This is a genomic window from Rhizobium sp. RU33A (assembly GCF_900156055.1).
Lineage (GTDB): Bacteria > Pseudomonadota > Alphaproteobacteria > Rhizobiales > Rhizobiaceae > Allorhizobium.
This window is the reverse complement of record NZ_FTMQ01000006.1, coordinates 1-225708: the sequence shown is the minus strand read 5'-3', so window position 1 is coordinate 225708 and position 225708 is coordinate 1. Positions and strand designations below refer to the sequence as shown.

At 61.5% G+C, this 225708-nt stretch carries 218 protein-coding genes, 2 tRNA genes and 1 riboswitch (1 of these 221 only partly in view); of the genes, 124 read left to right on the top strand and 96 right to left on the bottom strand.

All coding sequences use genetic code 11. From position 1 onward, the window contains the following. From rpiA to gor, 3 genes are all read left to right on the top strand, one after another. On the top strand, window positions 1–432 hold the 3' portion of the coding sequence (gene rpiA, locus BW978_RS20060; protein WP_076397600.1) for a ribose-5-phosphate isomerase RpiA. It extends 270 nt beyond the left edge of the window; 432 of the gene's 702 nt are visible here — the last part of the coding sequence; the start codon falls outside the window, past its left edge; it ends in the stop codon at window positions 430–432. A 17-nt stretch (window positions 433–449) separates the two neighbouring features. Beyond that, window positions 450–989 (top strand): DUF2059 domain-containing protein, encoded by a 540-nt coding sequence (locus BW978_RS20055; protein ID WP_076397599.1) that lies wholly within the window; start codon window positions 450–452, stop codon window positions 987–989. Between the two features lie 116 nt (window positions 990–1105). Further along, window positions 1106–2494: a glutathione-disulfide reductase gene (gene gor, locus BW978_RS20050; protein ID WP_076397598.1), complete on the top strand. Its 1389-nt coding sequence runs from the start codon at window positions 1106–1108 to the stop codon at window positions 2492–2494. 444 nt (window positions 2495–2938) lie between these two features. On the opposite strand, the gene BW978_RS20045 is transcribed toward gor, so the two are convergent. Further along, window positions 2939–3796 (bottom strand): alpha/beta hydrolase family protein, encoded by an 858-nt coding sequence (locus BW978_RS20045; RefSeq protein ID WP_076397597.1) that lies wholly within the window; start codon window positions 3794–3796, stop codon window positions 2939–2941. A 240-nt stretch (window positions 3797–4036) separates the two neighbouring features. On the opposite strand from BW978_RS20045, the gene BW978_RS20040 reads away from it, so the two are divergent. Together BW978_RS20040 and BW978_RS20035 are read left to right on the top strand one after the other, a co-directional pair. Then, window positions 4037–5413, top strand: a complete 1377-nt coding sequence (locus tag BW978_RS20040) for a class II 3-deoxy-7-phosphoheptulonate synthase (protein WP_076397596.1) — start codon at window positions 4037–4039, stop codon at window positions 5411–5413. A gap of 82 nt (window positions 5414–5495) precedes the next feature. Then, the gene (locus BW978_RS20035) at window positions 5496–5891 is read left to right on the top strand and encodes a GFA family protein (protein ID WP_076397595.1); all 396 of its coding nucleotides are present in this window, start codon (window positions 5496–5498) and stop codon (window positions 5889–5891) included. Window positions 5892–5896: 5 nt separating this feature from the next. Here the strand turns inward: BW978_RS20035 and BW978_RS20030 are convergent, their stop codons facing one another. Both BW978_RS20030 and BW978_RS20025 read right to left on the bottom strand, forming a co-directional pair. Then, window positions 5897–6793 (bottom strand): hypothetical protein, encoded by an 897-nt coding sequence (locus BW978_RS20030; protein WP_076397594.1) that lies wholly within the window; start codon window positions 6791–6793, stop codon window positions 5897–5899. A gap of 203 nt (window positions 6794–6996) precedes the next feature. Beyond that, the gene (locus BW978_RS20025) at window positions 6997–8958 is read right to left on the bottom strand and encodes an LTA synthase family protein (RefSeq protein WP_076397593.1); all 1962 of its coding nucleotides are present in this window, start codon (window positions 8956–8958) and stop codon (window positions 6997–6999) included. 170 nt (window positions 8959–9128) lie between these two features. On the opposite strand from BW978_RS20025, the gene BW978_RS20020 reads away from it, so the two are divergent. The 4 genes from BW978_RS20020 to bluB all read left to right on the top strand — a co-directional run bounded on the left by BW978_RS20020 (window position 9129) and on the right by bluB (window position 13010). Further along, a complete protein-coding gene (locus tag BW978_RS20020; RefSeq protein WP_076397592.1) occupies window positions 9129–10808 on the top strand; it encodes an NAD+ synthase in 1680 nt (559 codons plus the stop codon). Between the two features lie 2 nt (window positions 10809–10810). After that, on the top strand, window positions 10811–11146 hold the full coding sequence (locus tag BW978_RS20015) for a hypothetical protein (RefSeq protein ID WP_076397591.1): 336 nt from the start codon (window positions 10811–10813) through the stop codon (window positions 11144–11146). A gap of 19 nt (window positions 11147–11165) precedes the next feature. Further along, the gene (locus BW978_RS20010; protein ID WP_076397590.1) at window positions 11166–12002 is read left to right on the top strand and encodes a TolB family protein; all 837 of its coding nucleotides are present in this window, start codon (window positions 11166–11168) and stop codon (window positions 12000–12002) included. Between the two features lie 39 nt (window positions 12003–12041). Next, window positions 12042–12232: riboswitch (cobalamin riboswitch) on the top strand. A gap of 40 nt (window positions 12233–12272) precedes the next feature. Next, window positions 12273–13010, top strand: coding sequence for a 5,6-dimethylbenzimidazole synthase (gene bluB, locus BW978_RS20005; RefSeq protein ID WP_076397589.1), 738 nt, complete (start codon window positions 12273–12275; stop codon window positions 13008–13010). Here bluB and BW978_RS20000 read toward each other — a convergent pair. The 4 genes from BW978_RS20000 to BW978_RS19985 form a co-directional block, all read right to left on the bottom strand. Then, window positions 12967–14022 (bottom strand): DUF2865 domain-containing protein, encoded by a 1056-nt coding sequence (locus tag BW978_RS20000; protein WP_175616920.1) that lies wholly within the window; start codon window positions 14020–14022, stop codon window positions 12967–12969. The genes bluB and BW978_RS20000 overlap by 44 nt on opposite strands. 129 nt (window positions 14023–14151) lie before the next feature. Beyond that, the gene (locus tag BW978_RS19995) at window positions 14152–14793 is read right to left on the bottom strand and encodes an acyl-homoserine-lactone synthase (RefSeq protein ID WP_076397588.1); all 642 of its coding nucleotides are present in this window, start codon (window positions 14791–14793) and stop codon (window positions 14152–14154) included. 121 nt (window positions 14794–14914) lie between these two features. Then, window positions 14915–15622, bottom strand: coding sequence for a helix-turn-helix transcriptional regulator (locus BW978_RS23410; RefSeq protein WP_139330617.1), 708 nt, complete (start codon window positions 15620–15622; stop codon window positions 14915–14917). A gap of 115 nt (window positions 15623–15737) precedes the next feature. After that, complete coding sequence (locus BW978_RS19985) at window positions 15738–18053, bottom strand: NADP-dependent malic enzyme (protein ID WP_076397587.1); 2316 nt, start codon at window positions 18051–18053, stop codon at window positions 15738–15740. Between the two features lie 199 nt (window positions 18054–18252). On the opposite strand from BW978_RS19985, the gene BW978_RS19980 reads away from it, so the two are divergent. The 5 genes from BW978_RS19980 (at window position 18253) to BW978_RS19960 (ending at window position 23292) form a co-directional block, all read left to right on the top strand. Next, on the top strand, window positions 18253–19110 hold the full coding sequence (locus BW978_RS19980) for a UDP-2,3-diacylglucosamine diphosphatase (RefSeq protein ID WP_076397586.1): 858 nt from the start codon (window positions 18253–18255) through the stop codon (window positions 19108–19110). Window positions 19111–19263: 153 nt separating this feature from the next. After that, window positions 19264–20433 (top strand): ABC transporter permease, encoded by a 1170-nt coding sequence (locus BW978_RS19975; protein WP_076397585.1) that lies wholly within the window; start codon window positions 19264–19266, stop codon window positions 20431–20433. 10 nt (window positions 20434–20443) lie between these two features. Then, window positions 20444–21253 (top strand): ABC transporter ATP-binding protein, encoded by an 810-nt coding sequence (locus tag BW978_RS19970; RefSeq protein ID WP_076397584.1) that lies wholly within the window; start codon window positions 20444–20446, stop codon window positions 21251–21253. A 3-nt stretch (window positions 21254–21256) separates the two neighbouring features. Next, a complete protein-coding gene (locus BW978_RS19965) occupies window positions 21257–22630 on the top strand; it encodes an MlaD family protein (protein ID WP_076397583.1) in 1374 nt (457 codons plus the stop codon). Window positions 22631–22689: 59 nt separating this feature from the next. Further along, window positions 22690–23292, top strand: coding sequence for an ABC-type transport auxiliary lipoprotein family protein (locus BW978_RS19960; protein WP_076397660.1), 603 nt, complete (start codon window positions 22690–22692; stop codon window positions 23290–23292). Between the two features lie 119 nt (window positions 23293–23411). Here the strand turns inward: BW978_RS19960 and BW978_RS19955 are convergent, their stop codons facing one another. Next, window positions 23412–29270, bottom strand: coding sequence for an apolipoprotein A-IV repeat region-like domain-containing protein (locus BW978_RS19955; protein ID WP_076397582.1), 5859 nt, complete (start codon window positions 29268–29270; stop codon window positions 23412–23414). Window positions 29271–29743: 473 nt separating this feature from the next. Here BW978_RS19955 and BW978_RS19950 point away from each other — a divergent pair, with 473 nt between their 5' ends. After that, on the top strand, window positions 29744–30118 hold the full coding sequence (locus BW978_RS19950; protein ID WP_076397581.1) for an Hpt domain-containing protein: 375 nt from the start codon (window positions 29744–29746) through the stop codon (window positions 30116–30118). A 118-nt stretch (window positions 30119–30236) separates the two neighbouring features. After that, window positions 30237–30557 (top strand): 2Fe-2S iron-sulfur cluster-binding protein, encoded by a 321-nt coding sequence (locus BW978_RS19945; protein WP_076397580.1) that lies wholly within the window; start codon window positions 30237–30239, stop codon window positions 30555–30557. 291 nt (window positions 30558–30848) lie between these two features. On the opposite strand, the gene BW978_RS19940 is transcribed toward BW978_RS19945, so the two are convergent. Beyond that, window positions 30849–31475, bottom strand: a complete 627-nt coding sequence (locus tag BW978_RS19940) for a DUF922 domain-containing Zn-dependent protease (RefSeq protein WP_076397579.1) — start codon at window positions 31473–31475, stop codon at window positions 30849–30851. 103 nt (window positions 31476–31578) lie between these two features. On the opposite strand from BW978_RS19940, the gene folP reads away from it, so the two are divergent. Genes folP through folK form a run of 3 tightly spaced genes read left to right on the top strand, consistent with a single transcriptional unit; the run spans window position 31579 to window position 33327 of the window. Continuing rightward, entirely contained in the window at window positions 31579–32454 is an 876-nt protein-coding gene (gene folP / locus BW978_RS19935; RefSeq protein WP_076397578.1) for a dihydropteroate synthase, read from the top strand. Further along, the gene (gene folB / locus BW978_RS19930) at window positions 32451–32822 is read left to right on the top strand and encodes a dihydroneopterin aldolase (RefSeq protein ID WP_076397577.1); all 372 of its coding nucleotides are present in this window, start codon (window positions 32451–32453) and stop codon (window positions 32820–32822) included. Before folP ends, folB begins: the two co-directional genes overlap by 4 nt. Beyond that, window positions 32803–33327: a 2-amino-4-hydroxy-6-hydroxymethyldihydropteridine diphosphokinase gene (gene folK, locus BW978_RS19925; RefSeq protein ID WP_076397576.1), complete on the top strand. Its 525-nt coding sequence runs from the start codon at window positions 32803–32805 to the stop codon at window positions 33325–33327. The genes folB and folK overlap by 20 nt, the downstream gene beginning before the upstream one ends. Window positions 33328–33354: 27 nt before the next feature. Here folK and BW978_RS19920 read toward each other — a convergent pair whose 3' ends face one another. The 4 genes from BW978_RS19920 to BW978_RS19905 form a co-directional block, all read right to left on the bottom strand. Next, window positions 33355–33897: a hypothetical protein gene (locus tag BW978_RS19920; RefSeq protein ID WP_006726097.1), complete on the bottom strand. Its 543-nt coding sequence runs from the start codon at window positions 33895–33897 to the stop codon at window positions 33355–33357. A 141-nt stretch (window positions 33898–34038) separates the two neighbouring features. Continuing rightward, a complete protein-coding gene (locus BW978_RS19915) occupies window positions 34039–35139 on the bottom strand; it encodes a YcjF family protein (RefSeq protein ID WP_076397575.1) in 1101 nt (366 codons plus the stop codon). Beyond that, window positions 35136–36608, bottom strand: coding sequence for a YcjX family GTP-binding protein (locus tag BW978_RS19910; RefSeq protein WP_076397574.1), 1473 nt, complete (start codon window positions 36606–36608; stop codon window positions 35136–35138). Before BW978_RS19910 ends, BW978_RS19915 begins: the two co-directional genes overlap by 4 nt. A gap of 130 nt (window positions 36609–36738) precedes the next feature. Beyond that, window positions 36739–37233: a SixA phosphatase family protein gene (locus tag BW978_RS19905; protein WP_076397573.1), complete on the bottom strand. Its 495-nt coding sequence runs from the start codon at window positions 37231–37233 to the stop codon at window positions 36739–36741. 34 nt (window positions 37234–37267) lie between these two features. Here BW978_RS19905 and BW978_RS23405 point away from each other — a divergent pair, with 34 nt between their 5' ends. Both BW978_RS23405 and dksA read left to right on the top strand, forming a co-directional pair. Beyond that, window positions 37268–37486: a hypothetical protein gene (locus BW978_RS23405; protein WP_139330614.1), complete on the top strand. Its 219-nt coding sequence runs from the start codon at window positions 37268–37270 to the stop codon at window positions 37484–37486. A 22-nt stretch (window positions 37487–37508) separates the two neighbouring features. Further along, window positions 37509–37928, top strand: a complete 420-nt coding sequence (gene dksA / locus BW978_RS19900; RefSeq protein WP_006726101.1) for an RNA polymerase-binding protein DksA — start codon at window positions 37509–37511, stop codon at window positions 37926–37928. A 98-nt stretch (window positions 37929–38026) separates the two neighbouring features. Here the strand turns inward: dksA and BW978_RS19895 are convergent, their stop codons facing one another. After that, window positions 38027–39487, bottom strand: a complete 1461-nt coding sequence (locus tag BW978_RS19895) for a flagellar biosynthetic protein FliO (RefSeq protein ID WP_076397572.1) — start codon at window positions 39485–39487, stop codon at window positions 38027–38029. 253 nt (window positions 39488–39740) lie between these two features. Between BW978_RS19895 and BW978_RS19890 the strand changes: the two genes are divergently transcribed. Then, window positions 39741–42362, top strand: a complete 2622-nt coding sequence (locus tag BW978_RS19890; protein WP_076397571.1) for a cell cycle histidine kinase CckA — start codon at window positions 39741–39743, stop codon at window positions 42360–42362. Window positions 42363–42453: 91 nt separating this feature from the next. Here BW978_RS19890 and BW978_RS19885 read toward each other — a convergent pair whose 3' ends face one another. Further along, on the bottom strand, window positions 42454–43380 hold the full coding sequence (locus BW978_RS19885; protein ID WP_076397570.1) for a pseudouridine-5'-phosphate glycosidase: 927 nt from the start codon (window positions 43378–43380) through the stop codon (window positions 42454–42456). A 29-nt stretch (window positions 43381–43409) separates the two neighbouring features. Beyond that, window positions 43410–44354 carry a carbohydrate kinase family protein gene (locus tag BW978_RS19880; protein ID WP_076397569.1) on the bottom strand — a complete coding sequence of 315 codons (945 nt, stop codon included), beginning with the start codon at window positions 44352–44354 and terminating at the stop codon, window positions 43410–43412. A 242-nt stretch (window positions 44355–44596) separates the two neighbouring features. Between BW978_RS19880 and recA the strand changes: the two genes are divergently transcribed. From recA to BW978_RS19865, 3 genes are all read left to right on the top strand, one after another. Continuing rightward, entirely contained in the window at window positions 44597–45685 is a 1089-nt protein-coding gene (recA, locus tag BW978_RS19875; RefSeq protein WP_076397568.1) for a recombinase RecA, read from the top strand. A 152-nt stretch (window positions 45686–45837) separates the two neighbouring features. Then, window positions 45838–48495 carry an alanine--tRNA ligase gene (gene alaS / locus BW978_RS19870; protein WP_076397567.1) on the top strand — a complete coding sequence of 886 codons (2658 nt, stop codon included), beginning with the start codon at window positions 45838–45840 and terminating at the stop codon, window positions 48493–48495. 136 nt (window positions 48496–48631) lie between these two features. After that, a complete protein-coding gene (locus BW978_RS19865) occupies window positions 48632–49882 on the top strand; it encodes a GGDEF domain-containing protein (RefSeq protein WP_244552016.1) in 1251 nt (416 codons plus the stop codon). 5 nt (window positions 49883–49887) lie between these two features. On the opposite strand, the gene BW978_RS19860 is transcribed toward BW978_RS19865, so the two are convergent. After that, a complete protein-coding gene (locus tag BW978_RS19860; protein ID WP_076397566.1) occupies window positions 49888–51522 on the bottom strand; it encodes a SulP family inorganic anion transporter in 1635 nt (544 codons plus the stop codon). Between the two features lie 205 nt (window positions 51523–51727). On the opposite strand from BW978_RS19860, the gene BW978_RS19855 reads away from it, so the two are divergent. Next, window positions 51728–52252 carry a hypothetical protein gene (locus tag BW978_RS19855; protein WP_076397565.1) on the top strand — a complete coding sequence of 175 codons (525 nt, stop codon included), beginning with the start codon at window positions 51728–51730 and terminating at the stop codon, window positions 52250–52252. 33 nt (window positions 52253–52285) lie between these two features. Here the strand turns inward: BW978_RS19855 and BW978_RS19850 are convergent, their stop codons facing one another. Beyond that, complete coding sequence (locus BW978_RS19850; protein WP_076397564.1) at window positions 52286–53500, bottom strand: NADP-dependent isocitrate dehydrogenase; 1215 nt, start codon at window positions 53498–53500, stop codon at window positions 52286–52288. A gap of 219 nt (window positions 53501–53719) precedes the next feature. Between BW978_RS19850 and BW978_RS19845 the strand changes: the two genes are divergently transcribed. The 5 genes from BW978_RS19845 (at window position 53720) to BW978_RS19825 (ending at window position 57900) form a co-directional block, all read left to right on the top strand. Further along, a complete protein-coding gene (locus BW978_RS19845) occupies window positions 53720–54238 on the top strand; it encodes a hypothetical protein (RefSeq protein WP_076397563.1) in 519 nt (172 codons plus the stop codon). After that, on the top strand, window positions 54235–54822 hold the full coding sequence (locus BW978_RS19840; protein WP_076397562.1) for a hypothetical protein: 588 nt from the start codon (window positions 54235–54237) through the stop codon (window positions 54820–54822). The genes BW978_RS19845 and BW978_RS19840 overlap by 4 nt, the downstream gene beginning before the upstream one ends. Window positions 54823–54889: 67 nt before the next feature. After that, window positions 54890–55723 carry an RNA methyltransferase gene (locus BW978_RS19835; RefSeq protein WP_076397561.1) on the top strand — a complete coding sequence of 278 codons (834 nt, stop codon included), beginning with the start codon at window positions 54890–54892 and terminating at the stop codon, window positions 55721–55723. After that, window positions 55701–56531, top strand: a complete 831-nt coding sequence (gene murI, locus BW978_RS19830; RefSeq protein ID WP_076397560.1) for a glutamate racemase — start codon at window positions 55701–55703, stop codon at window positions 56529–56531. The genes BW978_RS19835 and murI overlap by 23 nt, the downstream gene beginning before the upstream one ends. Window positions 56532–56616: 85 nt before the next feature. Beyond that, entirely contained in the window at window positions 56617–57900 is a 1284-nt protein-coding gene (locus BW978_RS19825) for a hemolysin family protein (protein ID WP_076397559.1), read from the top strand. A gap of 149 nt (window positions 57901–58049) precedes the next feature. Here the strand turns inward: BW978_RS19825 and BW978_RS23400 are convergent, their stop codons facing one another. After that, window positions 58050–58238 (bottom strand): hypothetical protein, encoded by a 189-nt coding sequence (locus tag BW978_RS23400; RefSeq protein WP_139330613.1) that lies wholly within the window; start codon window positions 58236–58238, stop codon window positions 58050–58052. A 58-nt stretch (window positions 58239–58296) separates the two neighbouring features. Here BW978_RS23400 and BW978_RS19820 point away from each other — a divergent pair, with 58 nt between their 5' ends. The 3 genes from BW978_RS19820 (at window position 58297) to BW978_RS19810 (ending at window position 61452) form a co-directional block, all read left to right on the top strand. After that, window positions 58297–58545, top strand: a complete 249-nt coding sequence (locus BW978_RS19820; protein ID WP_076397558.1) for a DUF1127 domain-containing protein — start codon at window positions 58297–58299, stop codon at window positions 58543–58545. A 149-nt stretch (window positions 58546–58694) separates the two neighbouring features. Continuing rightward, window positions 58695–59831: an MFS transporter gene (locus BW978_RS19815; protein WP_076397557.1), complete on the top strand. Its 1137-nt coding sequence runs from the start codon at window positions 58695–58697 to the stop codon at window positions 59829–59831. Window positions 59832–59931: 100 nt separating this feature from the next. After that, window positions 59932–61452 carry a helicase HerA domain-containing protein gene (locus tag BW978_RS19810; protein ID WP_076397556.1) on the top strand — a complete coding sequence of 507 codons (1521 nt, stop codon included), beginning with the start codon at window positions 59932–59934 and terminating at the stop codon, window positions 61450–61452. A 25-nt stretch (window positions 61453–61477) separates the two neighbouring features. Here BW978_RS19810 and pepT read toward each other — a convergent pair whose 3' ends face one another. Together pepT and BW978_RS19800 are read right to left on the bottom strand one after the other, a co-directional pair. Further along, a complete protein-coding gene (gene pepT / locus BW978_RS19805) occupies window positions 61478–62713 on the bottom strand; it encodes a peptidase T (RefSeq protein WP_076397555.1) in 1236 nt (411 codons plus the stop codon). Between the two features lie 41 nt (window positions 62714–62754). Further along, the gene (locus BW978_RS19800; protein ID WP_076397554.1) at window positions 62755–63576 is read right to left on the bottom strand and encodes a D-alanyl-D-alanine carboxypeptidase family protein; all 822 of its coding nucleotides are present in this window, start codon (window positions 63574–63576) and stop codon (window positions 62755–62757) included. Between the two features lie 354 nt (window positions 63577–63930). Between BW978_RS19800 and rpsD the strand changes: the two genes are divergently transcribed. The 5 genes from rpsD to BW978_RS19775 all read left to right on the top strand — a co-directional run bounded on the left by rpsD (window position 63931) and on the right by BW978_RS19775 (window position 68500). After that, a complete protein-coding gene (gene rpsD, locus BW978_RS19795) occupies window positions 63931–64548 on the top strand; it encodes a 30S ribosomal protein S4 (RefSeq protein ID WP_076397553.1) in 618 nt (205 codons plus the stop codon). Between the two features lie 113 nt (window positions 64549–64661). Beyond that, entirely contained in the window at window positions 64662–65588 is a 927-nt protein-coding gene (locus tag BW978_RS19790) for a glutaminase (protein WP_054149763.1), read from the top strand. 58 nt (window positions 65589–65646) lie between these two features. Continuing rightward, complete coding sequence (gene ttcA / locus BW978_RS19785) at window positions 65647–66540, top strand: tRNA 2-thiocytidine(32) synthetase TtcA (protein WP_076397552.1); 894 nt, start codon at window positions 65647–65649, stop codon at window positions 66538–66540. 176 nt (window positions 66541–66716) lie between these two features. Then, window positions 66717–67922: an alpha/beta fold hydrolase gene (locus tag BW978_RS19780; RefSeq protein ID WP_076397551.1), complete on the top strand. Its 1206-nt coding sequence runs from the start codon at window positions 66717–66719 to the stop codon at window positions 67920–67922. Continuing rightward, window positions 67919–68500: a protein-S-isoprenylcysteine O-methyltransferase gene (locus BW978_RS19775; RefSeq protein WP_076397550.1), complete on the top strand. Its 582-nt coding sequence runs from the start codon at window positions 67919–67921 to the stop codon at window positions 68498–68500. The genes BW978_RS19780 and BW978_RS19775 overlap by 4 nt, the downstream gene beginning before the upstream one ends. Before the next feature lie 5 nt (window positions 68501–68505). Here the strand turns inward: BW978_RS19775 and BW978_RS19770 are convergent, their stop codons facing one another. After that, window positions 68506–69123: a thioesterase domain-containing protein gene (locus BW978_RS19770; protein ID WP_076397549.1), complete on the bottom strand. Its 618-nt coding sequence runs from the start codon at window positions 69121–69123 to the stop codon at window positions 68506–68508. Window positions 69124–69302: 179 nt separating this feature from the next. On the opposite strand from BW978_RS19770, the gene BW978_RS19765 reads away from it, so the two are divergent. Then, entirely contained in the window at window positions 69303–70130 is an 828-nt protein-coding gene (locus tag BW978_RS19765; protein WP_076397548.1) for an inositol monophosphatase family protein, read from the top strand. A gap of 57 nt (window positions 70131–70187) precedes the next feature. On the opposite strand, the gene BW978_RS19760 is transcribed toward BW978_RS19765, so the two are convergent. The 3 genes from BW978_RS19760 to BW978_RS19750 all read right to left on the bottom strand — a co-directional run bounded on the left by BW978_RS19760 (window position 70188) and on the right by BW978_RS19750 (window position 72195). Then, window positions 70188–71393 carry a multidrug effflux MFS transporter gene (locus BW978_RS19760; RefSeq protein ID WP_139330611.1) on the bottom strand — a complete coding sequence of 402 codons (1206 nt, stop codon included), beginning with the start codon at window positions 71391–71393 and terminating at the stop codon, window positions 70188–70190. Between the two features lie 131 nt (window positions 71394–71524). Then, on the bottom strand, window positions 71525–71857 hold the full coding sequence (gene grxD, locus BW978_RS19755) for a Grx4 family monothiol glutaredoxin (RefSeq protein WP_076397546.1): 333 nt from the start codon (window positions 71855–71857) through the stop codon (window positions 71525–71527). 107 nt (window positions 71858–71964) lie between these two features. Next, entirely contained in the window at window positions 71965–72195 is a 231-nt protein-coding gene (locus tag BW978_RS19750; RefSeq protein ID WP_076397545.1) for a hypothetical protein, read from the bottom strand. A 122-nt stretch (window positions 72196–72317) separates the two neighbouring features. On the opposite strand from BW978_RS19750, the gene BW978_RS19745 reads away from it, so the two are divergent. Then, window positions 72318–73475: a hypothetical protein gene (locus BW978_RS19745; RefSeq protein ID WP_076397544.1), complete on the top strand. Its 1158-nt coding sequence runs from the start codon at window positions 72318–72320 to the stop codon at window positions 73473–73475. A gap of 55 nt (window positions 73476–73530) precedes the next feature. Here BW978_RS19745 and BW978_RS19740 read toward each other — a convergent pair whose 3' ends face one another. From BW978_RS19740 to BW978_RS19730, 3 genes are all read right to left on the bottom strand, one after another. Continuing rightward, on the bottom strand, window positions 73531–73764 hold the full coding sequence (locus BW978_RS19740; RefSeq protein ID WP_054149753.1) for a BolA/IbaG family iron-sulfur metabolism protein: 234 nt from the start codon (window positions 73762–73764) through the stop codon (window positions 73531–73533). Between the two features lie 114 nt (window positions 73765–73878). Next, window positions 73879–76101: a phosphoribosylformylglycinamidine synthase subunit PurL gene (gene purL / locus BW978_RS19735; RefSeq protein ID WP_076397543.1), complete on the bottom strand. Its 2223-nt coding sequence runs from the start codon at window positions 76099–76101 to the stop codon at window positions 73879–73881. Between the two features lie 147 nt (window positions 76102–76248). Next, entirely contained in the window at window positions 76249–77667 is a 1419-nt protein-coding gene (locus BW978_RS19730; RefSeq protein ID WP_076397658.1) for an aminotransferase-like domain-containing protein, read from the bottom strand. Between the two features lie 52 nt (window positions 77668–77719). Between BW978_RS19730 and BW978_RS19725 the strand changes: the two genes are divergently transcribed. Continuing rightward, the gene (locus BW978_RS19725) at window positions 77720–78010 is read left to right on the top strand and encodes a DUF1127 domain-containing protein (RefSeq protein WP_076397542.1); all 291 of its coding nucleotides are present in this window, start codon (window positions 77720–77722) and stop codon (window positions 78008–78010) included. Here BW978_RS19725 and BW978_RS19720 read toward each other — a convergent pair whose 3' ends face one another. The 5 genes from BW978_RS19720 to purC all read right to left on the bottom strand — a co-directional run bounded on the left by BW978_RS19720 (window position 78011) and on the right by purC (window position 80429). Beyond that, window positions 78011–78397: a hypothetical protein gene (locus tag BW978_RS19720; RefSeq protein WP_076397541.1), complete on the bottom strand. Its 387-nt coding sequence runs from the start codon at window positions 78395–78397 to the stop codon at window positions 78011–78013. A gap of 61 nt (window positions 78398–78458) precedes the next feature. Next, entirely contained in the window at window positions 78459–79130 is a 672-nt protein-coding gene (gene purQ / locus BW978_RS19715; protein WP_076397540.1) for a phosphoribosylformylglycinamidine synthase subunit PurQ, read from the bottom strand. After that, window positions 79127–79384 (bottom strand): hypothetical protein, encoded by a 258-nt coding sequence (locus tag BW978_RS19710; RefSeq protein WP_076397539.1) that lies wholly within the window; start codon window positions 79382–79384, stop codon window positions 79127–79129. Before BW978_RS19710 ends, purQ begins: the two co-directional genes overlap by 4 nt. 19 nt (window positions 79385–79403) lie before the next feature. Then, window positions 79404–79646 (bottom strand): phosphoribosylformylglycinamidine synthase subunit PurS, encoded by a 243-nt coding sequence (purS, locus tag BW978_RS19705; RefSeq protein WP_076397538.1) that lies wholly within the window; start codon window positions 79644–79646, stop codon window positions 79404–79406. Window positions 79647–79664: 18 nt separating this feature from the next. Further along, entirely contained in the window at window positions 79665–80429 is a 765-nt protein-coding gene (purC, locus tag BW978_RS19700; protein ID WP_076397537.1) for a phosphoribosylaminoimidazolesuccinocarboxamide synthase, read from the bottom strand. 243 nt (window positions 80430–80672) lie between these two features. On the opposite strand from purC, the gene BW978_RS19695 reads away from it, so the two are divergent. Next, window positions 80673–80987, top strand: coding sequence for a DUF1476 domain-containing protein (locus tag BW978_RS19695; protein WP_076397536.1), 315 nt, complete (start codon window positions 80673–80675; stop codon window positions 80985–80987). A gap of 39 nt (window positions 80988–81026) precedes the next feature. Here the strand turns inward: BW978_RS19695 and BW978_RS19690 are convergent, their stop codons facing one another. Then, on the bottom strand, window positions 81027–83540 hold the full coding sequence (locus tag BW978_RS19690) for a sensor domain-containing protein (RefSeq protein WP_076397535.1): 2514 nt from the start codon (window positions 83538–83540) through the stop codon (window positions 81027–81029). A 133-nt stretch (window positions 83541–83673) separates the two neighbouring features. After that, the gene (locus tag BW978_RS19685) at window positions 83674–84228 is read right to left on the bottom strand and encodes an RBBP9/YdeN family alpha/beta hydrolase (RefSeq protein WP_076397534.1); all 555 of its coding nucleotides are present in this window, start codon (window positions 84226–84228) and stop codon (window positions 83674–83676) included. 167 nt (window positions 84229–84395) lie between these two features. On the opposite strand from BW978_RS19685, the gene BW978_RS19680 reads away from it, so the two are divergent. Together BW978_RS19680 and BW978_RS19675 are read left to right on the top strand one after the other, a co-directional pair. After that, window positions 84396–86054, top strand: a complete 1659-nt coding sequence (locus BW978_RS19680; protein ID WP_076397533.1) for a tannase/feruloyl esterase family alpha/beta hydrolase — start codon at window positions 84396–84398, stop codon at window positions 86052–86054. A gap of 245 nt (window positions 86055–86299) precedes the next feature. Then, entirely contained in the window at window positions 86300–87091 is a 792-nt protein-coding gene (locus tag BW978_RS19675) for a DUF2189 domain-containing protein (protein WP_076397532.1), read from the top strand. A 10-nt stretch (window positions 87092–87101) separates the two neighbouring features. Here the strand turns inward: BW978_RS19675 and BW978_RS19670 are convergent, their stop codons facing one another. The 5 genes from BW978_RS19670 to rpe all read right to left on the bottom strand — a co-directional run bounded on the left by BW978_RS19670 (window position 87102) and on the right by rpe (window position 90716). After that, on the bottom strand, window positions 87102–87398 hold the full coding sequence (locus BW978_RS19670; RefSeq protein ID WP_076397531.1) for a hypothetical protein: 297 nt from the start codon (window positions 87396–87398) through the stop codon (window positions 87102–87104). A 79-nt stretch (window positions 87399–87477) separates the two neighbouring features. Beyond that, window positions 87478–88779 (bottom strand): adenylosuccinate lyase, encoded by a 1302-nt coding sequence (purB, locus tag BW978_RS19665; RefSeq protein WP_076397530.1) that lies wholly within the window; start codon window positions 88777–88779, stop codon window positions 87478–87480. 64 nt (window positions 88780–88843) lie between these two features. Beyond that, entirely contained in the window at window positions 88844–89323 is a 480-nt protein-coding gene (locus BW978_RS19660; RefSeq protein WP_076397529.1) for a hypothetical protein, read from the bottom strand. Beyond that, window positions 89323–90042: a DUF2259 domain-containing protein gene (locus tag BW978_RS19655; RefSeq protein ID WP_076397528.1), complete on the bottom strand. Its 720-nt coding sequence runs from the start codon at window positions 90040–90042 to the stop codon at window positions 89323–89325. Before BW978_RS19655 ends, BW978_RS19660 begins: the two co-directional genes overlap by 1 nt. Next, a complete protein-coding gene (gene rpe, locus BW978_RS19650; protein WP_069043787.1) occupies window positions 90039–90716 on the bottom strand; it encodes a ribulose-phosphate 3-epimerase in 678 nt (225 codons plus the stop codon). The genes BW978_RS19655 and rpe overlap by 4 nt, the downstream gene beginning before the upstream one ends. Before the next feature lie 210 nt (window positions 90717–90926). On the opposite strand from rpe, the gene BW978_RS19645 reads away from it, so the two are divergent. Then, window positions 90927–91691, top strand: coding sequence for an SDR family NAD(P)-dependent oxidoreductase (locus BW978_RS19645; RefSeq protein WP_076397527.1), 765 nt, complete (start codon window positions 90927–90929; stop codon window positions 91689–91691). 6 nt (window positions 91692–91697) lie between these two features. On the opposite strand, the gene BW978_RS19640 is transcribed toward BW978_RS19645, so the two are convergent. Beyond that, complete coding sequence (locus BW978_RS19640) at window positions 91698–92792, bottom strand: branched-chain amino acid ABC transporter substrate-binding protein (RefSeq protein WP_076397526.1); 1095 nt, start codon at window positions 92790–92792, stop codon at window positions 91698–91700. A gap of 165 nt (window positions 92793–92957) precedes the next feature. Between BW978_RS19640 and BW978_RS19635 the strand changes: the two genes are divergently transcribed. Genes BW978_RS19635 through BW978_RS19605 form a run of 7 tightly spaced genes read left to right on the top strand, consistent with a single transcriptional unit; the run spans window position 92958 to window position 98707 of the window. After that, complete coding sequence (locus BW978_RS19635; RefSeq protein ID WP_076397525.1) at window positions 92958–93443, top strand: flavin reductase; 486 nt, start codon at window positions 92958–92960, stop codon at window positions 93441–93443. Between the two features lie 26 nt (window positions 93444–93469). Beyond that, on the top strand, window positions 93470–94402 hold the full coding sequence (locus BW978_RS19630; protein ID WP_076397524.1) for an AAA family ATPase: 933 nt from the start codon (window positions 93470–93472) through the stop codon (window positions 94400–94402). A 1-nt stretch (window position 94403) separates the two neighbouring features. After that, a complete protein-coding gene (locus BW978_RS19625; protein ID WP_139330610.1) occupies window positions 94404–95678 on the top strand; it encodes a vWA domain-containing protein in 1275 nt (424 codons plus the stop codon). Next, window positions 95678–96007 carry an XdhC family protein gene (locus BW978_RS19620; protein ID WP_076397657.1) on the top strand — a complete coding sequence of 110 codons (330 nt, stop codon included), beginning with the start codon at window positions 95678–95680 and terminating at the stop codon, window positions 96005–96007. The genes BW978_RS19625 and BW978_RS19620 overlap by 1 nt, the downstream gene beginning before the upstream one ends. Next, window positions 96007–96723, top strand: a complete 717-nt coding sequence (locus BW978_RS19615) for an XdhC family protein (protein WP_076397523.1) — start codon at window positions 96007–96009, stop codon at window positions 96721–96723. Before BW978_RS19620 ends, BW978_RS19615 begins: the two co-directional genes overlap by 1 nt. Further along, window positions 96720–98363 carry an NTP transferase domain-containing protein gene (locus BW978_RS19610; RefSeq protein ID WP_076397522.1) on the top strand — a complete coding sequence of 548 codons (1644 nt, stop codon included), beginning with the start codon at window positions 96720–96722 and terminating at the stop codon, window positions 98361–98363. The genes BW978_RS19615 and BW978_RS19610 overlap by 4 nt, the downstream gene beginning before the upstream one ends. A gap of 2 nt (window positions 98364–98365) precedes the next feature. Then, the gene (locus BW978_RS19605; protein ID WP_076397521.1) at window positions 98366–98707 is read left to right on the top strand and encodes a TfoX/Sxy family protein; all 342 of its coding nucleotides are present in this window, start codon (window positions 98366–98368) and stop codon (window positions 98705–98707) included. On the opposite strand, the gene BW978_RS19600 is transcribed toward BW978_RS19605, so the two are convergent. The 5 genes from BW978_RS19600 to bcp form a co-directional block, all read right to left on the bottom strand. Then, window positions 98695–99102, bottom strand: a complete 408-nt coding sequence (locus tag BW978_RS19600; RefSeq protein WP_076397520.1) for an NUDIX domain-containing protein — start codon at window positions 99100–99102, stop codon at window positions 98695–98697. The two genes, BW978_RS19605 and BW978_RS19600, sit on opposite strands and share 13 nt — an antisense overlap. A gap of 5 nt (window positions 99103–99107) precedes the next feature. Then, window positions 99108–100625, bottom strand: a complete 1518-nt coding sequence (locus tag BW978_RS19595) for a DEAD/DEAH box helicase (protein WP_076397519.1) — start codon at window positions 100623–100625, stop codon at window positions 99108–99110. 227 nt (window positions 100626–100852) lie between these two features. After that, on the bottom strand, window positions 100853–102205 hold the full coding sequence (locus tag BW978_RS19590) for a peptidoglycan DD-metalloendopeptidase family protein (protein ID WP_175616919.1): 1353 nt from the start codon (window positions 102203–102205) through the stop codon (window positions 100853–100855). A gap of 90 nt (window positions 102206–102295) precedes the next feature. Then, entirely contained in the window at window positions 102296–103141 is an 846-nt protein-coding gene (locus BW978_RS19585) for a ferritin-like domain-containing protein (RefSeq protein WP_076397518.1), read from the bottom strand. Window position 103142: 1 nt separating this feature from the next. Beyond that, entirely contained in the window at window positions 103143–103610 is a 468-nt protein-coding gene (gene bcp / locus BW978_RS19580) for a thioredoxin-dependent thiol peroxidase (RefSeq protein WP_076397517.1), read from the bottom strand. A 122-nt stretch (window positions 103611–103732) separates the two neighbouring features. On the opposite strand from bcp, the gene BW978_RS19575 reads away from it, so the two are divergent. Further along, the gene (locus BW978_RS19575; RefSeq protein ID WP_076397516.1) at window positions 103733–107146 is read left to right on the top strand and encodes a YhdP family protein; all 3414 of its coding nucleotides are present in this window, start codon (window positions 103733–103735) and stop codon (window positions 107144–107146) included. Between the two features lie 12 nt (window positions 107147–107158). Here BW978_RS19575 and BW978_RS19570 read toward each other — a convergent pair whose 3' ends face one another. Beyond that, entirely contained in the window at window positions 107159–107851 is a 693-nt protein-coding gene (locus BW978_RS19570; RefSeq protein WP_076397515.1) for a cobalt-precorrin-6A reductase, read from the bottom strand. Beyond that, window positions 107841–108977 carry a cobalt-precorrin-5B (C(1))-methyltransferase gene (locus BW978_RS19565; RefSeq protein WP_076397514.1) on the bottom strand — a complete coding sequence of 379 codons (1137 nt, stop codon included), beginning with the start codon at window positions 108975–108977 and terminating at the stop codon, window positions 107841–107843. The genes BW978_RS19570 and BW978_RS19565 overlap by 11 nt, the downstream gene beginning before the upstream one ends. A 107-nt stretch (window positions 108978–109084) precedes the next feature. Here BW978_RS19565 and cobA point away from each other — a divergent pair, with 107 nt between their 5' ends. The 4 genes from cobA to cbiB are packed head-to-tail and all read left to right on the top strand — an operon-like array spanning window position 109085 to window position 113215. After that, a complete protein-coding gene (gene cobA, locus BW978_RS19560) occupies window positions 109085–109942 on the top strand; it encodes a uroporphyrinogen-III C-methyltransferase (RefSeq protein ID WP_175616918.1) in 858 nt (285 codons plus the stop codon). Then, window positions 109939–111240, top strand: a complete 1302-nt coding sequence (locus BW978_RS19555; protein ID WP_076397513.1) for a cobyrinic acid a,c-diamide synthase CobB — start codon at window positions 109939–109941, stop codon at window positions 111238–111240. The genes cobA and BW978_RS19555 overlap by 4 nt, the downstream gene beginning before the upstream one ends. After that, a complete protein-coding gene (gene cobD, locus BW978_RS19550; RefSeq protein ID WP_076397512.1) occupies window positions 111237–112241 on the top strand; it encodes a threonine-phosphate decarboxylase CobD in 1005 nt (334 codons plus the stop codon). Before BW978_RS19555 ends, cobD begins: the two co-directional genes overlap by 4 nt. After that, a complete protein-coding gene (gene cbiB / locus BW978_RS19545; RefSeq protein WP_076397511.1) occupies window positions 112238–113215 on the top strand; it encodes an adenosylcobinamide-phosphate synthase CbiB in 978 nt (325 codons plus the stop codon). The genes cobD and cbiB overlap by 4 nt, the downstream gene beginning before the upstream one ends. Window positions 113216–113282: 67 nt before the next feature. Here cbiB and BW978_RS19540 read toward each other — a convergent pair whose 3' ends face one another. Beyond that, window positions 113283–114008 (bottom strand): Crp/Fnr family transcriptional regulator, encoded by a 726-nt coding sequence (locus BW978_RS19540; RefSeq protein ID WP_076397510.1) that lies wholly within the window; start codon window positions 114006–114008, stop codon window positions 113283–113285. A gap of 189 nt (window positions 114009–114197) precedes the next feature. Here BW978_RS19540 and hemN point away from each other — a divergent pair, with 189 nt between their 5' ends. The 8 genes from hemN to BW978_RS19500 all read left to right on the top strand — a co-directional run bounded on the left by hemN (window position 114198) and on the right by BW978_RS19500 (window position 122141). Further along, entirely contained in the window at window positions 114198–115547 is a 1350-nt protein-coding gene (gene hemN, locus BW978_RS19535) for an oxygen-independent coproporphyrinogen III oxidase (protein ID WP_076397509.1), read from the top strand. 105 nt (window positions 115548–115652) lie between these two features. Next, entirely contained in the window at window positions 115653–115931 is a 279-nt protein-coding gene (locus BW978_RS19530) for an acyl carrier protein (RefSeq protein WP_003502893.1), read from the top strand. A 27-nt stretch (window positions 115932–115958) separates the two neighbouring features. Then, complete coding sequence (locus BW978_RS19525) at window positions 115959–116432, top strand: 3-hydroxyacyl-ACP dehydratase FabZ family protein (RefSeq protein ID WP_076397508.1); 474 nt, start codon at window positions 115959–115961, stop codon at window positions 116430–116432. Between the two features lie 101 nt (window positions 116433–116533). Continuing rightward, entirely contained in the window at window positions 116534–117739 is a 1206-nt protein-coding gene (locus BW978_RS19520; RefSeq protein ID WP_076397507.1) for a beta-ketoacyl-ACP synthase, read from the top strand. Between the two features lie 12 nt (window positions 117740–117751). Beyond that, window positions 117752–119041: a beta-ketoacyl-ACP synthase gene (locus BW978_RS19515; protein WP_076397506.1), complete on the top strand. Its 1290-nt coding sequence runs from the start codon at window positions 117752–117754 to the stop codon at window positions 119039–119041. A 170-nt stretch (window positions 119042–119211) separates the two neighbouring features. Further along, window positions 119212–120240 (top strand): zinc-binding dehydrogenase, encoded by a 1029-nt coding sequence (locus tag BW978_RS19510; protein ID WP_076397505.1) that lies wholly within the window; start codon window positions 119212–119214, stop codon window positions 120238–120240. 4 nt (window positions 120241–120244) lie between these two features. After that, window positions 120245–121174, top strand: a complete 930-nt coding sequence (locus BW978_RS19505; RefSeq protein WP_076397504.1) for a lipid A biosynthesis lauroyl acyltransferase — start codon at window positions 120245–120247, stop codon at window positions 121172–121174. 235 nt (window positions 121175–121409) lie between these two features. Further along, the gene (locus tag BW978_RS19500) at window positions 121410–122141 is read left to right on the top strand and encodes a PAS domain-containing protein (RefSeq protein WP_076397503.1); all 732 of its coding nucleotides are present in this window, start codon (window positions 121410–121412) and stop codon (window positions 122139–122141) included. 57 nt (window positions 122142–122198) lie between these two features. On the opposite strand, the gene BW978_RS19495 is transcribed toward BW978_RS19500, so the two are convergent. Next, window positions 122199–122696 (bottom strand): hemerythrin domain-containing protein, encoded by a 498-nt coding sequence (locus BW978_RS19495; RefSeq protein WP_076397502.1) that lies wholly within the window; start codon window positions 122694–122696, stop codon window positions 122199–122201. A 276-nt stretch (window positions 122697–122972) separates the two neighbouring features. Here BW978_RS19495 and ccoN point away from each other — a divergent pair, with 276 nt between their 5' ends. From ccoN to BW978_RS19440, 11 genes are all read left to right on the top strand, one after another. Then, complete coding sequence (gene ccoN / locus BW978_RS19490; protein WP_076397501.1) at window positions 122973–124616, top strand: cytochrome-c oxidase, cbb3-type subunit I; 1644 nt, start codon at window positions 122973–122975, stop codon at window positions 124614–124616. A gap of 14 nt (window positions 124617–124630) precedes the next feature. Then, on the top strand, window positions 124631–125362 hold the full coding sequence (ccoO, locus tag BW978_RS19485) for a cytochrome-c oxidase, cbb3-type subunit II (RefSeq protein WP_076397500.1): 732 nt from the start codon (window positions 124631–124633) through the stop codon (window positions 125360–125362). 10 nt (window positions 125363–125372) lie between these two features. Beyond that, complete coding sequence (locus tag BW978_RS19480; protein WP_054149709.1) at window positions 125373–125525, top strand: CcoQ/FixQ family Cbb3-type cytochrome c oxidase assembly chaperone; 153 nt, start codon at window positions 125373–125375, stop codon at window positions 125523–125525. A gap of 3 nt (window positions 125526–125528) precedes the next feature. Further along, window positions 125529–126395: a cytochrome-c oxidase, cbb3-type subunit III gene (gene ccoP / locus BW978_RS19475; RefSeq protein WP_076397499.1), complete on the top strand. Its 867-nt coding sequence runs from the start codon at window positions 125529–125531 to the stop codon at window positions 126393–126395. A gap of 169 nt (window positions 126396–126564) precedes the next feature. Further along, window positions 126565–128151, top strand: a complete 1587-nt coding sequence (ccoG, locus tag BW978_RS19470) for a cytochrome c oxidase accessory protein CcoG (RefSeq protein WP_076397498.1) — start codon at window positions 126565–126567, stop codon at window positions 128149–128151. After that, window positions 128148–128636, top strand: a complete 489-nt coding sequence (locus tag BW978_RS19465; RefSeq protein WP_076397497.1) for a FixH family protein — start codon at window positions 128148–128150, stop codon at window positions 128634–128636. Before ccoG ends, BW978_RS19465 begins: the two co-directional genes overlap by 4 nt. A gap of 2 nt (window positions 128637–128638) precedes the next feature. Continuing rightward, complete coding sequence (locus BW978_RS19460) at window positions 128639–130948, top strand: cation-translocating P-type ATPase (protein ID WP_139330608.1); 2310 nt, start codon at window positions 128639–128641, stop codon at window positions 130946–130948. After that, the gene (gene ccoS / locus BW978_RS19455) at window positions 130945–131100 is read left to right on the top strand and encodes a cbb3-type cytochrome oxidase assembly protein CcoS (RefSeq protein WP_076397496.1); all 156 of its coding nucleotides are present in this window, start codon (window positions 130945–130947) and stop codon (window positions 131098–131100) included. The genes BW978_RS19460 and ccoS overlap by 4 nt, the downstream gene beginning before the upstream one ends. 96 nt (window positions 131101–131196) lie before the next feature. Then, entirely contained in the window at window positions 131197–132618 is a 1422-nt protein-coding gene (gene gndA, locus BW978_RS19450) for an NADP-dependent phosphogluconate dehydrogenase (protein WP_076397652.1), read from the top strand. 75 nt (window positions 132619–132693) lie between these two features. Next, on the top strand, window positions 132694–133545 hold the full coding sequence (locus BW978_RS19445; RefSeq protein WP_076397495.1) for an MBL fold metallo-hydrolase: 852 nt from the start codon (window positions 132694–132696) through the stop codon (window positions 133543–133545). 119 nt (window positions 133546–133664) lie between these two features. Continuing rightward, complete coding sequence (locus BW978_RS19440; RefSeq protein ID WP_076397494.1) at window positions 133665–134843, top strand: GGDEF domain-containing protein; 1179 nt, start codon at window positions 133665–133667, stop codon at window positions 134841–134843. Window positions 134844–134884: 41 nt separating this feature from the next. Here the strand turns inward: BW978_RS19440 and BW978_RS19435 are convergent, their stop codons facing one another. After that, entirely contained in the window at window positions 134885–135922 is a 1038-nt protein-coding gene (locus BW978_RS19435) for a LacI family transcriptional regulator (protein ID WP_076397493.1), read from the bottom strand. 449 nt (window positions 135923–136371) lie between these two features. On the opposite strand from BW978_RS19435, the gene BW978_RS19430 reads away from it, so the two are divergent. The 9 genes from BW978_RS19430 to BW978_RS19390 all read left to right on the top strand — a co-directional run bounded on the left by BW978_RS19430 (window position 136372) and on the right by BW978_RS19390 (window position 148464). After that, window positions 136372–137607 carry an ABC transporter substrate-binding protein gene (locus tag BW978_RS19430; protein ID WP_076397492.1) on the top strand — a complete coding sequence of 412 codons (1236 nt, stop codon included), beginning with the start codon at window positions 136372–136374 and terminating at the stop codon, window positions 137605–137607. A 165-nt stretch (window positions 137608–137772) separates the two neighbouring features. After that, on the top strand, window positions 137773–138675 hold the full coding sequence (locus BW978_RS19425) for a carbohydrate ABC transporter permease (protein WP_076397491.1): 903 nt from the start codon (window positions 137773–137775) through the stop codon (window positions 138673–138675). After that, a complete protein-coding gene (locus BW978_RS19420; protein ID WP_076397490.1) occupies window positions 138668–139627 on the top strand; it encodes a carbohydrate ABC transporter permease in 960 nt (319 codons plus the stop codon). The genes BW978_RS19425 and BW978_RS19420 overlap by 8 nt, the downstream gene beginning before the upstream one ends. 4 nt (window positions 139628–139631) lie before the next feature. Then, entirely contained in the window at window positions 139632–140720 is a 1089-nt protein-coding gene (locus BW978_RS19415) for an ABC transporter ATP-binding protein (RefSeq protein ID WP_076397489.1), read from the top strand. 63 nt (window positions 140721–140783) lie between these two features. Beyond that, window positions 140784–143243, top strand: coding sequence for a beta-mannosidase (locus BW978_RS19410; RefSeq protein ID WP_076397488.1), 2460 nt, complete (start codon window positions 140784–140786; stop codon window positions 143241–143243). A gap of 62 nt (window positions 143244–143305) precedes the next feature. Then, window positions 143306–144067, top strand: coding sequence for a sugar phosphate isomerase/epimerase family protein (locus tag BW978_RS19405; protein ID WP_076397487.1), 762 nt, complete (start codon window positions 143306–143308; stop codon window positions 144065–144067). 28 nt (window positions 144068–144095) lie between these two features. After that, window positions 144096–145229 carry a Gfo/Idh/MocA family protein gene (locus tag BW978_RS19400; protein ID WP_076397486.1) on the top strand — a complete coding sequence of 378 codons (1134 nt, stop codon included), beginning with the start codon at window positions 144096–144098 and terminating at the stop codon, window positions 145227–145229. 203 nt (window positions 145230–145432) lie between these two features. Further along, the gene (gene mgrA, locus BW978_RS19395; protein WP_076397485.1) at window positions 145433–146485 is read left to right on the top strand and encodes an L-glyceraldehyde 3-phosphate reductase; all 1053 of its coding nucleotides are present in this window, start codon (window positions 145433–145435) and stop codon (window positions 146483–146485) included. Between the two features lie 371 nt (window positions 146486–146856). Beyond that, complete coding sequence (locus tag BW978_RS19390; RefSeq protein ID WP_076397484.1) at window positions 146857–148464, top strand: glycoside hydrolase family 43 protein; 1608 nt, start codon at window positions 146857–146859, stop codon at window positions 148462–148464. A 135-nt stretch (window positions 148465–148599) separates the two neighbouring features. On the opposite strand, the gene BW978_RS19385 is transcribed toward BW978_RS19390, so the two are convergent. From BW978_RS19385 to BW978_RS19350, 8 genes are all read right to left on the bottom strand, one after another. After that, window positions 148600–148863 (bottom strand): hypothetical protein, encoded by a 264-nt coding sequence (locus BW978_RS19385; protein WP_076397483.1) that lies wholly within the window; start codon window positions 148861–148863, stop codon window positions 148600–148602. A 41-nt stretch (window positions 148864–148904) separates the two neighbouring features. Further along, complete coding sequence (gene fghA / locus BW978_RS19380) at window positions 148905–149738, bottom strand: S-formylglutathione hydrolase (RefSeq protein ID WP_076397482.1); 834 nt, start codon at window positions 149736–149738, stop codon at window positions 148905–148907. Between the two features lie 34 nt (window positions 149739–149772). Beyond that, window positions 149773–150219, bottom strand: a complete 447-nt coding sequence (locus BW978_RS19375) for a YaiI/YqxD family protein (protein ID WP_076397481.1) — start codon at window positions 150217–150219, stop codon at window positions 149773–149775. A 3-nt stretch (window positions 150220–150222) separates the two neighbouring features. Next, window positions 150223–150675 carry a GNAT family N-acetyltransferase gene (locus BW978_RS19370; RefSeq protein WP_244552015.1) on the bottom strand — a complete coding sequence of 151 codons (453 nt, stop codon included), beginning with the start codon at window positions 150673–150675 and terminating at the stop codon, window positions 150223–150225. Continuing rightward, window positions 150675–151802, bottom strand: coding sequence for an S-(hydroxymethyl)glutathione dehydrogenase/class III alcohol dehydrogenase (locus BW978_RS19365; RefSeq protein ID WP_076397479.1), 1128 nt, complete (start codon window positions 151800–151802; stop codon window positions 150675–150677). Before BW978_RS19365 ends, BW978_RS19370 begins: the two co-directional genes overlap by 1 nt. A 100-nt stretch (window positions 151803–151902) precedes the next feature. Continuing rightward, window positions 151903–152520: a GNAT family N-acetyltransferase gene (locus BW978_RS19360; RefSeq protein WP_076397478.1), complete on the bottom strand. Its 618-nt coding sequence runs from the start codon at window positions 152518–152520 to the stop codon at window positions 151903–151905. A 56-nt stretch (window positions 152521–152576) separates the two neighbouring features. Then, a complete protein-coding gene (locus tag BW978_RS19355) occupies window positions 152577–153848 on the bottom strand; it encodes a zinc metalloprotease (RefSeq protein WP_076397477.1) in 1272 nt (423 codons plus the stop codon). A gap of 100 nt (window positions 153849–153948) precedes the next feature. Next, window positions 153949–154881: a DMT family transporter gene (locus BW978_RS19350; RefSeq protein WP_076397476.1), complete on the bottom strand. Its 933-nt coding sequence runs from the start codon at window positions 154879–154881 to the stop codon at window positions 153949–153951. Window positions 154882–155158: 277 nt separating this feature from the next. Between BW978_RS19350 and BW978_RS19345 the strand changes: the two genes are divergently transcribed. Then, a complete protein-coding gene (locus tag BW978_RS19345; RefSeq protein WP_076397475.1) occupies window positions 155159–155596 on the top strand; it encodes a helix-turn-helix domain-containing protein in 438 nt (145 codons plus the stop codon). A gap of 4 nt (window positions 155597–155600) precedes the next feature. Here the strand turns inward: BW978_RS19345 and lipB are convergent, their stop codons facing one another. Next, entirely contained in the window at window positions 155601–156317 is a 717-nt protein-coding gene (gene lipB / locus BW978_RS19340; protein WP_076397474.1) for a lipoyl(octanoyl) transferase LipB, read from the bottom strand. A 214-nt stretch (window positions 156318–156531) separates the two neighbouring features. On the opposite strand from lipB, the gene BW978_RS19335 reads away from it, so the two are divergent. Continuing rightward, window positions 156532–156616 (top strand) — tRNA-Leu (locus BW978_RS19335). 55 nt (window positions 156617–156671) lie between these two features. Here BW978_RS19335 and BW978_RS19330 read toward each other — a convergent pair. Together BW978_RS19330 and BW978_RS19325 are read right to left on the bottom strand one after the other, a co-directional pair. After that, on the bottom strand, window positions 156672–157172 hold the full coding sequence (locus tag BW978_RS19330) for a BON domain-containing protein (protein ID WP_076397473.1): 501 nt from the start codon (window positions 157170–157172) through the stop codon (window positions 156672–156674). Between the two features lie 66 nt (window positions 157173–157238). Further along, window positions 157239–157733 (bottom strand): peptide deformylase, encoded by a 495-nt coding sequence (locus BW978_RS19325; RefSeq protein ID WP_139330607.1) that lies wholly within the window; start codon window positions 157731–157733, stop codon window positions 157239–157241. 180 nt (window positions 157734–157913) lie between these two features. Between BW978_RS19325 and mgtE the strand changes: the two genes are divergently transcribed. Both mgtE and BW978_RS19315 read left to right on the top strand, forming a co-directional pair. Beyond that, on the top strand, window positions 157914–159326 hold the full coding sequence (mgtE, locus tag BW978_RS19320) for a magnesium transporter (RefSeq protein WP_076397472.1): 1413 nt from the start codon (window positions 157914–157916) through the stop codon (window positions 159324–159326). A gap of 108 nt (window positions 159327–159434) precedes the next feature. Then, window positions 159435–159827 (top strand): MerR family transcriptional regulator, encoded by a 393-nt coding sequence (locus tag BW978_RS19315; RefSeq protein WP_054149681.1) that lies wholly within the window; start codon window positions 159435–159437, stop codon window positions 159825–159827. A 24-nt stretch (window positions 159828–159851) separates the two neighbouring features. Here BW978_RS19315 and BW978_RS19310 read toward each other — a convergent pair whose 3' ends face one another. From BW978_RS19310 to BW978_RS19300, 3 genes are all read right to left on the bottom strand, one after another. Next, complete coding sequence (locus BW978_RS19310; protein ID WP_076397471.1) at window positions 159852–160328, bottom strand: methyltransferase family protein; 477 nt, start codon at window positions 160326–160328, stop codon at window positions 159852–159854. 14 nt (window positions 160329–160342) lie between these two features. Beyond that, on the bottom strand, window positions 160343–161317 hold the full coding sequence (locus BW978_RS19305; RefSeq protein WP_076397470.1) for a heparan-alpha-glucosaminide N-acetyltransferase: 975 nt from the start codon (window positions 161315–161317) through the stop codon (window positions 160343–160345). An 81-nt stretch (window positions 161318–161398) separates the two neighbouring features. Further along, window positions 161399–162118, bottom strand: coding sequence for a DUF599 domain-containing protein (locus BW978_RS19300; protein WP_076397469.1), 720 nt, complete (start codon window positions 162116–162118; stop codon window positions 161399–161401). A gap of 598 nt (window positions 162119–162716) precedes the next feature. Between BW978_RS19300 and BW978_RS19295 the strand changes: the two genes are divergently transcribed. The 4 genes from BW978_RS19295 (at window position 162717) to dusA (ending at window position 167210) form a co-directional block, all read left to right on the top strand. Continuing rightward, a complete protein-coding gene (locus BW978_RS19295; RefSeq protein ID WP_076397468.1) occupies window positions 162717–164117 on the top strand; it encodes an L-serine ammonia-lyase in 1401 nt (466 codons plus the stop codon). Window positions 164118–164381: 264 nt separating this feature from the next. Further along, complete coding sequence (locus BW978_RS19290) at window positions 164382–164819, top strand: DUF1489 family protein (RefSeq protein WP_076397467.1); 438 nt, start codon at window positions 164382–164384, stop codon at window positions 164817–164819. Window positions 164820–164987: 168 nt separating this feature from the next. Beyond that, the gene (locus BW978_RS19285) at window positions 164988–166034 is read left to right on the top strand and encodes a DUF1176 domain-containing protein (RefSeq protein ID WP_175616917.1); all 1047 of its coding nucleotides are present in this window, start codon (window positions 164988–164990) and stop codon (window positions 166032–166034) included. 111 nt (window positions 166035–166145) lie between these two features. Then, window positions 166146–167210: a tRNA dihydrouridine(20/20a) synthase DusA gene (gene dusA, locus BW978_RS19280; RefSeq protein ID WP_076397650.1), complete on the top strand. Its 1065-nt coding sequence runs from the start codon at window positions 166146–166148 to the stop codon at window positions 167208–167210. Window positions 167211–167287: 77 nt separating this feature from the next. Here dusA and BW978_RS19275 read toward each other — a convergent pair whose 3' ends face one another. After that, window positions 167288–167500 carry a cold-shock protein gene (locus BW978_RS19275; protein WP_006724570.1) on the bottom strand — a complete coding sequence of 71 codons (213 nt, stop codon included), beginning with the start codon at window positions 167498–167500 and terminating at the stop codon, window positions 167288–167290. Between the two features lie 453 nt (window positions 167501–167953). On the opposite strand from BW978_RS19275, the gene BW978_RS19270 reads away from it, so the two are divergent. Continuing rightward, window positions 167954–168586 carry a J domain-containing protein gene (locus tag BW978_RS19270; RefSeq protein WP_139330606.1) on the top strand — a complete coding sequence of 211 codons (633 nt, stop codon included), beginning with the start codon at window positions 167954–167956 and terminating at the stop codon, window positions 168584–168586. 306 nt (window positions 168587–168892) lie between these two features. Continuing rightward, a complete protein-coding gene (locus BW978_RS19265; protein ID WP_076397648.1) occupies window positions 168893–169186 on the top strand; it encodes a DUF6074 family protein in 294 nt (97 codons plus the stop codon). A gap of 98 nt (window positions 169187–169284) precedes the next feature. Here the strand turns inward: BW978_RS19265 and BW978_RS19260 are convergent, their stop codons facing one another. Further along, window positions 169285–169794: a hypothetical protein gene (locus BW978_RS19260; protein ID WP_076397465.1), complete on the bottom strand. Its 510-nt coding sequence runs from the start codon at window positions 169792–169794 to the stop codon at window positions 169285–169287. A gap of 1560 nt (window positions 169795–171354) precedes the next feature. Here BW978_RS19260 and BW978_RS19255 point away from each other — a divergent pair. Beyond that, window positions 171355–172875 (top strand): anti-phage dCTP deaminase, encoded by a 1521-nt coding sequence (locus BW978_RS19255; RefSeq protein WP_076397464.1) that lies wholly within the window; start codon window positions 171355–171357, stop codon window positions 172873–172875. Window positions 172876–172969: 94 nt separating this feature from the next. Here the strand turns inward: BW978_RS19255 and uvrB are convergent, their stop codons facing one another. Together uvrB and BW978_RS19245 are read right to left on the bottom strand one after the other, a co-directional pair. Continuing rightward, on the bottom strand, window positions 172970–176014 hold the full coding sequence (gene uvrB / locus BW978_RS19250) for an excinuclease ABC subunit UvrB (RefSeq protein ID WP_076397647.1): 3045 nt from the start codon (window positions 176012–176014) through the stop codon (window positions 172970–172972). Between the two features lie 199 nt (window positions 176015–176213). Then, window positions 176214–178223, bottom strand: coding sequence for a putative bifunctional diguanylate cyclase/phosphodiesterase (locus BW978_RS19245; RefSeq protein ID WP_076397463.1), 2010 nt, complete (start codon window positions 178221–178223; stop codon window positions 176214–176216). 319 nt (window positions 178224–178542) lie between these two features. On the opposite strand from BW978_RS19245, the gene BW978_RS19240 reads away from it, so the two are divergent. Further along, on the top strand, window positions 178543–178893 hold the full coding sequence (locus BW978_RS19240) for a DMT family protein (RefSeq protein WP_076397462.1): 351 nt from the start codon (window positions 178543–178545) through the stop codon (window positions 178891–178893). Between the two features lie 62 nt (window positions 178894–178955). On the opposite strand, the gene BW978_RS19235 is transcribed toward BW978_RS19240, so the two are convergent. Continuing rightward, complete coding sequence (locus BW978_RS19235; RefSeq protein ID WP_076397461.1) at window positions 178956–179393, bottom strand: hypothetical protein; 438 nt, start codon at window positions 179391–179393, stop codon at window positions 178956–178958. Between the two features lie 147 nt (window positions 179394–179540). Between BW978_RS19235 and BW978_RS19230 the strand changes: the two genes are divergently transcribed. Further along, entirely contained in the window at window positions 179541–180308 is a 768-nt protein-coding gene (locus BW978_RS19230; RefSeq protein ID WP_076397460.1) for a helix-turn-helix transcriptional regulator, read from the top strand. Between the two features lie 6 nt (window positions 180309–180314). On the opposite strand, the gene BW978_RS19225 is transcribed toward BW978_RS19230, so the two are convergent. Continuing rightward, on the bottom strand, window positions 180315–180704 hold the full coding sequence (locus tag BW978_RS19225; RefSeq protein ID WP_076397459.1) for an acyl-CoA thioesterase: 390 nt from the start codon (window positions 180702–180704) through the stop codon (window positions 180315–180317). Window positions 180705–180881: 177 nt separating this feature from the next. On the opposite strand from BW978_RS19225, the gene BW978_RS19220 reads away from it, so the two are divergent. The 3 genes from BW978_RS19220 (at window position 180882) to BW978_RS19210 (ending at window position 184878) form a co-directional block, all read left to right on the top strand. Continuing rightward, a complete protein-coding gene (locus BW978_RS19220) occupies window positions 180882–182696 on the top strand; it encodes a methyl-accepting chemotaxis protein (protein ID WP_076397458.1) in 1815 nt (604 codons plus the stop codon). A gap of 164 nt (window positions 182697–182860) precedes the next feature. After that, the gene (locus BW978_RS19215; protein WP_076397457.1) at window positions 182861–183661 is read left to right on the top strand and encodes a hypothetical protein; all 801 of its coding nucleotides are present in this window, start codon (window positions 182861–182863) and stop codon (window positions 183659–183661) included. 395 nt (window positions 183662–184056) lie between these two features. Further along, window positions 184057–184878 (top strand): sulfite exporter TauE/SafE family protein, encoded by an 822-nt coding sequence (locus tag BW978_RS19210; protein WP_076397456.1) that lies wholly within the window; start codon window positions 184057–184059, stop codon window positions 184876–184878. Window positions 184879–184926: 48 nt separating this feature from the next. Here the strand turns inward: BW978_RS19210 and BW978_RS19205 are convergent, their stop codons facing one another. The 3 genes from BW978_RS19205 to BW978_RS19195 all read right to left on the bottom strand — a co-directional run bounded on the left by BW978_RS19205 (window position 184927) and on the right by BW978_RS19195 (window position 188432). After that, the gene (locus BW978_RS19205) at window positions 184927–186276 is read right to left on the bottom strand and encodes a biosynthetic peptidoglycan transglycosylase (protein ID WP_076397455.1); all 1350 of its coding nucleotides are present in this window, start codon (window positions 186274–186276) and stop codon (window positions 184927–184929) included. Window positions 186277–186782: 506 nt separating this feature from the next. After that, a complete protein-coding gene (locus BW978_RS19200) occupies window positions 186783–187808 on the bottom strand; it encodes a GlxA family transcriptional regulator (RefSeq protein WP_076397454.1) in 1026 nt (341 codons plus the stop codon). 345 nt (window positions 187809–188153) lie between these two features. Continuing rightward, the gene (locus BW978_RS19195) at window positions 188154–188432 is read right to left on the bottom strand and encodes a hypothetical protein (protein WP_076397453.1); all 279 of its coding nucleotides are present in this window, start codon (window positions 188430–188432) and stop codon (window positions 188154–188156) included. Here BW978_RS19195 and BW978_RS23840 point away from each other — a divergent pair. From BW978_RS23840 to BW978_RS19180, 3 genes are all read left to right on the top strand, one after another. Beyond that, window positions 188425–188787 carry a hypothetical protein gene (locus BW978_RS23840; protein WP_076397452.1) on the top strand — a complete coding sequence of 121 codons (363 nt, stop codon included), beginning with the start codon at window positions 188425–188427 and terminating at the stop codon, window positions 188785–188787. The genes BW978_RS19195 and BW978_RS23840 overlap by 8 nt on opposite strands. A 39-nt stretch (window positions 188788–188826) precedes the next feature. Further along, window positions 188827–189723 carry a LysR family transcriptional regulator gene (locus BW978_RS19185; protein WP_076397451.1) on the top strand — a complete coding sequence of 299 codons (897 nt, stop codon included), beginning with the start codon at window positions 188827–188829 and terminating at the stop codon, window positions 189721–189723. 91 nt (window positions 189724–189814) lie between these two features. Further along, on the top strand, window positions 189815–190249 hold the full coding sequence (locus BW978_RS19180) for an acyl-CoA thioesterase (RefSeq protein ID WP_076397450.1): 435 nt from the start codon (window positions 189815–189817) through the stop codon (window positions 190247–190249). A gap of 4 nt (window positions 190250–190253) precedes the next feature. Here BW978_RS19180 and BW978_RS19175 read toward each other — a convergent pair whose 3' ends face one another. Both BW978_RS19175 and BW978_RS19170 read right to left on the bottom strand, forming a co-directional pair. After that, the gene (locus tag BW978_RS19175) at window positions 190254–190883 is read right to left on the bottom strand and encodes a histidine phosphatase family protein (RefSeq protein WP_076397449.1); all 630 of its coding nucleotides are present in this window, start codon (window positions 190881–190883) and stop codon (window positions 190254–190256) included. Between the two features lie 44 nt (window positions 190884–190927). Continuing rightward, window positions 190928–191653 carry a pyridoxamine 5'-phosphate oxidase family protein gene (locus BW978_RS19170; RefSeq protein WP_076397448.1) on the bottom strand — a complete coding sequence of 242 codons (726 nt, stop codon included), beginning with the start codon at window positions 191651–191653 and terminating at the stop codon, window positions 190928–190930. A gap of 64 nt (window positions 191654–191717) precedes the next feature. On the opposite strand from BW978_RS19170, the gene BW978_RS19165 reads away from it, so the two are divergent. Further along, window positions 191718–193169: a MocR-like pyridoxine biosynthesis transcription factor PdxR gene (locus tag BW978_RS19165; RefSeq protein WP_244552014.1), complete on the top strand. Its 1452-nt coding sequence runs from the start codon at window positions 191718–191720 to the stop codon at window positions 193167–193169. Here the strand turns inward: BW978_RS19165 and BW978_RS19160 are convergent. Then, the gene (locus BW978_RS19160) at window positions 193107–193733 is read right to left on the bottom strand and encodes a TetR/AcrR family transcriptional regulator (protein ID WP_076397446.1); all 627 of its coding nucleotides are present in this window, start codon (window positions 193731–193733) and stop codon (window positions 193107–193109) included. The genes BW978_RS19165 and BW978_RS19160 overlap by 63 nt on opposite strands. Window positions 193734–193831: 98 nt before the next feature. On the opposite strand from BW978_RS19160, the gene BW978_RS19155 reads away from it, so the two are divergent. Next, complete coding sequence (locus tag BW978_RS19155; RefSeq protein WP_076397445.1) at window positions 193832–194428, top strand: NAD(P)H-dependent oxidoreductase; 597 nt, start codon at window positions 193832–193834, stop codon at window positions 194426–194428. Window positions 194429–194545: 117 nt separating this feature from the next. Here BW978_RS19155 and BW978_RS19150 read toward each other — a convergent pair whose 3' ends face one another. The 10 genes from BW978_RS19150 to BW978_RS19105 form a co-directional block, all read right to left on the bottom strand. Beyond that, window positions 194546–195697 carry a hypothetical protein gene (locus tag BW978_RS19150; RefSeq protein WP_076397444.1) on the bottom strand — a complete coding sequence of 384 codons (1152 nt, stop codon included), beginning with the start codon at window positions 195695–195697 and terminating at the stop codon, window positions 194546–194548. A gap of 343 nt (window positions 195698–196040) precedes the next feature. After that, window positions 196041–198074, bottom strand: a complete 2034-nt coding sequence (locus BW978_RS19145; RefSeq protein WP_076397443.1) for an ASKHA domain-containing protein — start codon at window positions 198072–198074, stop codon at window positions 196041–196043. A gap of 54 nt (window positions 198075–198128) precedes the next feature. Further along, the gene (locus tag BW978_RS19140) at window positions 198129–198389 is read right to left on the bottom strand and encodes a BrnA antitoxin family protein (RefSeq protein WP_076397442.1); all 261 of its coding nucleotides are present in this window, start codon (window positions 198387–198389) and stop codon (window positions 198129–198131) included. Then, window positions 198376–198663 (bottom strand): BrnT family toxin, encoded by a 288-nt coding sequence (locus BW978_RS19135; RefSeq protein ID WP_076397441.1) that lies wholly within the window; start codon window positions 198661–198663, stop codon window positions 198376–198378. Before BW978_RS19135 ends, BW978_RS19140 begins: the two co-directional genes overlap by 14 nt. A gap of 55 nt (window positions 198664–198718) precedes the next feature. Beyond that, entirely contained in the window at window positions 198719–199693 is a 975-nt protein-coding gene (locus BW978_RS19130) for a methyltetrahydrofolate cobalamin methyltransferase (RefSeq protein ID WP_076397440.1), read from the bottom strand. A 69-nt stretch (window positions 199694–199762) separates the two neighbouring features. Next, window positions 199763–200860, bottom strand: coding sequence for a methylenetetrahydrofolate reductase (locus tag BW978_RS19125; protein ID WP_076397439.1), 1098 nt, complete (start codon window positions 200858–200860; stop codon window positions 199763–199765). A 2-nt stretch (window positions 200861–200862) separates the two neighbouring features. Then, window positions 200863–201462 (bottom strand): methylenetetrahydrofolate reductase C-terminal domain-containing protein, encoded by a 600-nt coding sequence (locus BW978_RS19120; protein ID WP_076397438.1) that lies wholly within the window; start codon window positions 201460–201462, stop codon window positions 200863–200865. Next, window positions 201455–201757: a virulence factor gene (locus BW978_RS19115; protein WP_076397437.1), complete on the bottom strand. Its 303-nt coding sequence runs from the start codon at window positions 201755–201757 to the stop codon at window positions 201455–201457. Before BW978_RS19115 ends, BW978_RS19120 begins: the two co-directional genes overlap by 8 nt. A 108-nt stretch (window positions 201758–201865) precedes the next feature. Further along, window positions 201866–202651 (bottom strand): formyl transferase, encoded by a 786-nt coding sequence (locus BW978_RS19110; RefSeq protein WP_076397436.1) that lies wholly within the window; start codon window positions 202649–202651, stop codon window positions 201866–201868. Next, window positions 202651–203298 carry an exopolysaccharide biosynthesis protein gene (locus BW978_RS19105; RefSeq protein ID WP_076397435.1) on the bottom strand — a complete coding sequence of 216 codons (648 nt, stop codon included), beginning with the start codon at window positions 203296–203298 and terminating at the stop codon, window positions 202651–202653. The genes BW978_RS19110 and BW978_RS19105 overlap by 1 nt, the downstream gene beginning before the upstream one ends. Window positions 203299–203457: 159 nt before the next feature. Here BW978_RS19105 and BW978_RS19100 point away from each other — a divergent pair, with 159 nt between their 5' ends. From BW978_RS19100 to BW978_RS19090, 3 genes are all read left to right on the top strand, one after another. Then, window positions 203458–203778, top strand: coding sequence for a type II toxin-antitoxin system RelE/ParE family toxin (locus BW978_RS19100; protein ID WP_210216993.1), 321 nt, complete (start codon window positions 203458–203460; stop codon window positions 203776–203778). Beyond that, the gene (locus BW978_RS19095) at window positions 203775–204074 is read left to right on the top strand and encodes a helix-turn-helix domain-containing protein (protein WP_076397433.1); all 300 of its coding nucleotides are present in this window, start codon (window positions 203775–203777) and stop codon (window positions 204072–204074) included. Before BW978_RS19100 ends, BW978_RS19095 begins: the two co-directional genes overlap by 4 nt. Window positions 204075–204145: 71 nt before the next feature. Then, entirely contained in the window at window positions 204146–204313 is a 168-nt protein-coding gene (locus BW978_RS19090) for an entericidin domain-containing protein (protein ID WP_076397432.1), read from the top strand. 27 nt (window positions 204314–204340) lie between these two features. Here the strand turns inward: BW978_RS19090 and BW978_RS19085 are convergent, their stop codons facing one another. Beyond that, a complete protein-coding gene (locus BW978_RS19085) occupies window positions 204341–204970 on the bottom strand; it encodes a DUF1638 domain-containing protein (RefSeq protein WP_076397431.1) in 630 nt (209 codons plus the stop codon). Window positions 204971–205008: 38 nt separating this feature from the next. Here BW978_RS19085 and BW978_RS19080 point away from each other — a divergent pair, with 38 nt between their 5' ends. Together BW978_RS19080 and BW978_RS23910 are read left to right on the top strand one after the other, a co-directional pair. Continuing rightward, entirely contained in the window at window positions 205009–205170 is a 162-nt protein-coding gene (locus tag BW978_RS19080; RefSeq protein ID WP_076397430.1) for an entericidin domain-containing protein, read from the top strand. Window positions 205171–205220: 50 nt separating this feature from the next. Next, a complete protein-coding gene (locus BW978_RS23910; RefSeq protein WP_280173602.1) occupies window positions 205221–205355 on the top strand; it encodes a hypothetical protein in 135 nt (44 codons plus the stop codon). 24 nt (window positions 205356–205379) lie between these two features. On the opposite strand, the gene BW978_RS19075 is transcribed toward BW978_RS23910, so the two are convergent. Then, window positions 205380–206081, bottom strand: coding sequence for a corrinoid protein (locus BW978_RS19075; protein ID WP_076397429.1), 702 nt, complete (start codon window positions 206079–206081; stop codon window positions 205380–205382). Window positions 206082–206352: 271 nt separating this feature from the next. Here BW978_RS19075 and BW978_RS19070 point away from each other — a divergent pair, with 271 nt between their 5' ends. Further along, window positions 206353–207918 carry a trimethylamine methyltransferase family protein gene (locus BW978_RS19070; protein WP_076397646.1) on the top strand — a complete coding sequence of 522 codons (1566 nt, stop codon included), beginning with the start codon at window positions 206353–206355 and terminating at the stop codon, window positions 207916–207918. Window positions 207919–208016: 98 nt separating this feature from the next. After that, complete coding sequence (locus BW978_RS19065; RefSeq protein WP_076397428.1) at window positions 208017–208721, top strand: 4Fe-4S dicluster domain-containing protein; 705 nt, start codon at window positions 208017–208019, stop codon at window positions 208719–208721. 100 nt (window positions 208722–208821) lie between these two features. Here BW978_RS19065 and BW978_RS19060 read toward each other — a convergent pair whose 3' ends face one another. After that, a complete protein-coding gene (locus tag BW978_RS19060) occupies window positions 208822–209361 on the bottom strand; it encodes a GNAT family N-acetyltransferase (RefSeq protein WP_076397427.1) in 540 nt (179 codons plus the stop codon). 210 nt (window positions 209362–209571) lie between these two features. On the opposite strand from BW978_RS19060, the gene BW978_RS19055 reads away from it, so the two are divergent. Then, window positions 209572–210276 (top strand): phosphodiester glycosidase family protein, encoded by a 705-nt coding sequence (locus BW978_RS19055; protein ID WP_076397426.1) that lies wholly within the window; start codon window positions 209572–209574, stop codon window positions 210274–210276. An 8-nt stretch (window positions 210277–210284) separates the two neighbouring features. On the opposite strand, the gene BW978_RS19050 is transcribed toward BW978_RS19055, so the two are convergent. From BW978_RS19050 to BW978_RS19030, 5 genes are all read right to left on the bottom strand, one after another. Continuing rightward, window positions 210285–210626, bottom strand: coding sequence for a hypothetical protein (locus tag BW978_RS19050; protein WP_139330605.1), 342 nt, complete (start codon window positions 210624–210626; stop codon window positions 210285–210287). A gap of 122 nt (window positions 210627–210748) precedes the next feature. Then, window positions 210749–211954: an ABC transporter permease gene (locus BW978_RS19045; RefSeq protein WP_076397424.1), complete on the bottom strand. Its 1206-nt coding sequence runs from the start codon at window positions 211952–211954 to the stop codon at window positions 210749–210751. After that, on the bottom strand, window positions 211944–212660 hold the full coding sequence (locus tag BW978_RS19040; RefSeq protein WP_076397423.1) for an ABC transporter ATP-binding protein: 717 nt from the start codon (window positions 212658–212660) through the stop codon (window positions 211944–211946). The genes BW978_RS19045 and BW978_RS19040 overlap by 11 nt, the downstream gene beginning before the upstream one ends. Before the next feature lie 8 nt (window positions 212661–212668). After that, window positions 212669–213967 (bottom strand): efflux RND transporter periplasmic adaptor subunit, encoded by a 1299-nt coding sequence (locus tag BW978_RS19035; RefSeq protein WP_076397422.1) that lies wholly within the window; start codon window positions 213965–213967, stop codon window positions 212669–212671. A gap of 270 nt (window positions 213968–214237) precedes the next feature. Next, window positions 214238–214313 (bottom strand) — tRNA-Lys (locus BW978_RS19030). Window positions 214314–214496: 183 nt separating this feature from the next. Between BW978_RS19030 and BW978_RS19025 the strand changes: the two genes are divergently transcribed. Next, a complete protein-coding gene (locus tag BW978_RS19025; protein WP_006727740.1) occupies window positions 214497–215243 on the top strand; it encodes a cytochrome c biogenesis CcdA family protein in 747 nt (248 codons plus the stop codon). 41 nt (window positions 215244–215284) lie between these two features. Further along, window positions 215285–216247: an AEC family transporter gene (locus tag BW978_RS19020; RefSeq protein ID WP_076397421.1), complete on the top strand. Its 963-nt coding sequence runs from the start codon at window positions 215285–215287 to the stop codon at window positions 216245–216247. Here BW978_RS19020 and BW978_RS19015 read toward each other — a convergent pair. Beyond that, on the bottom strand, window positions 216224–217429 hold the full coding sequence (locus BW978_RS19015; RefSeq protein WP_076397645.1) for a UbiH/UbiF family hydroxylase: 1206 nt from the start codon (window positions 217427–217429) through the stop codon (window positions 216224–216226). The genes BW978_RS19020 and BW978_RS19015 overlap by 24 nt on opposite strands. Window positions 217430–217617: 188 nt before the next feature. Here BW978_RS19015 and pcsA point away from each other — a divergent pair, with 188 nt between their 5' ends. From pcsA to glmU, 7 genes are all read left to right on the top strand, one after another. Continuing rightward, the gene (gene pcsA / locus BW978_RS19010) at window positions 217618–218367 is read left to right on the top strand and encodes a phosphatidylcholine synthase (RefSeq protein ID WP_076397420.1); all 750 of its coding nucleotides are present in this window, start codon (window positions 217618–217620) and stop codon (window positions 218365–218367) included. 116 nt (window positions 218368–218483) lie between these two features. Then, the gene (locus BW978_RS19005; RefSeq protein ID WP_076397419.1) at window positions 218484–220079 is read left to right on the top strand and encodes an ABC transporter ATP-binding protein; all 1596 of its coding nucleotides are present in this window, start codon (window positions 218484–218486) and stop codon (window positions 220077–220079) included. Continuing rightward, window positions 220069–221160 (top strand): ABC transporter permease, encoded by a 1092-nt coding sequence (locus BW978_RS19000; protein ID WP_076397418.1) that lies wholly within the window; start codon window positions 220069–220071, stop codon window positions 221158–221160. The genes BW978_RS19005 and BW978_RS19000 overlap by 11 nt, the downstream gene beginning before the upstream one ends. Continuing rightward, entirely contained in the window at window positions 221157–222077 is a 921-nt protein-coding gene (locus BW978_RS18995) for an ABC transporter permease (RefSeq protein WP_076397417.1), read from the top strand. Before BW978_RS19000 ends, BW978_RS18995 begins: the two co-directional genes overlap by 4 nt. A gap of 40 nt (window positions 222078–222117) precedes the next feature. Further along, window positions 222118–223191: a BMP family ABC transporter substrate-binding protein gene (locus BW978_RS18990; protein WP_076397416.1), complete on the top strand. Its 1074-nt coding sequence runs from the start codon at window positions 222118–222120 to the stop codon at window positions 223189–223191. A 148-nt stretch (window positions 223192–223339) separates the two neighbouring features. After that, complete coding sequence (locus BW978_RS18985) at window positions 223340–224092, top strand: FadR/GntR family transcriptional regulator (protein ID WP_076397415.1); 753 nt, start codon at window positions 223340–223342, stop codon at window positions 224090–224092. Window positions 224093–224162: 70 nt separating this feature from the next. Continuing rightward, complete coding sequence (glmU, locus tag BW978_RS18980; RefSeq protein WP_076397414.1) at window positions 224163–225524, top strand: bifunctional UDP-N-acetylglucosamine diphosphorylase/glucosamine-1-phosphate N-acetyltransferase GlmU; 1362 nt, start codon at window positions 224163–224165, stop codon at window positions 225522–225524. Window positions 225525–225708 lie beyond the last annotated feature (184 nt).

Sequence of the window (225708 nt, the reverse complement as noted above, 5' to 3'; positions counted from 1 at the left end):
CAGTTCCGTCTGATCAAGGGTGGCGGCGGTGCGCTGCTGCGCGAGAAGATCGTCGCTGCGGCCTCGACGCGGATGATCGTGATTGCCGACGAAACCAAGCTGGTCGATATGCTTGGGTCTTTTCCGCTGCCGATCGAGATCAACCCGTTCGGCCAGGCGTCGACCGTGTTGGCCATCGAACGTCTGGCATCCGAACTGGGCCTCTCCGGACCGATGAAGCTCAGGACCCGGTCGGATGAAAGCCTGTATATGACGGATGGCGGTCACCTTATTCTCGACGCATCTTTTGGCCGCATTCCTGATGCAGACGCTCTGGCAAGCCGGCTCAATCAAATCCCCGGCGTGGTGGAACACGGCCTTTTCATAAACCTGGCATCGCTTGCAATCATCGCCGGACCGGCAGGTGCGCGAGTGCTGGAGCCGAAGAACTAACAGGAGCATAGAATTTCATGATCAGCTTTACGCGTATGGGCCGCTTCGCCTCGATCGCCGTCATTGCCGGTAGCGTCATGCTGGGTGCGGTCTCCGCCAAGGCCCAGGACGTGCCGGCAGAGCATCTGCAGGCAGCGCGCGAGGCGATTTCCGCGCTCGGCGTGACCGATCGCTTCGACGCCATCCTGCCGAATATCGTCGACCGCCTTGCCGCCCAGCTCATCCAGGCCTATCCGAACCTGCAGGACGTCATCTCGGCCAAGGTCGAAGAGGAAGCCCTCAAGCTCGCCGCGCGCCGTGCCGATCTGGAACGCGAAGCCGCCGTCGTTTATGCGAATGCCTTCACAGCTGCGGAACTGAACGAGATCTCCGCCTTTTACGGCAGCGAAACGGGCAAGAAGCTTCTCAAGGACGGTCCGATTGCCACCCGCGAACTGCTGAAGGCTGCGGATATCTGGACCGCCGGTATTGCACGGGATCTGGAACAGCAGGCGAACGCTTCGCTGCTTGCCGTGGTTCAGCCAGAACAGCCGGCCGCCGAAGCAGCACAGCCTTAAGTCGATCAGCGTTGGTTTTTTAAGCCCGGGCAAAGTCCCGGGCTTTTCTTTTTGTGCTCTCGCCTCCTATATCAGGCGCAGTTGCAGCAAGAGCCCGAACGGGCAGGAGATCCCCTATGAGCCAATTCGACTATGACCTGTTCGTCATCGGTGGCGGCTCTGGCGGGGTCCGCAGTGCGCGGGTCGCGGCATCGCTCGGCAAAAAGGTTGCTATCGCCGAAGAGTACCGGTTTGGCGGCACCTGCGTCATCCGGGGCTGCGTGCCGAAGAAGCTGTTCGTCTATGCGTCGCAGTTCCACGAACATTTCGAAGATGCCGCCGGCTACGGCTGGACAGTTGGGGAAAGCCGGTTCGACTGGCCGTCGCTGATTGCGGCCAAGGACAAGGAGATTGCGCGCCTCGAAGGCCTTTATCGCAAGGGGCTGGAGAATGCTGGCGTCGAAATCCTGGAGACACGCGCCGAATTGACCGGACCGAACAGCGTTCGCCTGGTGAAGTCAGGCAAGGAGGTCACGGCCGAGCGCATTGTCGTGGCCGTTGGCGGTGCCGCCAATCCGCATGCCGCACTTCCCGGCCACGAGCTCTGCATTTCCTCCAACGAGGCCTTCCATCTCGAAGCGCTGCCGCGTTCGATCCTGATTGCCGGGGGCGGCTATATCGCGGTGGAGTTTGCCAACATCTTCCACGGGCTCGGCGTCGAGACGACGCTGATCTATCGCGGGGCGGAAATCCTCAGCCGCTTCGACCTGGACATGCGGCGCGGCTTGCATGAGGCGATGGTCGCCAAGGGGATCCGCATCGTCTGCCAGGACCATATCCAGAAGGTGTCGAAGTCAGCCGCTGGCAATCTCGAGGTCGAAACGATCAACAACGGCCGTCTTGTCGTGGAGCAGGTGATGCTGGCGCTCGGCCGCGATCCGAACACGACGGGCCTTGGGCTCGAAGCTGCGGGTGTGGAGACCAACGAGCGCGGCGCGATTGTGGTCGACAGCTATTCCCGCACAAATGTGCCGAGCGTCTTCGCGCTCGGCGACGTCACGGATCGTGTCCAGTTGACCCCCGTCGCCATTCACGAAGCGATGTGTTTCATCGAGACGGAGTACAAGAACAATCCGACGTCGCCTGACCACGAGCTGATTGCCACCGCCGTCTTCTCGCAGCCGGAAATCGGAACGGTTGGCCTCTCCGAAGAGGCCGCCGCCAAGAAGTTCGAGGAGATCGAGGTGTATCGTGCGCAATTCCGCCCGATGAAGGCGACGCTGTCAGGCCGTGCGGAGAAGATGATCATGAAGCTGATCGTCAATGCTGCCGATCGCATGGTGGTCGGCGCGCACATTCTCGGACACGACGCCGGGGAAATGGCCCAGCTACTCGGCATCACGCTAAAGGCCGGCTGCACCAAGGACGATTTCGACCGGACCATGGCGGTTCATCCGACGGCAGCGGAAGAACTTGTGACGATGTATACGCCGAGCTACCGCATCAGGAACGGCGAACGGGTCTGATCCTTCGCCGCTCTCACGCTGGGCAGTCATTGCGGGCCTCGAAAAGGCCCGCCTTCGCTACTCAAAATTTCGAGATGAGATCCAGGCCTAAAACGGGTGCCGACAGGGCGGCGAGGCTCAGGAGAGAGAGCAGGATGATCCGCAGTCTGCGGCTCTTTCGGGTTTGTATGCCAGTCCAATCATACGCCATCACACGATCCTCATGATCAACGCGGGAAGCCTAAACTTCCCGAACACCACGCTACGCCCCCGGGTGGCCGAGGTAGAGGTCGAGGCTTGCGTGAAGCTTGCCTCCGACCGGATCCATGAACGACTGCTTAACTCACAGTCCCTTCAGATATTACATGCTGGCATCAATGATTTGCTTTGCAAGGAAATGCTGATGCGGCGACAGGATTGCCCCTGTGAATCATGTGGGTAACGATGGTGCATCGCAGCAGTTGCTCAACCTTTCAACCAGTCGATTGCCGGCTGCCAAAGGGTATCCTTGAAGGCTGAACGGAAAAAGCCAAGATGTCCGACGCTGCCGCCGGCTTCTTCCGGCGATATCCAGCGGATCTCCGTCGGCGCGCGGTTGTAGTATTTGAGCAGCGCCTGCTGCGCTTTCGGCGTGCCCCAGGGATCGTCGGTCAGGCCGATCGCCAAGATCGGGGTCTCGACTTCCGCAAAGCGGCGGGCCGCTTCCATCGTCGGGTCGGCGAAGAAGTACTCGGGATGTCGGCCCCAGCGCGCCCATTCCCGGAAGATGGTGCCGGGCAGGGTCTGGCCAAGGCCGATCTGGCCTGGGACCTTGCCGAGCAGCGTTGCCAGGGGAACGCCGACGAGGTTCATCTGGCTGAAGACACGAAAGCGCGGTTTGGTGTTGCCCCAGTATCCCGTCATTGTCGCCACCATCAGATAGCGGGAGAAGCGCTCGGAACGTCCGCCCAGGGCGAGCACCTGTCCGCCGAAGGATTGGCCGATGCCGACAAGCCGGTGGTCAGGCGCTTCCTGTTCAAGCCGATGCAGGGCGGCGGGCATGTCGAAATGCGCCCAGTCGCGCATCAGCATCGGACGCTTCCAGTGGCGCGGAGCCTGCGAGGCCGCGACCCCGCGATAGTCATAGGTCAGTGCCGCTCTGAAACCGTGATGGCTGACGAGATGTTCGGCGAAGCGGGCGTAAAATCCGCGGGGTACGGCAGCAGCGGATGATATGAGAGCCAGCGGACCATTGCCGCTGCCGCGCATCAATGTGCCGTTCAGTGGAAAATGATCCGTCGTTTCGAACTGGATTTCGGATTTTTCCAGGGCGTGCTGCGTCATGCCGAACCTCCCGTTCCGGATGCCAAGTTGGATCTTACGTTTACGTTCATGTCAGATCAAGCGCCGCGCGAGGTTGGTTCGGGTGAGGCGACTTTCCCCATGTGGATGGTGTCCGTTCCCGGCGTCCCACCCTTCGAAAGTCCCTAAACTACGGCTTTGCAAGCGGAGATTAACCGTTTATAAGCCCCCATCCGATGCGGCCGGGAGGTTGTCGCAGTTAGTTTCAGACAGGTGAAGACCATGGCGCAGAATTGGACCCCGAGCAGCTGGAGACAGAAGCCCATCAAGCAGGTACCGGCTTATCCGGACCTTGATGCAGTGAAAGCTGCCGAGCAGCAGCTGTCGACCTATCCGCCGCTGGTCTTTGCGGGTGAAGCCCGTCGCCTGAAGAAGTCGCTCGCCCAGGTCGCCGAAGGCGAAGCATTCCTGCTGCAGGGCGGCGACTGCGCCGAGAGCTTCGCCGAGCATGGCGCCGACAATATCCGCGACTTCTTCCGCGCCTTCCTGCAGATGGCCGTTGTCCTGACCTTCGGTGCGCAGTTGCCGGTGGTCAAGGTCGGCCGTATTGCTGGCCAGTTTGCCAAGCCGCGCTCGTCAGACATGGAAAAGATTGGCGACATCGAGCTTCCGAGCTACCGTGGCGACATCATCAACGGCATCGAGTTCACCGAGGACGCTCGCATTCCGAGCCCGGAACGCCAGCTGATGGCCTATCGTCAGTCGGCCGCCACGCTCAACCTGCTGCGCGCTTTCGCCATGGGTGGCTATGCCAACCTCGAAAACGTGCATCAGTGGATGCTCGGCTTCATCAAGGACAGCCCGCAGGCCGAGCGTTACCGCAAGCTCGCCGATCGCATCTCTGAAACGATGGATTTCATGAAGGCCGTCGGCATCACCTCGGAAAACAATCCGAGCCTGCGCGAGACGGATTTCTTCACCAGCCACGAAGCGCTGCTTCTCGGCTACGAGGAAGCACTGACGCGCGTCGATTCCACCTCGGGCGACTGGTATGCCACATCCGGCCACATGATCTGGATCGGCGACCGCACCCGGCAGGCCGACCATGCGCATCTGGAATACTGCCGCGGCATCAAGAACCCGATCGGTTTGAAATGCGGCCCATCGCTGCAGGCGGACGATCTCTTGAACCTGATCGACATCCTGAACCCGCAGAACGAGGCCGGTCGCCTGACGCTGATCTGCCGTTTCGGTCACGACAAGGTTGCCGAGCACCTGCCGCGTCTTATCCGTGCTGTCGAGCGCGAAGGCCGCAAGGTCGTGTGGTCCTGCGATCCGATGCATGGCAACACGATCACGCTCAACAACTACAAGACCCGCCCGTTCGAGCGGATCCTGTCGGAAGTCGAAAGCTTCTTCCAGATCCACCGTGCGGAAGGCTCGCATCCGGGCGGCATCCATATCGAGATGACCGGCAAGGACGTGACCGAATGCACCGGCGGTGCGCGTGCGGTGACCGGCAACGATCTGGCAGATCGTTACCACACCCATTGCGACCCGCGCCTCAATGCCGACCAGGCGCTGGAACTGGCCTTCCTGCTCGCCGAGCGGATGAAGAGCGGCCGCGACGAAAAGCGGATGATGGTTGCAAACGGCTGAAGCATAGGTTCAGCTTTCCGAGTTTGACGACCGGGCGGGCTTCCATGAAGCTCGCCCGGTTCTCGTTTCGGAGGTGGATAACATGCAAGACAAGACGGGGCGTTGCCTGTGCGGCGCAGTGACCATTGCGGTTGGCGGAAAACTTGGTCCGGTCAGCTATTGTCACTGCTCGCAGTGCCGGAGACAGACCGGGCTCTATTACGCCACGACCGATGCTTTGATCACAGAGGTCGAGATCTCGGGGCGCGATAGCATCGGGACCTTTCGTGCAAGCGCGGACGCGGAGCGGGCCTTTTGTCGCCAGTGCGGCTCGGCGCTCTACTGGAAGGGTGATGGAGAGGGCAGGATTTCGCTGATGGCCGGCCTTTTTCCGAACCCGACGGAGTTCGAAGGCGGCTACCACATCTTCTGCGCCGACAAGGGCGACTTCTACGAGATCAATGACGGACTGCCGCAATATGCGGCCACCCGCAGTTGACGATGTCAGGCTGCAGCGGAGTCGGCGTCTGCTGTCTTGATCCCGAGTTCCGCCAGGGCCTTGTGGTAGGAGAGATCGACGGCGGCGAATTTAGCAGACTGCCAGCCGAAATAGTCGTCAACGAAGCGGCTGCTGAGCATCAGATCACCGCGGCGTCGCGGCTGCTCCCAGTGCAGCAGGTTCTCGGTCTCGGCCTTCTTGAACATGCGTTTCAGGTTGGTGGTCGAAACCTGATAGGTCTCGCTGAGATCCGTCAGGCTGACAGGGCCGCAGGAATGCATGGCCGCCGAGCGGTCCACGTCGTCCAGCCGAGAAATCAGATCGTGCAGGATGATGCCGCCGAGATCCGACCACAGGAAATGGCCGATCGTATCCGGCGGATCGCGCCAAATCGGATCGCCCACCATAAGGTCAGCGCCGATCGGCTGGGCGATCAGGAAAATCCGCTCTTCCGCATGCGATGTCATTTCCCGGTTTCCGCCATCGAGGCGGTCTAGGCAGGCGAGGTGCCCGTTGAACCAGCTTCTCAGGCCATTCAGGCTGAGTTCCGTCGGTTCGAGGACGCGCACACGTTTGTCTGGCACTTCGGGAACGTCCCGCAAGAACTTGTAGGCGACCAGCTCGGCAAGGTAGCCAGTTGCCGTGTTGCGGCTGGCTGCGCCAAGGCGCATGACCGTTTCGACGAAGCGGGTAGCCGTCAGACCAGACAGCGGATCATCAGGCGTGCGCCGCAGGGCCAGCGCAAAGACCGACTGCGTCATCAGCCACTTGCGATGCGATGCCTTGAGACGCGACATGCGCGGTGTGCGCATGTGGATCGCAATCAGGTGCTGGGCAATCTGTTTTTCGATGGCCGGGTAAAGCGGATGTGCAAATATTTCGGCGCGCGTCAAAAACGGCATGGCAATGGCTCGTCTCTAAACTATGAGTGCCAACAAAGGATCCGGCTGCACACGCAATCCGGACACAACAGTATTCGCAATACTGTCAAGAACTCTGATTTGTCGAACAAAAAAAGTCTATGGCCGAAATCGGGGGGCTCTGCAATAGCAGTGCCCCGTCAAACTCTCTTTATGGATAATTGTGATCTTAAGTAATGGCCGGTTTAGCTGCTTGGCTGAAGTCTACCCGACTGTTCCGGGAAGAAACGATCCATACCGTAGCCTTCGCCGAACATCACGTCATGCTGAAGCAGGCGATAGTCGCGGATCAGCGGATCAATCCGGCCCGACAGCGCCCAATCGGCCTGAGCTTTGTTGTTACGGCCAATCAGCTGATGGCGGTCGATGACGGCGTAACGTTCGGCCACACGACCCAGCATGCCGGTGTAATAGGGATGACGGTAACCGGCCATGTGGACGATATAGTAGGGCAGCTGCGATGGGCTGACGGAGCCGATGTCCTTCTGGACGCCACGCTTTGACGACCAAACGACCAGCGGCGTCTCATGCTCGCGCTTCATCGTCTCGACCGAGGCCTTGCGGGTCGCCACCACATTCGCCATGTAGCCGCTTTCTGTATAGACCTCGTTCAGCGGCGGAAGATGGTCGCCGAACAGCACGATGATCGTTTCGCGGCGCCGCTTCTTGGCCCAGTCCATCAGATCCTTGAGGCTCTGGTCGGCTTCCTTCACGCCCTGCGTATAGGTCTCCAGCGCGCTGACATTGTGATCTGACAAGGTGGGGGCATCGACGCCGATGGTGTTCTTCACATAACGGTTGCGCTCGTACGGACCGTGGCCCTGCAGGGTGACGGCAAAGAAGAAGAAGGGCTCGTCCGTGTTGTCGGCTTCCTTGATGATGTAGCGGGTCAGCGCGTCGTCGGACGCGAAGATGCCCCGCTTGTCCATGGCCGGCATGGTCTCTTCCGAATGGAACTGGCGGAAACCGAGCGACTGGTAAACGTTGTTGCGATTCCAGAACCAGCCCTGGAAGGGATGGAAGGCCTTCGTCACATAGCCCTTGGATTCGAAGAATGTCGCAAGCGAGGGTACCGGGCGGCGGATATACTGCTGATAGGGGATACTGCCATAGGGCAGGAAAGCGTTCGAGAAACCGGTCAGGGCCTCGAATTCGACATTGGCGGTCATGCCGCCGAATTCGGGCGAGAAGACGTGGCCGGACTGGCTCGCTCTGATGGTCGGCATCGGATCCGCCGAATAGCGGACGCTGCTCATGCGGGTCGGATCCCAGAGGGACTCGCTCATGACCACGATGACATCAGCCTGACGGCCAGAGAAGAAGGAGGCCGGCAGCAGATCGGTCTGCATGTCGGTGATCGCAACTTTGCTGTAGCCGTCGGGTGCTGCAACGTTGGCCATCGGTACATTGAAGGCGAAGGCCAGCAGGAAGCCGTTGTGGCGATAGTTCTCTTTCTGGTCCCACATCATGGGCACGATGTTCAGCCGATCCCGGACAGCTGAAAACGCCATCGGATCCATCAGTGAAGCAAAGCCGGCAAGCAGCGGAATGGCAAGAGCGGCCCGAACGCCGCGGCCTGTCAGATTGAGGCGCGGGAAGACCTTCCGGCTCGTCCAGATCAGCGCGACAAAGGCTGCAACGACCACAAGGCCGCCAATTGCGAGAGCAACGGCTTTCACCGGTTCTGCGGCAACCATGGCCGGCATAAGCTGCAGGATCTGGCGGCCGAAGAGAAGGTCGCTGGGAAAAAGCGGATCCGACAGGAAAAGCTGCTTCTGGCCGGAGAAAAAGGCGGGCAGGAGTGAAAGCGGGGCGACGAGAAGTGTCGACTGATAAGCCTTGCCAATGATGGCATCGGAAAAGGCGAGCATCAGGAATACGATACCGACAGCCACGAGACCCGGGCGGCTCGACGACGTGATGTAGTCAACCACATCGACCATGGTGCCACGCGCCAGGATCTCGCTCAGCAAGACAATGGCGACGGCGATCATTGCGGTGTTGATCAGCTGGATTGCGAGCTGGACGATTGCGGAGCTGCCGTATTCGCGTTCGCGCACCGCGCCAAAGGCGCTGACAACTGTTGCGACTCGCGATTTCGAGCTCGTTTGGACCACGTCTAACTCCAGATCATGGGAGGGTGTCATCAAAGGTTCGCATAGGTGTCACATAAGCGTCATGAATGCTACATGAACCACGCCATATGAGCTTAAGTTCCCGTTGTTTTCCGCGGTTTGGTTAGTGTCGGGCTCGCCTGCAGTCTGCCTTCGAAAGAAGCGGCGTTGCGATCCGTGCGACGAGCCGCTAAATCGGTGTCATGAGCGAAACAAAGAAGATCTCCGACGTCCTGCGCATAGCGGTGGCACAGTTCAATCCTGTCGTCGGCGATGTCGTCGGCAATCTGGCCAAGGCGCGTGCGGCGCGGGCGGATGCGGCCGGGCAGGGGGCTGACCTCGTCTTGCTGACGGAACTCTTCATATCCGGCTACCCGCCCGAAGATCTCGTCCTGAAGCCCTCCTTCCTGAAAGCCTGCCAGCAGGCTGTCGAAGCGCTCGCGGCTGATACCGCCGATGGCGGGCCGGGCGTCATTGTCGGCTTTCCGCGTCAGGGGGAGAGGGGGCGGCACAATTCCGTCGCGATCCTCGATGGCGGCAAGATCCTCGCCTTCCGCGACAAGATCGATCTGCCGAACTATGGCGAATTCGACGAGAAGAGGGTCTTTACCGAAGGCGAGATGCCGGGACCGGTCAATTTCCGCGGTGTGCGGATCGGCGTGCCGATCTGCGAAGAGATCTGGAACGATCTCGGCGTCTGCGAGACGCTGGCCGAGACGGGTGCCGAAATCCTGCTCGTGCCGAATGGCTCGCCCTATTATCGCGGCAAGGTCGATATCCGTCATCAGGTGGCGCTGCGCCAGGTGATCGAAACCGGCCTGCCGCTGATCTTCGCCAACCAGCTCGGTGGTCAGGACGAACTGGTCTTCGACGGTGCAAGCTTCGCCTTCAACGGTGATAAGTCGCTCGCCTTCCAGATGAGCCAGTTCGAGGAGACGCTGTCGGTCACCACCTGGAAGCGGACCGCGGCTGGCTGGCGTTGCGATCAGGGGCCGATGTCGCGCGTTCCGGAGAAGGAAGAGGCGGATTACCGTGCCTGTGTTCTCGGCTTCCGGGATTATGTGAACAAAAACGGCTTCAAGAGCGTCGTGCTCGGGCTCTCGGGTGGCATCGATTCTGCCATCTGTGCGGCAATCGCCGTGGATGCGCTCGGCGAGGAGCGGGTGCGTACGATTATGCTGCCTTACCGCTACACATCCGAAGAGAGTTTTGCTGATGCCGAAGCCTGCGCCAAGGCGCTCGGCTGCCACTACGACATCGTGCCTATCCAGGAACCGGTCGAAGGTTTCCTCTCGTCGCTTTCCGACATGTTCGAGGGGACCGAGAGCGGCATTACCGAAGAGAACCTGCAGAGCCGGACGCGCGGCACGATCCTGATGGCGATCTCCAACAAGTTCGGCTCGATGGTCGTGACGACCGGCAACAAGTCCGAGATGTCGGTGGGGTATGCCACGCTCTACGGCGACATGAACGGCGGTTTCAATCCAATCAAGGACCTCTACAAGATGCAGGTCTATGCGCTCTCAGCCTGGCGCAACGAAAACGTGCCGCCGGGTGCGCTTGGTCCGTCCGGCGAGGTGATCCCGGCCAATATCCTGTCGAAGGCGCCGTCTGCGGAACTTCGCCCGAACCAGACTGACCAGGATTCCCTGCCGCCCTATCCGGTGCTCGACGACATTCTCGAATGCCTCGTCGAAAAAGAGATGGGCGTCGACGAGATCGTCGCGCGCGGCCACGACATTGCGACCGTTCACCGGGTCGAGCATCTGCTCTATCTCGCCGAATACAAGCGTCGCCAGTCGGCGCCGGGCGTGAAGATCACCAAGAAGAACTTCGGACGTGATCGCCGCTATCCGATCACGAACCGTTTCCGGGATCGCTGAGCGTGTTGACAGAGGACCGCGATGCCCGGGCTGCTTTGCCTGATTTCACAGCGGAAGAGCGCAGCTATATCTTTGCTGTCGGAGCGCATGACAATCAGGATAGCGGGCTGTACCGGACGCTCTCAAGCGCCGCCTACTTCCTGCCCTCGATTGCGATTGGCTGCTACGGTCTGTGGGATGGGAGCTTCAAGATGCTCGGCATCGGGTTCCTCACGCTGATCGTCAGCCTGATCTGGGGTTTCTACACCGAATGGCGCAGTGCTCATGTCGAGCAGACGGGCCGGGCGATTTTCGCCAAACTGCGCCGGGCGATGGAAAATCGCTCAAGCGCAGACTGATTTTTCCGAGGAGACCACGATGCGCAGTTCGGTCGAGATCTACGATATGACGACCCGTGAATGCGAGGTCGTCTGGCAGACGGATGACCTCGTCGAGGCGCCCAACTGGTCGCGCGATGGCGAGTTTCTGGTCATCAACGGCGATGGTCTTCTTTATGCGTTGCCGCTCGATGAAGACGATCCCGAGCCGGAACTGATCGACACGAGTTTTGCCGTGCGGCTCAACAACGATCACGGGATCTCGCCCGATGGTGCCTCGATCGCCTTTTCCGACCATACGCTTTTCGGCAAGTCCTGCATCTACCTGTTGGGTGATGGTGACGACGAGCCGCGCCAGGTCACCGATAAGATGCCATCCTACTGGCACGGCTGGTCGCCGGACGGTAAGGAGCTTGCCTATTGCGGCGAGCGCAACGGCGCCTTCGATATCTATACCATCTCGACCAAGGGCGGGGTCGAGCGGCGGCTGACGAACGGCGAAGGGCACAATGATGGCCCTGATTACTCGTCTGATGGTCAGTGGATCTATTTCAACTCCAGCCGTACCGGGACCATGCAGATCTGGCGGATGCGCATCGATGGCAGCGACCTGCAGCAGCTGACCTCAGACGGTTATGGTGACTGGTTCCCGCATCCTTCGCCGGATGGGAAGAAGATACTCTTCCTCTCCTACGATGCCGATGTCGAAGGTCATCCGCGCGACAAGCAGGTCCGGCTGCGGCTGATGGACGCCGATGGTGGCAATGTCGAAACGCTGATCGAGTTCTTCGGCGGTCAGGGTTCGATCAATGTGCCGAACTGGGCGCCCGACGGATCGGCTTTCGCCTTTGTTCGCTACTTCCCGGTCGAGGCTTGAGCCTGTCGCATTCCACTCTGTTCTGCGGCTGGTTCTTGCGGTATTGATCTAGCGTCAGGTGCTTGCCGTTAGGTGAGAGAATCGGGAAGCCGGTGAAAATCCGGCACGTGCCCAACGCTGTGAGGCGGACATGATGCGCGAGGGGAAACCCGGCCACTGGAGCAATCCGGGAAGGCGCGTATCTTGTATGATGCCCAGTCAGAAGACCGGCCTGGCAAGATAGACCTTTCCCGCGTGGACGGTGGGTGGTTGCGCATTGTGGGGATTACGATGCACGACAGACCGAACGAGTTCCTCGTCCGGACGGCGCCCTTTGCCGATCAGGACAAACAGGCCGTCTACCGGGCCATTCACACGCGTCGCGACGTTCGCGACCAGTTCCTTTCCGATCCGATGCCGGACGACCTGGTACGACGGCTGCTTGAGGCGGCGCATGCCGCACCCTCCGTCGGCTTCATGCAGCCCTGGAGTTTCCTGCTGATCCGCTCTGCTCGAAAGCGCGAGGCCATCTGGCAGGCGTTTCTGCGGGCGAACGAGGAGGCCGAGGCGATGTTTCCGGCTGACCGGCGTGACGCCTATCGATCCCTGAAACTGGAAGGCATACGCAAGGCGCCGCTCAACATCTGCGTCACCTGCGATCCGGACCGTGCGGGACCCGTCGTGCTCGGACGCACCCATGATGTCAGGATGGACGCCTTCTCCACGGTCTGCGCCATCCAAAACCTCTGGCTTGCCGCCCGTGCGGAAGGGGTCGGGCTAGGCTGGGTCAGTATTTTTCACGAGGCCGAACTGAAGTCGCTTCTCGGCATCCCGGACCGTGTCCAGATCATCGGTTATCTTTGCCTCGGCTATGTCGAGGAACTCTATTCGACCCCTGAGCTCGAGTTAAAAGGGTGGCGCCAACGATTGCCGCTCGACGATTTGATCTTCGAGGAAAGCTGGGAGCAGTTCGCCGAACGGCCCATTACTCCTGCAGCGGCTGAGGACCTGGCGTCGCCGGGTTCCTGAGGTCGATCGTGCCCTTGTCGGAGGGGAGGAAGGCCGGGCCGACGCGGCGTACGTTGAGGCTGGCCTCATCCAGCACGCGTTCCGTGGCAGGCAGCGTCGCTGACGCAGCTTCTCGTTTTCTCGGTGCAATTTCGATGACGGACGACTGGTAGTCCGGCACGGCCGCACGCGGCGTCATGCGCTGGTGGTATTGCTGCAGGTTGCAGGCACAGGCGGGTTCCGCATCGCTCGCTCTGTTGCGATAGAGGAAAGCGTTGGGCAGATCGCGGTAGGGTTGGCCCGTGACAGCCGAGATCATGTCCACGGTCTCGCTGCGTTCCGGTGCGTGGAAAAACAGCTCTGTCTCGGTGCCCGGGCACATCTGCTGGCATTGCGCCGCATCGCGGGCGAAGTTCATTGCCGAGGTCTGTGACGAGATCGGGAAGAAACCGCCGTCGCAGGTGCGAACACACAGCGTGCGCACATTGCCGCTGGGCATCATGCTCATCGGCGGTTGCGGTGCGGAATAGGCGGCTTCGGCTGCCCGGTCCGGACGATAGGGTTCTGTCAGCGTGTCGAGGTAAGGGATACGCTCTGCTTCTTCCGGATAGGCCTCTTGATCCGGACCACAGCCATTCGCCTCAAGCGCCGTAACCAGAGCTGCGCGTGCATCTTCTGCGCGGCTTTCGCGCAGATCCGAAAGTCTTGCTGCCAGGATGTCGCGATTGGCCTCCATGCGGGAGATTGCCGATGCCAGATCGCTGCAGTCATTGCCGCCATCGGGGCGGATCTGGACGATGGACGAGGTCAGGCATCGCAGCCGCCGCTGATCCTGGCGCGCCTTGCGCAGTTCGAGGTTCTGCTGGGCTATGGCGCTGGCATAGCTGTTGATTTCAGGCGACTGTCCGCCCTGTTCAACCAAAACCAGCCTGTCACGCAGCCGCTCGCAGAGCGCCGAGGCCTCAGCACCGTTCGGCAGCGCGCTGCCGAAGGCGATCAGCAAGGCGATGGAACTGACTATCCTGCTCGGCACATCCGGATCCCAGTTGTCGTTTGCAGGGCGGAGGACGACCCTTGCGACCTCAGGATAGCCCAGTGTCGGCCAAATGAAAATGTCGGATGACGTGGCGGATGCGTGAGCGGCCATCCGCCACGTGTTGCATCAGGCGGCCTGCGCTGCCGTCAGGGTCATCGGCGCTTCAAGCACGCTGCGGTCGATTGCCGCCACCGCCTTCATCCGGTCGAGCAGATCCTGCGACACCTCCCAGGAGACCGCGACCGCCTGGACCACGCCGATCCGCTGCGGTTCACCGATCCGGATTCCTGGGCAGCCCATACGTTTGAACATGCGCTCCAGGAAGACGTCGGTGACGGTAACGATGTGGCTGAGACCGGATGCAAGGCCCAGCTCGCCCACGCCGCACATCAGTTCGGCCGCCGCGATCGTCACCTGGTTGCTCGCCCGGTCTTGGGAAATCTCCGGATCGATGCAGAAGCGGCTCGATTCCCAGACTGCTGCGCTGCGGATTTGCGGTCCATCACCGAGGAGGATGGGAAAGGTGTCGTCCAGCATGTTGGGGCCGAGCGTCGGCAGCAGGCGCAATGACCCACGCAGTTTTCCCTCGTCGCCATAGGAGAGGACATAGAGAGGATTGGCGCGATCATAGTCGTCGATTTCCCAGGCGTCGCGCACCTGGACGTCCCAGCCCAACAGGTCATGGAAGACCCGCTTTCTCAACCTGTGCATGGCGTCGATATCGGCGGGAAACTGATTGCGACGGGTGCCGTTGATGATCCTGATCATGCTTTGCTCCTTCTTGCAGAACGGAACAGGCAGCATGCGTTTCCAAGGAAAACTCTAAAACTGGCGGTGGCGCCAGCTTTCAGAAATACAATCTATGATATTGTGAGGGGATTTGTCCTTGTCATGGGACTTCTGCCTCGACGAGCCGCGGGATCAGACCGCGCCATACGGCTTCCGCGACGGCCTGGGCATTGTTGACAACGTCGAGTTTCTGGCGCGCATTGGCCATGAAATGCCGGATGGTGCGTTCGGAAATGCCGAGGATGACGGCCGTCTCCCAATAGCTCTTGCCGGCCGCAATCCAGGCCAGCGTCTCCCGCTCGCGGCGGGTCAGAGGGCGTGCGCGGGCTCTCTCCTGATGCGGGTCGCTTAACGCTCTGGCCAGGCGTGCAGTCAACAGGGTGCCAAGGCTCAGCATGTCGCGGTCATGGGTGCGGCGCCAGGCTGACAGATACTCCGCGGTGGCGGTCAACTCAACGAGCAGGCAACTCTGCCTTCCCGGCAGGGGGTAACCGACAATCCTTAGATTGCTGTTTGCGGTTCGCTGCCAGGAGAGAAGCTCGATGGGCTCGAGGGCGGACAAGAGGCCGGAGATCTGCTCAAAAGCCGCCTTGCGGTTGAGGGAGCGGGCGAGATGATGCGGGCTATGCCGCTGGCTTCCCCAAGTGTTGTGGGGGCGCACGCGTGCGCTTGGGACCATTCCACTGAGATAGGTGATGCGGCCTGTCCGGTAAGCGCTTTGAAGCCTTGACAGGAAGTCTCCGGGATCAAGCGTCTCCTGCCGGTCCAGCCACTCCAAGAGATCGAAATACGCGCCTGACAGGCCCATCAACTATACCCGAGATTTCCAGGGGCGCAGTGTCGGGGCTACAGCTTTCGCTTGTCTAGATAGCAAATTTCGCGAGAGCGAGCGGCAAAACTGTTCGCCGCTCGCAATTGCTTTGTTAGACCGCTGGCTGCGATGCTTCGACGACGGCTAGCGCCGCCATGTTGACGACGCCGCGCGAGGTGACCGAGGTCGACAGCACGTGGGCGGGCAGGGCTGCACCGAGCAGGATCGGGCCGACATGCAGCGCGTCCATCATCATACGGACGATGCCGAGCGAAATGTTGGCAGCGTCGAGGTTTGGGAAGACGAGCAGGTTTGCTTCACCGGTCAGCGTGCTATCCGGCATGGCGCGCTTGCGCAGAACTTCCGACAGCGCCGAACCGCCCTGCATTTCGCCGTCGACTTCGAGATCCGGGGCGCCAGCGCGGATGATTTCCAGCGCCCGGCGCATCTTCGAGGCGCTGGCGGACGGCCGCGAGCCGAAGTTGGAATGCGACAGCAGCGCTGCCTTGGGTGCAATGCCGAAGCGACGGATTTCCTGGGCCGCCAGCATCGTCATTTCGGCGATCTCTTCCGCACTCGGATCGTCGGTGACGAAGGTGTCGGTGAAAAAGATCGCGCCGCGCTGCGAGATCAGAAGGCTCAAGCCCGAATAGTCGCGCACGCCTGCGCGCTTCCCGATGATCTGGCGAACGTCGCGCACGTGGCGGTCGAAACGGCCTTCGACGCCGCAGATCAGCGCATCGGCGTCTCCGCGTTTCACGGCCAGCGCACCGATCACGGTGGTGTTTGTGCGCACGATCGTGCGAGCCGCTTCCGGGTTGATGCCGGCGCGGCCGACGAGGGCGAAGTAATCGTCGACATAGTCGCGGTAGCGCGGATCGTCTTCCGGGTTGACCAGCTGGAAATCGATGCCCGGTCGGATACGCAGGCCATAGCGCTTCAGGCGGGTCTCGATGATCTGCGGGCGGCCGATCAGGATCGGTTCGCCGATGCCGTCCTCGAGCAGGACCTGGGCGGCACGCAGTACGCGCTCGTCTTCACCTTCCGAGAAGATCACACGCTTTTTGGACGCAGTCTTTGCTGCCGCGAAGATCGGCTTCATCACGAAGCCGGAGCGGAAGACGAAGCGGTTCAACTGGTCGAGATAGGTGTCGAAGTCGGCGATAGGGCGGCGCGCGACGCCGCTGTCGGCTGCGGCCTTGGCGACAGCTGGGGCGATGCGCAAGATGAGGCGCGGATCGAACGGCGAGGGGATGAGATAATCCGGGCCGAAGGTCGGCGTTTCGCCCGTATAGGCCTTGGCCGCGACTTCCGAGACTTCTTCGCGGGCAAGGGCTGCAATCGCACGCACCGCCGCCATCTTCATTTCTTCGTTGATGGTGGTTGCGCCGCAGTCGAGCGCGCCGCGGAAGATATAAGGGAAGCAGAGGACGTTGTTAACCTGGTTCGGGAAGTCCGAGCGGCCAGTGCAGATCATCGCATCCGGACGGGCGGCGCGCGCCTCTTCCGGCATGATCTCGGGCTTCGGATTGGCAAGCGCCATGATAAGCGGCTTTGGCGCCATGCGGGCCAGCAGTTCCGGCTTCAGGACGCCGGCGGCCGACAGGCCGAGGAAGACGTCGGCATCGTCGATGCTTTCGGCCAGCGCACGCTTGTCGGTTTGCTGGGCGTAGACTTCCTTCCAGGGATCCATCAGCTCGTTGCGGCCCTTGTAGACGAGGCCTTCGATGTCGTGCACCCAGATGTTCTCGCGCTTGGCACCGAGAATGACGAGCAGATTGAGGCAGGCAAGGGCGGCAGCACCGGCACCGGAGGCGACGATCTTGACGTCTTCGATCTGCTTGCCGGCCAGTTCAAGGCCGTTCAGGATGGCGGCTGCAACGATGATCGCCGTGCCGTGCTGGTCGTCGTGGAAGACCGGGATGTTCATCTTCTCGCGAAGCTGATCCTCGACCTGGAAACATTCCGGTGCCTTGATGTCCTCAAGGTTGATGCCGCCGAAGGTCGGCTCCAGCGCGGAGATGGTCGAGACCATCTGGTCGACACCGGGGGCATCAATCTCGATGTCGAAAACGTCGATACCGGCAAACTTCTTGAAGAGAACGGCCTTTCCTTCCATGACGGGCTTGGAGGCCAGCGGTCCGATATTGCCGAGACCAAGGACGGCCGTGCCGTTGGAGATGACGGCAACCAGGTTGGAGCGTGCCGTGTAGTCATCGGCGGCTGCCGGATCGTCCTTGATGGCGAGACAGGGGGCGGCGACGCCGGGCGAATAGGCAAGCGCCAGATCGCGCTGATTGCCAAGCGGCTTGGTGGCTTGGATCTCCAGTTTCCCGGGACGAGGATAGCGGTGATAGAAAAGCGCCTGTTCGTCGAGATCAGCGGTCGGGTTTGCAACTTGCGGCTTGTTCTTGTCCTGGGAATTCATCAGCTCACCGGCAGTTTTTGTCTTCAGTTACTCCTTGTCGTCATACACGAATTGGCTGCGAGTGGTAGACTTTAGTTCCGCGATCCCCTGTCTGCGGAACGCGTGACGGAACCGGCGATCCGCCGCGAATCTCCCGATGTCATCTTCTTGAAACACGAGTCTGATTTAGCGGTCATCAGACAGCGAAGAGGACCGTGCCGTGGAAGACGTCAGCGAAACACGCCATTTCAGGACCCTGTTTATCTCGGACGTCCACCTCGGATCGAAAGCCGCCAAGACCGACTTTCTCCTCGATTTTCTGCGCACGCACGAGGCCGACACCATCGTCCTGGTCGGAGATATCGTCGATGGCTGGCGGCTGAAGCGCAGCTGGTACTGGCCGCAGTCCTGCAATGACGTGGTGCAGAAACTGCTGCGCAAGGCCCGCAAGGGTACGCGGATCGTTTACATTCCCGGCAATCACGATGAATTCATGCGCGACTTCCCGGGCATCCACTTCGGCGGCATCGAAGTCGCGCAGCGCATCGTGCACGAGATGGCCGACGGCAAGAAGTATCTGGTTCTGCACGGCGACGAGTTCGACGTGGTGGTTCGCAACGCCCGCCTGCTCGCCTATCTCGGGGACTGGGCCTATGACACGGCGATTGCCATCAACGTCATGCTGGCGGCCGTCCGCCGTCGTCTCGGTATGCCCTACTGGTCCTTCTCGGCTTGGGCCAAGCTGCAGGTCAAGCATGCGGTGAACTTCATCGGGGAATTCCAGCGGGTGGTGGCCGACGAGGCCCGCCGCGCGGAGGTGGATGGCGTCATCTGCGGCCACATCCATCATGCCGTCATGGAAGACATCGACGGCATCCACTATGTCAACACCGGCGACTGGGTGGAAAGCTGCACGGCGATTGCCGAGCACCCGGATGGCCGTCTGGAGCTGATTTCCTGGGGTTACAAAATCAGCGAAGCGCCAGCGACCAGCAAGCGTGCAAATAAACTCGTCCCCATCCTGCTGCCAAAGCCGATTGCCGAGTCGGCCCAGGACGACGGGATTCGCGCGGCCTGAGCTACCGCTCTGTTGCAAAGCGGTCATGATCGCCCGCAATCGGGTTGGAAAACGCAATTAACGGTTTGCAAAGGATTTATTCGCAGGCGGCGATGGTTATAGTGTGCAGCTATCTGTCACGTGATTTGCGAACCCGGATCCACCGGCGCGAATTTGGAAGTTGTCGCCACCTTGAGTTCGGTTGAGCAAGAAGACGCCCGTATTGAGATCGATGAGCAGCCGGACGGAAACGCCCGGCTGATCCGGCTTGCTGGTCGCTGGAAGAACAACAGCCTCAGTGCGATGATCAAATCCGCTGGCCCGCTGGTTGATTCTCCGGTCGTGCAGCAAGAGACGATCGATCTTAGCGCCGTAAGCGACATGGATACGGCCGGCGCATGGCTGGTTCGACGCTTCATAACCGAACGGCGCGAGCGCGGCGGTTCGATCGAGATCGTTGGCGGGTCCCCCGGGATGCGCGAGTTGATCGAAGCGCTTCCCGAGCACGTCACTGCTCCGGAGAAGCCGGTCGATCACCGCACTCGCTTCGAGCGGATCTTCGAACCTGTCGGGAAAGTCACGATCAGCCTCTGGGGGGATCTGATCGCGATGATGTTCGTGCTCGGATCTGCCGTCCGCGGCGCGCAGACCAAGTCTGGGCGTGGTTCCGGGGTTTCCCCGGCATCCGTTGTCAATCAGCTGGACCACATGGGTGTGCGGGCCGTTCCGATCATCACTTTGATGTCTTTCCTAATCGGCGCGATCATTGCCCAGCAGGGCGCGTTTCAGTTGCGCTATTTCGGCGCGGAAGTTTTCGTCGTCGATCTCGTCGGCATCCTGCAGCTGCGCGAAATCGGCGTGCTGCTCACCGCGATCATGATCGCGGGTCGTTCCGGCAGCGCCATCACGGCTGAAATCGGTTCGATGAAAATGCGTGAGGAAATCGATGCCCTGAAGGTCATCGGCCTCAACCCGATCGGGGTGCTGGTCTTTCCGCGACTTGTTGCGCTGACGATTGCACTGCCCCTGCTGACAATCGTCGCCAACTTCGCGGCGCTCTATGGCGCAGCGGTCGTGGTCTGGGCCTATTCCGGCATTACATTCGATGTCTTCATCACCCGCCTGCACGAGGCGGTCGATTATTCGACGCTTGCGACCGGCATGATCAAGGCGCCGTTCATGGCGCTGATCATCGGCATCATCGCGGCTGTCGAAGGCATGAAGGTGGGCGGCAGCGCCGAATCTCTCGGACGCCATGTGACAGCATCCGTGGTCAAATCGATCTTCGTTGTCATTCTCGTGGACGGGCTGTTTGCCATGTTCTACGCCGCGATCGATTTTTGAGGAGGGCCCGATGAACACCAAACCCTCCCAAGATCGCGAAGTCATCCTGTCGGTGAAAGATCTGACCGTCGGCTTTGGCGAGAAGATCGTTCTGGACAAGCTGAACCTCGATATCTACCGCGGCGAGATCCTTGGCTTCGTCGGGGCATCCGGCGCGGGCAAGTCCGTACTCATGCGCACAGTGTTGCGCCTCCTGCCGCGTCGTTCCGGCAAGATCGAGATCCTCGGCGCGGATTACGATGCGGTCGATGACCTGCAGCGCATGACACTCGACACACGCCTGGGGGTTCTCTTCCAGCACGGCGCCCTATTTTCCTCACTGACTGTGAAGGAAAATATCCAGTTGCCGATGCGTGAATATCTGGATCTGCCGCAATGGCTGATGGATGAGCTTGCCTATCTCAAGATCGAGCTGGTCGGCCTCCACCCCGATGCTGCGGACAAATATCCATCCGAACTCTCGGGCGGCATGATCAAGCGCGCGGCGCTTGCGCGTGCACTGGCGCTCGATCCGGATCTTGTCTTCCTCGACGAACCAACCTCCGGCCTCGATCCGATCGGGGCTGCCGAATTCGATGAATTGATCGCACAGTTGCGCGATACGCTGGGATTGACCGTCTATATGGTGACCCATGATCTCGACAGCTTGTTTTCCGTCTGCGACCGTATTGCGGTCCTCGGGCAGAAGAAGGTTCTGGTCGAGGGGACGCTGGACGACATGCTCGCCTTCGAGGACGAGTGGGTGCAATCTTATTTCAAGGGCAAGCGTGCCCGTTCCATTCCCCGGGCGGAGCTTTCCGCCGGACATCCGGTAGAGTGAGCTATGGAAACCAAAGCCAATTACGCGATCGTCGGTTTTTTCACGATGCTGGTCATCGGGGCCGCCTTCGGGTTTGTCTATTGGATGGCGGAATATGGACGGGGCGGGGAAATGGCGCCGCTTGCGATCCGCATCCCGGGCTCCGCCAACGGTCTAAGCATCGGTTCGCCCGTGCGCTTCAATGGCATCTCCGTCGGCTCGGTCCGCAATCTCTACATCGACAATGAAGACCCGAACTTCTCCGTTGCTTTCACAGAGGTCCGCGCTGATGCACCCGTGACGTCGGGCACGAAGGCCGTTCTGGAAATCCAGGGTTTGACAGGGGCTGCCTATGTCGAGCTTTCCGGCGGAGGTCCAGGTTCGGGTGACGAGATCCTGAAGAGGGCGCTCGATACCGGGGAGCCAGCCATTCTGATCGCCGACCAGTCGAGCGTGACCAATCTGCTTTCGACGGCAGACCGCATCTTGCAGCGCGCGGACGGCGCTGTTGCTGAGTTGCAGGGGTTCATCGAGGATGCACGGGGACCGCTGACGAACACGGTGCGCAACGCTGAGACCTTCTCCAAGTCACTGGCTGACAACGCGCAGGGCATCGATCAATTCCTGCAGAGTGTCAGTGCCCTTTCCGATTCCGTTTCGGGCCTGTCCGGCCGCCTGGACTCGACACTCTCCGCCGCTGAGGATCTGTTCAGGGCGCTTAACTCCGACAAGATCGATCAGATCCTGACCAATACCGAGGAGGCGACCGCCAGCTTCGCGGAGGCTTCTAGGAGTATCGGGCCTGCGATCGACAGTTTCCGCGAAACGGCCACCACCTTCCAGCGCTTTGGCAACAATGCCGATCAGACGCTTGAGAAGGTCTCCAGGCTGATCGATGCAGTCGACAGCCAGAAAATTGGCCGCGTGGTCGACGACGTCTCTGTCGCGACTGCCGATGCGCGTCAGGCCATTGCCGGCTTCCGGGACCTGTCGAACAGCATTACCGGCCGCAAGGACGATATCGACCGGGCGATCGATGACTTCACGCAGCTTGCGAACCGTCTGAATACCTCGTCCCAGCAGGTCGACGGGATCCTTAGGAAGGTTGATGCGTTCCTTGGCTCGGGTGATGCAAATTCGCTCAGCGTGGAAGCCCGCAAGACGCTCGAGGCCATCCGCATGACGGCCGAGAACCTCAACGCCCAGATTGGACCGATTGCGGCCAACCTGCAGCGCTTCTCGGCGACAGGTCTGCGCGATATCCAGACGCTGGTGAACGATACCCGCAACACCGTTCGCGGCCTGAACGACGCGATCACCAATTTCGACCAGGATCCGCAGCGCCTGCTCTTCGGCGGCGACACGGTGAAGGAATTCGACGGACGGACACGCCGATGACGAGCAGCACCGAAAAGGACGACAGCATGGACGGGATCGGCGTGAAGGGGTTGGCGGGCATGGCTCGGTTCCGGCGGTTGCTTCTGGCCTCGGTGCTCGTGCCGGGCCTCGGGCTCGGCCTTGCGGCCTGTGGCTCGAAAGCGAACAACGACACCTTCGATCTGACCGCTTCCGTGAGTGAGGTGGCGACATCTGCCAGCGCCCGCAACCGCCAGCTTCTGGTGGCCGATCCGTCGGCGCTCAAGGCCCTCGACAGCGAGCAGATCCTGGTGCGCGTATCCGGCGCCGAGATCCGCTATCTGTCACAGTCGCAGTGGAGCGATCGGCTCACGCGGGTCGTTCAGTCGAAACTCGTGGTCGCCTTCGAAAACTCCGGGCGCCTCGGTGGCGTTGGACGGCCGGGGCAGGGACTGGCGATTGACTTCCAGTTGATCACAGATGTCCGTGCTTTCGAAATTTCAGCCGAGGGAACAGATCGCGGCATCGTCGAGATATCGGCCAAGCTGCTCAACGATCGAAACGGCACCGTCAAGGCGCAGCGGGTGTTCCGCGCCGAAGTGCCGTCTTCCGGCTCGGACAACGCAGCTTACGTGGCGGCGCTGGACCGCGCCTTTGCCCGCGTGACCGGCGATATTGTCGCCTGGACGCTGCAATCGATCTGACCGACGACACTTCTCCATTCCAGCCTACCAAAAGAAAACCCCGGATCAGTAAGCTGATCCGGGGTTTTTCCTGTCTGTCAGGTCGGAGCCGGATGACCGGCTCCTGCATTGATTAGCTATCAGCTGAAACGGCCTGCCGCATGGGCGAGCATGGTGTAGACCTTGCCGGTGTCCGAGGTCAGGTACGACTGGGTGATCGACTTGTCGCGGTCGGTGCGGGCCACGTCCGAAAGCAGTTTTTCGAAATCGGCGATGTAGCGATCCACGGCGACCCGGAATTCCGGCTCGCGGTCGTACTTGCGCTTGATCTCGTCAAAGGTCTGCTGGCCCTTCAGCGTGTAGAGGCGACGGGTGAAGATGTCACGCTCGCCGCGCTGGTAGCGGCGCCAGAGGTCGACCGAGGCATCGTGGTCGATGGCGCGGGCGATATCGACCGAGAGCGAGTTCAGCGATTCGACCATGTGACGCGGATTGCGGGTGTCACCCTGGCGGGCCGGCTGGCCTTCGGTGACCGGGCGCTGCGGAGCAGGGGCCGGGGCCGGGCGGCTCGCCGCGGCTTCCTGTGGCTCCTCACGCGAGGCGCCTCGCAGCAGATCGCTGATCCAGCCGCCGCCTTCGGCGCGCGTCGTGGCCGTGCTCTGCTGGCCGTAGGCTTCAGTTGCGCCGAGGCTGCCGCGAAGCCCGAGGGCTTCGGTCTGGCGCGCCGGCGGCTGCGGCTGCGGCTGCGTTGCTGCGGGTGCGGCAGCCGGCTGGCGGCGTACCGGTTCAGGCTGGGCTTCGGCCAGGCGGCGTGCAACCGGCTCGGAGATCTCCAGCGTCTGGCTGGTCCGGCCGACGAGCTGGGAGATGTCCTGCAGGGCCTTGATCTGCTCGGCCACGGCGCGGCGCATCTGGGCGGCACTTTCCTTGGCTTCCTCGGGCAGGTCGAAGGCACCGCGCTTCAGCTCGTTGCGGGTCAGGTCGAGTTCCTTGCGGATATCGACTGCCGAGCGACGGATCTCGTCAGTGGCACCGGTGAAGCGTGCAACGGCTTCGGTGACAGCTTCCTGCATGGCCTGTCGCAGGGCTGCAGCAGCCCCTTCAGACTTGCGGCCGGCTTCGCCGAGCAGGTGGTCGATGTCGTTGAGCGAGACTGCCAGTCCACCGCGCAGGCGGTTTGCCAGTTCGCCGGACCGCTTCTCGGCCTCGGTCAGCGTCTTGTCGATGGAAACTTGCGCTTCCTGTTCGGCAGACAGCAGGGCATTGCGCATGTTGGCGGCGGTGATCTGCGCCTTCTTCTCGGTCTCGCCGAGCATCTGTCCGACGTCTGAGAACGAGGCCTGAACGCTGTCACGCATGGTGGCAGCCGTCGACTGGGCGCGCTTTTCGGTCTCGCCGAGGATCTGGCCGATATCGGAGAAGGAGGCCTGGACGCGCTGGCGCAGGTTGCCGGCCATCTGGCCGGAGCGCTGTTCGGCGCGATCGAAGGCGGTCTCGACCATCGTGCCGAGGGTCTGCATCGTCGTTTCGATCTCTTCCGAGCGCTTGACAAGGCCGATAGAGAGATCGCGGAGAGCCTGCTGGCGTTCTTCAAGCGTGCCCACGAGGTTAGACTGGGCGGCCGACAGAAGCTCGGAGGCCTTGCCCAGCACCTGGGTATGATCACCGAAGCGGCTGACGATCGACGATACCTGCTGCAGCGTCTCGCCGGAGACGGCGGTGAGGCGGCCGAGCTTGTCGTCGAGCAGGCGGTTCGAGGTCGACAGCATATCGGTCGCCTGGTTCGCCGTTTCGCTGAAGCGGTTTGCCGTTGCGCCGAGGCGGCTGTCGAGCGAGCCGATACTCTGGACCGCCTGATCGATCATCGTGGACAGGCCGGCATTGCTATCGCCAAGGCGCTCGATGAGCTGCGAGGCACTGGCAACCAGGTTCTGTTCGGCGGTGCCGAGGGTTGCAACAGCGCGGTCAGTACGCTGGCTGATCGCGTCGACGAGGGCTGCGTTTTCGGCGCGCAGGCGCTCTGCGCTCTGTTCGGCTGCGGCGGCAATCTGCTCGGCGGCTACACGGCCAGTCTCGGCATAGGAGGCGACCACGGGGGCTGCCTTCTCGTCGATGAGGCGCGACAGTTCGGCCGAGCGCGTCGAAAGCATGGAGTTCAGTTCGCGGGTCCGGTCGTCGAGCACCGAGCGGATCGAATTGCCGCGGGCTTCCAGCGCCTTCTCCACCGCGTTCATGGTGGTTGCCAGTTCCTGCGTATTGCCCGAAATCGCGTCGCGGATGGAGTTGCCGCGAGCCTCGAGTGCCTTCTCCGCATCGTTCATGGCGGCGGCGAGTTCCTGCGTGTTGCCGGAAATCGCGTCACGGATTGCGGCGGCGCGCTGTTCCAGCGTGGTGCTCACTTCGCCAAGCGTGCCAGAAAGGTTGGCCACCTGGGCGCTGACCAGGGCTTCTGCCTGGTTCACCTTGTTGCTGATGACATCGCCGGCCTGCGAGAAGGTTTCGGCGATTGTCGCAGCCTGTCCGGCAAGGCGGTTCTGGGTGTCGGTGATGCGCCGCGCCAGGTCCTCCGAGCGCTCCTCGACCGTGCGGTTGAGTTCGGCGCTGCGTTCACCGATCTGCTCGGCAAACTGCGAGGTGGTTGCCGCCAAGCGATCGACCGAGCGCTGAGCCTCGGCATCGAGGTCACGGGCAGCGTCGGTGACGGCGCTGCGCAGTGCGGTTGCAAGACCGGCTGCCTTGCCTTCGATGGTGCGATTGACGTTTTCGAGCCCGATATTGAGGGCACGGTCCATGGTCGCCAGGCGCTCTTCGATGACCGGCGTGCGGGTGTCGAAGGTTTCGGCGACACGGGTGGTGCCTTCATCGAGAACCTGGGCGACGCGCATGCTGGCTTCGGCGCCAACACGTTCGATCGTCGCGACCTTGTCGTCGAGGCGTGCAGCGAACTTCTCGCCGGCATCGTTGACGCGAGCGTCGACGCCATCGAGGCCGTTGCGCAGACGGTCTTCCAGCGTGCCGAGGCTCTGTTCGATGCGGGTGCTGGTTTCATCGAGGCGGCTGGTCATGCCTGATACGGACTGTTCGACCGTGCCCGAGAAGCCCTGCGCCGAGCGGGTGATGTCGTCGGCGGCGTCGCGGATCTGATCGGTCAAGGCGCCGGCGGTGCCACGCAGGCGCTCGTCCAGCGCACGGCTCGACTCGTCGATCGCCTTGCGCAGGCTTTCCTCGTGATCCTCAAGGCTCATTTCGAGCATGCCAGCGCTTGCGGCGACGGAGGCACCGATCGAGGTCGCATGCTCGCCGAGGCTCGAATCGAGCGCATCGCGCGCGTCGCCGATGGCCGCCGTGATCGCCTGTGTCCGGTCGTCGAGCGTCGCGCGGATCCGATCATGCGTGTTTACGAGACGGTCGTCGATCGCGTTGACGCCCTGGTCGATCGTCTGTGCGATCCGGTCGGTATTCTCGCCGAGCGTTGTTGCCAGTGCGCCGGTCGCGGCATCCAGGCTGGAGCGCAGATAGGCGCCGGTCTCGGCAATGCGGCCGTCGATGTCGTTGACGCCGGACTTCAGCGTTTCGGCGATCTGGCTCGCATTGTCGGCAACGGTATTCGAAATTGTGCTCGAGGCGGTCGTGAGCAGGGTATCCAGCTGCTGCTGGCTCGCACCCAGTCGGGTTTCGAGCTCGGAGATGCCGTTGGTGACGGTTTCCGCGATACGGCCCGAGGCTTGGCCAAGGCTACGCTCGATGTCGCCTGTGGCGTCTTCGAGCGTGGAGGTGAGGTAGGAGGTATGGCTGGCAAGCGAAAGTTCCAGCCGCTCCTGGTTTTCGCCATAGGCGTTGCGAATCGTCTCTGCCTTTTCGCTGAAGGCAGCGTCGATGCGACGGTCGGCATCGGCGACCGTATCGATGATCGCGGAGGCGCGCTGGGTCAGTGTCTCGTCGATCCGGCGCTGGCTGTCGTTCAGTGTCTCGGAGAGATCCTGGGTGCGGGCGGTCAGCGTCAGGTCGAGTTCGAGGCTCTTGGTGTTGAGAGCATCGATCAACTGCTCGCTCTGACCTTCGACGAGGCTCGCGATGCCGCGCGCCTTGGTGTCGAGGGTTTCGGCGAAGCGGTCCTGGTTGGTTTCAAGCGCGTTGACGATGTGCTCGGCGCGGGTCGAGAGGGTCTGCTCGAAGCGCGACTGGTTGTCGGTCAGCGCATTGTAGAGGGAGCCACTGCGCTCTTCCATGACCTGGTCGATCCGCTTCTGGGCGTTTTCCAGGCTTTCGGTCAGTGCCGCTGCGCGTGCCGACATCGCTTCCGCGATTTCCTGGGCGCGGTCGGACATGGAGCTATCAAGCATTTCCTGGCTGGTGCTCAGGGTCATCGCAAGCGCCAGCGACTGATCGGTCAGCGTTCCGCCGAGACGCTCGATGCTCGAGCTCAGGATGCCACTAATCGCATCCGTTCCGCCGTTCACCGTCTCGTTGATGCGGGCGAGGCTTTCCGTCAGCTTGGAATCGAGCGAGCCAGAGCGCTGGTCGAAGGCGCTGGCGAACTCGGCAACCCGCTGGTCGAAGGTCGCGTTGATCTGGCCAATGGTGGTCTGGAAGCGATCCTCGAACAGGCCCGAACGCAGGTCGAGATCGACGATGGCATCGTCGGCGCTGGCCTGGAGGCTCTGGCGGAAGCTGCGGCCACGGTCGTCGAGCGAGCTGTTGAGACGCGAAAGCACATCGTCGAGCGACGATGTGATCGAATTTTCGCTGCCCTTCAGGGTTTCCGCGATGTCGCGTGTGCGCTCGACCAGCGTTTCGTTCAGCTGGCGGGCGCGCTCGTTCAGGGCTGCATTCAGTTTCTCAGTGTTGGCATCGAGTGTCGATGCGCGGGTCTCGAATTCGCCGAGCAGTTCGCGCCCGCGCTGGCTGAGCGTCGAGGTCAGCGACTGCAACTGGGTGTCGAATTGGCTGGACAGCGACATCCCGGATTCGGCAAGCGTCTGGACCATGTTGTCGGTCTTGTGCGCCAGGAGCGAGCCGAGTGCGGTCACGGCCGCGTCGGACTTCTCCATGATCGTCGCCGCGCGCATATCGATCATAGACGCGAAAGCTTCGCCCGATGTCTGCAGGCGTACCGAGATTTCTTCGGTTGCGAGCGACAGCTCTTCCTTGAGCTGCTCGTGGGCGCCGACGATCGAGGAACGGATGCGCTCGGCGTGATTGACGATCGCGTCGCGCTCGGCGCCGAGTTCGTGAACCAGACCACGGACGCGCAGTTCGTTGTCGGTGTAGCTGCGTTCTAGCGCCGTCACCTCGGAATGAACGAGTGTTTCAAGCTCGGTGGCGCGCGCAATCGTCCGCTCGATGCCTTCGTTCATCGCGGACACTTCGCGGCGGACTGCCTGGCCGACGGTCATGATGCGTTCGGAGGCGATTGTTTCGGGTTCGGCCAGACGAAGCGCCACTTCCGCCATCGAGCGGGCCGCATTGCGCAGGTCATGGGCGCGGGCCATCATGATGGCGAAGGCAAAGAACAGCATGATCGGCAGGAAGGTGCCAACAACGATGGCAACCACGCCCGGCATGGCGACGATGTCGGCGATCGATCCGGCTTGCCAGATCGTAGCGCCGTAAAGGAGTTGGGTGAGGCCGAGGGCGCCGAGAACCCAGAGTGCCGAAACGACGGCAGCATTGCGCAGAGCAGAGGTGAGCGAAGCGCCGTCCAGCGACTTCAAAATGGCAGAGGGTGTGCGACGAGAGCCGTCATTGGCCGGTGCGAAGGCGGGCGCCTTGGGGGCCGGTTCAGGATTGAGTTCGCCGGCGCGGGCTGATCGCCGCTCGATCGTCTTCTTTGCGGCGGAACGCGGGATACTATCGGACACAGTTGCCTCCGGGGCGCGTGCTTGAGACCGTGCCTTGGGTGGCGCGGCGGCTTCCTCACCGTCGAAATCGATGCTCAGGGCCGCCTCGAGTGCCTGGAACGCGTTCTCGTCAATCGAGTCGGTCTTCTTGTTCGCCATAGGGTTACGCCTCGTTACCGCTTACTCTCGGGAGGACGGACTGAAGCGGCGATGCCGCTCATCGCCTTGCCGTATCCGGACCTCACCGTTTACCTGAAACCCCGCCTGCCGCCACGCCAGACGAAATTCCTTCTTTTCACAGTGCGGCCGCTGACAGCCGGCGTTCCCGCCGGAAGTTCTAGCACCGACTGGCTTGCGGGCAAAGTTCACGCACTTTTGCCCAATCAACCGTATCGTACTGACACATTTGGTCATCCGATACAATTAATGCGCTTTCGCGGTGCGGGGTCCTGTGGCTCTTGTTAACAGTATTTCAATCAAGGTTGCGGCTGAAAAGCCAATCTCCGCCGGGGTTTAATTTCCGTTAACCATACCTCAAGCTTTTTGCCGCCATCCCCGGCATTTTTAACGCGATGCCCATAGGGCGGCCGCAAACTGGCGGCAGCAAAGAGCAAGAAATCAGGATCAAGGGCATGGCAGCAGCAATCAATATCGCATTCGAGGCTCCGGACAACCTGCATGGTCTCACTCCCGCGCAACAGCGGCCGATCGATCTCGTGCATCTGGCGACCCAGACGAAGGGCGACAAGGCCGTCGAGAGCGAGATCCTGCAGATCTTCGCGCGTCAGGCCCGCGGCTGTCTGGTCGCGATGACCAGCGGTCGTAGCAAGGTGGACGTGAAGGCGGCCGCCAATCGGCTGCGCAATGCCGCCATGGCCGTCGGTGCGCTGCGTGTCGCTGCTGCGGCCGATCTCGTCGAGACCAAGGGAGCCAATGACGATGCACTCGCATCCGTTGCGGCTGCCGTGCTCGAAGCCGAACACTTCATTCTGAAGCTCGCCCGCTGAGTGGCGATCTGCTTCCAGGCGGGGCGATCAGATGATCGCCTTGCCGTGAGTTGACTGACTTTCCGATTTGGGAGATGACTTCGCCGGTTTTCACAAGGCGAAGTCTGGACAGGAACTCATGGCAAACATCAGCATCATCGCATTCGACGGCACACGTTTCGACATCGCGGCAGCCGACGGCTCCACGGTGATGGAAAACGCCGTCCGCAACTCGGTCCCCGGGATCGACGCCGAATGTGGCGGTGCCTGCGCCTGTGCCACCTGTCATGTCTATGTCGACGAGGCCTGGTCCGAGAAGGTCGGCCAGCCATCGGCCATGGAAGAAGACATGTTGGATTTCGCCGTCGACGTCCGACCGACCTCCCGGCTTTCCTGTCAAATCAAGGTGACGGCGGCCCTGGAGGGGTTGGTCGTTCATGTGCCCGAGCGCCAGGGCTAAACACCTGTCAGCGCTACCTCGCGCAAAAAAGCCCCGCTTTCGTTTTCACGAAAGCGGGGCAAGCGGGCGCATCGCCAACCAGGCGAGGGAGGAAGCACCTGTGGCACCAGGACGCGCCGGGAGAACGGGGAAATCGGTTACGCTCATGCAACGTATTCGATGACACTTATATTTCGGATTTGTATCAAGGGCCACGCCGAGAAATAGCCGGTTATTCACAGGCCATGTCGCAAGCTTCGTGCAAGCCGAAGCCTTGCAGCAACACTTCCCCTTTGAAGTCAGGGGTGATTTCTACTGGTTTTCTTGGCTTTCGCGACGGTAGCGCAGGATCCGCTGCATGCGATCCTGGAAATTCTTTGCCTCTATAAGATCGAATCGCATCTGCGCTTCGTCATGGGCTGCGGTCACGTCATCGGTGACGACAGCGACCCGATCCTGCAGAATCTCGCAATTGCGTTCGGGCGGCAGCTTCATCAGTCTCTGTTCGAGCAGCTTTGCGTGCTGGCGCGCGATCTCGGCATGGCGCTCTTCATGCCGCTTGATGTCGGCCGACAGGGAGTCCCACAACAGCGCCATCTCGTTCGATGCGCGTTTGCGGTTCTTCCAGCGTGGCAGGATGAGCTTTGTTTCAACGGTAACGCGCACGTCGTCGATCGCGCAACGGGTCCCTCGTCGTGTGTAGGTGAGGTCCCCGCCGAAGCGTATCTGAGTGGCGCCGGGGTGACGACTGCCGCTGGACTGGGTGAAGGGCCCCTTGCGCGACAGTTCCGCATCGAGTTCGGCTGCCGTGCGTCCGCCGATCTGAAAGTAGGTGATGGACTTCTGGACGACGACGTCCGCGCTGGCCGAAAGAGGCAGGGATAGGCCGGTCAGGACTGCCATGATCACGGCGGCCCGAAGACGGCGGGAGTGCTTCATTCTTTTTTCCGCAATGTTGTATTCGCCGCGCCCTTGGGGCATAGCCAACCCGGTCTGCACTATCGCAGCTTCATGCTTTTCCGTCGAGGGGTTCGAAGGTCGAGTGGCCATTGTTGAGCATACAATTTGGCGTGTAGGACAGGGTCGTACGCTCGACCTTGCCGAGCGAGGCGTGATCATGGCCATCGTCAATGTGACGCCTGATTCCTTCTCCGACGGTGGTCTGCACAATACCGTCGATGCGGCCGTCCGGCACGCGCTGGCGTGTATCGATCAGGGTGCCGAGATCCTCGACATCGGAGGTGAATCGACGCGCCCGGGCGCGGCCGAAGTCAGCGTCGAAGAAGAGATCGCCCGGGTCGTCCCGGTGATCGCAGCGCTCCGTGAGCAAACCGACGCGCTTATTTCCATCGATACCTATCGAGCGGCCACCGCCACAGCGGCCGTCGAAGCCGGTGCGCATATCATCAACGACGTGCATGGCCTGCAGCGGGAGCCCGAGATTGCCAAGGTCGCGGCAGAGCACGGCTCCGGGCTTTGCATCATGCATACCGGTCGTGGCCGCGAGAAACTCTCCGATCCGATTGCCGACCAGCGCCATTTCCTGGAGCAGTCGCTTGCAATTGCCGGCCGGGCGGGCGTGGTGCGCGAAACAATCGTGCTCGATCCGGGTTTCGGTTTCGCCAAGGAAAGCCCGGAAGAGAATATGGAGCTCATCGCGCGCTTCGAGGAACTGCACGACTTCGGTCTGCCGCTGTTGGCGGGGACGTCGCGTAAGCGCTTTCTCGGTGCGCTGACCGGCCGGGATGCCGCCGACCGGGATGTGGCAACTGCGGCGACGACTGTTGCGCTTCGTATGAAGGCTGCCTCCGTTTTCCGGGTGCACAATGTCGCGATCAACCGGGATGCCCTGATCATGGCTGATGCTATGCTCGAAACCGGGCGGCGGATTGCTGCGAGGAAGGATAAGACTGCATGAGCGGTGTTTTCACCATCACCCTGAAGAATTGTGCCTTCTTCGCCCATCATGGCGTTTTCCCGGAGGAGGGGGTGCTTGGACAGCGCTTCTTCGTCGATGCGGAGTTCGACGTGGACGCGATTGCTGCCGCAGAGACCGATACGCTTGAGGGAACCGTGCATTACGGCATCGCCTTTGAGGTGATCCGCGACATCGTCACCGGCAGCCGCCGGCAGCTGATCGAGGCGCTGGCGCTGGCCATTGCGCGCGGACTTCTCGACCGTTTTCCCGAAATGCTGCGCTGCCGGATCACGGTGCGCAAGCCGAGCGCGCCGATCGCCGGGATCCTCGACCATGTGCAGGTGAGCATTGAGCAATTCAGAAACTAAGCGCTGGCAGGCCGCCACACTGGGGCTCGGTGGCAATGTCGGCGATCCCGTTGCGGCGATGGCCGAAGCGCTGCGCCGTCTCGACCAGCGATCCGATTGCCGCGTGACCTCCGTGTCGAGGCTCTATCGCACGCCGCCCTGGGGCAAGACGGATCAGGCCGATTTCTATAATGCCTGTGCGGCGGTCGAGACGCTTCTCGAACCGCAGGAACTGCTGGCTGCCTGTCTCGAAATCGAGCGGACGATGAAACGGGTTCGCGTCGAGCGCTGGGGTCCGCGAACCATTGACATTGACATCCTGACCTTCGGTGACCGGGTCATTGACGCCGAGCATTTGAAAGTGCCACACCCTCGCATGACCGAGCGCGCCTTTGTACTGATGCCGCTTGCGGATCTCTATCCGCAGCTTTCCGTAAAGGGGCGGAGTGTGGCCGACTGGCTGGATGCCGTCGATCGGACGGGTATTGCCGTTGCAAACGAAAACCGCGCCTGGTGGCGCGGTTGAATTCGATCGCTCTCTGAGAACGAAAGTTTAGTCGTTTTCGGCCATGGCGGTTGCCTGGCGGTTGAGCTTGAGGCCAATGACCGGGATCATCCGGTCTTCGACCTTTACCGAAATGGTGATGTTCATTGCATCGCCCTCTTCGAGGCGCGCAACCATGGCACCGTTCAGCTTGGCGCGATTGATGCCCATGACCGCACGGTTGCCGGTGACCTGACCCGATACGATGTCGAGGCCCTTGCCGTCTGCGCCATCCAGGAACTGGCCCTTGTAGCTGCCGCCGGCTTGAGAAATGACGGCCGACATCGGCTGGCTGAACATGCCAACGCGGCAGGTGCCGTCCAACTTCAGCCCGGTTTCCTTGCCCTCGGCCGGCAGGCCGATGAGATTGCAGGTGAACTTGGTGCCCTTGTATTTGCCGGCAACGATCTCGCCCGGGCCCTTCCAGGATCCCGCGACGGATTCGAAGAAGCGCTTGTCGCGCGAAGCAGCATCAGCGACCGTGACCGGCATGAGTGCGGCAACGGCAAGAATCGCGGCGCAACGGCCGAATGTCGAGGAGCGAGAGAACATCGATTTGCCTTGGTACGAGAAACCAGAAACCCCGCAAAGACCCTAGCGGAAAAATGGTTAATGCATCCTTGCCAATACCCTCAAATCGGGTGATCGGCAATCGGCAAAACACACTGGTTTCCCGGGTGTGGCCCGTCTGCCTCACCCGGTCCTGGTTCCATCCTTGCCCGTCATCGACGGCGTCAGGTCACCGATGAAGTCGCCGATGCCGGGGCGTTTGGCGGCGCGGAACGGCAGCGGCCGGCAGAGATCCATGGCCGCGATGCCGATCCTTGCCGTCATCAGGCCGTTGATTACCCCTTCACCCAGGCGGGTCGACAGGCGCGCCGCGAGGCCATGACCGAGCACCTGCTGGGCGAGGCCGTCGCCGATGGCGATGGAGCCGGTGACCGCGAGATGGGCAAAGACGTCGCGGAGCAGCCGCAGCATGCCGAGCGAGCCGGGGCGTCCGCCATAGAGATCCGCCATGCTGCGGACGAGGCGAACCACTTCGAAGAGAACATAGGCGAGGTCGACCACCGCGCGAGGGCTGACGGCAGTAACGACCGAAACCCGCTTGGCCGAATTCAGGATGAGAGCCCGCGCCTTGACATCGAGGGGTGACAGCAATTCTCGTTCGGCAAGTTCGATCAGCTGCGGTGCATCGATGATATCGTCCTCGACGGCGGCGAGCGTCTTCTGACCGCGTGCGGTCTCCGCACGATGCGCGACGAGCGCGGTCAGCTTTTTCACCACCGTCGCTGCCTGTTTGCGTTTGCCACTCTCGGCCGCCGCTTCCGCCTCAACCTTGAGGTCCTGTACGGTATCGAGGCGCCAGAGCCCGACCAACTCGCGTCCGACGGCGACAATCAAGGCCAGAAGCCCGATGGCCAGTGCGCCTATCGCGAGGTAGCCGAGCCAGTCGGCCCGGGCGAAGAGATCCGAGATCAGACGGTCGACCCAAAGGCCGAAGGCCAGCGAGAGGAGGAGCCCGAAGGCTCCGGTCGCAAGCTTGGCGAAGGAGAAACGTCTGCGGCGCGGTTCAGCGACGGGCGCTTCGGGCAGGGCCTCGGTTGCGGCGATAAAGGGGTCCTGGTCGTCAGGGACGATGACAACGTCGCCGGCAAAGCTGCGGGGCGCGCGGTTTTCGGCAGTGCGGGTACGCGGCGCCTCTGCCTCCACGGTAAAAGCTGCTGGCCGCCTCTGGGGATCGGAGGAGGATGTCAGTGGCGTGCCAGTTGGAGGTACGGTCGGTTTCATCATGCGAGACGGTCTCCGAGCAGGAATTGCAGCGCCCGGTCGAGGCGGATATGCGGCACGGACAAGGTGATGCCCTGCTTTTCGTCGAGTTCGGGCGGCCTGAAACGCACGATGCTGAGATCCGGCAGGGCGGCGGAGGCGTCGTTTTCATCGACCGAGCGGAAATAGGCTTCCGGATCGCGCGGCAGATCGCCCGGAAACACTGCCGTCTTGCGTTTGCCGTCGAAGAGTTCGTCGCCGATGCGCTCGCCGGCCATCGGGGTTCCGACGATAACCGGCAGATCGTGGCCGTCCTGCTTCACATTCGCTTCACGGGTCGCGCGCACGGAGGCCAGCGCCATGACTTCGATGCCGGCACCGCTCATGCCGATCGTCTTGATGGCGCGATTGACAAGGCGTCTCGTCAAAACCTCGAGACGGTCATGGCTTTCATGGTGCAGATGGTCCGCCTTGGTGGCGGCAACCAGCACCCGGTCGATCCGGCGGCGCACGAGGGCCGTCAAGATATTGTTCGATCCGGCCCGGAAGCAGGCAAGCACGTCGCCGAGCGCACGTTCGAGATCCTGGACGGCTTCCGGACCGCGGTTGATCGCCTGCAGGGCATCGACGAGCACGATCTGCCGGTCTAGGCGGGCAAAGTGTTCGCGGAAAAAGGGTTTGACCACGACGGACTTGTAGGCCTCGAAGCGGCGCTCCATCATCGCCCGCAGCGAACCCTTGGGCGCCCGGCCTTCCGGCAAAACGGGGAGCGGGGCAAAGGTCAGGGCCGGCGAGCCGTCGAGGTCGCCCGGCATCAGGAAGCGTCCCGGCGGTAGCGTCGACAGGGAGCGCTCATCCGATTTGCAGAGCTTCAGATAGGTGGTGAAGGCTTCGGCCAGGCGTTTTGCCACCATCTCGTCTGCCGGCCCATCGGGATCCACTGCAGCTGCGAGTGCCAGCCATTCACGCGCCAGTTCTGCGCGAATGCCCGAGGCAGCGAGACTGACCGTGTTTTCGGAGAAAGTCCGATAGTCCTGCCCCAGCAAGGGCAGGTCGAGAAGCCATTCACCAGGATAGTCGACGATGTCGATCGACAGCTTTCCCGAAGACAGCATCCGGTTCCAGGTGCTGGCGCTCTTGTATTCGATCGTCAGGCGCAATTCCGAGATCGCACGGGTCGAGTCCGGCCACACCCGCTCCTCCACCAGTGCGCGGATGTGATCCTCGTACTGGAAGCGCGGCACAGCGTCATCGGGTTGCTCCTGCAGAGCTGCACCGACCATACGCCCGGAACGGAGCGGCTCGAACAGCGGCAAGCGACCGCCATGCAGGAGATTGTGCACCAGCGACGAGATGAAGACCGTCTTGCCCGCCCGCGACAATCCGGTCACGCCGAGCCGGATGGTCGGATTGACCAGGTGGGCAGCGCGGTCGGCGAGATTGTCGAATGCGATCGCGGCTTCGTCGGTCAGGCTGGTGAGGGAAGGGGGCAAGGCATCGTCCTGCAGAGACTGTGGCGGGTATGGCTTGTCGGCGGCACGCGGCCGTCAACGCCATTTCACTACATATAGGCGGGGCGTGCAGCGCAAAAAAGAGGCGACCTACGCGTCGCGGCTGATCTGGTCAGCCGACGAGAAAGTCCCGAAGCGCATAGGCTTCCTCGCTGATGGCGTCGATCACCGCGAGGCCAGAGGTCGGATAGCCCTCTGGCACGGTGCGGGCCATGACGTCGTTTCCGCACAGACGTGCAAAGACTTCCTCAATGGCCGGGTTGTGGCCGACGAGCATCAGGGCCTCGACGCCACGGATCGAGCTGACGATTTCGAGATAGGCCTCGGCCGGTGCATTGTAGAGCGCGTCGACATGGCGAAACTCGACGAGGCCGGAGAAGACGCGGTTGATCGCCTCTGCCGTCTGTCGGCAACGCTTGGCGGTCGAGCATATCACCAGATCTGGGCGATAGCCCCTGTCGGCTGCTGTTTCTGCCAGGATCTCCGCTTCGGCGAAGCCGGCATCCGAAAGGCTGCGGTCGAAATCGCGACCGCCGGGCTCGGCCCAGCCGGATTTCGCGTGACGCAGCAGATAGATGCGCTGGGGAAGCTGAATGGAGGGCGTCATCCTTGAGGTATCCACATGCGATGGAGCTTGAGAATTGACCTACCGGTTCTTAGGCCTTGCCGTCAACCATGCCGCATTGAAGCCCGCATCAGCCTATCGTGGCGGAATGGTATGTATCGGCCGTCTGGATGCAAGCAATTTATGCTTAAAAAATAGAAGTTTAGATGAAAAATGTAACAGATTTAAAAATGGCGTTGAAACAGTCAGAAGGCTTGAACCGGTTGCCTTGAAAGGATATACACCCGCCCATTGAGATGTTCTTCAGGAGAATCGCGTTGAGTGAGAAGATCAATCTTAGCAATTATGTGCTCTCGGAGGACGAAGAGTTCATGAACGCCAATCAGCGGGCCTATTTCAGGGCAAAGCTGATCGCCTGGAAAAACGACATCCTGCGCGAAGCGCGTGAGACGCTCGACCACCTGGCTGAAGAGAGCGCCAATCATCCTGATCTTGCAGACCGGGCTTCCTCAGAAACCGACAGAGCCATCGAGCTTCGAGCCCGTGATCGGCAGCGCAAGCTGATTTCCAAGATCGACGCGGCACTGCAGCGGATCGATGACGGGACTTACGGCTACTGCGAAGAGACCGGTGAACCGATCGGTCTGAAGCGTCTGGATGCCCGCCCGATTGCGACGCTGTCGATCGAGGCACAGGAACGGCACGAGCGCCGCGAAAAAGTCTATCGCGACGAGTGAGGTCGAAACCTCAGGCAAATCTTCCGAACGAATTCAGACCCGCCATTGGCGGGTCTTTTCGATTTTGCGGCATGCTTTGATGCCAGAGCCGTAACCCGTCACGGATTTCGGCTGGCCGACATCTCGCCGAAGATCCGGGCGATCTCGTTCTGCAGATTGGGTTCGGGAGCCGGCTGTGCGGCGTTGGCTGTTGCTGCCGTTGCGCGATTTGCTTCCGGCAAGATGGCGGCAATCGGCGGGCGCGGGCGGTCGGCGCGTGTTTCGGGCAGGATCTGCGGCGTCTGAGGCGCAGGCTGCGGCGCCGGGTCCGTGGCCAGATGCAGAGCCATCTCTTCTTCGAGGACGCGCTCGAAATCGCTCATGTCGCGCGCTTCGGGTTCGGCCGGTACGCTAGAAGCCTCGCTTTCGACCTGCGGTTCAAAACGTTCCGGTTCCACGAGACGGGAGGTTGCGGGCGCTTGAGCGGGCACAAGAACCCGTTGGCGTGCCGCTTCCAGCAGATCTGCTGCGGCGGGCGCATCGATGACGGTGGGCGTTGCCGCTTGCTGTTCGACCTTGACGTCCTCGACCTTCGGGGCATCAAGCTCGTTCCTCATGATCGGCTCGACCGGCTCAACCCTGAAAGCTTCAATCGGAGGCGTGCCGCTCGTCTTGGCCTCCGAGGGGCCGTCACCCCTGTCGATTATCGGCTCATTGCGGCGCATGACCGGTTCGACGTTTGCCGGAGCGGTTGCGGCGGGTGCCGATGCCACCAGAACAGGCTCAAGGGTTGCGGTCAGCTGGGTTGCTGACGGCTCGACAGGCGGTTCAGGACGCGCGATCGGTTCCATTGCGGGCGACTGGACCCGAACGGGAGGCGCCATCTCCGGGCGTGTGGCGGTGGTCACGGCCGCAGCCGCTATGGGGGCCGCTGCAACGGTCGCCACGGTTGCCACCGGCGAAGGCGTTACAAGGTTTTCGATGGCCGGTTCGGGGCCGCGCATAGGTGCCGCCTGCTGACGACGCTGCTCTGCCGCAGGCGTGGCAGCTGGTTGAGGATCTGCCGCAGGTGAAACGGCTGCTGGCCGAAGCGTTTCCGCGGCCATCGGGCGTCTGGCTGGTGCTTCTGCTGCGGCATTGGATATAGCAGCAGGGGAGGCGATTGCGGGAGATGCGATGGCCGGTGCGGCCGGTTCGGTCGCGACGAGCGCCGGTTGAGCGGCGGGTTTGGGTAAATCCTGCTGCTCGGCCAAAGTCTGGGGCTGGATTGGTCTTGCGCTGAGATAGGGACGCTCGTCGCCGATGCCGCTTTCGATCACGATGTCGGTCGGGCCGCCGATCATCACGAGATGCTCGACATTGTCGCGGCGGACCAGCACGATGCGGCGGCGGGTGTCGACGGCTGCGGCATCGAGAACCTGCAGCCGGGGCTGGCGGTTGCGACCGCCACGCACAAAGGGCGAGGGAGCCCGGTTACGCAGAATCCAGAGCACGATGAACAGGCAGAGCAGGGCGAGGCTGACGCCGAGTGCCGCCACGAGAAAACGATTGCCATAGGCCGAGATCAGGTCATCCAGCATGTGCGTGCTCCTTTTGACTGGCTTTCTGGCAGAAGACGGCCCCTTCCGCAATCTTGCGTGCGACCGCGCCCTCTCGCCGGGGGCGGAAGGTCGGGCAAGATCGGCCAGGATTGCGGCATTCCTGTGGGGGAGCGGCCGGGCGGAGCCGTATGGCCCTTTCTTTGCTTTTTGCAGCTACGGCATATTGATAAACAGGTGGGAGCGCCGATTCTCGCTAGGTCGGATCTTCCGTGCGCTTAGGCAAGAGGCATCAATGACACGAAAGCAGTATGATCGAGATGGAGACGGCCCGCTGGTCGATCGCCGTAATGGCGTCGGCATGGCGTTGCGCATCCTGCTGCTGGCCCTTGCCCTGATCGCGGCCTCTGCCGCCTTCATCTTCTTCCGCGACCAGCTCGACAACCAGGTGGTGCTCGGGGTTCTCGGCATTCTTGCGATGATGGGGATATTCTTCATCGTGTCCGCGGTGATCGGCTTCATCGAGGTCATGCCGCAGTCGAACAGCGACACGCTTGCGCGCCGTTTCCTCGCAAGCCAGCCGGATGGCACGCTGATTACCGACAGCGAAGGCCGCATCGTCTTCGCCAACGTCGCCTATGGCACGATGACCGGCGCGCGCAAGCCGACGGAGGTGCAGACACTCGAAGCGCTGCTATCGCGCTATCGGGAATCGAGCGAGGCGCTTTACCGCCTGACCAATGGTCTTCGCGAGGGGCGCGACAGCTACGAGGAATTCCGGCTGCTGAAGCCGCTCGGCAATCAGACGGTCAACGGCTCGGGGGCCCATTGGTACCGGCTGAAGGCGCGGTTGTTGTCGGGCGAAGGACGTGGAAAGCCGCTGCATGTCTGGCAGATTTCGGACATCACCGCTGAACGTGACGATCAGGAGCGCTTCTTCAAGGAATTGCAGCACGCGATCGACTATCTCGACCATGCCCCCGCCGGTTTCTTTTCCGCCGGCCGCAAGGGCGAGATCTATTATCTCAACGCGACGCTTGCCGAATGGCTCGGTGTCGATCTCACCCAGTTCAATCCGGGCTCGATGACGATCTCGGATCTCGTGGCCGGGGAAGGCATGGCGCTGATCGATTCGGTGCAGGCCGAACCGGGCCAGGCACGCACGGAAACCCTCGACCTCGATCTCAGACGCGTGAACGGCCAGAGCCTGCCCGTGCGCCTCGTGCACCGCGTCCGCGCCGCCCGCGACGGGGCGCCGGGCGAGAGCCGTTCGATCGTGCTTGCACGGAGCCAGAGCGAGAACGGCGACCAATCCGATTCGGTCGCCTCGATGCGCTTCACCCGCTTCTTCAACAATACGCCGATGGCGATCGCCTCTGTCGACGGCGAGGGCCGGATCCTGAGGACCAACGCCCCGTTCATGAAACTCTTTGCCGATATCATCTCGCGCGACGAGATCGAACGGCACGGGCTGATCGAGGTGGTTCTGCACGAGAGCGAACGCGAAGGCTTCCGGGGGGCGCTCGCCGCCGCCATGGACCGCCAGGTGGACATTTCGCCGATCGACAGCCGCCATCCGACGAATGACAGCAGGCATTTCCGCTTCTACGTGAATGCTGTGATCGACCAGAGCGACGAGGCGCCGGAAGAGGCGGCCATCGTTTATGCCGTCGATGTGACCGACCAGAAAGCGCTCGAGGCGCAGATGGCACAGACGCAGAAGATGAATGCGGTGGGAACACTCGCCGGTGGCATCGCGCACGACTTCAACAACGTGCTGACGGCCATTCTTCTGTCCTCCGACCACCTGCTTCTACAGGCGCGGCCGTCGGATGCAAGCTTCGCCGATCTCATGGAGATCAAGCGCAACGCCAATCGTGCGGCGGTGCTGGTGCGGCAGTTGCTCGCCTTCTCGCGCAAGCAGACGATGCGGCCGAGTGTCTTGAACCTCACCGACGTGATCGGCGACCTCAGAATGCTGGTCGATCGATTGATCTCGGGCACGAACGTCAAGCTTAAGGTCGAATACGGTCGCGATCTTTGGCCGGTAAAAACAGACCTGTCGCAGTTCGAGCAGGTTCTCATCAACCTCTGCGTCAATGCGCGCGATGCGATGCCCGATGGTGGTGCGATCACCGTTTCGACACACAACATCACTGCCGAGCAGGCCGAAGGCTTCGCCTATCGCGGCCTGCCGTCGGAAGACATGGTGCTGGTCGAGGTTGCGGACAATGGCACCGGCATTGCGCCCGAGATCATGGACAAGATCTTCGAGCCCTTCTTCACCACCAAGGAAGTGGGCAAGGGCACGGGTCTCGGGCTTGCAATGGTCTACGGCATCGTCAAGCAGTCCGGCGGCTACATCTATCCCGAGTCCGAGGTCGGCAAGGGGACGACTTTCCGCATCTTCCTGCCGCGCCACGTGCCCGAGGTTCAGCCGGTTGTCGAAGGGCAGGTCCTGGCCTCCGTCAGCGGTGACACGATCACGGTTGCGACGGCCAGTGCCAAGGCTGAGGCGCAGGATTCTCCTGATCTCACCGGCAAGTCGGCCGTCGTTCTTCTCGTCGAGGATGAGGAGGCCGTTCGGCGCGGCGGTAAACGCATGCTCGAGACGCGCGGCTATACCGTTCATGAGGCCGGTTCCGGTGTCGAGGCGCTCGACATCATGGAAGAGCTCGACGGGGCGGTAGACATCGTCGTCTCCGACGTCGTCATGCCCGAGATGGACGGCCCCACCTTGCTCACCGAGCTGCGCAAGAAATATCCGGATCTGAAGTTCATCTTCGTGTCGGGTTATGCCGAGGACGCCTTTGCCCGCAATCTGCCGGCCGATGCCAAGTTCGGCTTCCTGCCAAAGCCTTTCTCGCTCAAGCAGCTGGCCGTCGCCGTGCGTGAAATGCTGGATGGCGAAGGCTGAGGGCACTCGCAGAGTTGTAGAATGTGCTTGAATCAAAGAACCCGCCGGATCGCTCCGGCGGGTTCTTTTCTTGTCACGTGACGTGTGGCTGTCAGCCGTTCATGGCGACGGCAATCTCGGCTGCCAGGCGGGCATTGTTCTCGACCAGCGCAATATTGGTCTTCAGCGAGCGACCGCCGGTCAGGTGGAAGATGTTGTCCAGCAGGTATGGTGTCACTGCCTTGCCGCCGATCTCGTCGCGTTCGGCATTGGCAAGCGCCCGGCTGATGTAGATTTCCATCTCCTCGCGCGGGATCTCGTCGGCTTCCGGAACCGGATTGGCAATTAGCATGCCGCCATCGATGCCGAGCTGGTCGCGCATCTTCTGGAAATTGGCGATCGCTGCCGGGCTCTGCAGGTTGAGCAGGCTCTTCAGGCCCGAGCTGCGCGACCAGAAGGCGGGGAAATCTTCGCTGTCGTAGGTGACGACCGGAACGCCGCGCGTTTCCAGAACTTCCAAGGTCTTCGGAATGTCGAGAATCGCCTTCGGCCCGGCTGAAACGACGATCACCGCCGTGCGCGCCAGTTCTTCGAGGTCGGCGGAGATGTCGAAGCTTTCTTCGGCGCCACGGTGCACGCCGCCAATGCCGCCGGTCGCAAAGACATGGATCCCGGCGCGATAGGCGGCGATCATCGTTGCCGCAACGGTCGTCGCACCATTGCGCCGCTCGGCGATCGCGAAGGCGAGATCGGCGCGCGAGAGCTTCATCACATGCTCCATCTGCGCCAGCGCCTCGAGCTCTGCCGGTTCCAGACCGATATGGAGCACGCCCTTGATGACGGCGATGGTCGCGGGCACGGCGCCCTGCTGGCGAACGATGTCTTCGACGCTGCGGGCCATCTGCAGATTGCCCGGATAGGGCATGCCATGGGTGATGATCGTCGATTCAAGGGCGACAATCGGTGCGCCGCGCTGCTTGGCGGCGCTGACTTCGCTCGAATAGGTGATGGGCAGAAGGGGCGAGATGGAACGGGTCATGGGGGATCTTCCGTTAGAAATTCAGGGTCTCATGACAGGAAACGGGCCGGCGCGACAAGAGCCATCTGACGTGCAAGCTTTTCCGGGGAGAGATTTTCATCGGTCGCATTGGGACAGGCGAGCGTGATCGCGGCATTTGCCGTGCCATGGCGGAGCGCTTCGTCCAGTTTCGCGCCGGACAGGCGGGCATGCAGGAAACCGGCCGCGAAGGCATCGCCGGCCCCGGTGACGTCGGCGATCTGCTCGAGTGGCTTCGGCTCGATCACGGCGACGCTGCTCTCATCGAAGACGACGGTAGGGCCGCTGCCGCTTGTGACGCTGCCGCCGCGCAAGCCCTTGGCGCGCAACAGGTCGGGCCAGCCTTCCGGCTGTTCGGGGCGCTGGCCGGCAATCGCTTCGGCCTCCGCACCATTCATGAAAAGATGGGTGAGAAAGGGCAGGGCGCGCGCGAACTTCACCACCTTGGCCGGCGAAATCGCGATGGCTGACAGGCCCTTGCCGGCCGCATGGCAGGTCGCTGCCAGAACGGTCAATGTGTCTGCCGGCAGGTTGGCGTCGGCCAGCACATGATACGTCTCGGTCAGGCTATCGCGCAGCGACCGCGCCCGCATCCGCCGCGCCGAAAAGGCGTCGTAAAGGGCCATGTCGGCAAGGGCGATGACCAGATTGCCGTCGCGCTCCAGGATGGCCGTGTAGCTCGGGGTCGCGCGATCGAGGAACATCACGGGCCGGTCGTCGAGACCGGCGCGTTCGGCTGCATCCGCCACCATCTGGCCTGCCGCATCGCCGCCGCGCGGCGCAATCAGGCGAACCGAGCGGCCCAAGCGGGAGAGATTGCAGGCCGCGTTGAAGACGCCGCCGCCCACCTCCTCGAACCATTGGCCGGGATTGCTGGAACCTGGCTTCGTGTCCCCAAAAATGCGGCCGCGCCGGTCGATATGAGCGCCGCCGATCGCCAGGATCTCGGTCGTCATGGGCATGCCTCCAGCATCGGCGAAACACGAATCGGACCGCCACCCGGCAGCGTGGACCTCGCAGCCACGAGCCGCACGAGCGGACGCGTGCAGGCGCGCGGAACATCATTCGAACACGCTCTCGAAAACGATTGAGATTCAACCGCTTGGCTTGCTCTTGCAAAAAGAGAACAAAAAGAGTACATATTCCCCATCGGCGGCTTCATTGCCTATGCGGCCTCAATAACCTAAAGGTGGATCAAATGGCACAGAATTCTTTGCGGCTGGTAGAGGACAAATCGGTGGATAAAAGCAAGGCATTGGAAGCGGCGCTCTCGCAGATCGAACGGTCGTTCGGCAAGGGCTCGATCATGAAGCTCGGCGCGAACGAGAGCGTGGTCGAAGTCGAGACGGTCTCGACGGGGTCGCTCAGCCTCGATATCGCGCTCGGCATTGGCGGCCTGCCGAAGGGGCGCATCATTGAAATTTACGGGCCTGAAAGCTCGGGTAAGACGACGCTTGCGCTGCAGACCATTGCCGAAGCGCAGAAGAAGGGCGGCATCTGCGCCTTCGTCGACGCCGAACACGCGCTTGATCCTATCTATGCCCGCAAGCTCGGCGTCGATCTGCAGAACCTCCTGATTTCGCAGCCGGACACCGGTGAACAGGCGCTCGAAATCACCGATACGCTGGTGCGCTCAGGCGCGATCGACGTTCTCGTGGTCGACTCGGTTGCAGCGCTCACCCCGCGCGCGGAAATCGAAGGCGAAATGGGCGACAGCCTGCCGGGCATGCAGGCTCGCCTGATGAGCCAGGCGCTGCGCAAGCTGACGGCCTCGATCTCCAAGTCGAAGACGATGGTCATCTTCATCAACCAGATCCGCATGAAGATCGGCGTCATGTTCGGCTCGCCGGAAACCACGACCGGCGGTAACGCGCTGAAGTTCTACGCCTCCGTGCGTCTCGACATTCGCCGTATCGGTGCTGTCAAGGATCGCGAAGAGGTCGTGGGCAACCAGACCCGCGTGAAGGTCGTCAAGAACAAGATGGCGCCTCCGTTCAAGCAGGTCGAATTCGACATCATGTATGGCGAAGGCGTCTCGAAGACCGGTGAGCTCGTCGACCTCGGCGTCAAGGCCGGCATTGTCGAGAAGTCTGGCGCCTGGTTCTCCTATAATAGCCAGCGCCTCGGCCAGGGGCGTGAGAACGCCAAACTCTTCCTGCGCGACAATCCTGCGGTGTCCCAGGAAATCGAGATGGCGCTGCGCCAGAATGCCGGACTGATCGCGGAGAAATTCCTTCAGAACGGCGGGCCTGACGCCAACGACGGTGATGGTGCAGACGACGCATAAACTGCCGCCCATCTTCGACTATCGTGTCGGCCGCGTTTCCTTCGAGACGCGGCCGCTTTTCGTTTCGGCTGCTGGACAGGGATGAAGCCGGGCGATAAAAGCCATTGATTTTGCAAATTGGCCGGCTTCCCGGTCTGAATGAAGGGCGTGACATGAGCGGTGTAAACGACATCCGGTCGACTTTTCTCGATTACTTCAAGACGAACGGTCACGAGGTCGTTTCCTCCAGCCCGCTGGTGCCGCGTAACGACCCGACGCTGATGTTCACCAATGCCGGCATGGTGCAGTTCAAGAACGTCTTCACGGGTCTTGAGCAGCGCCCCTACTCGACGGCTGCGACCGCGCAGAAATGTGTGCGTGCCGGCGGCAAGCACAACGACCTGGACAATGTCGGCTACACCGCGCGCCACCACACCTTCTTCGAAATGCTCGGCAATTTCTCCTTTGGCGACTACTTCAAGGAACGTGCCATCGAGCTTGCCTGGAACCTGATCACCAAGGAATTCGGCATTGACCGCAATCGCCTGCTGGTCACCGTCTACCATACGGATGACGAGGCCCATGGCCTCTGGAAGAAGATTGCCGGCCTCTCGGACGACAAGATCATCCGCATCCCGACAAGCGACAATTTCTGGGCGATGGGTGATACCGGCCCCTGCGGTCCATGCTCGGAAATCTTCTATGACCATGGCGACCACATCTGGGGCGGCCCTCCGGGCTCGCCTGAGGAAGACGGTGACCGGTTCATCGAAATCTGGAACCTCGTCTTCATGCAGTACGAGCAGGTGACGAAGGAAGAGCGTATCGACCTGCCTCGGCCGTCGATCGACACCGGCATGGGTCTCGAGCGCGTTGCGGCCCTCCTGCAGGGCAAACACGACAATTACGACATCGACCTGTTCCGCGCGCTGATTGACGCCTCCGTCGATCTCACCGGTGTAAAGGCTGAAGGCGAGCGTCGCGCGAGCCACCGCGTCATCGCCGACCACCTTCGCTCATCTGCCTTCCTGATCGCCGACGGTGTGCTTCCTTCAAATGAAGGACGAGGCTACGTGCTTCGCCGCATCATGCGCCGTGCCATGCGTCACGCGCAGCTGCTCGGCGCGAAAGATCCGGTCATCTACAAGCTGCTGCCGGTCCTCGTGCAGCAGATGGGTCGCGCCTATCCGGAACTCGTCCGGGCTGAATCCCTGATCTCCGAGACGCTCAAGCTCGAGGAAACCCGCTTCCGCAAGACCCTGGAGCGGGGCCTGACGCTGCTCTCCGATGCGACGGCTACCCTCGACAAGGGCGACAGCCTCGACGGTGAGACCGCCTTTAAGCTCTATGACACCTATGGCTTCCCGCTCGACCTGACCCAGGACGCTCTGCGCGGCCGCGGTATCGGCGTTGACCTCACCGGCTTCAACGATGCCATGCAGCGCCAGAAGGCCGAAGCCCGTGCCAGCTGGGCGGGCTCCGGTGACAAGGCGCAGGAGACCGTCTGGTTCGAGCTCAAGGAAAAGTTCGGCGCAACCGAATTCTTGGGTTACAGCTCGGAGACCGCCGAAGGCCAGGTTCTGGCCGTCGTCAAGGATGGCAAGGTCATCGAGCAGGCGAGTGCCGGCGAAGAGGTTCAGATCGTTGTCAATCAGACGCCGTTCTACGGGGAGTCCGGCGGCCAGATGGGCGATACCGGCGAGATCGTCGGCGAAGGCTTCTCGCTTGCCGTGAACGACACCCAGAAGAAGGGTGAGGGCGTCTTCGTGCATGTCGCGACCGTCCAGAACGGCGTGGTCAAGGCCGGCGGCGCGGTACAGCTGAACGTTGATCATACCCGTCGCTCGCGGTTGCGCTCGAACCATTCCGCTACCCACCTTCTGCATGAGGCACTGCGCGAAGTGCTCGGCACGCATGTCGCCCAGAAGGGTTCGCTCGTTGCACCCGAGCGCCTGCGTTTCGACATCTCGCATCCGAAGCCGATCTCGGCCGACGAGCTGAAGGTGGTCGAGGAGATGGCAAACGAGATCATCATCCAGAATGCACCGGTCACCACTCGCCTGATGGCGGTTGACGATGCGATTGCCGAGGGCGCCATGGCGCTGTTCGGTGAGAAGTACGGTGACGAGGTTCGTGTCGTATCGATGGGTACGGCGCTGCGGGGGGAAAAAGCCGGCAAGTCCTATTCGACCGAGCTTTGCGGCGGCACGCATGTGTCGGCGACGGGTGATATCGGGCTTGTTCGTCTGGTCGGCGAAAGCGCCGTCGGTGCCGGTGTGCGTCGTATCGAGGCGCTGACGGGTGAGGCGGCGCGCGCCTATCTCGCCGAGCAGGACGAGCGCGTGAAGACGCTCGCTTCGACGCTCAAGGTTCAGCCGACTGACGTCGTCGCCCGTGTGGAGGCCCTCGTCGACGAGCGCCGCAAGCTCGAGAAGGAGCTCGCGGATGCCAAGCGCAAGCTCGCCATGGGTGGCGGCGCATCGGGCGGTGCCGAGGCGCCGAAGCAGGTGAACGGCATCAATTTCATCGGCCGCATCCTGTCTGGTATCGATGCCAAGGATCTGAAGGGTATGGCCGACGAGGCGAAGGCCGATCTCGCGACCGCTGTCGTCGTCCTGATCGCGGTTGCCGAAGATGGCAAGGCGAGCGCAGTGGTCTCCGTCACGCCTGACCTGACGGACCGCTTCAGCGCTGTCGATCTGGTGCGCGTGGCCTCTGCCGCGCTCGGCGGCAAGGGCGGCGGTGGACGTCCCGATATGGCCCAGGCCGGTGGTCCGGATGGTGCGGAGGCCGAGGCAGCGATTGTTGCCGTCGAGGCGGCACTCGCCTGATCTGATTGCATTTACGGGTGATCGAGGCCGGGCTTTGCCCGGCCTTTTTCGTTTGAGATTATCGGCATTTACCAATTACTTTTCAATTTCCTTCAGCCTTGCGTGCTAAGTCACAGTCCTCTTTGAGGTTCGCGACTTGGCCCAAGTTTTCCACATTCCGACGCTTACCGTTTGCCTGGCGGGAACGCTGATCATGGTGTCGGGCTTTCTGACCCTGCTCTGGACCCATGAGCGGGACAACCGAGCCCTGGGATTCTGGGCGCTGGGTTTCTCCGCCGGTGCGCTCGGCATGGTTCTGGTCAGCCTTCGCGACCTGGCCCCGCCGTTTGTCGCGCTCGGTCTCGGCAATGGGTTTGGGATTTTCAGTCTTGGCCTGATCTGGCTCGGCTGCCTTGCCTTCGAGGGCGAAACCAGAAAGGGAGCTGGCTTGGTTGCGGCGGCGGGCGGTATCGTCTGGCTGTCGCTTTTTGCCGTGCCAACATTTGTCGCAGACTTGGGCGTCCGCATTTTCGTCGCCTCCGTCCTCTATTCGGGCTATTCGTTCCTGATCATGCCGGTCCTGTTTCGGGGGCAGCGTTGCGAACCTCTTCCCGCGCGCATGCTCGCGCTCATCGCCTTTGGAACGCATGGGGCCGCCTATCTCATCCGCATCCCGATGCAATTTGTCGAGCCAGTGCAGCTCGTGGCCGGGCACGCGCCATTCTGGTATGGGGCGATGACATTCGGCTTCTTCCTCCAGGGGCTGGTTGCCGCATTGGCGATCTTTGCCATGGTCCATGAACGGGCCACGCGTCGATACAAGATCGCCTCCGAAACCGATGCCCTGACCCTGTTGCGCAACAGGCGGGCGTTCATCGACGCCATCACCCAGGCGCGTGCCGATATCGGCGGTTCAGCGCCAGGTGCGGTGCTCGCGCTTATTGATGCGGATCATTTCAAGCAGGTCAACGATACCTACGGCCATGGCGCGGGCGACACCGTTCTGGTGGAGCTCGGCCGCCTATTGACCCGAGAGGTTCCCGAAGCGGCCATCGTGGGGCGCCTTGGCGGCGAAGAGTTCGGCGTCTATCTGCCGGCGAGTGTCGTGCTGCGCCAGCCGGATCTGCTGGATGATCTGCGTATCAGGGTCAGTAACATGATCGTCAATCACGAGGATCACCTGCCGACGATGACCGTCAGTATCGGTGCGGCTTCGCTGCCCTCCGGACCGCTCGATTTCCCCCGTGCCCTGGCGCGCGCCGACAAGGCGCTCTACGTTTCGAAGAAGGCCGGGCGCAATCGGGTGACCTGGGGCGGCTTGGAGTGTCCGGCGGAGAGCCAGCACCATCTCCATGTGACGGGAACGCCCCCCGAAGTGGCTTCCGTCGAATCAAGGTCCGCAGCCTGATCCGTTCAATCGTGACCTTGCGCCGGGCCATGGGCGAGGGTTTCGCGTGCTTCTGCGAGTGTTTTCACGAAGTGGACGCCCGTTTCCGGGATTTCCTGATGATGCAGCATCGTCTTCAACTCGCTGCGCTCCGTGACAACATAAACCTCGACGCCGTGGCGGACGGCCTTGCGGATCACGCTCGCCAGTAGATTGACACCTGAGGTGTCGACGAAGCGGATCCCGGTGCAGTCGAGGACAAGGTTGCGATGGTCGTCGCCGATGCGGTCGAGGACCGCACCAGCTGCCGCTACGGCGCCGAAGAAGAACGCGCCGTCCAGGCGATAGGTGACCGTCGCCGTGTCCGTTGCATCCAGCGGCTTTTCAGGCCCCTCGGCTGTTACGCGAATGTTCTTCGACATGTGGTGGATGAACTGCAGCGCGGCCAGCGAAAAGCCGACCACGATGCCTTCGGTCAGGTCGCGGAAGACGACGAGCAGGAAGGTGACGGCGAGGATGAGTGCTTCGCCGCGCGAGGAGCGGACGAGGGCGGCAATCGCCGATTTCTCCACCATGTTCCAGGATACGACCGCGAGCACGCCTGCGAGCGCTGCCAGCGGGATATAGGCGGCAAGCGGGGCGGCGACTAGCATGAAGGCAAGCAGGAAGGCCGCATGCAGCATGCCGGAGACGGGGCTTGTGGCGCCCGCCCGTACATTGGTCGCGGTGCGCGCGATCGTGCCCGTTACGCAGATGCCGCCGAAAAGGGCTGAGCCTATATTGGCAACGCCCTGTGCGAGCAGTTCCGTGTTCGATCGATGGCGCCGTCCGGTCATGCCGTCCGCAACGACGGCGGAGAGGAGCGATTCGATGGCGCCAAGGAGCGCGAAGGCGATGGCATCCGGGAGAACGGCGATCGCCAGTTCGGGCGTGATGGTCGGGAGGGAAGGCAAAGGCAGACTGGAGGGAATGCCGCCGAATTTCGAGCCGATCGTGGCGACCGGCAGCTGCAACAGTACAGCGGCAAGTGAGGCGACGATGACCGCAATCAGCAAGCCGGGCCAGGTCGGCCGCGCCCGGCGCAGGACAAGGATGATGGCGATGGTAAGCGCTGCGATCGCAGCGGCAGACGGTGAGAATGCCGGCAGCGCGGCGAGGATCGCCCCCAGTTTGTCGGCTAGCGGGCCGGGTTCGCCGTTTGGAAATGTCAGGCCCAGCAGTTCGCCGATCTGGCTTGCGAAGATGATCACGGCAATGCCGGCCGTGAAGCCGACGGTCACCGGATAGGGGATGAACTTGATGTAGTCGCCGAGCCTCAGCAGGCCGCAGGCGATCAGCATCAACCCTGCCATGGCGGTTGCGAGCAGCAGGCCGTCAATACCATGTGTGGCAACGGTCATGCTGACCAGAACGATGAAGGCGCCGGCCGGTCCGCCGATCTGGTGGCGGCTGCCGCCCAGAAGCGAGACGAGGAAACCACCGATGATCGCAGTATAAAGCCCACGGTCCGGCGTCACGCCCGAGGCGATCGCAATGGCCATGGAAAGCGGCAGGGCAACGATGGCCACGGTCAATCCTGCCAGTGCATCCGCCTTGAGGTGGCCAAGGCCGTAGCCTTCGCGAAATACGCTGACGGTTTTGGGCAGGATGACGTCGGTCATGGTGATCGCGCTTGCCGGATGGGAGCGTGGCCGGCCCCTCCCGCCACACTGTCATGCCATTGGACCCTAAGTCCCGACTTTTGACAACATGGCCAAAGGGATAGTGTCGGGGCGCTGCGCCAGCGGCGCCCAGCTGACGCTTACCGACAGTTGCTGCCAAACCGGTTCTGTTCGCCGTCGCGAATCTTGCCTATGGTGATCGTTGATGAAGACCGAGACAACATATCCCACCCTGATCGTCTATCCGCGCCGGGGCTTTGCCGTCCTCTGGGCGGCGACATCCACAATCGTCATGTCCGTGGCCTTCGGCGGGTTGCTGGCCAGCCTGCTCGGGAGTGGCTGGGCCAGTCCCATGGTGCTGGTCTATCTCGCGCTCCTGGCGCTTGCACTCTTCGGTCTTCGAAGAGGCTGGAAAGGGATTGCGGGGGCGATGCGGCCCCTGGTCGAGCTCAACAACGAAGAGCTGATCGACTATCGCACAGATCGGCGGATCGCCTGGGCATCCATGGTCGAACTGGCGCAGCGTCGCGTCGAAGGGCGCTGGCTGATCGATATCGACCATCTTGACGAGGATGAACCCGAGCGGCTGGAGACCTATGCGCTCCCGCTTTCCGGCTATCACATGACCGGCCGCAGGCTCGGTGCGGAAATCCGCAAGCGTTTCGAAGAGGTCGATCAGGGCGAGGATATTGCTGATCCAGAATTGGAAAACCCGGCCACGTTGCCGTGACCGGGTTCTGAATGTTCGAACCTTGGCTGCCGATCAGGCGGCCATGGCCTTCTTCAGGTTCTCGTCAACCTTGTCGAGGAAGGCGGTCGTGGAGAGCCACGGCTGGTCCGGGCCGATGAGCAGCGCCAGGTCCTTGGTCATGAAGCCTGCCTCAACCGTGTCGATGCAGACTTTTTCCAGCGTCGTTGCGAAGTTGGCCAGCTCGGTGTTGTCGTCCAGCTTGGCGCGGTGGGCGAGGCCACGGGTCCAGGCGAAGATCGAGGCGATCGAGTTGGTCGAGGTTTCCTGACCCTTCTGGTGCTGGCGGTAGTGGCGAGTAACCGTACCGTGCGCAGCTTCGGCTTCGACCGTGCGGCCATCGGGCGACAGCAGAACCGAGGTCATCAGGCCGAGCGAGCCGAAGCCCTGTGCAACCGTGTCCGACTGCACGTCACCGTCGTAGTTCTTGCAGGCCCAGACATAACCGCCGGACCACTTGAGAGCCGAGGCGACCATGTCGTCGATCAGGCGATGTTCGTAAACAATGCCGACTTCTTCGAACTTGGCCTTGAATTCGGCCTGATAGACTTCCTCGAAGATATCCTTGAAGCGACCGTCATAGGCCTTGAGGATGGTGTTCTTGGTCGACAGGTACACAGGCCACTTGCGCATCAGGCCGTACATCATCGAGGCGCGAGCGAATTCGCGGATCGATTCGTCGAGGTTGTACATCGCCATGGCGACGCCGGCGCCCGGTGCGTTGTAGACTTCCTTCTCGATCACTTCGCCGTCTTCACCGACAAACTTGATGGTCAGCTTGCCCTTGCCCGGGAACTTGAAGTCGGTTGCCTTGTACTGGTCACCGAAGGCGTGACGGCCAACGACGATCGGCTTGGTCCAGCCGGGAACGAGGCGGGGCACGTTCTTGCAGATGATCGGCTCGCGGAAGATGACGCCGCCCAAGATGTTGCGGATGGTGCCGTTCGGGCTCTTCCACATTTCCTTGAGGTTGAATTCCTTGACGCGCTGCTCATCCGGGGTGATCGTTGCGCACTTGATGCCGACGCCGTGCTTCTTGATGGCGTGAGCGGCGTCGATGGTCACCTGGTCGTTGGTGGCGTCGCGGTTCTCGACGGACAGGTCATAATATTCGATGTCGAGATCCAGGTAGGGAAGGATCAGCTTGTCCTTGATGAACTGCCAGATGATGCGGGTCATCTCATCGCCGTCGAGATCGACGACCGGGTTGGCTACCTTGATCTTGGTCATGAATATCCTCACGAGTTTTTGCCTGACGCGCAGGCGCGGGGAGGGCGCTCTGCCGATGGCTGCCTATAACATTCTCTCGTTACAAGGCAAACAGCAGAGGGCGCCTTCAGGGAAAATCTCGCTCAGACTTTCGGCGTGCGCTTTCGTCCCAAACTTGGTCCTGATAGCGGGCACGCTTTCAGCTAGAACGGCGGCAGAAAGAGCCTCGGGAGAGTTTTCATGAAGAGCACCTGGATCGTATTGCTGCTGACGCTGTTGTCGGGCACTGCCATGGCAGCGGATGTCACCGCGCCTGTTCGCGAAGTGGTGGAGGCGACCGCCCGGAATTGGGCCGAGGGCACCACCGGCCAGGAAGAGGAGGTCTTCTCGAAGGACCGGCTGTCTCGCCTGTTCAGCAATGACTTCGCATCGGCCTTCGAGGCGGCTTCGAAGAACCCGCCCTATGACATTCCCGAAGGAGAGACCACAGGCTTCCCCTTCGACTATGACCCGATTGCGCAGGGACAGGATGGATGTCCTTTCGAAGACATCAGGATCGAGGATGACGGCGACGGGCAGGTAACTGCCCTGTTCGACAACCGCTCCTGTTTTGGTGGCAGCGATGCGCCGGATACCGTCCTGATCTTCCACGTCGTCGAGGAGGGTGGTCGCCCTGTCATCGACGACATCTATCCCGTCGAGGACGGACAGTCCGGCAGTTCGATCAAGCAGGACCTGAAACGGCAGGGTGGCCTGTGAGCCGCCTTCGCTCCATCGGCATCACGGCCGTTGCCGCAATGGTCGGATTCATCCCGGCAAAGACCCTCTTGGCAGCCGATCTGCTTGAACCGGTAAAGATCGTGATGAGCGCTGCCGGATGGAAAGACAAGGATGCGCCCAAGGTGGAGGCTTCCGGCTATTTCGATGATCGCCTGCTTGCGACGATCTACAGCGCTAGCTTCGTCGACATCTATCGTCTCGCCGAGAAGAAGGACGCGCTGCAGGATAGCAGCGGCTACATGCTCGGCTATGACGTGGTCATCGGCGGCCAGGACAGTTGCGAATTGAAGGATGTCCGCATCGAGGCCCGGCCGGCGCGGGATGGGGTTACCCCCGTCAACGTCTATTTCGATGCCGTCTCCTGTTTCGGCCATGCGCCTGATCTCTCTCGGCCACAGACGGTCTTCCATGTCGTCGAGGAAGACGGTCGCTATGTGATCGACAACCTGTGGAACGATAGTGACCGCGAGGGTGCGCTCGAAAGCTCGGTCAAGGCGCAGTTCGCCGCCATGATCAAGGCCTATCTCGATTTCCGGCTGACGGGATCCTGGCCCAAAGACTAAGCCCTCCTCTTTGCCTGCGGGGCATTTTGTGCCAAGGGGTGCGCGAAATAGCTTTGAGGGAAACGTAATGGCAGGGACGAACAGCGAGCGCGTTCTGCTGGCCGAGGGGCCGGCAATCATTCTGGTGGAGCCGCAACTCGGCGAAAACATCGGCATGGTGGCGCGCGCCATGGCCAATTTTGGCCTGGTTGAACTGCGTCTCGTCAATCCGCGTGACGGCTGGCCGTCCGACAAGGCCCGTGCTGCGGCCTCCAAGGCCGATCATGTCATCGACGGCACCGTCGTTTATGACACGCTTGAGGAGGCTATCGCAGACCTCAACTTCGTCTATGCGACGACTGCGCGCTACCGCGACGGGTTCAAGCCTGTCCGCTCGCCGGTGACGGCGGCCGAGACGCTCCGAGCCAAGTTTCGCACCGGTGAAAAGACCGGCATCCTCTTCGGCCGGGAAAAGTCCGGCCTTTCGAACGAGGAAGTGGCGCTTGCCGACGAGATCGTCACCTTTCCTGTCAATCCTGCGTTCGCCTCGCTGAACATCGCCCAGGCCGTTCTGCTCATGTCCTACGAGTGGATGAAATCTGGCATGGAGGATGTGCATGGGGTGCCCTTTGACGCGCCGGACCAGCCGCCAGCGACCAAGGAGCAGGTGATCGGCCTGTTCGAACATCTGGAAGAAGCGCTCGATGCCCGCAACTACTTCCATCCGGTCCATAAAAAGGCCAGGATGATCGAAAACCTGCGAGCCGTGTTTAGCAGACGTGCTTTCACCGGTCCGGAGATCCACGTGGTCCGCGGTGTGATCAGCTCGCTCGACCGTTTTGCACGACCGGGCCAGAGGCCGCCTGCGGGAAAGAGCGAGAGCGAGGCTGAGGCTCAGCATGACGACAACCGGGACGCCTGACCTTAAGCCGATCCTGGTCTTCGATTCCGGGATCGGCGGTCTCACCGTCTTGCGCGAAGCGCGGCTGCTGATGCCGGAACGTGGCTTCATCTATGTTGCCGACGACGCTGGCTTTCCCTATGGGGGCTGGGAGGAAGAGCCTCTCAAGGCCCGAATTGCTCATCTCTTCGGAGAGCTGTTCGACCGCTACGATCCGGAAGCCGTGATCGTCGCCTGCAATACTGCCTTTACGCTCGCCGGCGCCGATCTCAGGCATCGCTTCCCCGATATGCGCTTCATCGGTACGGTCCCGGCGATCAAGCCGGCTGCTGAACGCACGCGATCCGGGCTCGTCTCGGTTCTCGCGACGCCAGGTACTGTCAAGCGGGCCTATACGCGCGATCTGATCCAGTCGTTTGCCTCGCAATGCCATGTGCGCCTTGTCGGATCAGAGAACCTCGCTCGCATGGCGGAGGCGTATATCCGCGGCGAAACCCTGGATGATGCGGCTGTTCTTTCGGAAATCGCGCCGTGTTTCGTCGACAAGGACGGCTTGCGGACAGACATTGTGGTGCTTGCCTGCACCCATTATCCCTTTTTGGCCAATGTCTTTCGCAGGCTTGCGCCCTGGCCGGTGGACTGGCTCGATCCGGCGGAAGCGATCGCGCGTCAGGCGCGGCGGCTTGTCCCGCTGGTCGAGGGGGCCGAGCATCCCGATAATTTCGACTTTGCGGTCTTTACCTCCGGCAGCCAGGATTTCTCCACCCGGCGCCTGATGCAGGGCATGGGATTGTCGGTCCAACCCGTAGGCACGCCGTTTTTACGCTGATCTCCCTTTTGGAAAAGGGGGGCGCCGTGGTACATGTGACGCGTTGCCGGACGCTCAGCCGGTGTAGAGGAGCCTAGCCCCTTACTTGTTTACCGAAATTGCGATTGTTCTTTTCCTAACCGTGCTCAACGGCGTTCTTGCTATGTCCGAGCTAGCGGTTGTTTCCGCCCGTCCTGCGCGCCTCAAGGTGCTTGCAGAACAGGGCAGCCGGGGAGCCGAAACGGCGCTCAAGCTTCAGAGTGACCCCGGTCGTTTTCTGTCCACTGTCCAGATCGGCATCACGCTCGTCGGCGTCCTGTCCGGCGCTTTCTCGGGCGCCACGCTCGGTGCGCGACTTTCCGGCTGGCTGCAGTTGCAGGGATTTTCCATTACCGTCTCCGATGCGCTCGGCGTCGGTACGGTTGTCGTTCTCATCACCTATCTGTCGCTGATCGTCGGCGAGCTGGTCCCGAAACAGGTCGCACTGCGCAACGCCGAAGGTGTCGCTGCACGTGTTGCCATCGCGATGTCCGTCCTGTCGAGGGTTGCCGCGCCGCTCGTCTGGCTGCTCGATGGGTCGGGAAAGCTGGTGCTTTCCCTTCTCGGCCAGAGCGGTGCTGGAGGTGGCAAGGTGACGGATGAGGAAATCCGCACAGTGTTGGCCGAAGCCCACAGCGCCGGTGTTATCGAAAGCAGCGAATCCGCCATGCTCTCTGGCGTCATGCGGCTTGCCGACCGGCAGGCGCGTGGCTTGATGACGCCGCGTCGCGACGTGCAGATCCTCGATATCGGCGACACGGTGGAGGAAGTCCGCCTGAAGCTACGCGAGATCCCCCATTCGCGCATCCCTGTGCGCAGTGGCGATTCCGACGAAATCGTCGGCGTGCTCTTCACCAAGAAACTGTACGAGCAGATTGCCGAAGGCGGCGCGCTCAATCTTCCGGACCTCATCAGCGAAGTGCCTGTGGTCTCCGATCTCGCCAAGGCAACGGACATCATCGAATCCCTGCGCCGCACTGCCCTGCATATGGTGCTCGTCTACGACGAATACGGCCATTTCGAAGGCATCATCACCTCCGGCGACATTCTCGAGGCGATCACCGGTGCCTTCAGTCAGGACGAGACGGAAGAGCAGGCGATGGTGCAGCGCGAGGACGGCTCCTATCTGGTGGCCGGCTGGACGCCCATCGACGAGTTCATCGACATCATCCGTGTGCCGATCGATCTGGATCCGGACTACACGACCGTTGCCGGCTTCGTGCTGGACGAATTGAAGCGGATCCCCGAACTCGGAGAGAGTTTCGTCAAGGGCGACTGGCGTTTCGAGGTGGTGGATCTGGATGGCCGCCGGATCGACAAGCTTATCGTTTCCCGCGCCGTCGAGACCTGAGGCCAACAGTACCCCCTGCGACAATTTGTTGCATAAGTGCAACGGCGCGCCGCAAGTTATGCAATCTCGAATTGCGTGCTTGCGGCGCTTCTTTTCGCGTGGCATGTTCCCATCATCCGCAACACGAACAACAGGAGGCGTCAGATGACTCATTTTTTCATGCACATGCGCCTCTCTGGCGGATCGGCGTATTCGACCTGCGTGGAGTTTTCCACCACCGGCCGTTTCCCGCGATGACTGTCTGATCGGTCATTTTTTCCTGCCTTTTTCGGCGTTTTTCCACCATCTGACGTGACTTGCCGCCTGCGCGTGTGAATGCGTTCGCGTGCCTGAATCACGTCGCTTTTCCTCATCGAAAGGACCTGGGCGCATTCGCGTTTCCGGGACGGACAAGTCATGCACAAAAATCAATCCATAGTTGAATTGCCGCTGGCCGAGCGGATGGATGAGCTTCTCGCGCGTTTCGGTTCCTGGCGGCTGTTGGCCGCTCTGGTCGGGGCAAGCTGGAGGCGGCGGCAGATCCGCAATCTGGCGTCTCATTTGTCGCCCCAGCTGCGGCGCGACATCGGACTCCCGGAAGAGGAGGTCATCTATCCTCGTCGCCTAACGGCGCTGGATATGTCCCTGTGGCACATCCGGAAGTGACCGTGGACGGGGCACTCGGACAATGTGCCGTCGCGCGGATATTTCGACAGGAAGCAGACCACTCGAAGCGGTGGCTGCTTCCCATCTCGCGCTGGCTGGGGGACATTTGCAATCCTCTTGATTCCGTCCTTGTCTCTCCCGGATCTTTCATGTCTCCCAAGCACATCATCATGGCAGCCTTTTTTCTGCAGCCGATCGCTTTCGGTAGCTGGCTTCCGCAGATCCCAGGCGTTCAAGAGCGGTTGTCGCTCGGTCCTGCCGAACTCGCCATGGCATTGCTCGGTTTGCCCACGGGCATCCTGCTGATCCTGCCCTTTGCCGGACAGCTTGTCGCTCGGATCGGCAGTCGTAATACGCTGATCTTCGGGTTTCCGGTGTTTCTGGCGCTCGTGCCGCTGCCTGTGGCTGCCCCCGGTCTCGCCTCTCTCTTCTTCTTGCTCGTGCTTCTTGGGATGGGCCTCTCGACGATCGAGCTCGGGCTCAATGTCGAGGCGGATGTCATCGAAAAGCGAGGCACGGCGTCGATCATGAACCGTTGTCACGGTTTTTGGAGCATCGGGATCATGACCGGCAGCCTTATCGGTGCTGGTTTCCTTGCGCTCCACACATCGCCCTTCGTGGCGATCGGTCTGCTTTCGCTCGTTCTGGTCCCGATTTCAGTGATGGTTTGTCGCGCACTGCCCGTCCACGAGGCTCCGGTGACCGAAGCGCAGCCTCGCTCGTCGTGGCGGCGCCCAAGCCCCGGTATTCTCGGCATCAGCCTCTTCGTCTTCGGGATCACGATGACGGAAGGAGCGGTCGCCGACTGGTCCGCTGTCTACCTCAAGGATGTGTTCGCGACGTCCGGTATGGCAACCGGCATGGGTTATGTCGTCTTCGCCCTGATGGTCTCGGTCGGACGATTTGTCGGTGATGGTGCAAAGGAGCGGTTCGGAGCCGTCATGCTTGCGCGGGTCTGCCTCGTCTTTGCGCTTTCCGGCATGATCGTGGTCGTCATGGCGCCGGTTACGCCGCTGGTCTATCTGGGGCTCGCATGCGTCGGGCTCGGCGTGTCAGGCGGTTTCCCGCTCGCGGTCACAGCGGCCGCCGATCTCGGCGACCGTCCGGCGGCGGAGAATGTTGCGATCTTGTGCTTTATTGCGCTTCTCGGCTTCCTGGTTGGGCCGCCGATGATCGGTTTCGTCGCGGAGGTGCTCGATCTGCGTAGCGGGCTTGCCACGCTGCTGCCAGCACTGCTACTCAGCATCCTGCTTGCCGGACTGTTGCGTCCGCGCCGGGGCGCGTGAGAATGCGCAGTTCTCTGTGGGTTTCGCGGATGCGCCCCACACGTAAGCGTCCAAGTCTGTTAGGGACTTGAGATCAACACATGATTTGAGGATGCCGTCATTGAAGGTCGGAATCGATATGGGAACGGTGCAGGGGGGACAGCCTGCCAAGCTCGATATCGAGGAGCTTCTCGCCACGCGCCTTCTGGTGCAGGGTAATTCGGGCTCGGGCAAGTCGCATCTGCTGCGCCGCCTGCTGGAGCAGTCTGCCCAGTGGGTACAGCAGGTGATCATCGACCCCGAGGGTGATTTCGTCACGCTTTCCGATAAGTATGGCCATGTGGTCGTCGACGGCGAGCGCACTGAAGCCGAGCTTGCCGGCATTGCCGACCGCATCCGCCGCCACCGTGTTTCCTGCGTGCTGACGCTGGAAGGTCTCGATGTCGAGCAGCAGATGCGCGCCGCCGGCGCCTTCCTGAACGGTCTCTTCGATGCGGACCGCGAATTCTGGTATCCGGTGCTGGTCGTCGTCGACGAAGCGCAGATGTTTGCGCCGGCCGTCGGCGGTGATGTCTCGGAAGACGCGCGCAAGATGTCGCTTGGCGCCATGACCAACCTGATGTGCCGCGGCCGTAAGCGCGGCCTTGCCGGCGTCATCGCGACGCAGCGTCTGGCAAAGCTTGCGAAGAACGTCGCGGCCGAAGCCTCCAACTTCCTGATGGGCCGCACCTTCCTCGATATCGACATGGCGCGTGCAGCCGACCTGCTCGGCATGGATCGACGCCAGGCGGAGATGTTCCGCGATCTGCAGCGCGGCAATTTCGTGGCGCTTGGTCCTGCCATGTCGCGTCGTCCGCTGCCGATCGTCATTGGGGCGGTCGAAACTTCGGCGCGTTCGTCATCGCCCATGCTGATGCCGCTGCCGGATGCGCCACAGGATGTCGAAGACCTGATCTTTACGCCGGACCCGGAAGAGTTCACACGACCGATCGTGCGGCGTGCGCCACCGGCGCCGCGTCCGACGACGGATATTCTGGCCGAACTCTCGCGCTCTTCTCCCGCCTCGATGACCCCCGTTGCCAGCGATTCGCCCGTGCGGGGCGCTGAAATGTCGGCGGAAGAACGCGAGGATCGCCTGACGGCCGTGCTTTCCGAAATCCTCGGTGATCCGCAGGCCGCCTACCGCACCGACAGCGTGCTCTATCAGGAGTTCCTCGTGCGCGCTCGCATGCGCCGCGTCGCCGGTCCGCCGATGCCGATGGGCGAGTTCCGCCGCCGTGTTGCCATAACGCGCGCCGGTGTCGATGAAGAGACAGCTGCGAGCGAGGGCTGGCAGACGGCGCTGTCGCTGTCCGTGCGCGTCTCCGATGATCTGCAGGGCGTGTTCCTGCTGCTCGCCAAGGCGGCGCTTCGTAATGAGGAGTGCCCCTCGGACCAACGCATTGCGAGAGCCTACGGCACCCATTCGGCGCGTCGTGCCCGGCGTCTTCTCGGCTATTTCGAGGAGCAGGGGCTGGTCGTCGTGCACACCGACTTTTCCGGCAAGCGCATCGTTGCCTTCCCGGATCTCGAAGCCGAGACGCAGCCCGGCGATCCGAACCAGGTGGATGCCGAGGAGCGGACGCCATCGGCTGCCGAGTGAGAGCCTAGCGGCTTTTACAGGCGGCTTACGCCGCCCGCTCTTCCCAGACGCGGACGAGAGCGACGATCGTCTCCACGGCCTTTTCCATGTCCTGGACGCTCACCCATTCGAGCGGCGAGTGATAGGCGTGGCCGCCGGTGTAGATGTTGGGGCAGGGCAGGCCCATAAAGGAGAGGCGCGAGCCGTCGGTGCCGCCGCGAATGCTGTGGCGGACGGGTTCCAGTCCGACGCGGCGGACAGCTTCTTCGAGATTGTCCATGATCTCCGGGTGGCGATCGAGGACTTGCCGCATGTTGCGATACTGGTGCTTGACCGTGAAGCTGTGGGTCGATCCCGGATAGGTCCCCATGACCTCCCGGGTGATCTTCTCCAGCAGCTCTTCCTTCTCTTTCAGGCCCGCTTCGGTGAAATCTCTGACAATCAACTGCAGCTTGGCACTTTCCATGCTGCCCGAGATATCGACCGGGTGGATGAAACCCTCGCGTCCCTCGGTGCTCTCCGGTGCGATGTCACGCGGAAGGCGGGCAACGATGTCGCTTGCAGCCTTGATCGCGTTCTCCATCTTGCCTTTGGCGTAGCCTGGATGCATGGCGACGCCGGTGATTTCGATCACGACACCATCGGCGGAGAAGGTTTCGTTTTCGATCTCGCCGACAGTCGAGCCATCGAGCGTATAGGCGAAGCGGGCGCCGAGCTTCTCAAGATCCACCTTGTCGGCGCCACGGCCGATTTCCTCGTCTGTCGTGAAGAGGATCTTGATCGTGCCGTGTTTGATGTCGGGGTTCGCCATCAGGTGGGCCGCGGCCGTCATGATCTCGGCCACACCTGCCTTGTCGTCAGCGCCGAGCAGCGTCGTGCCGTCGGTCGTGACGATGTCGTTGCCGATCTGGTTCTTCAGCTGCGGATGGGATGCGACGCGGATCACCTGGCTGGTGTCGCCCGTCAGCGTGATGTCGCCACCCTTATAGTTGCGCACCAGCTGCGGCTTTACGTTCGTGCCGGTGAAGTCGGGTGCGGTGTCCATATGAGAACATAAGCAGATGACCGGAACGTCTTTGGCGGTATTGGCCGGGATCGTCGCATAGATATTGCCGTGTTCGTCCATATGCGCGTCGGTAATGCCGATCGCCAGGAGTTCTGCCACCAGCACGCGTCCGAGATCCTTCTGCTTCTCCGTCGAGGGCTGGGTGTTGGAGGCCGGATCGGACTGGGTGTCGATGACGACGTAGCGGAGGAAGCGGTCGAGAACGGTGTCGGTCATGGCAATGGCTTTCTCGGGGGGCTTTCTTGGGCTTCCTGCCGTCACTGGCTGACTTTGGTGCCAAAATGACGGTCGAACAGCGTGATCATTTCCTGCGTGCGGGCATTGGCGCTGTCAGCACCCAGAACCACGCCGATCAGGCGGCGGTCACCCTGGCTTGCCGATGTCACGATGTTGTAGCCCGAGGCATTGGTGAAGCCGGTCTTGATCCCTTCGGCGCCCGGATACTGCACCAGGAAAGCGTTGTGACCGCGAAATTTCATGCTGCGGAAGGTCATGCCGCGCGAGGCGAACAGCTTGTACTCTTCGGGGAAGTCCCGCAGCAGCGCCAGACCAAGACGCGCCATGTCTGTTGCGGTCGTCACCTGGCGCGGATCGGGGAGGCCTGAGGGGTTGGTAAAGACCGTGCTGGTCATGCCGAGCTCGCGGGCTTTCGACGTCATCATCTGGCCAAAGGCTTCCTCGGAGCCTGCCAGCGATTCGGCTACCGCGGTTGCTGCGTCATTCGTCGAAAGCACGACCATGCCCATGACCGCTTCCTGCACGCTGATCGTGTTGCCGGCTCCGACTGCGAACTTGTAGGGCTCCTTGCCGTTCGCATTCTCGGACATGACGAGGCGCTGGGCCCACTTGAATTGTCCGGAATGCAGAGCCTCGAAGGTGAGATAGAGCGTCATCATCTTCGTCAGCGATGCCGGATAGAGAACCATGTCGGCATTCTCAGCCTCGAGGATCGCACCGGTGCCAGCGTCGACCAGGATATGGGCATGGCCGGGTTTCTGGACTTCGGCCGCTGCCGGCGCAAACATCGAGAGCGTTACAGCGAGGGCGAGCAGGATACGGCGGGACAGGTCTGTCATCATCGAGGAAGAGACTTCTTTCATGGAGGATGGTATGGGGGATAGCGAACTTCTGTGCCTCTGTCAGCCTTTGCAGGCGCTATCGCCCGGTTTTCCGCCAGAGAATGGGCCACTGCTGCAGTCACTCTTTCGTCACACACGCTCCTGATAACGTGTTGACATTTCTCACGCACCCCACTAATGACGCCCCAACGCCGGGCCGAAACGCCCGGTGTTTGTTTTGACATGTCCCGTGGTTTTCTCCGTTCGCTGACGTGAGAATCCTGTCGGAGCCTCGGAAACGGAGGCTCAGAGGAGGGCGTGTTTCCTTAAGCGGCTTGGTAACAAACCGCTGTAACCTGTTGAGAGGAAATACGGATGAGCAAGCGCGCATCTTCCAAGTACAAAATTGACCGCCGTATGGGCGAAAACATCTGGGGCCGTCCGAAGTCCCCGGTGAACCGCCGCGAATACGGCCCCGGCCAGCACGGCCAGCGCCGCAAGGGCAAGCTTTCCGACTTCGGCGTGCAGCTGCGCGCCAAGCAGAAGCTGAAGGGCTACTACGGCGATATCCGCGAGAAGCAGTTCCGCGCCACCTACGACGAAGCCAACCGTCGCAAGGGTGACACCGGCGAAAACCTGATCGGCCTGCTTGAGTCGCGTCTGGACGCCATCGTCTACCGCGCCAAGTTCGTACCGACGGTCTTTGCTGCCCGCCAGTTCGTCAACCACGGCCACGTCACCGTCAACGGCGTTCGCGTCAACATCGGTTCGTACCGCTGCAAGGCTGGCGACGTCATCGAAGTTCGCCAGAAGTCGAAGCAGATGGTCACCGTTCTGGAATCCGTATCGCTCGCAGAGCGTGACGTTCCGGACTACATCGAAGTCGATCACAACAAGATGGTTGCAACCTTCGTTCGCGTCCCGACGCTGGCTGACGTTCCTTACGCAGTCATCATGGAACCGAACCTGGTCGTCGAATTCTACTCGCGCTAATTGCTTGCGAGACGGATTTGTGGAAAGCCGCCCTTCGGGGCGGCTTTTTCTGTTTGCAGTGCAGCGTTCACCGGGAAAGATGACCGGGTACGAATGCGGGTAAGGGGAACGACATGGATCTGCAGCTGATCGCCGACGAGATCGTCAGCGCGCTCGAACCGCGCCTCGGCGAGGGCAAGGTGGCCGACTACATTCCGGAGCTGGCCCGGGTCGATCCGAAGCAGTTCGGCATGGCGATCACCACCGTCGACGGCCAGACCTACAAGGCCGGCCATGCCGATACGGCCTTTTCGATCCAGAGCATTTCCAAGGTCTTCATGCTGACGCTTGCGCTCGGCAAGGCCGGCGAATCGATCTGGAAGCGAGTGGGGCGCGAGCCGTCCGGCTCCTCTTTCAATTCCATCGTCCAGCTCGAGCACGAGCACGGCATCCCGAGAAATCCCTTCATCAATGCCGGTGCGATCGTCGTCACCGATATGGTGCTTGCGGGCCATGCACCGCGCGAGGCCATCGGCGAATATCTTCGCTTCATGCGCTATCTCGCCGATGATGAGACACTGTCGATCGACGAGAAGGTGGCGCAGTCGGAGCAGCGCACCGGCTATCGCAACTTTGCGCTCGCCAATTTCATGCGTGGCTTCGGCAATCTGCAGCATCCGGTCGAGCACACGCTCGGCGTTTATTTCCACCAATGCGCGCTGGCGCTCTCCTGTGTCCAGCTTTCCCATGCCGGCCTGTTTCTCGCCAACAGGGGCACCAATCCGCTGAGTGGCTTTTCTGTCGTGTCGCCTAAGCGGGCGCGCCGCATCAACGCGCTGATGCTGATGTGCGGCCATTACGATGGCTCGGGCGATTTCGCCTATCATGTCGGTTTGCCGGGCAAGTCGGGCGTCGGCGGCGGCATTCTCGCGGTTGCGCCTGGCAAGGCGTCGATTGCCGTCTGGTCGCCCGGGCTGAACAAGGTCGGCAATTCCGCGCTCGGCTCGGCAGCGCTTGAAATGCTCGCCACCCGCACGGGCTGGTCGGTCTTCGGGACTTGATCTTGCCGGTCGCAAAGGGCATTGGAGAGCCGAACAGCCGCCTTGGCCGGAGCCGAAGATGAACCTCGTCAATACGATCGACAGCCAGAATGCCGCCTTGCTCGAGGGCGAAGGCGAGGATGAGCTCGACCTGTCGACCGTTCATCCCGTCTTCACTAGCGCACCGCGCTCGGTCTCGTTCAACAAGCTGCGCAAGCGGCTGATCCGCCAGGTGCGCCAGGCAATGTCTGACTTCGACATGCTCAAAGGTCAGAAGCGGTGGCTGGTCGGTCTGTCGGGGGGCAAGGACAGCTACGGCCTGCTCGCCATCCTCCTCGATCTTCAGTGGCGCGGACTGTTGCCGGTCGAACTGGTCGCCTGCAATCTCGACCAGGGGCAGCCGAATTTTCCGAAACATGTCCTGCCTGAATATCTCGCCTCAATCGGTGTGAAACATCGCATCGAGTATCGCGATACCTATTCGATTGTGAAGGAGAAGGTCCCCAGCGGTGGGACCTATTGCTCGCTCTGTTCTCGGTTGAGACGCGGCAATCTCTACCGCATTGCCCGCGAAGAGGGCTGTGATGCGCTGGTGCTTGGCCATCACCGTGAGGACATTCTTGAAACCTTCTTCATGAACTTCTTCCATGGCGGCCGCCTCTCGGCCATGCCGGCCAAGCTTCTGAACGACGAGAAGGATCTCTTCGTCCTGCGTCCGTTGGCTTACGCGGCTGAAGAGGACATGGCCCGCTTTGCGCAGGCGATGGAGTTTCCGATCATCCCTTGCGACCTCTGCGGTTCGCAGGACGGTTTGCAGCGCAATGCGATGAAGGAGATGCTGGCCGGCATCGAGGCAAAGATGCCCGGTCGGAAGGATGCCATGCTTAGGGCACTTGCCCATGTCGATCCCTCGCATCTGCTCGACCCGAAGCTCTTCGATTTTGCCGGGCTGATGGCGACCAAAGCCGAATAAAGCCCGGTCTGCCCGGTTTTCCGCAGGCTTGCTTGTAAAGACACAGGAAAATTGCTGCATTGCGCCAAGATCGGGCCGCAAGGCTGGACTGTGCGATCGGCTTCTTGCACATTGCGCTCGGATAAGGGGTCCTGCATGTCGATTTGCCGGGCCCCGTGAATTGTGTGGGAGTAGGAATGTCTGAGGTCGCTCAGCCTTCGGTGTCGAGACGTGCCGTCTTTCTCGTCGGAGGATATGAACGCAACGATGCTGCCGGCTTTTTTCGGCGTATCGGCCGCGAAATGGAGCGCTTCTGCAAGTGCTGGTCGGTCGAAGCCAAGCTCGGCGAACCGGTCGAGGCTAACAGCACCATGGCGATGACTGGGGTGGCCGATTATCGGAGCCCCGACGGTGTGTGTCGATCCGACATCACTTTTTTGAGTTTCGACGACATCGTCAAGCATGATGGGGCACGGCCCTTTGTCGTTCGCCTTGCGGCCTATCTGCTTGCCTTCTTCGACTATGTTGTCTCCGGCACGATGTTCCGCTTCTTTGCCACCAATTGGCGCTTCGCACTCTATTTTCTCTATCCCCTCGTCATGCTGGGGCTGTTCGCCTGGTCCGGTACGATCGCCTATCGTCTCGTGCACTGGATTGGGCTTCCCGGTGGCCCGCTTCTGCCGGCACTTGCCGGCCTTGCTGTCATCTATGCTCTCGGTCGCTCTGTTGGCCAACGCTATTTCGTCTACCATCTTATGGATCTCTGGTCGTTCAGCCGCGAGCACCTCCATTGCCGGCGCCCCAGCATGGATCAGCGGATCGACGCCTGGGCCGCGTTGATTTCGCAGCGCATAGCGCAATCGGCCTATGACGAAGTCCTGCTTGTCGGGCACTCCACAGGTGGTGCTCTTATCCTCGACGTCGCTCACCAACTGGCCGAGAGGCTGGTGGCTGAGGGCAGGCCCATCGACTTCCAGCTGGTCACTGTCGGCTCGACATCGCTCAAGGTTGCGCTGCATCCGGCGGCCGCGCGCGCACGATCGCGACTGGAGGCGCTTTCCCGTCATCCCGGCATTCGCTGGACCGAGTTCCAGGCGCTGACCGACATCATCAACTTCTACAAATGCGATCCTTATGCCCGGGCTGGTCTCAAACATCAGCGGGCTGATCAGTTCCCGCGACAGTTCCAGGTGCGCATTCGCGACATGCTGGAGCGGGAGACCTATCGGCGCGTGAAGAAGAACTTCTTCCGCGTTCACTATCAGTTTATTTCGGCCAATAGCCGCCCGTATTTCTACGATTTCTTCATGATCTGCTGTGGCACCCGGCCTATCGAAGCCGTAAGAGGCGACAGGCTGCCGCTATCGGCAGAGGCACGCGAGACTACAGAGGCGACTTCATGATCCGCATTTCCTTCATCCTCTGGGCCCTGATGCTGGTGACCTGGTGCGGCATGCGTTATCCGGCCATGCGCCGGGCGCGGCGTCAGAAGACGGCGATCGACAAGCGCACGCCGCTCGACATTTCACTGCTCGTCTTCTGCACGTTCGGTCTGGTTGTGATGCCGGTTCTCTGGCGGCTGGAGGTCCTTGGAGGACTGGCTGATCGCGGGCAGGGGGTTGTGACCATTGTCCTCGGGACGCTCTCCGGGATGGCCTTTCTCTGGCTCTTCCGCCGCAGCCACAAGGATCTCGGCAAGAACTGGTCGGTGACGCTTGAGGTGCGCGAGGGACATCAGCTGGTCACCGGCGGTGTCTACGCTTATGTGCGTCACCCGATGTATGCGTCCTTCCTGCTCTGGGGCGTGACCCAGGCGCTGCTCATCCCCAACTGGATTGCAGGCTTTGCCGGACTGGTCGCTGTCTTTGCCCTCTATGCCGTGCGTCAGTCACGGGAAGAGGCAATGATGCGCGAGACCTTCGGCGCCGAATACGACGCCTATTGCGCCCGCACCAAGCGGCTGGTTCCCGGCATGTTCTGAGCGTCTCAGCGACGACGAAGAGCCTGCTTGATTTCCTTGATCGACCGCTCGTGCAGCTTCGGGTTCTTGTCGATGTTGAAATGGCCGATGCCGCTGATCGCCGTTTCGCCCTGACGCAGGTTGATGTTGGCGAGTTCGCCTTTGAAGCCGGGCGCGGGCAGGACGGGTGACCACAGGTTTTCGCCACCGGTGTAGAAGTTCAGCGTCTTCCTGACGTTGGCCGGCACCGGCCCTTTGCCGGTCGGATCGAAGCTCAAGATCAGAGCGACCGGAATCTTCATTGGCTGCAAGGCGCGTGCCACCGAAAAGGTCATGTCGGCGCCGAGCGAATGCCCGACCAGCACGATCGGGCGGGCATCCTTCGAGGCGCGGTAGCGCTCGGCAATCCTGCGGGCAAAGGTCTGAGCATTCGGGAGAGACATCACCTGCGCGTTGACGCCATCCGCCTTCAGCTGCTGCCCCAGGGTATTCAGGCCCGTCGAGAAAATATCGGCAAATCCGCGAAATAGATAGACCTGGCCGTTCGGGGGCTTCGGCCTTCGGGGCTTTGCCGCCTCGGCGGGCAGGATGGAGGCTGCAAGAAAAAGGGATGCCTGGGAGAGGAGGGCGCGCCTGGAAATCATGTCGGAAGGACATCCTCGAAAATGGAGTGCTTTCGGATTCATGCATGATTTGACGAGCCTGACAACCGACATGCCGGGCCATCGGCCCTGTACTTCGCCATTGTCGACAGGCTAGAACGGGCGCATCCCGGACGGCGCCAGATTTCGCGCCTCTCTTTCACGGATCAGAAAGGCCACTCATGACCGCGACCATCGATATTGCCGCCCTTGCCAATCTTTTGCAGCAGGCTGCCGTCGAAGAGATCCTGCCGCGCTTCCGCAATCTCGGCGACGGTGATGTCAGGATGAAGACCGAAGCGATCGACCTTGTGACGGAAGCAGACGAGGCCGCCGAGCGTGTCATTCGGAAGGGGATCGAGGCCATCATGCCCGATGCTCTGTTCGTCGGCGAGGAATCGGTCGCGGCCGATCCGGCGCTTCTCGATCGTCTGAAGGGTGCTGAACTAGCCGTCGTGGTCGATCCGATCGACGGGACCTTCAACTTCGCATCGGGGCTCACGCTGTTTGGCATGATCCTCGCCGTGGTGTCCAAGGGCGAAACCATTGGTGGCGTCATCTACGACCCGATCGGTAACGACTGGGCGCTGGTGGAGAAGGGCTCGGGTGCCTGGATCTATCGGCCGGATGGCAGCCAGGAGCAGATGCAGGTGCGGCCCAGCGGCCCGCTCGAACAGATGATCGGGATCGCCAATACCGGTTTCTTCGACATCGAGACCCGGCGAAAGATCCTCTCCAATCTCGCCGAGGTCCGGCTGTTCACCAGCTATCGCTGTGCCGCCCATGAATACCGGCTGCTCGGCCAGGGGCACATGGATTTTGCGATGTACAACAAGCTGATGCCCTGGGACCACCTGGCAGGCGCGCTGATGATGCAGGAAGCGGGCGCACACGTCGCGCGCTCCGATGGTTCGCCTTATCTGCCGCATCATACGTCGGGCGGACTGCTCGTGGCCTCCGATGCCGACGCCTGGCAGGAGTTGCGCGAACGCATCTTCACCGTCGACTGATCAGGAAAAAGGCCCGGCGATGACCGGGCCTTTCGCATTTTAAGCGAGTGTGTCGGATCAGACCTGCTTGTTCTGGGCCTGGAACAGGCGGCCCTTCTCGCCGATCAGCACGAAGATCAGGCCGATGACCGAAACGACAAAGAAGCCAGCCACCATCGGTAGTGCGGTGCCATCGAAAGCCTGGCCGATGGCCGCGCCGATGACCGAACCGCCGATCGTGCCCATGAAGCCGAGAACCGAAGACGCTGTGCCTGCGACATGGCCCAAGGGTTCCATGGCCAGCGAGTTGAAGTTCGAACCGATCCAGCCGAACTGGAACATCGCCAGCGAGAAGAAGGTGATGAACAGGAAGAACGGCATCGGCTGGGGCCCGAGAACCTGCACCACCAGCCAGATCAGGTTGATCGCGATGAAGCCGAGCAACGAGCCATGCGAGAGCTTGCGCATTCCGAAGCGGCCGACCAGCTTGGCATTGACGAAGGACGACAGCGCCATGAACAGGGCCACTGCCGCGAAGGCGACCGGGAACCAGACGCCGAGCTCGTAGATGCCGACATAGATCTGCTGAGCGGAATTGATGAAGCCGAACAGCGCGCCGAATATGAAGGTGCTGGCGATGGTGTAACATAGCGCCACACGGTCGGTAAGGACGATGCGGAAGCCGTCGTAGATCACCTTCACGGTGAAGGGACGGACATCTGCGGGTGCAAGCGTCTCCGGCAGGCGGACATACATCCACACGCCGACGATCACCGCAATCACCGCCATGAAGACGAAGATCCAGTGCCAGTCGCCGAAGAGCATGATCACCTGGCCAGTGCCGGGGGCTACGACCGGAATGACCATGAAGACCATCATGATCAGCGACATGACTTCTGCCATCTGGCGGCCACCGAAGACGTCACGGACAATCGAGACCGTGATGACGCGGGTTGCGGCCGAGCCGATGCCCTGGATGAAGCGCAGGATCAGCAATGATTCGAAGGAGGGCACAAAGACGACGGCGAGCGACGATACGACGTAGATCGCCAGGCCAATGATCATTGGAATGCGCCGCCCAAAGCGGTCGGCGATCGGGCCATAGAAGAGCTGGGCGAAGCCGAAGCCGATCAGATAGGCGGAAACGACATACTGGCGATGGTTTTCGTTTTCGACATTCAGAGCGGCGCCAATTTCCTGGAGACCCGGCAGCATGATGTCGATGGCAAGCGCGTTGAGCGCCATAAGGAATGCCATCAGCGCGATGAATTCGGCACGTCCCATTCCCCCAAGTGTCTTGGGAGGGGACTGTAATGAATCTGACATGAATAATGACCTTAGAACGGCATGAAGGCGTTGCTTGGGACAACGCCTTCATCGCCTGGAGATTTTTTGAAGCCTTGCGGCTGATGTTGTCAGGCAGCGCCGCGGACGGCGATGCCCTGATCTTCGAAATGCTTCTGGAGTTCGCCCGCCTGGAACATCTCGCGGACGATGTCGCAGCCGCCGACGAATTCGCCCTTGATGTAGAGCTGCGGAATGGTCGGCCAGTTGGAATAGGCCTTGATGCCTTCACGGATTTCCATATCGGCGAGCACGTTCACGCCCTTATAGTCGACGCCGAGGTAATCGAGCATCTGCACGACTTGGCCTGAGAAGCCACACTGCGGGAACTGCGGGCTGCCCTTCATGAACAGGACCACGTCGTTGGTCTTGACTTCGTTCTCGATGAATTCGTGGGCGCTCATGGCATTCTTCCTTTTCACATGCCGTTCAAGGCGGCAGCTTCGATCTGTCATAGAAATAGCAATACGGTTTTACTTTTGCCAGTGGCGACTTTGCGACAGCGCCGGAATTAACGGCTGCGCTGGCGGCTGCGCTTGGCCGCCGTGCGGCGACGGCTGACTTGTTTCCGGGCAGGGGCTTTGACACGTTTCGTCGTCTTGCGGACATAACGGCCCGTGGTCGCGGAGCGCGCCTGGCGCTTGCGCCGACGGGTGGTGCCCTTGCGGGTCGACTTCTTGAGTATCTCCTTCAGCACGCCCTCTACGACGTCCTTGATGATGTTGCCGATCAGATCCGCCATCTTTACTCCCCCACGCCCTCGAATTCAGCGGGTTTTTGTTCTCTCCACTCTTTAAATCAGCGCAATTCTCGTCTAGCAAGCGCCACCTGCGGCGGCCTGCCGTCTATGAAGTGACCGTCTCAATGATCCAAAGCCGCATCGTGCTGCATTTCCCGGGCTTCGAACCCCTCGACGCCGAAGCCCATCGACAGCGATACAAGCGTTCGGCAGCGCAAGCCTCGGCCGTCTGGCAGGCGCAGTTCAAAGTCGATGACCTCCTGCACGATGCGCAGGGCGCACATTTTTCGGTGGATGCGTATGGCGAGGGCTGGGCGACGCGATCACAGATCCATGTCTTCGACCACAATGACTTGATTGCGGCCATGCGGGCAGAGCCGCTCTGGATGCAGATTGCGAAAGGCTTCAAGGCGGGCTTCGACGTGGTCAGGCAGGGCGGTGCCTGGCGCTATTTCCGTAATGCCTGGCGCTTTGGTCTGTTCTTTCTTTTCCCCTTCCTGTTCGTCGCCGCAGGCCTCGCGCTTGCGGTGAACATCGCGGCCATTCCCTCCACCTTCGAACTCTCCTCCTTGTGGTTCCTGCTGGCACTGCCTGCCGGCTACCTCGTCTTCCGCCATGGGGTCATTCCGTTCTCGGACCGGTACCACGTCCTGCATCTGCTTGCCGATTGGCGCCTCGCCGTCGCCGTCGCCGAAAATCGGCGAGAGGTGGATGCCTTCATAGAGCGGGCAGCAGGCGAGGTGGGGTCGGCCTTGGAAGGTTCTGCCGACGAGATTCTGGTCACTTCGCACAGCATGGGTGCGAACTTCGCGATCTCCGTTGTTGGCCGGCTTCTCGAGACATCACCGGACGCGCTCAAGGGACGACGGCTCGTCTTCGTCACCCTAGGCGGTGCCGCCTTGCAGTGCAGCCTGTTGTCGTCTGCATCCCTGCTCAGGCAGCGGATCGGTGCGCTCGCGCGTCATCCATCCGTCGACTGGTTCGATATCCAGTGTCTCACCGATCCGATCCATCTCTACAAATGCCACACCGTGGCGCTGTCGGGACATGCGGACGCGCCGCAGCCCAAGCTCGTCTTTGTCCGCTTCAAACATGCGCTGTCTGCGGAGCGCTATCAGAAGAACCGCCGCGACTTCTTGAGAATGCACCGGCAATATGTGCTCGGACCCGATCAGCCGAGCGGTTTCGACTTCACGCTGATGACGGCGGGGCCGTTGCCGGCGCGTTCGTTCGAAGCGCTGGAATCGGCGACGGCACCGAAGCTTCAGGCCACACAAAGATAAAGGCCCGCCACTGGTGTGGCAGGCCTTCGACAGTCTAGCGATCTGGTCTGCTCAATCAGTCAGGGATGCTCGTCTGCAATGCCAGCGCATGCAACACTCCGCCCATATTGCCCTTCAAGGCGTCGTAGACCATCTGGTGCTGCTGGACGCGGCTCTTGCCCCGGAAGGCTTCGGCGACGACCTCGGCGGCATAGTGATCTCCGTCCCCGGCGAGGTCGCGGATAACGACCTTCGCTCCCGGAATGCCGGCCTTGATCATGTCTTCGATGTCGCCTGGTTTCATCGGCATGTAATGGATCCCTCATGCAAATCAGCTATGCGAGAACTATCGTGCATTCGCAGAAGCGATTCAATGGGGCAGGCAGCGCCTACCCCATGCTCCACAGGCATGTGATCGAACGCCTCAGGGGAGTTCGCCGTCCATGAGGGCGGGGAACCACGCCTCGTGAGCCGTCTTGAGGTCTTCAACCGCAACCGGGCGGGCTTCGCCCAGAACCACGTTCGAACCACCGGTGCGGCCGATCCACGGGCAGAAGACGCCTGCGGCTTCGGCGCGGACCTGGACCTGATCGACATTGTCTTCGGTGACGGTCAGGACGTAGCGGCCCTGGTCTTCGCCATAGAAAACGGCGATCGGGTTCGCATCGTTCAGGGCGTTGACATGCGCGCCGATGCCGGAGGCCATGGCCATTTCAGCAACGGCAAGCGCCAGGCCGCCCGACGAGCAATCGTGCACGGCGGTCGCGAGCCCATCCTGGATCAGGCCGCGAACGAAGTCGCCGACCTTCTTTTCATGCGCGAGATCGACATGCGGGGCCGGACCATCGGTGCGGCCATGGATGTCGCGCAGATACACCGACTGGCCAAGATGCGTGCCCCAGCCGGACGGCGCGCCGGCCAGCAGGATGGCTTCGCCCTGAGCCGCAAAGCGGATGCGGGCCATCTTCTTCCAGTCCTTCATCAGGCCAACGCCGGCAATGGTCGGGGTCGGCAGGATGCCCTGTCCATTTGTTTCGTTGTAGAGCGAGACATTGCCCGAGACGATCGGGAAGTAGAGTGCCTTGCAGGCTTCGCCGATGCCCTTGATGGCGAATACGAGCTGACCCATGATCTCGGGGCGCTCGGGATTGCCGAAGTTCAGGTTGTCGGTCGCGGCGAGCGGAAGCGCACCGGTCGCAGTGATGTTGCGCCAGCATTCGGCCACCGCCTGCTTGCCGCCTTCAAACGGGTCGGCCTCTACGTAACGCGGGGTGACGTCAGAGGAGAAGGCGAGCGCCTTGGAGGCATGGCCTTCGACGCGGATGACGCCGGCATCGCCGCCCGGAAGCTGCAGCGAATTGCCCTGGATCAGCGTGTCATACTGCTCATAGACCCAGCGGCGCGAGGAGTTGTTGGCCGAGCCAACCAGCTTCAGCAGCGCGTCTGCGACGTCACCAGCCGGGATGTCGTTTTCGGCAAGAGGCGCAGGGGTCTTGGGCTCGATCCAGGGACGGTCGTATTCCGGGGCTTCGTCGCCGAGCTGCTTGATCGGGAGGTTGGCGACTTCTTCGCCCTGATGGATGACGCGGAAACGCAGGTCGTCTGTGGTGTAGCCGACGATCGCGAAGTCGAGGCCCCATTTGACGAAGATCGCCTTGGCGACCTCTTCCTTGGAGGGCTCGAGCACCATGAGCATACGCTCCTGGCTTTCCGACAGCATCATTTCGTAAGCCGTCATGCGCTCTTCGCGCACCGGCACCTTGTCGAGATGCAGCTCGATGCCGAGGTCGCCCTTGGCGCCCATTTCAACGGCCGAACAGGTTAGGCCGGCGGCACCCATGTCCTGGATGGCGATGACCGCGCCGGTCTTCATCAGCTCAAGGCAGGCCTCGAGCAGGCATTTTTCGGTGAAGGGGTCGCCCACCTGAACGGTCGGGCGCTTTTCCTCGATCGACTCGTCGAATTCGGCCGATGCCATGGTCGCACCACCGACGCCATCGCGACCGGTCTTGGCACCCAGATAGACAACGGGAAGGCCGACGCCCTTGGCTTCCGACAGGAAAATGCCGTCGGCCTTGGCGAGGCCGGCTGCAAAGGCATTGACCAGAATATTGCCGTTGTAGCGTGCGTCGAATTCGACTTCGCCGCCAACGGTCGGCACGCCGAAGGAGTTGCCGTAACCGCCGACACCGGCGACAACGCCGGCGACCAGATGCTTGGTCTTGGGGTGATCGGGCGCGCCGAAGCGCAGCGCGTTCATGGCGGCGACCGGACGGGCGCCCATGGTGAAGACGTCGCGAAGGATGCCGCCAACGCCGGTTGCCGCGCCCTGATAGGGTTCGATGTAAGACGGATGGTTATGGCTCTCCATCTTGAATACGACCACGTCGCCGTCATCGATATCGACGACACCGGCATTTTCGCCCGGCCCCTGGATGACACGCGCACCCTTGGTCGGCAGCGTCTTCAGCCACTTCTTTGAAGACTTGTAGGAGCAGTGCTCGTTCCACATTGCCGAGAAGATCCCGAGCTCGGTGAAGGTCGGCTCGCGTCCGATCAGGTTCAGGATGCGATCGTATTCGTCCGGCTTCAGGCCGTGGCTTGCGATCAATTCTGCGGTGATGGGACGGGAGTTGGAAACGGTCATCTGGCTCTCAGGGCAATGGAGATCGGTGGGAGATCGGTTTCGAGGCAGGCTATAACCCAAGCCCGCGCCCGGCGCACTTGAAAAATGCGCGCAATCAGGCCTTTCCTGCGGCTTTCCAGCACAAGAAGCCTTGGCTTTTCCCGATGGTCAGACGATGGCGCTGGTGCCGAGCGGCGACTGGTCTAGGATGCGGCGGACCGTCTTCAGCCCCTCTATGGAAATCGAACGGTCGCGACCTTCGCTGAAGCCGACGCGAACATGATGATAGACCCGCGACGAACGGGCTGGCTTGAACTCGTCCTCGTCGTCGATCAGGACGTCGGCATCGAGTACCGCCTGCTTGAAGGTGCCTGACATCCAGGGTTCGGGAAGCTTCAGCCAGAAGAAGGGCAGGCGCGGATGGGAGCGGAAGTCCTTGCCAGAGAAAAGCTCGCGGACGACTGCTTCGCGCGCGCCGATTTCTGTCAGAACCTTGCTCCTGATTTCGACGGCAGCACCCGACAGCACCAGTCGGGCGGAGAGTTCCGCGAGAAGAAAGGGCAGGCCGCCGGTCACCATCTTCTGGGTAACGCGCACGCGCTGGCTCATGTGGGGCGGGCAGGCGACCCAGCCGCCGCGCACACCGGCTGCGACACATTTCGACAAGCCGTTTAACAGAAATGTCCGGTCAGGCGCCAGTTCCGCCAGGAGCGGGATCTCGTCTGCGATCATGCCGCCATACAGATAATCCTCGATCAGCCAGACGTTGTATTTGCGGGCGATGTCAACGATGTCTTTACGGCGGGAGAGCGGCAGGCAGGCAAGCGTCGGGTTCTGGCCCGAGGACATGATGAAGGCTGCCTTGGGGTGTTCGCGGGCGCAGACGCGTTCGAAATCCTCGGGAAGAATGCCGTCCTGATCCGAATCGACCAGCGCGATCTGGCGGCCCATGAGGTTGGCGCTGCGCGACACCTGCGAATAGGTGAGGTGCTCGCAGACGATCCGGTCGCCGGCGCCGCTGACTGCGGCGACAACGGCGTTGATGCCGGCATGCACGCCAAGCTGCGGCAGGACCTGCTCGGCCTCCGGCTGCCAGCTCCCCGAGGCGAGCCAGAGCCGACCTGCCTCCAGCCAATCGGGAGAGAGTGTGCGGGTATAGCTCGAAATCTCGCCCGGATGGGCCGTCGCGATCTCCGCCATGATCCGTCCGACCGTCTCGGCCTGACCGACGTCGATCGCAGCTGTCGTATCGAACCGCAGTTTGCCTGGCGGCGGGACCATTGCCCGGGTGCCCCCATAATTGATCGTCACGGGATCGCGGGCCGGGAGTTCGTTGCCGTCGCTGCTCGCCTGGACATAGGTGCCGCGGCCAACCTCGCCGGTCACCAGTCCGCGCTCTCGAAGCAAAGCGTAGGCGCGCGAGATTGTCCCTATTGTCACCCCAACATCATAGGCGAGATCGCGCTGCGGCGGCAGCTTTGCTCCATGGGGAAGCGCGCCTGATTTGATGGCACTTTCGGCATCATCCGCGATGCGGATGTAAAGCGGGCCGGTTCCAGTATCGAGTGAAGGGAGCCAATTTGTCATGATGACAATTTTATAGATTGTCACCCTTGTTGAGTCAATTCATAGAGAGATCATGGAGACAAAAACGCTAGGAATTGCTGCCATGGTGACAATAGATACAATCGCGCCGAGGCCCACCCGTCAGAAGGTTGCGTTGCCAGTCCGCAAGGGGGCATTGTTGCCATTCCGTGGTCTTGCGCGCGCGCTCAAGCTGTGGTGGCGGGCGCGAAGCACGCGCGTGCAGCTTTCGCAATTGACGGAAGAGCAATTGCGCGACGTCGGGCTATCGGCTGAAATGGCGGCGCGGGAGATCAGGAAGTCCCGGCTGTTGCTGCTCGATCCGCCTGTTCAGCCGCCGATGTGATCAGCAGTCGTTTCTGCCGTTGGCCCAGCGAACAACGTCCTGGCGAATCCGTGGCGCGACATCCTCGTTCAGGAGTGGGCCGAAAGCGTCAAGGCGAGGAGGCTTTCCTTCTGCCTGAACCACCAGCACGGGGCGGTCGTCGCGTGATCCCTTGCGCACCAGGAGGATGCGTGGACGGCCGGAAAAGGAGCTGAGTTCAGGGGAAAGCTGGTAGGTTCTGAACGCGGCGTCGCCCGACTTGAACCAGCAGCGGTTCGCAGCGACGGCGACTTTTTCCATGATGTCGAGTGCCGACTGACCGGCTGCCGACGGGCGCGGTGCCTCCGGCTTGCAGGCCACAAGACCGGCTGCGGCAAGGAGAACGACGGAGAAGGCGATGCGGCGCATGGGCGATCTTTCGGCTGACTGCCGCCTTCCCTTAAAGGTCCGTGGTTAAGCGAAGCTTACCTCAGGCCGCGATGACGTCCAGCGCCGAGGCGAAGATGCCGCGGCCGTCGTTGCCGCCGTGGGCGGCTTCGATCAGGTTTTCCGGATGCGGCATCATGCCGAGCACGTTGCCCTGTGCGTTGATCACGCCGGCAATGTCGTTCATAGAGCCGTTCGGATTGGTGCCGTCGGCATAGCGGAAGACGACCTGGCCATTGCCCTCGATTGTCTTCAGCGTCTCGGCATCAGCGAAATAGTTACCGTCGTGGTGAGCGACCGGGCAGCGAATGATTTGGCCCTTTGCATAGGCGCGGGTAAAGTCGGTATCGGCGTTGACGACCTCGAGCTTGATTTCCTTGCAGACGAACTTCAGCGAGGTATTGCGCATCAGTGCGCCCGGCAGCATGCCGGCTTCGACCAGGATCTGGAAGCCGTTGCAGACGCCGATGACCTTGACGCCCTGCTCGGCCTTTTCCTTGATCGCCTGCATGACCGGCATGCGGGCTGCGATCGCGCCGCAGCGCAGATAGTCGCCGTAGGAGAAGCCGCCGGGGATGACGATCAGGTCGACATCCGGGATCTCGGTCTCGGTCTGCCAGATCGTCACTGGCGCATGGCCGGAGATCTTGGTGAGCGCCGCGATCATGTCGCGGTCACGGTTGAGGCCTGGGAGCTGGACGACGGCTGATTTCATGGCTTTGGCTCAAACCTTATCTGGGCTTTCTGGAACTCGCGCAGTTCCAGACGATTGTCGATCCGGTCTAACCGGCTTTCGAAGTGGCCGACTGTTGCGCGCAGGTTGTTTACGTCACCCTGCAGCGCATGCAGTTGCGCGCGCATTGTCTGATTATCCGCGCGCAACTCGCTGATGGCAAAGTCCACCTTGTCAAATCTCTGATGGAGCTTCTTCAGAAGCTCGAACATCAATTCGCTGGTGACTTCAGCCATCGCGCATCTCCTACAACCCTCAGGCGATGGAGATAGTATAGTTCTCGATGACCGTGTTGGCGAGGAGCTTCTCGCACATCGCCTTAAGGTCGGCTTCCGCCTTGGCCTTGTCTTCGCCTGCAAGCTCGAGATCGAAGACCTTGCCCTGGCGGATCTGGCCAACGCCATCGAAGCCGAGCGCGCCGAGCGCGCCTTCGATGGCCTTGCCCTGAGGGTCAAGTACGCCGTTTTTCAGGGTTACGGTGACGCGTGCCTTGATCACTGATCTCTTCTCCAAAGCTTACTTGACGAGAACCGGGCCAGTGCCGCGCACCGGTTCGTTTTCATTCATGATGCCGAGACGGCGGGCGACTTCCTGGTAGGCTTCGAGCAGTCCGCCCAGATCCTGCCGGAAGCGGTCCTTGTCGAGCTTTTCGCGCGTCTCGATATCCCAGAGGCGGCAGCTGTCCGGCGAGATTTCATCGGCCAGGATGATGCGCATCATGTCGCCTTCATAAAGGCGGCCGCATTCGATCTTGAAGTCGACGAGCTGGATGCCGATGCCGAGGAAGAGGCCGGAGAGGAAGTCGTTGACTCGGATGGCGAGCGCCATGATGTCATCGAGTTCGGCGGGGTTCGCCCAGCCGAAGGCCGTGATGTGCTCTTCGGAGACCATGGGGTCGCCGAGCGCGTCGGACTTGTAGTAGAATTCAATGATCGAGCGCGGCAGCACGACGCCTTCCTCGATGCCGAGGCGTGTCGAGAGCGAGCCGGCGGCGACATTGCGCACGACGATCTCGAGCGGAATGATCTCGACTTCTTTGATCAGCTGTTCGCGCATGTTCATGCGGCGAATGAAATGGGTCGGAATGCCGATCTTGTTCAGATGCGTGAAAACATATTCTGAGATGCGGTTGTTCAGAACGCCTTTCCCGTCGATGACTTCATGCTTCTTCTTGTTGAATGCCGTTGCATCGTCCTTGAAGAACTGGATCAGCGTGCCGGGCTCTGGACCTTCATAGAGGATCTTTGCCTTGCCCTCGTAAACGCGGCGGCGACGGTTCATGAGTGGTTTTCTCTATTGTTGGCATCCCGGCGCGCCTTGCGCGGATGCAGTGGATCGGTCTTTGAAGCGGTCCCATATCGGAAAACCTTCGTTTTCACAATGCGCAGATCACCCCTTCCTGCCAAAACGTCGCGCTGCAAACGACTCACCCGGACTCGCGGAAGTTTGCATTGCACTTTGTACTCCCTTTTGATTAATGGGGAAACGAAACCGCACGATGGCGGCACAAAATGGGAGATCGATATGAGCGGCATCAGTGATCGCGAAAAGGCCTTCGAAAACAAGTTCGCACACGACCAGGAGCTTCGTTTCAAGGCGGAAGCCCGCCGCAACAAGCTGGTGGGTCTGTGGGCCGCCGGCCTGCTCGGCAAGGCCGACCCGGACGCCTATGCGAAGGAAGTCATCGCTGCCGATTTCGAAGAGGCTGGCGACGAGGATGTGATCCGCAAGGTCATGGGTGATCTGACGGCCGGTGGCGTGTCGATCACCGAAGAAGAACTGCGTTCGAAGATGATCGACTTCCTCGGTCAGGCCATCGAGCAGATCCAGAACAGCTGATCCAGCGATCGACCTTCTGAAGCGACAATCCGCCCGGGCTCAGCCTTGGGCGGATTTTTTGTTTCTGAGATGTTCGGAGACGTCACTGAAGTCGGCCGGCCGGGCAAGGCCGTAACCTTGCAAGACGTCGCAACCGAGCCGGGCGAGAATGCGGGCGTGCTCTTCCGTTTCCACGCCCTCCGCCGTCACCCTGATCCCGAGCGAGCGCGCGATCTGGATGATCGATTTCACAAGAATCCGTTGCTCCTGGCTGTCGGGCACGTCTTCGATCAGTTGCCGATCGATCTTCAGGGTGGTCGGCTTGAGGTTCAAAAGCCCCACGATCGATGCATGGCCGGTGCCGAAGTCATCGATCTCGATGTCGATCGCCAGGCGTCTCAGCATGTCGAGATTGCTCAAGACGGCAGCGTCCTGGCGGTCGAGAAAGACGCTCTCCAGAAGTTCGAATGACACTGTACCCGGCTTAATGTCGAGATCAGCGAGGCCTCGGGCGAGGTCGGGGTCTGTCAGGCGACGGGCGGAGACGTTCACGGATATCTTCGGCGGGGCGATGCCCTCCTGGCGCCAGGCGTCCAGGTCGCGAAGCGCCTTTTCGAGAATCAGGCCGTCGATCTGGGCGAGGACACCATACTCTTCCGCAATCGGAAGGAACTTGTCGGGGCCAAGGATGCCGCGCGTCGGGTGGCGCCAGCGCGCGAGGCATTCCGCGCCTGCGACTGCCCGCGTTCGCGCGTCGAACTGCAACTGGTAGTGCGGGAAGATCTCGTCGTTCTCCAGCGCCCGAAGTAGTTCGCTGGAGAGACGGTTGGTATCGGCAATCAAGGTGCGGCTTGCCTGGACATAGAATTCGTAGCGGTTGCGACCAAGATTCTTCGCCTTGTAGAGCGCAATATCGGCATTTTGCAGCAGCTGCTTCGGGTCGATGTTGCGGGTCAGCGTATGCGCGATACCGATGCTGGCGCCAAACCGGCATTCCTGGCCATTGTACCAGGCTGGTTGCCGCATCTGGGCGATGATGCGGTTGGCGATGGCGATGAGAGTGGGTGTTGCGCCGTCGTGGTCGAGGAGGACGACGAACTCGTCTCCCCCGATTCGCGCGGCAAAGTCCGTAGCACGGATGTTGTCGCGCAGGATGCGGGCCGCCAGCATCAGCATGGCGTCGCCGGCGCCGTGACCGAGCGTATCGTTGATCTGCTTGAAGCGATCGAGGTCGATGTGCAGGATCGCGATGCCGGATCCGAGCGTGCCCTTGCCGGCGCGCCATTCTTCGAGTTTTTCCTCCAGGTAGCGCCGGTTCGGCAGGCCCGTCAGGTAGTCGTGCAGGGCCGACTGCTCGGCCTCCAGTCTTGTCCGCTCGAGCTCCGCATTGCGCGCTTCGGCCAACATCTTCTGCTGCTCGAGTTCCTGTCTGAGGCGCTGATCCTCGGTCACGTCCCAGTTCACGCCGATCAACTTGAGCCGGCCGTCGTGGTCCATGAAGGGGAGACTGTTGGAGCGGATGTAACGCGTGCTGCCGTCCCGGGCGATGATCCGGTAGTTGTCGGTGAATGGTTTCAGTTCAGCGATTTTGCTCGCGACATAAGCCAGCGTCCGGGCACGGTCTTCCGGATGAAGCTTGCTCTCCCAAAAGCCGCCGATCTGCACGTCGCCATTGTTCTCGACCTCGAAGATGCGGCGCATCCCTTCATCCCATTCGCTGGTGCCGGCCTCGAAATCCGTTTCGAAAATGCCGATACCTGAGATGTCGATTGCAAGCTTCAGACGACGGGAGAGACCCTCCAGCCATTCCTCCTGCTGTTTGCGGGCGCTGATATCAGTGTCGGTGCCGATGATGCGGCTAGGCTTGCCGTTTTCGTCACGCTCCACGCAGGCGCCTCGGCACTCGATCCAGACATAGTGACCGTCCCGGTGGAGTTCCCGGTACTGAAAGACGCTGTAATCCGGGTCGCCCGCGTTCTGCCGTTCGATGCAATGCACGACGCGCTCGCGATCCTGAGGATGCACGAGTTCCAGCCAGTCCTCCATGGTGGGTGGGTACGGGTCATCCGGGCCCAGTCCCCGGATCTGCCGCCAGATGCTGGAATAGTAAAAATCCCCAGAGCTGCGTTGATCCCAAACGCCAGAGGTCGAGCCGACAAGCGCGTGGTTCCAGCGGCTTTCGCGCTCCTGCACCTCTTGCAACTGCCGGCGGAGTTCCGTGACCTCGGTCATCTGGATCAGCACTGAACCATGCCTCGGGTCTGCGGTGGCTTGGCCGGCCAATGTGACGATGAAATGCCGGGGATTGCCGCCCTGCGTCGAAATTTCCAGTGTCGACGGATCCCCGTCCATCCGCCGGCCAAGAGCAAGCAGCAATTTGGCCGCATCGGCAGCCTGCAGGTGTCTGGCGAGATTGTTGCCGGGCGCAACCGCCTCCCCGAGGGCCGCGCCCAAAGCCTTGTTCATCGTCCGGATAATGCCGTCGGGATCGAGCCAGGCCGCAGGCCAAGGAAGGCGGGCGATGTCGATACCAGCCGCGCCGGGAGTAGATGGAGAGGCCGCGTGTGGGCGCAAAATCAGGCTCCTCGCTTCGCATGATCGCGAGGATTCTATGAGGGGCCGCTTAAGAAGGACTTAAATTGGCCTTCGCAATGCTCCGATTAACGCGAGGTTTGCATCTCATCCGCAATGGACGGTTGCTTCCGGATTAGGCCTGCAGGCGCCCTATAAACTGCGCAAAGACCATCGTGCCTTCCGGCCAGGGTCCGTGTCCGGATTCGGCGTTGATGTGACCCGATTCGCCGGCGTCGATCAGGAACGAGCCCCAGGCATTGGCGATGTCCTCTGCATGGGCATATTCGCCGAAGGGATCATTCCGGCTCGCGATCAGGAGCGATGGGAAGGGCAGGGTCAGGCGCGGATAGGGCCCGAAAGTCATCAGGTGTTTGGGCCGGATCTCGGGATTGGAGACGTCAGGCGGTGCGACGAGAAAGGCGCCGGCGACCTTGTTCTTCATCTCCGGGATCGCATGCACGATCGCGGGGACGCCAAGCGAATGCCCGACGAGTACGACCGGCTTGGTTGCCGCGTTGACCTCTTCGGCAACGCGGGCGACCCAGTCTTCGCGCACGGGCTTTGACCATTCCGCCTGTTCCACGCGCCGCGCCGTCGACAGTTTGCCCTCCCACCGGGTTTGCCAGTGGTCGGGGCCGGAATTGGTGTAGCCGGGAACGATCAGGATTTCTGCATCTGAAACTTTCATGGCCTCTATCTGCTGTCCCACATGGTCGTCGTCAAGATTGTGCCGCCTCGAAGGTTCGATAAAAATAATATGTAACACATACTAGTTCGATCTTGTGGGCGGTGTTACGATCACATCGTGCCCGGATCGGGAGGAGATCGGTCAGGGCTGTTACCGGGAGGAATTTCATGAAGCACGTCCATTTGACGGCGGCGGCACTGCTGCTGCTCGGCCTTGATCCGTCTGCGGCGAAGGCGGCCATCGCCTGCGCCGATCTTGCCAAAACAGAGAACCAACCATCCGATGTGACGATCACCGAGGCTGTTGTGACGCCTCCGGGTGAGGAGGTTTCCGTCGCCCATTGCCTGGTCAGGGGCAAGACGCCCGACAGGCAGGGGATCGATGGCAAGACCTATGCGATCCGCTTCGAGTTGCGGCTGCCCGTCGAATGGAACGAGCGTTTCGTCCACCAGTTCAATGGCGGGAATGATGGTGCGGTCGTGCCGGCGATCGGTCCACTTCTCGGAGGCCGCAAGAGTGATACGGCGCTGGGACGCGGCTACGCCGTTGTTTCGAGCGATGCCGGCCACGACGGCAATGCCAATCCGGACCGAGGGCTGGCTGGTGGTGCGGCCTTCGGCTTTGATCCGCAGGCGCGCCGTGACTATGGCTACGGCGCTGTCGCAACGCTGCAGCCGATCGCCGAGCAGATCGTCGAGAAGCACTACGGCAAGCCGATCGCCTATCGCTATGGCATCGGCAGCTCCAATGGCGGCCGGCACGGCATGATGGCGGCGGAGCGTATGCCCGAGGTCTTCGACGGATTGCTGGTCGGTTATCCCGGTTTCAATCTGCCGAAAGCGGCGATCCAGCACGCGCTAGACATCCAGGCCTGGTCGACCGTCGATCCCGATATTGCGAAGGCGTTCAGTCGCGATGACTTGAAGGCTGTGGCGGATGGCGTGCTGGCCGCCTGCGACAGTCTCGACGGTGTCTCGGACGGCATCGTTGCGGATGCCGACGCTTGCGAAACGACTTTCAAGCTCGAGACCCTTGCCTGCGCGAGCGGGGCCATCACTGGCTGCCTTCGACCGGAGCAGATCGAGGCGCTGAAGACATCCATTGCCGGGCCCAAGGATGCGGAGGGCAGGGCGCTCTACACCCATTGGATCCTCGACACCGGCATCGCCTCTGGTAACTGGCGTACATGGAAGCTCGAGAGCTCGATCGAACCCTGGGCCAAAAGGCCGATCATCGGCGTCATGGGGGCAGCCTCCCTGGCGCAGGTCTTTACGACGCCGCCAACGGACGTGGGCGGCACTCCGGACGAGCTGATCGCTTTCCTGCGGGATTTCGACGTTGCGCGCGACGGCGCCAGGATCGCAGCCACCGACGAGACCTTTACCGAGTCGGCCATGGACTTCATGGTGCCGCCCGGTGCCGATAATCCCCGGCTCGACGCCTTCCGGGAGGCGGGACACAAGATGCTCGTCTTCCACGGCAATTCCGACCCGGTTTTTTCGGTCGTCGATATGGTCGACTGGTACAAGAAGCTCGACGCCAACCATGATGGCAAGGCGTCGGATTTCGTGAAGCTCTACCGCATCCCGGGAATGCCGCACGGGGCCAGTGGTTCGAGCTTCAACGACTTCGATTTCTTCACGCCGCTCGTCGCCTGGGTGGAGCAGGGCAAGGCGCCTTCCGGCGTTGCGGCAGGGATCACGGAAGACAATGCGGAAGCAGCCTCGCTCGAGGGCACGCGCTTCCTCTATTGCCCCTATCCCGCCGTGACGCGTGCGGGCGCCGATCCGGCCGCCGAAGGCGAGGGCCGCTATACCTGCCGTTGACGATCAGGCCCCGGCAGCGGCGCTGCCGAGCCGCCGGGGCTGTAACGGCTTCGTGCGCAAGTTGCGCAGGACATGGCAATTGTTAGCTGATACACTAATTAGCTCAGGACAAAGTGCGTCGCATGTTTCTTGAAGCATGCGATGTCCCTGTTTACGGCGCGCTGTCGCGACCGCTCCGGCCCCGACGCCGCCCACGCATTTCACTTTGCAGCTTACAGACCCTGTTGCTCGAGGAGGAAGTGAGAATGTCGACATTTCATGTGATGACCGGTGCGACCGGCACGATAGTCAGGCCTGAGGTACGGCGCATCGCCGTGTCCGAAGTCTTTGCAGCACTGCGCGAAGGTTATGAGGATTTTCGCGAAAAGCCTTCCCACTATGCCTTCGTGGCACTGATTTATCCGATTGCCGGCGCAATCATGATCGGTTGGAGTTCAGGCGTCGAACTGCTGCCGATGGTTTATCCGCTGCTGGCCGGCTTTGCGCTTGTCGGCCCGCTTCTGGCGCTCGGGCTCATGGAAATCAGCCGTCGCCGCGAACTCGGCCAGCCTGCCAACTGGTCCGACGTGCTCAGCCTCTTCAAGTCGCCATCCTTGCCTGCGCTTCTGATGATGAGCCTCTATCTGCTGACGCTCTTCATGGTCTGGCTGGTGGTGGCGCGCGGGCTCTATCTCTCGCTGATCGGTGACTATCCGTCGCCGGGCCTCTTTGCCTTCGCGGGCGGGGTTCTCGACCATCCGAATGCCCTGGCCTTCCTGTTCTGGAGCAATGGCTTCGGCTTCGTTCTTGCGCTGATCGCACTTGTGATCAGTATCGTCGCCTTTCCGATGTTGCTGGACCGCGATTGCGGCGCTGCCTCGGCGGTTTCCACCTCGGTCAGGGCAAGCCTTGCCAATCCTGTGCCGGTCGCCGTTTGGGGCCTGATGGTCGCCGGACTGCTGGCGATCGGGATGGCGACGCTGATGGTCGGGCTGGTGATCATCGTGCCGGTGCTTGGCCATGCGACCTGGCACTTCTATCGCCGGCTGGTGGTCTAGTTCTCGCCCCCTATGCGCCGCTGACGGCATAGGCGGCGAGTGCCGCCAACGACAAGACGAGAGGCAGCAGGCGCTCGCCTCTCGTTCGCGCCTTGGTGACCAAGGCCATTAGTGCCGATGCAGCCAGAGCGGCCGCAAGTAGTACCGTGCGAACCAGCGCGCGGCTGCCATCAGTCTCGATCCCCGAGGGGTCGATGGTCGGATCAAGCCCCGGCATCCAGTCGTATCGGTCGCCGCTCAGCAGCAGAATGCCCGAGATGGCAAGGATAGAGGTTGTCGAAAGAAAGAGGCGTGACAGGCGCGCCATGCTTCACTCCTCCCCATTCAAAACGGGCGCGAATATCTCCGCGCCCGTCTCATTGTGTCCCATGTCCGTTCGCCGGGTATCAGCCGAAGACGCGGGCAAAGATCGTGTCGACATGCTTGGTATGGTAACCGAGGTCGAACTTTTCGCGAATGTCTTCTTCCGAAAGCGCTGCGCGCACCTCTTCATCACCCAGAAGCTCCTCGAGGAAGTCGGCGCCTTTTTCCCAGACCTTCATCGCGTTGCGCTGGACGAGGCGGTAGCTGTCCTCGCGCGAAACGCCGGCTTGCGTGAGCGCGAGAAGAACGCGCTGGCTCATCACCAGGCCCTTGAACTTGTTCATGTTCTTCAACATGTTCTCGGGGTAGATGACGAGCTTTTCGATCACACCCGCCAGACGGTTAAGGGCAAAGTCGAGGGTGATAGTCGTGTCCGGGCCAATTGCGCGCTCGACGCTCGAATGGCTGATGTCACGCTCGTGCCAGAGGGCGACGTTCTCCATCGCCGGAACGACCGACATGCGCACCAGGCGGGCAAGGCCCGTCAGGTTCTCGGTCAGAACCGGGTTGCGCTTGTGCGGCATGGCCGACGAGCCCTTCTGGCCCGGCGAGAAGAACTCTTCGGCTTCCAGCACTTCCGTGCGCTGCATGTGGCGGATTTCGATCGCGACGTTTTCGATCGAAGACGCAATGACGCCGAGCGTGGCGAAGAACATCGCGTGACGGTCGCGCGGAATGACCTGGGTCGAGATCGGCTCGGGCACGAGGCCGAGCTTTTCGCAGACATGCTCTTCGACGCGCGGGTCGATATTGGCGAAGGTGCCGACGGCGCCGGAGATCGCGCCGGTCGCGACTTCCGCGCGGGCATTGACCAGGCGGTCGCGGTTGCGAGCCATTTCGGCGTAGAAGCGGGCGAAGGTCAGGCCCATCGTTGTCGGCTCGGCATGGATGCCGTGGCTGCGGCCGATGCGAACCGTATCCTTGTGTTCGAAGGCGCGGGCCTTCAGCGCTGCCAGAACCCGATCCATGTCGGCGATCAGAATGTCGGCAGCGCGGACCAGCTGGATGTTGAGGGTCGTGTCGAGCACGTCGGATGAGGTCATGCCCTGGTGGACGAAGCGCGAGTCCGGGCCAATGAACTCGGCAAGATGCGTCAGGAAGGCGATGACGTCGTGCTTGGTGACAGCTTCGATCTCGTCGATGCGGGCGACGTCGAATTCGGCCGGGCCACCCTTTTCCCAGATGGTGCGGGCGGATTCCTTCGGGATCACGCCGAGGTCAGCGAGCGCGTCGCAGGCATGGGCCTCGATCTCGAACCAGATGCGGAACTTGGTTTCGGGGGACCAGATGGCGACCATTTCCGGCCGGGAGTAACGCGGGATCATCGGGCTCGTCTTTCGTTGGACATGGGAAAATGCTGGCCCCCCTTAGCAAAGTGAGGCGGCAAGCTCAACGGCTGCGGCGGGCCATCACCATGCTCAGCACCAGAAGCATGGCCAATCCGGCCGGCAGCAGGTGGCGCAGCCCGAGCACGGCGAACTGGTAGAGGGCGGATGCCGTTGTGAAAATCTGCTGATAAACCCAGATGCGCGAGAGGAATGGCGCGTGCCAGTGGGCATAGAAGGTTCGATATTGCAGGGCATAGATCCCTGCGATCGCACCAACGGTGACGACGCCGAGAAGCAACAGCCAGGCTGCCAGAACGGTCTGCGGTCCTCCGCGTTTCCGGACCCAGTAGATCAAGGGCAGGGCGACGAGCCAGCCGATCATACCGCCGGCGGCGTAGATCAGGGTCAATGCCAAGTCATGGCTGCTTGTGGCGCGTCCGAAGAGGTGGACGGAAAGCTGAAAGCTTGCCGCCATGGCCAGCGCCCAGGCAAGCGAACCGCCCACCCATAACAGGATCGACGGCAGCAGGCGGCGCGGCATCAGGGCTTCACCGGAACGGCGAGCCAACGCAGATTGTTGCCCTCGAAACCGAGGGATGCCACCTGAACCATGATGATGTGCGGTCCGTTTGAGCGATAGCCCGGGGTCACGACACCGCCGACTGCGTAAGCGCTTGGGCAATTGCGGCTCTTAGGTATGGATTTGTCGCGGTAGACCTCGCGCCGCACCTCGGGTTTCGCATCATCGGCGACCGAGAGCGCAAAGCCGTGCACGTTGACGTTCATGCTGGCGCAGAGATCCTCACCCTTTGCCTCGAATTGTTCGAGGCTCACGCGGTACACCCCTTCCGACACGTAGAAGCTCGGAACAGCCTGATAGCGTAGTTCATCGACCTTGCCTGCGAGCTCGCCGATAGGTGCCAGTGCCACGAGATATCCGGGATCGTCACCGATCTTCCGCTCATCGAGGATGGCCTTCGCCTGCTTCAGGCTCTCCCGCCGCGCTTCGCCGATGGACGCTTCTTCCCGCCGGATCAGAACGCTGACCGGTGTGCCCGGAACATACTGGTCCGTTTCGGTGTCGATCACCTGGATTTCGGCATAGGCGAAGCCGGAGCCATCCTGTTCGCCGAACTGCTCGAAGGCGAAGAACTTGCCGTCAGGCGAGAAACCCAGGGGGCGCATCTCCGCCACGTCTCCGGCTGAGGCCCCAAAGGCCGTCAGAAGGACGAGCGCGATAGCCGTTAGCTGCAGTTTCAAGCCCGACCTCCCTCGGCTGCCTTGCGCAGAGTGTCGACCGTCTTGCGGTAGTCGTCAACGCCCTTGCCCTTGAAGATCGCCGAGCCCGCGACCAGTGCATTGGCGCCGGCCTTGGCGATTTCAGCGGCATTGTCGGCGGTGACGCCGCCATCGACCTCGAGGTCGATCGGGCGGTTGCCGATCAGGGCCTTCGCCTTGGCGATCTTGTCCGTCATCGCGGGGATATACTTCTGGCCGCCGAAGCCCGGGTTGACGCTCATGATCAGGATCAGGTCGAGATCATCCATCACATGCTCGAGGACCGAAAGCGGCGTTGCCGGATTGAGCGAAACGCCGGCCTTCTTGCCGAGCGCCCGGATGGTCTGCAGCGAGCGATGCAAATGCGGACCGGCTTCCGCATGCACCGTGATGATGTCGCAGCCGGCATCGGCGAAGGCGGCGAGGTAGGGATCGGCAGGCGCGATCATCAGGTGGCAATCAAATACTGCCTTGGTCCAGGGGCGCAGCGCCTTGATGATGGCGGGGCCGAAGGAGATGTTCGGGACGAAATGGCCGTCCATCACATCGAGATGCACCCATTCTGCGCCGGCGTCGACGACGTCGCGCACTTCTTCGCCGAGGCGGGAGAAGTCGGCAGCCAGAATGGAAGGCGAGATCAGGAGAGGGCGGGTCATCGGAAGCTCCTCGCGGGCCAGGGATCGATCGATGCCGTCGCGGACGAGAGGCGCGGGCACCAGCTGTTGATGGCGGTCCGCATAGCATCGGCGCCCTTGAGCGGCAACCATGCCTTCGGATGAGACGCCTGTCATCGACATGCCTGACCTTGACGATTGTCGCCCGGCGCTGCATCCCTCGGCAAAAGCATAGCCATCCGGGAGGACGTCATGGCCAAATTCGCAATCATCACCGGCGGAAGCTCCGGCATCGGCCGTCATCTGGTATCGGCCTTTGTCCGCGAAGGATATGACGTCGCCTTTACCCATCTCGGACAGCCGGATGCCGCAGCGGAGGTCGAGAAGGAAGTGGCTGCGCTTGGTGGTCGCGCGATCGGCCGGGAATGCGAGGTGGCCAACAGCGCTGACATCGAAGCATTCCTGGACGAGGTCATCGCCTGGGCGGGACAGGTGCCGGACGTGCTCGTCAACAATGCCGGCATCCAGACCTGGGCCTCGATGCTTGAGCTTTCCGAAGAGCGCTGGGACGCCGTGATCAGCACCAATCTCAAGGGCACCTTCCTCAACAGCCAGCGTGTGGCGCGCCGCATGGTCGAGGCTGGCAAGGGCGGCTCGATTATCAATCTCGGCTCCGGCTGCAACAAGCACGCCTTCCCGAAGCTGGTTGATTACACCGCATCCAAGGGCGGTATCGAACAGCTGACCAAGGTTTCGGCCGTCGAGCTCGGGCCGCATCAGATCCGCGTCAATTGCGTGGCACCCGGTGCGATCGAAACGGCACGCACCCAGGCCGAGGCTCCCGATTATGCCAAGACATGGGGCGATGTGACGCCTCTGCGTCGTGTCGGCACGCCGGAAGATATCGCAGGACCGATCCTCTTCCTCGCCGGTCCGCAATCGGCTTTCGTGACCGGCCAGACGATCTGGGTGGATGGCGGTGTGTTCAGCCAGGCCTTCTGGCCCTACCGCGACTGAGCGCGGTTACTGTGATGGTTCGGACACGGGCACGAATGCGTTGTCCTGCCATTGCATCAAGCGATAGGGGTTCTCGGTCAGCTCGTGATCCTCACCGAAGGTGATCGGGCCAATCGCCGTCTCAAAGGTCGTGCCGATCAGTGCATCTGTGACGGGTGTGCCCATGGCAGACGAGATGCCCCAGGAATCCGCGAGCATGGTGACGGCCGCATGGGCCGGCAGAACATAGCCCTCCGGAACGATCCCTGCGGCCTCGAACTCGCCCATCAGCGCCGGAGCCGATGGCCCCTGCGGTGTCTCGACGAGGCCGACGGCGAGCACGCCATCTTCCAGTGGAACCGGTTCGTCTGCCGCCCGCATGGCTTCGCCGCCGAGAAGCGTCAGCGACAGGCCCTCAGCCTTGGCGTCACGGGCGATGATCGAGACATCGTTGCGATCGCCGCCGACAAAGACATGGCTGATGCCGGCCGTCTTGAGCCGACGGACCAGTGTCAGCTGCTGCTCCTGACCCGGTCGGAAGGTGTCAATAAAGGCGGGTTTCAGCCCGCGCTCTTCGAGCGTGATCCGGATCGCCTCGGTCAGTTCACGGCCACGGATCGTGCCGTCTTCCAGCAGAGCAACCGGTTCGCCTGGCCAATCACGCAGGATGACTTCTGAGAGCTTGGCGGATTCCTGATCGCCGTTGGGGGCGAGACGGAAAAGCGGCCAGCCCGCCTTTACCGCATCCTCCATCAGCCCTTTCCAGCGGACCGACAGTGTCAGTGCGGGAAGGTTGGCATCTACCAGAACGGGCAGGCCCTCCTTCAAGGTTTCGCTGCAGAGAAAGCCGACCGCTGCCGTCGCCCCGGCCGCCGTGATCGCTTCGACCACCGCCTGGCCGCTGCCTTCCGTGCAGGGCTCGTCGATCTCGACAAGGCTGATCGATAGTCCTTCCGCGGCCAGCGCCGCGCCTTGACGCACCTGGTCGCCGAGCACGGCGAAGCTACCGGCCGTCGGGGCTACCACGGCTAGTTTTAGCTCCGCAGCCGACGATGCGGGCACGTTGAGCACGAGCAAAGCGGTGAGCGAAAGCCAGGTTGTGAGAGGGCGTGCGTGGGGCATGGCACGATCCTAGCCGAACGCGCAGGCAATTGGAAATGCTGGCTTCACCCCGGTCAATGCAGGGCATCACCGAAATCGTGATGGTGTTGTGGAAAAGATAAGGGCTGCGGCCCATATTGCGGTGTCTTGAGGGCAAGCTTCCAAGGGGGAAATGTGAGTTTGAGCATGCAAGTTCTGGATCCAGTCGTCTATCGCGAGGCCATGAGCCGTTATGCGGGGCATGTGCAAATCGTGACGACGGAGCATCAAGGCCTCCGGCGCGGCGTCACCATTACCGCCGCCTGCTCGGTTTCCGACAGCCCGCCCATGGTGCTTGCCTGCCTCAACAACAGCAATGCGAGCAATGCCGTGCTTTTCGAGAGTGGGCATTTCGCCTTGAACACGCTGGGCGCCCATCACCAGGATCTGGCGAATGCCTTTGCAGGCTTCGGCAAACTCTCGGCAGAAGACCGTTTCGCCCAAGCTGAATGGCAGGTGGTGGAGACCGGGTCGCCGGTGCTCTCCGATGCGATCGTCGCCTTCGACTGTGTCGTGACCGACCGCAAGGTGACGAATACCCATACGATCCTTTTCGGCGAGGTGAAGGCGGTACATTTCGGTGAGCGTGAGCCGTCGCTCATCTATCTGGACCGGGGCTATCACACGCTATAGACTTCCCCTCTAACATGGGAGGAGACATGGCAGAGACCTCGGGAAAGGTGCTGCCGGAGACGATCGATGGTATCATCGATATGCTTTCGGCTGAGGATTATCTGGCCGGCAGGCCGCTGGCGACGGTGCTGTTTCTCGCGCTCAGGATGAAACGGCCACTTTTCCTCGAAGGGGAAGCCGGTGTCGGCAAAACCGAAGTCGCCAAGGTTCTGGCCAAGGCGCTCGACCGCCCGCTGATCCGCCTGCAGTGCTACGAAGGCCTGGATGTCGCCTCCGCCGTCTACGAGTGGAACTACCCGGCGCAGATGCTAGAAATCCGCATGGCCGAGGCGTCGGGTGTAGCGGATCGCACGCGGCTGGAAGGTGACATCTTCTCCGAACGCTATCTGATCCGCCGTCCGGTCCTTCAGGCGCTGCAAGGCGAACCGGGACGCGCGCCGGTCTTCCTGATCGACGAACTCGACCGCACAGACGAGGCCTTCGAGGCTTTCCTGCTGGAAGTCCTCTCGGATTTCCAGGTGACCATCCCCGAATTCGGCACGGTGAAGGCCGCCGAGCCGCCCATCGTCATCGTCACGTCGAACCGGACCCGCGAGGTGCATGACGCCTTGAAGCGGCGTTGCCTCTATCACTGGGTTGACTATCCGGCCGCTGCCGACGAGCTGGCGATCATCCGCCGCAAGGTGAAGGGCGGCAACGAGCAGCTTTCTCGGCAGATCGTCACCTATGTGCAGAAGCTCCGGACCATTGACCTGTTCAAGAACCCGGGCATCGCCGAGACCATAGACTGGGCGACCGCGCTCACCGAGCTGGATCGCTTGGCGCTCGATCCGGAGACGATCGCCGATACGCTGGGCACGCTTTTGAAGTACCAGGAAGACATCGCCCGCATCCAGGGCAGCGAAGGTGAGAAGCTGCTCTCGGAGGTCAAGGCCGAGCTCCTGGCAAAGGCCGGCTGAGATGGAAAGCTTTGGGCCACATCCCGCGAGCGGACGTGACGGCATCGTCGTGCCGCCACCGGTCAAGGGCGACGGGCGGCTCGCCGACAATATCGTTCATTTTGCGCGTGTCTTGCGAAAGGCTGGCCTGAAGCCCGGCCCCGGTGCCGTGATCGACGCCATCGAGGCCATCGACGCGATCGGCATCGGTTCGCGCGTCGAATTTCATGCCGCTCTCTCGGCGATCTTCGTCAAACGCCACGAGGATCAGCCGGTTTTCGATGAGGCCTTTTCGATCTTCTGGCGCTCGCGGGATCTCGTCGGCAAGATGATCGCGTTGATGTCGCCGGTGGCGGCGATCGGAGAGCGGCAGAAGCCGAAGGCAGGCAGTGCAAGGGTCAGCGATGCGCTGTTCGCCGACAGGAGCCGCGAGCCGAAGCCACGCGACGAGCCGGATGTCGAGGTCGATGCCCGGCTCACGGTCTCCGGCCAGGAGGTCTTTCGTCGGCTCGATTTCGGGCAAATGACGGCGAGTGAACTAAAGGAGGCGCGTCGCGCCATCGAACGTCTCGCCATGCCGCTCGATCTTGTCCAGACCCGGCGCTATCGGCTGTCACCCCGCGGGCGGATCGTCGATCCGCGGGCGACGATGCGTCAGTCGCTGCGCACCGGTGGCGACCTGATGCTGCCGAAGTTTCGCGAGCGCCGGCAACGGCCGCCGCCGCTCGTCATCCTCGCGGACATTTCCGGTTCGATGAGCCAGTATACCCGCATCTTCTTGCATTTTCTGCATGTTCTGACCGAACGCCGCCGCCGGGTGCATACCTTCCTCTTCGGTACGCGGCTCACCAATGTGACGCGGCAACTGCGTCACCGCGATCCGGACGAGGCGATCGCGCAATGCACGGACGCCGTCGCGGACTGGTCGGGCGGCACGCGGATCGGCGAGACGCTCAAACTCTTCAACCGCCATTGGGGACGGCGCGTACTGGGGCAGGGTGCCGTCGTGCTGCTGATTACCGACGGGTTGGAGCGGGACGAGGTCGATATGCTTGCCCGTGAGACCGACCGGCTGCATCGCTCGTGCCGACGCCTCGTCTGGCTCAATCCATTGCTGCGCTTTTCCGGTTTCGAGGCGCGCGCGCGAGGCGTACGGTCCATGCTGCCGCATGTTGATGAACTCAGGTCCGTTCACAATCTGGAAGCGCTGTCGGATCTCGTGCAATCTTTATCCGGTGCGCCGGATCGGAACTGCGATCCCCGGCGTTATCTCGCTTCAGACAGGAGCCAGCCATGATGACCACCGACGCCGTTCTGCGCGATCCGCTCTACATTGCCGAAAGCTGGTTCGCTGAGGGCCGATCCGTCGCGATCGCGACCGTGATCGAAACCTGGGGATCGGCGCCGCGCCCGGTCGGTAGCCATCTTGTCATCGATGGCGAGGGCAATTTCGAAGGCTCGGTCTCCGGTGGCTGCGTCGAAGGTGCCGTCATCTCCGAGGCGCTCGATGTGATCGAGAACGGGACGCCGAAGATGCTCGAATTCGGCGTGGCCGACGAGACCGCCTGGCGAGTGGGCCTCTCCTGCGGCGGCCGCATCCGCGTGCAGGTGGAGAGGCTGGGCTGATGGAAATTTCGACACTTGCGGCTGTGAATGCCGCAAAACGCGACCGTCTCGGTGCCGTGCTGGTGAGCGACCTGGCTGCCGGCACTTCGCATCTGGTGACGGAGGATCAGGTTGCTGCGGATCCACTCGGCGACGAAATACGCGCGCGGCTTCTGTCTGGCAAATCGGGCATCGTTGATATCGACGGCAAAAGCCTCTTCCTCAACATCCATCTACCGCCGCCGCGGATCGTCGTGATCGGCGCTGTCCACATCAGCCAGGCACTGGTGCCGATGGCGGCGCTATCAGGCTTTGCCGTCACCATCATCGATCCGCGCACGGCCTTCGCTACACCGGAGCGTTTCGCCGGCATCGATCTACGGGCTGACTGGCCGGACGAGGTCTTCGCCGGGATGCCGCTCGACCGTTACAGCGCCATGGTGGCCGTCACCCATGATCCGAAGATCGACGATCCAGGCCTGATCGCCGCGTTGAAATCAGGCTGCTTCTATGTGGGAGCACTTGGTTCGCGAAAGACGCATGCGAAGCGCGTCGAGCGATTGACGGCGGGCGGCCTGGATGCCGCGACGATCTCGCGCATTCACGCCCCGATCGGCCTCGATATCGGTGCTGCCACACCGGCCGAAATCGCGGTCGCGATCCTCGCCGATATCATCCAGTCGCTGCGCCGGCGCAGTCTTGGGGCTGCCTCCGGCGCCCAAGAGGCCTCGCCGTGAGGTTTGGGCCAATCCCGACATCTGAAGCTGGTGGCGCGATCCTTGCGCATTCGCAGCCTCTGGCCTCCGGCAAGCTGCCCAAGGGACACCGACTCCAGGCAGACGATCTCGCCCGCCTGCAGGCAGAGGGGGTGATGACTGTCATTGCATGCCGGCTGGAACCCGGCGACCTGATGGAAGACGAAGCGGCCGACCGTTTGAGCGCTGCAATAGAGCCCAGAGGTCTGATCCGCAGTCCAGCCTCGACAGGGCGGGTAAATTTCTATGCCTCGGCAAACGGTCTCTTTCGCGCGAACAAGACGTTGGTCGACTGCTTCAACGCCGTCGATCCGGCGATCACGCTCGCCTGTCTTGCCGATCGTCGAGACGTGCGGGCCGGTGATCTCGTCGCGACCGTGAAGATCATCCCGCTGGCCGTGGCCGGTGCACATGTTGCAGAAGCTGCTGCCATCCTGCAGGACAGTATCGCCTTTCAGGTCGCGCCCTATCGTCGCCACTGGGTGCATCTCGTCGCGACCCAGCTGCCGTCCCTGAAACCGTCCGTCATGGACAAGACGGCCCGCGTGCTCGAAGCCCGACTTCTGCCCTCGCAGAGCCGGCTTGCATCCGAACACCGGGTCCCGCATCGGGCAGAGGCCGTGGCCGACGCTATCCGCGCCTCGCTTAACGACAGAGCTGCCGCGGAAGACGGTCCGCCGCTCATCGTGATCTTCGGTGCCTCGGCCGTGGCCGATGCCGATGACGTCATACCCTCGGCCATCCGGCTTGCGGGCGGCGTGGTCGATCAGGTCGGGCTGCCCGTTGATCCCGGCAATCTGCTGGTTCTCGGTCATGTAGGCGATGTCCCCGTCATCGGTGCGCCCGGTTGTGCACGCTCGCAGAAGGAAAATGGTTTCGACTGGGTCTTGAATGGCATTCTCGCCGGTCAACCGCCCGATCGCATGGAAATGGCTGGTTGGGGCGTCGGTGGTCTGCTGATGGAAATTCCGAGCCGTCCGCTGCCGCGTCAGAGCGCCACGAAGAATGTCGATCCTGCGGCCCTCGGCCTCGTGGTGCTTGCCGCCGGTCGGGCGAGCCGGATGGGCGAGGGTGGTCGCCATAAGCTGCTCGCCGAGTTCGAGGGCGAGCCGCTCGTTCGACGCTCCGTGCGGCAGGCGATCGAGGCCGGCGTCGGTGCTGTTACGGTCATCACCGGTCATCGCAGTGGTGAGGTTGCCGATGTGCTTACAGGACTCGATGTCGAAGTGCTGGAAAATCCGGACTTTTTGACAGGCATGGCCAGCTCGCTGAAGGCTGGCCTTGCAGCCGTCGAGGCCAAGGGCCTGCCTGGCATGATGGTACTGCTCGCCGATATGCCGAACGTCTCCGGTGCTGATATTGCAGCACTTGCCCGTGCCTATGTAAAGTCCGGCGGCAAGGCGATCGTGCGCGCCGTGTCCGATGGCCAGCGCGGCAACCCCGTCATTTTGCCCGCGGCGACCTTCGAGGCCTTGAAGGCGCTGGAAGGCGATATCGGCGCCCGGCCTGTGATCGAAAGCTCGGGGCTTGCCGTCATCGATGTCGAAATCGGCGCGGCTGCTCGTCTTGATGTCGATACGCCCGAGGCTATTCTGGCGGCCGGCGGGATCCTGAAGGATTGACCATGGACAATGCGGCGATCGAGGAGATGTTCGAGGCGGTCGGACCGGTGACCATCCGTCGGATGTTTGGCGGCAAGGGCATCTACGCGCGCGGCATCATCTTTGCGCTCGAACTGCGCGGCGAACTGATGCTGAAGGGCGATGAGGAGAGTGCACCGCTCCTGGAAGAAGCCGGCGCGAAGCGCTGGTGCTATGAGGGTCGAAGCGGCAAGCCCGTCGCCATGCCCTATTGGACAATCCCCGATGAGGCGCTCGACGACCCCGATATCATGGGGAAATGGGCGCGGATCGCGCTTGATGCCGCGATGCGGGTCACCGAGCGTGAGGCCGCTCAGCGCAGGTAGGTCAGAACCGTCTGGGTGAAGACGGAAAGCGGCTGCGGCAGGTCATCCAGATCAAACCAGCCGATTTCCGAAAGCTTGTCCGGTTCGGTCAGTTGCGGATCGCCGGACGTGTCTTCGGTGACGTAGAGCAGCGAAATCCAGTGCTGGCGGTCCGCCTCGATCAATTGCTCGGTGATGCCGAGATAGCAAATCGGACCGATCGAGAGCCCCGTTTCTTCCTCGGCCTCCCGGCGCGCGGCAAGTTCTGCCGGTTCCATATGGTCGACCTTGCCGCCGACGATGTTCCAGTGGCCGGCTTCCGGCGCCTTCATGCGCTTGCACAAAAGCAGTTTGCCATCCCGAAGGATGGCAAGACCAACCCCGAGACCGGGGAAATCGATACCGGGCTGACCCACAGGGATCAGGCCTTGGCGGCAGCGACGATCAGCATGAAGGCCGGGATGTCATCGCCGAAGCCGACAGGCGTCGGGCCGTCGTCATGGTCGTGGTGACGGTTGCGACGGCGATCACGGTTGTCATCGTTTGCCGGATAAGGATTGTTGCGGTTGTTGCGCGGATTCTGATCGCGGCGCTTGTCCGTTTTGCGTTCTGTCGCCACCGGCTCCACCTTGATCGCTTCCATCACCTGAACTTCCTCTGCCGCTTTGACTGGTTCGACGCTTGCCTCGACGGGCTTCACATACTCGCTGCGCGTATCGGATTTATGACCGCCGCGCCGCTCGCGACCCTTGTCGCGACCGCGTTTTCCACGGCTTTCGTCGTGGCTCTCAGCCGGCGCCGGAAGTGCGGAGATATCCCCTTCATGCCATTCTATCGTCTGACCGATCAGCTTTTCGATGGCGTCGAGGAACTTCGTGTCGCTGCGCGTTACCAGGGTGAAGGCTGCGCCCGAGCGGCCGGCTCGACCGGTGCGGCCGATGCGGTGGACATAATCTTCCGCGTGAATAGGTACGTCGAAATTGAAGACGTGGCTGACATCCGGGATGTCGAGGCCGCGGGCGGCAACGTCCGAGGCGACCAGAAGCGTGATCTGGTTGTCCTTGAAGCCGGCCAGCATGTTCGTGCGCGAGCGCTGGTCCATGTCGCCATGCAGGGCGCCGACGGAGAAGCCATGACGCTCCAGCGAACGGAACAAGTCGGCGACGTCCTTCTTGCGGTTGCAGAAGATGATGCCGTTCTTCAATTCGCTCTGGGTACCGATCAGTTCGCGCAGCTTGGCACGCTTCTCGTAGTCCTTGTTGTGGCAGGCAACGAGACGCTGCGTCACCGTGAGTGCGGTCGAGGAGGGCTTGGCAACCTCGATGCGTTCCGGGTTCTGCAGAAAACGGTCGGCCAGCTTCTGGATTTCCGGCGGCATGGTGGCCGAGAAGAACAGCGTCTGGCGCGTGAATGGGATCATCTTTGCAATGCGCTCGATGTCCGGGATGAAGCCCATGTCGAGCATGCGGTCGGCTTCGTCGATCACGAGGATCTCGACGCCAGTCATCAACAGCTTGCCGCGCTCACAATGGTCGAGCAGGCGGCCTGGCGTGCAGATCAGGACGTCGGCACCACGTTCGAGCTTGCGGTCCTGCTCATCGAAGGACACGCCACCAATCAGCAGCGCCACGTTCAGCTTGTGATTCCGTCCGTACTTCTCGAAGTTCTCGGCGACCTGGGCTGCCAATTCGCGCGTCGGCTCGAGAATGAGCGTGCGTGGCATGCGAGCACGGGCACGGCCCTTTTCGAGCAGCGTCAACATCGGGAGGACAAAGCTAGCCGTCTTGCCGGTGCCTGTTTGCGCAATGCCGAGAATGTCCCGCCGCTGCAGGGCAGGCGGAATTGCGCCTGCCTGGATCGGGGTCGGAATGGTGTAGCCGGCATCGGTGACGGCAGAAAGGACTTTTTGGCTCAGGCCAAGGTCAGCAAAAGTGGTCAAAGGGAAGTAGTTTCCGTTCCTGTTCTCGCGAACATCGCTCAATAGCCCGTCTGATCGGGCGCCAATGGTTGCGGCGAATAGAAGGAAACTGCCGGAAAGTCAAGGAAACGGGCGGATTTACCCCTACAAAGGCTTAATGATCACGATTAATTGGCTTGCAACGTCAAGGTCATCAACAAACCGGAGCCCTGTCGCCGTAAAACCTGCTGCGAATCGTCGCCTCGCCGTCAATTGATCAAAGGCGTCAGCTTCATTCCGGCGTTGAGAAAGCGCATGGGATCGACAGGGGCGCCGTTGCGCCGGATCTCGTAGTGCAGGTGAGGCCCGGTCGAGCGTCCCGTTGAACCTGCCAGGCCGAGAATTTGCCCGGTTTCAACCGTGTCGCCCTCGCTCACCAGAATGCGGGACATATGCCCGTAGCGAGTGGAAAGGCCTAGGCCGTGATCGATTTCGACCATGTTGCCATAGCCGCCCGAAAAGCTTGCCGTCACGACCTTGCCAACACCGGTGGAGCGGATTTCCGTACCCGTCGGCGCACGGAAATCGATGCCGGCATGCATGGCAAGTCCGCCAAAAAAGGGATCCGGGCGGTTGCCGAATCGGCTGGTTATTTCCCGGCCAGGGGCGGGATTGGCGAAGGGCAGGCGCTTGGCGGTGTCGCGAACCGTCTCCAGTCGGGTGAGCGCGACATCCAGCGCATTCAGCGAGGCGTTGAAGTCCCGATCCGACTGCGGTGCGAGATATGGACCACCCACGGCATCGATCGTTGTCAGTGCTGCCTGCTCGTCGATCGGCACGCCCTGACGCCTGAGGATCGCGGCAATCTCGTCGGCAGTCTGCGAGGCGCCGCTTGCCAGTTCCTCGATGCGTTGAAGCTGTTCGGCCTCGATCTCCTTCAGCGACAACGTCATGTTCGAAAAGAGACGGTCCGCGCGGTCTGCGACATTTTCGCCGGTCATCGGCACGTAACCGAGCGCGAGCGCCGGCCGATGCGGGGCCGCGGGTTTAGGCTCTGGTGCGGTCTCCCCGAGCAAGGTGGCGAAGGCTTGCGTGCCCGTCGAGAGGGAAGCGTGATCCATGCCATCGACCAAAGGCTTTTCGGCTGGTAGTGGGCCATCGGTGGGTAAGGCGTCCGGCGCACTATCCGTCTGCAGAAGCGCGTCGATCCGGCCGTGGCGCGAGGTCAACGCCATCTGCTGCTCGAGGAGTTTCTCGACCTTTTCCTCGACCACCTGCTGGTCGAGCAATTGGCGCGAGGTGACGCGGTCCACCTGGGCGCGGAGCGCTGCGATCCGGTCTTCATATTCATGCTGCATGCGCGCCTGGCGCGCCATGGTGGCGCCAATCAGGTTGTCGCGCAGAACGAGATAGGTTGTGGCGCCGAGATAGCCGATCGCCATCGTGCCAAGGAAGCAGACGGTGAGGGCCACCATCCAGGGACGGATTGTCATGTGCCGAATGCGGTCGCCGCTCGCCAGGATGACAATATGCTGCTCCCGGCGTTTTCCGAAGACCTGGTTGTTCGAAGCCGTCGTCACGCTGACCCCCAATAAAGTCGGGCGCGCCTTGTGCAGCGTCATGCCCGATATCGGCGAGTCACCTGTTCGATCCGCCGTTAGCAGTTACGCATAATTAGGGTTAATGAAGCGTTAGGCGCTTGGAATTGCGTGTCAAACCGACGAGTTGTTCTTGGCGGTAAGCGACCGGTAGAAGGATGGTGTCAGGCCCGCCTCGGCCCGCGCTACATCGTTGAAAGGCGCCTTCAGTTGGCCGCGGAAATTGGCGCTGACCAGGTCCTGAAACGCCCGTGCGGGGTCACGCTTTTCGCGGGCGCAGAGGAAGCGGAACCATTTCGCGCCGACGGCCACATGGCCTTTTTCGTCTTCGTAGATGACCTTCAGCACGTCGGCGCTTTCGAGATCGCCCGTTTCCCGCATCTTGTCCTGCAGCGACGGCGTCACGTCGAGCCCGCGGGCCTCGAGAATGAGCGGCACCACCGCAAGGCGGGCCGTCAAGTCGTTCTTCGTCGAATGGGCTGCCTGCCAAAGCCCGTCATGCGCCGGCATGTCGCCGTAGTCGGCGCCGAGAGCCCGCATGCGGTCGCGCACCAGCCGGAAATGCTTGGCCTCCTCGTAGGCCACCTTCATCCAGCCGTCGAAGAAGGAATGCGGCACAGGTTCGGTGGCAAAGCGGGCGACGATGTCGAGGGCGAGATCGACGGCATTGAGTTCGATATGGGCCAGCGCATGCAGGAGGGCGATGCGGCCGGGCAGGGTGTGCAGCGAGCGCTTCCCGACTGCCTTTGGCGGCACGAGCTCGGGTTTTGCCGGGCGGCCCGGTCGATCGGGAAGCGGCGGATCGAGCGGCGAGCGCAACGACAGGCGCCGCTCATGCCAGCGCATCGCTGCCGTCTGAGCGAGCGCCGTCTTCTCGTCGAGGTCGGCGCTCAGGATTGCGAGGGTAGCAGCGCCGCGAAGGGAGTGAAAAGCCGTCTCGGGCTGCCGTGTCTCCAGCATGTCAGAGAGCCTGCGTCGCCTTCAGCACGGCCTCGGCATGGCCGGGAACCTTCACCTTGCGCCAGACCTCGGCAATCTTGCCGGACTTGTCGATCAGAAAGGTGGAGCGTTCGACACCCATATAGGTCTTGCCGTACATGCTCTTCTCCTTCCAGACGCCATAGGCTTCTAGCGCCTTGTGCTCCTCGTCAGCGGCCAGCACCACAGAGAGGTTATGCTTGGCGGCAAACTTGTCGTGGCTCTTCACCGAATCAGGGGACACGCCGATGACGGTTGCGCCGAGCTTCGCGAATTCATCTGTCAGACCCGAGAAGTCGACGGCTTCGGTCGTGCAGCCGCTGGTGTCGTCCTTGGGGTAGAAATAGAGAATCACCGCCTTTCCGGCGAATTCGGAAAGCGAAACGGTGCCGCCGCCATTGCGGGGCAGAGAGAAATCGGGGGCCATGTCCCCGGTTGTCAAATCCGTCATGGGATAACCTTTCTTTTGCCCGTTTTGTGAGTGATCGTGGGCGACTTCGATATATAGTCCGCTCCGCAGTCGTCCAGAGCGACTTGTTAGCGGCATCGATCGACGGAGACAATCACCAGGACATGTCGGAGATCCGGGGCGAAAAGCTACGGTTTCGCAAGCGGGACATTGTGCCGCTGCATGATCTTCCGTCTGCCCAGGCCGAGGATCCCCTCATCGTGCGTTGTCCGCCGCCGAAGCGATCGCTGTTCCGGCGCCTGTCGCGGGTGTTGGCCGGCTTCGCCGGGCTCTGGGCCGTCGTGATTTTTGCGGTCTATGCCGTGGTCGAAAGCGGCACTCTGGATGCCGCCCTTGCGCAACGAGCGCAGGCCGTCCTCAACAATGCGCTCGGACCGCAGTTCACCGCCAAAATCGGCGGCACCGAAGTGCGCTTCTCCAATGGGATGGAATTGTCGGTCGAGGCGCGGGACGTCACGTTGCACGAACAGGCGGGCGGCGAGAGGGTTGCCCTCACGAATTCGGTGCGCTTCATCCTTGAGCCATTGGCGCTTCTCGGCGGTCGGTTCTCCATCCGCGAGATCGTCAGCGAGGGCATCAATCTCGATGCGACGGTACTGCCAAAGGGGAAGCCAGTCGATTTGTCCGGATGGCGGATCGACCATATTCCGGACCGGCTGGCAGATGCCTTTGCCGAGCTCGACCGGCTGCAGGGTTTCATCACTCGGGGTGGCCTTGACCGCATGCGCCTTGCCGGGTTGGAGATCGCTTCCACCAGTGCGAGCGGCCGACCGATGACGCTTGCGATCGACGACATCGTGCTGGAGCGTGGCGACGACGGTTCGCTTTCGATATTCGGTGCCGTCGCGGTTAACGGACAGCAAACGGAACTGACGGCGCTGACGACGAATGTCGATGGTCGGGCCGAATCGCTGACGATGCGGGTTGCCGATATCCGGGTGACCCCGTTCCTGCTGCGACGTTCCAGTACGGGCGAGGCGCGCCAGGGGATCGACGGCTCGGCCGAATTGCTGCTGAATGCTCGGCGCGAGGCACCCGGCCAGGACGCCAGCGTCTCGCTCGGCATCAATATGCAGAAAGCCGGCTTCTACTCTGACGGCCAGCGCCAGGAGATCACCGATGCCCGTCTCAAGCTTTCCTACGACTTCGCCAAGGACACGATCGAGCTTGCCGATTCGATCGCCCGATTCGACCAAACCATCTTTCCACTGTCCGGCGGCCTGATCGATCTCGACCGGTTGCCGGAAGGCAGCAGTTTCGGCAAGGGTTTCGGCATCGATCTCGTGGTCACCAATGGCAAAGCGAATGTTCCGAGCGCTGGCGAAGCACCGTTTCCGTTCTTCCTGAAGGGCTATGGTCGCTACCTCGTCGAGGAAAATCGCCTGCAACTCGACACTCTCGACGTTTCCACGCCAGAGGGCAACATGCGCGGGAAGCTGCAGGTTGGCTTTGGCGGAACGGGGCCGGAGATCCGGTTCAATGCGGTGGTCGAGAACATGCGCACCACCGTTGTGAAGCAATTGTGGCCCTACTGGATTGCCTCCAAGCCGCGCGCCTGGGTTCTCGAAAACCTCTATGGCGGCGTGATCCCCAAGGGAACGGTCGACGTCTTCATTCCGCAGAACCGCCTGTCGATCGACCCGAAGCCAGTGCGGCTCGATGCCGACGAACTGAAGATCGGTTTCGATCTGGAAGATGCACGCGTTAACCTGACAGGTGAACTGCCGCCGCTCCGTGACGTCTATGGCCGCTTCGACATGGTCGGCGAGCGCGTCGACGTCGCCATCCGCTCGGCTGGCTCGTTCTTTCCGTCGGGGCGCATGGTCCAGCTTGAGAGCGGCCGTCTGGTGCTGCGGGACGCCTATGAGAAGCCTCTGATGGCGGATATCGACCTCGATATCGCAGGCGCGGCGGATGCTGTGGCCGAACTCGTTTCCTTCAAGCCGATCGAAGCGCTGAAGGTTGTCGATTTCCAGCCTTCGGACTTTTCGGGCAAGGTTCGCGGGCAGGTGAAGATCCGTCTCGGCCTGGTTCCGGACCAGTCGCCGCCCGAGCCGAGCTGGACGGCGGAAGTCGCGCTCGACGATGTGGATGTGGCCAAACCCTTCGACGGTCGTGTGATCGCCGATGTCACCGGATCCCTATCGGTCGATCGCGACAAGGCCAAGCTCGATGCATCCGCGAAAATCGACGATGTCCCGATGGAGGTGAACCTCACTGAGCCGGTGCGTCGCGGTGACGGTGCTGTTCCCCGCGAACGGGTTGTCACGGCAACGCTTGACAATGCGGCCCGCGAAAAGCTCGCGCCTGGCCTCGGCGAGATCCTCAATGGGGCAATCAAGCTGGAACTGAGCCGGATCGACGAAACGACGCAGGCCGTGTCCGTCGATCTCCGCTCGGCGACGCTGAACATTCCCTGGGTAGGTTGGTCGAAGGGGCAAGGAATTGGCGCGACCGCAAAGTTCGAGTTGGCCAAAGACGGCAAGCTGTCGCTGATACGCAAATTCACTCTGGATGGTGAGGGCTTTGGCGCCTCCGGCGACATGACAGCGGATGATACCGGTCTTGTCGCCGCCAACCTGTCGCGCGTCCGCCTGTCGCCGGAAGACGAGGTGGCGCTGACTGTTCGTCTCAGCCGGGGCGTCTATTCGGTCGTTGCCAATGGCCGCGCCTTCGACGCTCGCTCGCTGATCTCCACCCTGCAGCGGCCGTCCGGTGATGGCGGCGATACAAAGGCCTCGCGGACTTCGCTCAAGATCGAAGGGCGCTTCGACCGCGTGGTCGGGTTCAGCGGCGAGCAGTTGTCGGGTGTTTCGATCATCTATGGGGCGAGCAAAGGCCAGATCAGTGCCGTCGATTTCTCCGGCGTTACAAGCAGCGGTCAGGCATTGGTCGCCAAACTGCGTCAGCCCGAAGGCTTGAGAGAACTCTCCGTCACCACCAGCGACGCCGGTGCCGTCCTGCGCTTTCTCGACACCTACAAACGCCTCGGCGGTGGTCTTGCCAATCTGCGCCTGACAGAAACGCGCGACGGTGCCTGGAGCGGCAATCTTGATCTGCGCAACTTCCAGGTCGAGAACGAAGAGCGGCTTCAGACGATCGTCTCCGCGCCGACCGGTGCCGACGGACGCAGTCTCAACAGTGCCGTTCGTAGCGATGTCGACGTAAGCTCCGCCCGCTTCCAGCGCGCCTTTGCCCGTCTGTCCCTGGTCGGCGGCACGCTCAGCGTCGAAAACGGTATCGTTCGCGGGGAGCAGGTGGGTGCGACCTTTCAGGGGATCGTCCGCGATCAGTCCGGAAGCATCGACCTGACCGGCACCTTCATGCCTGCCTATGGGCTGAACCGATTGTTCGGCGAACTGCCGGTGATCGGCGCCATTCTCGGCAATGGGCGCGACCGCGGCCTGCTCGGTATCACCTTCAAGCTGACCGGGCCGACGATGAAGCCGAATCTGGTGATCAACCCGTTGTCGATCATCGCGCCGGGTGTGTTTCGCCAGATCTTCGAGTTCCGCTGAGCGGGCAGAACCTTAGTCGCGTTCGAGCATCACCACCGGCAGGGCAAGACGTCGCGCCGCGATGATCTTGGCATAGCCCGCTGGCCCCCCCGAATTGCGGCAGACGAGATGCGTGACGCCATGTGCCGTGAAGAGGTCCGCCTCGCGGTCGGGATCGCTTGCCGGTTTGCCAAGGAGGAGGCTGTAATCCGCGAAGGCGAGCGGCATCTCTGGCGCATCGACCATGCGGATCACGAATCGGCAGTCATCGCGCCCGACGAAAGCATCGAGATATTGCCGGCCAAGGGCCAGAAAGACCGTCGCGCCCGATGGCAAGGCTTCGGCCGCCGCCTCAAGCGTCGCCACGCTCCTCCAGCGGTCACCCGGCTGTTTCTGCCAGCGCGGGCGCAGCCGCTGTTCGAGCGACACGCCTGAGATCGCCGCGGCCTTGATCGCATTCTCGCTGATCCGCCGCGCGAAGGGATGGGTGGCGTCGATCATCCGGTCGAAGCTCTCCGTCTTCAAATAGACCGCCAGACCTTCCGCCCCTCCGAAGCCTCCGATCCGAACTGCGCCGGCAGGCAGAATCGGATCAACCGTTCGCCCCGCCAGCGAGGTGGTGACATCATGGCCTTGGGCCAGGAGCTCTTCCGCCAGAATTCGGGCGTCGGCTGTGCCGCCGAGGATCAGGATTTTCTGTGGTGCATCCTCTGGTTCAGGTCGCATGGGCGATGATCGTTCCCTTGCGATCGGTGACGATGATGTCCACCACCACGCCACTGTCGCGCAGCACACCCTCGGCCGTGCGTTTTGCCGCCTCGGCAACGGCTGGGGCGATGGCGATCCCTTCTTGTGTCATGATCTCAAGCACTTCCATTGCGGTATTCGCGTGCTCGACGGCGCTGCGCGCAGTATCTTTGAGGATATGACTACAAGGCATTGAAAGAAAGAAAAGATTGTCGATCTGGCTGCGTGAGGAATGCAGGTCGAGGGCGCCCTGGGCGAGTTTCGTCATCTTGGCGAAACCGCCGGCAATCGTCAGCTTGGGGACTGGGTGGGCACGCAGGTATTTGAGCAATCCGCCGGCGAAGTCGCCCATGTCGATCAGCGCGCCATCCGGCAGGTCATGAAAGATCTGGGCGGCTTTTTCCGATGTCGAACCGGTCGCGCCGAGCAAATGGGTCAGGCCTTCGGCGCGGGCGACGTCGATGCCCCGGTGGATCGAATGAATCCAGGCAGCGCACGAGAAGGGATGCACGATCCCCGTCGTTCCGAGAATGGAGATCCCGCCGAGAATGCCGAGCCTCGGGTTCCAGGTGCTTTCTGCGATCTGTGCGCCGCCGGGAACGGAGATCTTCACCTCGAGATCCGGCGTCACCTGATGTGCGGCAGCAATCGCTCCGATTTCCGCCGTCATCATGGCGCGGGGCACTGGATTGATCGCCGGCTCTCCGACGGCAATCGGCAGGCCCGCTTTGGTGACGGTGCCGACCCCGTCGCCAGCCACAAAGCGGATGCCGCTTCCGGGGGGTAGGCGGGTCACTGTCGCGATTACGGTGGCGCCATGGGTTACATCCGGATCATCACCGGCATCCTTGACGATGCCCGCATAGGCGCTCTCGCCGTCGAAACCCTCGCGGGCGAGCGCGAAGCAAGGCGTTTCGCCTTTCGGCAGTGTGATATAGACCGGGTCTGGAAAGCTGCGCGTCAGAAGAGCCGTGAAGGCCGCCTTGGTGGCTGCCGTCGCACAGGCCCCCGTCGTCCAACCATTGCGCAAGGGGGTGCCTTCCGGCTTTTCAAGCCGGTGGCCCTCGGCCCCATTTCCTCCAGCCTGTCTCTCGGCGTCACTCATGGCTCGCTTATAGGCGAGCCGGCGGTCTTGAGGAAGGCATATGGGCGAAGGTTTGGGGCGGAAAGAACCATGGCGGAATTGCAATTTTGCCGCACGAGGCCTAGACCATGACCATGAGTGACACGATGCGTCTAGCCCTGCCCATGAGCCTGCCGGCCCTCCAGCCCGGCCATGTGTGGCTTGCCGGCGCGGGCCCCGGCGATCCGGGCCTCTTGACGCTGCTGGCGGCCAAGGCGCTGTCTGAAGCCGATGTTATCGTTCACGACGCTCTGGTGAATGACGACTGCCTGAAACTCGCGCGCAGTGGCGCCATTCTCGAATATGCAGGCAAACGCGGCGGGAAGCCGTCGGCCAAGCAGCGCGATATCTCGTTGCGCCTTGTCGAACTCGCAAAGGCCGGTCACCGCGTCCTCAGACTGAAAGGCGGCGATCCCTTCGTTTTCGGGCGGGGCGGCGAAGAGGCGCTGACGCTCATCGAATATGGTGTGCCCTTCCGCATCGTTCCGGGCATCACGGCGGGGATCGGCGGGCTTGCCTATGCCGGGATCCCGGTCACCCACCGCGAAGTCAACCATGCCGTGACATTCCTGACCGGCCATGATTCCTCCGGAGTCGTTCCCGATCGAATCGACTGGGCCGCCATCGGTCGTGGTTCACCCGTCATCGTCATGTATATGGCGATGAAACACATGGGCCAGATCGCCGCTAATCTGATGGCCGCCGGACGCCGGGCAGACGAGGCCGTGGCCTTCGTCTGCAATGCGGCGACCCCGGAACAGACCGTGCTCGAAACCACGCTCGGACGCGCCGAAGCGGACATGCTTGCCGCAGGGATCGAGCCGCCGGCGATCGTGGTTATCGGTGAGGTCGTGCGTCTGAGGCCTTCGCTCGACTGGCTGGGCGCCCTTTCGGGCCGCACGCTTCTGCCCGACCCCTTCGCCGTGGAGCGGAAAGACACGGCATGAGCGGATTGCTGATCGCCGCGCCGGCTTCCGGTTCGGGCAAGACAGTGGTGACGCTCGGCTTGATGCGGGCGTTGAAGCGTCGCGGTCTAGTGGTCGCGCCCGGCAAGGCCGGTCCGGACTATATTGATCCCGCCTTTCACACGGCTGCGAGTGGTACACCCTGCTTCAACTTCGATCCCTGGGCCATGCGCCCGTCGTTTCTCCACGCACAGGCCGCTCAGACATCACCTGATGCCTTGCTGGTCATCGAGGCGATGATGGGGCTCTTCGATGGCGCGGCCGATGGAATGGGAAGTGCCGGAGATCTCGCGAGCCTTCTGTCCCTGCCTGTCGTGCTGGTTGTCGATTGTGCTCGTACATCGCAATCCGTCGCGGCTGTTGCAACGGGCTTTGCGCGATTTCGCGCTGACGTGCGGGTCGCCGGCGTCATCCTCAACCGTGTCGGCAGCGACCGCCATGAAGCCATGTTGCGTGGCGCTATGGCAAAGACCGAGGTGCCGGTGCTCGGCTGCCTCAGGAGTGACCCGCAGCTTTCCCTCCCGGAGCGGCATCTCGGCCTGGTGCAGGCCGGAGAACATGCGGCGCTCGAAAGCTTCATCGAGCGAGCGGCCGATGCGATAGATGCGGGGATTGATATTGGCACACTGCTTCCAATGGTCCAGGCAGCTCCTCCCAAAGAATGCGCGCCGGTGCGTGGCATTGCCCCGCTCGGTCAGCACATCGCCGTCGCTCGCGATCTCGCCTTCGCTTTTTCCTATCCGCATCTCCTGGAGGGCTGGCGGGCGCAAGGCGCGACGCTTTCATTCTTTTCGCCGCTCGCCGACGAGGGTCCGTCGTCAGATGCCGATGCGATCTACCTGCCGGGCGGATATCCCGAATTGCATGCCGGGAGATTGGCCTCTGCTGTCTGCTTCCGCTCGTCAATGATGGGAGCGGCGGACCGGGGGGCGCGGATCTATGGGGAATGCGGCGGCTATATGGTTCTGGGCGATGGGCTCGTTGACGCTGACGGCCATCGCCACACCATGCTCGGGCTCTTGCCATTGGTGACGAGCTATGCGGACCGCAAACGGCATCTGGGTTATCGGCGGCTGAAATCGCTCGCTCCCGATCTGTTCGTTGGAAATTACACCGGCCACGAATTCCATTATTCTACGGTTGTTTCGGAAGGGGCGGCAGACCGCTTGTTCGAGGCGGAGGACGCTCTCGGCGAAGCGCTCGGTGCCGTCGGGCTAAGGCGCGGGTCCGTTGCCGGGTCCTACATGCACCTCATCGACATGGCAGGAGAGGGCGCATGAGCGGGCCGATCCTGCATGGTGGCGGTCTCGCCGCTGCTTCTGCCCTCTATGGCGGGCGCATTGAAGACTGGCTCGACCTGTCGACCGGGATCAACCCCTGTCCGCCTGATCTGCCCGAGATCCCGATGCGGGCCTGGCATCGCTTGCCCGACCGGGAACGCGAGATGGCGGCGAGAGTGGCGGCGCAGCGCTGCTATCGCTCGGGCCATCGTTTGCCACTTCCGGTGCCGGGCACGCAGTCCGTCATCCAGTTGTTGCCGCGCCTGGTGCCATCAAGTGCGCGGGTTGCCGTGGTCTCGCCGACCTATGGCGAATATGCGCGCGCCTTCACGGCTACCGGGCTTGCCGTGGATGCTATCAGTGATCTCAACGAGATCAGCACGGCGCATGGTCTCGTCGTGGTGGTCAATCCGAACAATCCGGACGGACGGCTCCACACACCGAGCGAGCTTCGAGCGCTGGCCGGTGATCTCGCAGATCGGGGCGGCATGCTGGTGGTCGACGAGGCCTTCGGCGACATGCTGCTCGACCAGAGTCTTGCGGGCGATGACAGTGCGAACCTGATCGTCTTCCGCTCCTTCGGAAAATACTTCGGCCTTGCCGGCATTCGCCTCGGCTTCGTCATCGCTGCTGATGAAGTCGCGGCGCAGTTTTCCGAATGGCTTGGCCCTTGGGCCGTGTCCGGCCCGGCGCTGGTGCTTGCCGAGCATTTGATGTCGTCCGATACCAGACTCATCGCTCAGCAGATCCGAAGCCGCGCGCTTGTACTTCAAGAGGTTCTGTCCGAATCCGGGCTTACAGTCTGGGGTGGCACCGATCTCTTCCAACTGGTCGAAGATGCAAGAGCCGGCGAATTGCACCGGCATCTCTGCAGCCGCCAGATCCTGACGCGCAAGTTCGACTACCGACCAGACTGGCTGCGTTTCGGCCTTGCGCCGGACGAGGCGGGCGATGCGCGTCTCCGCGAGGCGCTCAGAACATTCCGGAGTGTTTGCGCATGAACCATCTGCTGCTCCTTCTTGCAGCCATCGTTCTCGACCGGGTCGTCGGCGATCCGCCATGGCTCTGGCAACGTGTGCCGCATCCGGTGGTGATCTTCGGCAAAGCGATCGATCTCTTCGAAAAGCGCCTGAACAGGACAAGTTTCACAGCCGAAGGTCGACGCTTGAATGGCGTCTTCACGATCGTGGCGTTACTCGCCGGCTCAGTGGTTGTCGGCATGCTGCTTTCTGCCCTGTTCGGCCATCTCGGCCTTGTCGGCATCATCCTCGAACTGATCATCGTTGCCGTCTTTCTTGCCCAGAAGAGCCTTGGCGATCATGTCCAGGCGGTGGCCGACGGTCTCTTGCGTGATGGTCTCGAGGGAGGTCGGCAAGCGGTTGCGATGATCGTCGGGCGCGATCCGAAGACTCTCGACGAGGCCGGTGTTTCGCGCGCGGCGATCGAAAGCCTATCCGAAAACTTTGCCGATGGTGTCGTTGCACCGGCTTTCTGGTACGCGATTGCCGGCCTTCCCGGCATCCTCGCCTACAAGATGCTGAACACGGCTGACTCGATGATCGGCCACAAGAATGAGCGCTTCCTGCAATTCGGCTGGGCCTCCGCGAAGCTCGATGATCTCGCGAACTGGCCGGCCGCGCGGTTGTCCGCCGTTTTCATCGCCCTGGCCACGGTCTTGAAACTCGGGGCAGGGGCCGGCCGTCGCTCGTTGTCTGCGGCGTTGCGCGATAGCGGATTGCATCGCTCGCCGAATTCCGGCTGGCCGGAAGCCGCGATGGCGGGAGCACTGGATCTGCAACTTGCCGGTCCCCGCGTCTATGGCGGCACAAGGGTGAGCGAACCGATGATGCATGCATCCGGCCGCAGCGATGCCGGACCTGCAGATATCCTTACAGGAATAGGCGTTTTCTACGCAGCCTGTGGCGTCATGGCGGCGTTGATCCCCTTCGTCTGGGTGGTCACGAAGATCATCTGATATTCAGACAGAGAACCAGGACACGGTCCGTGTCAGCAGGTCCTCGGACAAGAGAACGGGCGATTGATCAGTCGATACCGGCTGCGTCGCGCAGGCGATCGAGCTTCGGCAGGATGACGTGGCGGTTGTTCTCGATGACGATGATGCCATCCTTGCGCAGTTTGGTCATCTGGCGGCTGACGGTTTCGATGGTCAGCCCCAGGAAGTCGGCGATGTCGGCACGCGACAGCGGCAGATCGAAGGTCTGGATACCCTCGCTTTCCGGGTCGATGTGGGTCGCGATCAGGTAGAGGAAGCTTGCGACCTTTTCCTGGGCCGTCTTGCGGCCCAGCGTCAACATCCAGTCGCGGGCCTCGTCCAGCTCCTTCAACGACTGGGAATGCAGCTTGCGCTCCATGTCCGGCACTTCGCCGACCATACGGTCGACGATGTTGCGCGGGAAGGTGCATATATCCGTATCGGTCGCCGCTTCTGCGGTGATCGTGCTTTCGCCAAGGAACGGGCGACCAAGGAAGTCGGGCGCAAACTGCAGGCCGACGATCTGCTGCCGGCCGTCGGCCATCATCTTCGACAGCTTGATCACGCCCTTCAGGATATTGCTGTAGCTTCCGACTTGTTCGCCCTGGCCGATAACCTCGTTACCGGCGTCGACCCGACGGCGGATCGAATGCTTGTTCAGTTCGGTCAGTTGAGCGGAGGTCAGGACTGAGCAGAGGCCGCCATGGCGCGCGTCGCAGGATCGACAGACGGCAGGAGCCTCACATTCCGGAAAATGTTTTCTGAAAGTATCCATGGTCGTGCCATCCAATCAGACCGGCTTCGGACGCCATGCGCCCCTCGGTCAGTGCCCAATTCGGGCTTCTGAGTTTCGATAAACTCTACGTGAGAAATGTATCAGTAAATTGATCGATGTCAAAGGCCGGGACGAGAGACGGCGCTATCTTTGGTCGCAGCTCGACACGTCTCAAGGCAGCGCAAAACCATGCAAAATTCTCTTCTGGCAAAGTATTCCGGCGCTGTCCCTCGTTACACCAGCTATCCCACGGCGCCACATTTTCACGAAGGCATCGACTGCGGCAAATATGCGCAGTGGCTGAAGGCAATCACTGGACAGGAGCGCATCTCGCTCTACATTCACGTCCCCTATTGTGACCGCCTCTGTTGGTTCTGTGCCTGCCACACGAAACATACGCTGAAATACGAGCCGATTGCGATCTATCTGGAATCGTTGAAGAAGGAGATTGCGGCGGTCGGCGCGCTGGTCAGTCGCGACGCTGCCGTGACCGCGGTTCATTTCGGTGGGGGGTCTCCCACGATGGTCCGGCCCGACGACATGATCGACCTGATGGCGGCACTTCGCTCGGCCTTCACCTTCGCCGAGGATGTCGAGATCAGCGTCGAGATGGATCCGAACGACCTCGACGAGCCGCGTTACGATGCGCTTGCCGCCATCGGCATGACGCGCGCCAGTCTCGGGGTTCAGGACTTCCACCCTGAGGTGCAGAAGGCGATCAACCGTATTCAGACCTTTGAACACACGAAGTCGGTGGTCGAAGCTGTCCGGGCGCGCGGCGTGAATTCTGTCAATTGCGACATCCTCTACGGACTTCCGCACCAGACGGAGGCGACGGTGGCTGAAACGGTGAAGGACATCCTGTCCCTTGCCCCCGATCGCATCGCGCTTTTCGGCTATGCGCATGTGCCGTGGATGAAGAAGCACCAGACGATGATCAAGGACGAAATTCTGCCTGGGTTGGAAGAGCGTTTCGCGCAGATGAACCTTGCCGCCTCGATGCTGGTTGCTGCCGGTTACGAGTCAATTGGCATCGATCACTTCGCGCTGCCCGACGACCGGATGGCGATCGCGGCGCGGGAAGGGCGGCTGCGCCGGAATTTCCAGGGCTATACCGACGATGCCGCCGAAGCGCTGATCGGGCTCGGTGCCTCCTCGATCGGTCAGTTGCCACAGGGCTATGTCCAGAACATGCCGGCGACTGGCGAGTATCAGCGCATGGCCGACGCCGGCGGACTGGCAGCCGTGCGCGGCATCAAGGTCAGCGAAGACGACAGGCTGCGGCGCCGGGTGATCGAGGAAATCATGTGCCGCTTCGCCATGTCCTTTTCGGAACTGCGGCAGGAGTTCGGTGATGCAGTCGATGCGATCGTTGCGGAAGCGCGAGCTTTTGCTCAGTCCAATCAAGACCGCATCTGTCTGATCGAAGACGACCACTTCTTCATCACCGAGGCCGGTCGTCCGTTCGCGCGCACCATTGCCGCCGTGTTCGACAGCTATCTCGCCAATGGCAAGGGACGCCATTCGATTGCTGTTTAAGCAACACTTCGGCTCCAAATTTCGCTGCCGCACAAAACCACCATTGGCATTTGACCGTGTTTTCCTTATGTGGAACCCAGAATTTAAGACACATGAGGTACTGGCGTGACCGCTACATTCGACAAAGTTGCCGACATCATTGCTGAGACCAGCGAAATCGACCGCGAAACGATTACGCCGGAAAGCCACACCATCGATGACCTCGGCATCGACAGCCTCGACTTCCTCGACATCGTCTTTGCGATCGATAAGGAATTCGGCATCAAGATCCCGCTCGAGCAGTGGACGCAGGAAGTCAACGAAGGCAAGGTTTCGACCGAAGAGTACTTCGTGCTGAAGAACCTCTGCGCCAAGATCGACGAACTTCGCGCCGCCAAGGGGTGACCCGCCCCCAAAGGAGCGGACATCGTCATGCTGCTTGAATATTTCCAGATGATTGACAAGGTCGAGAGCGTGGATCTCGGCCTTGGTCGTTTGAAGGCAACCTCTGTGGTGCCGATGGAAAGCCCTGTCTTCGAAGGGCATTTCCCCGGTATGCCACTGGTTCCCGGCGTTCTCCTGATCGAGACCATGGCGCAGGCCTCCGGCATGCTTTTGCTTGCCGTCAAGGACTTCGAAGCCATGCCTTTCCTGATGTCCGTCGATGGCGCGAAGATGCGCACCTTCGTCGAGCCCGGCGCCGTCCTCGATATCGAGGCGGACCTTGAGCATGACGGTTCGGGCTTTGCCGTCACCAAGGCGAAGATCACGAGCGGCGGCAAGAAGGTCTGCGACGCCCAGCTGAAGCTTCGCACCATGCCGTTCTCCGAGGTGCCGCTCGCGTCGATCGTGCGCAAACGCGCCGAAGAGGTTGGCCTGATGGCCGCGATGGCGGCCCAAGGCTGACACGCTTTCGGCCGCAAGGGCACAATTCCTATTGACCTTGCGGCCTTATTCGGGAAAACCCGCATTTTACGCCGGTGAGCCTGCCGGCGAGAGGATTGCATATGGTCAAACAACCGAATGATGTGGTGATCACCGGCGTCGGGATCGTCACCTGCCACGGCACCGGCAAGGACGCGCATCTCGCGTTGCTCTCCGCAAAGACCGCACCTGAACCGGTGCTTGAGACCGAAAAGTTCGCGCCTTACGTCGTGCACAAGCTGCCCGAGATCGACTGGTCGCAGCAGATCGCCAAGCGTGGCGACCAGCGCCAGATGGAAAACTGGCAGCGGCTCGGTGTCTTTGCCGCTGGATTGGCGCTTGACGATGCTGGCATGAAGGATGATGCGGACGCTTGTGGCACCATGGACCTGATCGTGGCCGCTGGCGGTGGTGAACGTGACATTGCCGTAGACAGCCTGATCGTCGATGAGGCGCTGAAGCGCAACGACCGCGAGAAATTCCTGATCGAGAAGCTGAAGACCGAGCTTCGCCCGACCTTGTTCCTGGCGCAGCTCTCCAACCTGCTCGCCGGCAATATCTCGATCGTCCACAAGGTCACCGGTTCCTCGCGCACCTTCATGGGTGAAGAAGCGGCCGGCATCTCGGCGATCGCAACCGCATTTGCCCGCATCAAGGCCGGCCAGTCGACCCACACGCTTGTCGGTGGCGCCTTTGTTTCCGAGCGTCCCGACATCTTGCTTCTGGTCGAAGGCATCCGCGCCCATCAGACCGGACCTTGGCAGCCGCTCTGGTCGCGCGATGGTTCTTCGGGCGGTGGCATGATCCTCGGCACGGTCGGCGCCTTCCTGGTGCTGGAATCGCGCGAACATGCCGAAGCCCGTGGCGCGCATATCTATGCCGTGCTCGACGCTGTCGAAGGTGATCGCGGCAATCGCGACGAGGGCAAGCTCGAAGCCCGCCTCGGCGACATGGTGCCGGAGGCGGCTGCTTTGTCGGCCGCGGACACTATCGTGTTTTCCGGCGCGTCCGGTCTCGCCGACCTTACGCAACGGGAGAAGGCTCACCTTGCGGAACGTTTCGCCGGCATGCCGGTGCGGGGCTATGCCGGTTCAATCGGCCATTCCGTCGAGGCGCAGTTCCCGGCAGGCCTCGCGCTCGCAGCGCTTGCCATCGACGCCGGCGCCACGGTGCCTGCCTTTGACGCTGCGAACGAAGCGGCCCAGGCCGGTCCTGCGAAACATGCCATCATCTCCACCGTCGGCTATGTGCGGGGCGAAGGCCTCGCCGTGCTGTCGGCGAATGCGTGAGGAACTAGATCCATGACCGACAGCCGTTTCAAGGATCATCTCGGCCGCCCGATCATCGCCGTCACCGGCATGGGCGTCATCACCTCGCTCGGCCAGGGTCTCTCTGACAACTGGTCGAAGCTGACGTCGGGACTATCCGGCATCCACTACATCAAGCGCTTCGACACCGAGGGCATGTCTACGCGTATCGGCGGAACCGTCGATTTCATCGCCGTGCCCGCCAACAATGCCGTCGAGCGCTCCTATGCGCTGGCCCGTGAGACGACCATCGAGGCACTGGCCCAGGCCGGCATCAATGGCGATTTCAACGGCCCGCTCTTCCTGGCAGCCCCACCGGTCGAGCCGGAATGGCATGACCGTTTTGCGCTGGCCGAGCGCGCACCTGCCTCGACCCAGCCGGGCGATGCCTATGACCGCTTTCTTGCTGCCATGCGCGAACAGCCGGATCCGGTCTTCCTCGAAGCCGTGCAGTTTGGTTCTATTTCCGAGCGTCTGTCCGACAAGTTCGGCACGCGCGGCCTGCCGGTGACGCTGTCTACCGCCTGCGCCTCGGGTGCCACCGCGATCCAGCTCGGCGTCGAGGCGATCCGCCAGGGGCGCACGGAGCGGGCGCTGACAGTTGCGACCGACGGCTCGATCAGCCCGGAAGCGGTTATCCGCTTCTCGCTGCTCTCGGCGCTATCCACCCAGAACGACCCACCGGAAAAGGCATCGAAGCCCTTCAGCAAGGAACGCGATGGCTTCGTCATCGCCGAGGGTGCGGCAACGCTCGTGCTGGAATCGCTGGAATCGGCCATTGCCCGCGGCGCCAAGGTGCTCGGCATCATCAAGGGCTGTGGCGAAAAGGCCGATCATTTCCACCGCACGCGCTCGTCGCCGGACGGCGGTCCTGCGATCGCGACGATCAAGGCAGCGCTCGTCGATGCTGGCCTGTCCGAGGACGCGATCGGCTACATCAACGCTCATGGCACATCGACGCCTGAGAACGACAAGATGGAATATGGCGCCATGCTCTCGGTCTTCGGGGACCGGTTGAAGGACGCCATTCCGGCTTCGTCGAACAAGTCGATGATCGGCCACACGCTGACGGCCGCCGGCGCGGTCGAGGCAGTGTTCTCGATCCAGACCATGCTGACCAGCACGGTGCCGCCAACCATCAACTACACGAACCCCGATCCCTCGATCGTGCTCGACGTGGTGCCGAACGTGAAGCGGGAGGCCTCGGTTTCGGCTGTGCTCTCGAATTCCTTCGGCTTTGGTGGTCAGAACGCCAGCCTTGTCATGACGCGGGAACCGGTCTAAGGCCTGCGCCAACAATTCGGGACGTCATCCTTGGCCTTCGAGCCGAGGATCCACACGTACCTCGCAAGAACAACGAAGGTCGGCAGATGCCGGGGGCAGCCCTGGTTTGACGATGAGAGCGTGACGACGCCTCATCCGCATCCGCCCCATAGGCCCTGAAGGAACATGTCATGCGCGCATTGCAACTCGTCGAAGACCGCAAGCTAGAAATCGTTGACCTGCCGGAGCCGGATGCTCCGGGGCCGGGTGAGGTTACGCTGCGCGTCAAGGCTGTCGCGCTGAACCATATCGACGTTTGGGGCTGGCGCGGGATGGCGTTCGCCAAGCGCAAGATGCCGCTTGTCATCGGTGCGGAAGCTTCCGGTGTCGTCGAGGCGATCGGTCCTGGCGTCGGCAATATCCTGCCGGGCCAACTCGCCGCCGTTTACGGCGCGCGCACCTGCGGTCTCTGCAAACCCTGCCGCGAAGGCCGTGACAATCTTTGCGAAAACGTCTCGGGCGTGCATGGCTTCCATCTCGACGGCTTTGCCCAGGAAAAGATCAATCTGCCGGCCCGCCTGCTCGTTCCGGCCCCTCCGGGCGTAGATGCGGTTGCCGCAGCTCTTGCCCCCGTCACCTTCGGCACGGTCGAGCACATGCTCTTCGACAATGCCAAGCTCCAGCCGGGTGAAACCATCCTCATCCATGCCGGCGGTTCCGGCATCGGCACGGCGGCGATCCAGCTTGCCAAGAAGATCGGCTGCACTGTGATCACCACCGTCGGCTCCGACGACAAGATCGAGCCGGCCAAGGCACTGGGTGCCGATCACGTCATCAACTATCGCACCGACCGCTTCGAAGGCGTGGTCCGCAAGATCACCAAGAAGAAGGGCGTCGACGTCGTTTTCGAACATGTCGGCAAGGATACGTTTGCGGCATCGATGTTCTGCCTGAAGCGCGGCGGCCGTCTCGTGACCTGCGGCTCGACCTCGGGTGTGTCGACCGAAGTGAACCTGATGATGCTCTTCCAGCAGCAACTCAAGCTCTTTGGCTCCTTCGGCTGCCGCATGGAAAACATGGCGGATGCCATGCAGAAGATAGCGCGCGGCCTCGTGCACCCCGTCATCGACACGCAGGTATCTTTCGACGATATCGACAAGGCCCTTGCCCGCATGGAAGGCCGCCAGGTCTTTGGCAAGATTATCCTGAAGATGGACTGACCGCGTGCGGATGCTCGTCACCCGCATCGTTCTGGCGCTGCGCAAGTTCTATCAGTGGTCCGTCGCCCAGGCGGCCTTCGGCTTCCTGACGGCATTGAAGATCCTGCCGGCGGATGCCGCGATCAACTTTGCCGACCGGCTGATGCGCTGGGTCGGGCCGAAGACGAAGCGCCACCGGCTCATGCAGGTGAATCTGCGCAACGCGTTTCCCGACAAGTCGGATGCCGAACGGGAGGAGATCGCGCTGGCGAGCTGGGGCCATATGGGCCGGCTTGCCGCCGAATATGTTTTCCTCGACCGTTTGTTCGACTTCGATCCGGAAAAGCCAGGCGAGGGCAGGGTAGAGGTGTCGGGCGTCGAGCAGTTTCTCGACCTGCGGGACAATCCGCGTCCCTTCATCGTCTTTACCGGCCATACCGCCAATTTCGAGCTGTTGCCGGTCGCGGGTGCTGCATTCGGGCTTTACGTCACCGTTCTCTTCCGGCCGCCGAACAACCCCTATATCGCCGAGAAGGTCTTCGACTTCCGCCGCAAGCGCATGGGCAAGCTTGTGCCATCGCATGCTGGGTCCTCGTTCGCACTGGCCCGGCAGCTGGAGCAGGGCGGCGGCGTCGGCGTGCTCGTCGATCAGAAATTCTGGAAGGGCGTCGAGACCCAGTTCTTCGGCCAGCCGGTCAAGACCAATCCGCTGCTCGCCAAGTTGACGCGTCAGTTCGAATGCGAAGTCTATCCGGCGCGCTGCATCCGCCTGCCCGGCAATCGTTTCCGTCTGGAGATCGAGCCCCGCATCTCTGTGCCGCGCAATGAGCGTGGCCAGGTGGACGTGAACGCCACCGCCCAGCTGTTGAACGACAAGGTCGAGGCCTGGGTTCGGGAATATCCGGAGCAGTGGCTCTGGTATCACGATCGCTGGGCGATCAAGGACAAGATCTGACGGTCTCTGCTTCAGGCTCGTCTGAAGGATAAATCGCAATGTGCGTCAAGCGTCGGCGCCGGTCGCCATGCGCATTTATCGCCTATTCGTTTCATCTGATATTGCAGATATTTTTTGGGCTGCGATGCGCGTGAGTGCCCGTAGCGATTGAAGGTGACGCAACCTCATGTTACGGACGCCAAAAGTTGTGTGACGTAATCATTTCTTTTGTCACACCTGTGGGATGAGGTTGCTGATGTCTTCTGGCGAATTCCGTGATTCGAATCTGCGCGCGATGTTCGAAGCGGTTTCATTGAAGAACCTTCAGTTGCAGCAGGCCATCCGCAATGGTGACGACCATCTCGTGCGCATGCTGGATCGCGAGATCGATCCGATGATCGCAGCCCTCATCAGCTACCGCGCCGCAGATCTCGACGATGTCTATCTGCAGATGCGGCTTCTGATGAAGCTGCTGCGGGAGGATGCCGATGATGGGGCCTGCGTGCTGCGCCACGCCTCGATGCTGTCCTTGCTGATCGAACGCTATTTCGGTCCAAAGCGCAGTGACCAGAGCCCCGCACCACGGGCTTTCGACGCGTGCCAGCCGCGTGACGGTGACGATGAGCAGCTGAACGAGGCGATCCTTAACAATCTGCCGGAACGTGTGGCCGTGGTCACCCGCGACTGTCGCTATCTCTTCGCCAACACGGCCATGGCCAGCATGCTTGGCACGCGGCAGATCGAGTTGATTGGACGCAGCGTCTTTGATCTCGGCCTAGCTGCCGGCGGTCATGGCTGGCTTCAGGATGCGCTCGATTCAGCCTTTGCTGGCCGTTCGGGATCCTTCGTTGCGCGGATGTCTGCCGTAACCGTCACCGGCGACTTACCCGCTCGCTTCAGCCCGCTTCGTGCTGCAGACGGCACCATCAGCGGCGCCATCCTGACACTTGGCGAATGTGAACCGGTCTATGGTGGCGTCGCCGCCTGATTTCTGCCTAGGCAAATGGTGCCGGTCTGACGGGAGGCTCGTGCCGCCCCATTTCTATCAATACGTGACGCCCTGAAGCAGATGCTCGCGCTCGAAGGCGATATGGCGTCTGATACCCTCGAAGAAGCCGCGCAACATGTAGCCGACGGCCTCCATGTTCACCTGATCTCCGGATCCCAGCTTCAGCAGCGCATCCGTCAGTTCCTCGGCGAAGCACTCGTCCTCGCAATGCTCGAATTTTAGCCTCTCCAGCGTCGGTCCCAAGGCGTCCGTAGCGTCGGGGCTCGACTGTAGCTGCGGAAACAGCACGGTCTCCTCATAGTGATGGATGCCCTTGATAAGCGGGCCGAGCGCCTTTGCCGCATAGATGCATTTCTGCCGGTTGATGCTGGCCGGCAGTGAGTCGGCGATCTCTTCCAGTTCCCGGCAGAGGGCGAGCTGTTCGGTGTGAGCGCGGTAGAGCCAGGCGAGGTCGCGTTTGCCTGCATCGAGCAGGCGGTTGCCCGTCCACGTGTCGCTCGCACTCCGCTTGCTGTTTTCGATATTCGTCAGCATGTCCGTTTTCTCCAACGGGGCTTTTCGCCGCGCGTAACCCCAGTGCTCCAAGACACGCACGAGCGGGCCGTGGCCCAAGCGATGTGCCGGCCTTGGTGTCCGAAGGTCGCAAACCCGATTGCAGCTTCGAGCCTCGCGAATTTTACAGAGACCTGCATTGACTTGGATCAAGGTGGCTGGGCGGCCCCAATGCGATTGGTGCATTCGACGCGGGAGGCATTTCCCCAGGGCGACGCCCCCGCGATGAGATCAGCAAGCCGTTGGGGGATACCAACAATGAACTATACGTTAGAGACACTGGTGATGGCGGTACTCGCCTTCGCCGCGCTGCTCGGGGTGGCTTTCGCCCATGACAGCCTCTTCGCGGCCCATATGTGGGTCGCCTTCTTCGTGCTCGCGGGGGGCACGATCATCATGCTGCGCCGGATGCAGTTTGCACCGGCCACGGCATCCTCCTCCTCTTCCGGCCAGTCCAAGGCAAGCCAGTCGGAGTATTTCGACGACGTGGTGCGTTACGGCGTCATCGCCACGGTCTTCTGGGGCGTCGTCGGCTTTCTGGTCGGCGTGGTGGTCGCGCTGCAGATGGCCTATCCCCAGCTCTATATCGAGCCTTGGTTCACCTTCGGCCGCTTGCGTCCCCTGCACACCTCCGCCGTTATCTTTGCCTTCGGTGGCAATGCGCTGATCGCGACATCCTTCTATGTGGTGCAGCGGACATCGCGTGCCCGCCTGTTCGGCGGCAATCTCGGCTGGTTCGTTTTCTGGGGATACCAGTTCTTCATCGTCATGGCGGCGACCGGCTATCTGCTGGGTATCACCCAGGGCCGCGAATATGCCGAGCCGGAATGGTATGTGGATATCTGGCTGACCTTGGTCTGGGTCGCCTATCTGATCACTTTCTTGGGCACGATCCTGAACCGCAAGGAGCCGCATATCTATGTGGCGAACTGGTTCTACCTATCCTTCATCGTCACCATTGCGATGCTGCATATCGTCAACAACCTGGCGATGCCGGTATCCTTCCTTGGCGTGAAGAGCTACTCGGCCTTCTCGGGCGTGCAGGATGCGCTGACCCAGTGGTGGTATGGCCATAACGCCGTCGGCTTCTTCCTGACGGCCGGCTTCCTCGGCATGATGTACTACTTCGTGCCCAAGCAGGCTGGTCGCCCTGTCTATTCCTACCGCCTGTCGATCATCCACTTCTGGGCCCTGATCTTCATGTATATCTGGGCAGGTCCTCACCACCTGCACTACACGGCTCTGCCTGACTGGGCGCAGACGCTCGGCATGGTGTTCTCGATCATGCTCTGGATGCCGTCCTGGGGTGGTATGATCAACGGTCTCATGACGCTGTCCGGCGCCTGGGACAAGATCCGCACCGATCCGATCATTCGCATGATGGTCATCGCCATCGCCTTCTACGGCATGTCGACCTTCGAAGGTCCGATGATGTCGATCAAGGCGGTCAACTCGCTCAGCCACTACACAGAGTGGACCATCGGCCACGTACACTCAGGCGCGCTCGGCTGGGTCGGCATGATCACCTTCGGCGCCATCTATTACCTGACGCCCAAGCTGTGGAATCGCGATCGCCTCTACTCGATGCGCATGGTCAACTGGCACTTCTGGCTCGCAACGCTCGGCATCGTGGTCTACGCCGCCGTGCTCTGGGTCGCCGGTATCCAGCAGGGCCTGATGTGGCGCGAATACGACGATCAGGGCTTCCTGGTCTACTCCTTCGCCGAGTCGGTCGCTGCCATGCATCCCTACTACGTGCTGCGCACAATCGGCGGTGTCATGTATCTCCTGGGCGGCATCATCATGGCCTACAACGTCGCCATGACCATTCTCGGCTACGAGCGTCAGGAAGCACCGATTGCCGGAGCGATCGCGCCTGCTGCCGCGCAGCCTGCTGAATAAGAAGGAAGGCTCACATGTCCATTCTTGATAAACACGCAATCCTCGAGAAGAACGCGAGCCTTCTCTTCCTCGGTTCGCTGGTGGTCGTGACCATCGGCGGTATCGTTGAAATCGCTCCGCTCTTCTATCTCGAGAACACCATCGAAAAGGTGGAGGGCATGCGGCCCTACTCGCCGCTCGAACTTGCCGGTCGCAACATCTACATCCGTGAAGGCTGCTATGTCTGTCACAGCCAGATGATCCGGCCGTTCAAGGACGAGGTCGAGCGCTACGGGCACTACAGCCTCGCAGCGGAATCGATGTACGACCATCCGTTCCAATGGGGATCGAAGCGAACCGGGCCTGACCTCGCGCGCGTCGGCGACCGCTATTCCAACGAGTGGCACGTCCAGCATCTCACCAATCCACGCGACGTGGTGCCGGAATCGATCATGCCGGGCTATGCCTTCCTGAAGGAAACGCCGCTCAAGATCACTGATATCGGCATGATGCTCCAGGCCAACCGCACCGTCACCGTCCCCTATACGGACGAGATGATTGCAGAGGCCGAAGCCGATCTCACGGCACAGGCTGATCCGAACGCCGATACGACAGGCCTCATGGAACGCTATCCGAAGGCCAAGGTCGGTGATTTCGACGGCGATCCTGCCAAGCTGACAGAGATGGACGCGCTCGTCGCCTATCTGCAGATGCTCGGCACGCTGGTCGACTTCTCCACCTATGACGACGCAAGCGGTTACCGCTGAGGAGGACATCATGGAAACCTATACCGCCATGCGCCAATTCGCCGACAGCTGGGCTCTGCTTGCCATGACTCTGTTCTTCGTCGGCGTCGTCCTCTTCACATTCCGCCCGGGCGGCAAGAAATCTGCCGACGACGCGGCCAGCATCCCTCTCAAGGAGGATTGAACAATGGCAGACAAGAAACATATCGACGAGATCAGCGGCGTCGAGACCACCGGCCATGAGTGGGATGGGATTCGCGAGCTGAACAACCCGATGCCGCGCTGGTGGGTCTATACCTTCTACGCGACCATCGTCTGGGCGATCGGCTACACGATCATGTATCCGGCCTGGCCGCTTCTGACCGACAACACCAAGGGTCTGCTCGGCTATTCGAGCCGTGCAGAAGTCGCTCAGGAACTGGCGGCGGCGAAGTCTTCGCAGGCGGTCTATCTCGACAAGATCGCGACCCTGCCGCTCGAAGAGATCATCGCCGACAAGGAACTGACCCAGTTTGCCGTTGCCGGCGGTGCCGCCGCCTTCAAGGTCAACTGCTCGCCTTGCCATGGTTCGGGGGCTGCCGGTGGCGCCGGTTATCCGAACCTCAACGACGACGACTGGCTTTGGGGCGGTGATCTCGAAGCGATCCACACCTCGATCGCCCACGGCATTCGCTACGACCAGGATCCGGATACCCGGTTCTCCGAAATGCCGGCCTATGGCGACATTCTCGACGCTGATCAGATCAAGCAGGTGGCGGCTTACGTCGTCAGCCTGACCGGTACGCCCCTTGATGTCTCGATGGTGGAACCGGGCCAGCAGATCTTTGCCGAGAACTGCGCATCCTGCCATGGCGAAGATGCAAAGGGTGGGCGTGATTTTGGTGCGCCGAACCTCGCTGACGCCATCTGGCTGAAGGTCGATGGGGAAGCGCAGATCGCAGCCCAGATACGCCAGCCGCGCCATGGTGCTATGCCCGCTTGGAGCCAGCGCCTGGGCGACACCACTGTCAAGCAGCTGACCGTCTACGTGCATCAGCTCGGCGGCGGCGAATAATCGACCTGTCCTCCGAAAGCTTGGGCCGCATCCGATGATGCGGCCCTTTTCTGTTTTTATATTATGAAAACCATATGTATTGCGACGCTTCGCCGCTGCTTGACTTAAGTCAAGGCGAGCTGGTCTGCGAGATGGGACAAGGCGAGCATCAGAAGAAGGTTCTCGTCCCATGAACATACTTTCCGAGCCACACCGAGCACCGGACGCGCCCGAGGTCGAAAGACTCGACGCCGAGGCCGTGATGTCGGCCAAGAGCCGGGGTCCGCTCTATGAAGCTCGCAAGAAAATCTTTCCCAAGCGTGCCGAAGGTGCATTCCGCCGATTCAAGTGGATCATCATGGCGATCACGCTCGGCATTTATTACCTCACGCCTTGGCTCCGCTGGGATCGTGGCGAATTCGCACCCGACCAGGCCGTGCTGATCGATATTGCCCACCGCCGCTTCTACTTCTTTTTCATCGAGATCTGGCCGCAGGAGTTCTTCTTCGTCGCAGGCCTGCTCGTCATGGCGGGCTTTGGCCTGTTTCTCGTCACCTCGGCCGTCGGCCGTGCCTGGTGCGGCTATACCTGTCCGCAGACGGTCTGGGTCGATCTCTTTCTGGTGGTCGAGCGTTTCATCGAGGGCGACCGCAACGCCCGCATCAAGCTTGAATCGGCGCCCTGGACCTTCGACAAGATCTGGAAGCGTGTCAGTAAACACGCGACCTGGATCCTGATCGGCGTCCTGACAGGTGGTGCCTGGATCTTCTATTTCGCCGATGCGCCTTCGCTTGCCATGGATTTTCTCACCGGCAACGCTGCTCCGGTTGCCTATATCACCGTCGCCATCCTGACCGCCACAACTTACGTGTTCGGTGGCCTGATGCGCGAACAGGTCTGCATCTACATGTGCCCGTGGCCGCGCATTCAGGCCGCCATGCTCGACGAGAACTCACTGGTCGTGACCTATAATGATTGGCGCGGTGAGCCGCGGACGCGCCATGCCAAGAAGGCGGTCGCCGCTGGCGAATCGGTCGGCGACTGCGTCGACTGCAATGCCTGCGTCGCCGTCTGTCCCATGGGCATCGATATCAGGGATGGCCAGCAGCTCGAATGCATCACCTGTGCGCTGTGCATCGATGCCTGTGATGGTGTCATGGACAAGATCGGCAAGCCGCGCGGACTGATCGCCTACGCCACCCTCGACGAGTACCAGTCGAATATGGCGCTCGCCACCAATGGCGGCACGTGTTCCATCGATCCGACCAAGGTGCGCAATGCCGATGGCAGCTTCTCCGACAAGATCCGCCATTTCGACTGGCGCGTGATCTTCCGTGCCCGCACGCTCCTCTACATGGCAGTCTGGACTGCCGTCGGTGTCGGCATGCTGATTGCGCTTCTTGGTCGCGACCGGCTGGAGGTCAACGTCCTGCATGATCGCAATCCGCAATTCGTGCTGGAATCCGATGGTTCGATCCGCAACGGCTATACAGTGCGCATTCTGAACATGATCGCCGTCCCCCGCGACATTGAGGTGTCGATCGAGGGATTGCCGGATGCCTCGATGAAGATCAACGGCATCAACCAGCCGCCGTCGCGTGCCTTCACGGTCTCGGTCGAGCCGGATGAAGCCACGACACTCAAGGTCTTCGTTACACTTGCCGGTGACAAGGTCACCGATGCCAACCAGAATTTCCAGTTCATTGCCCAGGACGCCGACGGCGACGAGCGGGACATCTATGATGCAGTCTTCATGGGGCCGGGAGCCAGGAAATGAGCACTTACGCCAAGAAACCCTTCACCTTTACTGGCTGGCACATGCTGGCGATCATGCTGGCCTTCTTCGGCACGATCATTACGGTCAACTTCACCATGGCCTATCTCGCCACATCGACGTGGAGCGGTCTGGTGGTGAAGAACACCTATGTCGCCAGCCAGCAGTTCAACGGCAAGACTGCCGCCATCCGCGAGATGCTGGCAACCGGCATTGCGGGTGACCTCTCTGTCGATGCCAAGGGCATGCGCTACCGCCTGACATTGCCTGAAAACACTCCTGTCGTTGCCGATTCGGTCGCCGCCCATTTCAAGCGCCCGGTCGGCACTGCCCAGGATTTCGAATTGCAACTGACGCCAGCTGGCGACGGCCTCTACCTCGCCGAGCTGGACGTGCTTGCCGGCAGCTGGATCGTCGAGATTCAGGCGATCAAAGACGGCAAGATGATCATGCATGAGGCGAAGCGGATCACCGTTTCGGGAGAATGACGATGAGTTGCTGCGCGGCAGGGACCGAAGGGGCACTGGACATGGAGCGGGCAGGGGTCTCCCTGCCGTCGCCTGAAGAGCTGAAGCTCTGCAGCCGTGCGGTCGGGCCCGGCCTCTGGCAGGTTGACATGAGCGTGCCCGCGGTCCATTGCGGCACCTGCATCTCGACAGTGGAGGGTGTGCTCAAAGCCTTGCCGGAAGTCGAGCGGGCCCGCGTCAACCTCTCGACCAAGCGCGTTTCCGTCGTCTGGAAAGAGGCGGTCGACGGGGTCGAGACCGATCCGGTGAACCTCGCGCGCGCTATCGCCACAACAGGCTATTCCGCGCATCTCTTCACAGCCGCAGAAGAAGCCTCTGACGCCTTGCGCAATCAGCTGGTCCGTGCGGTTGCCGTGTCGGGCTTCGCTGCTACGAACATCATGCTTCTGTCCGTGTCGGTCTGGTCGGGTGCAGATGCCTCGACACGCGATCTCTTCCACTGGATCTCGGCGATGATCGCGGCCCCTGCGCTGATCTATGCCGGCCGCTTCTTCTACGAATCGGCTTGGAATGCGCTGAAGCATGGGCGCACCAACATGGATGTGCCGATCGCCATCGGCATCACGCTCTCCTATTTCGCTTCGTTGTGGGAGACCATCCATCACGGCGAACACGCCTATTTCGATGCGACGGCCTCACTGCTCTTCTTCCTTTTGATCGGCCGCACGCTGGATCACATCATGCGTGACCGGGCGCGCTCCGCAATCAGCGGGCTTGCCCGCCTCAATCCGCGTGGTGCCATGGTGCTTTCCGACGATGGCTCGCGGGAGTATCGCGCGGTCGATGAAATCCGCATCGGCGATCAGGTGTCCATTGCTGCCGGCGATCGGATCCCGGTCGACGGTGTCGTCATCTCCGGTGAGAGCGATCTCGACATGTCGATCGTCAATGGCGAAAGCGCACCTGTTTCGGTCCGCCCGGGCTCCGACGTCCAGGCGGGTACACTCAGCCTGACCGGCTCGCTGACGGTCAAGGCGACAGCTACGGCGCAGGACTCGTTCCTTTCCGAGATCATTCACCTGATGGAGGCAGCTGAAGGGGGCAGGGCACGCTATCGGCGGATCGCTGACCGCGCAGCTCAGTATTATTCGCCGGTCGTGCACCTGCTCGCCATCATCGCCTTCATGGGCTGGGGGCTCTATGACGGCGACTGGAAACACGCGATGATGGTCGCGATTGCTGTCCTCATCATCACCTGCCCCTGTGCGCTCGGCCTTGCCGTGCCGGTGGTCCAGGTTGTTGCCGCCGGTCGCCTGTTCAAGGCAGGCGTCATGGTCAAGGATGGATCGGCCATGGAGCGGCTTGCCGAGATCGAGGCCGTCGCCTTTGACAAGACCGGAACGCTAACACTGGGGCGCCCGAAGTTAGTGGACGTTGCCAAAGTCGAGCCGATTGGCTTCGCTGTTGCCGCCGGTCTTGCCGCCCATTCCCGCCATCCGCTGTCGCGGGCGCTGTGGTCCGCCTATGGTGGCCAGCCGCGCGGCTTCGACACCGTTCGCGAAGTGCCGGGCGCTGGCGTTGAGGCGGAGGCTGTGGAGGGCGTTTGGCGTCTCGGCAATCGCCGCTTTGCCTGTGCGACCGAGGCGATCGATGTCAGCGACAAGCCCTATTCCGAAGTCGTCCTCTCTCTCGACGGTATCGAACGCGCCACCTTCCTGTTCGAAGATACGCTCCGGCCACGGGCCCGTGCCTCGATCGAGACGCTGAAGAATGGTGGCCTCGAACTCGGCATCCTCTCGGGCGATCGTGCGCCTGTGGTGGCCAAGCTTGCCGCCGATCTGGGGATCACCAACTGGCGCGCTAGCCTCACGCCACGGAACAAGGCCGAAGCCTGCGCCGAGGCGTCGGCCCGGGGCCGGCTGGTGCTGATGGTCGGCGATGGCATCAACGATGCCCCGGCGCTCTCGTCAGCGCATGTCTCGATGGCTCCGGCCACGGCTGCCGATGTCGGCCGACAGGCCGCTGACTTCGTCTTTATGCGCGACGGGCTCGAAGCCGTGCCCTTCGCCATCGAGGCCTCGCGCCGGGCGGGCCGACTCATTCGCGAGAACTTTGCCCTCGCCATCGGCTACAACGTCATTGCCGTGCCAATCGCGCTGCTCGGTTATGCCACGCCCCTGATCGCGGCCGTCGCAATGTCGACCTCCTCGATCATCGTCGTTGCCAATGCCTTGCGGTTGAACCGCCTCTCGCTGGACGAGAAGACGCTGGCAGACCCCGCCATCTTCACCGCCGCGACTGGAACCCCTGATGGTGCGAGGATCGCCGCATGAACATGCTGATCTACTTGATACCGATCGCACTTTTCCTCGGCGGTCTCGGCCTCTTTGCCTTCCTCTGGTCGCTGAAGAGCGGCCAGTATGAGGATCTCGATGGCGCCGCATGGCGTGTCCTCTCGGACAAGGACGACAAGCCGGACGCTTGATAGTGCGTTTACCGAACGGTCAATTTTGACTCTTGCCGCATGCCTTCGCGGATGCGAGAAAGCCGCATCCATGAAATTGCATGCGGAGGCTACATCGTGCAGCAAGCGGAAATCGGACTGATCGGTCTCGGAGTGATGGGCTCCAATCTGGCGCTCAACATTGCCGAAAAGGGCAATCGGATCGCGGTCTTCAACCGCACATCTGCAAGAACGGACGAGTTCCTGGCCGAGGCCGGCGACCTGGCCGGCCAGATTATCGGTTGCCATACGATCGAAGAGTTCGTTGCCGCCATTCGCCCGCCGCGCCCGATCATCATCATGATCAAGGCTGGCGAGGCCGTCGACCAGCAGATGGCGGCGCTGCTGCCGCATCTCGCCAAGAACGACATCATGATCGATGCCGGCAATGCCAATTTCCGCGATACGGTTGCACGCTTCGAAAAGCTCGCCGGAACCGACGTGACCTTTATCGGCATGGGTGTGTCCGGTGGTGAGGAAGGCGCCCGCCACGGCCCTTCGATCATGGTCGGCGGCACGGAAGAGAGCTGGAAGCGCGTCGAGCCGGTGCTGACCTCGATTGCCGCCAAGTTCAACGATGACCCCTGCGTCGCCTGGCTCGGCACCGATGGCGCCGGCCATTTCGTCAAGACGATCCACAACGGCATCGAATATGCCGACATGCAGATGATTGCCGAGGTCTACGGTATCCTGCGGGACGGCCTGAGCCTGTCGGCGCCCGAGATTGGCGAGATCTTCGGAGAGTGGAACAAGGGTCGCCTTAACTCCTACCTGATCGAAATCACAGAGAAGGTGCTGAAGGCGACCGATCCGGAAACCGGCAAGCCGATGGTCGACGTGATCGTCGATTCCGCCGGCCAGAAGGGCACTGGCAAGTGGTCGGCCATCGAAGCACAGAACCTTGCGGTTACCGCCTCCGGTATCGAGGCCGCCGTTGCTGGCCGTGTCCTCTCTTCACTGCGTGAAGAACGCATGGCTGCCGAAAAGCTGTTCGGACTGCCGGCACTTGCCGCAGCACCAGCAGACAAGGCCGCCTTCATCGCCGATCTCGAAAACGCGCTGCTCGCCGCCAAGATCGCGGCCTATGCGCAAGGGTTCGCCGTGATGTCTTCGGCGTCGGAAGAGTTCAACTGGTCGCTGCCGATGCCGACGATCGCTCGTATCTGGCGCGCCGGCTGCATCATCCGTTCGCAGTTCCTCGACGAGATCACCTCGGCCTTCACCAAGGACCCGAACGTGCCGAACCTCGTGGTGACGCCGGCCTTTGCCCAGATGGTCAAGGAAACCGATGGGGCGCTGCGCCGCGTCGTTGCCCATGCCGCACTCTCGGGCCTTCCGGTTCCAGCGATCGCCTCGGCGCTTTCCTACTTCGACACCTATCGTCGCGGTCGTGGCACGGCGAACCTCATCCAGGCGCAGCGCGATTTCTTCGGCGCGCATGGCTTCGACCGTCTCGACGGCAAGGACATCCATCACGGCCCCTGGGCCGGCCAGTTCTGAGCGATCCTGTAACGTCTTGCAGTTCGAGGCCCGATATCCCGCGATGTCGGGCCTCTTTTTCATTGGGGGCAGATCATGACAGACAGGCTTACGCTTCTCGGCACCAAAGGCGGCCCCGCCATCCGTCCGGGTGGCCCCAATCCGACATCGATGCTGCTTGACCTGTCCGGGCGCCGGATCGTCATCGATTGTGGGCTTGGCGTATCGAGAGGCCTGGTCGAGACGGGCATGTCGCTGAAGGAACTCGACCTCGTCTTCATCACCCATCTGCATTCCGACCATGTGCTGGAGCTCGGGCCGCTCCTCCACACCGCCTGGACGACTGGGTTAGACCATTCCGTCACAGTCTATGGTCCCAAGGGTACGCGAAACGTCTGGACGGGATTCCTCGCCTCGCTCGCCTACGACATCGAAATACGGATCGCCGACGAGGGGCGCCCCGATCTCGCGGGCCTCGTCGAAATTGTCGAATATGGTCCGGGTGAAATCTTCCGGTCGGGGGATCTGGTTGTTGAGGCACTGCGCGTCGACCATCCGCCAGTGACGGAGTGTTTTGCGCTGAAGATCTGCCATCCAGATAAGACACTCGTCTTTTCCGCCGATACCGCGCCGTTCCCGCCGCTTGTCGACTTTGCCCGCGGGGCCGACATCCTCGTGCATGAGGCCATGTTGCCGGAGGGGCTGGACAGTATTGTCAGGCGAACCGGAAACGGTGCTCGTCTGCGCGAGCATCTCGTCGCCTCGCACAGTTTCGCTGCGGATGCAGCTCAGATTGCAACGAAGGCTAGCGTCGGCATGCTCGTGCTCAACCATCTCATTCCGGCCGATGATCCCGCCTTTACCGAGGACGACTGGCGAGCGGCCACCGCGCCGCATTGGACCGGAGCGCTCGTCATCGGTCGCGATGGCCTCGCAATTGCCTTGTGAATGACGGCGACCGCCCGCCGATTTTGCTAAAATCCTATGCTTTCGTTTACCTTGTAGTTAACGCCTGTCGCCTAGCGTGCCGGAGCGGTTAACGATTCCGCGCGTATTTCAGGCGATTCATGATGGTATCCGTTAATTTATCTACACTGGCGCTCGGCGCATTTGCAGTTCTGGCGGTCTTTGCTGCGCTTTATGCGCGACATTGGCGGGAGGAGCCGAATCGAAACGAATTCTTGCTATTTTCCGCGGCATCCGGGCTTGCGGCGCTCGGTGCATTGCTCTCGGCCTTCTCGGATGGCGGCCACGGACTGATCACGGTTGTCCTCGCTCAGACGCTCATCCTGTCGGGCGCGGCACTTGCCTGGCAGGGCATGCGGGCCTTCGATCACCGGGCGCTTGATCTGAAGCTCGCCGCCGTGGGGCCGCTTGCCTTTTTCCTGCTGGCGGCGTCTGCGCCCCTTTTGCAGGACGACGTGACGGCCCGTTTCCTGGTCGCCGCCGTTGTCGGCGCGATCTATACCGGATTGGCTGCCTGGGAGCTGAAGTCGTCCGAAGTCGAAGAGCGACTTTCCAACCGTCCCTTTGCTTATCTCTGGTTTGCGGCCCTGGCTGTGGTTCTGCTCATCGCGGCTCTTGTGGCCTATGTCTGGCCGTTTAACGCCTCCGATGTCGTCGGCTCCGGGCCTCTCTGGCTGACCCTCGTGGTGTTCGCGATCTTCGTGCATGCCGTGATCGCGCCGCTCTCGATCTTCCTTCTGGTGCGCGACCGCCTGCTGGTGGAACATCACTGGTCGGCCGCGACGGACACGCTGACCGGCCTTGCCAATCGCTTCACCTTTCTCGATATGCTGCAAACGCTCTCGACCAAGGTGCGCGGCGAGGGGGCCTTCCTCTATGTCGACGTCGACCATGTGAAGCGGATCAACGACCAATACGGCCATTCCGGCGGTGACGAGGTGTTGAAGACCTGCGCTGAGTTGATCCTGCGCGAACTGCCCGAGCACGCCTTGCTCGGCCGTCTGGCGGGTGCAGAGTTTGCCGCCTATGTACCCTTCTGCAAGATCGAGGAGGCCGAGAAGCTCGGCCATATCATCCATGACAGTGTAGAGCAGCAGATGTTCTTCCTCGGTGGCGAACTCGTGCCGGTGACGGTCAGCGTCGGCGTCGCCCATGGGGCATTGCAGGTGACGGCGGACGAATTGCTGAAGCGGGCGGACGCGGCTCTGCATGCCGCCAAGGTCAACGGCCGCAATTCGGTCGTGGTCTGGGACGATGGCCAGCGCCCATCCTACGCCTGATTATCCCAAGCGTGCGGCCGGGTGATCGGCGCCTGCAGACGTCATGACTGTTCCCAGCGCGGCTCGGTGATGCTCTGCAGCAGCCCAGGGTCGACGCCGTCGATCCTGGCGATCACCGCCTTGGCGAGTTCTCGGCCCGATTGGCGTACATCCTCGTAGACGGCGATGATGTCGGGGCGAATCCAGTTCAGGATCGGCGTCCCTTGTTTTGCCACCAGGTCGATCTCGACGCCAACCCGCTTGCCGGCCGCTTCGATGCCGGCATTGGCGGCAATCGCGCTGCTGCCGGAAGAGGAGATCAAGCCGTCCGGCGCATCCGGTCCTCGCATCAGATCCTCGACTGCCGTGCGGATCTGTCCAAGCGACGCGTCGATGTTGATGTGAAGCGGTACTTCCTCCGCACCGAAGGCCTTGAGGCCGCGCATGAAGCCGTCGAAGGTATGCTTGTAATAGGTGAGCTTGCTCGGCGGCGGCAGAAGCGCGATGCGCTTGCGGCCGCGCTTCACCAGCCGTTCGACCGCCTGGTAAGCGAAGGTCTCGTTGTCGAAGTCGTGATAGGGATGCTCGATGCCCATGGCTGTGCGTCCATGGGTGACGAAGGGCATGTTTTGCTCGGTGAGCAGCCGCACCCGCGCGTCATCCGGCTCGGTGCGTGAAATGATCACGCCATCGGCAGAACCGGTCTCGAGGATGTACCGCACGGGCAGCATCGGATCCTTGGTATGCGCATGCGGCGTCACGACGATATGGTAGGGCGTGCCGGCAAGCACCTCCGATATGCCGACAACCATCTGGTTGGAAAAACCGAGGATTTCCTCGTCGATACCAAGCACCAGTGCGATCACGTTGGTCTTGCCGGTTCTGAGGCGGACGCCCGCGCGGTTCGGCTGATAGCCGAGCTGACGTGCGACCATGCGCACGCGTTCCTTGGTCTCGGCGCCGATGTCGGGCGCATCTTTCAGGGCGCGTGACACCGTGGTGATGCCGAGCCCGGTCATGAAGGCGATCGTCTTGAGCGTCGGCCGCTCTTTCGTCGCCACTGGGCGGTCCATCAGGCCGCTCCCCTGCTGATCTGTCATGTCGTCCCCGTCACTCGCACAAGTCACGCTTATAGTTGGCTTTTTCCTGCCTGCAAACCTGGAGACCGGCACCTCCTCCCGGTGCGGTGAAGGAAAAATCTGAAACGATACAGTCGATTTGTCGAGCCCTTTTCCATGCTGCGCTGCGAAGGAATACAACCAAGGCGGGAGGCGGCATTTTATCCTGTGGTCCTCAACGGATCTGGGCGCCCTTGGACGCCCATGCAGCAAATTATTCTTAAATGTTCGACAATTCATTGGACCTGAAACGATCGTTTTCATGCTGCTGCGCAATATCCATCTCACCCAAAGCGTTTTGAACGACGCGCCTGAGGCACACGCCTGCGCTGAAATTTGGCTGTAATGGAAAATTTACAATCCGACAGGTTGCGCTCCAAAATTCTTTGACATAAGTTTTTCCGGCAACGTTTCAGTGAGGGAGGAGACTCATGAATTTTCGTAGCTTTGCGGCAGCTTTGGCCGCTACTGTTGTCATGCCGTTTGCGGCAGCACAGGCCACCGATCTCGAGGTAACCCATTGGTGGACGTCGGGCGGTGAAGCCGCTGCTGTCGCCGAGCTCGCCAAGGCATTCGACGCCACCGGCAATAAATGGGTCGACGGCGCTATCGCCGGTTCCGGCGGTACCGCCCGCCCGATCATGATCAGCCGCATCACCGGTGGTGATCCGATGGCTGCAACCCAGTTCAACCACGGCCGCCAGGCCGAGGAACTGGCCGAAGCCGGGCTGATGAAGGACCTGACTGCCGTCGCCGAAAAGGAAGGCTGGAAGGATATCATCAAGCCTGCAAGCCTGCTTGAAAGCTGCACGATCGACGGCAAGGTTTACTGCGCCCCGGTCAACATCCACTCCTGGCAGTGGTTGTGGCTTTCCAACGCCGCCTTCGAACAGGCCGGCGTTGCCGTGCCGAAGAACTGGGACGAATTCGTCGCGGCAGCCCCCGCGCTTGAAGCCAAGGGCATCATTCCGCTCGCCGTCGGTGGTCAGCCGTGGCAGTCGGCTGGGGCCTTCGACGTTCTGATGGTCGCCATCGCCGGCAAGGAAACCTTCGAAAAGGTGTTCAAGGACAAGGATGCGGACGTCGCAGCCGGTCCTGAGATCGCCAAGGTGTTCGCAGCTGCCGACGATGCGCGCAAAATGTCCAAGGGCTCCAATGTTCAGGATTGGAACCAGGCCACCAATCTGGTCATCACCGGCAAGGCCGGCGGCCAGATCATGGGTGACTGGGCACAGGGCGAATTCGCACTCGCCGGTCAGGTTGCGGGTACGGACTACACCTGCCTACCGGGCCTCGGCGTGAACGAGATCATCTCGACCGGCGGTGACGCATTCTACTTCCCCGTTCTCGATGACGAAGAAAAGTCTGCTGCACAGGACGTTCTTGCCGCCACCCTGGTTGCGCCTGCAACACAGGTTGCGTTCAACCTGAAGAAGGGTTCATTGCCGGTTCGCGGTGACGTCGATCTCGCCGCTGCCAACGACTGCATGAAGAAGGGCCTCGACATTCTCGCCAAGGGCAATGTCATCCAGGGCACCGACCAACTGCTTTCTGCCGATAGTCAGAAGCAGAAGGAAGACCTCTTCTCCGAGTTCTTCGCCAATCCGTCCATGACCGTCGAAGATGCGCAGAAGCGCTTCGCCGACATCATCGCTTCCGCTGATTAATCGCGGGTGACCTGTCCAGCCAGGGGCTGCCCTGGCTGGACGCAGGCCATTTTCGACCGGGGTAGGGCGTCCGCGCCCGTGTGCCGGCTGCGTGCGGGAAGCGTGTGTTTTCAGCGTGATGGCCTTGGTACGAGCACCCGTGTCCAGGACGAGGAGGACTGACCCATGGCGAGCCCGTCGCATGCTGGTCGACCCAACAAGCTGTTTCGCAATCTGAACGCCAAGATCGCGTCCATTCCAATGGTGCTGACCGCAATGGTCATCTTCCTTGGGGGGACTATCTGGACGGTCGTCTATTCCTTCACCAATTCCAGGCTTCTGCCGCGCGCCAATTTCGTCGGCTTCGAGCAGTATGAACGCCTGTGGGATGCGCCGCGATGGATCATTTCGATCCAGAACCTGGCGATCTACGGCATTCTCTCGCTGATCTTCTCGATCGTGATCGGGTTCTTGCTGGCAGCGCTGATGGATCAGAAGATCCGCTTCGAGAACGCCTTCCGCACGATCTTTCTCTATCCCTTCGCGCTGTCCTTCATCGTTACCGGTCTCGTCTGGCAATGGATCCTCAACCCGGATTTCGGGGTGCAGTCGATCGTGCGGTCGTTGGGCTGGGAGACCTTCACCTTCAACCCGCTCTACAATTCGGAGATCGTCATCTACGGCATCCTGATCGCCGGCCTCTGGCAGGGAACGGGGTTGGTGATGTGCCTGTTGCTCGCGGGTCTGCGTGGCATCGACGAAGACATCTGGAAGGCCTCGCGCGTCGACGGCATTCCCATGTGGAAGACCTACCTCTTCATCATCATTCCGATGATGCGCCCGGTCTTCATCACCACGCTGGTCATCATCACATCCGGCATCGTCCGCCTCTACGACCTCGTCGTCGCCCAGACCAGCGGCGGCCCCGGTATCGCCTCCGAAGTCCCTGCAAAATACGTCTACGACTACATGTTCCAGGCGCAGAATCTCGGTCAGGGCTTTGCCGCATCGACCATGATGCTGCTGACGGTCGCGATCATCATCATCCCCTGGGCCTATCTCGAATTCGGAGGAAAGAAGCGTGGCTAATCCCGGTTCCCTCAACACCACTGCTGCCGGTTTCGATGCGGTCTCACATCAGGTTGGCTCCGATCATGTCGGGTCGGGCCCACGCGGGGCCAAGCCTAAGCGCACCTTCTCGGGTCGCAACATTATGCTCTATGGGTCGCTGATCTTCTTTGCGATCTACTATCTGATCCCGCTCTACGTGATGATCGTCACATCGCTGAAGGGCATGCCGGAGATCCGTCTCGGCAATATCTTCTCGCCGCCGATGGAGATCACCTTCGAGCCCTGGGTCAAGGCCTGGGCGACCGCCTGCACCGGTCTCAACTGTGATGGTCTTTCGCGCGGCTTCTGGAATTCCGTGCGCATCACCGTGCCGTCGACGCTGATCTCCATCCTGATCGCCTCGGTCAATGGCTACGCGCTCGCCAACTGGCGCTTCAAGGGTGCGGAACTGTTCTTCACGATCCTGATCATCGGCGCCTTCATTCCCTATCAGGTGATGATCTACCCGATCGTCATCGTGCTCAGGGAAATGGGCATCTACGGCACGCTCACGGGTCTCGTGCTCGTGCACACCATCTTCGGCATGCCGATCCTCACGCTGCTCTTCCGCAACTACTTCACCTCGCTGCCGGAAGAGCTGTTCAAGGCCGCCCGTATCGATGGGGCAGGGTTCTGGCAGATCTATCTCAGGATCATGCTGCCCATGTCGCTGCCGATCTTCGTGGTCGCCATGATCCTGCAGATCACCGGCATCTGGAACGACTTCCTGTTCGGCGTCGTGTTCACCCGACCGGAATATTACCCGATGACGGTACAGCTCAACAACATCGTCAACTCGGTCCAGGGCGTGAAGGAATACAACGTCAACATGGCCGCAACATTGCTCACCGGCGCTGTGCCGCTCATCGTCTACTTCATTTCCGGACGCCTGTTCGTCCGGGGCATCGCCGCCGGCGCAGTCAAGGGTTAAGCTCATGTCGCATAGTGTATCGATCAAGGACCTCTCTTTGAGCTTCGGCGCTGTCAAGGTGCTGGAAAACCTCAATCTCGACATTGTCGACGGTGAGTTCATCGTTCTCCTGGGCTCATCCGGCTGCGGCAAGTCCACTTTGCTCAACTGCATCGCCGGCCTTCTGGAGCCGACCGACGGGCAGATCTTCATCAAGGGCAAGAACGTCACCTGGGAAGAGCCCAAGGACCGCGGCATCGGCATGGTGTTCCAGTCCTATGCGCTTTATCCGCAGATGTCGGTGAAGAAGAACCTCTCCTTCGGCCTGCAGGTCGCCAAGATGCCGAAGGACGAAATCGAAAAGCGCGTCCAGCGCGCCGCCGACATCCTGCAGATCGGACCGCTGCTCGATCGCAAGCCGTCGGCACTGTCTGGTGGTCAGCGTCAGCGCGTAGCGATCGGGCGTGCTCTGGTGCGTGACGTCGACGTCTTCCTGTTCGACGAGCCGCTGTCCAACCTCGATGCCAAGCTGCGCTCGGAGCTTCGCGTCGAGATCAAGCGCCTGCACCACAGCCTCAAGAACACGATGATCTACGTCACCCATGACCAGATCGAGGCCCTGACGCTCGCCGATCGCATCGCGATCATGAAGAGCGGCGAGATCCAGCAGCTCGCCGATCCGAACACGATCTACAACCAGCCGAGAAACCTTTTCGTCGCCGGCTTCATCGGCTCGCCGTCGATGAACTTCTTGCATGGCGACCTCGTCAACGAAGGCGGCGAGATCTTCTTCCGCACCCACGACGTCCTGTTCTCGATGAAGGGATATCGCTCGGAAGAGCCGCTGACGGGTGGCCGCAAGGTTATCCTCGGCGTGCGTCCGGAGCATATCAAGGTCGATGAAGAGGCTGGTATCGGCGAGCTGCACGAGGCCGTCGTCGACATCGAGGAGCCAATGGGCGCCGACAACCTGCTCTGGCTCAAACATGCCGGCCACACCATGTCGGTCCGCATCGGTGGCACCCGCCGTTATGCGCCGGGCGCCAAGGTCCGCCTCGGCTTCGACATGGAAGTTGCCTCCCTTTTCGATGCGCAGACCGAAGAGCGCATCTGACACGTTCCCCCCTGCGTCCCGGCCTGTGACCGGGGCGCCTTTTTCTTCTGCAGGACTGTCGTCATGACCCAGAATGCCCACAACGGCGCCATCGATCTTCACGGCGAATGGCGTCTTTCGTCCGCCGACGGCGACCATCAAGCGGCGATCACGCTGCCGGGCGATGTGCATTCGGCGCTGCATGCCGCAGGCCTGATCCCCGATCCCTATTTCGGTCGCAACGAAGAAGTCGTGCAATGGGTTGCCGAGCGCGACTGGGTCATCGAACGTCAGGTCGTCGTGCCCGATATCTCCGGCAGCTGGTATCTCGACATCGACTATCTCGACACGGTCGCCGTCGTCTTCATCAACGATGTGCCGGTGCTGTCAGCCGACAACTGTTTCCGCCGCTATCGCCCCGATGTCAGTCATGCGCTTCAGCCGGGTGAAAACACCATCCGCATCGTCTTCCATTCCAGCATCTCTGCCGGGGCCGAACGCCAGGCCCGCCAGCCCTTCTACATTCCCTATTCGACTGCCAATTCGCCGATCCCCAACGGCAACATGCTGCGCAAGCCGCAATGCCATTTCGGTTGGGACTGGAACATCGCGATTGCGCCCCTCGGCATCTACGGCACGCTGTCGCTGAAAAAGCTCGACCCCGCCCGCATCGAGCATGTGGAGACCGAGCAGGTCCATCACGCCGATGGTCGCGTCGAGCTCAAGGTTACCGCTACCATTCATTCTGTCGAGCCTGCGGTCGTGCCGATGCACTTCACGCTCGATGGAGAACGCGTGCGGCTTGATGTCGGCATTTCTGCTGGCGAAACCAAGATTGTCCATGTCTTCGAAGTGGAAAACCCGCGCCTCTGGTGGCCTGCAGGCTCAGGCGAGCAGGAGCTCTATACGCTGACCGTCGACCTGCCGACGGAGACGATTACCCGTCAGATCGGTCTGCGCACCGTCGAGCTGATCACCGATCCGGATGAAGCCGGCAGCCGCTTCGCGCTCAAGGTCAACGGCCGCGAGATTTTCTGCCGCGGCGCCAACTGGATCCCGGCGGATGCGCTGTTTTCCCGCTCGTCGGAGGAGAAGACGACCGATCTGCTGAACTCGGCCGTCGCCGCGCATATGAACATGATCCGCATCTGGGGCGGTGGCTTCTACGAGGCCGACTGGTTCTACGATCTCTGCGACCGGCTCGGCCTGATGGTTTGGCAGGACTTCATGTTCGCCTGCAATCTCTACCCTTGCACCGAGGACTTCCTCGACAACGTCGCCCACGAGGTCGAATATCAGGTGAAGCGCCTGTCGAGCCACGCCTCCATCGTCATCTGGTGCGGCGACAACGAGCTCGTCGGTGCGCTCACCTGGTTCCCGGAATCCCGCAACAACAGAGACCGTTACCTCGTCGCCTATGACCGCCTCAACCGCGTCATCGAGCAGGGCGTCAAGAAGAGCTTCCCGCAAGGCATCTGGTGGCCGTCGAGCCCGGCCTCCGGCTATCTCGACTATGGCGATGCCTGGCATGCCGACGGCTCCGGCGACATGCATTACTGGTCGGTCTGGCACGAGAACAAGAGCTTCGATAATTACCGAACTGTCAAACCGCGCTTCTGCTCGGAATTCGGCTTCCAGTCCTATACCTCGCTGCCGGTCATCGAGAGCTTTGCCGACAAGGCCGACATGAACATCGCCTCGCCGGTGATCGAGCTGCACCAGAAGAATGCCGGCGGCAATGAGCGGATCGCGGGCACCATGTTCCGCTATTTCCGTTTTCCGAAGGATTTCGCCAATTTCGTCTATCTGAGCCAGATCCAGCAGGGCCTCGCCATCAAGACCGCCGTCGAATACTGGCGCTCGCTGAAACCCCATTGCATGGGCACGGTCTATTGGCAGCTCAACGACACCTGGCCGGTCGCCTCCTGGTCCAGCCTCGATTACGGCGGCAGCTGGAAGGCGATGCATTACATGGTGCGCCGCTTCTTCCAGCCGGTCGCGGTCGCCGCCATTCCGTCCGAAGACGGCACCAGCATCGCGCTTTCGATGGTCAACGACACACTGGATACCGTGACCATCGACGCCAATCTCTTCGTCTTGACGCTCTCCGGCGAGCGCATTCCGCTTAAGTGCGTGCAGTGCGATTGCGGCCCGGATGCCGCCGACATCTTGGTCACGCTCGATTCCAGCGAGATCCCGGCCGACGGCCTTCTCGCCTGGAGCTTCAGTGCTTCCAACGGCATGACCGGGGAGGGGCATTTTATCAACGGCACCTACAAGGCGCTCGATCTAGAGCCGGCACGCCTCAAAGTCTCGGTGTCCCCGACCGGCGACGGTAGCTTCGAGGTCTCCGTCACGTCCCAAGGCCTCGCACTTTTCGTCATGCTCGAAAGCGCAACCCCCGGCCGCTATTCGGACAACGCCTTCGACCTTTCGGCCGGCGAGAGCAGCCGCGTCATCTTCAAACCGGACACACCGCTTGCCGCAGGCACCCTGCCGGCATTCCGCATCTACGATCTCTATAGCTGCCAGTCTGTTGACTGACAGGCGCACAGATAAGGCCCTGGGCGCCCGATCCAGGGAAAAACGAGGAGGAGACTACCCCCATGACCAAACTCGGCTTTCAGCTTTACAGCGCCCGCAACTTCCAGCCCTTCAGCGGCATCTATCCAAAGCTCCAGGCCGCCGGCTACAGTGAAGTCGAGGGGTATGGCGCCCTCTACGCGTCGCTTGCCGATGGCGAACTCGACGCTTTCCGCAAGGAACTCGATGACAATGCCTTGACCATGCCGACCGCCCATTTCGGCCTCGACATGATCGAGAACGATCCGACCCGCGTGATCAAGATCGCCAAGACACTAGGTATCGAAGCGGTCTATTGCCCTTATCTGATGCCCGACCAGCGCCCGACGGATGCGGCGGGCTGGTTCGCCTTCGGCCAGCGCCTGCAGGCCGCCGGCAAGCCGCTGCGCGATGCCGGTCTCGTTTTCGGCTGGCACAATCACGACTTCGAATTCGTAAGCTTACCGGACGGATCGACCCCGCAGGAACAGATCTTCGCCGGCGGACCCGAGCTCGACTGGGAAGCCGATATCGCCTGGGTCATCCGAGGCCATGCCGACCCGTTCGCCTGGATCGAAAGCTACGGCAAGCGCATCAGCGCCGTCCACGTCAAGGACATCGCGCCGGCTGGCGAGAATACGGACGAAGACGGCTGGGCCGATGTTGGCCATGGCGCCGTCGACTGGAAGGGCCTGATCGCGGCGCTGAAGAGCACCCGCGTCAAGCATTTCGTCGTCGAACACGACAATCCCAAGGATATCGACCGACTGATCACCCGCTCGATCGCATCCTTCAAGACCTATTGAACCACTCGCAGCAAGCAGGACATTTCCCATGGCACGCGAACTCGGCGTCGGCATCATTGGATGCGGCAATATCTCCATCACCTACTTTACGCTGGCGCCGCTGTTTCGCGGCCTGAAGGTCGTCGCTTGCGCCGACATCAACATGAGTGCGGCGCAGCTGCGCGCCGAAGAATACGGCGTCAAGGCGCAGACCATTGACGAGCTTCTCGCCAATCCCGAGGTCGATATCGTCGTCAACCTGACGATCCCGGATGCACATTACCCGGTCTCCAAGCGCATCCTCGAAGCCGGCAAACACGTCTATTCGGAAAAGCCGCTGGTACTGTCGCTCGAACAGGGCGAAGACCTGCGTGCCATCGCCAAGGCCAATGGCCTGTCGGTTGGCTGCGCGCCCGATACCTTCCTCGGCGGTGCGCATCAGCTGGCGCGTGCCTATATCGACAAGGGCGGCATCGGCCGCGTCACCTCCGGCACCTGCCATGTCATGAGCCCGGGCATGGAAATGTGGCATCCGAACCCGGACTTCTTCTTTCTGCCGGGCGGCGGACCGATTCTCGACCTCGGCCCTTACTACATCGCCAACCTGATCAACCTGATCGGCCCGGTGAAGCGTGTGGCGGCCCTGACTTCGATGGCCAATGAGACCCGCACCATCACCAGCCAGCCGCGCAATGGCGAGACGATCCCGGTGAAGACCCCCACCAACATCCATGCGCTCTTGGAATTCCAGAATGGTGCCACGATCACCCTGTCCGCCAGCTGGGATGTCTGGAGCCACCGCCACGCCAATACCGAACTCTACGGTACCGAGGGCTCGCTCTATGTGCCGGACCCGAACTTCTTCGGTGGTGTGGTCGAAGCCTCCGGCCGCAACAAGGATATCCAGCCGCTCGAAGCCTGGGATCATCCCTTCGGTCGCAACAACCAGGAAAGCCCGCAAGGTCCGCGCGCCAACTACCGCACGGCCGGTCTTGCCGACATGGCAGTCGCCATCCTCGAAGGCCGCGATGCCCGCTGCTCGCTCGACCGCACCCTGCACGGCGTCGACGTCATGGTGTCGATCCTGAAGTCGGGTGAGACGGGTGAGTTCGTCACCCTGTCGACAACCTGCACCCAACCGGCAGCTCTGGGTATCGAAGAAGCGCAGGCTCTGCTTCGCTAGAACGCCTCCCTAACTCTTCCCCACAAGGGGGAGGGGCTTTTCCGCGCCTGCCTCTGGGATTCTTCTCCGTCTCCGCTAAGTTGCGGCTGGCGGAGAGCAGGAGGCGTCCCCGATCAGTCTCCCCCCCTTGTGGGGGAGATGGCCGGCAGGCCAGAAGGGGTCTTCGCATCCGCCGAGCACATGCATCCGGGAGAGAACCATCCATGACCTACACCCCCGCCGAAAACCGCTATGAGCGGATGACCTATAATCGCTGCGGCAAGAGCGGGCTGAAGCTGCCGGCGATTTCGCTCGGCCTCTGGCACAATTTCGGCAACGACACGCCGCATTCCACCAAGCAGGCGATCTGCCGCAAGGCTTTCGACCTCGGCATCACCCATTTCGACCTCGCCAACAATTACGGCCCGCCGGCAGGCTCCGCGGAAGAAGCTTTCGGCGAAATCCTCAAGACCGATTTTCGCGGATACCGCGACGAGCTGATCATCTCGTCCAAGGCCGGCTACAACATGTGGCCGGGTCCCTACGGCGAGTGGGGCAGCCGCAAATATCTCATCGCTTCCTGCGACCAGAGCCTGAAGCGCATGGGCCTCGACTATGTCGACATCTTCTATTCGCATCGCTTCGATCCCGATACGCCGCTTGAGGAAACATGCGGCGCGCTCGATCACATCGTCCGCTCGGGCAGGGCGCAATATGTCGGCATTTCCTCCTACAATTCGAAGCGCACCCGCGAAGCCCATGACATCCTCAAAAGCTTGGGCACACCGCTTCTCATCCACCAGCCCAGCTACTCGATGATCAACCGTTGGATCGAGGAAGACGGCCTGATCGACACGCTGGAAGATCTTGGCGTCGGCTCGATCGTCTTCTCGCCGCTTGCGCAGGGCATGCTGACCTCGAAATACCTTGATGGTATTCCGGAGGGCACCCGCGCGACGCAGGACAAGTCGCTCGACCCGGGCTTCCTCAACGAGCGCAATCTCGAAAACATCCGGGGCCTCAACAAGATCGCGGAAAAGCGCGGCCAGACGCTGGCGCAGATGGCGCTTTCCTGGGTGCTGCGCGGCGGCCATATCACCACCGCCCTGATCGGCGCGTCGAAGCCTTCTCAGGTGGAGGATTGCGTTAAGGCAATCGAAACGCCCGATTTCACGGCAGAAGAGCTCGCCGAAATCGACGTCTTCGCCAAGGACGCCGACATCAACATTTGGGCAGCGTCTGCCGAACGCAAGGGCCCGCCACGGAAGAAGAAGTAAGTTGGGATAGACACCCTCCCCTTGAGGGGGAGGGTCGGAGCGAAGCTTCGGGGTGGGTTGACGTGCAGGAGTTCGGCTTCACATGAAGGTGTAGAACTCGCGAACATCACCCCCACCCGCCGCTTCGCGGCGACCTCCCCCCTCAAGGCGGAGGTGGGTATCGCGGCTGGCGACTAATCTCCCCCCTGGCGGGGGAGAACGGGATTTCAGCAGCTTAGCGTGAGCTAAGTGCTAGAAATCCCAAGAGAGGGGCTTGTCAGTGAGGCAGCCCCTCTCCTGAAAAATCTAGGGCTTGAGCCTTTGGCTAAGACCCTGATTTTTCTTCCTCTCCCGCAGGGGGAGAGGTAATTGCGGAGGAGAAACCACACGCCATGATCATCAACCCCATCCTGCCCGGCTTCAATCCGGATCCGTCGATCTGCCGCGTGGGCGACGACTACTACATCGCCACCTCCACCTTCGAATGGTTTCCGGGCGTCCAGATCCACCATTCGCGCGATCTCGCGAACTGGGAGCTCGTGACCCGTCCGCTCACCCGCGCCAGCCAGCTCGACATGCGTGGCAATCCTGACAGCTGCGGCGTCTGGGCGCCGTGCCTGTCCTACGCCGATGGCTTGTTCTGGCTCGTCTACACCGACGTGAAGCGCTTCGAGGGCTCCTTCAAGGACGCGCATAATTACATCGTCACGTCCCCCTCCATCGAAGGCCCGTGGTCGGACCCGATCTACGTCAATTCCTCCGGCTTCGACCCGTCACTTTTTCACGATGACGACGGGCGCAAGTGGTTCCTCAACATGCAGTGGAATCACCGCCCCGAGGCGCGCAACACGATCGGCCACGCCAAGTTCGACGGCATCCTTCTCCAGGAATGGGACCCGAAGACGAAGCGGCTCACCGGCCCGATCAAGAACATCTTCGAGGGCAGCAGACAGGGTCTGGTCGAAGGCCCGCATGTCTTCAAGCGCAATGGCTGGTATTACCTGACGACCGCCGAGGGCGGCACTGGCTACGACCATGTCGTGACCATGGCCCGCGCGCGCGCGATCGATGGTCCCTACGAAATGCATCCGAACACGCATCTCATCACCTCGAAAGATGCCCCTGACGCTGTCCTGCAACGCGCCGGTCACGGCCAATATGTCGAAACATCGGATGGTCTGTGCTATCACACCCATCTCTGCGGGCGTCCCATGCCGCCCAAGCGTCGCTGCACGCTCGGCCGCGAAACGGGCCTGCAGAAATGCGTCTGGAAGGAAGACGGTTGGCTCTATCTCGAACAGGGCGGCGTCGTACCATCCGTCGAGGTTCCGGCGCCCAGTGGTGCGGTGAAGCGCAAGGAGCCGGTCGAGATCGTCAGCGCCTTCGACAGCCCGGACTTACCTAGGGAATTCCAGTGGCTGCGCACGCCGCAGCCGGAGCGTCTCTTCAGCCTGACTGAACGGGCAGGGCGTTTGCGCCTCTATGGCCGCGAAAGCATCGGCTCCTGGTTCGAACAGTCGCTCATCGCCCGCCGCCAGGAGCATCACCGCTTCCGCGTCGAAACGCGGCTGGAGTTCTCGCCCGAAACCTATCAGCAGGTCGCGGGTCTGACCCACTACTACAATCGCACCAAGTTCCATGCGCTCGGGGTCTCTACGGACGAGAAGCTCGGCCGCTCGCTGATCATCCTGTCGTGCCCCGGCGATTATCCCTCCGGCAATCTCACTTTCCCCATCGGCATGGGCCAGTCGATCCCCGATGGCGCGATCGATCTTGCCATGGACGTCACCGACAGCGATCTGCAATTCTTCTGGCGCCCGGCGGGCGAGGGTACATGGCAGTCCATTGGCCCAGTGCTCGATGCCGGCGTCGTCTCCGACGAAGGCGGCTTCGGCGAACACGGCTCCTTCACCGGCGCCTTCGCCGGCATGTTCTGCTTCGACATCACGGGCCAGGGCCGACCGGCGGACTTCGAGCGGTTCGTCTATCGTCGGGGGTGAGGGCGCGCGCGCTGGCATAGCCGGTCGTCATCCTCGGCCTTGTGCCGAGGATCTGCTCACGTCTCCATCAATCAGACGGCAGCGGATGCTCGGGACAGACCCGAGCACGACCGCATCTGGTCGGGCGTTTAGTTGTCACCGGCTCAGGACGATGGCCACCATCAACAGAGAGAGCGGACTGGTAACGCCGAAGAGAATGAACCCAGCCACCGTGACCAATCCCCATGTGAGCCAGAATGGGCGATAACGTCCATTGCGGAAGCCGCAATAACTCACGAACAGATTTGCAACCCACAGAGCGAGCGCCACACCGTTCGAGGCTATGCCAAGTCTCGGCAATAGGAAGGCTATCGCGGCCAGGCCTGCTGCCGTCAGAAGCAAATGTCTGTTCTGCATCATGCCTGTTGCGCTATTCTCCGAGGTTAGACCACAGGTTCTGCTCACCCCAACCTTTCCGCATGCCACTTCAAATGATCCTCCATGAAGGTCGAGATGAAGTAGTAGGAGTGGTCATAGCGCTCATGCATCCTGAGCGTCAGGCCGATATCCGTGCCCTTGACGGCCTCCTCGAACTTCCAGGGCGCAAGGCCCGTCTCGAGAAAACTGTCGGCCTTGCCCTGATCGATGAGAAATTCCGGGAAGTGGGCGCCGTCTTCAACCAATGCGCAGGCGTCGTATTCCCGCCACTTCGCCTTGTCAGTGCCGAGATATTTCTCGAAGGCATCCTGGGTCCAGTCGGCGGTCAGCGGATTGACGATCGGGGCGAAGGCCGAGCAGCTTTTGAAGCGCTCCGGGTTCTTCAGCGCAATCGTCATCGCGCCATGGCCGCCCATAGAATGGCCAAAAATGCCCTGGCGGTCCATGTTGGCGCGGAACTGTTCGGCGATCAGCGCCGGCAGTTCCTCCGTGATGTAGGTGTACATCTGGAAGTGCTCGGCCCAGGGCGTTTCGGTGGCATTCAGATACATGCCCGCACCCTTGCCCATCTTCCAATTGGTGAGTTCGTCGGGCACGTCGTTGCCGCGCGGGCTGGTGTCCGGGCAGACGATGATGAGGCCAAGCTCGGCTGCCATGCGCCGGTATTCACCTTTTTCCATGACGTTGGCGTGGCTGCAGGTCAGCCCTGAGAGGTACCAGAGAACGGGCCGCCTTTCGGCGATCGCCTGGGGCGGGACGAAAACGGCAAAGGTCATTTCCGTGCCGGTCACGTCCGACTGATGCGAGAAAACGCCCTGCATGCCGCCGAAAGCGGTGTTCTGGGAGAGGATGTTCATGGGGATCTGTCCTTATTCAGGGCCCTTTCGGGGCTCATTTCTTCACCCGACGGCAAAGCCGGTCGAGCGTTTCGAGGAAGGCGGATCGGTCGCGGGGCGAAAAGGCGGCGTTGTAGCCCTTGCTCTCACCGGTTTCGCGCAAATGGGCGCCAAGGTCGCGCATCGCCGTCGCCATGCCGATATTGGCCGTGTCGAAGATCCGTCCTGTCGGTCCGGTCACCAGCGCACCTGCGGCCACACAGCGACCGGCCAGCGGCACGTCGGCTGTCACAACGATGTCACCTTCGCCGCAACGCTCGGCAATCCAGTCGTCGGCCGCATCGAAGGCGCCGGACACGATGACATTCTTGACCATTGGATCGCGCGAGGGGCGCAAGCCCGAATTCGCAACAAAGGTGACGGGCAGATCATGCCGCTCGGCGACCTTCAGGATCTCCGGCTTCACCGGACAGGCATCGGCATCGACATAGATTTCGGGCATCGGCTATCCTTTCCGCAGCATATCCACATGCGGGATGCCATCCTCCAGATACTCCTCCGAGATCACCTCAAATCCCAGCGATCCGTAAAACTTCTGCAAATGGCTCTGCGCGGAGATCTCGATCGGCTCACCAGGATGGCGTTTTTCGACCTCTGAAATCGCCTCGCGCATCAGCGCTTCGCCCAGCCGCTTGCCGCGATGATCAGGAGAGACCGCGACGCGGCCGATGCGCGGATGGTGCTCCGCCGAGGGCCGCCAAAGCCGCGCGCAGGCGAGCAGCTCTTCGCCATCGAGCAGCCGCAGATGCAGGCAGTCCTTGTCGTTGCCGTCAAGCTCTGGATAAGAGCAGTGCTGCTCGACGACGAAAACGTCGACGCGCAGCTTCAGCATGTCGTAGAGATCGGCGGCGGAGAACTCGTCGAGCCTCCGCACGTCGACAGTGTAAGCCACAGACATCAATAGACCACGACGCCGCGGATCGATTCGCCCTTGTGCATCAGCTCAAAGCCCTTGTTGATGTCTTCGAGCGGCATGGTGTGGGTGATCATCGGGTCGATCTGGATCTTGCCTTCCATGTACCAGTCGACGATCTTCGGCACGTCGGTGCGGCCGCGCGCGCCGCCAAAGGCGGTGCCCATCCAGTTGCGACCGGTGACCAGCTGGAAGGGACGCGTCGAGATTTCCTGGCCGGCGCCGGCGACGCCGATGATGACGGATTTGCCCCAGCCGCGATGCGAGCTTTCGAGCGCCTGGCGCATCACCTTGGTGTTGCCGGTGCAGTCGAAGGTGTAGTCGGCGCCGCCGATCAGATCGTTGCCGCGCTTGGTCATGTTGACGAGATAGGGCACGATATCGTCGCCGACTTCCTTCGGATTGACGAAATGCGTCATGCCGAATTTTTCGCCCCATTCCTTACGGTCCGGGTTGATGTCGACGCCGATGATCATGTCTGCACCGGCAAGGCGCAGGCCCTGCAGCACGTTCAAACCAATGCCGCCGAGACCGAAGACGATCGCAGTCGAGCCGATTTCGACCTTGGCGGTGTTGATGACGGCGCCGATGCCGGTCGTGACACCGCAGCCGATGTAGCAGATCTTGTCGAAGGGGGCGTCCGGGTTGACCTTGGCGACCGCAATCTCCGGCAGAACCGTGAAGTTCGAGAAGGTCGAGCAGCCCATGTAGTGATGGATCTTGTCCTTGCCGATCGAGAAGCGGCTCGTGCCGTCAGGCATCACGCCCTGGCCCTGAGTGGCGCGGATCGAGGTGCAGAGATTGGTCTTGCGCGAGGTGCAGGAATAGCATTCGCGGCATTCCGGCGTGTAGAGCGGAATGACATGGTCACCCTTCTTCACCGAGGTCACGCCCGGGCCGACATCAACCACGATGCCTGCACCTTCATGGCCGAGAATGGCCGGGAAGAGACCTTCCGGATCGGCGCCAGAGAGCGTGAAATCGTCGGTGTGACAGATCCCGGTGGCCTTGACTTCGATCAGCACTTCGCCGGCGCGCGGGCCTTCGAGTTGAACGGTCATGACCTCAAGCGGCTTTCCAGCCTGCACGGCGACGGCGGCGCGAACATCCATGGTTTTTCTCCTGACAAATCGTTGGTGGCGACTTTGGCATGCCTTCGCCATCCGGCTCAAGGGCTGAGCCGGATTTTCTCAAAAGTCTGATTCTTATCGTCTATTCGGCGGTGAGCACGGGGAAATGCGGGGCTGCATCTGGCCGCAGTTTACCCGTCTGTCTGGGATCTTCAAAAATCTCGACCATACGTTTGTAAGGCTTGAAGCCGGAGCGTTGGTAAAAGGCGAGTGCGGCCGGATGGTCGAGATGGCAGGTGTGAACCCAGAAGCGTGAAATCGGCTTTTCCCAGGCCGTGTCGATCGCGACATTCATCAGGATACGCCCGGCGCCGGATCCAAACAGGCTCTGGTCGAGACCGAAAAAGGCGAGTTCGCATTGCCCGCCTTCGCGGAAGTCGAGTTCCAGCAGTCCGAGCTTTTCGCCGTTCCGCATCAGCGCATAGATTTCAACAGCCGGATCTTCGATGATGACCCTCAGCTTCTCGTCATCCATCACGGCGCGCGAGACCCAAAGCCAGTCCTCTCCGACGCGTCGGTAGAGCGCGCGGTAATCCGCAAGCGCTGGCGCGTTCCAGCGCTCGACCGTTAGCCCATCGGACGGCGGATTGGGTCGAGGTGCCGGTCTTGTCGTCATTTCCAGGCAGGTGACGATCGTCGCGAGCATGTTCGGCGCGACATTGTGATAGCCGGCGGGGAGGGGCTTTTGTTCGGTATCCATGCGGTCTCTTGGAGCCCGAGGCTCGTTGCATGTCAAGCGGTTGGGCGACGTCCTGTTCAGGCAAACAGCCTGTCGCAGGCATAGATCACCGCGTATACGTGGATGGCGAGCGCGGCATAGTAGCCGAAGCCGGTCATCAGACGTTCCGGACCGTTCATCGGCACCAGGGCCTCGCGCGGCTTGGCCGATTTGGTCCTGATCATGCCGAGCAGGGTGAAAAGTGCCACGCCGATCGTCAGTGCTGGTGCTGAAAGGCCGATTCTCCAGCCAGTCCAGGCGACTACGCCGGTGACCAGAAAACTGGTGAGCGCGAGGACGCGTGGCGCTTGAAACACCTGTCGCAGCACCTGGCCGCCGTCGAAGCGGTAGGTCGGAAGAAGGTTGAGAAGATTGAAGGCGCCGAGAATCACCAGAAAGACCAGGATCGGGCCATCCATCGTCATCGAATGGGAAATGTCCCCCGCCGATTGATGGGCAGCGACAAGGATCGGGACAAGCAGCGCCGAGAAGCCGGCCCCCATCAGGGCGCAGGTTGCGACCTCGAAATGGGTATTGTAGGGCCGGCCGCCGATCGCTACGCCGCCCAGCAGCGGCACGAACAGCATGCGTGTCGTCGTGTGCCCGAAGGCACGATAGGCCACCATGTGGCCGAGTTCATGCAGCAGGATGACGAGGGTCAGGAACACCGAGATCATCAGGCCCTGTGCGGTCAGGCCAAAAAATGGCCAGAGCAGAACGGTCGAGAGCAGCACGAGCACGGTTTGCCAGAGCGGGTGTTCGAAATGCAGAAGGCTCGACGCCGGACTCTCCTCCACATGGTTTTGCAGCGCGGAGAGTTCGCGGGCGAGGGCTATGCGCCGGAACAGATAAAACGCAAGTCCGCGATAATTGTCCGTCTGCTCGAATGTCACCCGGCTGCCCAGCGGTGCCCGTTCGACCTTGCGGCTTTCGCGATAGCCTTCCCAGAAGGTGTGATCGAGCGTTGAGTCATTGACCACCCTCAGTTCGCAGGAGAAGCAGCCGGCAGCCGTCATCGCGGTGCGATCGACGATCATGGTTCGTCTGCTGGGATGGCCATGGCGATCGCTTTGCCGATAGGCGAATTCCACCAGGTCGGGTTTGCCATCGACCGGTTCGACGGCAATGACGTTGGGATGCCAGGAGGTTTGATCGCCCGCGGGGCGGGTGATGTTCCACAGCTCTTCGGGGCGCTCGCGGATGATCCGGCTCACCCGGATTGTCCGCCGCCCAAGCGGTGCGGCCATCAGGAGCCAGAGCAGGCCGAGATTGAAGGCGGCCAGAAACACTGCGGCCTGATACGTCGCCAAGAAGCTCTCCCGATACTGCGGATGGATGCTCCAAGCCTAGGCGAGAACCCTTAGAATCTCGTGAGTGAATTCGTTAAAATGCTTCCCAGATGCGGGTCTTTCAGGTGGCGTCCGAGACGATCCGTGCCGGCGTGACCCGTCTCTGTTCGCGCCAGAGAATGAAGAGACCCGATCCGACGATGATCAGGATGCCGAGCCATTTGGACGGTGTCGGGAACTCGTCAAACAGCAGGTAACCCAGGGCAACGGCGGCGATGATCTCGAAATACTGGAAGGGCGCGAGCACGGATAGCGTCGCCATACGAAAGGCGCTGACCACGAGGAGATGGATGTAGCCGGATATCGCGCCGAGCAGGACGAGCAGGACGAGGCCAAGCCATGAGGTCGGCAGCGACATCTCGAAGTCGACGCCTTCGGCAGCGGTGCCGAGCAACAGGGCGCCCCCCATGAAAATCGTGCCACCGATCCCGGCCATGGTCTGCATGCTCATCGGCGTATCGGCCTCGCCGATCGCCCGGTTCAGGAACATGTAGAGCGCATAGAGAAACGCGCATGCGACCGGCAACAGGGCCGTCATGCCAAAAACTTCGTAGCTCGGCTGGATGACGATCATCGCACCGCCAAAGCCGACCGCGATCGCCAGCCAGCGGCGCCAGCCGACCTTCTCCTTGAGGAAGATGGCCGACATGGCCGTCAGAATGAAGGGCTCGACGAAGTAGATGGCAAAGACATCGGCGAGCGGCATGTATTTGACCGCCATGAAGAACATCAGGCTCGCGGCGCCATGGATCGCGCCGCGCAGCAGGTTCATCCACGGGCGTTTCGCCGAAAAGGCTGCCAGACCGTTGAGGGCGATCAGAACCGGCAGGACGGAGGCCAGCTGGAAGAAAAAGCGGTAGAAGGTTACCTGCCCTGGTGACATGCCTTCGACCGTCGCCATGTATTTGGCAATTGCATCCATCACCGGCAGCACGAGCATGCAGCCCGCCATGAGGACCATGCCGCGAAAGGGACTGGAAGGCGTGGCGCTCATTGTCGGGACTCACCGGAGGAATTCTTGGCTGAGAGAACAAGCATGAGGCGTGCTCCATGATCAAGCAAAGAAAGTGCGGAACAAAAACGCGCTTGCTGCGTTTATGAGGCGTTTGTACGCATCCCCAGGATGTCGCCACGTGACGGGTTTTCACCTGTTGGTGGCGCCTGCGGAAAGATGCAGGATCATCATGTCGTCTAATGTAGCGATGTGAGATCGAGGTAGAAAGGACCGTCGCCCTCCGGGTCGACGTATCCTCACGGTCAGGAGAAGTCGCATGCCCGCACGTAAGGTCTATCCCCGGATGACGGATTCGAGCGACGATACGCTTGGGGGACGCCTGTCGGCTGCACGCGACGCTTCTGGCCTGTCACTTGCCGATGTCGCAAACCGCATAGGGGTGAAACGCGACAGTCTCTTGGCCTGGGAAGCGGATCGTGCCGAGCCGAGACCGTCAAACCTGATCGATCTCGCCGGCATTCTCGGTGTTTCGCCGATGTGGCTGATGACCGGCGTCGGCTCAGGCCCCATTCAGGAGACCGGCGATCTGCCGCTCGAAGCGCTCAAGCTCGATCTTCAGCGCCTGACCGAGGCGCATCTCGAATGTGGCCGGCTGATCGAGAAGATTGCCCGACAGATCGAGACCTACGAGGAACGGCACGAAAGTCGCCGCGATTCCGGCGATCTAGACGGCCCGGTGATGGGACGCGCCTGAGGTCTCAGCCTTCGTTTACCGTAGGCCCGAAGACGTCTTCGAATGCTTCGCGCAGGCGCATGTCGACGTCTGCCATCATCACCGGCAGCCCGAGATCGACGAGGCTCGTCACACCATAGGCGGAGATGCCGCAGGGCACGATCCCGGTGAAATGTGAGAGATCGGGATCGACATTGATCGACAGGCCGTGAAAACTCACCCAGCGGCGCAGGCGGATGCCGAGCGCTGCGATCTTGTCCTCGCTCATCGTACCATCGGGCAGAACAGGCTTTTCCGGCCGACGCACCCAGACGCCGACGCGGTCCTCGCGGCGCTCGCCTTTGACGTTCATGCTGTCGAGCGTACGGATCACCACTTCTTCGAGGGCCGCCACATAGGCGCGGACATCCTGGCGCCGGCGCTTCAGGTCGAGCATCACATAGGCCACCCGCTGGCCCGGACCGTGATAGGTGTATTCGCCGCCGCGACCGGTCGCGAAAACCGGGAATCGTTCGGGCTCGATCAGGTCCTTCGAATCAGCACTGGTGCCGGCCGTATAAAGGGGAGGGTGCTCCACCAGCCATACCAGCTCGTCGGCCTTTCCTTCGGCAATCAGAGCGACCTGATGCTCCATTTCGGCAACCGCTTCCTCATAACCGACGAGCCCGTCCGAGACTCGCCAACGCACGGCAGGTGAGCCTTCACGAGGGTGCATGGCATGGTCGAGATCTGTGCGAAGCATGAAAATTGCCTTGGGCTGTGGATTGGCGAAAAGCCTTGTTTTCCCTGTATTTGGCAAGAAAAGCCCCGGAGTTCAAGGGCGCCGGCCTCCCCCATGCAGGGGGCTTATCCACCGGCCGTGACGAATTTTCAAAAATCTGTCACGGCGGGCTTGTGGACCCCCAAGGCTTTTGCTACATGCAGCCCCGCCGGAGCAATTCGGCGCCTACCACGATGCGGTCGTGGCGGAATTGGTAGACGCGCAGCGTTGAGGTCGCTGTGGGGCAACCCGTGGAAGTTCGAGTCTTCTCGACCGCACCAAAAAAGAACCCGGCCTTCGAGCCGGGTTTTTTGTTGCAGATTTTTCAATGACTTCTCAGTCGGCATCACTTGGAATGTGGCTGTCGACGCCGAGCGTGGTGATGAAGTTCTTCACGTCGCTCACGCCCTTCACGCCCAGTACCTTCAACTCGACCATCCGGCGCTCCTCCGCCGTATCGACCGACCCGCGCAGCGTCACGACATGGCCGTCCACGTGGATGTCGAGACCGGCCAAAATGGTGTCATCAAGACCTTCAAGCGCGGTCGTGATATCGGATTCGAGCTGGTCATCGTCTTCCCGGCCATCCGTGGTCGGCAGTACCGGTGTGGCGACTTCGGGCTCGAAGCCATCGGCGTTGACCGCGTCGATCCGAAAACCTTCGTTGCGGTCACGGTCGAAGTTTGCGCCGGTTTCGCCATAGCCGCGATTCTCGACCGGTGTCGCCGTCGCGCCCGCGCCATCGGCATAGGGCCAGCCTTCGCCGATATTGCGCTGGTCGTAATCGCGATAATCGTCTTCGCGGGAAAATTCGGTCTTGCGGTCGTCCTTGGCCATGGGAGGGCTCCTTGTTCATCTCGTCTGACGGAGATAACGCCCGGCCGGTGGCTTTGTTCGATGGCGTCAGCGCGTCGCCTTTTCCCATTTCTTCAACAGCCGCTCGCGCTTCAGTCGCGAGAGCTTCATGATCCAGAAGATGCCATCCAGCTGGTCGATCTCGTGCTGCATGCAGATCGCGGCAAAACCCTGCATCTCCTCCTCGACCACGGTCCCGTCCAGGGTCTGGTAGCGGATCCTGACGGCCTTGGGTCGCGTGACCTCGTCGGTCATGCCCGGCATGGAGACACTGCCTTCGGTATGGGTCATCATCTCATCGGAGGCCCAGAGGATTTCCGGGTTCACATAGTCGCGCCGTCCGCCGATTTCCGGGATGTCGATCACCGTCAGTCTAAGGAGAACGCCGCAATGGGGTGCGGTTATGCCAACACCGGGGGCTGCCTTCATCGTCTCGTAGAGGTCGTCGGCGAGTGTGGCGAGGTCAGCTCCGAAGTCGTTGACGGGCTCGGCGGTCGCCTTCAGGGCGGGGTCGGGATAGCGGCGGATGGTCAGGCGGGTCACGAAAAGCTCATGTCTTCAGTTATGATGTGATCGTCGGCTGTGGCGATCCGGCCACGCTAGCAGGCTCACCGCCGCTTTGCACTGACAACAGGAGATTTCCGCTATCTGCTTGTTGACTTGAGGGTTTTTGCGGCCATTCTCCGGGGCGTCGAGGCATGGTGTCGCGTATGAGAGGTTGGGATGACAGAGAACGAAGACGAATTTGTCAACCGTCCCGCGGCCGAAGAAAGCCACGACGACATCTATGACGACGAGGGATCTGTCCGTCACGACTTCTTGACCTTGGTCGGCGCGGCGATCGCCGAGCGTGACGTGCTGTTTCTCCGGCAAAATGTCGCGCGATTGCACGAATCGGAACTCGGCGACCTGATCGAGGCGATCCAGCCCGACCAGCGTCTGGCCATGATCCACCTGCTCGGCGACGACTTCGACATGACGGCGCTGACCGAGGTCGATGAAACGATCCGCATGCAGATCGTCGACCAGATGCCGAACGAGCAGATTGCCGCGGCGATCGGCGATCTCGATTCGGACGACGCCGTCTATATTCTCGAAGATCTTGACGACGAGGACCGCGAGGAGATCCTTGCCCAGCTGCCGTTTACGGAACGGGTGCGGCTGCGTCGCGCGCTTGACTATCCCGAAAGCTCGGCCGGCCGGCGCATGCAGACCGAATTCGTCGCCGTCCCGCCCTTCTGGACGGTGGGCCAGACGATCGACTACATGCGCGACGAGGAGGACCTGCCCGAAAGCTTCACGCAGATCTTCGTCATCGATCCGACCTTCAAGCTGCTCGGTGCGGTCAATCTCGATGCGATCCTGCGCACCAAGCGCGGTGTGAAGATCGAGACCATCATGCATGCCACCAACCACCCGATCCCGGCCGAGATGGACCAGGAAGAGGCGGCCCAACTCTTCGAACAATACGACCTTTTATCTGCCGCCGTCGTCGACGAGAACGAGCGTCTGGTCGGCGTGCTCACGATCGACGACGTGGTCGACGTCATCCAGGAAGAGGCGGAAGAGGATCTGCTGCGCCTCGGCGGCGTTGGCGACGAAGAGTTGTCCGACAGCATTGCCGAAACGTCTCGCTCGCGCGTGCCTTGGCTTGCGGTCAATCTGGTGACCGCCTTCATGGCGGCCTCGGTCATCTCCCTGTTCGAGGCGACCATCCAGGAAATCGTCGCACTCGCCGTCCTCATGCCGATCGTCGCCGGCATGGGCGGCAATGCCGGCTCGCAGACGATGACGGTGACGGTGCGGGCGCTTGCGACCCGCAATCTCGATATCCACAACGCCTTCCGCGTCGTGCGCCGCGAGGCCGGCGTCGGGCTTTTGAACGGTCTGATCTTCGGCGTTTCGATCGGTGCGGTGGCGGGTTTCTGGTTTCAGGACCCCAATATCGGCGTCATCATTGCCACGGCGATGCTCATCAACATGATGGCGGCCGCCATCGCCGGGATCCTCATTCCTATGTCGCTTGATCGGTTTGGTGCGGATCCGGCAGTCGCCTCAGCAGTCTTTGTCACAACCGTGACCGACATTACCGGCTTCTTCGCCTTTCTGGGGCTCGCGAGCTGGTGGTTCATGTGACCGGCGACACAGGCAAGACCGCATAATCGCGCGAGAGGCGGTCAGGGCAATGCCGAAAAATTGACTTGTACGTAAAAGTCAATATCATGGTCATCCCTACAGGATCGGATGACCGTGAAGAAATACTATAGCATAACAGAGCTCACGCGAGAATTCGGTGTGTCAACGCGCACCCTGCGTTTCTACGAGGACGAGGGCCTGCTGCATCCGGAACGTCGGGGCCGGACGCGCCTCTACCGTGCCGCTGACCGTCGTTTCCTGCAGGAGATCCTGCGCGGTCGCCGTATCGGCTTCACGATCGCCGAAATCCGCGAAATCGTTCACGTCTACAAGGAGCCGCCGGGCGAAATCGGGCAGCTCAAGCTGATGATGAAGAAGATCGACGAGAAGCGCGACGAACTTCGGCAGAAGCGCCGCGATATCGACGAGACGCTTTCGGAACTCGATCAGGCCGAAGAAGCCTGTCTCACCCGCCTGGTGGAAATCGGCGTCGGGACCTGATCCCGGGCCGGCAATCGCCCCGAATCAGATCCAGCGCCGCGTGCGCTTGCGGTAGCTTTCGTAATCATAGCCGAAACGGGCTTCGAGATGGCGTTCCTCGCTGGGGATCGCCAGGATCCGTGTCGCCAAAAGCGCCAAGAATGCCGCGATGAAGAACCAGGCATTGCCGGTGATGAAGCCGAGCGCCACCGTAAACAGCGTATAGGCGAGATAGATCGGATTGCGGCTGAACCGAAACGGACCGCAGGTCACGAGATGGCGCGCACAGCCGGTATCGAATGCGGGTGTCTGTCGCTCCATCAGGGTGCGCACCGCCCAGATGTCGAGGGTGACGGCGAAGAGGCCGATGCTGAAGCCGATCGACGGCAGAAGGTAGGGAAGCGGCGAGGGGACCGGCGCCAGGGCTGTGAACCTGCCGGCCATGATCGCGCCGATGATGGCCGCCAGATAAAGCACTGGTGGCCATGGATATCGCAGAGGCTTCGCGCGGTAGGCATTCATTGGAGAATTCCCCCTTACGGCGCTGGCTGACTCCTGATGGTGCATTCCTCGGCCAGCGTCTGGATGCGTGCAGTCTGCTCGTACAAGTTTGCGCCAGACTGGAGAGGATCGAGGAGGTTCTCCGCCTGCAGGCGTTCCAGCGTGCAACTGCAGAAGCGCTCGCAGAGGCCCGCATCGTTGCCCTGCTGTGCACAACTCGCCTCGCAGCTCTGAGTATAGGAGGCGACCGGATCCAGTGCGGGCGCCGGTATGACGAAGCTCGCCAGATAGAGCCCGGCGATCAGCACCGGTTGGTGCAGCAGATAGACGGTCAGCGAGTGGCGTCCGCCCCAGCGCAGCCATCTCGGACCCGCTGGCAGTCGGTCGATCCAGCCGAGACGATTGCGATCGACCAGAAACCGTGCCGTGGCGATGCCGGTCAGCAGTGCTCCGATCCACGGCAGGAGCGGCACATAGTCATTGGAGCGGGGCAGGGTCTCCGAGATCCCGAGGAACCAGAACCAGGGCGAATCGAAGGCCGAAGAGCGCAGCAATTCTGGCAGGGCGAATGCCACCGCGGCAGCAAGCAGTGTCAAAATCGGCGGCACCCGGAGGAACAGAAGGCCGATCAGGCTCGAAAGCGCGATGGCATGCAGAATGCCGAAGAAGATCCAGCTGTCGGGCGTGAACCAGTAGGTGGCAATGGAAATGGCGGCCGCTGCGACGACGATCACGCCGAGACGCCGCAGGAAGGGTTGAAGTCTGAGCTTTGGATAATGCGCCAGCACGAGGCTGAAGCCCGCCAGGAATAGAAAGCTCGACGCGATCATGCGGGCGTAGAGACGCAGGAACCCTTGAGTGGATGTCCCGGGCGCGAGGTAACCGAAGAATTCCAGGTCCCAGCTGAAGTGATAGGTCGCCATGGCGATCAGGGCGAGCCCGCGCGCCGCATCGAGCGCCAAAAGGCGCGGTCGGGTCGCAACGGTTCGGGGCACGGTCGGATCTGCCACTTGCTCTTCCTTAAGCTCTTCGACGGCGGACCTCGCCATCGTCACCATGGTTCGGCGGGGTCGGCACCAAAGACGGCGAATTCAAGGCCTCGACCGCCGATGCCTGCCGTCACCTATCGCTCGTATTGAGGAGGCAAGGCGCGCCTCGGAGAAAAACTGGCGGCGCAGCAGCACGATGAAGACGAGTACCGTGGCGATCATGAAGACCCAGGGGCTGACGAACCAGCCGAGATAGCCGATCGAATAGAAGATCGCTCTCAGGCCCATGTTGAAATGGCTGGCAGCGATGATGTTCATGCGAATCGTTCGCTCGGCGGTTTGCATCGCCCGCTCAGGATCCTTCGCCGCTTCGTCCGCCATCGGGATCGCACCGAAGAGGATGGTGCAGTAGTTGAACAGGCGATAGGACCAGCCAAACTTGAAGAAGGAATAGGCAAACAGGGCGATCAGGCCGCAGACCTTCAGCTCGAAGATCGCGCGCCCGCCCTGCACGATGTAGGGGATGTCCTTCAATATGGCATCGACCTGCTCCGTCGCGCCGAGAAGCGCGAAGCAGCCACCGATCGCGAAGATCGTCGTGGAGGCAAAGAAGGCTGTGCCGTTCTGCAATCCGCCCATGATCTGCGTGTCGATCATCTTCAGATCACGCTTCATCGAGTTCAGGATCCATTCGCGTCGGCGCTCGGCCATGGCTTTGGTGAGGCTCGTTCTCGACAGGATCTGCTGGTCGCCGGTGATGCGGGCATAAGCGAGCCAGAGCAGCAGAAAGAGCGTCATGGCGCAGTAGTCGACAACGGTCATATCGAGCGAATCCCAAGGGCAAGTTCGGTTGGCGCATTATCCCGCCGATCGGTTCATCCACAACGGAAATTAACCACGCGAAAGATATTGGCCCGAATTGGGGCAGGGCGGTCGTGGTTTTGAAACACGCTTCAAGCAGCTATCTCATTGAAATTTCGACAATCCATGCAGGCCACGCATGCCTGCTTCCCATCTGGAGCCTTCCTTTTGCCATTTTTGCAGTTGCGAACCCGCTCCGATTTTAATAGATCAGGCGTCAGAAAGCGGTCGGGGGACGGCTTTCCCTGTGAATGTGATCTCACTCGGAGTTTTCATGGAAGGTAGTTTCCATAAGTCGTGCTGGGGTGTTACATTTCGTGCCTTGATGGGTTTCGCCGGCTTCATGTGCCTGGCTTACCTTTTTGGGTCGATCTGACACCCGCCACAGACGATTGATCAAACAGCGCGGTCCTCACGGCCGCGCTGTTTGCGTTTCTGCAGCTCCGATCCCATATCTCGTCATGTCGCGGCGGTGAAAGCCGATGTCGATTGCAAGGAGCATTCGTGCTACGCGATGCTCTAGCCTTTGTGCTTTGTTATCCCGCATGCGAGGAGCCTCATGTTTCTTTCGGTTTTCGACGTGTTCAAGATCGGCGTCGGCCCCTCGAGTTCCCACACCATGGGTCCGATGACGGCGGCCAACCGGTTCCTCGACCTCATTCTCTCCGACAAATGGCCGCGTCCGGCCGGCGCGCATGTTGCAGCGCTCAAGGCCAGCCTGCATGGCTCGCTCGCCTACACCGGCATCGGCCATGGTACCGGCAACGCGGTCATCATCGGCCTGATGGGGGAAGCGCCTGACAGCATTGATCCGGATCGGATGGAGGCGATTATCGCAGAAGTCGAGCGTACGGGACGGGTCACCCCTCCCGGTCACCCCGGCTATGTGTTCCAGCCGAAGGATGACCTCGTCTACGACAAGAAGACTCCGCTCTCGGGCCATGCCAACGGCATGCGGCTTTCTGCCCTCGACAAGGACGGCCGGGTGTTGCTCACCCAGATCTACTACTCGATCGGCGGCGGTTTTGTCGTCACCGATACCGAGCTGCTCGCCATGCAGAAGCAGAAGAAGCAGGCCTCCAGCCAGAAGGTGCCCTATCCCTTTGCGTCAGCGAAGGAGATGCTGGCCATGGCCGCTTCATCCGGCCTCTCGATTGCCCAGATGAAGCGGGCAAATGAGGAAGCGGTCCGCTCGCGCGAGGATCTGGATGCCGGGCTCGATAAGCTCTGGGACGCGATGTCGAGCTGTATCGATCGTGGCCTGCGCCAAGAAGGCCAGCTACCGGGTGGTCTCAAGGTTCGCCGCCGGGCCAAATCGATCCACGACAAGCTGCAGGAGGAGTGGCGCTCCAACCGTCTCAATCCCGTTCTCGCCAACGACTGGCTCTCGGTCTATGCGATGGCGGTGAACGAGGAAAACGCCGCTGGTGGCCGCGTCGTGACCTCGCCGACCAATGGGGCGGCCGGTGTGGTGCCGGCGACTGTCCGCTATTACCTTCATTTCCATCCCGATGCCGATCAGGAGGGCATTCGCGACTATCTGCTGACGGCGGCTGCGATCGGCGGGATCATCAAGCACAATGCATCGATCTCGGGTGCCGAGGTCGGTTGTCAGGGCGAAGTCGGCTCTGCCTCGGCCATGGCCGCCGCCGGCCTTGCCGCCGTTATGGGCGGCACGCCTGAGCAGATTGAAAACGCTGCCGAAATTGCGCTCGAACACCATCTCGGCATGACCTGCGACCCCGTCGCCGGCCTGGTCCAGGTGCCCTGCATCGAACGCAACGCGCTTGGTGCCGTCAAGGCGGTTACCGCCGCCTCGCTCGCGCTCAAAGGCGACGGTGTGCATTTCGTGCCGCTCGATGCCTGCATCGAAACCATGCGCCAGACCGGCAACGACATGAGCGAGAAATACAAGGAAACCTCGCTCGGTGGTCTCGCCGTCAATGTCGTGGAGTGTTGAGGCGGGCAGGGGGCGTGCCTTGTCCTGAAACCCCTCCGTCGTCATCCTCGGGCTTGTCCCGAGGATCCGCTGCGCGAGCGCCGGCTCCGACGTCTGACGTCGCTTGCCTAGCCATCGTCCTGCGAATGGCCCCCCTCAATAGATCCTCGGGACAAGCCCGAGGATGACGATCCTGAACCCCATCCATACCGAAACTGTTGAGCACATCACCCCTGCGACACCCCAGCCCTTGACCCGCCAGTGGGACCGTCTATCTCGGATGTCATGGCACTGCATCTCCTCAAGCTCTGCGTTGGAGCCGACTCCATCGACGATCTGCGCGACTGGGTCGCCGAACGCTGTCTCGTTGCGGTGGCGGCCGGCCTTGAGCCGCATTCGTCGCATGTCACCCGGATGGTGCCGAAGCGCGTCGAGGAACTGCTCGATGGCGGCTCGCTCTACTGGATCATCAAGGGGCAGTTGTCTGCGCGGCAGAAGCTTCTTGATATCAAGACCTTCACCGGCGGCGACGGGATTACGCGCTGCGAGCTGATCCTCGGCCCCGAGGTCATTGAGGTGGCACCGGCGCCGCGCCGTCCGTTCCAGGGCTGGCGCTATCTGGATGCGGATGTCGCCCCGCGCGACCTTGCTGCCTCCGGCGCCGATATCGAGGACATGCCGGACGATCTGAAGCGGGAGCTCGCGGAACTTGGGCTGCTCTGAGCACCCTGTTTTGATCGCGCTTGCGGGGCGCTTCCGGCTTGTGACCCTCGTTATATAAAGATAGCTTGATTTTCGGGTGGATTGCGCTGTTATCGGGGCAGGAGCTGTCCTTGATCCGGGGGAATCATGCCGTCTGTGAAACTGCCTCTTCTCGCCTTGGCGTTGGCCATGACCGCGTCGCATCCTGTCGTCGCGGATGATCCGGCGATCGATCTGAAACTTTTCGGCAAACACGAGATCGAAGGGGGCCTCAGCACCTGCCATCTCGCCTTCTGGCAGAGCAACAAGAATCCCGAGGCCGACAAATATGCCTATCTGATCTATATGCCCTTTGATCAGGACGGCGTGCCGTTGCCGGCGGTTGTCGAGATCGGCACGGAGAAGATTGCGCTGACGGAGAGTGCGCGCGGCGATTTCGATCCGCCGTCGCGGCTCGGTTACCGGCTCTATTCCAGCACCGACCACGAGACGCATATGCTGGTTCGGATCGAAGAGGCAGTCGTCACCGGCTCGCTACAGACGGTCGGCAAGGCAACCGTCACCGTGGTGCGACCGGATCTCCCGCCCTTCGTTGCTGGCGCCAAGGGTGTCATTGGCTGCCCTGGCGCATCGGCGCCCGAGACGGCTGCTGCCGTGCCTTCCGAACCCGTCTCCGACGAAGGCGCCGCCGCAGGCGGGCCGTCGCCCTATACCGGCCCCGTTGGGTTGCCACTTGCCCCGCCTGTCCTTCTGGCATCCATAAGCGATGTGCCGGATGCAGTTCGCCGCGAGATTGCGACCTATGCGCCGGATCAATGCAGCGAACCGGAAACGCTTGCCTATCCCGGCCAGCGTTATGTCGTGAACGACAACTTCATTCTCTGGGAAGTGCCATGTTTCCTCGGCGCCTACCAGGGCACGAGCATCTTTGCGCTCACCCAGAACCCGCCTGCGGACTGGGCGACGATTCTGAGCCTGCCCAATCCGCCAGCGCTTGAGGGCGAGAACAATGCCCAGATGATGAACCCGGAGGTCTTTGCCGAGAAGGGTGTGTTCATCTCGACATCGCTCGGGCGCGGCGAGGGGGATTGCGGCACCTACCAGGTCTTCCGCCTGATGGATGCGCCGGGCGAGACCCTCGAATTCCAGCTGATGGAGTATCGCGAGAAGGTCAATTGCGACGGTGTGCAGAGCGAGCCATCCGAATGGCCGCTGCAATTCCAGCCCGGCGAATGAATGGCGCGGGTGCCTTACTGAGCTTTAGCTGAATTGGGCTGCTGGGCTGCGCTGAGGCATGCGGGTCGATGGTGTCCTTTCGTCCCAAAGCATGCTATGGGCGCGGCCATGATGACCGAACCTGACTTTTTGACCCGCGCCATTCCCGGTCCCGCCCCCTATGGGCGGTCGGTGTTTGCCGTCGCGCCTATGATCGACTGGACGGATCGGCATTGCCGGTTCTTTCACCGACAGCTTTCGGCCAAGGCACTGCTCTATACCGAGATGGTGGTGGCGGACGCGATCATCCATGGGCCGAGGGAGAAGCTCCTGTCGTTCAATGACGCCGAGCATCCGTTGGCGCTGCAGCTCGGTGGTTCGGATCCGCAAAAGCTGGTCGAGGCGGTGAAGATTGCCTCGGATTTCGGCTACGACGAGATCAACCTGAATGTCGGATGCCCGTCGGACCGGGTGCAGTCGGGGACGTTCGGGGCTTGTCTGATGCAGACGCCCGACGTTGTCGAGGCCTGCGTCCTGGCCATGAAAAAGGCGGCGACGGTGCCGGTGACCGTCAAGTGCCGGATCGGGGTGGACGAGCAGGAGCCGGCTGAGGTGCTTCCCGATTTTCTTGCCCGGATGATCGGGGCGGGGGCAGATGCAGTCTGGATCCATGCCCGGAAGGCCTGGCTGAAGGGGCTTTCTCCAAAGGAAAACCGAGAGATCCCGCCGCTGGATTACGAGCTGGTCTACCGGATGAAGCGGGAGAACCCGGATATCTTCGTCGGCATCAATGGCGGGATCACCGATCTCGACCAGGCCGTTCAGCATCTCGCGGTCATGGACGGCGTCATGCTCGGGCGGGCGAGCTATCACAATGCGACGCTTCTGACCGAGGCCGATCAGCGCATCTATGGCGAAGCGGCGAAGCCGGTCGACTGGGATGCGGTGCGCGATGTCATGATCGGCTATGCCGAGCGGGTGATCGCATCCGGCGGGCGGCTCAACCATGTCACGCGGCATATGGTCGGGCTGTTCCAGGGCTATGCGGGGGCCCGGCGTTACCGGCAGATCCTGTCGTCGGAAGCGACGAAGCCGGGTGTTTCGCCAGAACTGATCGCCGAGGCCTTTGCGGCGGTCGACATCGCAGGCGGGCCGAAGACACAGGGCGCGTCGGGCACCTCTGCCGCTGCGGAATAATCTCTAGCGCGGCTTTTCGGCAAATCTTGGTCTGAAATCGAAAATGGCGTCCCGTGGGACGCCATTCGAAAGTCAGATCAGGCAGCCTGGATGTTGACGGCCTTGGGGCCCTTGCCCATGCGGTCCGGCTCGGTGTCGAAGGTGACCTGCTGGCCGTCCTGCAGGGTCTGGAGACCCGAGGCCTGGAGCGCGGAGATGTGGACGAATACGTCCTTCGCGCCGCCTTCCGGGGTGATGAAGCCGAAGCCCTTGTCCTGGTTGAAGAATTTTACAGTGCCCTTGGTGGCCATGGGGATAGTCCTTATTCCCGTGTTGTCGTCTGCGCCGCGGCCGGCTGACCGGAAGCGGCTGGTTGAAGTTCCGCCGAAACGGAACCGTCGAGGGATCGCGATAACGGGGAAAGAACGTCTACCGGCGGGAGAAGGCCCCCAATGACCGCGCGGGCGGTCGATACAAGTCAGTCCAGTCTCCGGGATCATTTGTGCCCGAACCTACAAAGAGGTAGGGACATTTCGGAATCTTGGCAAGTATGAAAAGTCACAGTCGGGCCGACAAAATCGCGGCAACGGGCTGAAATCCTTGAGATTTAAAGGGTGGTACCGTTTCCATGCGCCCGTCCTGCACCCGATCCCCTTGGGCGGGCCGTGCGGATCGTGCGGATCGTGACCGGGGACAGAGGCTTGTTCCGTCTTGAAGCAGCCGCCATCCGGGTTTAGGGGAGAGGTGGCTGGGCACGGGAGTGGATGAGTATGGCAAAGACGGGTGCCGCAGTGATCGACCCTTACGAGCTCCTGGGCGTGGCCCGCGATGCCGACGAGGCCGCCATCAAGGCCGCCTATCGCAAGGTGGTGAAAACAGCCCATCCGGATGCCGGCGGCGATACGGAAGCGTTTGCCAAGATCTCCGCCTGCTACGAATTGCTGAAGGATCCCGTGCGCCGTCGCGTCTTCGACGATACCGGCTATGATCCGCAGCTGGCCGAGCCCGCCGACCTCAAGGGGCTGATGGTGCTGGAGACGCTGATCAACGACATGATCCTCGACGAGCGGGAGCCTGGCTCGTTCGATCCGGTCGCGGGGCTGCGCCGCAAGCTGACCGACGACATCCTGAAAGCCCGCTTTCACATTCTCGAGCTCGAGCGCCACCGGGCGCGGGTGCGCAAACATCTCGACCGGCTCGGCCGCCGCCCTGAGACCGATGTGCTCGGCTCGATGCTGCGGGCCCGGGCGCAATCGATCACCGATGCCATCAAGGCCTCCGAGGTGCAGATCGCCGCGATCGAGCGTGCCTATTCCATGCTCGAGGGCTATTCCTACGAAATGGAACCTTTGCCCGTCGAGGCCGAGGTCGAGGAGCTGCCGAAGGCGGCGGAGTAGGGCCGGGACGTAAGCTCCGGCTGACAGTTCGTCTCGGGAAACCTGACAAAACACAAATCTCGTGGAGAACCTGTCAACACCTGTTGACAGTGAGATATCGTTTTTTAGTATTGCAGCATACTCCGGTGAACTGGCCATTGTCGACGACGGTATCGGCACTGTCACCCCAGTAGGACTGGCATGGCATGGCATAGCATGGCATGGATCAGGTCCGCCGGGCGCTGCGCGCGTTTGCGCTGCCTCCTCATCCTGATCCGTGAGCCCCTGGGAGGGGTCCCCAGATACCAACAACTGGAGAAGGCACAGATGCACAGCGACGGCTTCGTTTCGCAGGCGCGCGAGACGATCATACACTTCCCCCTTGCGCACCGCCGACAACTCGTTCGCTCCGCCGCCTGTCGGCTGGATCAGCTGAACGGAGAGGCGGCGACCGATTTCTGGAAAACGCTCTGCAGCCGGTTGAAAACCGAGCTGTTCGATACCGGCCAAACCTATGAGGATGTGCGCCGGGAGATCCTCGCCTTTCAGGCCGAGGTCCACAGGGAGCTTCTCCTGCTCTACGAGCCCATCGGCGGCGAGCGCAGTCTCGCGGCGACCTAGCGTCGCTTCCTCCCCCTTGCGATAGAAATGGCCTTGCGGCCTGTCCGCCGTGACGACGGCTGGCCGCGTCATTGCGTGTCGCAGGATGGGGGCCTGCCTCATGACGGCGCGGAGCCCGGATTTGCGCGTGGCTTTGTCTCCCCCTTGGTGTGGCGCCAGATTCGGCGGCAGACGGCGGATAGTTGCGGGTTTGGGTCGCTGGCGGCCCAGGCGGCGATGGCGGCCCGCTCGTGTTCGGGGTGCGGGCCGGGGCGGGTGTGGATGCGGTGGATTATGGCCAGGGTGGTCCGAAGCCGGTCGGCTGCTTCGTGGTCATCGGGCCATTGGCGGGGCTCGGGACTGCGGTCGACAGGCGGGCGCAGCCCGTCCGCCATGGTCTGCAACTGCCGGCGCGCTTCGGCTTTGGCCTTTGCCACGCAGGGCGGTAGCGCTTCGCCTGGTGTCAGTGGCTGATCCGCGCGTTGCGCCTCGCCGCTGCAGTGCCGGTTGCGCCGGCATTGGCGCCGCCAGCAGTCGAGGGGGATGCCGTGTTCGTCGAGGACGTCGCGCAGCAGGCGCAGGTCCAGCGGTTCGGTCTTGGGGTCGTCTGTGGTTTTCGAGTCTGGCATGTCGGTCTCCTTGTCGTGAGGTGTTTCGGGAATTGGCGAAATAGGGAAATTCGTGGGGGCGTGGGGCGCGACGCCCTCATGCTGAGGTGCCCGCGAGAAGCGCGGGCCTCGAAGCATCCTGCGCTGGTGGCCTCGCCCTTCGAGGCCCGATGAGGTCGGGCCCTCAGGATGAGGGGGAATCATTTGTCCAAGCTTCGCCGCCGGTCGGGATCGCTCCCTCCGGGTGGGCTGAAATTTGTCTCGGACGAGGCGCCAGAAGCAACCTGTCTAAGTAGTTTTATGTGGCTCCTTCCGGCGCCTCGTTCGGCGTTTTTGTCCCGCTGCATGCGTCTCTCTGGCAAGGCGGCGACGGGCGTCGTGACCGGAGTCCGACGTTCGACCGGGCGCGGGTCCGGCTGCGGCAGTCTGCTCCGAAGAGTGTTCTGCCAGAGCCTGGCCGGTGGCCCGGGAGGTTCCCGCCGGATGGTGCACCAATCCGACCGGGACCCTCGCCCGGGGGATGTTGGTCTGGTCATTTGCGACCGGCCATCATCCCCGCCGTTTAATTCGCCCCGCCGTCTGGATGTTCGCGACGGCGTTGGCGCCTTGTCTGTGTGCCTCTGAGGCACGTCCTTCCGATCGGGGTATCCAGTGACAAGGGCATCCGACCCCGTCACCTTCGTACCAGCCCCTCGTCCGGAGGGAGACCGTTGCAGCGGGCCGGGGATTTGCACCTGCGAGAGTGCTCGCCCCCGGCGCCGGCCCCGCCTCGCCTGACATCGCATCGTCAGGTGTATCCGAGGGCGGGACGGGGGTGAGTCTACGAGGGTGGAAATGGTGGGGGATGAAAAAACATGTCGGGGTTTGATTTTGTTGGGGAATCGCGTCGGCGCGTCCCCCTTTTTCGGGAATTGAGGGGGATGAAGGTGGACCAAGGAGTGCACCGCAGCCGCGCGCCAATCGCATCACTGATACACAATGGCTGGGTTTGGTGATGATCATCAACACATGCAGAACTGCAGCCTGCCTAAGCGCATCTGTATGGGTTTCTCCGACAGTACGGTTGGGGATCACGACGTGATAAAAACCGGTGCCGGCGCCACCGTAGGGCACTGCTAACTGACAAGTGCCGTGCAACTGCGCGGCACCAACAGCGCAAAAAATGCGCCTCACCGCTTACTGGCCTAGCGGGCGGTTTTCATGTCCGCAGTGAGCCCTCGGATTCTATACCCGATAATGTCGTTGGAATTGTATTCCAGTCGTAAATCAGCTCAGCGTAAGTGTGTGGCAAAATACTTTTTGCTCAGATGCTCTATAACTTCGTCAGACACTTCATACGGACCGCGGCGCTCAATCGGTCGCTTCGCTAGATTGTTTACCGCTGCAGAAAGTTGTTCTTCCAGCCAATGATCGTCGTTTGCGAGACTGTTCGCATCCTTCACGACTACGCAATCTCTTGCCATTGTCGCCTCCACTAAAGGTTGCTATACAAACCTTATTAAACTCCGATTCTGCCCATTTGTATAACTCTTTATTTGAGGACCTGTTCACGATTTTTCAACCGCGTTTGGGAGGGGTGGCATGGATGATTCGGCAAGGCCAGAGCTTGTTATCGGGCTTGTTGGACCGATAGGCGTAGATCTTGATTACGTGCAGGAAGTCATCTCCCAGGAGCTTTCAAAACTAAAGTACAAATCAGTTCCACTGCGCATTACAGATTTAATGCGGTCGATAACTGTAGGGATTGACATAGATGAGACCTCATTCAGCAAGAAATATCACTCGCTGATCGCTTACGCCGACAAAGTTTGCGAAGAAGCGAGGAGTTCAGCTGCCTTGGCTGCATTGGCGGTGGCGAGAATACGTGCAGAAAGGACCAGAATTACTTCCAGTCCAGAGAAGCCGGCTCTCGGTCATGCTTACATCGTGAGACAATTCAAACGGCCGCAAGAAATCGATCTGATGCGGAAGACATATGGTCGGAAGTTTGTTCAAATTTCAGTCTCTGCTTCAGAGAAAGACCGTCGCAGCGAACTCTCCCGAAAGATAAAAGAATTCGATGAGTCATCAAAAGACAAAGATGAATGTGAAAAAGAGGCGATAGATTTAATAAAGAAGGATTTCGATGAAGGTGTAGGAAGTTTCGGCCAGAAAATATCAAATATATTTCATTTGGGAGACATATTTGTCTACGGAATGAATAAGAAGAATATTGATGATACGCTAAAGCGGTTTCTCGAGGCATTCTTTGGGCATAACGGTAGATCACCAACCAAAATGGAGTACGGGATGTACACCGCTGCGGCGGCGTCTTTACGTTCTATCGATCTATCGCGCCAAGTTGGAGCGTCAATTTTCACTAAAGCGGGTGAAATTCTCGCGATGGGTTGCAATGAGGTTCCTAAGCCCTTTGGCGGTACGTATTGGGCCGAGGATGGGGAGAATGCTCACAGGGATTTCGAACGAGGCCGTGATGCCAATCATTCGAGAAAGCTCGAAATTTTGCATGATTTGCTTGAACGGATGAATAAGGCTGGATTCTTGTCTCAGGAACTTTCGGCGAAAAGCAATGCTATAGAACAACTGCGTGAGATTATCGGCCATGCAGATATAAAAGATTCTCAGGTTATGGATCTCATTGAGTTTGGTCGGATGATTCATGCCGAGATGTCGGCGATAACAGATGCTGCAAGAACTGGAGTGAGTGTTCGTAACTCTATAATGTATTGCACAACGTTCCCATGTCACATGTGTGCAAAACACATCGTCTCATCCGGAATAGGCTCACTTGTGTATCTTGAACCCTATCCAAAGAGTTTTGCAGTGGAGCTTAACTCAGACTCAATCACGTTTGACGATGATCTCGCAGAAAAAAAGGTTCTTTTTCGTCCGTTCGTAGGTATTTCGCCCAGGCGATACAGAGATATATTTGAGAAGCGTTCTCGCAAAGGTGACGATGGTAGACGGCGTGATTGGTATTACGGCAGTCCTCTACCGATGATCGAGGACAAGAGTGCAGCATATATAGAAAATGAGGACTCAAGTATCCTTTCAAATCTGGGCGAAGATATTGCCTCGAAATTGATGGAAAACTCACGATAGAGGCTTTGTGATTTTTCACACCTCAATATGGGCAAAAAGAAATTTTTCTTATCCAATATATTCGAGCTTTGTCCGCTTACGTCAGAGAAACAAATCACCGCCCCGGTCGCCCCGTTTTGCCCTTTGTCCTTGCCTTGCGCTTGCCGTCGCCCGGATCCTCGTAGGAGCCGGCGCCGGCGCGGGCGCGGATGATGGGGCGGGGGTCGTCGGGTTGTCCCTCATCCGCCCTTCGGGCATCTTCTCCCCGTGAACGGGGAGAAGGAGGGGCCTCCGGCTTTTCCGGCAGCTTGCCGGTCACCGGCTTTTCGGTGCGGCCGACGGTCATTTCGTCGAGAGTGTTCTTGCGGAAATAGGAGCTTTCCGGGCCGGATTTCGGCATAGGCACGGCGCCTTCGGTGCCGGGGCCCATGTCGTCGAGGCTGGGTTTGGAGAAATAGCTGCCCTTGCCCTCGGGGGTGCCCGACTTGTTACGGCCGGAGGGGGAGATGCGGGGTTGGTCAACAGACCCCTCCCCAACCCTCCCCACAGGGGGGAGGGAGTTGGTTGTGCTTGCGGCGGCCTTGCGGCTTCCTCCACCGCTCTCCACTGCCTTCGCCTCTTGCTTGGCGATCGGGTCGTCCATGGCGGCGAGTTCGACGGCCTTGAGGCGTTTGATTTCGTCGCGCAGGCGGGCGGCCTTTTCGAAGTCGAGGTCGGCGGCGGCGTTGCGCATGTCTTTTTCGAGCGCGTTGAGATGGGCCTGGAGGTTGTTGCCGACGAGGTGGCCGCCATCGGCGAAGCCCTTGCCGGAGACGCCGGAGATATCGGCGCGGACGTGGTCGCGCTCGTAGACGCTGTCGAGGATGTCGGAGATGCGGGCCTTGACGGACTCCGGCGTGATGCCGTGTTCGGTGTTGTAGGCCATCTGCTTTTCGCGGCGGCGGGACGTCTCGTCCATGGCGCGCTGCATCGAGCCGGTGATCTGGTCGGCATAGAGGATGACCTTGCCGTCGACGTTTCTGGCTGCACGACCAATCGTCTGAACAAGGGACGTTTCCGAGCGCAAAAAGCCTTCCTTGTCGGCATCGAGGATGGCGACGAAGCCGCATTCGGGGATGTCGAGGCCTTCGCGAAGCAGGTTGATGCCGACGAGCACGTCGAAGGCGCCGAGGCGAAGATCGCGGATGATCTCGATGCGCTCCAGCGTGTCGATGTCCGAGTGCATGTAGCGGACGCGCACGCCCTGTTCATGCAGATATTCGGTGAGGTCTTCGGCCATGCGCTTGGTGAGCACGGTGACGAGGGTGCGGTAGCCCTTGAGCGCCGTTTCCCTGATTTCGCCGAGCACGTCGTCGACCTGGGACTTGGCCGGGCGGATTTCGACCGGCGGGTCGATCAGGCCTGTGGGTCGGATGACCTGTTCGGCGAAGACGCCGCCCGCCTGTTCCATTTCCCAGTTGCCGGGGGTGGCGGAGACGGCGACGGTCTGGGGGCGCATGGCGTCCCATTCCTCGAAGCGCAAGGGACGGTTGTCCATGCAGGAGGGCAGGCGGAAGCCGTATTCGGCCAGCGTCGCCTTGCGGCGGAAGTCGCCTCTGTACATGCCGCCGATCTGGGAGACGGAGACGTGGCTTTCGTCGATGAACAGAAGGGCGTTGTCGGGGATGTATTCGAACAGCGTCGGTGGCGGCTCGCCGGGCTTGCGGCCGGTGAGGTAACGCGAATAGTTCTCGATGCCAGCGCAGGAGCCGGTCGCCTCGAGCATTTCGATATCGTATTTCGTCCGCTGTTCCAGGCGCTGGGCCTCCAGCAGGCGGCCGCCCTTTTCGAGCTCGGCGAGGCGCATTTTCAGCTCCTCCTTGATCGACTTGATCGCGCCATTCAGGGCAGGCCTAGGCGTCACATAGTGGCTGTTGGCGTAGATCTTCACCGTCTTCATGTCGCCGGTCTTCTTGCCGGTGAGCGGGTCGAATTCGGTGATGCTCTCGATCTCGTCGCCGAAGAGGGTGATGCGCCAGGCGGCATCTTCCAGGTGGGCGGGGAAGAGTTCGATGGTGTCGCCACGGACGCGGAAGGAGCCGCGGACGAAATTGATGTCCTGGCGCTTGTATTGCTGGGCGACGAGGTCGGCGAGCAGCTGGCGCTGGTCGATGCGGTCGCCGACCGACATCTGGAAGGTCATGGCGGTGTAGGTTTCGACCGAGCCGATACCATAGATGCAGGAGACGGAGGCGACGATGATGCAGTCGTCGCGCTCGAGGATGGCGCGGGTGGCGGCGTGGCGCATGCGGTCGATCTGTTCGTTGATCGACGATTCCTTCTCGATGAAGGTATCCGAGCGCGGCACATAGGCTTCCGGCTGGTAGTAATCGTAGTAGGAGACGAAATATTCGACCGCATTGTCGGGGAAGAAGTTCTTGAACTCGGAATAGAGCTGGGCGGCCAGCGTCTTGTTCGGCGCGAGGATGACGGCGGGGCGCTGGGTGGCCTCGATGACCTTGGCCATGGTGAAGGTCTTGCCGGAGCCGGTGACGCCGAGCAGGACCTGGGTGCGGTCGTCATTGGAGAGGCCCTCGACAAGGTCGCGGATGGCGGTCGGTTGGTCGCCGGCGGGCTCGAAATCGGAGGCCATGCGGATCGGCACGCCGCCTTCGGACTTTTGCGGGCGGGCCGGCCGGTGCGGCATCCACAGCTCGCCGTTCTTGAACAGCGGATTGCCGCTTTCGATCAGGGCGGTGAGGGCCTCGACGGTGGCAGTGACGGCACCGGTGGCCAGCGATTCGGCCTCTTCGAGCGAGACGTCCATGCCGGCGATCGGATTGAGGCCGGCGGCGGCGCGGGTCTTCGGGTCATTGGAGGCACCGATCGATACGCCGCGGGAGGTCTTTGTCGAGGTCGTGTTTTTCGCGGTTGTTGGCTTGGCTTTCTCCAGCGCCACCTTTTCCGCGTGGCGGCGGGCTTCGATCTCGATCTTCTTGCGGTGCTTGCCCGCTTTCGACGCCAGTTCCCGCTGGCTCTCGACGGTCGAGGCCTCGGCTTCCGCCTCCAATTGCTTGACCCAATCCGAAACCGAGCCGGACAGCGGCGCGCCTTCGAACGGGGCTTGCGGGGCTTCCTCGAAACTATCAGAGGGGGCGGAGGATTTGGGAGACTTGGCCATGCCCGGAATATGGAGAACCGCGCCGGCAAAGGGAAGGGGCGGTGCCAGGATAATCAGAACAAAAACGCAACAGGTGTCACGAGTTGTGGCCAGCGTTGTGGCAGGAGGATGCTCGCGCCTTTCCCTGGCTGTTGCCGTGGCATGTGCGCACATCCGTGATCATTTCAGAGCATGCTATTCCGGGCCAGATGCCGCACTATCACGCCACCGACAGATGTTTTGACCGGGTCTTGCGCTTGAGCGCGGTCGGCTGGTGGTCGGCGATCCAGGTGTCGAGGGCACTTGCGGGCATGGGGCGGGCGAAGAGGTAGCCCTGGGCGATGCTGCAGCCGAGGCGGGCGAGGATTGCGGCGTCTTCGGGTGTCTCGACGCCTTCGACGACGATGTCGAGGGAGAGGGACTGGCCGAGGCTGATCATGGCCGAGATCAGTTTCTGGTTGGTCTCGCTGCGGGCGACGTCCTTGACGAAGCTGCGGTCGATTTTCAGGCGGTCGACCTTCAGGCCGATCAGATAGGCGAGAGACGAGTGGCCCATGCCGAAATCATCGACGGCGAGCTTGTAACCGTCCTGTTCGAGCTGCTTCAGCTGCTCGTCGGCGAGTGCGGGATCGAGGATGGCCTCCTCGGTGATCTCGATCTCAAGTGCCGAAGGCGCCACGCCATGGGCGCTGGTGACACGTTGCAGCATGCAGGGCACGGAATACAGCGCGAACTCGCGCGGCGAAACGTTGAGCGCCACCGTCACGTCGCCGAGGCCGAAATCAGGCAGGCGGCGGGCGAGCAGGCAGGCATCGCGGGCGATGCTTGCCGTGAGCTGTTCCGAGAGATGCACAGTGCGTGCGGCGTTGACGATTTCCGGTGGTGACACGAAGCCGAGCTGCGGATGCTGCCAGCGGACCAGCGCCTCGAAGCCGGTGATGCGGCGTGTCGTCAGGTCGACCTGGGGCTGGAACCAGGCGCCGATGGCGCCGGACTGGATGGCGCGGTCGAGGTCCTGCTCGATGATGCGTTTGCGCTCTGCATTGCGGCGCAGGTCCGGGTCGAACTCCCGCAGCTGGCGGCGATCGGTGCGCTTTGCGTCGTAGAGTGCCATGTCTGCGCAGGCGAGCAATTCTTCGGCATTGTCTGCGTGATCGGGATAGGCGGCGAGGCCGACGCTCAGGCCGATGACGGACTGGCGCTGGTGCCAGTGAATCGGCCGGCGGCTGGCTTCGAGCACGGCGGCCGCATGGGTGCGGGCGCGATCCAGGGCATCCGGACCGCTGACGACCACAGCGAATTCATCGCCCCCGAGACGGGCGATCAGGCTGCCATCCTCGACGATCGATAGAATGCGGGCGGCGATCTCACGCAGCAGAGCATCGCCGGCGCTGTGGCCGAGCGTATCGTTGATCGACTGGAAGCGCTCGACGTCGAAGATCAACAGGGCAACCTGCTGCTTGACGACAGCAGCCCGGGCGATGTCGCCCGCGAGGCGCCCGTGAAAGAACATGCGGTTGGCGAGGCCGGTCAGCGTGTCGCGGTTCGCGAGGGCCTCGAGGCGCGAGTTCTGGCGCAATATGTCGCTGTTGGCACGGGTCAGACTGTCAGCAAGTGCGGTCGCCTCATGGCGCGCGACCTGGCTGCTGACGAACATGCGCTCCGCCCAGAGGCTGCGGCGGATGAAAACGAAGATCATCAGGCTGAGGCAGAGACCGACCAGCACGTCATTGAGGCGCCAGTTGCCGATCAGATTGACCATCAGGGACAGCAGGATCGGGATGGCGTAGTTCAAGGCGAGCGGCGTATAGCCGATCTGCTTGACGACCGATCCGGCGGCCATGCCGCCCATCATCAGAAAGAGCGGGGCATGTCGTCCGAGCGGTTCGAAGTCGTCGATGGTCCAGGGCAGAGCGGCCCAGACCACGCCTGAGGCGAGCGCGCCGAGCGAGAGAATGGTCAGGGTGCTCTGCGGCGCCGACAACAGCTTGCCGCGCCGATTGAGCGCATTCATGGCATAGGCCCTGAAGGCGACAACGACGATTGCCACCACATACCAGGCGAAGTTTGTCCATCCTGCCTCATTCTGGATGTGGAGGATGAACAGGCAGACGGTGAGTGTAATCAGGTTCAGGACGAGTGTGGAGCGATATCCGTCGGCGATGTCCGCCACCTGCGCTTGCAGCACTGTCGGCGCTGTTCCGCCGCTTCGGCTCTCGTTCAACCACATAAGACAAAACCCATACCAATCGCAATAAAACATCAATAACAAGAGCGACTTAACGGGGTGTTATCGCGGCTCCGCGCAATTTAACTAGAAATCATCGGCAACTTTTTGGTGGTGCTGAAATGTGAGTTCGCGTCGCTTTTGTGCGCATTGGCCCCGATCTTTCTCGTCGGAATTCCGTCCTCAGGTTGTGAGCGTGCGCGCACGAAGGTTTCCGGTCGCGGATGAGAATGCGCCGCCCCATATTCGAGCCGATTTGATATGTAGGTATGTGTAGGCGACTCAGGCGTCGCCATCTCCCCCTCCATCTCACGAGTTCTCCATGCCGAGCCTCTCTCCCGCCGCTCTCTGGCCGATCCTGCTTCTGTCGCTCTCGAATGTCTTCATGACATTCGCCTGGTACGGGCACCTTAAATACAAAACATCCGCCCTCTGGATCGCGATCGTCGCGAGCTGGGGCATCGCCTTCTTCGAATATTGCCTCGCCGTTCCGGCTAACCGGATGGGCTCCGAGGTCTATTCGGCCGCGCAGTTGAAGACCATTCAGGAGGTCATCACGCTGATCGTGTTTTCCGGATTCTCGGTCTTCTTTCTGAAGGAGAGCCTGACCATCAACCATGCGATCGGCTTCGCCCTGATCGCCGCGGGCGCTGCCTTCGTCTTTCGAGGATGAAAACAGGCGCGGCCTATCTCGGGCCGCGCCTTATCCTGCCCGGTTTTCGGTCTTTCGAACGTCTAGCCTGCCGTTGCGACCTCACCTGTGCCGAGACGCCAGGCGGGAAGAACGATGGCAGCCAGGAGGATGGTGTTGAGCAGGACGTTGACCCCAGCGCCAGACACGAAGGAGCCGGTGCTGTCGACGAGATACCAGGCAAACGTCGCCTCGATCATCAATAGGCGGGTAAGCTTTGGGTCGGCTGGCAGCAGGCGGTCGAGGATCAGCCACATCATGACACCCCAGCCGACCATGACGCCGCCGCCGATGGCGGCGAGCACGTGGGCCGCCTGGGTATCTATAAGCTGGGCGCCGTCAAGGGGCCAAAACACCGCGTCGGCGAGAAGGGTTGCCGGCAGCGAGACGGCCGGATGGGCGCCGAGGGCGACGAGCAGCCCCAGTAAAATGATGAAGAGACTGGTGAGTTTCAGCCAGGTGGCGGCAAAGTCAAGGGGCATGTTCAGTTTTCCTTTTCGGTTGCGATGACATGACCATGGCCGCCGACCGATAGCCCCCGCAATTACCCCGGACGTAAGTGACGGCGCGCGCTCTCTGTGCCAGAAATTCCGGAGTGCCCGCAGCGGCACGGCGACAAGGAGACTGTCATGACCAGTGATTTTGGTGGTCAGCTGCGCATCTGGCGCGGCAAGCGGCGAATGAGCCAGTTGCAGCTGGCGCTGGTTGCTGATGTCTCTGCGCGGCATATCGCCTTTCTTGAAACGGGGCGGGCGAAGCCGAGCCGTCATATGGTTCTGCGGCTCGGTGAGGCGCTGGAAGTGCCGCGGGCCGAGCGCAACCTGATGCTGGATGCGGCGGGCTACCGCGCGGTCTATGCCCGCCGGCCGCTGGACAGCGCGACCATGGAGCCGATCCGCAAGGCGATCACCCACATGATTGCCGGGCATATGCCCTATCCGGCCTTTGTCTTCGATCGCCGCTGGACCGTGATGGATGCCAATGCGAGCGGTCATGCCATGTTGTCTGGCTTCGGCCTGACTGACGGGGACAGCTTTATCGACTTTCTGCTGGAGCCCGGACGGGGCACCGAACTGGTGGAGAACTGGCACGAGGTTGCCGCGCACCTCGCGGCCCGTTTCAGACTGGAAAGCGCTCATCTTGGCGGCGATGCTGTGCTGGAGCAGGCAGCCGAGGCGCTGGCTTGCGAGGCGGGAGAGGTCGACCACGGCGGACGTGGCGACCTGCCGCCGGTGCTTGCAGTGCGCTTTCGCTTCGGCGGAAAGGTCTATCCGATGTTCTCGACGATCACGCAGTTCGGCACGGCTGATGACATCGCGCTGGCCGATATCAAGATCGAGATGTTCTTTCCGTCGGACGAAGCCTGCGAAGTTTTCTTCCGCAACATGGCCGGCTGAGGCCGGTCAGGCCTGGGGTACCGGGGTCGGCTTGCCGTCAGCATCGAGCGCGACCATGACGAAGGTCGCTTCGGTGACCTTTTCCATGACATGGGTCAGATAGCGCTGGGCCCAGGTCTCGACCTTGAGCGTCATGGACGTGCGGCCGACGCGAGCAATCTCCGTGTAAACGCAGAGCGTGTCGCCGATCTTGACCGGCATGGCAAAGGCCATCTCCTGGACAGCCGCCGTGACGACGCGACCGCGGGCGCGCTCGGCTGCCCGGATGCCGCAGGCAAGGTCCATCTGGGCCATGACCCAGCCGCCGAAGATATCGCCCGCCGCATTGGCGTCTGCCGGCATGGCCAGCGTTCTCAGCGTCAGTTCTCCAGTGGGTGTTTGCGTGCTGCCGATCATGATTCTGCTGTGACTCCTCTGTGTGCAACACAGGAAAGATCCCGAAGTCGTCACGGCGCCACTACTAATTTTCACGGGTCAAAATGAACCTGTCATATTTGATAGGTCCGCATTTACGGAGTTTAGAACTGATAAATATCAAAATTTAGCATTCCAATCATAATGGGGGTGGAGAATATGAAATCGGTGTCTCTGTCAGTGCGGCTTTATGCACTGGTCGCACTGGCTCTGGCGGTTCTGGTGGGCGCGCTGACTTACAGCCTGTTCCAATCGTATGACACGCTGGTCCAGGAGCGCCGCATGGGGCTGGCGCAGATCAACGATAATTCTGTCGCGATCCTGAACAAGTATCACAAGATGGAGCAGGAAGGCACGTTGACGCGCGAGGAAGCGCAGGAGCGGGCCAAAGACGTCATCGGCGCGATGCGTTACGAGCCCGACGGCTACATGTGGATCAACGACATGCAGCCGGCCATGGTGATGCATCCGATCAAGCCGGAACTGAATGGCAAGGATCTGAGCCAGAACAAGGATCCGAACGGCAAGTTCCTGTTCGTCGAATTCGTCAATACCGTGAAGGCCGGCCAGGAAGGTTTCGTCGACTATTACTGGCCGAAGCCGGGCTTCGAAGAGCCGGTCGAGAAGCTGTCGCATGTCATCGGCTTCCAGCCCTGGGGCTGGGTCGTCGGCACTGGCGTCTATTCGGACGACCTGGCAGCGCTCTTCCGCCAGACGGCCATCCAGTATGGCATGCTGATCGCGCTTGCGCTGATCGGCAAGCTGATCTGCGCCTATCTCGTGGTTCGCAGCGTCGTGAAGCCGATCAACCGCCTGAAGGACTCGATGCAGGGTATCGCCGAGGAAAAGGTGGACATGGAGATCGCCGACACGGAGCGCCGCGACGAAATCGGCGGCATGGCGCAAACGCTTGTCGTGCTGCGCGACAGTGTGCGCGAACGCATCGAGCTGCGTGACCGCGAAGCGCAGCAGCAGGCGAGCCTGAACGGCGAGCGCGAACGCAACGAGCTCAATCTGCGCAGCTCGTCCGAGCGGCAGAACCATGCGATCAATGCGCTGGGTTCGGCGCTGGAGCGTCTGGCCGAAGGTGATCTCACCGTGCAGATCGGCGTGATCGGTTCCGAATACGAAAAGCTGCGCGACGACTTCAACCGTGCGGTCGAATCGCTCGGCGGTGTCATTGCCTCAATCAACCAGACGAGCGATGTCGTGACCTCCTCCGCCGGCAACATCAGCGAGGCGACAAACAATCTCTCCAAGCGCACGGAGCAGCAGGCGGCGGCCCTCGAAGAGACGGCGGCAGCCCTCGACGAGATCACCGCAACGGTTCGCACGGCGGCCGAACGTGCCAATGAAGCACGTCAGATGGTGGCGGAGACCAAGACCAGCGCCAACCGCTCGGGCGAAATTGTCCGCAGCGCTGTCGATGCCATGGGCCGGATCGAGGGATCGTCGCAGAAGATCAGCCAGATCATCTCCGTGATCGACGAGATCGCCTTCCAGACCAACCTACTGGCTTTGAACGCGGGCGTCGAGGCGGCACGTGCCGGCGAAGCGGGTCGTGGCTTTGCGGTCGTGGCGCAGGAAGTGCGGGAACTGGCGCAGCGGTCTGCCAATGCGGCGAAGGAGATCAAGACGCTGATCAGCGCATCGGCTGCCGAAGTCGACACCGGCGTTGGCCTAGTGCGCTCCACCGGCGAGGCGCTTCTCGAGATCGAGGCCCTGGTCAACCGCGTCAACGAGAGCGTCAACACGATCGCCACCGCTGCCAAGGAACAGGCGACGGGGCTTGCCGAGATCAATACCTCGGTCAACCACATGGACCAGATGACGCAGCAGAATGCGGCCATGGTCGAGGAAACCTCGGCCGCCGGTCAGGCGCTGGCGGAAGAGAGCTACAATCTGCGTCAGCTGCTCTCGCGCCTCAAGGTGAACGCTGCGCAGGCGGCAGCGGGTCATCGCTGGGCGGCGTAAGCGTCAGGCTTGACGCACGGATAGACAATAGACCGGGGCCGGCAGAGCGATCTGCCGGCCCCTAATTTTTGCCCCGGATTCCTGGCGGTTTTCGTTCATGGCGCATTAAGCCGGGATCACCTATGCTGCCTTTAGTTGTCCCATAAAGGGATATCGAGGGTGGAATGAGTGTTGCGTTTTCGTCCCTTGGCAGCCGGTGGACGGTTGCCGTCTTTTCGGTGCTTTTCGTCGCCGGCTGTTCCGGCAGCGACCGGATTCCCTTCGCTGACGTTGGAGGGCCACGCGCCGGCGACCAGCTGATCGGCAAGGTGGATCGCAGCAAAGATGGGCCGGTGCTTGTCGGTCGAGTCGGCGATCCACGAGCAGAAGCGGCCGCCTATGCGGCGCCGGCTGCCCGGAATGGTGGCGCCCAGGGGCTCGACTATCTCGACACGCCAAACCTTGCTGGCAGCGATGCGCCGCAGGCCGCACCTGCCTTGGCGGCGGCGGAACCTCAGTTTGGCAACGGCGGTGAAGGCCGGACGATGAGCGCCATGGCCATTCCGGAAGGCGGCGTCAATATCGATGGCGCACTCGGGATCGGGGCCGAGCCCGGAATTTCCGATGTCAGTTACGCAGATGTGACGAGCCCGGTCGGGGTGCAGCCGCAGCTGGTGACGGAGGCCGGCGCCATGGCGATCGCCGAGGGCAATACCAGCCAGCCGGTGGTCGACGGGATCGGCTTCGACGAGCCGACGCAGATCGTGACGGGGCCGAGCGGGGTTCAGCAGCCGGTCATGGCGGAAACCCAGGTGGCCGAGATGCCGGAGGAGGGCGGGATCCTGCCGCTTTCGGTGGATAGCGGCAATTCGGGCTTTGATGATCCGGCGCCGGTGTCGAGCCAGCGGGCGGCGGCGGCTTCGAAAGCGGGGGCGCCTGCGGGCAAGGACTGTTCGCTCTATCTCGACAAGCGCAACTGCCGCTAAGGATTTGCAACGGCGTAAGTTCGTAATTCGCAAAATGCCTAATGGTGTGGGGCCGGTGGCTCGTGCCGCCTGATGTTCCAAGCGCTGGCCTTGCTCTGGAGTGACATCAAGGCCCCTTCCAACCCTCCTCGCAAGGCTCAACCCGGCGGCGCCGTTGAGCGATGCTGCGCAGCGTGGCAATTCTGCAGTCCTCTCATGCGCCTGCAATTGATGGGTTGAGTGGGAAGAGCCGTACCGGAGCGGGCGAGGGCGGGCTTGCGGGCAGGACAGGGAGGGCCTAGAGGCTGGGCGAGGGGGTGGGGCCATGCGCGACAGCCGCAGTCGCGCGGGGCCGTGCCCGATCCTGCCGCTTTCCTCGCCGCCCGGCCGGGCGGTCCTATCTCCGGAGTGAGCCTATGCCGCCGATTGCCGATATCCTGTTTTTCGTCGCTCTTCTGGTGGCGGCCGGCGCCGTGGCGGGGCTTCTGGCCGGCGTGTTCGGGATTGGCGGGGGTGCTGTGCTGGTGCCGGTCTTCTACCAGGTCTTCGGCTATGCCGGGATCCCGGAGGAGGTGATCATGCATCTGGCCGTCGGCACCTCGACGGCGCTGATCGTGCCGACCTCAATCCGCTCGTTCCAGGCGCATCGCAAGCGCGGGGCTGTTGATATGGACCTCCTCAAGGGCTGGATGATTGCGGTGCCGCTTGGGGCGCTTCTCGCCACCGTCGTTGCGGCCTATGTCTCCAGCGCGGGTCTCAGGCTGTTTTTCGCCGTCATGGGCCTGGTGCTTGCCGCCCGCATGCTCTTCCTCTCCAACCGGATGCATCTGGGCACGGAACTGCCGGGCCAGCCCTTCCGGTTCCTCACTGGTTCGGCGATCGGGCTCTTTTCCGGCCTGATGGGGGTCGGCGGTGGGGTGTTCAACAACACCTTCATGACGCTCTACGGTCGGCCGATCCACCAGGCGGTGGCGACCTCCTCGGGCGTCGGCGTGCTGATCTCGATCCCGGCCTTTTTCGGCTTCATCTATGCCGGCTGGGGCGAGGCGGGCCTGCCACCCTTCTCCACCGGTTATGTCAACTGGATCGCCTTTGCCGTTATCTTCCCGATTGCCATGCTGGTCACGCCCTATGGCGCGCAGCTGGCGCATCGGCTGAACAAGCGGCAGCTGGAGCTGGGCTTTGCGGTGTTCCTGCTGTTTGTCTCGGCGCGGTTCTTCTGGAGCCTGTACGGGTGAGGGGCATGCATCAAGAGATGATTCTCAGGCTGTTTTCCTTTCTAGGTGCTACTTAGAGCACATGTCTTCAAGTCGCGTGACATCGCTAATCGGTGCAATCACTCGTCCAGCACTTACCTGTTCCCGGAATATCTCCATCACAGACACTACGTCTCCGGCGCTCAAGAGACCCTTTGACCTCAGGTGACTAATGTTTTTCGAGACTTTTTCGACAATCAGTTTCGATCTAACATTCGCAACGCGCTCAATTAAGAAAAACGTCTGAGCACTGCTTATGTCGTTTAGCTTTTGGCCAGGAAAGAAGTGGCTCAGTGCTTCAGCAATTCCCATCACGTTGTGCTCATATCTCACGGCACAGATGTAAATGTCCGCAATGTCGGCTTTAGGGAACTGCTTATCGAACCAGAGTGCAAGAAAGATCTCTACCAACTTCCGTCGGAGAGCGCTGTGCAACCTTTTGATGAACAGGGTTCTGGCGATCTGTTGAGTGATCGTAGAACCGCCGCTGCGTTTCCGTCTGCTTACGTAGCGATAAGCGGCGGCTATTATCGCTCTCAAGCTAACGCCAGAATGCTGATAGAAGCCTCGATCCTCTAATTCGATGAGAACAGGTCTCATTTTCTCTAAAGGAGTGCCGAGCCTCTTTGCTTCTATGACCGAAAGTCTTGCACGGTAGATTGTATACTCAATATCTTTGACCAGCGGCTGCCGTAAGACCTTGGCCACTAGGCCTGCAAATAGTCGACCAACTGTTTCGTACTGATCAAGGAGATGTAGCCTGTAGAAAAACGCTACGAAGGCGCTCCAAGCCAGCGCCAAAATCAAGGGGGTCGGCTCAAAATTGACGCCGTAGTCATTGAGTAAATTTCGCGGTGTGAACAACCAAACGAAAACTCCGGATGCTATCGAAATACAGAATATTGGCACCGCCTTCGGAGACAGCCACCCGTGGAACATAGGCAAATGATATGGTTCGTTAGCGCCTTCGATTCGGCGACTAGGCAATACGAGCTCAATTTTACCGTAACTCAGCCCCAACATCCGTCGCAGGATCACGATTTTTCTACTCGCTAAAACTGCGGTCTTTCTCGTGTCCGCAAAGTACGTCGCAGCAGACAGCGTGATTAACGAAAACAATATCGCGCTCGCCGTAAATCCAGATAGGTTTGATATTCCGTTTTGGAACGCTTCGTCGACAAGCTTTGTATTGTCTTTATAAAACGCTGCGCCTATTCCTATGATACCGACGAGCAAAGATGTCGAAAAGCTCAGAACCTTTTCATCTGCTGCCAACGTTGAGGCTGCGAGTTCATATTCCTTCAGTGCAACGTCGGCGGCTTCAGGCGAAAGATTGTATGTTGGGAAATATTGCTGGTCTTCCTCTTTGATTTTTCCCATCAATTTCCCCTTGTGTAAATTTATGAAGCTTGCATGATTTGGTAATGTGCCTGAATTCTCCGGGAAAAACAGACTGTTTATTGCCGTGTAGCCGTTGCTCAAAAATATTTATTGCCTGAAGCATACGAAGTAAAACCTGTCGCGATGGCGAGGTGAGCGTGGGTGGCCAGGCACAGGTGTCTGAAGCTACTTACCCTTCACCGCAATGGGGCTGCTCCTTTCCAGTTTATCATGGTAGCGCGTAATGGCCGATCGGGCGCCGAGGACTAGCCCTCATCCTGAGGTGGGAGCGCAAGCGACCCTCGAAGGACGAAGGCGGGTGGTATCGTGGGGCTGGGCCTCGGTCCTTCGAGGTCCGCTTGCGCGGGCACCTCAGGATGAGGGGAAACGTGGTCTGCGGGGGTTCTCTGTCAATCGGCGAGAGTGGGTGCTCGGTGAAGAACCCCTCCCAAACCCTCCCCACAAGGGGGAGGGCTTAAACTCGGGGCGGCCCTTGTGGTCGTGGCTTACACCACAACCCCCGTCCGGTTGCTCGACATCGTCAGCTTCCGCTCCGCGCGCTCCTGCTGGGGGGAGCGGTTGTAGAGTTCGCGGTAACACTTGGAGAAGTGGGAGGCGGAGACGAAGCCGCAGGCGACGGCGACTTCGACGACGGGCATGGAGGACTGCACCAGCAGGTGGCGGGCGCGGTCGAGGCGGATTTCGAGATAGTAGCGGGCGGGGGAGCGGCCCATTTCCTGGCGGAAGAGGCGCTCGATCTGGCGGCGCGAGAGGCCGGCGTCATCGGCGATTTCCAGAAGCGACAGGGGTTCTGCGAGATTGGCTTCCATTAGCTCGATGATCTGCAGCACCTTGGAATTCTGCACGCCGAGGCGAGCGCGCAGCGGCAGGCGCTGGCGGTCGTTGGCGGAGCGGACGCGGTCGGTCAGGTGCTGTTCGCAGACGCGGTTGACGAGGCCTTCGCCAAAATCCTGGCCGATCAGGTTCAGCATCATGTCGAGTGAGGCCGTGCCGCCGGCGCAGGTGTAGAGATTGCCGTCGACTTCGTAGAGGTCGGCATAGACTTCGGCCTGGGGGAAGGTTTCGGAGAAGCCGGGCAGGTTTTCCCAGTGGATGGCGCAGCGCTTGCCGTTCAAGAGGCCGGCCTGGGCCAGCACATGAGCACCGGTGCAGAGCGAGCCGACGGCGACATTGCGGTTATAGGCTTCGCGCAGCCAGGCATTGACCGACTTGTTGTTGAACTCCTCGACATAGATGCCGGAACAGACAATCGCCATGTTCGGGCGGTTTTCGCCGCCGAGGAAGCGGCGCTCGTCGGCGAGTGAGGAATTCACCTCGATGCCGATGCCGGACGAGGAATAGACCTTCTGGCCATCGACCGAGGCGAGGCGCCACTCATAGGCGGCGTAACCCAGCATACGGTTGGCGATGCGCAGCGTCTCGATGGCGCCGGCAAAGGGCAGAAGGGTGAAATGCGGGACGAGGAAGAAGACGATTGTTCGCTTCTTGGTTTGCGGCTGTATCTTGCTCATGATGATGCCCAGTTGTCCTTGCTGCCGTTCCCTTGTTTTGTCAGCATGCTCCGCCTGATTTGATCGGCGCGATGGTCGTTTTACGACATTGTCATCCTATCGCGCGCCGCGTCCGCATCGGCAATTGCTAAAGAACGACATTTTCCGACTTTTTTCAGGCTGCGACGCCGTGAGCCAGGCGCCTGACGCGGCTCGGCGGCAGGTAATTGAAAAACCTTGATTTCGCGGACCGGGGTGGTTTGGGCTGGGAGACGGGCACTGCCCCGTTTGCGACGCGGTGGGGCGGCTCCGTCGCAAACGGGGTGTCGGATCGGCGCGAGGCGCCGCCGGGGGCGGTGGCGAGTGTCAGGGCGCGGTGTCGCCAGAAGGCCAGCCGAGGTCCTTGCGCAGGTCGAAGGGCAGGGCTTCAAGCGCGGCCGCGTCAAGACGCCGGCGGCGGTGATCGGCGAGCGCGCGGGACAGCGTGCGGATGAGGGTCGCGAGGCGATCGGCGGCATGGCTTGCGCGCTCGTCGAGCGTTCGGGCGGCGGCGGTCAGGCCGACGCTATCAGTGCGCGCATTCAGCCGCGCGATCGTCCGGGTGACTGGCCGAGGCAAAGGGGTGTCGCAGCAAACCATGGTCATGGTCGTTATCTTTCTGGCGGTGGCGGCCCCGTCTTTCGCTGTGTTGGCCGGGCCTGGCTCTGTTGAAATCGCCTTTGTTCCATCAATCAAACGAATGTTTCTGATGTTTGTCATTCTGAAAACTGATCAGTTGACGATGGCGGGTGAGGCCGAGATCGTCGCGCAGGGCGGGGCCGAGGTTGGCGAGCGCCGCGCGGGTCTGCTCGCGCACGGCATGGCGGCGGGTGTTGCTGAACAGCGTCTCAAGCTTCCGCTGGACGGTCTGGAAACCCTGCTGTGTCATGCGGCAATCCTCCTCTTTGCGGTCTGTGAGGAGAAGGATGCGCCCGGATTGACATTCAATCAAACGCAATAGTATCGTTCTCAAGTTCAATTTTGTTGAAGGTCAATCCTCATGACTCTCATGCTGCGCCAGCCGCTTCCGCTGCTCGACAACGATGTTCTCCGGACCTTCGTGGCGATCGCCGAGACCGGCAGTTTCACCACCGCCGCCGACCGGGTCTATCGCACGCCGTCGGCCGTCTCAATGCAGATCAAGAAGCTGGAGGAGCAGCTGAATGTGACGCTGTTCTTACGCGATGCGCGCTCGGTGACGCTGACGGAAAGCGGCGAGGTGCTGTTGCCCTATGCGCGGCGGATGCTGGCGCTGTCGAACGAGGCGGTGGGGCGCTTCCGCATGCCGGAAATGAAGGGGGTTGTCCGGCTCGGCGCGCCCGATGATATCGGCGAGCGCTTCATGCCGACGATCCTGCGTCGCTTTGCCGAGCTCTATCCGCTGATCATGGTGGACCTGACGGTCGACACATCGGGTGCGCTTCGGCGCCGGCTTGCCGAGCAGCGGCTGGATCTGACACTGGTCAATTGCGCGCCGGGCCAGGTGGTGCATGAGGGCGAAGTGATCCACCAGGAGCAGCTGGTCTGGGCGGGTGCCAAGTGCGGCACGGCGCATATGCGTGATCCGCTGCCCGTGTCGATCTGGGAGGACGGCTGCTGCTGGCGGGCGGATGCGCTGGCGCGACTCGACAAGGACAAGCGGCCGTATCGGATCGCCTATCTCTCGGCGCATACGATGGCGCAGCGGGCGGCCGTGATCGCCGATCTCGCGGTGGCGCCGCTTCCGCGCAGCTATCTCACCGACGACATGACGGCGCTGGGTTCCAAGCACGGGCTGCCGGAGTTGGGCTCGTTCGAGGTGCGGTTGCTCACCGGTAAGGAGACGTCGGAAACGATCCAGGCGGTGGCCGACAGCGTGCGTTATGCGTTTTCCGAGATGATCGGGATGGCGGCGTAAGCCTGCGCGATCGGTAAGCGGTTGGCGATTTCTGAAATTAGGGAAATGCCGAATTGTGTTTGGGGCAATAGGCAGTAGGATTTTAGTGCGGATGAATGATGAGACGAAGGGGCTGAGGCTCGAGGATTTTGTCGGGCAGGCTTACGACAAGCTGCGCTATGGCGACACGGACCGGCAGGGGCATGTCAACAATGCCGTCTTTGCGACCTTCATGGAAACGGGCCGTGTGGAGTTGATCTACAACCCGGATGATCCGCTGCTCGAAGACGGGTTTTCCTTCGTGCTGGCCAAGCTCGACATCAACTATATCGCTGAGGTGCTGTGGCCTGGAAAGGTCGAGATCGGTACGCGGGTAACGCGTGTCGGGCGGTCGTCGGTCTCCATGCAACAGGCGGTGTTCCAGGCGGGTAGGATCTGTGCCTCGGCCGAGACGGTGGTGGTGCATTTCGACCAGACGACGCGGAAGTCGCATCCGTTTTCGGACGAGCAGCGGGCGAAGCTCGAGGGGTGGATTTCGGCGGCGTGAGCCGTCAGGCGATTCCGGCGAGGTGGCTGTTGTCGCCAAGCTTGATCACTCCGCGGCTCTTCCACTGGGTGTTTTCCGCGAGATGGGTGATGCTGCCGGAGAAGACGGGGAAATTGATCCGGCCGAGGCATTCGATTGGCATGCCGATCCACCAGGCGATGACGAAGGTCAGTGCGAAGCCGTGGGTGACGATGACAAGGGTGTCGGCCGGATCGGCCATCAGCGCATCCATGGCGCCGTAGATGCGGGTGCCGGTCTGGCGGCGGGTTTCGGCGCCCTCTATGCCGCCGGTGTCGTCGAGGCTGCCATCATCGGGCACCGGCAGGCGGCGACTGTCGAGCCAGGCCTGTGGCTTTCCTTCCGCGACACCGTAGCTCATCTCGCGCAGGCCGGGCGTCAGGCGGGGCGTGAGGGAGAGGTGTCTGCCGATGATTTCGGCGGTCTCGCTGCAGCGCAAGAGGTCGGAGGAGACGAGGGCCGGGGTGTCTTCGGCGCAGAGTTCGGTGATGCGGGCGGCGATCGCGTTCGCCTGGCGGCGGCCGAAATCGGTGAGATCAGTGTCATACCAGCCGCCGACCCGGCCTTCGACATGATGGACCGATTGCGGATGGGTGACGACGTAGAGGGTCTTCATGCGGGGCCTCGCTTTCGCTGCGCGCCCCGCAAGAAGTGGGACGTTCAACCCTGCTTCTCATAGAGTGCCTGGCTCTCCGTCAAGACCTCGTCCAACCGGCGGCCTTCGGCAAAATGCGCGAGGTGGTGGGGATAGGCCACACCTTCCGGCACTTTGGGGCAGATTTCGGGGGCGCGGAGACGGGTTTCGACCGGGATGACGCCGGCCCAGACGCGGGCGTCGACATCGGCGGGATCGTCGGAGACGCCGCCTGCGCGGATCTTGGCCGAGGCCTCCTCAATGCGCATGCCGATGACCATAGTGCCCTTGGCTTCCTGCGGATCGTTTTCGCGCAAGACATCCGTGCGACCGGGATAGAAGCGGTCGACCACGGCTTTCAGCGCGTCTGCCTTTTCCTCCGGGTCGTCGATGATATGGGCTGTTCCGAAGCACATGGCGGAGCGGTAGTTGGCGGAGTGGTGGAAGCCGGAGCGGGCGAGCACCAGGCCGTCGAGATGGGCAACGGTGAGGCAGACGGCGATGCCGGTCTTCTGGCTCTTCAGCATTCGGCTGGCGGATGAGCCGTGCCAGAACAGCCAGTCGCCGTCGCGCCAGTGGATGGTCGGCGTGCAATAGGGCTGGCCGTCGATGACATAGGCGACGTGACAGAGGAGGGCCGCATCGAGCACGGAATAGACGGCGTCGCGGTCGTAAGCCGCGCGCTCATGCAGGCGCTTTGCCCGGTTGCGCGGGGTGACGGGGAAGGATTGCGGATCGGGTCTGTCGTTCATGCTTGCCTCCTGACGGCTGATGCGGCAGGGATAGTCTGATAGATTGGTCCAAAGAAGATCCATGATGGTCAAAAATATCCGAACCAATTCCGACTGGTCGGCGAGCACGCCGATGCTACCGGCCAAGGGGCCGCGGCGGCTGGCGCTTTATCGTTCGCTGCGCGGGCTGATCGAAAGCGGGCAGATGAAGCCCGGTGACAAGTTGCCGACGACGCGGGATATCGCCAAGCGGTTTGGCGTGTCGCGCGGGGCAGCCGTTGCGGCCTATGAGATGCTGGTGGCGGATGGCTTTGCCGAAGCGCGGGTGGGGGCGGGGACCTATGTGGCCGACGCCGTGCCGCTGTTGCAGGCGGCGCCCGAGCCGCGGGTGATCGAGGTTCAAGAGGTGTCTGCGCCGCTCCCCGGCACGCTTGGATGCTCGACGGCGGACGATACGACGCTTCGCATCTTTCGCATGCTGATGAACCGGCATCTCACGCAGCCCTCGGCGCGGCATTTCCACTACAACGATCCGGCGGGGAGTTATGCGCTGCGGGTGGAAATCGCGGCTTATCTCAAGGCGGCGCGCGGGGTGGTGTGCGAGCCGGACCAGGTGATCATGACGGCGGGCACGCAGCAGGGGCTGGATCTGGCGGTCCGGACGCTGCTCAAACCCGGCGATCCGGTCTGGATCGAGGACCCCTGTTATGCGGCGGCGCGCGAATTGTTTGACGGCACAGGACTTGCCGTGACGCCGGTGCCCGTTAATGGCGAGGGGATCGACGTTCCGGCCGGGATTGCGGCGCGGGCGGATGCAAAGGCGGTCTATGTGACGCCGTCGCATCAGTATCCGCTGGGTGTGACGCTTTCGATGGCGCAGCGGCTTGCCCTGATCGACTGGGCGCGGGAGGCGGGCGCCTATATCATCGAGGATGATTACGACAGCGAGTTCCGCTTTGCCGGCCCGCCCTTGAGCGCGCTTCAGGGCATCGATGGCGAGGGCCGGGTGATCTATTTGGGCACGTTTTCGAAGACGCTGCTGCCCGGTTTTCGCTTCGGTTATCTCGTGGTGCCCCGGCATTTGCGTGAGCGGGTGCTGAGCATTCGCCGGCTAACCGATCGATTTCCCTCGACGCTGGCGGAGGATGCTCTGACCGAATTCCTCCGCGACGGGCATTTTTCGGCGCATATCAAGCGGGCGCGCAAGCGGGTGAAGGCGGCGCGGGATGCGCTCATCGAGGCGCTCCGCTCCGATCGGCTCGCGGTGACCGTGCCGGAACAGGGCTTGCATCTGGTGGCCGAGCTCGACGGGGCGGAAGACGATGTGGCGCTGGCGGCTGAGGCGCGGGCCGTCGGTTTCGGGGTCAAGGCGTTGTCGCCGCTTTATCATGGCGAGACGAAACGGCGCGGGCTTGTCATCGGCTTTTCGGGTTTTGCGCCTGACGTTTTGGCGCAGGCGGCCCGGCGTTTCGTGTCAGGCCTTCAGGGTTTGCCTTTGCGCAACGCCGTCGACCCAGATCGTCAGCATCTGGGCTAACAGCTGCTGCGGTGGTGCCGGGTTCGGCCGCGACTGCTTTAGCCCTTCCGACATCTCGTAGACGATGACCTCATGGAACAGCGCTTGGACACCCCGGGCGTAAAGGCGCGCTTCGCCTGATGGGAGAGCCGGATAGACGCGGGTGAAGAGAGCCGCAACCTGATCTTCCACCTCGAAGCAGAGGCGCATGAAGGTCTCGGTATAAGGGCCGGTGACGATGGCCGCCTGGCTGAGATAGAGCTCGGCAAAGGCCGGCTCGCGGGAGAAATAGGTGAGCCAGGGGCTGAGCAAAGCGCCAATCTGGGTGTCGAGCATTGATTCTGGATCGATGCCGACGCCCTTGCGGCCGGCTTCGGCCAGCTGCTCGATTTCGGTCAGGCCGAGGGCCGCCAGGAGATTGGTCTTGTCGCCGAAATGGGCAAAGACGCTGGATTTCGCGACTTTCGCGGCCGTGGCGATCTGGTCGATGCTGGTCTGCTCGTAACCCTGACGGGAAAAGAGGTCTCGCGCGGCGGCCAGAATATGATCCCTGGTCTGTCGGCTGCGGGTCTGACGAAGCTTCATGCGCGAATCCTTTTGGTCGAGCCTACGCCAAATATATGTTGACCACGGTCAATTTCATCTCCATAAAATGACCACGGTCAAAAACGCGAGTGCTCCTCATGTCATTTCTGTCGCGCGATGCTCAGCCCTCCCGGCTTCTTGTTCTCAACGGCAATCCGGCCAGGGATGCCCTGTGCGGTGCCATGGCGGAAAAAATCGCCGACGAGGCGCGCAGGCGGGGCCAGACGGTTCGGCTGGTGCATCTCGAGGATCTCGATTTCGACGCCAATCTGTGCCAGGGCTATCGCGCGCGCATGGAATGGGAACCGCATCTCAAGGCCTTTGCCGAGAACCTGACCTGGTGCGACCGGCTGGTTATCGTGCATCCACTCTGGTGGGGATCGGCGCCGGCGCAACTCAAGGGCCTGCTCGATCGTGTGCTGATGCCCGGTTTCGGCTTTCAGTATATCGAGGGCAAGGCCTTCCCGAAGCCGCTGCTCGCAGGTCGCAAGGCCCGTATCGTCATCACCTCGGATACGCCGACCTTCTTTCTCAAATGGTTTTACGGCAATGGCTGGGTCAAGGTGCTCAGACGTCAGATCCTCGGCTTCTGTGGCTTCAAGGATTTGAAGGTGAAGTATTTCAGCCCGGTGCGTGGGGCAAAGCCCGAGGCGCTGGCGAAGATGGTGGAGGATGCGGCTGGGATTCTCGGGTGAGGGGGAGAGGGGCGCGTTGGGGCCGGAAGGGGATTGTCAGCTTTCAGTGCCTATAGCGAGAAGGTGGTGGCGCTGCTAAGAATACATCCCACCTTCAATTCGCTTATGTAGTGGCCGTCAAAAATCCATATTGGCGCTACGGTCAATTTCTTCGGCCAGATGGGCGGCAAACTGCTTCATTCGTTCCTCCGACTCCATAGCCGAGGCATATTCTCCGCTGCTAGCCATGGTGAGAACCAATGGAAGACCCCACTCCTGTATATAGATTTTTGCCGGTGCGCGGGGACCCGACCATAGATGGTCAATGAATTCGCTCAGGAGTTCAATGGCATCATGGTCAACAAAGGTAATGCCGTGGCCAAACTTGAAGCGAGCGCGCCGATCGTATGGCAATAGCAGTGGGACGGCGCCCACATCACTGTGAAACTGCATCGCCTCACCGTTCTTGCCAAACGCTCCATGCGCTACAACGTTTCGGAGCTGAGCGCGAACCAATTTCAAGTCGTCGTAATAGCGTTTAGTCGCAGTTTCTGTAATGTTGAAGATAGATCTGAATTTTGCATCCCATTCGGCTGCTGCCAGCCGGGCGACGTCTTCGCCTGTTATGATCTTCCCCTGAAGAATGGCCACAAGAATGAAGACGTGTTCAGTCCAGCTGAAAAAGCTTTCGATGGTGGCGAGAGCGTACCATTTTGCCTTGTTGCGCAATTGAACGGATGGGTAGTGAATCGTCCATGATGTTGGACTGACTTCAGTCTTGATACTCTCGTCCCTACGGCGTTCGGCTTCTTCGCGCTTTTGTTCATACATTCCCGCAAAGAATTCATATCGTTCAAGCAGCGAGTTGGAATGATTGAGAACATTGAGGTGCGATTGCTTAGCCGCTTCGTGTGCACGCCAGTCGAAATAGGGTTCCGCAATACGGACCGCCTTCTTCAGCCTGCGTGCGATATCGGCTGCGGCGGCTTTGTCTTCCTCGCTGCCTGAAGTGAATATGCCCAGCCCGAACTTGCGGTGCTCGACCAGTATCGCGCGGCCTTCGTAGTCTAGCGGGATAGACCACGAAACCTTCTCAAACATGCCCAGATTCCTGAAACCAAGGAGATCGGCAAGCAGGAAATAGACAAGGTAGTAGGGCGGAAGCTCGCTGCTTGAGACTGTCCTTTGTTCGCTAAATAAAAAGTCCCTGTGGGCTTTTGTTTCAGGACCAGCCGGTTTGATAGGTCCAAGCGCCCTTAAGGCCTGGTGCTTAATGTTCTCTACGTCCATGATGCGACGCTATCGCGGCCCAGCCGTGAAAGTCCAATCCAAACTGCCACCTGCGCGCATAATAGTCTGCCCGAGGGGACGCCATCATTTGCTCTCCCCCTTGGCGCCTCCCCTGGCACTCCGCCGGTAAGGCGAGCGGCCTTGGGACTAAACCGCTGCGAAGCAGCCATGCAGCCTTTCCGAATTGCCCATATTGAACCGCGTGCTCGCGGGCGAAATCCAAAAGGCGAGGCTGGCGAGTAGCCGCAGTTCGGTTGAGGCGGCTATTGGGATGCATAAGAGCCGACCTCTACGACCGAAACGAAGGCGCGAAGCTGAAGCCGCTTACCAGCCCAGCCCCCACCTACTCCCTCGACCGCCGCCGCCTGCGCCCACCGCCTTCACCATCGCCCTCCGCCAGCACCTTCCGCGCCGGCAGCGTCACGACGCTCGCGAGTTTCGGAAACGGATCAACCTTGTTCGGCAGAGCCATGGCGTCGATGAAGAGCTGCTGGAAATGCGGCTCGAGCGCGGTTTCGATCTTTTCGATGCGGGTGACGGTTTCCTCGATTTCGCGGCGGTAGTCGCGGTTGAGGAGGGCCATGAGCGCGCCTGTGCCGGCGGCGTTGCCGACGGCCTTGACTTCATCGAGCTCGCAATCGGGGATGAGGCCCAAGACCATCGCGTATTTCGGATCGATGAAGGAGCCGAAGGCGCCGGCGAAGCGGATGGTGTCGACGGTTTCGACCTCCAGCTTTTCCATCAGGAGCTTGATGCCGGCATAAAGGGCGGCCTTGGCGAGCTGGATTGCGCGGACGTCGTTCTGGGTGACGGTGATCTTCTGGGCGCCGTCATGCAGGAGGTAGGAGAAGGTGCGGCCGTTTTCGAGGATGCGGTGGCTTTTGGCGGCCATGCCGCCATCGACGACGCCGTCGGTGGAGATGACGCCGGAGAGATACATTTCGGCGACGACTTCGATGATCGCCGAGCCGCAAATGCCTGTTATGCCGGTCTTTTCGGCGGCTTCTGCAAAACCTTCCTCATCGGACCACTGCTCGACGCCGATGACCTTGAAGCGGGGTTCGAGCGTTTCAGGATCGATGCGGACGCGTTCGATGGCGCCGGGGGCGGCACGCTGGCCGCAGGAGATTTCAGCACCTTCGAAGGCGGGACCGGTGGGCGAGGAGGCAGCAACGGTGCGTTCTCGGTTACCAAGTACGATCTCAGCGTTTGTGCCGACATCGACGAGCAGCATCATCTTGTCCTGACGGTGCGGGCCTTCCGAGAGCGTAGCGCCGGCGGCATCCGCGCCGACATGGCCGGCGATGCAGGGCAGGCAGTAGATGCGTGCGCCGTGGTTGATGGCCAGATCGATCTCGCGCGACCAGGTATGGATCGCGCCTGAGACGGCGAGCGCGAAAGGCGCCTGGCCGAGTTCTGTCGGGTCGATGCCGAGGAAGAGGTGGTGCATGATCGGATTGGCGACGAAGACGGCGTCGAGAATGTCGTTCGGGTCAACGCCGGCCTCGGCGCAGACCTTCACCGTCAGCTCGTTGATCGCCTGGCGCACGGCCTTGGTCATGGCCTCGCGTCCGTCAGGGTTCATCATGACATAGGAGACGCGGCTCATCAGATCTTCGCCGAAGCGGATCTGCGGGTTGGACAGGCCGGAGGAGGCGATGACGCGGCCTGACAGCAGCGAGACGAGATGCATGGCGATCGTCGTCGAGCCGATGTCGCAGGCGATGCCATAGGCCTCGTTGTGCAGACCCGGCCAGAGCGCGATCATGTTCGGGCGTGAGGTTTCGAGATCGCGGTGGATGGCGGCGGTGACGCCCCAATTGCCCTTGCGGAGCGTCTTCTGGACCTCTGGCAGCAGATGCTGGGCGACCAGGATGTTCTGCATGCCCCAGTCCTTCTCCAGCATCACGTTCAGGCGGTCGAGATCGCCGAGCGGCTTGTGCATGTCGGGTTCGTCGACTTCGACGTAACACAGCTGGATGGCGGGATTGCGCGGGAAGGTGCGGTCGGTCGCGGCCTTGCGGATAACCTGGGCGTTGACGACAGTATCCGGCGGCACATCGACGACGAGATCGCCGAGGATCTGGGCCGAGCAGGACAGGCGGCGGCCCTCCGGGATGGTGCGCACCTCGGCGTAACGCTTTTCCTTCGGCCCGACGGGTGAAATGTGGTCGTTGGACGAGGTGATGCCGTGTTTGGCGAACTGGCCTTCCTGGACCTCGATCTGGCAACGCCCGCAGGTGGCGCGCCCGCCGCAGACGCTCTCGACATAGACGCCGAGCGTGCGCGCGGCCTCCAGCACGGAGGTGCCGACGGGGAAACGGCCACGCTTGCCGGAGGGCATGAAGAGGACGAGGGGATCAGCGGCGTCTGTCATTCTGGTCTTTCGAAATCTGGGGCATTCCCCGGGACATGACTGTCTGCTTCGGCCTTACTTGGCCACCGTCTTTTCGAGTGCTTCGCGGATCAGGCGGGTGTAGGGAATACCCCTTTCCTGAGCCTTTGCCTTGATCGCCGAAAGCAGGGCTTCCGGCAGTCTCATGTTCAGTTGCGCGGACTTCTTTTCGAACTCGAACTGGACGGGTTTGAAGCCGGACAGGTCGTATTCGGAAAGGTCTGCTTTCTCGACGAAGGCTTCGGCCTCCTCGTCGGAATGCAGAACCGGCATCTGCTTACCCTTACCGTTGCTCATAGCGCCTGATCTCCCGTTCGTGCATGTAAAGTGCGCTAATCGGTCGGATAAGAATTCCGAGCTCGCGTTCGCGCAAGGTGAAGACGATGAAGACGTACCGGCCTTCCGCCGTTGTTCCGATGGCGCGCTTCCGGTCTTCTCCGACAGTCGGGTCGGGGTAGACGGAAGGCGTTCTCATGAACACCTGCTCGATTTCCGGTTTCGTCAGGCCATGCCTGGCACATTTCGGCCAATTGCCGCTGTCCCAATCAAAGCCGGAAATCGATCGCTTCATCTCTCCATACTACACGTTTGTATAGGCAAATGTAAAACGGCAGAGGGTTGAAGTATCACTCCGTCGCTGCACCGCCACCCACACGCGCGGCACGGCCGCCGCGGCGGCCGCCGCCGGTTGCGGCAGAGGCGGGGGAAGCGGCCGGGGCTGCGTGGGCGCCGCCTTCGGCGGGCTTGTAGTCGCGATAGGTCTTGATCCAGTTGTAGCAGTTCTCGTCGGTTCCATTGAGCACGTTGGCGGCGCGGACGGCCTCCATTTCCTGCGGGCGGCAGGGGTTCATGATGGCGGACGTCATGCCCGCACCAATGACCATCGGGATGAAGCCGGCATTGATGCCGTGGCGGTGCGGCAGGCCGAAGGAGATGTTGGAGAGGCCGCAGGTCGTGTTGACCTTCAGCTCTTCGCGCAGACGGCGGATGAGGGCGAAGACCTGCAGGCCGGCCGAGCCGATGGCGCCGATCGGCATGACCAGGGGGTCGACGACGATGTCATGCGGCTTGATGCCGTAATCCATGGCGCGCTCGACGATCTTCTTGGCGACAGCAAAGCGCACGTCCGGATCCTGGGAGATGCCGGTTTCGTCGTTGGAGATGGCGACAACGGGCACATTGTATTTGGCGCAGAGCGGCAGGATGGCTTCGAGCTTTTCTTCCTCGCCGGTGACCGAATTGACCAGCGGGCGACCCTTGGCGACCTTGAGTGCTGCCTCGATGGCGGCGGTGACGGAGCTATCGATCGCCAGCGGCACGTCGACAAGGCCCTGGACGATTTCCATGGTCTTGACCAGCAGGCCGGGCTCGGTCTCGTTCGGATTGACAGAGGTGACGCCGGCATTGACGTCGAGCATGGTGGCGCCGGCGGCGACCTGTTCCAGCGCATCCTTGATCACCGTGTCGAAGTTGCCGGCCTGCATTTCGGCTGCGAGCTTCTTGCGACCCGTCGGGTTGATGCGCTCGCCAATGACGCAGAAGGGCTGATCGAAACCGATGATGATTTCTTTGGTGGCGGATGCGACGATGGTGCAGGTCATTTCAGTCCTCCGGTCGGTGCCGGCTCTCGCACGGCGGGAATGGGATGTGCCGGCAGCTGCCGGGGAAAATCAATGGGGCTGGGTGTTGGCGGCAAGGCCTGCGAGCGTCTGCTGGTCTTGGACGGGATCGGCACCGATCTCGCGCATGCGCTGCGCAGCGATGTCGTCGGCGCGGGCATGTTCGCGCTTCCATGGGCGGCGGCCCTTCAGGATGCCCGACTCATGGACGATTTCGGCGACATATTCCTCCTGGCGATAGGCCATGACATGCACGCCGGACACGCCCTCGATCTCCTTCACCTCGTTGATGATGTCGATGCAGAGCTGCTTGCCTTCCTTCTTCTGGTCCTGTGCGCCTTCGAGGCGGGCAATGACGGAGTCGGGAATGTGGATGCCGGGCACGTTGGAACGGATCCACTTTGCGGTCTTGGCCGAGGCGAGCGGACCGACGCCGACAAGGATGTAGCATTTCTCGTGGAAGCCGAGATCGCGGACCTTCGCCATGTAGTCGCGGAACATCGGCACGTCGAAGCAATACTGGCTCTGGACGAATTGCGCGCCTGCCTCGATCTTCTTGCCGAGCCGGTAGGGGCGGAAGTCGTATGGGGGCGCGAAGGGATTGATCGCGGCACCGAGGAAGACCTTGGGCGGGCTCGACAGCTTGCGGCCTGAGAGGAACTTCGATTCGTCGCGCATGGTGCGGACGGTTTCGAGCAGCGACATGCAGTCGAGATCGAAGACCGGCTTCGCACCCGGCTGGTCGCCGGCCTGAACGCCATCACCCGTCAGGCACATGATGTTGGCGACTCCCATGGCGGCGGCCCCCAGCACGTCACCCTGGATGGCGATGCGGTTCTTGTCGCGGCAGGCGATTTGCATGATCGGCGCGTAACCCATGCGGGTCAGAAGCGCGCAGATGCCGACCGAGGACATGTGGCAATTGGCGCCGGATGCGTCGACAGCGTTGATGCCGTCGACCCAGCCATCGAAGATCTTGGCGCGCTCATAGACGTCTTCCGGGTCGGCACTATCAGGCGGGTTGAGTTCGGCGGTGACGGCGAATTCGCCACGGCGGAGCACGCGCTCCAGGCGACCGAGCGAGGAATGACCGGGCAAGGGATCGAGTGGCAGATGCGGACCCAGCGGATTTTCATCGATATGGGCCATGCTCAGGCTTCCTTTGCCGTGTTCTTTTCGCGCTCTGCCGCGGCTTCTGCGGTCACGCGCAGCCAGGAGGACGTCTCGCGCAGCGACTGGTTGACCGGCTTTTGCACCTTCAGGATCGCATCGCCGGCAACCATGTTGCGCGAGCCGTTCCAGGCCTGGACCCAGACGCAGGGCATGTCCGGTTCGACCTCGCAATTGCCATTGGCGCGCACACCGCCGCAGGGGCCGTTGCGCAGCTGCTTGGGACAGTTCATCGGGCAGGACATGCCGGTCGAGGACAAGACGCACTGGCCGCACATACGACAGTCGAAGAGCAGGCCCTTCACATTACGTTCGACGAAAGTGACCGGCGTTTCGACCCTGCTATAGCCAAGCTTCTTCCAGACCGGATGGAGAAAGAGGAAGGCGCTGGCGAAGTTGCGGTAGAACCATTCGAGGAAACGGGAATTGCGCACGGCCCAAAGGCGGATCGTATAGGAGCGGCGGGCGCGGCGGTTGGGCGAGACGCCCGCTGGTGTGAACGCGCCAGTCTTTGCCTTGGCGGCTGGCGCCGCGTTGCCCTTTTTCGGCGGGCCTGGGTCTACAAGAAGAGGTTCACCCATTGTCGCGGCCTCCGGCATGAACGAGTGCCACCAGGCGTGCCTTGTCGTAGGCGGCTTCTATTTCGGCGGCAGCGGTTTCGGCCTCTGCTTCGAGATCGTCACCGACCGGAACCGGATCGGCCTTGCGCCAGTCGGCGAGATAGGCGTCGGTTTCGGCAGCGCCCGAGCGCATGGCGGCCATGTCGATGGCTTCGGTGAAGCGCAAGGAGAGCTCACGCTTGGCCGATTTGCGACCCTGCTTAACGATCACCTGAGCCGGAATATCCCGCCAGTAAACGACGATCTTGTCTGCCATGCCACTCTCTCCCTTTGGTGCCAGAATGCACGGGGGGCATTCGCCGGACTGCGCTCTTCACGACGTCGCTTGTCGCCAAAAACGACGCTGCCATGAGTCCGACTGCTTTTACCAGATTCGGCGTGTCACGCCGCACCAGATCCACGACCAGAGCGTCGGCGGGAAGCGCAGCGCGGAGGGACCTTGCGGCTTGATGGGGGCGAGGCGGCCGTTGAGCGCGTCGTCGATCGATTGGCGGGTGATGTCCAGAGCGGCAAGGGTCAGCAGAAGCGGATAGGTGGAGATGAAGTCTGATGATGCGGGTTTCGTGCGGACCTCGTAGAGCGTGCCGCCGGTATCCGTTCCTGCGTCGACGAGATGGAGTGTGGCGCCGAAATTTTGCGGGTCGTTTTCGCGCAGCGACCAGTAGCCGCCCATCTGGCCGCGATAGTTCGGATTGATGCCGGCATGCAGGTTGATGACCGGGCAGGGCATGGCGGAAAGCTGACGCGCCGACATCAGGCGGGTCGAGACGACCAGGATCGCGCCGGGCTTCAACTGCTCGACGAGGGCTGCCGTCTCCGGGGCGTTGATCGAAGTGACCGGATGGATCGGGACAGTGTCGGGCAGTGTGCGGTCGAGATCATGTTCGGCCAGCAGTTCCGAGACGCGGCGGTCCGCAAGGCGGCGAAGAAGGCGGGCGGCGATCATCGTGCCAAGCTGGCCGAGCGCTGCAATCCAGCCCAGTCTCCTTGCGCGACGACGGGTGATCTCGCCCTTGCCCTCCGGGTTTTCGAGGACAACGTGGACGTCCATGCCGGCCTTGGCGAGATGCTGGACGACGATGGTGGGATTGAGCCCGCCGGCCGTCATGACGACGACGCGGCGGTCTGGTTGTTCGGTTGCGTTGATCATCAGATCACGAGCGAGACGACGGCCACGGCGGTATAGACGACAAAGCCGGCAACCGCGAGAGAGAGTACGCCGATCAGACAGCCGGCGACGACACCGAGACCGTCACGCTGGGAATGGGCAAAACCGAGGACTGCCAGCGCAAAGGCCGGAGGCCAGTTGCCGAGCGGGATCGGCAGGAAGACGACGATGGCGAGGATCAGCGCGAATACGCCGATCAGCCGTTCGGCAAAGCGGCTCTCGAACAGCCAGAAGCGTGGGACGACCAGCTTTTCGGCCCAGCGCATCCAGGGAACCAGACGCCTGACGATGGCCTCGAAGGTCTGCGGCTCGACGCCGTAATCGCTCACGACACGTGGAAAGAACACACGCCCACCCGGAGAGGCCATCATCTGCCAGGCGACGAAAATCAAGGGTAGCCCCAGGATGAAGGTGGCGCCCGGTGGCATTGGCACGAGATTGGGAAGCGCGAAGACCAGAAGGAAGGCGCCGAAGGAGCGGTCCTGCAGCGCGATCGCGATGTCGCGGATCGTCACCTTGCGGTCCGTCGTGCGGGCCAGGCGGACCAAAAGGTCCGAGAGGTTTTCGGGAGCATTATGTTCACGCGCGGTGGCAAGACCCGCCACCCATGTTTCCGCCCTGTCGGTCATTCGTGTTCTCTTGGTTGTTTGTTGACCTGTCTGGCAGTGTCGCAAGGGGAGATTACAGGGAAATTAAAGCGGATCGGTGACACGGTCACGCTTTTGCGAATGGTGAAGGGAGGGTGAAGAATGGGTGGACCAATATACCAGATGTGATATGATTTCATTATGTGGTCGGTCGAAACGCTGGGTAAAATCGTCGACGATGAAATCGCGCGCTGGCCGCCAGATCTGCGCGCCCGATTGGTGCGGGTTTCAGCCTTGATCGAGGAAGTGGGTCCAGAACAATTGCCGGGCGGAACGATCAAGCATGTCGAGGGCAGGCTGTGGGAGCTGAGGTTTTCCGCCAAGAGCGGGATATCCCGAGCCATCTATGTCACGGCATCGGGTAAGCGCGTCGTCATTGTGCATGCCTATGTGAAGAAGACCGAGAAGATGCCAAAGAGGCATTTGCAATTGGCCCGGCAACGGGCGAGGGATGTGATATGACGAAGATCAGAGACCTGCACGAGGCCTGGCTTGAAAAGCCAGATTATCGCGATGCCTACGATGCTCTTGAAGACGAGTTTTCGCTCATTCGTGCCGTAGTCGAGGCGCGCCTTCAGGCCGGACTGACCCAGGCCGAACTCGCTGAACGCATGCAAACCTCGCAGAGTGCTGTGGCTCGTCTCGAAAGCGGACGTGTAAAACCCTCCGCCACGACATTGGAGAAACTGGCCAGGGCGACAGGTACGCGCCTGAAGATCTCGTTTGAGCCGGTGCTTGATACCATCTCATCGTCCTAAGCCTCTGCCTTGATTTTTCCGCAAGCGCTTGTCACCCAGGTCGTCTTGTTTCGATCAGAGGGAGAATCAGGATGACTGTCGTTTTTCAACGCTCCACAGCTGTCGTCGCCGTGCTGGTCGCGCTAGCGGTCGGTCTATCCTCGTGCGGCAATACGATCCGCGGGATCGGCAATGATCTCGGTAATGCGGTCGATGCAACACAGGATGCGGGGCGCAGCGTCGCAAACTCGGTGCGCTAAGGCGGCTCCCTTCCCGAGTGCGAGAGATCAGGCGGTCGGTTCAGGCGCGCGTGCAGCGGCCGCGACCATTTCCGGCTGCAGATCGCCATAGCCGGTGAAGCGGTATTCGTAGTCCAGCTTCAGATAGTCTGCCGCCCATTTTGCCTTCGCCTGGAGTTCGACGTCGTCCGTCTGGGCAAGGTAGACGATCTTCGTGTAATTGCCGAAGACCATGTCGCGCAGTTCGGGGTGGCGGTCGAGCTTTAGGGGTTCGATGACGAAGGCCTCGAATTGGCGGGTGATCAGGTCGGTGAGGTAGAAGGCCGTGAATTCGGTCTCGCATTCGGCGAGGAATTTCTCGGTGCCGGTGAAGAATGCATAACAGTGTGGCCCTGACAGGCGCTCGATGCCTTCCTCGCGACAGATCCTGTCGATTTCGCCTTGGGTGCCGCATTCGGCATAGCCAAGGAAGATGTTTTCGTGCCCTGCGGCACGGGCTTCTCTGATCTTTTCGCGCAGCGCTGGCGCGATCTTCTCCGGCCAGACGTGCCAGATAGCGGGCAGGCATTCGAGCGTCAGATGATCGAGCCCGTTCAGCGATTTGACCGCCAGAATTTCACGCGCGATTGCTCCGCACGCAATCACGTGAACCTTTTTCGATTTCGCGCGTTGTTCCATCGCATTCCACTCGTCACCCACACAAAAGGTACATCAAAATGATGGCGAAAAAACTGACAGCCGGCGCAGTCCTCGTTCTCACCGTCTTCGCACTGTCGTCCTGCGGCAATACGATCCGTGGCGTTGGACAGGACGCTGCCAACACCGTCGACGCGACGCAGAGCGCTGCAAACAACGTCGACGCTGCGGCTTCGCGCTAACCACCGAGGCGAGGCAAGGCCCTGAGCGGCGCTGTAACAGGAGAGGGAGCATGACGCTCACGACGATTGCAAAGGCCAGTGCCATCTACATGATGGCGGCCATCCTGTATGCCGGCGGGCATGTCGCCTGGCAGTCCATGGCTAATGTCCCTCAGGACGATGTCTACGCAGAAGCCGGCCTCTAAGGCCGGCTTCGCCGTTTTTACACCTCAGGCACGAGCGCCCATGCTGTTGTGCTTGCGGGCGATGAAATCCTTGGCTGTCTCGACGGCAACAGCTGCATCGCGGCAATAGGCATCAGCGCCGACAGCCTTGCCGAATTCCTCGTTGAGCGGTGCGCCGCCAACCAGAACGACGTAATCGTCGCGAATGCCCTTTTCCTTCATCGTGTCGATCACGACCTTCATGTAGGGCATGGTGGTGGTGAGCAATGCCGACATGCCGAGGATATCGGGCTTTTCGCGCTCCAGAGCTTCCAGATAGTTTTCGACCGGGTTGTTGATGCCGAGGTCGATGACGTCGAAGCCGGCGCCTTCCATCATCATGCCGACCAAGTTCTTGCCGATGTCATGGATGTCGCCCTTGACGGTGCCGATGACCATCTTGCCCTGCTTCGGGGCGCCGGTCGCGGCGAGCAGCGGACGCAGGATCGTCATGCCGGACTTCATGGCGTTGGCGGACAAGAGAACTTCGGGCACGAAGAGGATGCCGTCGCGGAAATCGATGCCGACGATGCGCATGCCTTCGACGAGTGCCTGGGTGAGGATGTCGTAGGGCGCCCAGCCGCGTTCGAGCAGAATGTTCGTCGCTTCTTCAATCTCTTCCTTGAGGCCATCATAAAGGTCGTCATGCATCTGCTGCACGAGCTCTTCATCGGAGAGTTCGGAAAGAATGATGTCGTCTTCGGCCATGGTGGTGCTTCCCGCTTCTTTTCAAACGCGATTCAGGTCGCGCCGGGCATGAGACTGCCCGATCGAAAGTTAAACCTCAAGTTCGTGAAAAACTCTTTTCGATTACGACGTGGCTACCCTGAAAAGCGACGGTCCGGGACTAGTATGCCCAAAAGGCGATGTCTGTGAGACGCAAGCGGTTGGCGCATAAAGGATGGTTTCACATGCGGATTGGAATAGCATAATGGAGGAGAGAAGCAGCGCGGACGAGCGCTCGAGCGAGGAAACAGACATGGACGAGATCACGGCAGAACCGGGCGCAGGCCGCCGCCAACGCGGCGAAGGACGAGGGGCTGCGGCCCGCAGGGCATCGCGCAGCGGCGGCGGTGCCGGTCCGTCCATGCCCTACATCACCCGCAAGATCAAAACTTACGAGGTCCTCGACGAGGAAGGCCTGGAGCTGATCGAGCGCAATGCCGACACCGTTCTCGAAGAGATCGGCATCGAATTCCGTGAAGACGCAGAAGCGCTGGAGCTGTGGAGACAGGCCGGCGCCGACGTGAAGGGCGAGCGCGTGCATTTTCCGAAAGGTTTGTGCCGCGAACTCTTGAAGACGGCCCCGTCGGAATTCACCTGGCATGCGCGTAATCCCGAGCGCAGCGTGCAGATCGGTGGCAATGCCACGGTATTTGCGCCGGTCTATGGCTCGCCTTTCGTGCGCGATCTCGAAGGCGTTCGCCGCTATGCGACGCTCGAGGATTTCCGCAACTTCGTGAAGCTTGCCTATATGGCGCCGTCGATGCATTCGTCCGGCGGCACGGTTTGCGAACCGGTCGACATTCCGGTGAACAAGCGTCACCTCGACATGGTCTACAGCCACATCAAATATTCCGACAAGCCGTTCATGGGCTCGGTCACGGCACCGGAGCGGGCGGAAGATTCGGTTGCGATGGCCAAGCTCGTCTTCGGTGACGAGTTCGTCGAAAACAACTGCGTCATGCTGAACCTGATCAACGCCAACTCGCCGATGGTCTTCGACGAGACCATGCTCGGCGCGGCGAAGGTCTATGCCCGTCACGGTCAGGCTTCGGTCATCTCGCCCTTCATCCTGTCCGGCGCAATGAGCCCGGTCACTGTCGCAGGCACGCTGACGCAGATCCTTGCGGAAGTTCTGGCGGGTGCCTCGTTCACCCAGCTCATCCGTCCGGGTGCGCCGGTGCTGTTCGGCACGTTTGCCGCTTCGATCTCGATGCAGTCGGGTGCGCCGACCTTCGGTACGCCGGAGCCAGCTCTGGTGTCCTATGGAGCCGCCCAGCTCGCGCGACGCATGGGTCTGCCCTTCCGTACGGGCGGCTCGCTCTGTGCGTCGAAGGTTCCGGATGCGCAAGCAGCCCATGAGAGCGCCAACACGCTCAACATGACGTTGCTTGCCGGGGCCAATTTCGTCCTGCACGCGGCCGGCTGGCTCGAGGGCGGCCTTGCTGCCTGCTACGAGAAGTTCATGATCGACCAGGACCAGCTCGGCATGATGCAGAAGATGGCACAGGGCGTCGATCTGACCGAGGACGGTCAGGCGATGGACGCCATCCGCGAAGTGGGTCCGGGTGCCCATTATCTCGGCTGCGCTCATACACAGGCGAACTTCCAGACGGCGTTCTATCGCTCTGCACTTGCCGACAACAATTCCTTCGAGCAGTGGGAAATCGAAGGCCGCAAGCGGATCGAAGACCGTGCCAATGCGCTCTGCCGTTCGTGGCTCGACGCCTACGAGGCGCCGGCGCTCGATCCTGCCATCGACGAGGCCTTGCTGGCGTTCATCGCCGACCGCAAGAACTCGATGCCCGACGCCTTCACCTGAAAGGGTCCCGTTGCCAGGGAGCAAGGCGGAGCACACCGGGTGGCCGACATGATCCAAGAGGAGGTCTGGCGCCCGCATTACAAATTCGAGGGGCCGCGATGAGCGGCCCTTCGGGCGTTTTGGCGACACTCGATGCGCGGCTCGCCGAGCATGGGCTTGCGCCGCGCGGGCTTCTTCGCTTCGGACAGGAAGACCAGGCGCCGCTGCTTGCCGACAGTGCCCCGGCTGAGGCCGTTCTCCTGATCGGGGTCGTCGGTGGCGCCACGTGGCCGCATTTCGAGCGCTGGCGGACGGCGCAAGCCGATCACGGTGGTGCTGATCCGCTCGATCGCTGGTCAAAGACGGTGATCGATCAGGTCGCCGAGGAGATCGGGGCGCAAGCCTGCTATCCGTCAGAGGCGCCTTACCAACCCTTCCAGCGCTGGGCGATGTGGGCCGAAGGGCTGCAAGCGTCGCCGCTCGGGATCCTGATCCATCCGCGCTTCGGTCTCTGGCACAGCTATCGCGGCGCACTTCTGTTTCGCAACTGGGACGAAGCACAAGAGGGGCCGGCTATGACCGGGCCTCATCCTTGCGAGGCCTGTCACGACAAACCCTGTCTGACGGCGTGCCCTGTTGGCGCAATCTCGCTGGACGGGTTCGATGTGGCGGCGTGCCGCGCGCATCTGGCGAGCCCTGAAGGGCAGGGTGGCTGCATGGTGTCAGGCTGTCTCGCCCGCAATGCCTGTCCGGTCGGAGCCGACTATCGCTATCCGAATTCGCAGCTGCGCTTTCACATGCAGGCGCTGAAGTTGCCGGGATAACTTTCAGAATGCGGCCAGGTACCGGCTAGCGCGCTTTCGAGCAGTACCAATCGGGCGCAATACGAGAAGACGACTACACTCGATTTTGGTGGGGCGATGTTCACTGGCGCAACTGAAGATATTCTCGCGAAAGGATGCCCATCATCAGGTCGTCATGCCAGATTCCGTCGACGAACGCGGTCTCTCGCTCTCGTCCTTCAACCACAAACCCACACTTCTGGTAGGCTTTTATGGCTCGCTCATTATAGGCAAGAACACGCACTGCAATCCGGTGGAGTTTCAGTTGCGTGAAGGCGTGGTGCAAAAGCAGGTGGATTGCCTCACTTCCAAAGCCCTTGCCGAGCAACTGGCTATCGTAGATCGCGATCGCCATGAAGGCCCGGCGATCAACAGTGTTTATAGTGTGGAGTTTAATTTCGCCGATTAACTGTCCACCGACTTCAATAATCCAGGCGTAAGGGTCATTCGATTGGCCGAGAGCCCAGGCTTCCGCGGCTTCCCTGGTCATAGCTTTATGATCTGCTTGGCTCACGCCGAACATCCGAACGATGTCAGGGCTGTGCCCCAACGAAAAGCGGGCTTCAGCATCATCTGCGGTCGCAGCGCGCAGGCGGAGACGTTGGCCTTCTAGGCAGCTCATGATCACCTCGATCTATAAGTCCGGTGCATGTGTTCTAAGTGGAATAGTTGCTTGGAAAAGATTGTATTTGTGAATTTTGTAATTTTCGGTTGTCCAAGATGAAATGCAAAAAGAAAGCCTTCACAAAGCCCGGAATCACCGCCATGAGGTTCGCTCCACCGAGGTTCCCGCGTGCGTTACTGTCTGAAATCCATCGTTCTGATTGCATGTATGTTCCTGCCTGCGCTGGCGCAGGCGGCCTGCGAGGACCTCATCGACGGGGATGGCCGCTATCTCGCCTGCCGGTTCGATCCTGCCCGCGATGAAATAAGGCTGCATCTGGCCTCGCCCGAGGGGCAGGTCTATGGCGGGTTTGCCAGCTTGAGACGCCAGCTCTGGGCCGAACGGCGCGTGCTGACATTTGCGATGAATGCTGGCATGTATCACGACGACCTGTCGCCGGTTGGCTATTTTGCCGAATACGGAAAGGTGCTGAAACCCGCAATTACGGGCGGTGGATGGGGGAATTTTCACCTGCTGCCGAACGGTGTCTTCTTGATGAAGGACGGCAAGGCGTCGGTGATCGAGACCAAGGCCTTCGTCGCCAGCGGATTGACGCCCGACTTCGGCACGCAGTCCGGCCCGATGCTGGTCATCGATGGTAGACTGCATCCGCGATTTCTGGCCGATAGCGACAGCTTCAAGATCCGCAACGGCATCGGTGTCGATGCCGAGGGGCAAGTGCACATGGTGGTGTCGCGGGTACCGGTCCGGTTCTACGATTTCGCGGCCTTTTTCCGCGACCAGTTAGGCTGTGACAATGCGCTTTATCTTGATGGCACGATTTCAAGCGTATTCATCGCCGAGGATAAGCGGATGGACCGGCTCTTTCCGATGGGGCCGATCCTCTCGGTCAGCATGCCGATCCCGCAGTGAGACTGTCGTCAAACGGCGGCCTTGGGATAGGCGCGCTCGAGGCCTCCGGAACGATTGAGACCGGTGCGGAAGGCGGCGAAAGCCGGGTGCTGGCTGGAGCGGGCGGCTTCCATCAGGCGGATCTGCAGGCGAGACGGGGCATTGGCGCCGATCCACTCGCCATTGCGCTCAAGCTTCAGCGAGTTCAGAAACCGGGATTCCGAGGCGATCTCGAGATAGACGTAGAGACCTTCAAGCAATGCATCGTCCTGAGCCGGGTTTTCGAAGATGAGCTTCAGAAAAGCCTGGTCGGGCTCCTGCATCGAGGCGATCTTGGCGGCGACGGTGTCGCGGTCCGGAAAGGCTGCCATGGGCTTACTCCCTCTGCTGGTCAAAATACTCATGCACGCATAGCCGGGCTAAGCGTCCATTAGGTCAAGCTACAGCATGCCAAGTTTGCCCCAAGCTGGTCCCGCAGTTCCGCGACCGGCCGTCACTCGTGGCGGAGTGCGTCGATCGGGTTCATCTGCGCGGCGCGGCGGGCGGGGAAATAGCCGAAGACCATGCCGATCGCTGCCGAAAAGGCGAAGGCGAGCAGGATGATCGAGGGGCTCGCGACAAAGGGGACCGACATCAGCGTGACGGCCGTATAGGCTATGCCAAGGCCGAGGGCGATGCCGACCACCCCGCCGAAGACGGACAGCGTGACCGCTTCGACGAGGAATTGCATCAGCACCTGGCGCTCGACTGCGCCGATCGCCAGCCTGATGCCGATCTCTCGCGTTCGCTCGGTGACGGAGACGAGCATGATGTTCATGATGCCGATGCCGCCGACGAGCAGCGAGACGGCGGCGACCGCGCCGAGCAGGCCCGTCATCAGGGTCGTGGTGCCGGTCAGCGTCGCTGCCATCTGGGTCATGTCGTTGACGGTGAAATCATCGTCGCGACCCGCAATAATCTTGCGGCGCTCGCGCAGCAGGCGTTCGACATCGGCCTGTACCTTTGCCGTGGATACGCCGTCTTCGGCCGAGAGCATGACGCTGGAGATGTCCGTCGAGCCGCCGATGCGGCGCTGGAAGACCTTGAGCGGCATCATCACGACATCGTCCTGGTCGCTGCCCATGCCGCTTTGCCCCTTCTTGTCGAGAAGGCCAATGACCTGGCAGGCCACATTGCCGACGCGGATGGTCTGGTCGACGGCAGGGGTCGAGCCGAACAGCCTGGAACGCACCGTCTCACCGATAAGGCAGACGGCCTGTCCGCCGCGCTCTTCGGACGGCAGGAAGTTGCGGCCGGAGGCGAGTTCCCAGTTCTGGGCCACGAGATAATCGTTGCCCGAGCCGATGATCGTCGTTTGCCGGCTCTGGCCGCTGAAGACCACCGTCTGGCTGGACTGGTTGATGGCGGCCACGGCGCGCAGGCCCGGGATCTGCTCGCGGATTGCGTCGAGGTCGCGGATGGTGAACTTCTTGGCATCGGCTGCGGCGCGGCCAGGTCCGAACTGGCCTGGGCGGACAAACAGGAGATTGGTCCCGAGCTTTGAGATTTCCGCCGTCACCTGAGCCGTGGTGCCGTTGCCGATCGTCACCATCGCGATGACGGCGGCGACGCCGATGACGACGCCGAGCACAGTGAGGAAGGAGCGCAACAGATTGCGGCGGATGGCGCGGAGTGCGAGTTTTAGGGTCTCAAAGAACATCGGCGACCTCCGCTCCGGCATGGGTGTCGGACTGGATCTGGCCATCGACGAACCGCAGCGTGCGCTTGGCATGGGCTGCAATATCGTCTTCGTGGGTGACCATGATGACCGTTATTCCGTGGTCACGGTTGAGGCCGGTGATCAGTTCCATGATCTCGCGGCTGGTCTTCGTGTCGAGATTGCCGGTCGGCTCGTCGGCCAAGAGTACGGAAGGGCTTGTGACGATTGCGCGCGCAATGGCGACGCGTTGCTGCTGGCCGCCCGACAGCTCTTGGGTCGTGTGGTTCTCGCGGCCGGCCAGACCGACCTGCGACAGCGCGGTCAAGGCGCGGGCGCGTCGCTCGCGCGCATCCATGCCACGATAGACCAGGGGCAGTTCGACATTCTCGACGGCCGAGGTGCGGGCAAGCAGGTTGAAACCCTGGAAGACAAAGCCCAGCATGTGGCGGCGCAGCAACGTGTATTGGGCACGGTCGAAGCCCGTCGTGTCGATGCCCTGAAAGAGGTATTGGCCGGAGGTCGGCACATCCAGGCAGCCGAGGATGTTCATGGCAGTCGATTTCCCCGAGCCGGACGGGCCCATGATCGCAACGAATTCATGCCGTTCGATCGTCAGGTCGACTCGGTCCAGCGCGCGGATGGTTGCTTCTCCGCGGCCATAGATGCGGGAGATCTGGCGAAACTCGATGAGTGGGGCCACTGCCATCCTGTGCCTCAACCGTTGCGAACCGTCTGATCCGTAATGACCCGGTCGCCTTCCTTCACGTCGCCCTTAACGATCACCGTATTCTGCCCGTCGGAGGAACCGATCTCGATGTTGACGGCGACCGGCTGACCCTCACGCAACAACCAGATGGTGCGTTCGCTGCCCGTCGGCTCAGGCGCGCTCGCGGGTGCCTGGCGTGGCGGGCGAAACAGGCTAAAGACGCCGCTGCCGCCTTCGGCGGTCACGGTCTGCGTGGCGGGGGGCGAGTAGCGCAAGGCGGCATTGGGAATGAGCAGGCCGTCTTCGACCGACTGGACGACGATGTCGGCGGTTGCCGTCATGCCCTGGCGCAGCAGCAAATCGTCATTGGCGACGGACAGGATGCCCTTGTAGGTCACGACATCGTTCACCGTTTCGGACGCATAGCGGATTGAGGTGATTTCGGCGGGGAAACGCTGATCGGGAAAGGCATCGACCGTGAATGTGGCGGTCTGACCCACAGCGACCTGGCCGACATCGGCCTCGTCGATGGAGACCTGCAGCTCCATAAGTCTCAGGTCACCAGCGATGGTGAAGAGTGTCGGCGCTTCCAGCGAGGCTGCTACCGTGGCGCCGGGATCGACATTGCGCGACAGAACGATGCCATCGATCGGCGACGCGATGGTCGCCTTGGAGAGCGACAGATTTGCCTGTTCGAGAGCAGCTTGTGCCGAGAAGACATCGGCCTCTGCGCTCTCGCGCGCGGCGGATGCGGCCTGGAAGGTGTATTCGGCGGTGTCGAGATCCTGCTGGGTCGAGACACGGCTCGAGACCAGCGTGGTTAGCCGGTCGAGCTTGGCCTTGGCGGATTGCTCGTCGGCTTCAGCCTTGGAAACGGTGGCACGGGCAGATGCAAGCGCAGCTTCTTTGGCCTTTAAGTCGGCGCCCAGCTTGTCGGTATCGAGGCGCGCCAGGACGTCGCCCTTCTTCACCTCGCTGTTGTAGTCGACCAGTACCTCCCGCACCGTGCCCGATTGTTCGGAGGAAACGTCGACCTGAACGGTGGGCTCGACCGACCCGGTCGCGGTGACGATCACCGTCAGATCGCCAGGTTTCAGCTCCGATGTACTGTAGCTGACCGTCGTTCCGCCGGCCGACCAAAGATAAGTGCCGTAGCCTAGGCCAGCGAGCGCGACGAGCACGAGGAAGCGCAGACCCCAGCGTCGCTTTGGTCGTGCAGCATTGGCCAGGAGCGCTTTCAGCTCCTCGGCTTCGGAGGAATTCTCCGGTTTTACGTCGTCGCTCACGTCTGCTCCGTCATGTTGCATTCTTTGCCATGCCCGGACCATGGCCCAAGCCCGGGCCGTTGCCGTTGATCGGGGTCAAGTGGCAAGCGGTTCCCTCATGATGCAGATAGACCTTCGCGGCGGAAAGGACAGTGAAACATTGGTAAGGTTGGGTCCGCTCGACGCTGATCGTGCGCAACTACCCGGTGCTGGCACGAACGAAAAGTCGCATGGGTGACTTTCGACGCTCGCAAGTCGCACACCTACATTGTGAGCAATTCGCCGGAAATCTCTGAAAACATTGGGGGTCTGTGGTGAGAGCGCAGGGGTTCGAACCCTGGACCTACTGATTAAAAGTCAGTTGCTCTACCGGCTGAGCTACGCTCTCCCGTGCGGTTTTGCGCCGCCTCAAGAAGTGCGCGGAACATAGGCAGGTGACCCCGGCCGGTCAACCGCAAAAATGCAGTTTCGGCAGCAAAATTCAGTCCTGTTGTCGCAGGCTACGCAATGGTGATTGGCAAGCACGGGGTTGCGGGATTAGGAAGGGCCGGTTCGGGTTCCGGAGTTCACAGTGTCGATTGCCGATATTTCCTTTTTCAGCGCGCTTCTGGCCGGAGCCCTGTCGTTCCTTTCGCCCTGCGTGCTGCCGCTGGTACCTCCCTATCTCTGCTATATGGCGGGGATTTCGGTCGATCAGTTCCGCGAGGGGGCGCAGGCGGAAAACGCGGCCGCCCGCCGGACGGTGATGTTGACGGCGCTCGTCTTCACGCTCGGCTTTGCGACCGTCTTCGTCGCGCTCGGCGCAGGTGCCTCGACCATTGGCGGGCTGTTGCGCCAGCACATGGATCTCCTCTCCAAGATCGGCGGCGTGATCATCATCATCATGGGGCTGAATTTCCTAGGCGTCTTCCGCCTCGGACTTCTTTCCTCGGAATATCGATTCGCAGGCGGCGGAAAGCCCGCAACGCTTTCGGGCGCCTATGTCATGGGTCTCGCTTTCGCCTTCGGTTGGACGCCCTGCATCGGCCCGGTCTTGGGCGCCATCCTCGGGGTTGCGGCCTCGAAGGAGACCGTCGGGGATGGTGCGCTGCTACTGGCGATCTATTCGCTCGGGCTTGCCGTGCCCTTCTGGATCGCGGCCGGCTTCTCGGGCGCCTTCATGCGGTTTCTCACGCGCTTCCGCCGGCATCTCGGCGTGGTGGAGAAGGCCATGGGTGGGCTGCTGGTGCTGACCGGGCTCGCCTTCATCTTCGGTTATGTCTCCGACATGGCGATCTGGTTCCAGCAGACCTTTCCAATCCTGTCGCAAATCGGCTAAGTCCCGTTTGAGCGCATATTCGCGTTCAGGGGGAGTGAGCCATGGCGGATATCATCGCGCTGGTCTTGCCGTTTTTCGGCCTGATCCTGATCGGTTACGTGTCGGGGAAGCTCGGCGACCATTCCGCTCAGGCGCTCGGCTGGCTGAACTTCTTCGTCATCTATGTCACGCTGCCAGCACTGTTCTTCAAGCTCGTTTCGCGCACGCCGATCGAACAGCTGACGCGCATCGACTTCATTGCGGCCTGCCTTGCGGCCACCTATTCGATCTTTGTCGTGGTCTTCGTGATCGGCCGTTATGTTCGCGGTAACAACATCGCCGAATCGACCGTCCAGGCGCTTGCTGGCGCTTATGGCAACATCGGCTACATGGGCCCGGGCCTGTCGCTGCTCGCCTTCGGTGAAAAGGCGGCCGTTCCGGTCGCGCTGGTGTTCTGCTTCGAGAACGCTGTCCATTTCATGGTTGCCCCCGCCATGATGGCCTTTGCCGGTGGCGACAAACGGCCGCCGGGCCAACTGGCGCTCGATGTTGCCAGGAAAATCCTGACCCATCCGTTCATCATCGCGACACTCGTTGGTTTCGTCGCTGCCGCCTTTGCCTTCGAGCCGCCACTCGCGCTGCAACGGCTGATCGACTATCTCGCCCAGGCAGCGGCTCCTTGCGCGCTGTTTGCCATGGGCGTGACGCTTGCGCTGCGGCCGCTCAAGCGCATTCCCGCCGAGATCGGCTACATCGTGCCGATCAAGCTCGTGCTGCATCCGATCCTGGTCTATGTCGTCTTGAGTTTCGTCGGAAACTTCGACCCGCTCTGGGTCTATACCGCCGTCCTGCTCGCCTCACTGCCGACGGCGACCAATGTCTTCGTCATCGGCCAACAATATGGCGTCTGGCAGGAAAGGGCGTCCGCCACAATCCTGATCACCACGGTCATTTCGGTGTTCTCTGTGTCGGCGCTTTTGTTTGCCATCACCCAGGGTTACTTACCGGCGGACCTTTTCCCGTAGCAGTGACGGCAGGTTCTTCAGTGCGCGCCCCGGCGCCACACCTTCCTGCATGACGAGATTGCGCAGTGGTGCCACGCTCGCCAGTACCTGGAGGCCGGCAGCCCGCATCATTTGAACGGGCAGCAGGCCCGACAGCAGCGATCGGTTGAGAAGATCGACGCTTGCCGTGCGGCTGGCAATATCGAGGCGGCGCTTGCGGTCGAAGCGGTCGCCCGAATCTCCAGCAATCAGTGCCGAACTGTCATCGAGCAGAATGTCTTCCAGCGCTGCGATGTCGCGCAGACTGAGGTTCAGGCCCTGCGCACCGATCGGCGGGAAGGCATGACCGGCCTCGCCGATGAAGGCGGAGCGGCCCTTGCCATACTGACGCGCCGTCATGCCCGAGAGCGGCCAGGCCTGGACGCCGTCTGCGACCTGAACCTTGCCCAGCATGGATTGCATGCGGGCTTCGACTTCGGCCGAGAGTTGATCCGGTGAGAGCGCGATCAGCCGATCCGCTTCCTGCGGCGCGACGACCCAGACGAGGCTGGAGCGCAGGCCAGGCAGGGGGACCTGGGTGAAGGGGCCCGATTCGGTGTGGAATTCCGTCGAAACGTTCTGGTGTGGCAAGCTGTGGATGAAATTCATCACCACTGCTGTCTGCGGGTAGGACCAGGTCTTGACGCCGACGCCGGCGCTTTCGCGGGTTTTTGAGCGGCGGCCATCGGCGCCGATCGCAAAGCCCGCAGTGATTGCGTCTTCACCCTCCAAGCCGATGGTGACCGCATCCGCGCCGATATCAATGGTCTCGGCCGCAAAGGCTCGGCGGGTGATCAGCGGTTCGGCCGCCACCGCCTTTGCCAGCTTTTCGAGAAGTGCGGCATTGGGAATGTTGTAACCGAAGGCGTCTAGCCCGATTTCCGCACTCCGGAATGCGACCGTCGGTGCCCGCAGAAGCCGGCGGGTGCCGTCGATGATCTGCATGACGGTGAGGGCGGCGGCCGTCTCCTTCAATTCCTGCCAGAGACCGAGGCGCTCGAGCATCGCCAGCGACGGGTCCATCAACGCCGTGGTGCGCCGGTCCGATCCGTCGGGTTCAGGGCCGACCAGCACGACGCGGCGACCGCCGCGGGCCATGGCGAGGGCTGCGATTTGTCCAGCGGGCCCGGCGCCCATGACGGCAATGTCGAATTCGTAGCTCATGATGAAGGTCCCGATTGGCATCTTGTGACGATATCTAGAGCCGCCGCACGGTAAAATCCATGGGCCGAATTGGCGCATCCACGAAGTGGGCCCGAGGTGAAATCCGGGCATAGACTGCCGCTTGTGTTGCAATGCGCTTGATTTCGTCCGATACCGTTTCCTCCGAAGTGCCGCCGACTGGAGCAGGGATGAAGATCTTCAATTACAAGCGCGTGCCCTATGCCGAAATCCGTGCCTTTTCGGTTCATATGCTCACCGCTTCCGGATCCTTCCTTGCCTTTCTCGGTGTCGTCGCAGCAGCAGAACACCGCTTTGTCGACATGTTCTGGTGGCTGGGCCTGGCGCTGCTCGTCGATGGCATAGACGGACCGATTGCGCGCAAGGTGCGCGTCAAGGAAGTCCTGCCGAACTGGTCGGGCGATACGCTCGACAACATCATCGACTACGTCACCTATGTGCTTCTGCCAGCCTTTGCGCTCTATCAGAGCGGCATGATCGGAGAGCCATGGTCCTTCGTCGCCGCTGGATTGATCGTGGTGTCGAGCGCCATTTATTACGCCGACATGGGTATGAAGACCGATGAGTATTTCTTTTCCGGCTTCCCCGTCGTCTGGAACATGGTGATTTTCACGCTGTTCGTCATCGATGCGAGTGCGATCACGGCGCTCACTGTGGTGCTGCTCTCGGTCTTCCTGACTTTCCTGCCGATCCACTTCCTGCATCCTGTCCGGGTCAAGAGACTGCGCCCATTGAACCTGACGGTGTTCTTTCTCTGGTGTGGGTTTGCGGGTTACGCCCTGCTGCAAAGCTCCGATGCGCCCGGGCAGCCGTTCAATGCGCCAACGTGGGTGGTCTGGGGAACTATTCTGAGCGGTATCTACCTGTATGTGATCGGGGCCGTGATGCAGCTATTCCCCGGCCTTGGTCGCCGCGACTGACCGCTCTGGCACGAGGCTGGGCAAAACCAAAAAAAACTTTTGCCTATATATTGTGCGCTGCCGCAAACAGGTTATGAATTGAGCGGTGGACCGGGCGAAAGACCCGGCCGACGCGCATGAGAGTGCAAGGGGGACCTGTGCCGCATCAACCGCCCGAGGGCGAAAAGCCGCTTCTGACCGTGCGGGGGCTGACGAAGCTGTTCGGCAGCTTTAAAGCCTGCGACGACATCGACCTCGACATCGGCCATGGCGAGATCCATGCTCTTCTCGGCGAGAACGGTGCTGGCAAATCGACTCTTGTGAAGATGCTGTTCGGTATTCTCGCGCCTTCCGCCGGCACGATCGGATGGGAGGGCCTGGATCGTCTGATCGCCAATCCTGCCGCAGCCCGGCGTCTCGGCATCGGCATGGTCTTCCAGCATTTTTCGCTTTTCGAGGCGCTGACGGTCGCCGAAAACATCGCGCTGTCGCTCGACGAGAAGATCTCGATCTCCGAGCTGTCCAAGAAGGCGGCCGAGCTTTCCGTCGCCTATGGATTGCCGCTCGATCCCAATGCCCATGTCGCCGATCTCTCGGTCGGTGAACGCCAGCGCATCGAGATCGTGCGCGCGCTCTTGCAGAACCCCAAACTCATCATCCTTGACGAGCCGACCTCGGTGCTGACGCCGCAGGAAGCCGACAAGCTGTTCGAGACCCTGTTCAAGCTGAAGGCGGAAGGTCGCTCCGTTCTCTATATCAGCCACCGGCTCGAGGAAGTGCAGCGCATCTGCGATCGCGCGACCGTGCTTCGTCACGGCAAGGTCACGGGCGCCTGCGACCCGCGGCAGGAAACGCCGGCTTCGCTTGCCCGCATGATGGTGGGTGCCGATGTTGCCGGTGTCGAGAAGGTCGAGCCGCCCACGGATGGCGTCGTCCAACTCCAGGTCACAGACCTCTCGGTGAGCCCGCGGACACCTTTTGCCATGCCGCTGAAGAGTGTTTCGATGACCGTGAAGGCGGGTGAGATCCTCGCCATTGCCGGGGTCGCCGGCAACGGCCAGAGCGAGCTCTTCGATGCGCTTTCCGGCGAGTATGTTGTGCCCAATCCCGATGCAATCCGCCTGCGCGGCAAGTCCGTCGGTCGCCTCGGGATCAACGAACGCCGGCTGCTCGGCGCCGGCTTCGTGCCGGAAGAGCGCCACGGCCATGCGGCGATCCCGGCGATGAGCCTGTCGGAAAACCTGTTTCTCTCGCGCAATGCGTCCGACCGTTCAGCCTATCTCGCAGGCGGCAAAATCGGTCTCATACGCCATGGGCTGGTGCAGCAGGCATCGCGCCGCATCTCCGAGATGATGGATGTGCGCAAGAGCGGTGATGATCCCTCCGCCGGTTCACTCTCCGGCGGCAATCTGCAGAAATTCATCGTCGGCCGCGAACTCGACCGCCAGCCTTCTGTTCTGGTCGTCAACCAGCCGACCTGGGGCGTCGATGCAGGCGCTGCAAGCCGTATCCGCCAGGCGCTGGTCGATCTCGCCAAGTCCGGCTCCGCTGTCGTCGTCATCAGTCAGGATCTCGACGAGATCTTTGAGGTCGCAACCTCGATTGCGGCCATCTCCGAAGGCACGCTGTCCGACGCCTATCCCGCCTCGACCATGACCCGCGAACGCATCGGCATCCTGATGGGCGGCGTCCATGGCCTGACCACTGCCCCGGAGGCGGCCCATGCGCATTGAACTCGAACGTCGTTCCCGGCAGTCCAGCCTGTTTGCCATCGTATCGCCTCTTCTGGCGCTGGCGCTCACCGTGTTCTTCGGCGGCATCATGTTTGCGCTGCTCGGCAAGGACCCGGTCTCGGCACTCTTCAGCTTCTTCATCGAGCCGCTGCTCGAGGTCTGGTCGCTGCATGAGCTTGCGGTGAAGGCCGCACCGCTGATCCTGATCGGTGTCGGCCTGTCGGTCTGTTATAGCTCGAACAACTGGAATATCGGTGCCGAAGGCCAGTTCATCGTCGGGGCAATCGTCGGCTCGATCCTGCCGATCACTTTCTATGAATGGAACTCGCCGCTGCTCTTGCCGATGATGATCGTCATGGGTGCGCTCGGCGGGGCTGCCTATGGTGCCATTCCGGCGCTCTTGAAGACCCGGTTCAACACCAATGAAATCCTAACCAGCCTGATGCTCGTCTATATCGCCCAGCTTTTCCTGGATTGGCTGACGCGCGGCATCTGGAAGGATCCGGCCGGCTACAATTTTCCGCAGTCGCGCTCCTTTGTCTCGGAAGCCGTGCTGCCGGAAATCCTGTCCTCCGGCCGCGCCCATCTCGGCATCATCTTTGCGCTGGTTGCAGCCGTCGCCGTCTGGTTCATGATGCGCTACACGCTGAAGGGCTTTCAGGTCGTGGTGCTCGGGCAGTCGGAACGGGCAGGGCGCTTTGCCGGTTTCTCCTCGCGCAAGATGGTCTGGTTCTCGATGATGTTCTCCGGCGCGCTGGCGGGGCTGGCCGGCATTTCGGAAGTGTCGGGCTCGATCGGTCACCTGCAGCCGACCATTTCACCGGGCTACGGCTTTACCGCCATCATCGTTGCCTTCCTCGGGCGTCTTAATCCGCTCGGTATCATCGCCTCCGGCTTCGTGCTGGCCCTGACCTATCTCGGCGGTGAGGGCGCGCAGCTGTCGATCGGCGTCTCCGACAAGGTTACCCGCGTCTTTCAGGGGCTTCTGCTGTTCTTCGTGCTCTCCTGTGACACGCTCATTCTCTACAAGGTGCGGATCGTCTTCGACCGTGCCCGCAATGCCGCGACGAAGGGTGCCTGATCATGTTCGAGGCCATCCTTCTCACTGTTATCACCGCCTCGACACCGCTGGTGATCGCCGCCATGGGCGAACTCGTGGCCGAGCGTTCAGGCGTGCTGAACCTCGGCGTCGAAGGCATGATGATCATCGGTGCGGTCTGCGCCTTCATCGCCACCAATATGACCGGCTCGCCCTATGTCGGCGTTCTCGCAGGGCTCGCGACCGGTGCGGCCTTTTCGCTGCTCTTCGGTTTCCTGACGCTCACCCTTGTCGCGAACCAGGTGGCGACCGGTCTGGCCCTCACCATCCTCGGCCTTGGCGTCTCCGGCATGATCGGCGAAAGCGTGGTCGGTGTGCCCGGTGTGAAAATGCAGCCGATCGTCATCCCGCTTCTGTCGGACATTCCTGTTATCGGCCCCATCCTCTTCGCCCAGGACCTGTTCTTCTACCTCTCCATTCTGCTGGTCGCCGGCGTGAACTGGTATCTGTTCAAGAGCCGCTCGGGTCTCAAGCTGCGCGCGATCGGCGACAGCCACGGTTCGGCGCATACGCTCGGGCTACCCGTCATCCGGACGCGCTATCTGGCTGTGATGTTCGGCGGCGCTTGTGCCGGTCTTGCCGGTGCGCAGCTGTCGCTCGTCTATACGCCGCAATGGGTGGAGAACATGTCCGCCGGCCGCGGCTGGATTGCGCTGGCGCTCGTCGTCTTTGCCGCCTGGCGTCCCTGGCGGGTTCTCGCCGGCGGCTATCTCTTCGGCGCCGTGACCATCGGGCAGCTACATGCGCAGGCGCTCGGCATCGGTCTGCCGTCGCAATTTCTCTCCGCGCTGCCCTATGCAGCGACCATTGTCGTGCTGATCATAATCTCCCATAATCGGCGCACGACACTGATCAATACGCCGGCTTGCCTCGGCAAGCCGTTCGTGCCGGATAGATAATCAAAACAAAAGCTTCAACCTAACCAGACAGGGGTACATCATGAAGAACATCCTCCTCGCGCTTGCCGCATCGGCAGCCGCAATCGTCGCCGTCGCGGCACCCGCCGCCGCTCAGGACAAGACGAAGATCTGCTTCGTCCACGTCGGCTCGAAGACCGATGGTGGTTGGACCCAGGCGCACGACATCGGCCGCCAGGAGCTTCAGGCGCATTTCGGCGACAAGATTGAAACGCCTTACCTCGAAAACGTGCCGGAAGGTCCGGATGCCGAGCGCGCAATCGAGCGCATGGCCCGCTCCGGCTGCGCCCTGGTCTACACGACCTCCTTCGGCTTCATGGATGCAACCCTGAAGGTCGCCGAGAAGTTTCCGGACGTGAAATTCGAACACGCGACCGGCTACAAGACCGCGGCGAATGTCGCGACCTACAATTCGCGCTTCTATGAAGGCCGCTTCATCAACGGCCAGATTGCCGGCAAGATGTCGAAGACCGGCGTTGCCGGCTACATCGCCTCCTTCCCGATCCCGGAAGTGGTCGCCGGCATCAACGCCTTCCTGCACGGCGCCCGCACGGTAAACCCGGAATTCAAGCTGAAGGTCATCTGGGTCAACACCTGGTTCGACCCCGGCAAGGAAGCCGATGCCGCCAAGGCTCTGTTCGACCAGGGCGTCGACGTTCTGACCCAGCACACCGACACCACGGCTCCGATGCAGGTTGCCGAAGAGCGTGGCCTGAAGGCATTCGGCCAAGCCTCCGACATGATCGCCGCCGGTCCGACGGCCCAGCTCAGCGCCATCGTCGACACCTGGGCGCCCTACTACATCAAGCGCACCCAGGCCGTTCTCGACGGCACCTGGTCCTCCGCCCAGACCTTCGACGGTCTCAAGGACGGTATCCTGTCGATGGCGCCCTACACCAACATGCCCGATGACGTGAAGGCGATGGCCATGGACACCGAAGCCAAGATCAAGTCCGGCGAACTGAAGCCCTTCACCGGTCCGCTCAAGAAGCAGGACGGTTCGGCTTGGTTGGCGGAAGGTGAGTCGGCTGATGACGGCACCATCCTCGGCATGAACTTCTACATCGAAGGTGTGGACGACAAGCTGCCGCAGTAAACTGCAAAGAACGCAAATGGAGAGAGCGCCTCAGGGCGCTCTCTCTTGTTTAGAGTTCCGAAAATTGCAGGAATACTCAGATAATGCCTTCACCCGCATAGGCCTTTCGTATAACAAATCCAGCAACTCAGGCGGGGTGTGAGGCAGGATGCGGAAGGAAGATGTTCGGGAACTGAAAGTCGTTTCCAATCTTCGGACGAGCCATGCAAAAGTGGTCGAGCAACTCGGCCTTGCGATTGTCGGAGGGCGATTTGCCATCGGCGAGCCCTTGCCTGGGGATGCCGAACTGGAGGCCCAGTTCGATGTGTCACGGTCCGTCCTGCGCGAGGCGATGAAGACGCTGACCGCCAAGGGTCTGGTGGTTGCCAAATCGCGTGTCGGGACACGGGTGACTGATCGCTGTCACTGGAACCTTGTCGATGAAGACGTGCTGCGTTGGCATTTCCGAACCGGTGTCACACACGAGTTCATCGATCATCTCTATGATGTACGTCTGGTCCTGGAGCCGGCATCGGCTGCCTTTGCGGCGTTGCGCGCTTCGCCCGAGGACTGTGCCGAACTGCGTCACTACGCCATGCTCCTGGGTTCCAACGAACTCGACTGGCAGGGCCAGGTGGAGGCAGACTTACGATTCCACGTGCTTCTGACCATCGTCGGGGCCAACCCGTTTCTCGAAAGCATGGTCGGTTTCATCAAGGCTTCGCTCGACGGCGCCTTCACCATGGCCTTCGATCCGGAACTTGCCGGCCGGGGCGAAGCGATCACCGAGCTTCATCTGGCGATCGTCGATGCGATCGAACAGCGCGATCCTGAGGCTGCCCGGGCTGCCACCGAACGGGCGATCGAGCAGGGGCGTGCGGCAGCCTTAAAGGCGGTCGACAGTTCCATGAAGCGCGGCTAGTCCTCCGGACACTTGCGGGCAGCACTCGCTGGTATTAGTGAGGAGCGCCATTCTCAGCTCGGAGCCATCCATGAATCGTACCTGTCTCGCCGTCGTTCTCGCTGCTGGTGATAGCACCCGCATGAAGTCGTCGATGTCGAAGGTGCTGCATCCGGTGGGTGGGCGTCCGATGATCGCGCATGTCATGGCATCGATTGCCGCGTCCGGCGTGTCGGATGTCGCGCTGGTTCTCGGTCGCGATGCCGACAAGGTTGAAAAGGCAGTCTCGATTGATGGGCTCGCGGTCGAAGGCGTCCTGCAGACAGAACGCCTCGGCACAGGGCACGCCGTTCTGATGGCCAAGGAGGCAATCGCCCGCGGTTATGACGAGATCCTCGTTGCCTATGGCGATGTGCCGCTGATCACTGCCGCGCCGCTGAAAGCTGCCCGCGAAGCGCTTGCCGGCGGTGCCGATGTCGCTGTCATCGGTTTTCATGCGGCCAATCCGACCGGCTACGGACGCTTGCTGGTCGAAAATGGCGAGCTGGTCGCCATCCGCGAGGAAAAGGATGCGACCGAGGCCGAGCGGACCGTTACCTGGTGCAACAGTGGATTGATGGCGATCGACGGCAAGAAGGCCCTCGACCTCCTCTCCCGGATCGGCAACCAGAATGCCAAGGGTGAGTATTATCTGACCGATCTCGTCGAGATTGCCCGGTCCTTGGGTGGCAAGGCTGTCGCCGTCGATGCGCCCGAAAGCGAACTGACCGGCTGCAACAATCGCGCTGAGCTCGCCGTCATCGAGCGCCTCTGGCAGGAGCGCCGTCGGCACGAGCTGATGGTCTCGGGCGTGACGATGATCGCACCGGAGACGGTCTTCCTGAGCCACGACACGGTCATCGGACAGGATGCGTTGATTGAGCCGAATGTCGTCTTCGGTCCGGGAGTCACTGTTGAGGGCGGCGCTGTCATCCATGCCTTCTCGCATCTCGAAGGCGCCCATGTGTCAGCCGGCGCGACCGTCGGGCCATTTGCTCGCCTGCGTCCGGGTGCCAATCTTGCAGAAGGCTCGAAGGTCGGCAATTTCTGCGAAGTGAAAAAGGCCGAGATCGGCCGCGGCGCCAAGGTCAATCATCTGACTTATATCGGAGATGCCGTCGTCGGCGCGGAGACCAATATCGGCGCTGGTACGATCACCTGCAATTATGACGGCGTGAACAAGCACGAGACGCATATCGGGGCAGGGGCCTTCATCGGCTCGAATTCGTCCCTCGTCGCCCCGGTGAAGATCGGCGATGGCGCGCTCATCGCGTCCGGCAGCGTCATCACCGAGGACGTGCCCGCCGATGCGCTCGCCTTCGGCCGTGCTCGCCAGGAGATCAAGCCGGGCCGCGCCGCTGTGATCCGCGAGCGCAATCTGGCAATCAAGGCCGCCAAAAAAGCAGGCAAGTAACGGCCAATTCAAACTTCACCACTTGTTATGCTGCGTTGCATTACGAGACGAAATGCAATTTGACCTGACGCGTGATTGCCTATTGCGGTGGAACCGCTAGGAAAAGCCGCGTGGTTGATACGAAACGGAGAATTTCATGTGCGGCATCGTTGGCATCGTCGGTAACAAGCCCGTGGCGGAGCGT

Coding starts and splice junctions, on each gene's coding strand:
- BW978_RS19385 (WP_076397483.1), bottom strand. CDS start 148,863: ATGATGCAGAACAGACATTTGCTTCTGACGGCAGCAGGCCTGGCCGCG.
- BW978_RS19040 (WP_076397423.1), bottom strand. CDS start 212,660: ATGGCAGTGGCCCCACTCATCGAGTTTCGCCAGATCTCCCGCATCTAT.
- BW978_RS19350 (WP_076397476.1), bottom strand. CDS start 154,881: ATGAGCGCCACGCCTTCCAGTCCCTTTCGCGGCATGGTCCTCATGGCG.
- BW978_RS19100 (WP_210216993.1), top strand. CDS start 203,458: ATGTGGTCGGTCGAAACGCTGGGTAAAATCGTCGACGATGAAATCGCG.
- BW978_RS19800 (WP_076397554.1), bottom strand. CDS start 63,576: ATGATGACAGACCTGTCCCGCCGTATCCTGCTCGCCCTCGCTGTAACG.
- BW978_RS19390 (WP_076397484.1), top strand. CDS start 146,857: ATGATCATCAACCCCATCCTGCCCGGCTTCAATCCGGATCCGTCGATC.
- BW978_RS19950 (WP_076397581.1), top strand. CDS start 29,744: ATGGCAGCAGCAATCAATATCGCATTCGAGGCTCCGGACAACCTGCAT.
- BW978_RS19145 (WP_076397443.1), bottom strand. CDS start 198,074: ATGACAGACGCCGCTGATCCCCTCGTCCTCTTCATGCCCTCCGGCAAG.
- BW978_RS19055 (WP_076397426.1), top strand. CDS start 209,572: ATGTTCCTGCCTGCGCTGGCGCAGGCGGCCTGCGAGGACCTCATCGAC.
- BW978_RS19185 (WP_076397451.1), top strand. CDS start 188,827: ATGACTCTCATGCTGCGCCAGCCGCTTCCGCTGCTCGACAACGATGTT.
- BW978_RS19555 (WP_076397513.1), top strand. CDS start 109,939: ATGAGCGGATTGCTGATCGCCGCGCCGGCTTCCGGTTCGGGCAAGACA.
- BW978_RS19945 (WP_076397580.1), top strand. CDS start 30,237: ATGGCAAACATCAGCATCATCGCATTCGACGGCACACGTTTCGACATC.
- BW978_RS19180 (WP_076397450.1), top strand. CDS start 189,815: ATGAATGATGAGACGAAGGGGCTGAGGCTCGAGGATTTTGTCGGGCAG.
- BW978_RS19765 (WP_076397548.1), top strand. CDS start 69,303: ATGACCGCGACCATCGATATTGCCGCCCTTGCCAATCTTTTGCAGCAG.
- BW978_RS19255 (WP_076397464.1), top strand. CDS start 171,355: ATGGATGATTCGGCAAGGCCAGAGCTTGTTATCGGGCTTGTTGGACCG.
- BW978_RS19790 (WP_054149763.1), top strand. CDS start 64,662: ATGGATCTGCAGCTGATCGCCGACGAGATCGTCAGCGCGCTCGAACCG.
- BW978_RS19575 (WP_076397516.1), top strand. CDS start 103,733: ATGTCGGAGATCCGGGGCGAAAAGCTACGGTTTCGCAAGCGGGACATT.
- BW978_RS20045 (WP_076397597.1), bottom strand. CDS start 3,796: ATGACGCAGCACGCCCTGGAAAAATCCGAAATCCAGTTCGAAACGACG.
- cobD (WP_076397512.1), top strand. CDS start 111,237: ATGAGCGGGCCGATCCTGCATGGTGGCGGTCTCGCCGCTGCTTCTGCC.
- BW978_RS19120 (WP_076397438.1), bottom strand. CDS start 201,462: ATGGGTGAACCTCTTCTTGTAGACCCAGGCCCGCCGAAAAAGGGCAAC.
- BW978_RS19175 (WP_076397449.1), bottom strand. CDS start 190,883: ATGAAGACCCTCTACGTCGTCACCCATCCGCAATCGGTCCATCATGTC.
- BW978_RS19720 (WP_076397541.1), bottom strand. CDS start 78,397: ATGCGCCGCATCGCCTTCTCCGTCGTTCTCCTTGCCGCAGCCGGTCTT.
- ccoG (WP_076397498.1), top strand. CDS start 126,565: ATGAACATACTTTCCGAGCCACACCGAGCACCGGACGCGCCCGAGGTC.
- BW978_RS19895 (WP_076397572.1), bottom strand. CDS start 39,487: ATGCTGGATGACCTGATCTCGGCCTATGGCAATCGTTTTCTCGTGGCG.
- BW978_RS19820 (WP_076397558.1), top strand. CDS start 58,297: ATGCACAAAAATCAATCCATAGTTGAATTGCCGCTGGCCGAGCGGATG.
- BW978_RS19660 (WP_076397529.1), bottom strand. CDS start 89,323: ATGCCGCGCCGCCTGCTGCCGTCGATCCTGTTATGGGTGGGCGGTTCG.
- BW978_RS19670 (WP_076397531.1), bottom strand. CDS start 87,398: ATGGCGCGCCTGTCACGCCTCTTTCTTTCGACAACCTCTATCCTTGCC.
- BW978_RS19920 (WP_006726097.1), bottom strand. CDS start 33,897: ATGTTCTCTCGCTCCTCGACATTCGGCCGTTGCGCCGCGATTCTTGCC.
- BW978_RS19905 (WP_076397573.1), bottom strand. CDS start 37,233: ATGACGCCCTCCATTCAGCTTCCCCAGCGCATCTATCTGCTGCGTCAC.
- BW978_RS19330 (WP_076397473.1), bottom strand. CDS start 157,172: ATGGCCAAGGACGACCGCAAGACCGAATTTTCCCGCGAAGACGATTAT.
- BW978_RS19405 (WP_076397487.1), top strand. CDS start 143,306: ATGACCAAACTCGGCTTTCAGCTTTACAGCGCCCGCAACTTCCAGCCC.
- BW978_RS20035 (WP_076397595.1), top strand. CDS start 5,496: ATGCAAGACAAGACGGGGCGTTGCCTGTGCGGCGCAGTGACCATTGCG.
- BW978_RS19995 (WP_076397588.1), bottom strand. CDS start 14,793: ATGATCAGGATCATCAACGGCACCCGTCGCAATCAGTTTCCCGCCGAT.
- BW978_RS19290 (WP_076397467.1), top strand. CDS start 164,382: ATGGCACTGCATCTCCTCAAGCTCTGCGTTGGAGCCGACTCCATCGAC.
- BW978_RS19750 (WP_076397545.1), bottom strand. CDS start 72,195: ATGGCGGATCTGATCGGCAACATCATCAAGGACGTCGTAGAGGGCGTG.
- BW978_RS19635 (WP_076397525.1), top strand. CDS start 92,958: ATGCAAGTTCTGGATCCAGTCGTCTATCGCGAGGCCATGAGCCGTTAT.
- BW978_RS19590 (WP_175616919.1), bottom strand. CDS start 102,205: ATGACGCTGCACAAGGCGCGCCCGACTTTATTGGGGGTCAGCGTGACG.
- BW978_RS20030 (WP_076397594.1), bottom strand. CDS start 6,793: ATGCCGTTTTTGACGCGCGCCGAAATATTTGCACATCCGCTTTACCCG.
- lipB (WP_076397474.1), bottom strand. CDS start 156,317: ATGCTTCGCACAGATCTCGACCATGCCATGCACCCTCGTGAAGGCTCA.
- BW978_RS19620 (WP_076397657.1), top strand. CDS start 95,678: ATGACCACCGACGCCGTTCTGCGCGATCCGCTCTACATTGCCGAAAGC.
- BW978_RS19510 (WP_076397505.1), top strand. CDS start 119,212: ATGCGCGCATTGCAACTCGTCGAAGACCGCAAGCTAGAAATCGTTGAC.
- BW978_RS19520 (WP_076397507.1), top strand. CDS start 116,534: ATGGTCAAACAACCGAATGATGTGGTGATCACCGGCGTCGGGATCGTC.
- BW978_RS19835 (WP_076397561.1), top strand. CDS start 54,890: ATGGCAGGGACGAACAGCGAGCGCGTTCTGCTGGCCGAGGGGCCGGCA.
- BW978_RS19275 (WP_006724570.1), bottom strand. CDS start 167,500: ATGGCCACCAAGGGCACTGTAAAATTCTTCAACCAGGACAAGGGCTTC.
- BW978_RS19235 (WP_076397461.1), bottom strand. CDS start 179,393: ATGCCCCTTGACTTTGCCGCCACCTGGCTGAAACTCACCAGTCTCTTC.
- BW978_RS19115 (WP_076397437.1), bottom strand. CDS start 201,757: ATGGCAGACAAGATCGTCGTTTACTGGCGGGATATTCCGGCTCAGGTG.
- alaS (WP_076397567.1), top strand. CDS start 45,838: ATGAGCGGTGTAAACGACATCCGGTCGACTTTTCTCGATTACTTCAAG.
- BW978_RS19265 (WP_076397648.1), top strand. CDS start 168,893: ATGCACAGCGACGGCTTCGTTTCGCAGGCGCGCGAGACGATCATACAC.
- BW978_RS19425 (WP_076397491.1), top strand. CDS start 137,773: ATGGCGAGCCCGTCGCATGCTGGTCGACCCAACAAGCTGTTTCGCAAT.
- BW978_RS19480 (WP_054149709.1), top strand. CDS start 125,373: ATGGAAACCTATACCGCCATGCGCCAATTCGCCGACAGCTGGGCTCTG.
- BW978_RS19230 (WP_076397460.1), top strand. CDS start 179,541: ATGACCAGTGATTTTGGTGGTCAGCTGCGCATCTGGCGCGGCAAGCGG.
- BW978_RS19050 (WP_139330605.1), bottom strand. CDS start 210,626: ATGGCAGCCTTTCCGGACCGCGACACCGTCGCCGCCAAGATCGCCTCG.
- BW978_RS19110 (WP_076397436.1), bottom strand. CDS start 202,651: ATGATCAACGCAACCGAACAACCAGACCGCCGCGTCGTCGTCATGACG.
- BW978_RS19160 (WP_076397446.1), bottom strand. CDS start 193,733: ATGAAGCTTCGTCAGACCCGCAGCCGACAGACCAGGGATCATATTCTG.
- BW978_RS19985 (WP_076397587.1), bottom strand. CDS start 18,053: ATGAATTCCCAGGACAAGAACAAGCCGCAAGTTGCAAACCCGACCGCT.
- glmU (WP_076397414.1), top strand. CDS start 224,163: ATGAATCGTACCTGTCTCGCCGTCGTTCTCGCTGCTGGTGATAGCACC.
- folB (WP_076397577.1), top strand. CDS start 32,451: ATGAGCGGTGTTTTCACCATCACCCTGAAGAATTGTGCCTTCTTCGCC.
- BW978_RS19360 (WP_076397478.1), bottom strand. CDS start 152,520: ATGGATACCGAACAAAAGCCCCTCCCCGCCGGCTATCACAATGTCGCG.
- BW978_RS19310 (WP_076397471.1), bottom strand. CDS start 160,328: ATGAATGCCTACCGCGCGAAGCCTCTGCGATATCCATGGCCACCAGTG.
- BW978_RS19435 (WP_076397493.1), bottom strand. CDS start 135,922: ATGACAGATCAGCAGGGGAGCGGCCTGATGGACCGCCCAGTGGCGACG.
- BW978_RS19365 (WP_076397479.1), bottom strand. CDS start 151,802: ATGGATGTTCGCGCCGCCGTCGCCGTGCAGGCTGGAAAGCCGCTTGAG.
- BW978_RS19940 (WP_076397579.1), bottom strand. CDS start 31,475: ATGAAGCACTCCCGCCGTCTTCGGGCCGCCGTGATCATGGCAGTCCTG.
- BW978_RS23410 (WP_139330617.1), bottom strand. CDS start 15,622: ATGGGCCTGTCAGGCGCGTATTTCGATCTCTTGGAGTGGCTGGACCGG.
- BW978_RS19460 (WP_139330608.1), top strand. CDS start 128,639: ATGAGTTGCTGCGCGGCAGGGACCGAAGGGGCACTGGACATGGAGCGG.
- BW978_RS19695 (WP_076397536.1), top strand. CDS start 80,673: ATGAGCGGCATCAGTGATCGCGAAAAGGCCTTCGAAAACAAGTTCGCA.
- BW978_RS19315 (WP_054149681.1), top strand. CDS start 159,435: ATGACCGTGAAGAAATACTATAGCATAACAGAGCTCACGCGAGAATTC.
- BW978_RS19770 (WP_076397549.1), bottom strand. CDS start 69,123: ATGATTTCCAGGCGCGCCCTCCTCTCCCAGGCATCCCTTTTTCTTGCA.
- BW978_RS19880 (WP_076397569.1), bottom strand. CDS start 44,354: ATGACGACCGAGATCCTGGCGATCGGCGGCGCTCATATCGACCGGCGC.
- BW978_RS23910 (WP_280173602.1), top strand. CDS start 205,221: ATGACGCTCACGACGATTGCAAAGGCCAGTGCCATCTACATGATGGCG.
- ccoS (WP_076397496.1), top strand. CDS start 130,945: ATGAACATGCTGATCTACTTGATACCGATCGCACTTTTCCTCGGCGGT.
- BW978_RS19195 (WP_076397453.1), bottom strand. CDS start 188,432: ATGACCATGGTTTGCTGCGACACCCCTTTGCCTCGGCCAGTCACCCGG.
- BW978_RS19005 (WP_076397419.1), top strand. CDS start 218,484: ATGAGAGTGCAAGGGGGACCTGTGCCGCATCAACCGCCCGAGGGCGAA.
- BW978_RS19625 (WP_139330610.1), top strand. CDS start 94,404: ATGGAAAGCTTTGGGCCACATCCCGCGAGCGGACGTGACGGCATCGTC.
- uvrB (WP_076397647.1), bottom strand. CDS start 176,014: ATGGCCAAGTCTCCCAAATCCTCCGCCCCCTCTGATAGTTTCGAGGAA.
- BW978_RS19540 (WP_076397510.1), bottom strand. CDS start 114,008: ATGGATACTTTCAGAAAACATTTTCCGGAATGTGAGGCTCCTGCCGTC.
- BW978_RS19295 (WP_076397468.1), top strand. CDS start 162,717: ATGTTTCTTTCGGTTTTCGACGTGTTCAAGATCGGCGTCGGCCCCTCG.
- BW978_RS19640 (WP_076397526.1), bottom strand. CDS start 92,792: ATGCCCCACGCACGCCCTCTCACAACCTGGCTTTCGCTCACCGCTTTG.
- BW978_RS19465 (WP_076397497.1), top strand. CDS start 128,148: ATGAGCACTTACGCCAAGAAACCCTTCACCTTTACTGGCTGGCACATG.
- recA (WP_076397568.1), top strand. CDS start 44,597: ATGGCACAGAATTCTTTGCGGCTGGTAGAGGACAAATCGGTGGATAAA.
- BW978_RS19345 (WP_076397475.1), top strand. CDS start 155,159: ATGCCCGCACGTAAGGTCTATCCCCGGATGACGGATTCGAGCGACGAT.
- BW978_RS19710 (WP_076397539.1), bottom strand. CDS start 79,384: ATGGCTGAAGTCACCAGCGAATTGATGTTCGAGCTTCTGAAGAAGCTC.
- BW978_RS19730 (WP_076397658.1), bottom strand. CDS start 77,667: ATGACAAATTGGCTCCCTTCACTCGATACTGGAACCGGCCCGCTTTAC.
- bcp (WP_076397517.1), bottom strand. CDS start 103,610: ATGACGGATTTGACAACCGGGGACATGGCCCCCGATTTCTCTCTGCCC.
- BW978_RS19240 (WP_076397462.1), top strand. CDS start 178,543: ATGCCGAGCCTCTCTCCCGCCGCTCTCTGGCCGATCCTGCTTCTGTCG.
- BW978_RS20025 (WP_076397593.1), bottom strand. CDS start 8,958: ATGACACCCTCCCATGATCTGGAGTTAGACGTGGTCCAAACGAGCTCG.
- BW978_RS19200 (WP_076397454.1), bottom strand. CDS start 187,808: ATGAGCAAGATACAGCCGCAAACCAAGAAGCGAACAATCGTCTTCTTC.
- dusA (WP_076397650.1), top strand. CDS start 166,146: ATGACCGAACCTGACTTTTTGACCCGCGCCATTCCCGGTCCCGCCCCC.
- BW978_RS19565 (WP_076397514.1), bottom strand. CDS start 108,977: ATGAGTGACGCCGAGAGACAGGCTGGAGGAAATGGGGCCGAGGGCCAC.
- BW978_RS19495 (WP_076397502.1), bottom strand. CDS start 122,696: ATGCTGACGAATATCGAAAACAGCAAGCGGAGTGCGAGCGACACGTGG.
- BW978_RS19760 (WP_139330611.1), bottom strand. CDS start 71,393: ATGGGACGTGCCGAATTCATCGCGCTGATGGCATTCCTTATGGCGCTC.
- BW978_RS19740 (WP_054149753.1), bottom strand. CDS start 73,764: ATGCCGATGAAACCAGGCGACATCGAAGACATGATCAAGGCCGGCATT.
- BW978_RS19140 (WP_076397442.1), bottom strand. CDS start 198,389: ATGAGCAACGGTAAGGGTAAGCAGATGCCGGTTCTGCATTCCGACGAG.
- BW978_RS19855 (WP_076397565.1), top strand. CDS start 51,728: ATGAAGACCGAGACAACATATCCCACCCTGATCGTCTATCCGCGCCGG.
- BW978_RS19430 (WP_076397492.1), top strand. CDS start 136,372: ATGAATTTTCGTAGCTTTGCGGCAGCTTTGGCCGCTACTGTTGTCATG.
- purQ (WP_076397540.1), bottom strand. CDS start 79,130: ATGAAATCAGCCGTCGTCCAGCTCCCAGGCCTCAACCGTGACCGCGAC.
- BW978_RS19725 (WP_076397542.1), top strand. CDS start 77,720: ATGGAGACAAAAACGCTAGGAATTGCTGCCATGGTGACAATAGATACA.
- purB (WP_076397530.1), bottom strand. CDS start 88,779: ATGATCCCGCGTTACTCCCGGCCGGAAATGGTCGCCATCTGGTCCCCC.
- BW978_RS19415 (WP_076397489.1), top strand. CDS start 139,632: ATGTCGCATAGTGTATCGATCAAGGACCTCTCTTTGAGCTTCGGCGCT.
- BW978_RS19585 (WP_076397518.1), bottom strand. CDS start 103,141: ATGCTGGAGACACGGCAGCCCGAGACGGCTTTTCACTCCCTTCGCGGC.
- BW978_RS19775 (WP_076397550.1), top strand. CDS start 67,919: ATGATCCGCATTTCCTTCATCCTCTGGGCCCTGATGCTGGTGACCTGG.
- BW978_RS19105 (WP_076397435.1), bottom strand. CDS start 203,298: ATGACCGACAGGGCGGAAACATGGGTGGCGGGTCTTGCCACCGCGCGT.
- BW978_RS19020 (WP_076397421.1), top strand. CDS start 215,285: ATGGCGGATATCATCGCGCTGGTCTTGCCGTTTTTCGGCCTGATCCTG.
- BW978_RS20020 (WP_076397592.1), top strand. CDS start 9,129: ATGAGCGAAACAAAGAAGATCTCCGACGTCCTGCGCATAGCGGTGGCA.
- BW978_RS19400 (WP_076397486.1), top strand. CDS start 144,096: ATGGCACGCGAACTCGGCGTCGGCATCATTGGATGCGGCAATATCTCC.
- fghA (WP_076397482.1), bottom strand. CDS start 149,738: ATGAACATCCTCTCCCAGAACACCGCTTTCGGCGGCATGCAGGGCGTT.
- hemN (WP_076397509.1), top strand. CDS start 114,198: ATGCAAAATTCTCTTCTGGCAAAGTATTCCGGCGCTGTCCCTCGTTAC.
- BW978_RS19780 (WP_076397551.1), top strand. CDS start 66,717: ATGTCTGAGGTCGCTCAGCCTTCGGTGTCGAGACGTGCCGTCTTTCTC.
- BW978_RS19095 (WP_076397433.1), top strand. CDS start 203,775: ATGACGAAGATCAGAGACCTGCACGAGGCCTGGCTTGAAAAGCCAGAT.
- mgtE (WP_076397472.1), top strand. CDS start 157,914: ATGACAGAGAACGAAGACGAATTTGTCAACCGTCCCGCGGCCGAAGAA.
- BW978_RS19960 (WP_076397660.1), top strand. CDS start 22,690: ATGGCTCGGTTCCGGCGGTTGCTTCTGGCCTCGGTGCTCGTGCCGGGC.
- BW978_RS19445 (WP_076397495.1), top strand. CDS start 132,694: ATGACAGACAGGCTTACGCTTCTCGGCACCAAAGGCGGCCCCGCCATC.
- ttcA (WP_076397552.1), top strand. CDS start 65,647: ATGAACCTCGTCAATACGATCGACAGCCAGAATGCCGCCTTGCTCGAG.
- BW978_RS19065 (WP_076397428.1), top strand. CDS start 208,017: ATGAGCGGCCCTTCGGGCGTTTTGGCGACACTCGATGCGCGGCTCGCC.
- BW978_RS18985 (WP_076397415.1), top strand. CDS start 223,340: ATGCGGAAGGAAGATGTTCGGGAACTGAAAGTCGTTTCCAATCTTCGG.
- BW978_RS19165 (WP_244552014.1), top strand. CDS start 191,718: ATGGTCAAAAATATCCGAACCAATTCCGACTGGTCGGCGAGCACGCCG.
- BW978_RS19915 (WP_076397575.1), bottom strand. CDS start 35,139: ATGATGAAACCGACCGTACCTCCAACTGGCACGCCACTGACATCCTCC.
- BW978_RS19645 (WP_076397527.1), top strand. CDS start 90,927: ATGGCCAAATTCGCAATCATCACCGGCGGAAGCTCCGGCATCGGCCGT.
- cbiB (WP_076397511.1), top strand. CDS start 112,238: ATGAACCATCTGCTGCTCCTTCTTGCAGCCATCGTTCTCGACCGGGTC.
- ccoP (WP_076397499.1), top strand. CDS start 125,529: ATGGCAGACAAGAAACATATCGACGAGATCAGCGGCGTCGAGACCACC.
- BW978_RS19090 (WP_076397432.1), top strand. CDS start 204,146: ATGACTGTCGTTTTTCAACGCTCCACAGCTGTCGTCGCCGTGCTGGTC.
- BW978_RS19205 (WP_076397455.1), bottom strand. CDS start 186,276: ATGGGAAAAATCAAAGAGGAAGACCAGCAATATTTCCCAACATACAAT.
- BW978_RS19860 (WP_076397566.1), bottom strand. CDS start 51,522: ATGACCGACGTCATCCTGCCCAAAACCGTCAGCGTATTTCGCGAAGGC.
- rpsD (WP_076397553.1), top strand. CDS start 63,931: ATGAGCAAGCGCGCATCTTCCAAGTACAAAATTGACCGCCGTATGGGC.
- BW978_RS19500 (WP_076397503.1), top strand. CDS start 121,410: ATGTCTTCTGGCGAATTCCGTGATTCGAATCTGCGCGCGATGTTCGAA.
- BW978_RS19215 (WP_076397457.1), top strand. CDS start 182,861: ATGAGTGTTGCGTTTTCGTCCCTTGGCAGCCGGTGGACGGTTGCCGTC.
- pepT (WP_076397555.1), bottom strand. CDS start 62,713: ATGACCGACACCGTTCTCGACCGCTTCCTCCGCTACGTCGTCATCGAC.
- BW978_RS19570 (WP_076397515.1), bottom strand. CDS start 107,851: ATGCGACCTGAACCAGAGGATGCACCACAGAAAATCCTGATCCTCGGC.
- BW978_RS19845 (WP_076397563.1), top strand. CDS start 53,720: ATGAAGAGCACCTGGATCGTATTGCTGCTGACGCTGTTGTCGGGCACT.
- pcsA (WP_076397420.1), top strand. CDS start 217,618: ATGAAGATCTTCAATTACAAGCGCGTGCCCTATGCCGAAATCCGTGCC.
- BW978_RS19300 (WP_076397469.1), bottom strand. CDS start 162,118: ATGACCGTTGTCGACTACTGCGCCATGACGCTCTTTCTGCTGCTCTGG.
- grxD (WP_076397546.1), bottom strand. CDS start 71,857: ATGAGCGCCCACGAATTCATCGAGAACGAAGTCAAGACCAACGACGTG.
- BW978_RS19885 (WP_076397570.1), bottom strand. CDS start 43,380: ATGACCCGTTCCATCTCGCCCCTTCTGCCCATCACCTATTCGAGCGAA.
- BW978_RS19135 (WP_076397441.1), bottom strand. CDS start 198,663: ATGAAGCGATCGATTTCCGGCTTTGATTGGGACAGCGGCAATTGGCCG.
- BW978_RS19615 (WP_076397523.1), top strand. CDS start 96,007: ATGGAAATTTCGACACTTGCGGCTGTGAATGCCGCAAAACGCGACCGT.
- ccoO (WP_076397500.1), top strand. CDS start 124,631: ATGTCCATTCTTGATAAACACGCAATCCTCGAGAAGAACGCGAGCCTT.
- BW978_RS19745 (WP_076397544.1), top strand. CDS start 72,318: ATGATCCAAAGCCGCATCGTGCTGCATTTCCCGGGCTTCGAACCCCTC.
- BW978_RS19685 (WP_076397534.1), bottom strand. CDS start 84,228: ATGAAAGTTTCAGATGCAGAAATCCTGATCGTTCCCGGCTACACCAAT.
- BW978_RS19245 (WP_076397463.1), bottom strand. CDS start 178,223: ATGTGGTTGAACGAGAGCCGAAGCGGCGGAACAGCGCCGACAGTGCTG.
- BW978_RS19085 (WP_076397431.1), bottom strand. CDS start 204,970: ATGGAACAACGCGCGAAATCGAAAAAGGTTCACGTGATTGCGTGCGGA.
- BW978_RS19370 (WP_244552015.1), bottom strand. CDS start 150,675: ATGTCTGTGGCTTACACTGTCGACGTGCGGAGGCTCGACGAGTTCTCC.
- cobA (WP_175616918.1), top strand. CDS start 109,085: ATGACCATGAGTGACACGATGCGTCTAGCCCTGCCCATGAGCCTGCCG.
- BW978_RS19525 (WP_076397508.1), top strand. CDS start 115,959: ATGCTGCTTGAATATTTCCAGATGATTGACAAGGTCGAGAGCGTGGAT.
- BW978_RS19850 (WP_076397564.1), bottom strand. CDS start 53,500: ATGACCAAGATCAAGGTAGCCAACCCGGTCGTCGATCTCGACGGCGAT.
- BW978_RS19515 (WP_076397506.1), top strand. CDS start 117,752: ATGACCGACAGCCGTTTCAAGGATCATCTCGGCCGCCCGATCATCGCC.
- mgrA (WP_076397485.1), top strand. CDS start 145,433: ATGACCTACACCCCCGCCGAAAACCGCTATGAGCGGATGACCTATAAT.
- murI (WP_076397560.1), top strand. CDS start 55,701: ATGACGACAACCGGGACGCCTGACCTTAAGCCGATCCTGGTCTTCGAT.
- BW978_RS19270 (WP_139330606.1), top strand. CDS start 167,954: ATGAGTATGGCAAAGACGGGTGCCGCAGTGATCGACCCTTACGAGCTC.
- purL (WP_076397543.1), bottom strand. CDS start 76,101: ATGACCGTTTCCAACTCCCGTCCCATCACCGCAGAATTGATCGCAAGC.
- BW978_RS19015 (WP_076397645.1), bottom strand. CDS start 217,429: ATGAGCTACGAATTCGACATTGCCGTCATGGGCGCCGGGCCCGCTGGA.
- BW978_RS19440 (WP_076397494.1), top strand. CDS start 133,665: ATGATGGTATCCGTTAATTTATCTACACTGGCGCTCGGCGCATTTGCA.
- BW978_RS19130 (WP_076397440.1), bottom strand. CDS start 199,693: ATGACCTGCACCATCGTCGCATCCGCCACCAAAGAAATCATCATCGGT.
- BW978_RS19955 (WP_076397582.1), bottom strand. CDS start 29,270: ATGGCGAACAAGAAGACCGACTCGATTGACGAGAACGCGTTCCAGGCA.
- BW978_RS18990 (WP_076397416.1), top strand. CDS start 222,118: ATGAAGAACATCCTCCTCGCGCTTGCCGCATCGGCAGCCGCAATCGTC.
- BW978_RS19410 (WP_076397488.1), top strand. CDS start 140,784: ATGACCCAGAATGCCCACAACGGCGCCATCGATCTTCACGGCGAATGG.
- BW978_RS19125 (WP_076397439.1), bottom strand. CDS start 200,860: ATGGCCCATATCGATGAAAATCCGCTGGGTCCGCATCTGCCACTCGAT.
- BW978_RS19225 (WP_076397459.1), bottom strand. CDS start 180,704: ATGATCGGCAGCACGCAAACACCCACTGGAGAACTGACGCTGAGAACG.
- BW978_RS19045 (WP_076397424.1), bottom strand. CDS start 211,954: ATGTTCTTTGAGACCCTAAAACTCGCACTCCGCGCCATCCGCCGCAAT.
- BW978_RS19965 (WP_076397583.1), top strand. CDS start 21,257: ATGGAAACCAAAGCCAATTACGCGATCGTCGGTTTTTTCACGATGCTG.
- purC (WP_076397537.1), bottom strand. CDS start 80,429: ATGAACCGTCGCCGCCGCGTTTACGAGGGCAAGGCAAAGATCCTCTAT.
- BW978_RS19080 (WP_076397430.1), top strand. CDS start 205,009: ATGATGGCGAAAAAACTGACAGCCGGCGCAGTCCTCGTTCTCACCGTC.
- BW978_RS19285 (WP_175616917.1), top strand. CDS start 164,988: ATGACCGCGTCGCATCCTGTCGTCGCGGATGATCCGGCGATCGATCTG.
- BW978_RS19260 (WP_076397465.1), bottom strand. CDS start 169,794: ATGCCAGACTCGAAAACCACAGACGACCCCAAGACCGAACCGCTGGAC.
- BW978_RS23840 (WP_076397452.1), top strand. CDS start 188,425: ATGGTCATGGTCGTTATCTTTCTGGCGGTGGCGGCCCCGTCTTTCGCT.
- BW978_RS19150 (WP_076397444.1), bottom strand. CDS start 195,697: ATGGACGTAGAGAACATTAAGCACCAGGCCTTAAGGGCGCTTGGACCT.
- BW978_RS19630 (WP_076397524.1), top strand. CDS start 93,470: ATGGCAGAGACCTCGGGAAAGGTGCTGCCGGAGACGATCGATGGTATC.
- ccoN (WP_076397501.1), top strand. CDS start 122,973: ATGAACTATACGTTAGAGACACTGGTGATGGCGGTACTCGCCTTCGCC.
- BW978_RS20040 (WP_076397596.1), top strand. CDS start 4,037: ATGGCGCAGAATTGGACCCCGAGCAGCTGGAGACAGAAGCCCATCAAG.
- BW978_RS19375 (WP_076397481.1), bottom strand. CDS start 150,219: ATGCCCGAAATCTATGTCGATGCCGATGCCTGTCCGGTGAAGCCGGAG.
- BW978_RS19170 (WP_076397448.1), bottom strand. CDS start 191,653: ATGAACGACAGACCCGATCCGCAATCCTTCCCCGTCACCCCGCGCAAC.
- BW978_RS19680 (WP_076397533.1), top strand. CDS start 84,396: ATGAAGCACGTCCATTTGACGGCGGCGGCACTGCTGCTGCTCGGCCTT.
- BW978_RS19210 (WP_076397456.1), top strand. CDS start 184,057: ATGCCGCCGATTGCCGATATCCTGTTTTTCGTCGCTCTTCTGGTGGCG.
- BW978_RS19075 (WP_076397429.1), bottom strand. CDS start 206,081: ATGGCCGAAGACGACATCATTCTTTCCGAACTCTCCGATGAAGAGCTC.
- BW978_RS19220 (WP_076397458.1), top strand. CDS start 180,882: ATGAAATCGGTGTCTCTGTCAGTGCGGCTTTATGCACTGGTCGCACTG.
- BW978_RS19035 (WP_076397422.1), bottom strand. CDS start 213,967: ATGCAACATGACGGAGCAGACGTGAGCGACGACGTAAAACCGGAGAAT.
- BW978_RS20055 (WP_076397599.1), top strand. CDS start 450: ATGATCAGCTTTACGCGTATGGGCCGCTTCGCCTCGATCGCCGTCATT.
- BW978_RS19060 (WP_076397427.1), bottom strand. CDS start 209,361: ATGAGCTGCCTAGAAGGCCAACGTCTCCGCCTGCGCGCTGCGACCGCA.
- BW978_RS19815 (WP_076397557.1), top strand. CDS start 58,695: ATGTCTCCCAAGCACATCATCATGGCAGCCTTTTTTCTGCAGCCGATC.
- BW978_RS19000 (WP_076397418.1), top strand. CDS start 220,069: ATGCGCATTGAACTCGAACGTCGTTCCCGGCAGTCCAGCCTGTTTGCC.
- BW978_RS20010 (WP_076397590.1), top strand. CDS start 11,166: ATGCGCAGTTCGGTCGAGATCTACGATATGACGACCCGTGAATGCGAG.
- BW978_RS19155 (WP_076397445.1), top strand. CDS start 193,832: ATGTCATTTCTGTCGCGCGATGCTCAGCCCTCCCGGCTTCTTGTTCTC.
- BW978_RS19675 (WP_076397532.1), top strand. CDS start 86,300: ATGTCGACATTTCATGTGATGACCGGTGCGACCGGCACGATAGTCAGG.
- BW978_RS19070 (WP_076397646.1), top strand. CDS start 206,353: ATGGACGAGATCACGGCAGAACCGGGCGCAGGCCGCCGCCAACGCGGC.
- rpe (WP_069043787.1), bottom strand. CDS start 90,716: ATGACCCGCCCTCTCCTGATCTCGCCTTCCATTCTGGCTGCCGACTTC.
- BW978_RS19890 (WP_076397571.1), top strand. CDS start 39,741: ATGACACGAAAGCAGTATGATCGAGATGGAGACGGCCCGCTGGTCGAT.
- BW978_RS19605 (WP_076397521.1), top strand. CDS start 98,366: ATGGACAATGCGGCGATCGAGGAGATGTTCGAGGCGGTCGGACCGGTG.
- gor (WP_076397598.1), top strand. CDS start 1,106: ATGAGCCAATTCGACTATGACCTGTTCGTCATCGGTGGCGGCTCTGGC.
- BW978_RS19970 (WP_076397584.1), top strand. CDS start 20,444: ATGAACACCAAACCCTCCCAAGATCGCGAAGTCATCCTGTCGGTGAAA.
- bluB (WP_076397589.1), top strand. CDS start 12,273: ATGCACGACAGACCGAACGAGTTCCTCGTCCGGACGGCGCCCTTTGCC.